This window comes from Gardnerella sp. c23Ub_4, from assembly GCF_055804115.1.
The window spans coordinates 1-216028 of sequence record NZ_JANUYO010000003.1 but is presented as its reverse complement, the minus strand read 5'-3'; the positions used below and the strand labels follow the sequence as shown (position 1 = coordinate 216028).

The following is a 216028-nucleotide window of genomic DNA, read 5'->3' as shown; positions in this document are numbered from 1 at the left end:
TGGAGTTCTCTCAATCCACGTGGAGACTGTCGTATTGATGTCACGTGTGGATTAGGTGGGTGCATTTTTAGGCTTTATGCTTTTGGTTTCTTCTTCGTAAAAACTCTTTAACAATGATTGGAATTATAGTTGGAATACATTCAGTGGTTAAGAAATACGTAATGTATAAGTAAATCCAGCTACTACCCAATTGTTGAGGAGACTCTTGTAATATCAATAAATCAATGGCTGGTGCGATAAGCGCTATGGCAATGGTTTTACAAACTCCTAAGTTTTCGAGTGTTTTTTGATTGACGATGATTGAGTAAAGGACAAGCGTTGTTAAACCAAATACGTGAGCTATACCGATAAATAAAACAGGTGAGTCATAAACAATTTCTGGATTAAACAATCTAAGTGAGTTAAGGATTAGTCCTAAAAGAGGCAATAATAATGAAAAAAGGAATAATCGTATAGCCTGATACACAGATTTCTTCATAACTAACCTCCTTAAATTTATATAGTCAAGTGGATGCCTACTGTTGTAGACGGACTATTTTTCACTTATTTTACGTTAATTTATCTTACTTGGAAAGTTGGGATAATCATATCCGATTAAAATCTGGCGGTCATTGGCAGACAGGACTTAAAGAACTGGATAAATACGGCATTGAGTATCATATCGTGAAAACATATCAATGGGGTGAGGGTTGGATATGGCCGAATTATAAGGCACTGAAAAAGAAGAATGGTGTTAATCAAGCGTGGTTTTCGGCTAGCTGGTAAGCAAGGGCATGGTCTTTTTGTTACAACATCTAGGTTTTCGCAGAAAGCTAAAGATTACGCTGACAATCATCATATTATTTTGGTTGATGGTGTGAAGCTTGCAAATCTTATGATTAAGCATAATTTTTGTGTTTCAACAAGAAAAACGTTTGAGATTAAAACGATTGATACTGATACTTTGCTTGAATATCAAGATGAATAGTGTTTTTGTGTAAGTTTTGTGACTTGATTTTGTTGATTTTGAGTTTGTTACTGAGTTTTTTGAGATTTTAGATATGAATTTGCTATTTTATCAGTTATAAATTATAAATTATAAATTATCGATTTTGCCATTAAATTTCACTTATAAGCGATGTGTGCGGTGAAAAATCTTGGTTTGTTTTTTGTTTTACTTTTGGCTTTGGTTGTGGATATTGGTTAATCGTACATTTTTTACGATTACAGGTTGAAGAGGTCTGCGTGGCTACCAGTATCGATAAGTGTGAGGGTGAGAATATCAGCATTCGTGAATTTAACGTTGTACATCAGTCTTGCAACAGCGCTTTCTTAAGGTCTTCCATAGAAGAATACGATGGTACGTTAGGGTCTCTGGAAATTCTTTTGGCTTCTTGCATGGCCGCCAGTGTTTCAGTATTGAACTTTGGGATTTCTACTTTAAAAGGAAGTCCTCCATGCAAAACGCATTGGCGTAAGAAGATGTTTACGGCACTTGACATATCGATGCCGAGTTCGCTAAACAGTTCATTTGCTTCTGTTTTGACATTACTATCGATACGAATTTGAGTAGGACTTGTTGCCATAATATTAGCTCCTTTTAAAATGATTATGATACAATCAGTATACGTTGTCAAGCATAAAGAGGGAATAGTAATATTTTGCACTCAATGATTAGTGTTAATGTTAAAAGAGTAAAAAATTGCAATGGGAAATTACAATTTGAAGTACATCATGCAATTTGTTGATTTTTATGATAAAAACGCTGATTGACTTTAATATTTCAGAGAAAAACGGATGTAGAGTTATGCTATATCAACAGATGAAGATGATTGTATTGGATTTTGTTAAGTCGTATTTTAGTTGTATACGAATAATGGGAAACTGCTCATTAGGAGAAAACGATGGATAGATTTTCAGAGAAAAGTCTTCTTTCACTTGGAGATTATTATGTGTATGGACTTATCGATCCACGTAGTAAGCGAATCTTCTATATTGGAAAAGGCGCAGGAAACAGAGTATTTGAACATGAGAAAAAAATCCTGGGTAGTTCTGAAAGTGAGAACCTGAAACTTAAGACAATATCAGAAATTAAGGCTGCTGGACTTGAAGTTGAAAAGATTATCATTAATTCAAACCTTACTGAAGAAGAGGCGTTTGCGTCAGAGGCGTCTTTAATCAATGCATTTAATTACGTCAGTGACACAGGCCTCACTAATATTGTTGCCGGGCATCATTCTGCAGAGGCATTATCGGTTGATGAATACGAAAGAATAAATGGCGCGGTCGAACTTGAAGAAAAAGACATAAAGCACAGAATTCTTGTTATAAAAATAAATAGGCTTTATCGGAGATGCATGGATGAGAATGTATTGTATGATGCTGTTCGTGGTATCTGGAGAGTATCAAAAGAAAAAGTAAAAACCGTTGAATATGTTTTTGGTGTATACAATTCTTTGATTGTGGCGGTATATAAGCCGTCAAAGTGGTTTGTTTGCAAAGAGGCAAAGGACAGACTTCCAAGGCAGGATATCATTCTTGAGCCAAAAAAGGCGAATAGATTATTTTTTGTGGATGATAGATATGAACAAGGATTTACACTTGATGAAAATGAAGCTTTTTATCTAGGGAAATCTATAATCAGATTGAAATTGAATCAGTCGGCGCAGAATCCGATTACATACCTAAATCCGCAGAAGTGAGATAAATTATAGTTTATTGTAGGAAATGATTTATTAGAAAGTGCGTTTGTTTTGAAGTTGAACTTGAAATTTTTACGCCCATTATTAGAACACCACGTCTTCCAGCCAACAATCTAATATTGCATGGACATGGTGTGAGGAGAATGGATATCTTGCCTAAAATCAAGCTATTAAGCCAATCTTAAACCTTTTAACGATAGCTTTTTCAATAATCGTTAGCATAATAATGATAGTTATTGAGAATAGTTATTCCAGTAGTGCGTCAATATTTCGTTTTGAATATAGAAGTCTGCGCACTTCCATAGTGTCGTCGATGACAACGTAAAAAACAGAAAAGTTGCGTACGCTAATCCTGTAGTAGAGGTGTTCTTGTGTTTTTTGATTAATTACTCCTTACGCTATCAAAGACGTCGTCTTTAGAAAGACGCGTAGAAGTGTTTGCGGCAAAAGTATCTGCTTCGTCGAGTTTTCTTTCAATGTCGTCAGTGAGGGCAGAGTATTGTTTGATGCTCATGAGAACCATAGTTCCATAACCATTTTTTGTAAGGAATACTGGTGTATTTGAATTTATAACTGTTTCTTCTACTTCTGGGAATTTATTTCTTAAGTCGGAAACTGGGCGAATATTAATCATAGTATCAACCTCCTTTTATCAAAAAAGTATCATAATATTATCAAGATTACAATTATATTAGTGGCTTGGCACTCAAAAAGTGTAGCTATACTACCCGTTCTCTCAATCCATTTAGAATCAATTTGTTTGTTGTCAAGAAAATAAAATAATAGACTATAAGACTTTTGAAAACAATGGCTTTATTTAGATGAATAATGTTTGGTCTATCTAATTTTATATATTTTCAATCTTCACAGTTTGCGTGGATATCTATCAGCATATTTGACAAAATCATATAGTTTAAGTAAATTTCACAAGTAATATTTCAAGGAAAGGTGGGAAAATTGTGAAGTTATTTCTTAAAATGTCTCCATTGGCAACTGCCGAGGCACAATGTGTGTGCAGTCAATTTTGATTGGCTATAAACATTAAACATTTTGAAAGGAGAAATAATGGAAACAATAGTATCCGCTTTATTAGTTTTTGTTTCTACATCCATTGACTACTTAATTGTTTTGACTATTTTATTCGCTAGTCAAGGAAAGAAAGGTTTGAAATCAATTTATGTAGGGCAGTATTTAGGTACAGGACTGCTTGTACTGGCTAGTCTTATTGCCGCTTACTTTTTAAATTTTATTCCACAAGATTGGATTATCGGACTCCTTGGTCTAATTCCGCTAGGTCTTGGTATAAGAGCAATTTTTGTGGATGAAGATATTGATGAAGAAGATATCGAGGGGAAAATTACCGGAGATGGATCAAAAATCTTAGCATTTACAAGTTTAACAGTGGCAATGGGTGGAGATAATTTAGGAATTTATATCCCCTATTTTACAGGAAAGAGTTTGATTGAGATTGGTATAAGTTTAGTAATATTTGCCTTAGGGATTTTGATTCTATGCAAATTATCTCAAAATCTCGCCTCAATTTCTGCTATCGGAGAGACTGTGGAAAAGTACGAAAAAGTAATTGTACCTGTCGTGTTTATTGGACTCGGTCTCTATATATTGATTGAAAATGGAACGATTAATTATTTCATAGGTCAAGTCCTAAAAGTGGTGTAAATTCATTTCCTTCCCTTTATCTGCTATTTTTACGTTCAAACTCAAACGAGAAAATAAGTGGTGCTTCCCACCGTCACGGCGCTTCACCGTGCTATAAGATGCAGGAGGCTGATTAGGTGGGTGCTTTTGCCCTTGTGTAGCAGGGGTTTGCGAAGGCTATCGTTAAAAGGTTTAGCGTGTGGCAGCTTTAGGCTGGCTTTGCGCGGTTTTTGAGCGCAGTTTGGCTGTATGAGGGAAGATATCAACGCTCTAGGGTCGAGTGTAATAAGTTCAATGACTGTTGCTTGTGCACAATGTGATATACAAATGTATCAATCACTTGGATTTTCAATTAAGATTGGGAACTTGTTTGCATTTGAACCATAAGTCACAGTCATTAGATAAAAAATAAAGGAGTAAACTGTGGAACATAATTGCGGATTTATTAACGATAAAAAAGCATTTAGATATAGAGCAGCAGCCATCATAGTCGAAGAAGGTTGTGTGCTATTTGCAAGAAATGATGAGGACGACTATTTCTACTCAGTTGGCGGAGCGGTTCACGTGGGCGAGACATCAGAAGAAGCCGTTAAGAGAGAAGTATTTGAAGAGACAGGTCTTAATTACGAAGTAGATCATCTTGCCGTCATACACGAGAACTTATTCATCGGCAGCTCCGGCTTAGATGGAGTAGACTTCCATGAGCTTACATTCTACTACATGATGAAACCCATGGGCAAAAGAGATTTTACGAGCCAAAGCACTACAGAGTCAGGTGCTAAAGAGACAATGCATTGGTTACCTATAGATGAGCTTGATAAGTTCAAGGCTTACCCGACATTTATGAAAGAATATCTTAAATCGGAGCATAGTGGAATAGAGCATATAATTTCAGATGAAAGATATTAATGAATCCCGCTATTATGGCAAGAGATCGTTGCATAAACATTATTTCTTAGAAGATTATGACAAGAAGAATGTGTTTGATATTGAAGAATATATAAAGAGAAAAGGCAAGGTTAAGCTTAATAGAAATACGGTAATTACAAGATTGTAAGATTTACTGTTATAACTATATGGTCGAGGGTATATCTGAAATAATAGAGCTAGATAAATTTGAAGTTGCGGAGGTAATGAAATGATTAGAAAAATAAAAAAAGAAGATGCTCAATCTATACGAGAAATATGTGATATTTCTTTAGGATATACTGTTTCTACAGAGTTAGTAGAGAATCAAATCACAAAACTATCAGCTGATAAAAAGCATCATGTGATTTATGTTTATGAGGATGAGGATTTACGTAAAGTTGTTGGATTTATACATGCTGAAATGTATGAGAGTCTTTATTCAGATTGTGGATTAAATATTCTAGGATTAGCTGTCTTACCAGAGTTTCAAGGAAGAGGCATTGGAAAAAAATTGATGAATCATTTAGAAATGGATTCTCGACAAAAATTAATTAAGTTTATCAGGTTAAACTCAGCAGAAGCAAGAACAGAAGCACATAAATTCTATGAAAATATAGGATATGTATGTGATAAGACGCAAAAGAGATTTATTAAAATTTTCGAATAAGTCAATTCTAGTTTGTTGAACTGAAAAATTAAATACTAAATGTGTAAGACGATAGAAAAAAGAAAAAATCTATCGTCTTTTTTCTTGCTTAATTTCCCTATGTTTTGCGATCAATAAATAGGGAAAACTCACTAAGAAGCTAAGAAAGTATTTCAAATGCTTCTCACTAATATATACACGACAAAATGCTAGTTTCATTAAATATGTTACAGAAAGTAAAGGAGATAAGATGATAAGAATCGGTCAAACCCTCACTTTGGTGTAAATTCATTTCCTTCCCTTTATCTGATATTTTTATGTTCAAACTCAAACGAGAAAATAAGTGGTGCTTCCCACCATCACGGCGCTTGATTGTGCTATCTGATGCAGTAATGCGAACATAAAAATCGTGTATGACAGTCGAGGAATCCTATTCGTGCAAATGTGTTGCAATATGCGATACAGTATTTTATGATGTGTGTATGGAGGTTGATTGATATGACAGTTACTAAAACAGCGAATGTGAATGTGAGAATACAAGAAAATATTAAGCAGCAGGCGGAGTAGATTTTGGAAACGATTGGAGTTCCTAGGGCTACGGCTATTGACATGTTTTATCGTCAAATCATTCTTAATAAGGGTATTCCGTTTTCGCTTACTATTCCAAAGTCTCTTCCAGCACAAGATGATATGGACGAGAAAACGTTTAACGCGTTGATGGCTAAAGGTTATAATCAGGCGGTTTGTGGCGATAGTTATCCGATAGATGGTGTTTTTGAAGAGCTTGAATGTTGATTAGCAGCCGTGGTGTAAACTTGTTTTTAGAAGAATACGCGTAAAAAATTATTACGTTTATTTTTGTGTTGATGAAAGTAGATTTCCCAATATGAACATATGCTATGGTATCTATAGCGTTCTCTTAATCCATGTTGAGAGTGACAGGAAAATAGCCGCAAAAGCTCGGTAACGCTGCGGTTTTCTGGCAATCGGGGGACTTCGGAATCGGGCAGACAAAACACTCTGCGGAAATTTATCCAAAGGAGAACCAACCAAAAGTGTGATGGTGAGTTGCCAAGATAGATGTCAATAAATGGAGTTGTCGGGTTAGATGTCGGGTAGTTGTGGTTGTGAGATAGATATCAAAATCAGTGAGACTTGATTTATTCGCAAAATTTACTATTCCTATTATAGAACGTTAAAAGGAGGAACTTTGAATATAGAGTATGTTGTAGTTGGCATATGTATTGTGGCAGTGGTAATGATTGCTGCTTTCCTAATTAATAGGCTGAAGAAAACAAATATTCCCAAAGACGAGAATAACTCTGATTTGAATAATAGTGCGATGATAGTAAAGAAAACAAGTAAATTATCTCAGCCAGATCAAAAGCTCGATGAACTTGTCATTCAGATGGAAATGCTTCCGGCAGAAGCAATATCTGATGATAGTGAGCTGGTGGAGATAACTGATAGTAAAATTCTGGGGCGTGTGAGCAATTTGTTTTCCGGATTGGTGCAGGCTGGTATAGCAGGTTCCAATGCAGTCCAAACTGCAAAAGCGGGAAGTGAGGTTTTGTATCGCGCTATAATCCCGGCTGGTGCTAAACTTACCAATTCTAAGGCTATGGAAGGAGCGGTTCGAGGACTCTATTTTGGTGCTAATGGAATCAAGGGTCATGCAAACCTTGTAGCGGTTAAAGCTAAAAATGTAGTAGCAAATAGTGTGGGTGTAGCCATGGGATTGGCATCAATTGTTGTTGGGCAGTATTACATGACGCAGATAAATGCAGAGCTTGGAGTAATCCGTGATGGAATTTCAAAAATATCTGATTTCCAAGATAATGAATTTCGAAGTCGGATTTTTTCACTTGTTGCTCATATTAAGAAAATTGCCGACTTTCAAGTAGAGATTCTTGAGAATGATGAATTGAGACTGTCAAAGATTGCGCAGCTCGATAATCTAGAAGAAGAATGTACTCAGTTACTTGGTCAGGTTAATTTAACTTTGGCGGGCTTTACAAAGAAAAATGACCTGGATTATGCATCTTATGAAAAGGAATTAAAAGAAGCGCAAAACTGGTATACATACCAAAAAGCATTGCTTGATGTGCTGTATAAGATTTCCGACTTGAGGTATACGCTTCATCTGGGGGCTGTCTCAAGAAAGCAGTGCCTAGCGCTTTTGCCGACATACACAAAGCAGGTGGAAGATACTCAAGCATTATTGACTGGCTGGCATCAGACATCCGTAAATCGTTTAAGCATTGATACAGATGAGATCAAGCGTAAAAGAGATGGAATCGATCGCGTCATCCATTTTATTCCTGGATTATTTGATGATGACCTTAATTTTAGGTCGATTAACAAAAAAACAGTAGATATGATAACGGCTCAAGCATCAGTCAAATCCATTAAACATCCGCAGGACACCTCTGACCTGTATGCCGAGGATGTGCAATTGATTTCTAAAGACGGTAAAATCTACTACTTACCAATGGGTAAGGCAGAATGAATGTGAAAAAAGAAGAATGATAAGGTGACAGGTACGTTGTAACAAAAAGTATGACAGTATTCGTCCTCTTGACATGAATGGTGCCACCGTCACTCAGAATGCCATTCACGCCAACTATGATAATTTGTTAATTAGTGAGAGATGTACTTTAGCACCGTTAGTTTCAAATAGTTGAATTTCATCAGTGGACGTTAGCATTATTATTATTATCTTATCGTTCACTTGAGACCCTGGTGATTTTAAATGCACTAGCTTACTAGGAAAGCATCTAAATGAGTAAATGTTCAAACAGTCGTAAGCAAATGCAGCTAGTTTCTATTCTAACAAGCGTAATGGTTCCAGTTATTGTAGCTTTCGCTATTATGGAGTTATATCATCTGCTTGGAGTAGCCATTGCAATGGAACTGATTCTTATCGCTTGGATAGTCGTGCTTATTAAGTCAAGCAAGTAAAACAATTCTCCGACTAGACAGCGAGACTAATTAAATGGATGACATCATACAAGTACATGTTTCGCAACTCCTAAGTGGAGTGGACGCGATGTATTTATTCTAAAGAGTGTCCACGGCTAGCTTAGGTGAGGTCAGAGACTTTTTGCGATAGATTTCTAAATAGCGTTGAGTTCCATGAGCCTATTCTTCATAATGTATTTAGATTAAATTCCGAAATGGAAATAATTCTAAATAGGAAGAGACGTGCGTTTACGAGATGTTGTTCACAGATATAATATACGTTATAAAGGCATCAAGAAACAGTTAGAAGTTGATTTCATAGCTAATCTTGGAAGTAAAAGATATTATAGTATTGATGTCACGTATGGATTAGGTGGGTGCATTTTTAGGCTTTATGCTTTTGGTTTCTTCTTCGTAAAAACTCTTTAACAATGATTGGAATTATAGTTGGGATACATTCAAGAGTAATAAAAAATGTAATGTACGTGCAAGTCCAGCTACTACCCAATTGCCGAGGAGACTCTTGTAATATCAATAAATCAATAGCAGGGGCGATAAGCGCGATAGCGATGGTTTTACAAACTCCTAAGTTTTCGAGTGTTTTTTGATTGACAACAATCGAGTAAAGAAGAATTTTTGTTAAACCAAGTGCATGAGCTATAACAATGAGTAAAAAGGGTGAGTCATAAACAATTTCCCAATCGAGTGATTTAAGAGAATTGATAATAAGTCCTAAAAGAGGGAGTAATAATGAAAAAAGGAATAATCGTATAGCTTGATATACAGATTTCTTCATAACTAACCTCCTTAAATTTATATAGTCAAGTGGATGCCTACTGTCATAGACAGACTATTTTTCACTTATTTTACGTTAATTTATCTTACTTGGAAAGTTGGGATAATCATATCCAAAAAATCTAGCGGTCATTGGCAGACAGGACTTAAAGAACTGGATAAATACGGCATTGAGTATCATATCGTGAAAACATATCCCAATGAGGTGAGGGTTGGATATGTGCCGAATTATAAGGCACCGAAAAAGAAGAATGGTGTTAATCAAGCGTGGTTTTCGGCTAGCTGGTAAGCAAGGGCATGGTCTTTTTGTTACAACGTCTAGGTTTTCGCAGAAAGCTAAAGATTATTCTTACAATCAGCATATTATTTTGGTTGATGGTGTGAAGCTTGCAAATCTTATGATTAAGCATAATTTTTGTGTTTCAACAAGAAAACGTTTGAGATTAAAACGATTGATACTGATGCTTTGCTTGAATATCAAGATGAGTAGTGTTTTTGTGTAAGTTTTGTGACTTGATTTTGTTATGTTTTAAGTTTATTAGCTGGTTTCTTACGGTTTTTGAATGCAATTTGCTTTTAATATTACGTATAAGTGTAAATGCTGATGTTAATGCTGATGTTAATGCAGTGACATTGCAATGCCAATGCAATGTCATGTAATCGTTGTAAGAAACAAGGGGTGATTATATGGCGAAAACAGCTAACTTGTATACTCGTATTGATCCAGAGTTAAAAGAGCAGGCAGAGCATATATTGAATTCTTTGGGTCTTCTTCCTTCGAGTGCTATTACCATGTTTTATAAGCAGGTTGTTTTACGGCAGGGGCTTCCTTTTGATGTGAAATTGGGTTATAGAGAGCCGCGTGATGTGAGTTCTATGACTCAAGGTGAGTTGAATGATGAGTTGGAAAAGGGTTATAAGTCGGTTTTATCTGGTGATGCGAAGCCTGCGAGTAAGGTTTTTGAATCTTTGCATAAGGCATAGGGTTCGTGTCGTGTGATAATTTTCTTATTTTTTATTTTGTTTTTGAAGAAAAGTATGAAGTTGTGGTTTCTCGTGTGCTTTATGGGAAAAGAGATATTGAGAAAGTTGTAAATGGCAATTAAACCTTTTGCGATATCTCGCTTCTATCGTTAAAGCGTGTACTCATTTTGCCACGCATCTGTTTATGTATGTAAATAAAATCCTGTAGATTATCGGATGATTTTTAGTTACAATTATTTTATAGGCCGCAGATTTGCATTCTTTGTCCATAATTTACATCCCGTCAGTTTTATTAGACTCAAAGATGATTTGTACTACGAGATGAATGAATATTGGGCAGGTGATAGTGAATAACAGAGTGAAGATTGAACATGAGAATCGTAGCTGCAATTAGGTAAAGATTAAGTTGTGGAGGAGGCATAAATGAAGCATATCAAGCATTATGCTTTTTTGACTATGGTAGTTTGTCTTATATCACTTATTTCAGGTTGTAAGAATCAGAATAGTTTTAGCAATAATAATAGAGAACTAAAAACAGAAAATCAAAAGTCTGCAAGGAATGAAAGACACTCAGAAAATAATGAAGATGTTGACTGGAAAGAGGTAAGTAAAAATGGTGTTGATGAAACTTTGCTCGTAAAAAACATAGATGAAAAGGTTCTCACGTATGTGGCTAAACAATTACAAAATCTATGCGATGAGATTGGTGAAAAGGGGCGCAAAGATAAATTCTATTGGCTGACAGGACAATGGTATAACGATGTAATGTATTCTAAACAATATATTAGTGTTTTGTTGTTGGGTAAAAAAGCAATGAAACCATTGTTCCTAATAATATATAAAAGCAAAGAGGCTGGAATGTATGAATGGGTTTGTAGTAAAGCTTTAGATGAAATATCTGGGTTTGATTTCTCGGGATTAAACAATGGTGCAGGCTGGAGCAATTCTAAAGAATTTTTAAAGGCATTTACCGATAAAATTATTGAACAAAAAAATTAACAACTCTCTGTTTGCAATTGTCTTGGATGTTTACACTCCTACAATATTTCCAATATTAACTTTCATTCTGCAATGAGCATTAAGGCTATTTTGCTGTCGAGTGATTATTAATTTAGTTGTTTATGTTTTGGGGAACAAAATGGTATAAAAATTGTAAAAAAGTTCCCTACACTATTTGATTTCTCATGGTAATGGCTTGTTGGTTATTCCAGAAAATAAGGTTACTGAGTTTAAGAAGTTGCTTGTTGCGTATTATGAAGGCGAAGATCTGCAGTCTGTAACGGATGCGCTTGCTTGCGCTTGCGAAGATGATTGGGAAGCGCGGTGCAAAAATGAAAGAAAACGAATTGGCGGTCGGTTGCGCTAATTTGTCGGCAGAAATTGCGCTTTTAACGGCAATTGCCAACTGAACTTGCTACTACGCAACTGCTGTTTTAGCTATAATTTCACCATGATCATGATGAATTCTAGTTTGAAATGGAGATGTTTTTATGATTTTAGCAGATAAAATATTGGAACTGCGTAAACAAAACGGTTGGTCGCAGGAAGAATTGGCGGACAAATTGGGTGTCAGTCGCCAAGCTGTTTCCAAATGGGAAGGTGCGCAAAGTATCCCGGATATGGAACGGATAATTGCATTGAGCCGTTTGTTTGGTGTTAGTACAGATCTTCTGGTAAAAGATGAAATTGATGTTATGGGGAAGAACGTCAACGCAGATGAAAATGCCTGCCAGGAAGAATTCGGCGTTCGTATGCGGGTAATTGAGATGGAAGAAGCCTCCGCTTATATTGCTCACAGAATATCATTTGCCGCCTATGTTGCTCTAGGCGTTCTTCTTTGTATTCTGGCGGCAATCCCGTTGGTTGGCAGTGATCTTTTGCTTTCTCACACAGTAAATGCACAAGTCGGTAAAACTTTGGGCTTAGCATTCAGTGTTGCGATTATTACCGTTGCTGTAGCTATTTTTATTATTCAGAGTTTCCACGGAAAGCGTTATCAATATTTGGAAAAAGAGGACTTTGAAACGGCTTACGGCGTTGACAGTGTGCTCAAAGAACGCTTGGAACGTTTCATGCCGTCGTATGTGCTGCGGACGGTCATCGGTGTCGTTTTATGTATGGTTGCCTTTATTTTTCTTATAATTTCGGATATAGCACCGAAATTTTATCAACTTTCATCCGGCTTTTTTGTAGTTATCGCTATTGCCCTGGTGGCAGCAGCTGTCTATTTATTCGTACAGGCGAATATCGTCCGCTCGTCCTATTGCCGTTTGCTGCAACCGAAGAAAAAAACTGTCTATCCTGCAAAGATTAGCTTATTCCTCCAAGCTTACTGGCTTATAATTATCTGCATTTATTTAGCCTACAGTTTCATCACGTCCGATTGGGGAAAAAGTTGGATTGTTTGGCCGTTGGCCGCATTGACTTACGGAGTAATAGAAGTAGTGCTCAAAGCGTGGAGGCTAGGAAAGAAATAAGTGACTTTCGGAGCCGATTTTGCGGCGAATAATGTTAAGGCTGTTGCTTCTTGCATGTTGGATACGTTAAATGGTACGAGTGTTTTAGAGGGAGAAATTACCAAGGGTGCATGTCTTGAAGTAGTTTGTGAGAATGGCGTGGCTGAAGTTTGTGATAAGCATAAAGCTAATCTTAGTTGTAATAATTTTGGGCGCAAAACAGGTGGATGTGCTCACTATGTTGTGCATTGCTTGAATGGAAAAGCTGTAGTGAAGTAATACTGTTGTGGTGTTTTATGTCCGTCACTGTGACTAGTCGCACGAAATAGAGTTTGGCATATTCTAAAAATGCTTCGGAATGTTGAGCATTAAGCTTGGTGATTTTTGATCCAAGTGTAAAGGTCATTTTCATTTGCTTCGCCTGATGCAACTTTGAGAATAAAAAAGTTCCGTATTGGAGATTAAGGAATTTATGAAGGTTGGTCAGCTTCGTAATAAGTAGTAAATGGGCAGGTTAGGTCTGATTTTAATATTTTTTCTCATAATATTTGTTGATAAAAAACATGATTAATGGAGAAAGGGCGACTGAAATAGCTAAAAGAGCAGCTGGCAAATATGCTTTTGTGATAAATGCAATTATGGCAATTATTCCCATTAGGTGCATTAGTATGAATGCCATTGTTGCATTTACTTTATCTTTGATTTTCTCGTTTCTTTCATCGTTCACATTTATTTTGTAGTTGTGGTCTTTTTCCATCATCTTATAGTGCATGATTTTTACGTGTGAAAGTGAGATAATTGCAACAAAAACAACTGACAGTACAATTTCTACGGATTCGTTCAGTTTAAGAGTCAGTGCAAGAATTAGTCCGCAAATTCCTATTACATATCCTATGTACCAAAAATTCTGGGTTTTCTGTTTTTTCATTTTTTATCTTCCTCGTATATAAATATTTCTTCGATTGTTAAATTAAAGTACTTAGCAATTTTGTATGCCAATATGATTGATGGGTTGTATCTTCCATTTTCCAAAGAACCGACTGTTTGTCTTGATACTTCGAGTGCATCGGCAAGTTCTTCTTGTGTTATGCCTTTTTCTTTTCTAATTTGTTCAAGTCTATTTTTCACATTACATTCTCCTTTCTAATGGAAAGCTAGCTTTACATATAATATAATTGTTTTGAAAGCAAATGTCAAGTTAGCTTTCCATTGTTGGTTTAGGTATTGTTGTGGGATGTGAATTAGACGTATTGGTAAACCTGAAGGAGTGTGAAAAGTATAGTTTGCTAGTAAATGAAGAGATTGGCATTGATAAAACTGTAGTGTGTTTGCGCTTTGACTGAGCTTGAAATTGCATAACGCATTTCAAGCTCCTTCAAAGCGTGATTTGGCATGTAAAGTCCAGTGGACTTTATGCGCCAAATCAGCCGAACGGCTACTAATAGCCGTGAGGAATAGCGCGCTTAGACCGCGCTAACGACATGACCTGCCTTTTCGCTTAGAGCGAGCTAATGACTTGACACAACAAAATTCAGTACAATCGCACTACGGTTTTTTATAGTGCGACACACTCGCGAATCGACGATTTTGAGCTGCATAATGCGCGAAAAATCACTTCGATTCGCTGAGCCGCTTAGCGTAGAAGCACGGTGTGCTTCTACGGCGGCGAAGACGTTCGCACGGCTAATCCGTGCGAACGATTTTCCTGATTCTTTTCCCATTATTTGTTTTGCGACACGCGAGAAGATCGTTTCCTTAAAAAAACCTGGGAAAATTCTTCAAAAAACTTGAAATGCGTATTTTTACGGTTTGATAGCGAATCATATGTAAAATTTACGGCAAATAGTATTAGTTTAGTAAAATCACAATAAAATATTTAGAACAAACCTTAATGTTAGCTGAATGTTTTAGTTGATTTTCGGTAGAGTATGTTGTATCTTTTAAGTCAGTTACCGATGAATCCCTAGTTCTCGGTTACTACGCGGGAAACCGCAAAGGCAAATTTTTCTATGCGCCCCTAACGCATAGGAGAAGAAGAAAGGAAATAAAATGATGAATAAGAAGGCTATCGCCGCTTTCGCTGCTGGCGCAACTTTGCTCGCTGGCTTTGCAATGGCAACCCCAGCAATGGCTGATAATAATGATGAAACGCCTTTCAAGAACCAAGGAGAAGTGAGCAGCTTCTTTAACGAATTGCTCATCCCTCAGAAGAAGGCTGCTAAGACTTATACTAAAGCTCAGGTCTTGAAGCTCGAGGCTGCTGTTGAAGAGGCTAAGGCTACTGTTGAAGAGAAGACAAAGGCAGCAAATGATGCTCAGACAGCTACCTATGATAATGATACTGATGGTGCAAAGAAGAAGGCTGCTGTAGAGGCGGCTCAGAAGGCATTGAGCGCAGCTCAGGAGTCTCTTGAGACGGCTCAGAAGGCTTTGAATGAAGCTAAGCCTGCTCCAGCTGAAGCTGATCCAAAGAATCCTCAGGACACAAAGCCAGCTGAGACTTCTAAGGATGCAAAGGCTAAGCAGGGTCAGTCTGGCCAGGCTGGTGCTAATGGTGCTGCTGCTGGTGCTAAGACCACTGTGGTTGAGAAGAAGAAGGATGCCGGTAAGAAGTTGCCTGCTACTGGTGTTGGCGTAACTTTGACCGCTTTGGCTGCCACCATGCTCGCTGGCATGGGTGCTGCTGTTCGCAAGGCTCGTCACTAAGCACTGATTTGGAGTTGTCTTTAAGCTTAATGGTTATGTTTTTGTAATTTGTTAGGCATTACGTAAAGACAGTTCTAGTGTTTACAAAATAGTAAAGGGGTGAGTGGTTAATCCATTCATCCCTTTGCTATATCAAAATGTTCTAATAATGTTGCGACTTTAGCAGTTAGGAATTTATAGCACATAGTTGTGTTTTAAATGGTACTAATAGAAAACAAAGCGATTCTAGAAATAATAATCATAGAATTACAATTGATGCAAAGATGCTATTTTATTTCTCTTAAATAATGAACACATTTATTTGTTAGAAAGAAAATAAGTATTCTGCATATAACTTATGTAAGGAGTTTGATATGTATATCTCAAAAATAATATTAAATAATTTTAAGAGTTTTGCTGGAAGTCATGTATTAGATTTATCGGACGGAATTAATTTTTTTGTTGGAAATAATAATTGCGGTAAAACAACAATTTTTAGAGCAATTGAATTTATACAATCGGGAAAGAGTAAAGAAGAATATATAACAAAGGGTAAAGAGTCAGAAGATGTAAGTGTTGAAATTGAATTTACAGGTACAGATATTGAAAAATTAGTTAATAGCGATAACTCTGGTCTAAAAAAATACCAAGACTATCTTATAAAAGAAAAGTGCAATAAGGAAAATTGCGATAATGAAACTTGTAGCATAAGAATACTAAGAAGTTCCGAGAGTACTTCTGTTGTGCAAGGTAAGAAAACTGTTAATTTGGATATTAAAAATATAAGGGTTTATAATCCAAACTCCAATGAAGAAGGAATTAAAAGATACGAAAACCCTACGGGAATTGATAAAACCATTGCAGCGTTGTTTGATGTGCAATTTGTGTATTCCGACTTAAAGAATGAAGAATATCAAGATTTTGGTAAGACAAAGATAATAGGAAAAATAATAAATGATTTAACAAAAGATTTTCAAAGAGAAGATGATGGAAACGGTAATAAAACTTTATGGGGAAAGTTTAAGGATGCGCACAAAGAAGCGTTTGGAGACAAAGGCTTACAGAAAATACTGGAGGATACAGAGCGCAAAGTAACAAAAATACTAGATGAGCAATACGGAGAGGGCGAAGTAAAATTCGATTTTGAACTACCAGAAATAGATAGTTTCTTCAAAAATGGTGTTGTACTTGTATCTGATAATGGGATTGCTACGCCAGTGTGCCAAAAGGGAACAGGTATGCAGAGAGCGCTGGCTTTGAGTCTGATTCAGTTATATGCAGAGATAAATAATAAATCTGAAGACAGTGTAGAAAAGCCAGTTATATTTTGCATTGATGAGCCAGAAACATTCCTGCATCCAAATGCACAAAATAATTTGATGAAATCATTTAATAAATTATCACAAAGATCTCAGATTCTTATAACAACTCATTCTCCGTATTTATTGAAGGCATTCTATGAAGTTAATCAAAACACGGATAATAAGCCAAGCTTAAAAGACAAATTAAATATATTTAGTAAGGAAGAGGCAAGCAAAGAAAATGCGAATAGCAAAGAACGATATAGTGGATTTAATAAAAAAGAGATGCTGAACGTATCTGGGGAATACTCTCCAACGTGGGGAGAAATAAACTATTGTGCATTTGATATGCCTAGTGTTGAATATCATATTGAGCTTTTTAATGCTCTACATAAGAAGGCAATAGGAAAGCATTATGATAAAGGAAAGGGAACTGTATCAGAAAAAAGTATAAGTAGTTTTGACAAATGGCTAATTGAACAGGAAACTGAAAATAGCACTGACGATAATCATTTTAACATTAACCATGTTGGCAAGCCATATTGTAAACGTGATAAATCTATGAGCACATATATTAGGAATTATATTGATCATCCTGGTGATCTTATAGATAATCATGTTGAAAAATGCGATTGCGAAGAATGCTCTAAAGCTGTAATACAAAACAATATAAAGCGCACAAAGCCTAGCGATGAAGAGATAAAGAAGTCAATAGAATTTATGACTAAAATATACAAAAATAACTTTTGTAACAGCGATAAGGATGCATAAAGCCTATTAGTCTGCATCATATGCGCGTTTGTTGTGTGTGTTTTGTGTTTTGAGTGTTGAGTGTGTTGCTTTCGGTTTTGTTTGCTACTAGGGGCATTCAAAACCGAAAGCTTTTTGTTTTTGTTCTATCTGTTTCCATACTGCGTTTTGAGCGTTTTGAACGTTTTACGCGTTTTGCGTATAGCTAAAACCTTATACGCGATTTTGCAAGTCACATCTGCATTTGTTATTTCGTTGCATTGTTATTTAGTATCTTTTGTTATCTCATTTCTTTTTTACCAAATTGTGTTATTGCAATCAAAAATACAAACACAGATATTGCAATTGCACATGGCAAAAATGGTATAAGATTAAATCCGTTTCCTAATCCTGTTGATGTAACTGCATGTAGAGAGCGGGAAACCATATATCCGCTGTAACAATAAGGATAAACTATCCAAAGTGGAGTATTTGCTATTAATACTCCAGGAATCACAAGAAGTATATTTAATCCAACGGATAACATTGACTTTTCAAAAAGCACAGTAATCGCCCACATGACTATTACGCTTGGAATCATAGTCAAAAACAGATCTAAACACCATTTTAATAGATACATAATTGGGAGCGTTTCTGTAACTCCTGTGCTACTGGTTGCAAACAATCCTGCTATAACGAATACGGCAAAAAATACGACCATTTCCATAAGCAAATAAAATAGCAGTACGCAAAATTTTGCAGCAGAAATCGCGTATCTGCTAACAGGCAGTGCCAGCATTTTTAGTATTCCGTTATTGCTTGTTTCTCGTCCTGCAATCATCACGCAAATAACAATCATACTAAGCGGAAGCAAATAGTATGAATAGACTAATGCGCTTTGAATAAACATAGCAGCCCATGCGTGTGTATATTCTGGAGTGAAGTATCTATGAAGGCTTGCTACACCAGATCCAACCACAATTAGCGGTGCAATAAAAATCAAAGGAATAATTTTACTACGCTTTACTTTCTTAAATTCGATTCTAAGAAGTTCAAAAAATCTCATTTTCATAGTCTCCTTATTCATAGTTATATAGTGCAAGTTTTTACTTATAGTGCGTGTTTTTATTCATAGTGCAGGTTCTTAGCCGCCCACAATCCAGAACATAAAAACAGAAGTGTTTCAACTATGGATACGATTACGACCGTAGTATTAGGTTGCGCGCTCATGGCAACTGCTGGTTTTAGCATAACTATAAAAGGTGATGCCATAAAAAGCACAATGTCTGACGAAGCCAATGCCATGCCGCTTAAAAATCCTGCTACACCAATTCCAAGCGTTACCCACATGTTTTCAAATCGTGATGATACAAAAATCATAAAGGACAATACAGGCATTGACGTAATAAATGAATATGCAGCAAAAGATATAAGAGTACTTACATTAAACGTACCTTGTGGCAAATCTGTTACACCGATTTTTGCAAGTGCTAAATTTTGTATGCAAATAGCGATTAGTAATAGAACAGTCAGCAGAATAAATTTGCATAGGTACATAGCAGGAACGCTCATAGGCAGCATATGCATCTTTTTTACTGCATTTCCCTTAAATTCCATGTTGTAGATAATGCATGCTGCGACTATTATGCCGAACATGTTTAACACCATAATCATGCCGTAAAGCTGTGTAAGAAGAATATCCATAGGAGCTAAAGGCAGGTTTAATAATGTATTTTTTCGTACAATAAAATTCGCAAAAGCGTACGCTGCTCCCATAACGCCAATAGCAATCATAAGAGCTATAAAGCCAGTTCTCTTGCATTTTTTTAGTTCGATTACAAGCGTTTTCATAGTCTTGCACTCTGCTTCCTGATCTTATTGTCTTCATCAATCATGGATAGGAACATATCTTCCAAATTGTCGGAAGCAAAACCAGATTGTAATGCATTCTGTCGTAGTTCATCTAAACTACCTTCAAATAACAAGTGTCCGTGATTAAGTATTCCAATATCATCTGCAATAAGCTCAATTTCGGATAGCATATGAGAAGAAATAAGAATCGTGCAATCGTAAAGATCTGGCAGTGACTTAATCAGATTTCGGATTTCGTGTATGCCAGATGGATCGAGTCCATTTGTTGGCTCATCTAAAATCAAAATAGGTGGTCTACCAAGCAATGCTCCAGCAAGACCAAGCCTTTGCTTCATGCCAAGCGAATATTTTTTTGCAAGACGGTCTCCAAACTCAGAAAGACCTACTAATTCTAATGCGTCATCAACTGCACTCTTAGGTAGTTCTAAAATGCGACGTATAATGTCAAGATTTTCTCTACCTGTTAGATTTGCATAGAAAGATGGTGATTCAATAAATGAGCCTATTTCTTTCAAAATAGGTATGCGATCGGCAGGAAACTTTTTTCCGTCGATTGTAAATGCACCTTTTGTTGGAGCTGTAAGCCCTAGGAGCATTTTCATTGTTGTAGATTTTCCAGCTCCATTTGGCCCAAGAAAGCCGTAAATGCTACCTTTGCGAATATGAAGTGAAACATCATTAACAGCAATAAATGACTTATATTTTTTTGTTAAATGTTCTGTTGTAACAATATTGTTCATGGCAATATCTCCTTTCGGGATTTATGATATTGCGTCAACCTTTCTACAACATTCTCTTCACCTTACATCTACCTTACATTTTTATGCGAGGTCAAAAAATGAATATTCACATGGCATAATATATGTTAGGGGGTTCTCCATGAATCGGAATGATTATTTATTGAACAAGCATCTGCTACTTGTTGATGATGAGCAGGAACTTCTAGATATGGTTGTATCCATATTAAACGAATACGGTTTTTATAATATAACGACTGCAAAAAGTATAAAAGATGCAGTAGAGGCAACACAAAAATTACGTCCAGAATTAGCAATCCTTGATGTTATGCTCCCCGACGGTAATGGGTTTGAGTTAATGAAGCAGATAAAACAATATAGTGATTGTCCTATCTTATTCCTTACTGCTTGCGGTGAAGATGAAGATAAGTTTAAGGGATTTGACTTAGGAGCAGACGATTATATTGTAAAGCCGTTTCTTCCAAAAGAGCTAACGTTTCGCATTATGGCAATTTTAAGACGAAGCTACAAGAGCGAAAATCCCATTGTTAAACTGAAAAATAGTCAGATTGATTTTTCTTCTGCCCAAGTAATAAAAAATAACGAACATATTCCACTCACAGCCAAAGAATATGATTTACTTTCTGCACTTTATAGAAATGCTGGATGCATTGTAACAATTGACGCGTTATGTGAAGCTGCATGGGGAGATAATCCTTTTGGATATGAAAATTCTTTAATGGCACATATACGTCGTATCAGAGAAAAAATAGAACTCAATCCATCGCAGCCTGTTTCTTTAATAACAGTTAAAGGCTTAGGATATAAGCTGATTGTGGAGTAAAGCAGAATGAAAAGCATACCAAAACTAATACAACGCTTTATAAGTATTTTTCTACTAAGCTCTGTGCTTATAGTATTAATGAATATTATTGCGTTTATTGTACTTATAGGAAATTACGCTCCCGATAAAGAGATATCTCCTTATAGCATAGCAAAAGAGACGGGAGAAGCATTACAATTATCCGCAAGTGGAGATTATGCATTATCCAAAAATATGTCTTCCAAATTGACAAATTCTGGCGCATGGGCAATTCTGATTGATAATAATACGTTGAAAGTCGTATGGAAAACAGAAAATGTCCCTGCGGGTATTCCAAACGACTATACTTTGTCTGATATAGCTAATTTGAGCGTTGGTTACATTAATGGTTATCCAACTTACACTGGCAAAAATAAGGATGGAGTTGTAGTAGTCGGATTTCCGCACAACAGCTTTTGGAAACATACGCGACCAAGTTGGAAGTACAGTTTAATCTTAAATTTTCCGCAGATTGTTTTAATCGTATTATTTATCAACATTTTGCTGATTCTTGGAATTTATTTAATAGCTAATATAAAACTACTAAAATCAATTAATCCGATTACAAAAGGGATACAACGTTTATCTAGTGGAGAAAGCGTGCATATTCCAGAAACAGGAGCGCTTTCAGAAATTTCATCTAACATAAATTCTGCTTCCGATATTTTGCAAATACAAAAAGAACAATTGAGAAAAAGAGAGACTGCAAGAGCAAATTGGATAGCTGGGGTTTCGCATGATATTCGTACGCCGTTATCTATGGTTATGGGATATGCGGGACAGTTAGAAAATTCTCTACATATTTCGCAAGAAGATCGTAAAAAAGCGACGATGATTATTAAGCAAAGTGCAAGAATGAAGAATTTGATTAATGACCTTAATCTGGCTTCAAAACTTGAATACAATATGCAACCAATTATGAAAAAAGAAGAAAATGTTGTTGCTGTTGTTAGGCAAGTTGTTGTGGATTTTATGAATATGGGTATGCAAGATGAGTTTTCGATTAAGTGGGAAACAGATGCTAAATTGACCGTTTGCAATATTAATGTAGACAAAGATTTATTAAAACGAGCAATATCTAATCTTATTCAGAACAGCATATCTCACAATGAAAATGGGTGTACGATTTATGTATCCGTTGCTGCAAATAATAACAATTGTATTATTTGTGTTGAAGATAACGGTATAGGTGTTTCTGATGAAAAAATCGAAAAGCTTAATCATGCACCGCACTATATGATTTGCGATACAAGTACTGCAGAGCAACGGCATGGTTTGGGTTTGCTGATTGTTCAGCAGATTATTGGCGCTCATAATGGAACAGTTGATATAAGTAGAAGCAAATACGGTGGGTTTAAGGTTGAGTTAACAGTGCCGAGTAAAAAATGTTTCTAACATATTTGCGATGATGCTTATAAATTATGCTTATAAATTATTCTTATAAGTTATGCTTATAAAATTATGCCTTAAAATTGTGCCTACTAAGCATATCTGTTAACTGTATAAGTATTATCTTTGTTTTGGTTTTTGATTAAATACTTCTAAGCGCGAATCGCCAAAATGGTGTATTTCTGCGCGTGTTGAGATTGTATATATAGTTGTATAATATGCTATGTATTGTTTATTTATTCAATATTATTTATTCAATATATGACCGTGGGAGGTTGCTATGACTAATAAGAAGCGTATTGTATTGGCGTATTCGGGTGGCCTCGATACATCTGTAGCAATTCCGTACCTTAAAGAGCAAACAGGCCAAGACGTTGTAGCCGTGTCATTAAATGTTGGTCAAGGCGGAGAAGCGCTTGAAGTCATAAAAAACCGCGCTTTAGCTTGCGGAGCTGTTGAGTCGTATGTAGTTGATGCTCGCGAAGAATTTGCGGATAACTATTGCATGCTTGCGTTAAAAGCAAACGCAATGTACGAAGACGTGTATCCTTTAGTTTCCGCGCTTTCTAGGCCACTTATTACTCGTCACTTGGTTCACGCAGCGCACGAATTTGACGCTGACACAATCGCACACGGTTGCACGGGTAAAGGAAACGATCAAGTTCGTTTTGAAGTTGCGATTCAGTCTTTGGACCCAGAATTAAAGGCAATTAGCCCAATTCGTGATTTGTCGCTTACTCGAGATGTGGAAATCGCTTTTGCAAACGACCATAATCTTCCGATTACTCAAAGCAAGAAAAGCCCGTATTCCATAGACCAAAATGTTTGGGGAAGGGCAATTGAAACAGGCTTTTTGGAAGATCCGTGGAATGCTCCAACCGAGGAATGCTACTCTTACACAAAGAATCCTTTGGAAGCTAAAACTCCAGACGAAGTTACAATCACGTTTGAAAAAGGCGTTCCAGTTGCGATTGACGGTCACAGCGTAACTCCGCTTCAAGCTATTGAAGAGATGAATAAAAGGGCAGGCGCTCAAGGAATCGGCAGAATCGATATTATTGAAGATCGTTTAGTTGGCATTAAGTCTCGCGAATTGTACGAAGTTCCAGGCGCGCAAGCTTTGATTACAGCGCATCAAGAGCTTGAAAATTGCTGCTTGGAGCGCGAACAGCACAGGCTTAAGCGTGCTCTAGACAAAAAGTGGGCAGAATTTGTGTACGATGGCCAGTGGTTCTCGCCAGTTGTGCGTTCTTTGAATGCGTTTATAAACGAAACTCAAGAGCATGTTTCTGGCGATATTCGCATGACTTTGTACGCAGGAAAGGCTGTTGTAACAGGCAGAAAGTCGGATGAGTCTTTGTATGACTTTAATTTGGCTACTTACGATTCTTCCGATACCTTCGACCAGCGCGCTTCCAACGGATTTATTGAAATCTACGGATTGTCTAGTAAAGTTGCTGCAGCTCGAGATATGCGCGTTGCTAAGAACGACTGAGAACAACTAAAAACAACTAAGAACGACTAAAAAGACGAAAGAATAACTATGCACGATGCAAATGCCAATGACAGCGCAAATGCCAATACTAATCATCCAATAGCCTTGTGGGGCGGCCGTTTTAGCTCGGGGCCTTCCGCGGAACTCGCAAAGCTTAGCAAGTCAACGCAATTTGACTGGCGATTAGCGGATGACGATATTGCAGGCTCTCGCGCGCACGCCCACGCTTTGCATCGTGCAGGTTTATTAACAAATCAAGAATACGCAGATCTTTGCAAAGCGCTAGACGAGTTGCAAAACCGCGTAGATAATGGCATTTTTGCTCCAATTGAAGAAGACGAGGACGAAGCAACAGCATTAGAGCGCGGCTTGCTTGAGATTGCAGGAAGCGAACTTGGCGGAAAACTTAGGGCTGGCCGCTCTAGAAACGACCAAATCGCAGCTTTAATACGCATGTTTTTGCGCAGACACGCACGCGCATTAGCGGCACTCGTGCTAGATGTTTGCAATGCTTTAGTCGCTCAATCTTTAGAAGCAAAAGACGCTGTAATGCCTGGCCGCACTCATATGCAACACGCTCAACCAATTTTGCTTGCACACCAGCTAATGGCTCATGTTTGGCCGCTTTTGCGAGACGTAAATCGCCTTGCGGACTGGGATTTGCGCGCAAACAAAAGTCCATACGGAGCAGGGGCATTGGCTGGCAACACTCTTGGCTTAGACCCCGAAGAAGTTGCTAAAGAGCTTGGTTTTTCTGCTGTTTGCGCAAATTCGATTGATGCTACAGCAAGCCGCGATGTTGTTGCGGAGTTTGCGTTTATTGCATCTATGATTGGCGTTGATATTTCTCGCTTAAGCGAAGAGATTATTATATGGAATACTCAAGAATTTGCGTTCGTAACTTTAGACGATGCCTATTCGACTGGCTCTTCGATTATGCCTCAAAAGAAGAATCCAGATATTGCGGAGCTTGCTAGAGGTAAAGCTGGGCGATTAATCGGAGATTTAACTGGATTAATGGCCGCTCTTAAAGGTCTCCCAACCGCATATGCTCGCGATTTGCAAGAAGATAAAGAAGCGGTTTTTGACCAAATCGACACTCTAGAAGTTTTGCTTCCAGCATTTGCAGGAATGGTTAGAACAATGCGATTTAACACGCCTCGCTTGCTTGAGCAGTCTGCAACTGGTTTCGCTCTTGCTACAGACATTGCAGAATGGCTTGTAAAACAAGGCGTTCCTTTCCGCAATGCGCATACGTTATCGGGACTATGTGTAAAACGTGCCGAAAGTCTTAAATGCGATTTAAGCGATTTGAGTAACGACGATTATGCAACGATTTTAGACGGCATTATTGATGCAAATAAAATACCAGATCTTAGACTTGTTCTTTCTAGCTATGGCTCTGTTTCTTCTAGATGCGGCAAAGGTGGAACAGCTTTTGTGCGCGTAAAAGAACAAATTAATCAAGCTCAGCTTGCGATTAGTGAGTATAAGAAATTCGCTGAATCTGTAAGCGACGGAACAGCTTATAAGAGTGTCTCCATGTGCTGCCAAAATTGAAAGGCTTGTAGCGCGCAAATGCGCCCGATACTTTCGGTAATTTTTGCAATAATAAGGAGATATAAATGGCTCAGGTGAGGAATTACAAAGAAGCTGGATTTGCTTCTTTGTTTGAAGAGCTAAAGTGGCGTGGATTGATTTCTCAATCTACTGACGAAAATCAACTTGCTCAAGCACTTGACGGAGAACCATTAACTTATTATTGCGGCTACGATCCTACTGCTGCATCGCTTCATATTGGCAATCTTGTTCAGCTTATTAACATGCGTCATTTGCAAGCTGCAGGCCATCATCCTATTGCTTTGGTTGGTGGTGCTACGGGCTTGATTGGAGATCCGCGCCAAAGCGGAGAGCGCACGCTTAATTCTAAAGATATTGTTGCTGGCTGGGCGGAGCGTTTGCGCAAGCAAATTGGCCGCATTTTGCCTCTTGATGGAGAGAATCCTGTTCGTTTTGTAAGCAACTACGACTGGGTTTCTAAAATGTCTGCTATCGACTTTTTGCGCGATGTTGGCAAGAACTTTAGAGTTGGCACAATGCTTTCTAAAGATATTGTTGCTCGCCGCTTAAACTCCGACGAAGGCATTTCTTTTGCTGAGTTTAGCTACCAAGTTTTGCAAGGAAACGACTTTTTGTACTTGTTTGATAATTACAACGTTACTTTGCAACTTGGCGGATCTGACCAGTGGGGTAATTTGACTTCTGGCATGGATTTGATTCGTAAGGTTCGCGGAGCTTCTGTAAACGTGTTTACAAGCCCAATTATTACGGATAATCAAGGTCGTAAGTTTGGAAAATCTGAGGGTAACGCAATGTGGCTTGATCCTACAATGCTTAGCCCTTATCGCTTCTATCAATTCTGGTTTAATCAGCCAGATGATGAAGTTGTTAAGCTTCTTAAGGCTTTTACGTTCTTACCTAAGAGCGAGATTGAGCGTTTGGAAAAGCAGATTCAAGAAGATCCAGGAAGTCGTGAAGCTCAGCGTGTGCTCGCTTGGGAAGTTACAAGTTTTGTGCATGGCGAGGATGTTACGAATCAGGCGATTGCTGCTTCTGGAGCGCTTTTTGGCAAGGGCGATTTAGCTGGAATTGACGAGCAAACTCTTGAAGCTGCTTTAGATGGTGTTAAAGTTAAAGCACAAGATGGCACTTTGGAATTTGCTAAAGCGCATGTTGAAGATCGCGTTGTTGAGGCCGCTGTTGCTGCAGGATTGTTCCGTACTATTTCCGAGGCTCGTAGAGCTATTGAAGCTGGCGGATTGTACGTTAACAATAATCGCGTAGAAAGCGTTGATGACGTTTTGAGCGATAGCTCATTCTTGCACGGTCGTTTTGCTTTGCTTCGTAGGGGCAAGAAGGCTATTGGCGCTGTTGAGCGTGCGTAGTTTTTAAGCGCGCTTTATTTGTTTTTAGCATTAGATTTTAGTATAATTTTATATTTTTAGACTTTGAAAGGTATGCCAATAATGGGCGAAGAACGCGGATCGCGTAGTGGTAAGTCGTTTGGTAATCGTGGCCATTTTAGCCGTCAAAATGGCGGTAAAAATGGTGGAAATGGTGAGCGTCGCGGAGGATTCCACAAGGGTGGTTTCCACAAAGACGGTGAGCATCGCGGTGGGTTCCATAAAGACGGTTTCCACAAAGATGGTTTCCATAAGAACGGTTTTAAGAAGAACTCAGATCGCAAGTTTGATGGCGATGGTGAGCGCAGGTTTGATCGCGATAATCGCAGATTTGACAGAAAAGATAATCGCGAAGATAGATATAATCGCGAAGATAAGCGCAATCGCGATAATCGATACAATCATAGCGATTACAATAAGCGCACAAATCGTGGTTTTGAATCTGATTCAAAGGAATCGGGCAATCCAAGATACAAGAAGTTTGATCGCGATAATCGTGGCGAGCGCAATGATCGACGCTTTGAAGATAATCGCGGCGGATTCCACAAGGATGGCTTCCACAAGAGTGGATTTAAGAAGAACGATTCTAGAAAGCACGATTCAAAGTCGTCTTTCCGTTTTGAGAATGGCCCTCGTAGAAACTCGGATGGAACTGTTTCTTACCCATCTCAAAACCCGTATACCGATAGGCGCCCGGGCGAGCCAAAAATGCCTAAGGGTCTAGAGTATTCCATGCTTTCTAAGGAATCTCGCGAGCGTTTGCGTGGTCTTTCTAAGGAGCATTCCGAAAACATTGGCTTGCATATTCTTGCTGCATACGCTTTGCAAGACGAAGACCCAGAGCTTGCTTTAGAACACGCAAAGTGGGCTGCAAAGCAGGCGTCTCGCATTGATTTTTCGCGCGAAACACTAGGATTTATTGCGTACCGTCAAGGCGATTATAAGCTTGCTGCGCGCGAGTTTAGAACAGCTATGCGAATGAATGGCTACACGGATTATCTTCCATTTATTGCAGATTGCGAGCGCGGTATGGGCAACCTCGATAAAGCGCTGGAAATTTGCATGTCGGATGAAGCTAAAAGTGTTAGCGGCGAAGTTAAAGCAGAAATGTTCCTTGTGTACGCAGGCGTTTTGGCAGATACAAATCATGCAGATAAGGCGATTGAGCTTGTTCACGCAATGGGCAGGTCTAAGGGCTTGCCTGGCGAGTATAGAATGCGCGCTGTGCAAGCGGAGCAGTACTTCCTTGAAGAGGCTGGGCGAAGCGATGAGGCGATTGAGCTTGACGCTTTGCTTGACCGCTTAGAAGAGCAGTTTGCAGATATTGAAGACGAAGAAAATCCAGAAGATGTTGTGATTGACTACGATTTGGAACATCTTAATGATGCGATTATGGACGAAGTTGGCATTAGTGAAGATGACGCGCAATTTGCTCCAGATGATGATTCGGATGATGATTCGGAAGATGATTTTGATGATGATTCAGATGATTCAGATGATTCAGATGATTCAGATGATTCAGATGAAGATTCAGACGATTCACAAATCGCAGATAATACTGAAACTGTAGAGATGAGTGCAGTTAAGCCTAAAGAGGAATAGTACAAATCATATTTTCTAAGCCCAGCTTCTGTATTGTAAAAGTATAGTAAGCTGGGCATTTTCTACTTTGGTATTCTTAAATCGTGAGGATATTTTATGCAACTTGATGAACGAGCGAATTTTTCAAATAGCAAATCTGTGTTAAGCAAGGATTTTCGCTTAGCTTTGCTTGACTTAGACGGAGTAGTGTATAGAGGCGGAAAATCCGTTGAATACGCAGCCGAATCAATTGAAAATGCTCAAAAAAATGGCATGTTTATTGAATACACAACTAATAATTCTTCTCGTTTTCAAGAAGTTGTAGCAAGTCAGCTAGAAAGTTTTGGCTTAAAAGTAGAGCCGTGGCAAATCATAACGTCTTCACTTGTAGCTGCTCGAATGGTTGCTCGATATGTTCCAAGCGGTTCAAACGTTTTAGTTCTAGGCGCAGATCATCTTGTACAAGAGGTTCGTAGCGCTGGTCTTAATCCAGTAAAGTCTTGTAAAGATAATCCAAAAGCCGTTATTCAAGGCTGGTATCCGCAAATGACTTGGCAAGAGATGGCACAAGTCGCTTTTGCTGTAGAGCGCGGAGCTAAGTATTTTGTTACTAATCGCGATTTAACAATTCCGCGCGAGTTTGGCATAGCTCCTGGATGCGGTTCGATGATTCAAGCTGTAGTAAATGCCACTGGAGTAGAGCCTATTGCGTCTGCTGGAAAGCCCGAGTGCGCAATGTACGACGAAGCGCGATTGTTGGTTGCTGCAAACGCAAAGCACAACGATGAAGAGATTAAAGAATATGCGCAAAAAGACGAATTTGGAAATCCTGTAATAAGTATTGAGCGCTCGCTTGCTGTGGGAGACAGATTAGACACAGACATTGAAGCAGGTACCAGAGGAGGGTATGAGTCTCTTCTAGTGCTTACGGGCGTTACCAATCCGCGCATGCTGCTTGAAGCTCCAAAACATTTGCGACCAAGTTTTGTTTCTAAGGATTTAAGGGGATTGAACGAGGTGCATGTTGCTCCTAAGCGCGTTGACGATTCTACGTTTACATGCGGAACTTCTAGAGCTCAAATCGTTTGTAAATCTATTGAAGTAAACAATCCTAATGATTGCAATGCTTTGCGTGCTGCTTGTGCGCTTGCTTGGAGTTTAATGGATAGTGGAAAATCGCTTGAAGATTACATTCTTCCAGAGTTTTCTTTGTGATGTAATGCGTTGTGCGATTTGTGATTTGTGATTTGTGGCTTACGACTTGCAATTTACTACTTACTACTTACGTCTTACAGCTTACGATTTGAAACTTTAAGCGAGGTTTTTATGCTAGACGAAGATGATTTAGCTCAGCGCTTAGACTGCGCGCTTGTAAATCGCAGTTTAGTGAAGAGTAGAACTACATCTCAACGCTTAATCAAGTCTGGAGTAGTAAAAGTAGATAATCGCATTGTTAAAAAATCGTCATTTTTAGTGAAAAAATCGCAAAAAATAAGCCTTGACGAATCAAAAGAAGAAAATTCTTGCGTTAAATACGTTTCTAGAGGAGCGCTAAAACTCGAAGGCGCATTCCGCTTATTTGAGAATTTAGGCTTAAAAGTTGATTCAAATACTAAAGCATTAGATATTGGCGCTTCCACTGGCGGTTTTTGCGATTATTTGTTGCAAAATGGCGTCAATAGCGTTATAGCTTTAGACGTTGGACACGGTCAATTGCACCCAAAAATCGCAAGCAATCCGCTCGTTATTGAAATGAGTGGCGTAAATATTAGAAATGTTTACGCGGAAGATTTGCCATACAAGCCGAATCTTATAGTCTCCGACGTCTCTTTTATATCTCTTAGTTTTGTGATTCCAGTAATTGCACGTATTGCGCAAAATAACGCGAATATTGTTCTTCTTGTAAAGCCGCAATTTGAAGTTGGTAAGGGAAATCTTGGCAAGCGCGGAATTGTAACAGATAAAAACCTAAGACTTAAAGCCTTAGAAAATGTTAAAGAATGCGCTAAAAACAACTGTTTAAGCGTTATTGCAACTCGCGAATCACCTATAGAGGGAACTCACGGGAACGTTGAATATCTTCTTTATGCGCGATTTAATAGTCAAATTCAATAGTCAAGAGATTATTTGATAAATATTTGCATAAGATTAATGCGCAATATTGCAATATGTAGATTAATGCACAATATGTAGTGCAACAATTACAATAACTATTAATGTTTGTAAAGCTGCGATTAGACTACGATTAATCTATAAATAAGCTACGATTAATCTACAAATAGCTACAAAGGGGGTGCTATGCAAGAACGTTTAGAAGGTAATTCTGCTTCTCGCAATGCTCTTGTGGTTACGCATGCGCGTCTTGATGGCAACAGTGCTGTTGTAAATCAAGTTACTACTCAGCTTAAAAATGCTGGTTTTAATGTTAGCGTGTTTCATAGTGCTGCAGTTTCGGATTTTGCGCAAAAAATCGCTCAAGTGGTAGATAAAAATACAGAAATTGTTGTTGTGCTAGGTGGGGATGGCACAATGCTTCAAGCTGCAGAATTAGTGCATTGCACTCCTGTTCCAATAATTGGAATAAACCTTGGGCATGTTGGTTTTTTGGCGGAATTTGAAAGCTTCCAAATAGATGAGGCTGTACGCAGAATTGCGCAAAAAGACTACTTCTTAGAGCATAGAATGGAAGCGCATGTAGATGTTTGGCTCCCTGGAGCGAGCGAGCCTTTAAGTGATTGGGCGCTTAACGATATTACTTTAGATAGGGCAGATCGTGGGCGAATGGTGGAGCTTTCGATTCGCGTTGACAATGTTGAAATGTCGTCTTTTGGATGCGATGGCGTGATTGTTTCTACGCCTACTGGTTCTACTGCGTACGCGTTTTCGGCAGGCGGCCCGATTATGTGGCCAAACGTTGAGGCTTTGCAACTGGTTCCTTTGGCTGCGCACGCACTATTTTCTAGGCCGCTAATAATCGGAGCAGGATCTACTTTTACGATTGATATTTTGCAAGAATCATCTTCTGGTGGGTGGATTTGCTGCGATGGAAGGCGTCAAAGAGCTTTGCCGCAAGGTTCTAGGATTCAAATTAGGCAATCTAAAGATGAGTTGCTTTTGGCACGACTTTCTGGCGTTCCATTTACGCAAAGATTAGTCACAAAGTTTGATTTGCCAGTTGTTGGATGGCGTGAAAATCGCCGAAAAGTGGACGCTAAGCCTAAGATTTATGAAGCAAATCTTCATAATGAAACCGATAGAAACTATGAAGATAGCGCATGCGTAGATGGTGCAAGTGTAGATAGCGCTGATGGTAGCGCTGATGGTAATGCTGATGGTAATGCTGATGGTAATGCTGAATATTCGATCGTCCCTAATAATCTAAACCTATAGGGGGTATTTGTGCTTGAAGAACTTGAGATTCGTAATTTAGGCCCAATTTCTAACGCTGTTATTACGCCTTCTAAAGGAATGACTGCAATAACTGGCGAAACTGGTGCTGGAAAGTCTATGCTTTTAAGTGCTATAAAGCTTATATCTGGAGGAAAAGCAGATTCTGCAAAAGTATCATCTTTTGCAAATGAGTCGTGGGCGCAAGGCGTGTTTTCTGTGTCAAAATCCAGCGATGTTGCGCAAATATTGCAAGAATCTGGGATTAATGCCGAAGAATGTGAAGATGACGATTCTAAAGAAGAAGTTTACGTATCTAGATCTGTTCCAAAAACTGGTAGATCAAGAGCTGTAATCTCTGGTTATTCTGTTCCAAAATCTTTGCTAGAAAGTGTTTGCTCGCACACAATAACAATTCATGGTCAAAGCGATCAGCTTCGCATAGCAACCGCCGCAAAACAGCGCGAATTCTTGGATTCAATCTCTTGCAATTCTAAAGAACTACAAGACTATGAATCCGCGTTTAATAAGTGGCAAAGTGCCGTTGAAGCATATAATCGCCTTATAAATCAGCAATCGTCTTCTAGGCAGCGCGCAGACTATTTGCGCGAATCGTTAGAAAAAATTCGCCAAATCGATCCAAAGCCAAATGAGGATGAAAATCTTAAAGCTAAAAGAGATCGCATAGAAAACGCTGCTCAAATCGTTGGAGCTATTAGCGAAGCAGTCTCTTCGTTAGACGCAAGTCAAATTGATTATGGCGCAATAGATTCAGTTGACGCATTACATTTGGTTGACAATGCGTCTAAGGCGATTCGCTCAATTCGAGTTGACGGAGATTATAACGCGATTGCAAATCAACTTGACGATATTTCTTCCCAAATTTCCGACATTGTTATGCAACTTGCGCAGCAGTTAGATGTTGATGAAAGTCAGGAAGATTTAGACGCTATTAACAATCGTATTCACGATTTAAGCGATTTAACACGCAGATGGGGCCCGCAAATTGACGATGTTTTAGAGTGGGCCAAAAAAGCGCAATTTGAGCTTGAAGATTTGGATGATTCGCCAGAAGCTGTTGCGCGCGCTAAAGATTTGTGCGAGAAGACTTATAAAGACGCTGAAAAACTTGCCGAAGCTCTTTATAGCACGCGCAAAGTTGTTGCAAAAAAGTTTAGCGACGAAGTTAGCAAAGAGCTTGAATCCTTATCTATGCCAGATGCGCAACTTTTGATTAATGTTTCTAAGAGTGCTAAAAACAAGGATGGAAAATTTGATTTGAACGTGCACGGCTTAGATAGTGTTGAGTTTCTTTTTAAGCCTTTCCCTGCGTCTAACTATTTGCCAATGGGCAGTAGTGCTTCGGGCGGCGAACTCAGTAGGCTTATGCTTGCAATGGAGCTTGTTGCTGCAAAGTTTAACCACAGCAATAATCAATCAATGACGTTTATTTTCGACGAAGTTGATGCAGGTGTTGGAGGCGTTGCAGCCGTAGAGTTAGGCAAGCGCTTGGCTTTGCTTGCTAAAAGTGCGCAAGTGATTGTTGTAACGCATTTGGCTCAAGTAGCAGCTTTTGCAAACGTTCAATTTGTTGTTAGAAAAAAGATTGAAAGCGTGGCGGATTCTGGAGCGGATTCTAGAGCTGATTCTAGTGCGGATTCTGGCGAGAATTCTAGTTTTGCAGATACAACTGTTACCAAATTAGATGAGATTAGTCGCCAAAGCGAAATCGCAAGAATGCTTTCGGGAAGTCAATCGCAAGCATCTTTGGATCATGCAAAAGAATTGCTTGAAAATAGTAAAGTCTAATGAAAAATCTTAAGCTAATTCAAAGTAATTTTTCTAAAACAGATTTTTCTAAAACAGAATAATAGGGTTAATATCAAAGATAATCGGGATTAATAATATGAGCGAAAATGCATTAGTTGATAATTCAAATTACGCATCAATTTTTGATTTTGACGGCACTTTGCTTGATTCTTTGGACGTTTGGGACAAGATAGACGAAGAGAGTTTTGCTAAGCGCGGTATTAAAGTGCCTGCTGATTTTGCTGATTCCACGGCAACAATGACACCTCGCCAAGTTGCGGATTATGTTATTAAGCGTTTTGGTTTTACGGATTCTCCCGAAGATTTAATGAAAGAGTGGCAAGACATGGCTTTTGACGCATACGCAAAGCATTTGCCGCTTAGAAAAGGTGCTAAAAATTACGTTGATTATTTGCATAAAACGGGTGCGAAAACTGTTCTTATAACTACTCTTTCTAAGTCTTTATGCGTTGCTGCGTTAAAGCGTACGGATTTGTATGATTACTTTGATTTGATGATTTTTGGAGAAGATTTAGAAAGTAATGCAAAAAATAGCTATAAAACTTATGTTGACTTAGCAAAGCGAATTGGCGTAAAACCAAGCGATTGCACTGTTTTTGAGGATTCTGATGCAGCACTAAAATCAGCTCGTTTAGCTGGAATGAAAACTTGTGGGGTAGTGGATTTAATAAATGGTGACTTTGACTTTGCGCCAAAGAGTCTTAAATAAGAGTCTTAAATAAGAGTCTTAAATAAGAGTCTTAAATAAAAGTCTTAAATAAAAGCCAAAGTAAAAGTCTTAAATAAAATCCAAAAGTTGAGGTGAGGTTTCACATACCCCGGGTTTTGTCGCGTGCAAAATGCACACGGATGACCATCCATCTCGATTTGACGTTACCGCCAAACTCTAGCAGTCTACCCGAAGACTTAGGCGAGCAGCCCTTAAACACCTTCTGCTTGACCTTGCTCCCAATGAGGCTTGCCATGCGGCTAACTGTTACCAGAAGCCCGGTGGTCTCTTACACCGCCGTTTCACCCTTACCTAAACAAAAGTTTAGGCGGTCTATTCTCTGTTGCGCTATCTCTCAGGTTGCCCTGGGCGGACGTTATCCGCCATTGTGCTCTACGGAGCCCGGAAGTTCCTCAGCTACTCCGAATGAACATTGCAGCCGCGGTCATCGTGAAACCTCAACTTTCCCAATTATAGCAGACGTCTTAATTTTGCGCATATTTTGCGACTCGCTAGAAAATGGCGGCTTTTAGCGGATATAATAGATGTATCAGCGGCGCTGGTGCCGTTGACGTGTACACAAGCCGATTTTATATCGGATTACTTAAGGAGGTTCGCATGGAGATCGTCATCACTGGACGTCATACGCAAATTAAGCAAAGATTCCGTGACGTTGTAGAAAGCAAGATGAATCGTGTGACCGCCATTGCTCCAGATGCGCAGCGCATTCAGATTGTGCTTAACACTGAGGGTAATCCAAGGCAGGCAGATACTGCAAAAAGAGTTGAAATTACTGTAGTTGCAGGAAGTACGGTTATTCGCGCAGAAGCGTCTAGCACAGATCAATACAGTGCATTAGATATGGCATTAGATAAGTTGACGCTTCGCTTGCGTAGAACTAGAGATCGCCGCAAGGATCATCGTCGTGGCTACGAGCAGATGGTTCCAGTTGACTTGGGTGTTGTAGAGCCAGAAGTTGAAACAACTGTTGAAGAAGTTGTTCAAGTTGATGGAACAAATAGTGCAGATGCTGCGGTTGCTTCCGACTTGGGTCCTGGCGAATCAGTGGAAGTGAGTGTTGGAGATACTCCTATTGTGATTCGTCGTAAGCTCCACATTGCCGAGCCAATGAGCATTGATGAAGCATTGTACGAGATGGAACTTATTGGTCACGATTTCTTCCTGTTTGTAAATAAAGAAACCATGCGTCCATCGGTTGTATACCGTAGGCATGGATGGAGTTATGGTGTGTTTGAGATTGATACTCCAGAAAATGTTGCTAAAAAGAAGTAACAAAACAGTAAAGAAACAATAGAAAAATAAGGGTAAATAAAGTAAATAAAATAACTCATATGAGTGCAATGCCCGTCTAGTAATAAGCTAGGCGGGCATTTTATGCGTTGTTTTGGACTCGCGAGCTGCAAAAATCGTAGCCGTCGCGTAATATAGGCACAGTTTACGTCTATATTGGCTAGCCGAATAATAGACACGACCTAAGGGAGCTAAACGTGGTAGATATCGTTGATAAAGCCTTGCGCATGGGTGAAGGCCGTCAATTGAAGCGCCTTGAGAACGTTGCGAAGGCTGTGAATGCGCTTGAAGATCAGATTTCTGCGCTTTCGGACGAGGAACTTAAAGGACAAACGGCAAAATTCAAGCAAAAGTTAGACAATGGTGCGAAGCTTGATGACTTAATGCCAGAGGCCTTTGCTACAGTGCGAGAAGTTTCAAAGCGTACTCTTGGTCAGCGTCACTTTGACGTTCAGCTTATGGGCGGTGCAGCATTGCATTGGGGCAATATTGCAGAAATGAAGACTGGTGAAGGTAAAACACTCGTTGCAACACTGCCTAGCTATTTGAACGCTTTGGAAGGCAAGGGCGTTCATGTTGTTACAGTTAACGACTATCTTGCTAGCTACCAGAGTGAGCTTATGGGTCGTATTTACAGGTTCCTTGGCATGAGCGTTGGATGCATTATTACAGATCAGCAGCCTCCAGAGCGCAGGAAGCAATACAACGCAGATATTACTTACGGCACAAACAACGAGTTTGGCTTTGACTATTTGCGAGACAACATGGCTTGGGAAAAGGGTGATCTTGTTCAGCGTGGTCATCATTATGCAATCGTCGATGAGGTTGATTCTATTCTTATTGATGAGGCTCGTACGCCACTTATTATCTCGGGACCTGCCGAAGGCGATGTTACGCGTTGGTATCGCGAGTTTGCAAAGCTTGTTCTAAAGCTTGATCGCGATGTTGATTACAAAATTGACGAAAAGCGCAAGACTGCTGGTATTTTGGATCCAGGCATTGCAAAGATTGAAGATTATTTAGGTATTGATAATCTTTACGAACCAAGCAACACTGCTTTGATTGGCTACTTGAACAATGCTTTGAAAGCTAAGGAATTGTTCCTTCTTGATCGCGATTACGTTGTTACTAATGGCGAAGTTTTGATTGTTGACGAGCACACTGGCCGTGTTCTTCCAGGTCGTCGTTATAGCGAGGGCTTGCATCAGGCGATTGAAGCTAAAGAGAATGTTGAAGTAAAAGCAGAAAATCAGACTTTTGCAACTATTACTTTGCAAAACTACTTCCGCATGTACGACAAGCTCGCTGGCATGACTGGTACTGCAGAAACGGAAGCTGCCGAGTTTATGGGAACATACAAGCTTGGCGTTCTTCCAATTCCTTCTAACCGTCCAGTTATTCGTATGGATAAGGATGATTTGATCTTCCGCACTAAGAAAGAAAAGCTTGCTGCGATTGTTCGAGACGTAGCTCAGCGTCATGCAAAGGGTCAGCCTGTTTTGCTTGGTACTGCATCGGTTGAATCTTCCGAAATCGTTTCCTCGCTTTTGGATGTTGCTCGTATTCCTCATCAAGTGTTGAATGCTAAGCAAAACGCTAAGGAAGCAGCTGTTGTTGCTGTTGCAGGTCGTAAGGGTGCTGTGACTGTTGCTACAAACATGGCAGGTCGTGGTACAGATATTATGCTTGGCGGAAACGTTGAGTTCTTGGCAGATGCAAAGCTTAAAGCAGAAGGTTATTCTCCAGACGATACTCCAGAAGAGTATGAGAAGCGTTGGCCAGGCGTTTTGGCAGAAGTCAAAGAACAAGTTAAAGACGAGCACGAAGAAGTTAAGAAGCTTGGCGGCTTGTATGTTCTAGGCACTGAGCGTCACGAATCTCGTCGTATTGATAATCAGCTTAGAGGCCGTTCTGGTCGTCAGGGTGATCCTGGCGAATCGCGATTCTACTTAAGCTTGGAAGACGACTTAATGCGTTTGTTCAACACTCAGCTTGTTGCTCGCGTTATGGCTAAGGGCTTGCCAGAAGGCGAGCCAATCGAATCTAAGTATGTTTCTAACGGCGTTCGTACAGCTCAAAAGACTGTTGAGGCGCGTAACTTTGAAATGCGTAAGAACGTTTTAAAGTATGATGACGTTATGAACAAGCAGCGTACTGTTATTTATTCAGAGCGTCAAGCTGTTCTTAAGGGTGAAGATATTCACGAAGATATCTTAAAGTTCATTAAAGATACTGCAGATAGCTACGTTCGCGGAGCAATGAACGGTTCCGACAAGCCTAAGGATTGGGATTGGGAAGGCCTTAAAGATGCTGTGAACGCAGTTATGCCAATTATTGTTGATTGGGATCAGCTTCGCTTGCAAATTGAGCCTCTTAAAGGTCAAAAAGCTGTTGATACTTTAAGAGACACGATTGTAGATAGTGTAACAACTATTTACGCTGTGTTTGAAGAGCGAATGGGCTCCGATAGCTTGCGTCAGTTTGAGCGCAGAGTTGTTTTGGCTGTTCTTGATAGAAAGTGGCGTGAACATCTTTATGAGATGGACTACTTAAAGGATGGCATTGGCTTGCGCGGTATGGGTCAGCGAGATCCTTTGGTTGAGTACCAACGCGAAGGCTTCCAAATGTACAACTCTATGATTGAGGCCATTAAGGAAGAGTCTATTCAGCTTCTGTTCCGCATGAATCTTGAGCAGATTGTTGCAGAAACAGAAAACCAAGATGATTCTTATATGGACGAAAGCATTGAGCAAGAGGAGCAAGAAGACGAGCATTCTGGAATCGTCGGCCCTGCTCCTATGAGCCATGCAGAAGGCGAAGTTCCATTAAGCAAGCGTCCAAAGGCGGAGGAGTGGAAGACTCCTTGGGCAGATGGTCGTACGTTCCCTGGAACAAATAAGAACGACGAATGCCCATGCGGATCTGGCAGAAAGTACAAGCTTTGCCACGGTCAAAATGAGGATTAAAGTCAAAGTCTTATAAAAGTAACGTTTTATAAAAATGAGGCTGGTGTTAATGCATCAGCCTCATTCTTTTCTTTTTTGCTCGAATACACTTAAACTCGCTAGTTCTAAACTCGCGCGCCTTTTCCAAACTCGTTATAGTCTTCGCTAGAAGTATTGTCCTTTTTTCTGCTCATAAGTAGGCCTGCGCCACCAATCAAAAATAGGAAAGCGCTAACAGAGCCAGTGTAAATCGCAAAATATGGCACTAGAACGCTCAAAATCATGCCTAGAACGCCCAAAACAAACACGCTCCATAAAACTATAAGGGTAATGGAAACGTTCTTAAAATGGGGGTTTGGAGCAACAAAGTCATCTCCGTATTCGTCCATTGTTTTATCAACATCGAGCCAGCTTGATGTTGTGTTATCTCTTGGACCAGGTTTAGTGTTAAATGCTATGTTTCTTAATGGTTCTGCAGCTTGATTAATGCGTTTTCTAAAGATTTTTGCGCTTTTGGACTTTTCTAAATCATTAAAATCTTTTTTGTGCTCGCTAACGAATTGAGACCAGTCGTCGTTAAAGTTTTGACTAAACGAATCGTCACCATTGCTGTTTTCGTTATTATACAAACGGTTATGGGAGTTGGTATTCTTAGAAGAAGTCATGAATTATACTGTAGCAAGTCTGCTTGATAGTTTGAATGCTATTTTGTGAATCTTGCTAGAATGGGGATTAGCATGTTGTATTGGTTCTTTGTAAAGGGGTTTGGATTCATTGCTCGCTTAAGGATTCACCCTACTGCTCAAGGAGTCAATAATATTCCTAAAACAGGTGGAGCGATTATTGCAGCAAATCATCTTGCTGTTATTGACGACGCGCTTTTACCTCTTACATGCCCTCGAATGATTCATTTTATGGGAAAAGCTGAGTATTTTGAAGGCAAAGGATTAAAGGGGCGATTCAAAAAGTGGTGGTTTACGTCTGTTGGCGTGTTTCCAGTGGATCGTTCTGGCGGATCAAAATCGCTTGGCGCGTTGAATCACGCTAAAGAAATCCTAGAAAAAGGTCAGCTTTTTGGTATTCACATTGAAGGAACAAGAAGCCCAGATGGAAAGCTATATAAGGGTCATTCAGGCGCTGCAAGATTAGCTCTAGAAACAGGATGTCCGATTGTTCCAGTTGCGATTGTTGGCACTCGCGAACTTCAAAAACATGGCCAGATTATGCCTGCAAAGGGCAATACTAAGGCGATTTACGGAAAGCCAATCGAAGTTAGCAAGATGAGTCCAGAAGAAATTACGCACGATATTCTTCGAGATCTTACTAATAAAGTAACAAAAGCAATCCAACAAATGAGCGGTCAAGAGTACGTTGACGAATATGCGCAAACTGTTAAAAAGCGCATGCTAGAAGAGTCGCAAGCAAAAACAGATAATCGTTAAGTTAAATAGTTAAATAATCGTTAACGTTACTGTTGTTGGATTTCCGCTTTCGTCTAGAACTCTAACTTGAGACCCTGGAGCCGCGGATTGGAATCTAACAGTGTGCATAAGATCGCCCAAAGGCGCAGAAATATTAACTTTTAATCCAAGCGATTCAAGTATTCTTCTAGCTTCATTAGCGTTCTTATTGCGCACATCTGGCATTGTTATAGTCTTCGGTCCCTTAGAAACAACAACATCGAGTTTATCTCCCCAATGCATTTGCGTTCCCTTTTGCACAGACGCGCTAATAATCTTGCCTTTTCCTACTTTGTCATTAAACTCTTCGCTGTAGTTTGGAACTAATTTTGCTTCGTTAAATGCCTTATCTGCTTCTTCTTTTGTAAGATTAACAACGTCTGGCATAGAAACAGGCATTGGCCCTTTAGAAAGAATCACAGTAATATTTTTATTGTGATTCATTTGCATTCCAGGAGTTGGCGAAATCTCAACAACGCATCCTTTAGGAATTTCCAAAGAATAAATATCTTCGCTTGATTTATGCGTAATAGAAGTAAATCCTGCCTTTTTTAATGCTTTTATAGGATCTTTTCCAGCATTGGAAGTTGGATCTATAATGTCTTCTGGAATAGTTGACTTGCGTACGCCTTTTGAAACAACAATTTTAACGCGGCCATTATTTCGCTTAGAGATTTTGCTGCCACTAAAATCTGGATTAGTGAAAATAATGTTTCCTTCGGGTATGTTGTCGCTAAAGTCTTTAGAAACCGAATAAGGAATATTAGATATTTTAAGAGTGCGCTCGTAGTCTGCCCACGGAACGTTTGTTATTTTACATGCACTTTGTGATGCGCATTCTTGCGTGTTTGGTTTTGGTAAAGACCAATAGCTTCCAGGGCCTAAATAGTACCAGTACGCGCCAAATGCTACTGCGGCTGCTGCGATTGCTGCGCAACTTGCAGATATAATAATAATGTTTTTGCGCGTTTTTTTGCCATTGTCGTTTGCATTATTAGACTTATTTCTTTTAGCTTTTAATCGTTCACTAATAAATTGCGGTGCGCGCATTGTAACAGTGAGCATATTATTATCGTTAAAGTCTTCTAGAGGATTGCTACTTGTTGAAGACGAATAGTTTGAAGAACCTTCATTAAAATCGGAGTTTTTTGTAGATAATGCTTGAGTTGCGTCAATATCAGCTGTTTTATCTATGTCTGTAGTTTTATCCATATCTACAGTTTTATTTAGCTCTTTTGTGTTAGATATAGTATCATTCGACGAATCAGAATTACCCAAAGTATTGCTATTAAAAGTATTGCTATTAATGCTAGGCGGAAGCGGTATTTGGGATTTTAGATTAGAGTTTTTATCTTCAAGTTTGTTTGTTATTATCGAGCCTTCAAAAGATTGATTTTCTGCGTCTAAATCTACTTCAAACTTATATTGCCACTCTTCTTCGCTTAAGCCAGAGCACACTCTTCTTAAAATATTAAGCGCTTTAGAAGCATCACTTGGTCTTTTTTCCATTTCTCGAGCAGTAATCGAACTAAGAAAATCAGCAACCGAAGAATTGATATCTTTGCAAACAGTTTTTATAGAAGGGGTGTCTTCGTGAACATGCTTAAAAACAAGAGTTACTGAATTATCCGCGTTAAAAGGAACTCTGCCAGCTAACATCTCCCAAGCCATCATTCCTGCGGAATATAAATCTCCTTGAGGAGTTGCAAGATTCTTCTCAATCATTTCTGGAGCAAGGTATGCAGCCGTTCCAAGAAGAAGACCCGTAGAAGAAAGAGTTGCTTGAGAAATTGCACGCGCAAGTCCAAAATCGGTGATTTGCACGTTTCCGCGGTCGTTAATCAAAATATTTTCTGGCTTAATATCTCTGTGTACAACGCCAGCAAGGTGTGCGGATGCAAGACCATCTAAAGTCTGAGCCAGCACGCGCAAAGTATCTTTTACACTAAAAGTGCCGTATTTGTTCATCTCGTATCTAAGATTTACGCCATGAACATATTCCATAACTAAGTAGTCAAGTCCTTCAAATTCGCCAGTATCGTAAACTTGAACAATATGCGGATTTGCGATTGATGCTGCAGAAGTTGCTTCTCGGCGGAACCTTGCAATAAATTGTTCTCGGTGAAGACCTTGAGCAAGCTGAGTATGCATGATTTTAAGCGCAACAGGGCGATTAAGACGCTCATCTTGCGCTTTATAAACAGTAGCCATGCCACCTTCCGCTATCTTTTTAACTATGCGATAGCGATTTTCAATACACATTCCCAGTTGCGCTTGAACTTCACTCATATAGTAAATCCCTTATACGCGTATTAAAACACACTATTTAAAAGTGTACAGGTAATACAGTAAAGAATAGTCGCAATTTGCGCTTATTGCCATTCTTTAGGAATAAACATGCTAGAAATATTGTGCAAAATGACTTTACTATGATTGCTTAGCGAACTAGCGTCTATTTTTTCTTGCGATTCAACCCAAAGATTGTGAATGCGCTTTTTAGACTTACTTATAGCGCCACTTTTACTATAAATATCAATGATTCTTTTAACGTCATCTTCGTTTCGGCTTTTAGAAGTGTATGCGTCTATAAGGAAGAGCTTATCTTCGGGAGTGCAAAGTTCTAATACGTCTGCTAGAAGAACAGCGCGTTTTCCTTCCCGAATATCTCCTCCGATTGGCTTACCTGTGTGAGCAGAATCCGAAACAATATCTAAAAGATCGTCTGCAAGTTGGAATGCGATTCCTAAAGGATCTCCAATTTGATTTGCTAAATTGATTGCGTAGTCTTTTTGCATTCCAGCAGCCAAAAATCCTAGAGCAAGAGGTGCAATAGTTGTGTAACTTGCAGTTTTCCACCTAAAAACGTTTATAGAAGATTCTGCAAGTTTTTGTGGATTATCTAGGCTCATCATTTCGATTGAAAGGTCTAGAATTTGGCCAATTCCAACGTTTTTTTGCATGTTTGTAAACTCGCATAAAACCTCATTAGGATTTTGCAAGTTTTCGCACGCTTTTCTGGTTATGTCGAAGCTTTGAGACGCTAGAATATCTCCGAGCATTAATCCAAGACCAGTTCCAATATGACTATTGTTTGTGGCTTTAGATAGCGCACAATATGCGCTTGGTTTTCCTCGTCTTAAAGCGGATTCGTCGATTATATCGTCGTGAACAAGAGCTGCTGTTTGAAATACTTCTAGAGCACAAGCAACGTCTAGCATTGCGTTTTTTGAGTTTTTGTAAGAGTCGTCACTTTGCGTAGCTGAGTAGCTCTCTTTTGCTGCATCAAAAGCATATAATGCGAATAAAGCTCTAAGTCGTTTTCCGCCTTCGCTAGACAAAATTGCTTGAGAAACAACGTTTTTAAGTGTTTTATTGCAATTAGAAATAAGATTTTTGCAAGCTAAAGAATCAAATTGACTATAAATTAATTCGCCTATACGCGTATCGATGCATGACTTTTGCGAATCTAAACTCATATCTACGAGTTATTCACATGGCTTAGACATTGCAGAAGTGAGTATTTCCTAAGACTTTTCTAGGATTTTTCTAGGATTTATAGCCTTTAACCACATTGCTTAGTTTTTATTGCGTTATCGCTTTTGTAATGCAAAACTCTTATTTACAAAGTTAAAAGAAACAGCGAAATCAATACAGCAAGTATCGAGTAATGAATAACGAATATCGAATAACAAATAACAAATAACAAATAAAAAATAAAAAATAACAAACATAATAAGGGAGGAATTATGAAAACATTAAAAAACGAATCTAAAGGTTGCGAAATCAACGAAACGCAATTTTTTGAAGACAAAGATCATGAATATTCAACTTTTAAGGAGATGACAAATCTTTATGCTGCAAGTATGATTTGTAACAACTCCGAAGAGTATTTTGCTATGAGCTGTGTTGCTGGAAAAACAATAGAAAAGGTGGATTTTAATAATATTCCAAAAGAGTGCATAGCAGTTTTAGACATTACTAAAGATTATGTTAACAATCATCATGATTACAGCGATAATTGGATTGAAAATCTTAGATCTTTAGCTCCAGAATTTTTTGAAAAGTATATTGATTACATAAACAGAGATTTAGATGTTAAATGTAAGCAGGAAGCATTCTCGGCTTTTGATATTTTTGCAAATCAATCAATACGCAACTGGCATAATATGATTTTCAAAAAAGAAGGAAATATTGTTGGCTACGACCTTATAATGCTTCCGATTGCAATGTTTGACAATATTAACGTTCGAGACACTTTGCTTGTAGATTTATTGGATTCTAAAGGGGAGTACTACAATATTGATTCGTTGCTGACTCTAGCTTTTGAGCCTAGAACAAAAGAAATATCTAAGGATTTAAGATGTTTTCTAGAAGAAAAATTTAACGAAGAGCACGAGCTTCCAGATATTTGCAAAGCGTTAGACGTTGTAAATCTACTAAAAGCTATGGCTTGTGTTGTAGATGGAATCCCAGAGTTAAAAGTGCAAGTTTACGCTTTAATGTGCTATATAAGTTGGTGGTTTAGGCTGGGTGATGTTGAAAAATATGTTGAAATGGCGTTAGATATAGATCCTGATTGCTCAATGGTTAGAATAGTAGATAACGCATATAGGAATCATGTAGAGCCAGCGTGGTGTAAAAAATTCGCCACGCCGCAAGAAGAAAGTAATAAGGAATCGTCCTTAGAAGATGATTAACTTCTTAATGAAAAGTTGCCCTTGCCATAACTGTACCTTTATGGTATAGTAGAGTGCCTTTAGGGTATAGCAAAATTAAATACCCTATTTTGGCTGATTACTTTGTGTTAGCGGGGAATCTACAGGAGGAAAAGTTTGGCGAGCGAAAATAAAGCAAGTGTCGATTCCAAGACGAGCAAAGAAGAACAACAAGACTTTAAGATTGATGAAAACGTTGACGCTCAAGATGTTGACGTTAATGTTGATGCGCCAATGGATCCAGACGAAGATCGCATGGATTTAGAAGATTTTGATGAAATTCACGATGATCTTGATGTAGACGACGTAGACGACTTGGATGATGATGACGACATTAATGATTTAGACGATATTTCTGAAGACGAAGATAGCGAAGACAGCGAAGAAAATAAGCCAGAAGCTCCGCAAGTTCCTCAAGCAAAAGGCGCTTTTATTGTTCGCGATGACGACGATGACGATAATCTTACGCCTTCTGGAAACCCAAAGCGTCGCGTAATTGCTACTGGTGCTACGGCAGACCCTGTTAAAGACTACTTAAAGCAGATTGGTCGCGTTAGCCTTCTTAACGCAGAGCAGGAAGTTGATTTGTCGGAGCGAATCGAAGCTGGCTTATATGCTCAGCATTTGCTCGATACGCAAATCGACCAAATGGAGTTTAAGCGCAAGCGCGAGCTTAAGTGGGCTGCAGCAGATGGTAAGAAAGCTAAAGATCATCTTCTAGAAGCAAACTTACGACTTGTTGTTTCTCTTGCTAAAAGGTATACGGGCAGGGGCATGCTTTTCCTTGATTTAATTCAGGAAGGTAACCTTGGTTTAATTCGTGCAGTAGAAAAGTTCGATTGGAAGAAGGGCTTTAAGTTCTCAACCTACGCAACTTGGTGGATTCGTCAGGCGATTACGCGTGCTATGGCAGATCAGGCTCGTACAATTCGAGTTCCAGTGCATATGGTGGAAGTTATTAATAAGCTTTCTAGAGTTCAGCGTCAAATGCTTCAAGACTTGGGTCGCGAGCCTACGCCAGATGAGCTTGCACGCGAGCTTGATATGCCTGTAGAAAAGGTGCAAGAAGTGCAAAAGTATGGTCGTGAGCCTATTTCTTTGCACACTCCTTTGGGTGAAGACGGCGATTCTGAGTTTGGTGATTTGATTGAAGATACCGATGCAATCGCACCTTCGGATGCAGTAGCATTCTCGCTTCTTCAAGAGCAGTTTAGGCAAGTTTTGGAAACTCTGGCTCCTAGAGAAGCTGGTGTTATTAAAATGCGCTACGGTTTGGAAGATGGACAGCCTAAGACTTTGGACGATATTGGTCGCGTGTATGGCGTTACTCGCGAACGCATTCGTCAAATCGAGTCTAAGACTATGTCTAAGTTGCGTCATCCTTCTAGGTCGCAAACCTTGCGTGACTTCTTAGATCAGTGATTTGTTATTAGATACGCTCTAGTAGCTTTAATTGTTGTTGTATAAGGAGTAAAAGTGGCTTCTCTTAAAGAGCAAGAGCAATATGATGCCGATAGTTTGACCGTGCTTGAAGGCTTGGATGCTGTTCGTAAGCGCCCAGGTATGTATATTGGCACTACAGACAGTCAAGGCTTAATGCATTGCCTTTGGGAGATTATTGATAATGCGGTTGATGAGGCTTTAGCTGGTGCTTGCAATCATATTATTGTTACTCTTCACAACGATGGTTCTATTGAAGTTGCGGATAATGGTCGCGGTATTCCAGTAGACGTGGAGCCAAAAACAAAGCTTACTGGCGTTGAAGTTGTTCTAACTAAGCTTCACGCTGGAGCAAAGTTTGGTAACGCTTCGTACAATGCTGCAGGCGGATTGCATGGTGTTGGCTCTTCTGTTGTAAATGCGTTGAGCTTGCGATTAGACGTAGAAGTAGATAGAGACGGAAAAACGCATCATATGGCTTTCCATCAGGGGCATCCTGGTGTTTATAGCGATGCAGATCCAGAAAATCCGTCTCCTGCTTCTCCGTTCAAGCGCACGCGTAAGAACAAGCCTACTGAGCTTGAGATTATTGGCACAGTTTCGCCAAAAACTACTGGTACTCGAGTTCGATATTGGGCGGATCCTGAGATTTTTAATTCAACAGCTCGCTTTAGTTACGAACAGTTGATTGACAGAGTTCGTCAAACCAGTTTTTTGATTCCAGGATTGCGCATTACTGTTATTGATGAGCATGTTCCAGAAGGCGAATTTAGCGATATTCAAGAGATTGATGTTAGCGCTAGTGATGATGCGAATGCTAATACTAGTGATTTAACAGATGATTTGGCTTTTAAGGATGAATCGCAAGCAACCGTAGATAATGAATCTAATGAGCTAAATCAATCTGAATATGAATCAGAAGAATCTGAATCTGATGGCGAATCGGAAGTTGAATCCGATGGCGAAATTGATAGCGAATCCGAAGAATCCGAAGAATCAGAAGAATCCACCGAACAATCTGTTGCAAATAGTGAGTCTGCTAGAGAATTGCAAAATAATCATCATCCTAGAGTTGTTGAATTTTTGCATAATGGCGGAGTAAAAGATTTCGTTGACTTTCTTTCAAAAGGTCAAGCAATCTCCGATATTTGGCGTATTTCTGGCGAAGATACGTATGTAGAAGAAACGCAAGCTGTTGATTCTGCTGGAGATTTGCATGCTCAACAAGTGACGCGTAAGTGCGGTGTTGACATTGCAATGCGATGGGTAAACGGCTACGATTCAACGATTGTTAGCTTTGTGAACGTTGTTGAAACTCCTGGCGGAGGCATGCACGTAGACGGATTCTTGCAAGGATTGACTAAGCAAATCCGCAAGGCTGTTGAAGACAATGCTAGAAAACTTAAAGTCAATCTTAAAGATTCAAACACTAAGATTGAGCGAGACGATATTCTAGCTGGAATGGTTGCTGTTGTAACAGTTCGCATAGCAGAGCCTCAATTCCAGGGTCAAACTAAAGATGTTCTTGGAACTGCTCAAGTTAAGCCAATCGTTACAAAAATGACGGATGCTCAATTCGGCGAGATGATTAGTGGGTCTAAGCGAGGATTCAAAGAGCAGTCTGCTAGAGTTTTAGAGAAAATTGTTTCCGAGATGCATGCGCGTATTCAAGCGCGTAAAACTAAGGAAGTTACTCGCAGAAAGAATGCGCTTGAGTCTGCTTCTATGCCGCCGAAGCTTTCTGATTGCCAGCCTGGAAACGACGATGTTGCAGAACTTTTCATCGTTGAGGGCGATTCTGCGCTTGGTACTGCAAAAGCTGCTAGAAACTCTGCTTTCCAAGCGCTTTTGCCAATACGCGGTAAGATTTTGAACGTTCAAAAAGCAAGTCTTGCTCAAATGCTCTCTAACAAAGAGTGTGCTGCAATTATTCAGGTTGTTGGAGCAGGGTCGGGCGCAAGTTTTGATATTTCGCAAGCGCGTTATAACAAGATTGTTATGATGACAGATGCTGATGTTGATGGTGCGCACATTCGTATTTTGTTGCTAACGCTGTTCTATCGTTATATGCGTCCGCTTATTGAGTACGGGCACGTTTATGCTGCAGTGCCTCCGCTTCACAGGATTGCGCTCGCTGGAAAGCGCAAAGGCGAGTATATTTACACGTATTCCGATGACGAATTGGCTGGAAAGCTTGATGACTTGCAAGCTAAGGGCATTGATTTTAACAGCGATATTCAGCGCTACAAGGGCTTGGGTGAGATGGATGCGGATCAGCTTGCAGACACCACTATGGACCCTAGAACTCGCATGTTAAGAAGGATTCGTATGGAAGATGCTCAGCAGGCGAGCGAAGTATTCGATTTGCTGATGGGCGATGATGTTCCTCCGCGCAAGCAGTTTATTGTTGATAACGCAGACGACTTTGATCGTTCCAAAATCGATACCTGATTTTGTTTTACTTGCGCGTTAAGTTACTTAATATTTGTAATTTTCTTCGCATTGCATGATGTGTATGACAAATTTTGAATTGTAATTACATTATGACATTTAGTTAAGTTATAATGATTTTATGATATAATTGCGAATGCAGGTTTGCTTCAATAGTGGAAGTGAGTCTGGGATTTTGCATTTACTGATTTTCTTAAAATTTGTTTTATAAGAGGGAAAAATGAACAAGAAAACTGTGATTTTATTATCGACTACGATGATGAGTATTGCTACTGCGGCTTGCGCTTTTTGCATGGCGCAGACCGCGAATGCTGCTGATACTTACGTGGATTCTGGCACTTCCACTGCAAAAGTTACTACCCCCCCCCCAATTGAAAATACTTCTTCTCAAGAAACCAATTCTTCTGAGACAAATGGCATAAAGTCTTCTGATCCTTCTGATTCTTCTGATAAAGATAATATAAAACCTGAAACGAATTCGAAACCAAATTCTAATACAAAAACTGAATCCAAGCTTGAAACTAAGAGTAGCGTAAAGTCTGATGCAAAGTCTGATGTCAAGCTTGATACAAAGACTAATGTAAACACTGTCGTTAAGACTACCGCTAAATCTAATGTAGATTCTGTTGAAAATACTGATACAGAGACTGAATCAAACATTGATTCAAAGTCTAAAGGTGAGGAAGCTCAAATTTCACCAACAATTTTTAATCAAGCGCTTTTTGCTAGTGGTAATCCAGATCCTAATCAAACTCCTAAACCTCAAACACAAACAACCGAGCTTAGAGTAAGTCTTTGCTGGGAAACCATGAACAAAGATAATAACAATGCATTGATTAATGGTAATAGCGATTTTGGTCAACTGAATTTTGAGAGTTGGGATTTTGGTTCTACGCTAGGCTCAAGTAGACAAGATGTAAAGAAGGCGTTTGCTAATATTCAGTTTCAAATAAAAGATTTAACTGATACCAGTAAGGCGGTAGTGACGACTGCTGGCACCTATGATCCTGATACTGCTACTAGTGCAACGAAAAGTTTGGGTAGCTATGATTCAAGCCATACTTACGAGGTGTCAGTGGTAAATAGCACAATTCCAAGCCCGTATTACGTTACGTACAATAACGTTGAGGCTAATGAGTCCGCTGTATTTGAAGATGATGTATCGTATTTTACGTGGGAACCATCCAAAGCAAAGGATAAGCAATCCCACAATAAATATTTCCGTCTAAATGCCTTGGAAATTGTGTATGCTAAGGATGAGTCGGTAGCAGATAAGTGTTTCTCGTATGAGCAGCCAAAAAAGGATGACGGAAACTATCGATCTGATGGTAACTGGAAGTTTACTTACACCACGGACAATATATTTGAACGTCTTCGTGTAAAAGATAATGTTATTCAGTTCCCGACAACTAATCCTACAAAAGCAGGTTACAAGTTTGTTGGTTGGCAGTTCTATGTTGCTAAAAAGAAAAACGGCAAACCGTATACGTCGTATGACCGTATGTTTGATGACGATAAAAAGATAATAGATAACACAACTGTTGACTATGTACCATTTAACGAACAAACTACTACCTACCCATATTTATTTGCTGTGATTAGAGATAGCAAGGGTGTAAATACGTTTGGAAGTAAACTAGGTACACAATATTGCACTACAAACCACACATTCGTTGTGTTCCCAAAGTGGATAAAAGAAGCTGATCATACAGTTACTTTTATGAATGAGGGCAGTGAGTATGCGAAAGTAAAAGTGCAAGAAGGTAAATCTATTAATAGCGATGAGTGGATTGATCAGTCTATGCCTGCTAATCCTTCTAAAACGGGTTATACATTTAGAGGTTGGAGCACGGACGAAACCGGTAAAGATAAAACCAAGGAATTTAGTGCTGCCACACCAGTAACAGGCGATATGACAGTTTATGCTATTTATGATTTGAATGCGACTGTTATGAATGTTGCTCCAACGCTTACTTTGCAAGATAAAACGATTACTGAAGGCGATTCGATTGATTTGAATAGTCTTATAGTGTCTGCTAAAGATCCGGAAGATGGTGATATAACCAGTAAGGTAAAGCTAACCGATAACGGTGGTTTTGATAATACTAAAGTTGGCTCCTATAAGATTACGTTTAGTGTAACAGATAATGGTGGCGCTACTGCAACAGCATCTGCCACAGTAACTGTTACTAAGAAGCCAACGCCACCGACCCCACCAGAGCCAGAGCCAACACCGGTTCCTGTTCCTGAGCCTGAGCAGGAACTTGAGCCAGCGCCAGCTCCTGATCAGCCTGAGCAGCCGGAACAGCAAAAGCAGCCTGAAGCTAAGCATGCTGCCAAGCATTTGCCTGATACTGGTGTTGGTGTTGCACCATTGTTTGAGTCTTTGTTTGAGTCTTTGTTTGCTGGTTTTGGTTTGTCTATGTTCAAGTCTCGCCGCAAGCATTAAATGCGAAACTCGAATATAATCGCGTATAAGAATTAAGAATATTGGAATAAGGCTTCTGATTAATGTTTTATAGCATCAAGTTAGAAGCCTTATTGCATGTGTAATTTTTGATGTAAACTGTATTAAAAGCTTGTTTTAAGAATTATTACTTTGTAGTCAGTGTTCTATTGTACTTTATCTTAAAAAGGAGGGTTTTATGGTTGGTAATAAGCAGGAAGTCTTTGACAAGGATAAGCTTGATTTTGCAATATTTTGTATTGAAAATGTTGCTAAGAAGCTTAATCAAAACCCTCGCGATACGTATGATGCTTTGACTAAGAAGAGTAATATTCTTATGTCTTATATTATTCCATCTTATGACGTTTTGCACACTCAAGGCAAAGAGTATATTACAAACGATATTATTTCCTTCATGCGCGAAAAATGTGTAAAAGTATGATTGTTTATCACGGTTCTTTTATGCCTGTTGAATTTCCAGATGTATTGCATTCGCGTAAAGATGTTGATTTTGGCGCAGGATTCTACGTTACATCAATACGTAGCCAGGCTGATAATTGGGCGAAGAAATTTATTCGCAAAGGCAATGATGCGTTTGTTTCTTCTTATAATTTTGACGATGATGTGCTTAGTGAATTATCTGTTCTTAAGTTTGATTCATATTCTGAAGAATGGCTTAATTTCATACTTAGTGCTCGTACTGGAAATGATACAAGTAGTTTTGAAGTGGTAATTGGCGGTGTGGCAAACGATAAGGTTTATAACACACTTGAATTGTTGTTTGATGATTTAATTACTAAGTCTGAAGCTTTAGGCAGACTAAAATATGAAAAGCCTAATAATCAAATATGTTTTAGAAGTCAGAAAGCTATTGATTTGTGTCTTACATACATAAAAAGCGAGTGTGTAAATAGTAAGTTTTTAGGGGAGTGATGGATTTTGATGGCGAATCCTATTTTGTTGCAAAAGAAGTATGCTAGGGTTGTAAGTCTTCTGGCTGAGCGTGCTGGGTTGAGTTATGAGCAGGCGCTTGACGTGTTTTACCATTCTGTTACTTACGATTTGATGCGTAATGGTATTTCGGATATGCATTGTATGAGCGACGGATATTTGGTTCAAGATTTGCTTGATGAGATGCACGAATCTAGTGAGAAAAACAATTTGTAAATGTTATAGTGCTGGCGTTTTTTAATCCTACCTAAATCCTAATACAAAAACTTATAACTCGTTTGATGAATTGATATGTGAATATGATTAACCTTCTTCTTGCAATTATCTATTTAGCATTTATTAGCTTGGGTTTGCCAGATGCTCTTTTAGGATCTGCTTGGCCGACTATGAGCCACGATATTGGCGCGCAAATTTCTTGGGCTGGCGGAATATCAATGGTTATTTCTGCAGGAACTATTGTGTCTGCTCTATTGAGTGACAGAATAACTAAGCGATTTGGCGTAGGAAAAGTTACTTCTGTATCTGTTGCTTTAACTGCGTTGTCATTATTGGGTTTTTCTTTTGCGCCGAATTACCTTGTGCTTATTTTTCTGGCAATTCCGTACGGACTTGGTGCTGGAGGAGTAGACGCTGCTCTTAACAACTATGTTGCTTTGCACTACGAAAGCCGTCATATGAGCTGGCTTCACTGCATGTGGGGTATTGGAGCTTCAGCTGGGCCTTACGTTATGGGTTTTGCGCTTTCTTGCGGATTTGGATGGTCTGCAGGGTATCAATATATTGCTATTGTTCAAGTTATATTAACTGTAATATTGTTTGTAAGTTTGCCATTGTGGAATAATCGTAAATCGCATAAATTACTAAAACCTATTCAGATATCTAAAGAATATTCTAAAACTCTATCTTTTGCAGAAGTTTTGCGCATTCCTGGAGCTAAAAATATTTTTATAATGTTTTTCTGTTACTGCGCTATTGAACAAACTGCAGGATTATGGGCTAGTAGTTACATGGTTTTGTATGGGGGAGTTAGCCGCGTTGTTGCAGCGGGTTGGGCAAGTTTATTTTATGTTGGTATTACAGCAGGACGATTTATAAGCGGATTTTTGACAATGCGTTTTAATGATGAAACCATGATTCGTCTTGGGCAACTAGTGATGATTTTAGGCATTATTGTATTGTTATTGCCATTGCCCAATCATATAGCATTGGTTGCAGGATTTGTGATTATTGGTTTAGGTTGTGCGCCTATTTATCCATGCATTATTCATTCCACACCGCATTATTTTGGAGCTGATAAATCGCAAGCGATTGTTGGCGTGCAAATGGCTAGCGCATATATTGGATCAATGCTAATGCCTGCAATCTTTGGGTTTATTGGTCAAAACGTGTCTATGTCTTTGCTGCCAGCATATTTGATTATTTTGCTATCTGCAATGGCGTTTATGCATATGAAATTGATTCGGACTTGCAAAAGTTTAGTATGAAAATATTTTTGTGTGATTGTTTGCTGGTTTTGGTTTAAGATTTATTAAGATTATTGTGAGTTTGGTTACATTTGATTGCTATTGAAAGTGTAAGTTGTAGAATATGTGAAGATTCAAACTAATACTGTTAAGCACATGTATTATATTTGTTTTAATCGCTAATAATTTTAGAAGAGTTGGTTTTGCAAGAGGAAAAAATGAGTAAGAGAACTAATATAATTTTGACTAGCGCTATGATGGGTATTGCTACTGCTGCGTGTGCTTTTTGCGTGGCGCAAAGTGCGAATGCTGCCGAAATGTCAGCTGCTTCTTCTGGTGCTAATACGTCTGTAAATTCTTCTGCCGCAACTTCTAATACACTCGGGGGGGGGCTTTAGATAGCACTTCCTCAGAACATGCTAAATCTGTTGATGAAGATAGAAGTGCTCCTGAGGAAACGCCTGTATTTGATACTGCTGCTAACTATAAGAAAGTTGACGAAGATGATGACAGTATCACATACGATTATGTAAAAAATCCTAATAAAATAACTAATCCTTTTCCTGAATTTATTTCTAATAAAGAAATTGAAGATGAGTTTAAGAAAGGTGAAGTTAGTATAAGCAAGGAATACTTTATTCCTGACTCTACAGAGAGTGATGAAAACGCTAAACCTGTTGATATAAGTAACACTAAAGTTTTACCTAAAGGTAAAGGAACGTTCAAAATATATGCAGTTTTTAAATTTGCAGATTTAGCTTATCCTATACAACTTTATACTTTTGATGCGCATCAGTCGCGAAATGGAATTATTGCGTCTGACGGTAGTGTTTATTCCGGATCAGATTCAACTGTGAAATATGTTTTTCATCAAGGAACTTTTAAGCTAAATGGGCATGAGCTTAAAAACGATTCTAAGAATAGAATTCTTATTAATGTTGCTAAGAAAAATTCGACAGATAATTATTTTTACTTTGAACTAACTTGTCCGAGTGATAATGAGCTTAACGAACGTGTGCTTATGAATGGTGGCGTATCTATGACCACTGGCGGATATAAGCGCACTAGTTTAATAGCTGAATATGTAGTGTCTACAGACGCTCAATTCCATTTTGTTGATGATTTGCAATATAGAGCTATGAATCCTAAAGGTGTAGATGGGAAAGGTAAGTTAAAACAGCGAGGAAATTCAGATTATCATACTTCGCTTCAAAAAAATGAAAGTAAAGTTAACCTTATGTCTGCAAAGCCATTCTATGAGATTGAAGGATTACAAGATATAGACAGTAAGGTTACTAAAACCAATACATCCTTATATTATCGCAGCACTGGCGGAGATTTAAAAACTCCTATTCTTTCGTACGAAGGAGATTCAAAAGCTACTGATATAAAGCGTCCTACATTAGCTCAGCTTACTGGCACAAAAATTCCTGGCTATGTTTATTGGGATAATGACATTGATAAGCCTAAGAACAAGAATCATGAGTTTGCAAACGATAATGCTACTAAGGAAGATCCTGGTAATCACTATCTTTCTTTTGCGTACGAAATGAAGGACGGCAAGCCTGTTAAGCGTCTTACTAGAAAGCACTACTATGTGACTTTTAGAGCAATTCCTACGCAGTTGGTCGTCAAATATAAGAAGTCTGATGGAACATTTGAATCAAATGCAAAGTACGAGCTTTTAGATTCTAAGAATACTCAAATTGGAAATCAATTTGCTGCTGCGAGTGGTGATATTGTTGCCAGTAGTATAAACGATTTAGTCACTATGATGAAGTCAACTGACACTACTTTTCTTAAAGGTTTTACTGGTTACTTATCTAACGGTGCTGTGTATTTGATTCCAGGAAACTATACTGTAAAACCTACAGCTCAAGCGCCTGAAGGGTACGAGTGGGTTGTAGATTCAAATAAGCAGGATACCAAAACTAGTGCAGATATTAATATTGGACTTCAAACTGGAAATACTGCTTCTCTACAATTTATTACTTTTGTATTGAAGAAGAAGCCAACTCCTCCTATTCCTACACCTGCACCATCTCCGACTCCAGCGCCTGAGCCTACTCCAGTTACTGATGTTTCTGATGCGCCTGATGATTCGTGGATTCCTCTTCCTGAGATTGTTCCAGAGAATCCAGAGTATTCTGTTGTTCAGCGTTTTAAGGCTGTTGATGCTGGTGAGGATTATAATGTTAAGGCTCCTGCTAAGCATTTGCCTGATACCGGTGTTTCAGCAACTTCAACATTTGTGACTTCAATCATATCCCTTTTCGCTGGTTTTTCTAGTTTGCTTGCTGGAATAACTAAACGCAAAAATTAGTATTGCATTTATGAATGTTTTGAGCGAATGCTGATAATTTCCCTCTGATGTTTTATATATCAGGGGGAAATTCGTTGCTATCGTATTATCTGCTTTCAAGCAAATATTGTGTGCGTCTACTTATATTTAATGTTTATTTATTGTATAATCAAAAGTGTTTATAAGTTTTGTGGATTTAAGCTTTGCTTAATGGTTGTTTGTACAATTTATGTAATTTTATGAGTTTTTAGTAAAGAGGCGAAAATGAATAAAAAAACTGCAATTGTGTTGTCAACGACGATGATGAGTATTGCTACAGCTGCTTGCGCTTTTTGCATTGCTCAGGCTGCGAATGCATCTGAAAATAATTCTGCATCAGATGTGAAGCAGAATGTCACTAGTGTTGATTTTTCTAATGGGGGGGGGGAAGGTACTTTCCCTGTTGATTTAGCAAAGTCACAAAAATCTGTAAAATCACAAGAAAATGTGCAGAATGATATATCTGCAAAGTCGCGCGATTTGGCGCAGTCACATGCTTCTAAACAGTCACAAGAAATTATTAGAAAACAGAAGTCTGATTCTGAAGATCATGAATCTAACTTTGATAATGCTGATTCTTCTAGTAGTGAAACTAGGTTGACATCTTCCTCCGACTATAGTGGTTCTGTTGCTGATAACAAAGCTGATAAAGGAAATGATCCTACTGATGCGGATAAACCAAAAAACGATGAAGTAAATACACAAAAATCAGTTAAAGCAGCAAAAGAAGATAAAGCGGCAGTGGAGTCGCCTGCTAATGTCGATAAGCAAAGCGAAGTTAAGCCTAATAAAGATGGCATATACGATTTTAGTAATGATAAGGATATAAAAAATCCGTTCCCTAATGTAATTACACCAGCCGAGGTCAAAGAGTTGCAGGACAAAACGAAATCTGTTAGCCCTTTACCTTTTATTCAAAAGAATTTTTATACGGCTTATGGAAAGAACTTTTCTGTAAAGAATGGTCAAGCATTTGGTGATACTAAAAGTATTGATGAAATCATCAACACGTATAGCGGCAGGCTTGGAAGAATTGATATTTTTATATTTGTCCCACGCGTTGATAAAGAAGGTGTATATACAGGTGATGGCCAATTTTATCCATACAGGTCATCTCGTGAATTAAAAAACTCAGATGGATCAGTAGATTTTGACCTTAATAAAGCTCCTGACGAAAAACTTTCATACAAGCTTGAGGTAAATGGGAGGCTTATTGGATCCAATATAGCTGATAAAACCAATATCAAATTTCAAATGAGAAAGAATCAAACGTTTATTCATGTTGTTATGGAGGGGAGTGCTGATAATGAAGCTATTTTTGGTTATGAAGGGCTTAACCATGAACAATCCTCTGGAGCTCCTGGATATTTCGCGTTTGTTCCAGAATGTGGTGCGCAATTCCATTTTGTAGACGATTTAAAGTACAGAAAAACAATGAATCTTTCAGCTTCTGATAATATTCCTCAGCGTAGTGCTAGTGAAACTGATAAGTTCTCTACTAAACCGTTTATCAAGTTGGATTTATCTGATTTGTCTGACGCGAAAAATATTTCCGAAGTTAGGTTTGGTAATAATCAGGTTGTAAGAAATATGTATACGCCTCTTCTAAGCTACGAAGGCGATCCCAAGAAAGATTCTATTAAGCGCCCAACTATGGAAGAGCTTAAAAACGCTAACATCTCTGGTTATCTTTATTACAGTAACGATATTGATACTCCTAATGGAGGCAAATTTACCAAGGATAATACTGAAAATTTTGGCAACTACGATTATGGTATCGCGCGCGATAAGGATGATAACCAGTTAACAGTCAAGCATTATTATGTGACTTTTAGACCGATTCCTACTCAGCTTGTTGTGCGATACAAAAATTTGCAAAACAAGATCGAGAGTGGTAAGCAATTTGCACTTTACGTTGGCAATAAGCAAATTGCGGGTGATTTCAAGTCAGCTGAGTCTAGCGCAGCTCCAGAGTTAAACGCATTACAATCAATGATAACAAATAAAAATACGGCTTTGCTTAGTGAAGCTGCTGGTTATCTTTCCAATGGTTTTGCTTATTTGTCTCCTGGAAACTACATCGTAAAGTCTGCTGCTGAAGCGCCTACAAACTATGAGTGGGTTGTTGAACCAGAAAATTCAGCAGATATTAATAGCGCTCCAATTGATGCGAAATTTAATATTGCGGTTCATAAGGATAACTCAAGTTCTACTCAAAAAGTTGTTACTTTTGTGTTGAGAAGAAAGATTGCTACTGTAACATTTTTCGATGGCGATGACAGTAAGCCGTATACGACTGTGGCAGTTCAAAAGGGTAGCTCAATTAATGGTGACGAACTGAAAAATCAGTCGATGCCTAAAGATCCTACAAAGCCTGGTTTTACTTTTAACGGTTGGTTTACTGAGAAAGATGGTAAAGGTACTAAGTTCACTGGAAATACTACTGTGCGTGGCAATATTTCTGTGCATAGTTCGTATATATCTAATCCGCCAGCTCCGGAGCCTGAACAAGAACCGGAGCCAAATCCAGTTCCAGTTCCTGAATTGCCAATCCCTGTTTCTCCAGATCCGATTCTGCCGCCTGCTGAAGCAGAGCCGGAACCTGCGCCAGCTCCTTCGCGGCCAACGCCGGAACCTAAGCACGTTGCTAAGCATTTGCCTGAAACTGGCTCAACCGCAACCACAATTCTCGCTTCCGCAATTGCCTCGCTGTTCTCTGGGCTTGTGGCATTGGCAGCAGACTTAAGGCATCTTCACGAAAATTAAAAACAGTTAATTATTTATGTTGATGCAAGTTAAGTTATTGAGTAGTATTACTAAGTAAAATTACTTAGTAATACTACTTAGTAATTATATCGTTTGTAAATCGATGGTTTTATTGTTTGAGTTATTAATTGTGGAGGAATATTAAATGCCTAATCAAGATACTGTTACATGCTCATTTGTTATGGATCGCAATATTTACAACCAGTATAAGCATGTAGTTAAATTACGCGGAGATAGTGTAAAAAACAATTTAGTTAAATATATGCAATCGGTTATTAAATATGATATTCCTAATGCAGATACTATTGAAGCTATTCAGGAAGTAAAACAGCTTAAGGCTAATACTAATAAAAAAACTTACGGTTCATTTGCTGAACTTTTGCAAGATATTGACAATGATTGACTGTAGCGATAATCACGAGAATGTCTATGAGCGTTTATAAGAAATATCGTATTGCGCAGTCGCGCATGTTTAAAAAAGATTTGAAGCTGGCTATTAAACGTGGATATAACATTAGTTTGCTTGAAGAAGTTGTTGATATTCTTGCGTCGGGTGTGAGTCTTCCTGGAAAATATCAGGATCATAAACTCGCTGGTAATTATGATGGTTGCCGAGAATGTCATATAACTCCTGATTGGCTGCTTGTTTACGAAATAGCAGATGATGAACTTATATTATATTTGACTCGCACTGGCACTCATTCTGATCTGTTTGGTAAGTAATAATTATTAAGATTATTGTGAGTTTAGTTACATTTTGTTGCTATTGAAAGTATAAGTTGTAGAATATGTGAAGATTCAAACTAATACTGTTAAGCACATGTATTATATTTGTTTTAATCGCTAATAATTTTAGAAGAGTTGGTTTTGCAAGAGGAAAAAATGAGTAAGAGAACTAATATAATTTTGACTAGCGCTATGATGGGTATTGCTACTGCTGCGTGTGCTTTTTGCGTAGCGCAAAGTGCGAATGCTGCCGAAATGTCAGCTGCTTCTTCTGGTGCTAATACGTCTGTAAATTCTTCTGCCGCAACTTCTAATACACTCGGGGGGGGGGCTTTAGATAGCACTTCCGTAAAACCTTCTGAAAGTATTAACTCTTCAAATTCTAACGAAACTGAAAAAACTAACGAAACTACAAAATCTGCTAAATCTGCTAAAACTTCTGAATCTGTAACTGATACTGAAAATTTTGAAACTAATAAGATTACGCAAACTCTTATAGATGTAAGCAATACTAATCTTCCAACAAGTAATCGTGGAAGTATAAATGTACCTGAATCTGCAGAATCTAGGGAAGCTTCGACTGATTCAAGTACTACAGATGATGCATCTTTAACTTGGACGCGTGATGACTTTAACATCACCCCTGACGGCAAACAGATTGGGTACAGGAAAGATATTACTGTTACTGATCATGATGGAAAACCATCTGGTACAGAAAATGTTATTGTTCCAGGACTTAATGCCAAAGGCCTTGCAAAGCTTAAGAAAAATCATCACATAGTTATTCCTGAAGGCATTGAAGTTATTCATGAATGTGCTTTTACTGGAAGTGCAACACAAGTTGGAAATAAACATGAACACATTGATGGCGAAACTTATATTGAAGGCGTAACTCTTCCACAGTCTCTTAAGATTATAGAATATGGCGCTTTCGGTTGGAATAAAATTAAGGGAACTGTTACTATTCCGAAAAGTGTAATTTCAATACATAATGGCGCTTTTGTAGCTAATGAAATTGAAAAAGTTGTGTTTGAAGGTGTAATTGATGGAACTGGCAAAGAGCACGATACGGATGCTGACCCGTATTATCTTGCTGGAGTTGGTAGTGTTGCTTTCCAGGGTAATAAAATTTCTGAAATTGTAGTAAAAGATAACTTAGGAAAGTATCAATTATATCCATCTAATAATCCACAAAAAAGCGATTCTGTATTCGATAACCAGAATCCAGGAACTTTCACTATTGAAGTTGGAGACGAGTACAAGAGACCTATTACAATTACGCAGGAAAACTCTAATCATACAATCAGTGTCATAGAAGGATTCAAAGAAAACGGTAGTCCAGTACAAATTGAAAGTTCATCTTACTTTAAGAAGAATAAAGAAGGCAAATATATAGCAGTAAAACCTGGGACACTTGAAGGTCAGTGCCTGTTTTACGATATTATCAACAGACAATTTAGGATAATTGGTATTTCGCACTTTACCTACAAAATCGTTCCTAAGGCTAAGATCTACACTGTTACCTTTGTAGATGGCAATAATTCTAATTATGCTTCTGTGCAAGTTAAGGAAGGCAAAAGCATAAGTGAAAACAGTGTTGCAGGTCAGATGATGCCATCGGCACCATCTAAAGAAGGTTATACTTTTGTAGAGTGGAATGCCGACTCTACAGGTAAGGATAAAAGCAAAATATTTACTGATCAAACTTCAGTAAAAAGTGATATGACGGTTTATGCTATTTATACACCTAAGCCAGCTCCTGCTCCGATTCCAACGCCTGTGCCAACGCCAACGCCAAATCCTGCGCCAGAGACGGATGAAGAGCAAACTCCAGCTCCAGATTCTACGCCTATTACAGATTTTGTTCCTTCGCATGGGCAAGAATATACAAAGAATCAAGATTATTCGTTTGATGTAAAGAAACAAGATGAAGCGCCATTGAAAATGCAGATTCAAGCTAATTCTGCTAAGCATTTGCCTGAAACTGGTTCTTCAGTGACTATGGCCATGAATTCTTTGTTTGCATCTGTGTTTGCAGGAATTTTCGTACTTGTAGGAGCTAGAAAATCACTTCGTAGCTATTCCAAGCATGCTCGCAAAAACTAGCTACGAAAATTGCAACTTTAGCATCCATCGAAACAATTGCATAAATGGAGTAATTACACAGCGTAACTACCCAGCGTAACTACCCAATATGCGCAATAGGGGAAACAAGCTCAGTTCCCGAAGCGTCTCTTCGCATATCTGGCTTAGGCAGTTCCACGTTCGCTCCGCGTTGTGTAGTCGCGTAAAGCGGATAGTTTCCAACATATGCATGCAAAAGTGTATTTTGCCCTTTAAGGAATCGCTGCGAGCGCACGCCTCCCGTGCCTCTGCCCTTTGTAGGGTACATTTCTAGCGGCGTAATCTTTGCAGCTCCGTTTTCTGTTCCAGCAAGCGCGTCGCTGTCTCCAGCAAGAGTGAAAACTACGCTTCCAGAAGCAGAAAATAGTCCGTTTTGCCCTTCTTCGTAGTTCCACTCAACGTCATTTTTAGAAACTACAGCAAAAGCAGAAACAACGCATCCTTCGTTAAGCCTAATTCCTGCCATTCCAGCAGAGCTTCGCCCTTGTGCGCGCACTTGCTTTGCGTCGAATGTAAGTAGGGAAGAGTCGCTGCTTATAAACACAATCCTGTCTTCGTCTTTTGCAAGAGCTGCTCCGATTACTGAATCATTATCTTTTAAGTCAATAATGCTCCAGGAATCCATTGTTGTTGGCGATTCAAAATTCCATCGTTTTACAACGCCATTCTTTGTTCCGATTGCAAGAGGAGTTTTAGAATCATCGCTTAGTGCAATAGCAGCTACGACTTTTTCTCCTCTAATCGGGTCTGTGCTTTGAGTAGAAGTTAGCAATTCGTTTGCGTTAACGCCATTAGAAAGCGATTCTAAAACGTCTTCGTTTCCTTGATTTAAGTGTGGTAAATCTGCAACATGCGCTATTACTAATCGCCCTGCGGATGTTGTTAAAGCGTAGTTTGCGCGAGTTGTTGTTTCAAACACGCTTAAGCATGGAGTGTCAAAAACATTTGAAGAATGTGATTGCCATCTATTAAACGTTTCAACGCTTGTTCTTGCTATAAGTCCAGACGTGCTCAAAGCTACAGCGCACGGATCGTCGCTTAATTGCAAAGCTATTGCAGAAGCATCACTGCTTCCAGACTTTTTGGCAGCTAGTGCAGCTGCTGCTACATCTGCTTGAGTGCTTGTAATCTTATTCGCTGCAATAACTGCGTCCATTGCTAAATCATTGTTTGCAACTTTAGTGTTTTTAGTGCAAACAGGCGTAAAACTGCCGTCTTCTTGCTCGTCTAAAAGAATCGTTCTGCGAGGAGTATCCCACTGTTTTACAGCGTAATCCATCTCTGCAATCACAACTTTGTCTAACTGATTTGCAGAGCTCAGAATCTCGTTAAGCTCATCTATTTTTTGCAATAAGTCGTTTTTTTCGCCTTCTAGCTCGATTCGACTCATTTTTGTAAGTCTTCTAAGCCTTAAGTCAAGAATGTATTGCGCTTGAATCTCGTCTAAATCAAATACGCTAATAAGCTTTGATTTAGCGGTTTCTGCATCTTCGGAAGACCTAATTACTTGAATTACTTCGTCAATGTCTAGCATTGCAAGAAGCAAGCCTTCTACAAGATGCAATCTTTCTTTGGCTTTGTTTAGTCTAAATTCGCTGCGCCTTCTAATAACGGTTCTTCTGTGCGAAATCCACACGTCTAGAAGCTCTCGAAGTCCCATTGTGTGAGGTCTTCCATCAACTAGTGCAACGTTGTTAATTGTAAAGCTTTCTTGCAGCGGAGTGTGCTTAAAAAGTTGCGCAAGAACAGCGTTTGGGTCGAATCCTGTTTTTATTTCGATTACGATTCGCGTTCCATTGTGCCTATCTGTTAAGTCGATTGCTCCAGATATTCCGTCTAGTTTGCGCGCTTTTATACCTTGAGATATGCGTTCGAGCACGCGCTCTGGGCCAACCATAAATGGCAATTCTGTAACAATAATCGCTTTTTTGCGTGCTGTAACGTTTTCAATATGCGTTTTTGATCTAGTTGTAAAAGCGCCTCTTCCAGTTTCGTATGCTTCGCGGATTCCGCTGCGCCCAATAATTATGCCGCCGCCCGGCCAGTCTGGTCCTGGAACTATTTGCATTAAATCGTCTAGAGTTGCATTTGGGTGCTTCATAACGTATTTCGCTGCAGCTACAACTTCTCCAAGATTGTGAGTAGCCATGTTTGTAGCCATTCCAACTGCGATTCCAGAAGCTCCGTTTACAAGCAAGTTTGGTATAGCAGCAGGCAAAACCGTTGGCTCTTTTAGCTTATTGTCGTAGTTTGGCGCAAAGTCAACAGTATCTTCGTTTATGTCTGCATTCATTCCAAGCGCTGCTGGAGCTAGTCGTGCTTCTGTGTACCTGGATGCTGCAGGGCCGTCGTCTAAGGAACCAAAGTTTCCATGACCGTCAACCAATGGGAGTCTAAGAGAAAACGGCTGAGCCAAGCGCACCATTGCTTCGTAAATCGCGGAATCTCCATGCGGATGCAGCTTTCCCATAACTTCGCCCACAACGCGAGCAGACTTCATATAAGCGTGCTCTGGCGTAAGATTCATGTTTCCCATTTGGTACACGATTCTGCGCTGTACGGGCTTCATTCCGTCTCTTGCGTCTGGCAATGCGCGTGCGTAAATCACAGAGTATGCGTATTCCAGAAAAGATTTGCTCATCTCTTCGTTAAGCGGCGTTTCAACAATATTCTCTTTAACCTTTCTAGGGTCGAAGGCTGCTTTTGTCGACTTGCTGCGTGAAGGCATAATTTTGAACTCCTTGAAGTGACTTACAAGCCTTTATAATACCAATTTATATGCACAAATGTTTATTAAATGCTTATTTTCTTGCCATTTTAGTGGTGATTTTTCTGGTGATTTTAGTTGCGTTTTTCCTTGCGATTTTTCTTGCGATTTGAATCTAACTTTAGCTGTAATTTGAATTTCACTTTATATGTAGTCTTTTTTAACTACAATGTAGCTTATGACTATTGAGATTCCACAATTGGATGACTTGTTGAAGTTTGTTGAAAATAGCAAAATTAGTGACGCATACAATAATCCTAAATTTGCTCTTCATCTATCTTCGATTCTTCCAGCTCTTAGTGCTTCTATTGGATCGCCAATTTGCACACAAATCCATAAAAATCCTGATTCTTTGCGAGATTTGTTTGGGTTTCCTAAAGTAAAAAGTGCTGTTGTTGTGCTTGTGGATGGTCTTGGATATTGGAATCTTGCTATTAGAAAAGGTCATGCTCCATATTTGCGTGCTCTTCTTAACAACAGTGCAAATCAGCGCTCTATAACAACTTGCGTTCCTAGCACTACGGTTGCAGCAATGGCCACTTTTGGCACTGGAACTTGCCCTGGCCTTACTGCAATGACAGGATACACTCAAAAAAATCCTAAAACTGGCGCATTATCTCAATTAATCCAATTTAGGGATGCTCCAAATCCATTAGATTTGCAGCGCCAGCCTACAATATTCGAGTCGCTTTCTAGCTTGGGTGTTAGAGCGAATCATGTAAGTCTTTCAAAATTTGAGGATTCTCCTTTAACTCAAGCAGCTTTTAGAGGAGCTAAATTTATAAGCGGAACAACTGCTAGAGCGAGAATTATGAACGCTGCAAATAGCACTAAAACGCCTGGTCTAACGTATTTGTATCTTAGGGATATTGACAAAATCGGGCATAATTATGGTTGGGAATCCGAGAATTGGGTTTCTATTTTTGAGCAGATAGACGCACAATTAAATCTTTTAAGAAAAAATTGTCAAAAAGGAACTCTAATCGTTATTACGGCAGACCATGGAATGATTGAGTCAAATCCAGATTTGAAAATAGATATTGCAAAAGATAGTCGTCTTACTAAAGGAGTTAAGCTTGTTGGGGGAGAGCCTAGGTCTGTTATGCTATACGCGGAAGATGGCGCAAATCCAGAAGATATTGCGTTAAGGTGGACTAATGCTTTGCAAGATAAAGCGCTTGTTAGAACTAAAGAGCAAGCTGTTAAAGATGGCGTTTTTGGAGAAGTCAGCTCGCTTGCACTAAGCGTTATTGGAGATGTTCTTGTTCAAGCAAAGTCATCTGTAACAATCGTTGATTCTAGAATCGAAACAGAAAAAGCCATGAACTTGCCGAGTGTTCATGGCTCTATGAGCGCAATGGAAATGGATATTCCGTGCTTAGTTGATATAGCTTAATTTACGCTAAATCATCCTTCGCCAAAAAGAATCTCATCCCAGCTAGGAACAGCTGCACGGCTGCTCTTTTTGGCTTTAGAATGTTCGTTTGCGCGCGCTTTAGCAGACTTTGGCGTTTGCGCAGACTTTGGCGTTTCTATCGAAACAGTTTTGTCTGCTTGAATGTGATTGTCTTTTTTATTTTCTTGATTTGCTTGTTTTTCTTCTTCGTTGCGCGATTCACTATTAGAGCTATAGCTAGAGTTATTGCTAAAAAGCGCATTTGCATTGTTGCTAGCTTTGTTCAAATCGGAATTGGACGAGTTTGCTATATTCGATGCGATTTGTACGGCATTTATACTGTTAGATACAGCATTTGCATCCACTTGGTTCTCGCTATTTGCAACTAAAGTACTTAGATTATTGTTTTGCTCGTAGCTTTGCAAAGAATCTAAAGGATTTGCGTTATTTTGGTCTAGTGATTTATTCGCATTGTATTGTTCTTGTGCGTTTTGTGCGTTTGCGTTTTGCGCATTTTGGTCTTGCTCATTTTTTGCATTTTGCGCTTGCATTGCAACGTTTGCAACATTTGCAAGGTTCTCACTATTCCTTGATTCCCATTGAGAAACAGCGCGCTCTATTCTTGCAGAACGAATTGAGTTTCCTGGAAGATCTTCGTTTGCAAATGGGAAGCTAATGCTTACAGTATCTCTATAAGTTCCGCCAAATTGTGACTTCTTGGAAGAATCATTATTCATAACTTCTTCGCCAAGTAACAATCTTGCAGAAGGATTAGCGCAAGCAACGGAGTTATCGTGCATGTTCCAAGTCCACTCGGCTTTTATTGTGCGAGTAGCAGTGTTGAATTCTGCTGTTATAAGCCATGGTTCAAGTCCGCGTCTTGTGGCACGCCACTTTACTGTTTCCATTCCAATATGCGCTTTTGCAAGAGTGCGCTCAATTAAATCCGAAAGAGTTCGCATATTGCTTTGTTTAGGCGCTGGAACAGTCAAGAATTGTTCAATAGCATATTGCTTTTCGGTTTCTACTCCGCTTGAGAATCGTCTAACTTGAGATTCGCTTACGTTGTAGCGCTTTGCAACATGTTCTGGTTCTAATCCAGCGCGTATTAAAGCTTGAATTTGAGATATAGGCAGAGTTGCTGTAGTTGCATTTGGCGAATCGTCCGATTTGCCAGTCGAGTTAACTGTATTTTGATTACGTCCATCAACATTTGTTAGTTTTTTCGACTCGGCGATTGCGCGCTCCAGCGTGTCGTCAACATGAATTTTTAACGGCGTGTTTTCAAAAATAAAAATTAAATCGCCATTATTATCCACATGATCGAAACTCGCCTCTTTTGGCGGATTTTCAAGCATTGCGCACCACTTTCCTCGCTTTTAACGATACTTATAACATACTTTAGTCCATAGTATGCCTTCTTTGCCATTTTCTATTAATAAAAAAGCGAGTATTCTATGCGGGGTAGCTTTCATGTATGCTATGCGCGTAGGTAGATTTAGACTAATTGCTATAAATAGTGCTAATCGCTATAAATAAAGTAGAAAAGTAGTTTTAAGCAATAAGTAATCTTAAAAACGAAAGGACCATAATGGCACAGGATTATGATTCTCCTCGTAGTAAAGACGAAGACGAGGAGTCGTTGGAAGCATTGAGCAAAGGCTCTCAAAATTCTGCAAACGATATAGACGATGACGAAAACGCTATTGCAGAAGATTACGAGTTGCCAGGCGCAGATCTTAGCAACGAAGATGCATCTGTCACAGTAATACCAATGCAAGGTGATGAGTTCATTTGCTCCGAATGCTTCCTTGTAAAGCACAGAAGCCAGCTCGCTCAAATGTCTCAAGACGGTCAACCAATTTGCAAGGAGTGCGCAGCTTAATGGCTTACGATGATACCTATACGGGCCCAGAGCAGGTGGAAGTTCTTATTAAATATTTGAACGATGGAACAGATAGCCAGGCTGCAATGGAGCATCTTTCTTACGCCCATGCTGGAGATGCTGGAGCGGATTTGCGAACTACGCAAGACGTTACCTTGCGTCCTTTTGAGCGCGCTCTAGTGCCGACTGGCGTTGCAATCGCCTTGCCTGCTGGATACGTGGCTTTGGTTCATCCGCGTTCTGGTTTAGCTGTAAAACAGGGTGTTACTGTTCTTAATGCTCCAGGAACGATTGATGCTGGGTATCGTGGAGAGATTAAGGTTCCATTAATCAATATGGATCCAAATAATACTGTGCAATTTAATCGTGGAGATCGCATAGCTCAGCTTGTTATTCAACGTTATGTTGAAGCTAGGTTTGTTGAAGCAAGTCAGCTTCCAGGCTCCGATAGATCCACTAAAGGATTTGGCTCTACTGGCGTGCAATGAGGTGACATTCAATGGGAGAATCTCAAGAAGATATTAAAGGCGCTAATATGCTCGGGTGTGAAATTAGCGAAGATATGCGAGACCCATTGCGTCCTATATTGCAAATGTGCAAGTGGCATCATCCCGATGAAAACATGGATATTTTGCATAAGGCGTATAAAAGAGCCGTAAAACAGCATACGGGTCAAAGGCGTAAATCGGGAGAGCCGTACATTATTCACCCGCTTGCTGTAGCTCAAATTTTAGCTGATCTTGGAATGGGTCCTATTGTTGTTGCTGCAGGATTATTGCACGACACTGTAGAAGACACAGACTACACGCTAGAAGAGTGCAGAGCAGACTTTGGAGACACGGTTGCTGGCCTTGTAGATGGCGTTACAAAAATATCCAATATGGAGTACGGCGAAAGCGCTCAAGCAGAAACAATTCGCAAAATGGTTGTTGCAATGAGCCGAGATGTGCGAGTGTTGGTAGTAAAACTTGCAGATCGATTGCATAATGCGCGTACGTGGAGGTACGTTAAGGCGTCTAGCTCGCATAAAAAAGCTCGAGAAACTCTAGACGTTTATGCTCCTCTTGCAAATCGACTCGGCATGAACGCGATTAAAACAGAGCTTGAAGAGCTAAGCTTTAAGGTTTTATACCCTAAGATTTATAACGAAATCGTAGTGTTAGTAGCTCGAAGAGCTGGCCAGCGAGAAGTATATTTACGTCAAATTCTAGAAGAAATCAACGAAGATTTAAATCAGCAGCGAGTAAAAGCTTCTGTTAAGGGGCGACCAAAAGATTACTTCTCAATTTACCAAAAGATGATTGTTCGCGGTCACGATTTTGAAAATATCTACGACCTTGTAGGCGTTAGAATAATCGTTGATTCTATTCGAGACTGTTATGCGGCTCTTGGCGCAGTTCACGCGCGTTGGAGCCCTGTTCCAGGCCGATTTAAGGACTACATTGCTACTCCTAAGCTAAATATGTATCAAAGCTTGCACACTACTGTTGTAGGCCCTGGCGGAAAGCCTGTTGAGATTCAAATTCGCACATGGGATATGCATAGGCGTGCTGAGTTTGGTATTGCTGCACACTGGAAGTACAAAGCAAACGGCCAAGCTGGACGCGCTTTAAGCAAGCCAGATAAGGGTGATGTTAAGCGCGAGCAAGAAGAAAACAAAGAGCTTAGCGAATTAGATAACTTAAAGTGGATTCAGCAGCTTGCAGATTGGACCAGCGAAACGCCAGATTCCGACGAATTCTTGGGATCCTTAAAGCAAGATCTTGGAGCTTCAGAAGTCTACGTGTTTACTCCAAAGGGAAGTATTGTTGCTCTTCCGCAAGATGCAACGCCAGTTGACTTTGCTTATTCTGTGCATACAGAAGTTGGACACAGAATGATGGGCGCTCGCGTAAATGGAAAGCTTGTTCCACTAGATACAAAGCTTAACAACGGAGACACTGTAGAAGTTCTTACGTCTAAGTCCGATACTGCTGGACCTTCGCGTGATTGGCTTAGTTTTGTAAAAAGCCCTAGAGCTAGAAATAAGATTCGTCAATGGTTTAGCAAGGAACGCCGTTCGGAGGCCATTGAAGAGGGTAAAGACGAGCTTACGCGCGCTATGCGTAAACGTAACTTGCCTTTGTCTACTTTGCTCACTCCGCAAGCGTTAATAGGCGTTGCAGAAGAGCTTAATATTACTGCTAACGTAGAAGCTGTTTATGCTGCGATTGGCGAAGGTCAAGTTTCTACGCAAAATGTTATTTCTCGTCTTGTTAAAGATGCAGGAAGCGAAGAAGTAGCAGAAGAAGCGCAAGAAGAGGCTCTTCCTCTTAGAAGAGCAGAGCGTAGTCGCAAGTCTAACGGCGTTCTTGGCGTTTCTGTAAAGGGTGTTGGAGACGTTTGGGTTAAGCTTGCGCGCTGTTGCATGCCTGTTCCAGGAGACAATATTGTTGGCTTTATAACAAGGAATCAGGGCGTTTCTGTTCATAGAACAGATTGCCAAAATATGATTGATTTGCAAAAGTCGCAATCGGAGCGTGTTATTCCTGTGCAATGGACAAGCGACAAAGGTTTGTTCCTTGTTAAAGTTCAAGTAGAAGCTTTGGATCGTCAGCATTTGCTTTCGGATGTTACACGAGTTCTTTCGGATCATGGTGTAAATATTCTTTCGGGAACGATTGCTACTGGAGACGATCGCGTTGCTACAAGCCAATTTACGTTTGAAATGGCGGATCCTCAGCATTTGAATACTCTTCTTGCTGCGATTCGTAAGATTGATGGCGTTTTTGACGTTTATAGAATTACGGGTGCAAAAGATAGTGCGGAACCGCGACTTAGAAAAATGGAACGCGATTAAGCTGCGACTAAGCTGCGATTAAACGGTAAGTATACAATAAAACTTCCAGTCAAATAATCCTTTGGCTGGAAGTTTTATTATTGCAATTTTTATACTATTTTTGCTTTATTTTAGCTAATGTTTTTACTTAATAACATCAATGGATACGATTCCAACTGGCTCTAGTGGAGCGTCAGACCTATCTGTTGGAACAGATTCTAGCTTGTCTACAACAGCTTTAGACTCATCATCTACGACTTCTCCAAAAATTGTATGATGGCCATCAAGCCAAGGAGTTGGAACAGTTGTTATAAAGAATTGAGATCCATTAGTGCCATGCAAGCGACCGTCGCGTCCGCGTTGCTTTCCAGCATTTGCCATTGCGAGCAAATATGGCTTATCGAACTTTAGCGATGGGTCAATCTCGTCGTCAAATTCGTAGCCAGGGCCGCCCATTCCGTTTCCAAGAGGGCATCCGCCTTGAATCATAAAGTCTTTAATAATTCTGTGGAAAGTTAAGCCATTGTAGAAAGGCTCATTAGACTTTTCGCCGCTAAAAGGATCTACCCATTCTTTTGCGCCAGTTGCCAAGTCAACGAAATTTTTTACTGTAATAGGCGCTTTATCGTCAAAAAGATTAATCTTTATATCGCCTTCAGACGTATGCATATTAATAAGTGTCATATTGCGATTCTCCCATACATTAAAGACTGTTTATTGTTTATTTTGATTAATATCAGCGCTCGTGATGGTTGATTTTGTTGGATATTAAATCTCCAATGCTTTGCACTAATTGCACAAGAATAATGCACAAAATTACTGCTGCGCTCATAACGTCGTATTGGTAGCGTTGGTAACCGTAGCGAATCGCAATATCTCCAAGTCCGCCTGCGCCAACTGTTCCAGCCATTGCAGAGAATCCAAAAAGCGTAATAAAAGTCAATGCTGCTCCGCGAATTAGCGAAGGTAAGCTTTCAAAAAGCAATACTTTGAATACGATTTGTGTGTTGCTTGCTCCAAAACTTTGAGCAGCTTCTATAAGACTTCCGTCAACTTCTGCCAAAGATTGCTCAACAATTCTCGCTACAAATGGTGCAGCTGTTATAACAAGCGGAACAATTGCTCCTGGAACACCTAAAGATGTTCCAACAATAAGTCTTGTAAGTGGAATTATAGCAACAAGCAAAATTATAAACGGAACAGATCGAACAACGTTTACAATGCTTCCTAAAACAGTGTTAAGCAGCGCGTTTTTGCAAATTCCTTGCTTTGCGCTTGTTATAAGAAGAACTCCTATTGGAAGTCCTATTACGTATGCAAATAGTGTAGATATTGAAGTCATAACAATTGTGTCTTTTGTGCCTTCAATAATTAGTTCTCCATATTCGTCTATAAATTGTGAAATATTTTCTGGCATTTTATTTCACCTCGCTGTTTTTGCTGTTTTCGATGTTATCGCTGTTGTTTGTGTTATTGCTGATGTTTTTGCTGTTATCTCTATGATTTTCAACATTTTCGTTTGCAATAAGTGTTTTTAGAATATTGCTTTGCGGATTCTTAAAAAGCGTTGAAGTATCGCCGATTTCTACGATTTTTCCGCCATCAATCATTGCAACTCTATCGCAAATATTGCGTGCAACTGCAAGAGAGTGAGTAATAATAACCAATGTAACGTTAAGATCTCGGTTAATTCTTCTAAGCAAGTCAAGTATTTGCGCTGTAGTTGTTGAATCCAACGCGCTTGTAGCTTCGTCACAAAGCATTATCGAAGGATTGTTAGCAAGCGCTCGCGCAATAGCAACACGTTGCTGCTGGCCGCCAGAAAGCTGAATAGGGTAGCGGTTTGCTAAATCTTTTAATCCAACTAAGTCAAGCAAATATTTTGCTCGCTCTTCTCGTTCGTTCTTATTCGTGTGGTTTAGTTCCAAAGGAAAAGTCACATTTTGCAATACAGTTCGCTGCTGAAAAAGACTAAAGTTTTGGAAAATCATGCCAATATTTGACCTGATATTAGATAAATCGCGATTTTTAGCGTCTGTAATATCTTTTCCGTCTATTACAACTTTTCCGCTCGTAGGTCTTTCTAGAAGGTTTATGCATCTAACTAGCGAAGACTTTCCAGCTCCCGAAGAACCTAAAATTCCAAAGACTTCTCCCGATTCAATAGTCAAATTAATGTCTTTAAGCGCTTCGTGTTTAGTTTTGCCGCTTGAATAAGTCTTATAAAGATGTTCAATCTGAATCATTTTTCCACCGATTGTAGAACGAATTGTAAAACGAATTATAAAACAAATATGAGGCACGTGCCTCTAGTTTTTTTAGAGGCACATGTCTCTTTTTTTTTATTTGCGATTAAACGCTGTAATCACGTTAAAACACTGGAAGAACAGCGCCGTTGTAGTTTTTATTTATAAAATCACGAACTGCGTCGGTTTTTAGTGCCTTAATAAGAGCCTTGATTTTAGCAAGTTTTTCGGAGCCCTTCTTAACAGCAATAATGTTTTCGTATGTCTTAGCGGCTACGCCTCCAACTTTTTCGCTTGTAAGAGGATCTTTAGTTGGGTTAAATCCAGCTTGAATAGCGTAGTTTCCGTTTAGAGCAGCTAAATCAACGTCTTTAACGACTGTTGGAACCAAAGAGGCGTCTATTTCCTTAAACTTTAGATTCTTTGGATTAGAAACAATATCCTTCTTGGTTGAGTTAACATCCTTTGGATTCTTTAGCTTAAGAAGACCTGCGTCTTGCAAAAGAAGAAGTGCGCGAGCTTCGTTGGTTGGATCGCTAGGAACAGCAACTGTTGCGCCATCTTTTAAGTCCTTAATTGTTTTAGTCTTTCCTGGGTAAAGTCCAAATGGCTCAAAGTGGATTCCAGCAATAGAAATAATATGCGTTCCTCTTTCTTTATTAAAGTTATCTAAGTATGGCAAATGCTGATGGTAGTTTGCGTCTGCTTCGCCTTCTTCTACAGCAGTATTTGGCTGAACGTAATCAGTAAATTCCTTAACAACCAACTTATAGCCTTGCTTTTGCAAAATCGGCTTAACTACTTTATTCAAAATATCGCTGTGAGGAGTTGGGGAAGCTGCAACCTTAATCACCTTATCGTCTTTAGTTGCTCCATTTGCAGAAGATCCGCATGCGCTTAGCGAAAGACCCAAAATCGCAGTTAGTGCTGTAAAAGCTGCAATAATCTTTGTGTTCTTTTTTGTGATTTTCATGTTTTTCCCCTTGTCCTTTAATGTTTTTTGCTAGTTGATTATTTTGTTTCTTAGCAACGGAATATCAATATATGCGATTTTGCAGCCTCTTCGCTACCTATTTTCTATTTGTATAATTTATGACGAGTTAGTAAAGCTAATAAAATCAATAAGATAATCAACAATTATTTTTTGCATTTAGGGCTTGATTTTTTGTTTTTTGCGATTTTTCTACGATTGGCGTTTTGCGATTGTTCTATTTGCAAAGCTAAAACGTTTTATTGCAACATGGCTTATTCAACATGGCTTATTCAACATGGCTTATTCAACATGGCTTATTCAACATGGCTTATAATAAAAACATGACTTCTTTGCGTTTAGCTTTAGCTCAAATTGACACTTGCGTTGGAAACATAAGCAAAAATACGGATGAAATATTGCGATTTTGCAAAGACGCAAGTAGGGGAAACGCCGATATTGTTGTGTTTCCAGAAATGACACTAACTGGGTATCCAATCGAAGACCTTGCTTTGCGTGCAACATTTAGAAAAGCAGCTAATAATGCCGCTTATAGTCTTGCAAAAAGCTTAAAAGATAGCGGATTAGGTGACTTATACGTTGTTGTTGGAACGGTTGGTGTAGACGATGAGTTAGGTAAGCCAAGAAATCGCTTGCTTGTTATTAACAACGGAAAAGTGGCACTTGTTTACGACAAACATTTTTTGCCAAATTATGGCGTTTTTGACGAATTTAGAATTTTCTCTTCTGGAAACGATTGCGGAATTCTAAACGTTAAAGGCGCAAAATTAGGATTTGCGATTTGCGAAGATATTTGGCAAGATGGCGGCCCAGTTGCGCGTCTTTCTAAAGAGGGGATTGATGTTTTAGTAACAATCAACGGTTCTCCGTACGAAGAAGGCAAAACGGATATTCGATTAAAGTTGGCTCAAAAGCGCGCAAAAGAGGTTAATGCTCCGCTTGTTTACGTAAATCAAGTTGGTGCTCAAGACGATCTTGTTTTTGATGGCGGCAGCTTTGTAGTAAACGCAGACGGGTCTTTGATTGAGCGTTCTAAAATGTTTGATCAAGACTTAAGTTTTGTTGATTTTAATACAGATTTAGATGTGCAAAAGTGCTCGACGATTGCGCAAAAATTAGACCCAGACGAAGAAGTTTATTGCGCATGCGTTTTAGGACTTAGAGACTACATGCGTAAAAATGGCTTTAAGGGTGTTTGCTTAGGACTTTCTGGCGGAATCGACTCTGCGCTAGTTGCAACTATGGCGGCGGATGCTTGCGGAGGGCAAAACGTTTGGGGAATTTCAATGCCAAGCATGTATTCTTCGCTTGGTTCTAAAGACGATGCTTGCGATTTAGCTAAGCGCCTTGGAGCACATTACGATATTCAGCCTATTGAGCCGCTTTTTAAGTCATTCCAAAATCAGCTTGATTTACAAGGCGTTGCTGCAGAAAATTTGCAGGCGCGAGTTAGAGGCGTGATTGTTATGGCGTATTCTAATTCAAAAGGTTTGCTGGCTTTAGCTACTGGCAATAAGTCGGAGCTTGCATGCGGTTATTCTACGATTTATGGAGATGCGGTAGGAGGGTATGCTCCTATTAAAGATTTGTTTAAGACTCGCGTTTGGGCGCTTTCTAGATGGCGTAATCGCGCTGCTAAAAATGGCGTAGGTCTTGGAATGTTGCCTATTGCTGGTAGTGAAGATTTTCCTAAAGACAATAATCCTAAAGAAAAGGCTCCAAAAGATGGCATTCTTATACCTGTAAACTCTATTATTAAGCCTCCAAGTGCAGAGCTTAGACCAGGGCAAAAGGATTCTGATTCTTTGCCAGAATACGATTTGCTAGACAAAGTGTTAGAGGCTCATATCGAGCTTGCTCACGGACGAGCGGATTTGCTTGCAGATGGTTTTGATGAGCGTACAGTTGATACAGTTATTAGGCTTGTAGACCGCGCAGAATGGAAGCGTAGGCAGTATCCGTTAGGGCCAAAAGTTAGTGCAATTGCGTTTGGCAGAGATAGGCGAATACCAGTAACAACGGCGTTTAGGGAGTAGGCGAAGGAATAGGCGAAGGCTGGGAACGGATTGGTGAAGCTTGGGAAAAGTCGCAAGCAGCCGCCCGCTCACTACGCGTTGTAATGTGCTAGTTTGAGGATTCAAACTAGCATTTTTTATTAAAAATAAGCTAAAAAACAGTAAAATGTGAGGTAACTCACGTTAAAAATGCCAAAAATCGACGTGTACTGTTTGAACGTTGCTCTAACATAGTAGAGAAGGCGACGTGAAGAAGCGTCGTGGATACGAAAGGAGTCAAATATGGCATCAGTGGATGCATCCGTTCTCAGCGAAGAGGATCTTCGTGCAAAAGCGTGGGATGGTTTTACAAGCGGCAATTGGGAAAAAGATATTGACGTTCGTGACTTTATCCTAAAGAATTACACCCCATACGAGGGTGATGAGACTTTCTTGGCAGATGCCACCGAAAAAACGAAGCATATGTGGAAGTACCTCGACGACAACTACTTGGCTGTCGAGCGTGAGCGCCGCGTATACGACGTTGAAACACATATTCCAGCAGGAATTGACGCAATGCCAGCAGGCTACATTGAAAGTCCAGAAGTAGATAACGTAATCGTAGGTCTTCAAACCGACGAACCTTGCAAGCGCGCTATGATGCCAAACGGTGGTTGGCGAATGGTTGAGCAGGCCATTAAGGAAGCTGGCAAGGAAGTAGATCCAGAAATCAAGAAGATTTTCACCGTTTATCGCAAGACTCATAACGATGGCGTGTTTGGTGTTTACACCAAGAATATTAAGATTGCTCGCCACAACAAGATTTTGACTGGTTTGCCAGACGCTTATGGCCGTGGTCGTATTATCGGTGATTATCGTCGTGTGGCTCTTTACGGCGTAAATATGCTTATTGAGTTCAAGAAGCGCGATAAGGACTCGATTCCATACCGCAACGACTTTACTGAGACCGAGATTGAGCATTGGATTCGCTTCCGCGAAGAGCACGATGAGCAAATCAAGGCTTTGAAGCAGCTTATTAACTTGGGTAATGAGTACGGCTTGGATTTGAGCCGCCCAGCTCAAACAGCTAAGGAAGCTGTTCAGTGGACTTACATGGGCTATCTTGCTTCTGTTAAGAGCCAGGATGGCGCTGCAATGAGCTTCGGCCGTGTTTCCGCATTCTTCGATTGCTACTTTGAGCGCGATTTGAAGGCTGGATTAATCAACGAAACCGATGCTCAGGAAATCATTGATGCATTGGTTATGAAGCTTCGTATTGTGCGCTTCTTGCGTACTAAGGATTACGACGCAATCTTCTCTGGAGATCCATACTGGGCAACTTGGTCCGATGCTGGCTTCAGCGATGATGGCCGTACCTTTGTTACTAAGACTTCGTTCCGTTTGCTCAACACTTTGACTCTTGAGCATCTTGGGCCAGGTCCAGAGCCAAACATCACTATTTTCTGGGATCCAAAGCTTCCAGAAGCCTACAAGCGTTTCTGCGCACGAATCTCTATCGACACTTCTGCAATTCAGTACGAGTCCGATAAAGATATTCGTGAGCACTGGGGCGATGACGCTGCTATTGCTTGCTGCGTTTCCCCAATGCGCGTTGGTAAGCAAATGCAGTTCTTCGCTGCACGCGTTAACTCCGCAAAGGCTTTGCTCTACGCGATTAACGGTGGCCGCGATGAAATGACTGGCATGCAGGTTATTGATAAGGGCGTTATTGATCCAATCAAGCCAGAAGCTGATGGAACTCTTGACTACGAGAAGGTTAAGGCCAACTACGAGAAGGCTTTGGAATGGCTTTCCGAAACCTACATTGAGGCTTTGAACATAATCCACTACATGCACGATAAGTACGCGTACGAGTCCATTGAGATGGCTTTGCACGATAGGGAAGTCTATCGTACACTCGGTTGCGGTATGTCTGGCTTGTCTATTGCTGCAGATTCCTTGGCTGCTCTAAAGTATGCAAAGGTTTACCCAATCTACAACAAGGATGCTAAGAATACAGAAGGCCACGAGTACGAGTACATCGAAGGCGCAGATGACGACTTAATCGTTGGCTACAAGACGGTTGGCGAGTTCCCAATCTACGGTAACGATGATGATCGTGCTGATGACTTGGCAAAGTGGGTTGTAAGCACTGTTATGGGTCAGGTAAAGCGTTTGCCTGTGTACCGTAATGCTGTTCCAACTCAGTCCATCTTGACTATTACTTCTAATGTTGAGTACGGCAAGAACACTGGTTCCTTCCCATCTGGCCACAAGAAGGGCACTCCTTACGCTCCAGGTGCAAACCCAGAAAATGGTATGGATTCGCACGGCATGCTTCCATCCATGTTCTCTGTTGGCAAGATTGACTATGACGATGCTCTCGATGGTATCTCTTTGACTAACACCATTACTCCAGATGGTTTGGGTAGAGATGAAGGCGAGCGCATTAGCAACCTTGTTGGTATTTTGGACGCTGGCAACGGCCACGGCTTGTACCACGCAAACATCAACGTTTTGCGCAAGGAACAGCTTGAAGACGCTGTTGAGCACCCAGAAAAGTACCCGCATCTTACGGTTCGTGTTTCTGGCTATGCAGTGAACTTTGTAAAGCTCACTAAGGAGCAGCAGCTCGACGTTATTTCTCGTACATTCCACCAGGGTTCAGTTACTGACTGATTCTGATTGATTTATGAGTGCCGCCGGGAGTGAGCAGGTTTTGCTCCTGGCGGCTTTTCAAATAAAATAGACTTAAAGATTACCAAAGACGGTTATAGGAGGGCATGTAAATGGTTGAAAACACAGCTTTTCGCACTACGACTCAGCACATGTTAAAGGAGTCAAAAGAGTATGCCCGACAAACTTTAATGGGTGGTCTTTCTGGTTTTGAATCACCAATTGGATTAGACAGAAAAGACCGCTTAGTTGCTCTTAAAACTGGCGATATTGGGTTTGTGCATTCGTGGGATATTAACACTTCTGTTGATGGCCCTGGCACTCGTATGACAGTGTTTATGAGCGGCTGTCCACTTCGTTGCCAATATTGCCAAAATCCTGATACTTGGAAAATGCGCGATGGCAAGCCAGTTTACTTAGATGCAATGATTAAAAAAGTTGACCGTTATCAAAGTCTTTTTAAGGCAACAGGCGGCGGAATCACATTTTCTGGCGGCGAGTCCATGATGCAACCAGCTTTTGTATCTAGAGTGTTCCGTGCTGCAAAAGAGATGGGCGTGCATACTTGCTTAGATACTTCGGGCTTTTTGAATCGCAATTATACAGATGAAATGATTGACGATATTGATCTTTGCTTGTTAGACGTTAAATCTGGTATTGAAGAAACGTATAAAAAAGTAACTGGTGGCTTGCTTCAGCCAACTATTGACTTTGGTCAGCGATTGGCGAAGGCTGGTAAGAAGATTTGGGTGCGTTTTGTGCTTGTTCCAGGTCTTACAGACAGCGAAGAAAACGTTGAAAAAGTTGCTGAGATTTGCGATTCGTTTGGGGATGCTGTTGAGCATATTGACGTGCTTGGATTCCATCAACTAGGCCGCCCAAAGTGGCATGAGCTTAGGATTCCGTACCCTCTTGAGAATCAAAAGGGGCCTTCTAGGGCGCTTAAAGAGCGAGTTGTAAACCAGTTCAAAGACCACGGTTTTGTTGTGTATTAGGCTGCATTTAGACTGCGTCAAAATGTAACTGTAATTTAGGCAATCTTTGCGTATTGTATTGTTTTTTTGAAGGATTTTTGTATAATTATACAAATACCCTTTTTAGAGAAAGGATACGCAATGAAGCGCAGAATAGGTTGTTGGATTGCATTAGCTTTTGCATTAGCGTTAGCTATTTTTGCACGGTGTAACGATCAGTTTGGCCTTGGCACAGCGATTATTATTTTAATTGTTTTACCGATAATTTTGTTGCCGATAAATATCGTTGCGGCTTTCGATAAGAAACCTCTTATTGAAGTGCCGATAATATCTATTGCCATAACTATTGCTACAGAACTTGCCACTTTCCCAATAAGTGATTTAGGTTTACATGCTCTCTACGTTATTCCAACAGTTTTAGTTTCGGTAGTCGCATTTACTCTTACTAGATTCCTTAAAACTAAACTTGTTAAGCACATAAATGGCGAAATAGCAAACAATAAAACAGATTGATTATTTAATTGATTACTTATTTGTGATTAGTCGTAGTTGTGTGCGAAAGTTGAAGCCGTGTTAAAAGATGCACAATCTATAACACGGCTTAAATATTTTTTACGGATATTTTGCAAAAAGTACAGAATATTTTGCAAAAACGTAAGAATTTGGCTAAAGCGTACAATCGGGAGGCGTTCTTGAATAAGGAACCAAAGCTCTTAAAAGAGCCTAGAGAAGGAGTTCCAGAAGTCATTGATACGCTTGAAGCATATAAAGAATATTGTAATTTGTTAGCAGCAGGGTCGGGTCCTTTGGCTGCAGACGCAGAGCGTGCATCTGGTTTTAGATATGGTCACGAAGATTGGCTGATTCAGTTCAAACGCAAAGGTGCAGGAATTGGATTGCTAGACCCAATAGCGCTAGGAAAACTTGGCGTTGATTGGAATGAATTTAACAAGGCAGTAGGGGATGCGCCTTGGATTATTCACGATTCGATGCAAGATTTGCCAGGGTTTTTCGATATTGGTTTGCGTCCGCGTGCTTTGTTTGACACAGAAATCGCAGCTAAATTACTTGGCAGAAAGCGCTTTGGCTTAAGCTCTGTAACTGAATATTATTTGGGGCTTACTCTTGCAAAAGAACATTCTGCAGCGGATTGGTCGTATAGACCTCTTCCTAGAGATTGGCGAAATTACGCGGCTTTAGACGTTGAATTGCTAATCGAATTAGAAGAAGTAATGAGCAGCGAGCTTAAAAAGCAGGGCAAGCTTTTATGGGCAAATCAAGAGTTTGCACACTTATTAAGTAAAGGCGCACAAAAGAAGGCTCCTCACCCAAATCCTTGGCTTAGAATATCTCATATAAGCGTTCTTATGCACGATAAAATCGGCTTAATGATTGCAAAAGAGCTGTGGCAAAAGCGAGATGAGCTTGCTCGTCAATACGATATTGCGCCAACTCTATTGCTTTCGGATGCTGCGATTATTGAAGCAGGCAAGCGAAAACCAAGTAATTCTAGGGAGTTTCGCTCGATTCGCATTCTTAACGAACGCGTTAGGATTCACACGGGCAGCGAACAAGACAAGATGTTTGAACGTTATGCTCCAATTCAGCGCAAAATCAAGCCAAATGTGTGGAAAGTCGTTATAGAAGACGCGATTAGTCGCGCTAAAAGTGGGGAAGTTGCTATTGTTTCTAAGCTTGATGATTCAAGTAGTAAATATGGCAATTACTGCGATTCTAGCGATACTGGAGATTCCGCGGATTCTGGCGATTCTGCGGATTCTAGCGACGCACAAGAATCGCAAGCAGCTCCACGATCTATGAAGTATTGGCGTGATCATCATCCCAAAAGATATGAGCGCTTACAAAATGTAAAGCAGTCTTTAATCAAGATTGCAGAAGATACGCATACGCCTACGGAAATCATTATTAAACCACAAATTATTCGCAATCTTTGCTGGCAAGATAATATTGAGCATATTAACGTTAAGGAGTTTCTTGTAGAGCAGGGCGCAAGAACGTGGCAAAGCGATTTAATTGCAGAGTCCGTAACTCGCGCTATTATGTAACGGTTGTGCCATATGGCAGAAGCTAGAAAACGTAATTTCAGGAGCATGAAGCGTGAAAATCAGCGTCAGGAATCTTGAGCCAACTAAGGTTAAGCTCACCATTACCGCAGATCTCGAGGATTTTGAGCCATTTATGGATCAGGCTCGTAAAGAGATCGCAAAGCAAATCAATGTGCCAGGTTTCCGTAAGGGACACGTACCAGGCAAGATTGTAGATCAGCGAGTTGGCTTCGGTGCTGTTGCCGGTGAAGCTGTAAATTCTGCTGTTCCAGAGCTTTATTCTAAGGCTTTGGAAGAAAAGAAGATTCGCCCAATGGATCAGCCAGAATTTGATGTTCAGGAAGTTCCAGAATCTGCTAAGGATGAACTTAAGCTTAAGTTTGTTGCAACTGTTGAGCGTCGCCCAGAGTTCAAGCTTAACAAGTTTAAGGGTGTAGAAATCGAAGTAGAGAAGCCAGAAGTTAAAGACAGCGATGTTGAGGCTCGTCTTGAGGCTTTGCGCGCACGTTTTGGCACTCTTGTTGGTGTTGATCGCCCAGCTAAGAAGGGTGATTTTGCTAACATTGATTTGGAAGCTAAGATTAACGACGAAGTTGCCGATTCTCAAAATGGCGTAAGCTACGAGCTTGGTTCCAACACTATGCTTGATGGTTTGGATGAGGCTTTGGAAGGTCTTTCCGCTGGAGAAGAAACCACTTTTGAAGGCACTCTTGAGGCTGGAAAGAACCAGGGCAAGAAGGCTCAGGTTAAGGTAAAGGTTAACTCCGTTAAGGCTCAAGAATTGCCAAAGCTTGACGATGAGTTTGCTAAGGAAGCATCTGAGTTCGACACTTTGAAGGAGCTTAAGGAAGACGTTCGTAAGTCTTTGGAGCAGGCAAATGAAGGCCGTCAGGCAACTCTTGCTCGCGATGCTTTTATTGCTAAGATTCAAGAAGAAGTTGAAATTCCTGTGCCAAAGGGTGTTAAAGATAAGGCTGTTGCCGAGCACCTTAAGGGCATGACTCCAGACCCAGAAAAGGCCACTAAGAAGCAAAAGGAAGAGGCTGAAAAGGCTGCAGAAAAGGAGCTTCGCGACCAGATGGTTCTCGACGCTTTGGCAGAAAGCCTCGATGTTTCTGTTTCTCAGGCAGACGTTACCAACTTCTTGGTTTCTGTTGCTCAGCAGTACGGAATGGATCCAAGCCAGTTTATTAACGCTATTGTTCGCAATGGTCAGCTTGGTTCTGCTGTTCAAGAAGTTGCTCGCTCTAAGGGCTTGCTTGCTGGCATGCGTGCTGTAAAGTTCGTTGCTGGCGGAGAAGCTCTTGATTTGAGTGCTTTCTTGTCGGAAGATGAAGAGCCAGAAGATGAAAGCGTTAAGGCTGCTTCTGCTGCTGCAGCTGTTGCCGATGAGCTTTCTGCTGAAAAGTAGTTAGAGTCTTCTAAATTAGAATCTTCTAATAATCTTGTTATTTAAGGCCTAGTGGAGTATAGCTCTGCTGGGTCTTACTTATATTTAATTAAATAATTACTATATAGAATTACGATTATTATAGAAAAATGTTAAGAATTGCGAGACATTATGGATAGTAGTGCTAAAACAAAGCATGAATCTTGTTGCAGATTTAGCAAATTCGGCAAATCTTGCAAATTATTTAGTTTTGCAATTCTAGTAGCGCGTTTTATTGCAGTCTCTGTTGCTCTTGGCGTTCTTGTTGGCTTAGGAGCAACAGTTCTTACGCTTATTTTTTACGCTGTACAACACCTTGCTTTTGGCTCAATTGAATCTGCTAAAAATACTGTATTTTTAGGGCTTCCTTGGTATCGATACGTGCTACCTGGCACAATTGCTATGACTATTGCTGCACTGGCTTGGTATTTTTTGCGAAAGAAGGAGAATCCTCCTCGAATCGTTACTATTCCACAAGCTGTTAGTGGCAGTAGAATGCCAATTTTTTCTACTATTGCACATGTTTTATTACAAATCGGCATTGTTGGCTCTGGAATTTCAATCGGAAGGGAAGTAGCTCCTAGAGAATTAGCTGCAATGATTGCTCAGCGTTGCAGCAGTATTTTTAATGTGTCTGTTAAAACTCAGCGTATACTAGTTGCGTCTGCTGCAGGTGCTGGCTTGGCTGCAGTGTACCACGCGCCTTTAGCTGGCACCGTGCTTTCTTTAGGTTTGCTTAGTAAAACTCAAGGTTTTGGTTTTTATGCGTGGCTAAATCGCGAAAATGGCTCTGTAATAGTTAATGCACTTAAAAATATTGCGCGCTCGGAGCGTTTGCATTGCTTGCCTTTTGCTCTTGTTATGAATTATGTTGCTGCGTTTGTTGTTGAGTTTTTATTGCATCATTCTAGATACTACAATATTTCGCAATTTTCTTGCGTGTTTTCTTGGCAAATTTGCGTTTTAACTGTTGTTGTTGGTGCAGTGTGCGGCTTAGTTGGTTACGTTTTTCGCTTGGGTATTATTTGGTGTAGAACTCATGCTTTGCGTGGCATACAAATGCTGTGTTTTATGCCTGTAGCTGGCTTAGTTATTGGTGTTGCGGCTTGTTGGTTTCCGCATATTATGGGGAATGGTAGGTCGCTTTCTCAGCTTGCTTTTTCTGTAGCTAGTTTTCCGTATTTGGCAGAAAACTCGCATATTGTTACTATTTTGTTGCTTCTTGCGCTAATGAAAATGGCTGCTACTTTGCTTGTTTTGCGCTATGGTGCTTCTGGAGGCGTATTGCAACCGAGTATTTCAACTGGCGCTTGCTTTGGTGTGATTTTATACGCTATTTTTTCAACGTCTGGTTTTTTGCAAGTTTTTGATATTTCGCAAGTTTCCGCAATTTCTGTATCTATTATTGGCGCTGCTTCTTTACTTGCGTCTTCTAGAAAAGCTCCGATTATGGCGTGGCTTTTAGTTGCGGAATTAGTAAATGCACCGTTTACATTACTTTGTCTTATGCTATTTGCGGTGATTGTGTCTAGTTGCGTGTCTAATTGCGTATCTAATCGCGTGTCTAATTGCGTTAAGCGTTTTACTTCACATTCTTGTTTTGCGGTCACGCGCACACGATAGTCTAGATGTATTCAAAATGTTTGTAAGGAGATAAGGTGACTGATCTGTTTACGGCTTCTCCCGTTATGCAAGAAGGGGAGCCACAAAATCCAACGGATTCGATTTTTAATCAACTCTTAAAAGATCGTATTATTTGGCTTGGCTCTGAAGTCAAGGATGAAAATGCCAATATTATTTGCGCTCAGATGCTTATGCTAGCTGCGCAAGATCCTAAGAAAGATATTTGGCTTTATATTAATTCGCCAGGTGGTTCTATTACCGCTGGAATGGCTATTTACGACACTATGCAGCTTATTGAGCCAGATGTTGCTACGATTGCTGTTGGCATGGCTGCTTCTATGGGTCAGTTCTTGCTGAGTTCTGGCACGCCTGGTAAGCGTTTTATAACGTCTCACGCTCGCGTGCTAATGCACCAGCCTTCTGGCGGTGTTGGTGGCACTGCTACAGACGTGCGTATTAATGCTGAACTTATTATGGATATGAAGAAAACTCTCGCTGAGCTAACGGCTCAGCAGACTGGTCATACTGTTGAAGAGATCTACCGAGACAACGAGTATGATCATTGGTTTACTGCTCAGCAGGCTTTGGAGTATGGCTTTGTAGATAAGATTGTTACCACTCCAGCTTCTATGCGTGGGGAGGAGTGATTTTAATGGCAAGTGAAGAAGCAAAGTTTGTTGCTCGCGCTAAGCGTTTGGGCGGATTTGGTCAGACCAGTGGTGTGTTTACGAATCGTTATGTTTTGCCTCAATTTGGCGAGCAGACTCCTTATGGTATGAAAACGCAAGATCCATACACTAAGCTTTTTGAAGACCGCATTATTTTTATGGGTGTTCAGGTTGACGACACTTCTGCAGACGACATTATGGCTCAGCTTTTGGTTCTAGAAAGCATGGATCCAAGTAGAGATGTAATGATGTACATTAACTCTCCAGGCGGTTCTATGACGGCTATGACGGCCATTTACGACACCATGCAATACATTAAGCCAGATGTGCAAACGGTGTGCTTGGGTCAAGCTGCTTCGGCTGCTGCGATTTTACTTGCTGCTGGTGCTGCTGGTAAGCGCATGATTTTGCCAAATGCTCGCGTGCTTATTCATCAACCTGCAATGGGTCAAGATTTTGGCAAGGCTACAGAGATAGAGCTTCAAGCTAAGGAAATGTTGCGTTTGCGCGAATGGTTAGAGGCCACTCTTGCAAAGCACACTGGCCAAAGTGTTGAGCGCATTCGTAAAGATATTGAGGTAGACACTATTCTTACCGCTCCTCAAGCTAAAGAATATGGTATGGTAGACGAGGTTCTGGAGCATAGAGCTTAAGGATTTTATGTTTTAGATTCTTATGTTTTAGATGCAGACCCTGGCTCTGGCGACACGCCAGGGTTTGTATTTTTGTAAAGATGGTTGTATACTAGTCAAGTTGCCAAAAACAACGGAAAGTTAAAGTTCCAAGTTTTTGGAGAACATGCGCCAGTAGCCCAACGGATTAGAGCATCTGACTACGGATCAGAAGGTTGCAGGTTCGAATCCTGTCTGGCGCACGATACACGCGGTTTTTGCCGCGTTTTTTTTTTATACGCGTTTTTTTTTATAATGGTTGTTATCAAAAGTGATTGATTAATTAATTGAAGAAAAGAGGCATGGCTTATGCAATCTGAGAAAGTTAATCGTTATAGTTTGCGTAAGTTCGGACAACATTTCGTTTCTGCTGTGGTGGCAGTTGTAGTGGTTGGAATTTTGTCCTCTGGAATGGCTCTATCTCAAGCGACACTTGCTCACGCTGACATGGTGGGTAAAGATAATGATTTAAGGAATGGATTAGAAAGTCACCATACCGCAGATTCTGAAAACAGAACTAATCCTTTAACTAAAGACGATGAAGGCTATTATGGCCTTATGAATGAAAAAACTTTAGAAAATCTTTATCCAGAAGTTTTTTCAGATGAAGAACTACAAAATGCTGAAAAAGAAAAAGACGATAAAGTAAAAATTTATTTCACTCCAAAAGGAAAAGACTTTAACCCAAAAGGAAAAGATACCAAACAATTAACATTAAGAGGATGGGGAGGAAGATTTGTAGATTGGTATCCACAAGATGGAACAGTTGATTACTTTATCTTTTTACCAAAAAGAAATGTAGGCCTTGCAAGAGCGCAAGTTGGAGCAGTTTATCACGCTTTTAACACCTTAGAAGAAGGTAATAAAATTTCTTTTAATGACGGTAAATATGCCGAAACACCTTTTGAGCTTTCAGTAAATAAAAAAATTATTGGTAAAGATTTAAAAGAGGAAACTAAATTTAAAGTAAATCCAAAGCAAACTCGTGCCTTTATCAGAGTTAGTTATCAAGTAACTAAAAAAGACGATGCACTATCAGAAGTTTTTTATGTAGATAGATATGGAGAAGGAAATACTATATTTAAATTTTTTGTAACTTCTGTAGATGCAGATTTTCGCTTTGTAGATGATAGTAGTTATAGAAAATTAACAAATCAAAAACTATCTTCACCTCTAAAAGAAAGAAGTGAAAAAGATAAAGATTCCTTTTCTAATGAAGCTTTTAAAAAACTTGATCTAAAAGATATGCTTGACATTGTTAAAACAGATAAAGCTTTCTTTGGAAATAATCCAGTTTATAAAGCTAGATTGTCCACTCCTTTATTGTCATATGAGGGTGATGAAAAAAGTTCAATAAAAAGACCTACTTTAGATCAGCTGAAAGCAAAAACAATTCCAGGATATATTTACTGTGATAATGATATAGATAAGCCAAAAACAAAAGAATTTAAAAAAGATGACGCTACAACGAAAGAAAAAGGCAATCATTATTTAACTTATGGCTATGATAACGATAGAAATATGTTGACTACAAAACATTATTATGTCACTTATCGCGCCATACCAACAGAAATTGTTGTTCGTCAATTTAAAGAAGATAAAAAAACATCTTTAGATAATAGTTTTGATCTTTATCGTGTAGAAGATAATAAAGAAGTATTAGTTAAATCTGCTATTAAACCTAATCATGCTCGTGTGAATGAAAAAGAAGATACTATTAATTCTATAGAAGAAATGATGACTGAAAACACAATAAATGATGCTGGATATTACGAAACAAATAATCTTCTTTATTTAGAACCAGGTAAATATGTTTTGAAAGCAAAAAAATTAACAGAGCCATACTATAACGAAAAAGAAAATCAGGAATTTACAGTTGGTCTTTTAGATAGTAGTGACAAAAAAACAAGAATAGTCGTAGACTTTAATGCTGGTTTAAAACATAAAGTAAACTATAATTTCAACTCAAAAGATGACAAAAAATTACCAGATGAAGTTACAAACTTACTGCCAAAAGATGAAAATAAATATAAAAAAGGCGAAAAAATAACTCCAGCTGATCCAACGCAAAAAGAAATATCGGTAGACGGAGGGAAATGGACATTCATAGGATATGATACTGAAGAGCAAACAGTAGAAGATAAAGATTTAACATTCACAGGAACATGGAAATTCACTAGCATAAAACCTCTATCTACCCTAAATGAAGCACCAAATCTACAAGTAAAAGACGCCGAAATAACTGTAGGAGAAACTTTAAACCTTAAAGACTTAATAATAAGTGCAACAGATAAAGAAGACGGCGACTTAAAAGAAAAAGTAGAAATAGTAGATAAAGGTGGTTTTGATAATAACAAAATCGGTACATATAAAATTACATATAAAGTAGCAGATAGCAAAGGAGCAACTGCAACAAAACAAGCGACAGTAACAGTAAAAGAAAAAACAAAATCAAATCCGCGGCCGCAGCTGAAACAAGAGTCACAGCCGAAGCAAGAGACAGTGCCGCAGTCGAATCCGCAGCCACAGTCGAAGCTCAAAACCACTTTACCACGGACAGGAACGACCGTTAGTAGCTTAGTGTTGATGGTAAGTGTATTAGTTGCGATGGGTGTTCTGCTTCAAGTAAGTAAACGAAAAGATTAATGTTTAATAGTTGAATGCCTCTATCTGTTGATAGAGGGTTTATAGGCCAAAAGGTGTGTAAAGCTAAGCTGATGAATATTCTGGAAATAGAATTAGTCAGCTTGGCTTTTTGATAATTACTTGTATTACAGCGTTACGTCCTAAATGAATACCATCAACATGAATGTAATCATAAACTTCATCCACGAATGGTACTTGTGGCCATAAGTCCCATAAAAGCTTATTTTTACGTCGTAGTATACGGGCTGAGAAGTCGTATGAATACTTATCTTGAGTTTTATTAGATAAAAGCCAATTTAAACTAACTGTTAAATCGTTTGATTGTTTATCATACGCCCTACTTTTAGAAGTTCCGCAGTTAGAACAACGGTATCTAGTAGTGCCAGCATTGGTGTGACCATTCTTGCTCATTTTATGATGACAGTTATTGCATAGTGGGTTATTCATACAAATGAAGAATAACCCACATTCGATATACATTGAGCCTTACTGCCATAAGGGTTATGAGCTTATTTTTTACGCACTTTTTGTCCAGGTGGAGAATGTGCAGAAAACAGATTCGATTACCGCAAAACGCTTGTATTGCAATGCGTGATACATGATTTCTTACACACTTTTTGGCCTATAACCCAGCATACGGTGCCCTGACCATTTTTATGAGGTGTGCGGAGTGAAAGAGTATAAAACATTTAATCAACAGCTAGCAATACTACGAAGTAGGGGTCTAGTTTCTTAACTCTTGTATGCAATGAAACTTTTCCTTTTGTACTCTGAAACTGTTTGCTTTCTGTTCACGTTGAGAGTGTCGTATTGATGTCAAAGGCTGATTAGGTGGGTGCATTTTTTGCTCTTATGTAGCAGGGGCTGGCGAGGGCTATCGTTAAAAGGTTTAATGCGAAGTAGCTTTAAGCTGGGTTCTCGCGGTCTTTGAGAGTGATTTTGCTGTTTGAGGGAAGATATCAACGCTCTAGGGTCGAGTGCACAGGATGTTAACGTACTTCGCTTGCGTTGAAAGCACACTGTGCTTTCAACTTTGAGCAAGCTCAGCGAATCGAAGTGCATTCGCGAATTATATTTAATCGCTCATGCAAGTCGATTCGCCACTTTGCACCCACCCTGTGAAGTGGTAAATTTATGCATAAGGGAATGTACTGTATCATATGGGGGGAGAGATAACTTTACTCAAAATAATACAAAAATCTACACTTCACTCTCTTCAAAGAACTTAAAATAAAGAATTTAAGAAAAATCAAATAAAAATAATTGTTGTTCTAGCTAATAGAAAGGCCAGTTTTTTATTTTAAAGGTGCCTTTTCAATGATAAGGGTGTTAAGAAACTCGTAAGGGGTGTTTGCACAGGAAGAATCTAATATTGATATTGTTCATACTTTGGAATTTCATTATTAATGAAAAGCAAAAAATACATGCAAGTAAAATACAATGGGATATGAGTTTTAAAAATGAGATATATGTCAATAAGGCAGGTGTCAGAAAAATGAGGGATATCAGTTAGACGAATTCAAGTGTTATGTAGCGAAGGTAGAATTGCTGGTGCAATAAAAAGGTTCATATTGGGCAATTCCGGAGAATACGAATAAGCCTAAAGATAAGGGAATCAAAATTAGGAAATATATAAAAAATAGAGTGGAGGATTGAAAATGGCAACTCAGCTGACAAATAATCAAATATTATTAAAGGAATGTATTAAACAAGAATTTGAAGAGAGTAGTGGGTATAATGATATAAGCACTTATTTTGAACATTTTGCAGCTTCACAAGTATTAAAAGATTTTAATCTTAGTGATGAAGAAATTGATAGTGGTAATTCTGGTGGTGGTAATGATGGAGGATGTGATAACTTATATATTTTTTTGAATGGTGAATTAATTACTGCCGACCAAGTAGACGGATTGAATGCTACAAAAGGGTCTTATTTGGATTTTTTCATTTTACAGTCTAAAAATACTACTTCATTTGGAGAAGATGCTTTAATGAAGTGGAAAACTGTCTCTGGCAATCTTTTAGATATGTCAAAAACATTAGATAGTTTCTCAAACAGATACAACGAAACTACGATTGAATCTTTTGGACTTTTTAGAGATGTTATAGCCAAGTTGGTTAGAAGTCAAGTCAAGGTGAGATTTTTCTATTATTATATTACTTTAGGTACTGAGATTCATTCTAATGTCACTATGCAAGCAGAAGAATTAAACACACTTGTTAAAGAGTATTATCCCTCATCAGAGGTTAATGTGCGTTTTATTACCGCTGATCAATTAATGGATATGTACAATGCGGATAGTGAGACAAGAGTTAATTTGGAATTGGCGGATCAGCCGATTTCATTAAGTGAAAATGAGTATATTAGTTTAGTTAAATTGGGTACATATTTTAGATTCATTACAGACGATAATCTATTTTTAAGAAAAACATTTTTTGAAGCAAATGTTAGAGACTATCAGGGTCATAATAGTGTTAATTCCTCTATTGCTAATACGCTAGAGGGTGAAGGGAACGAGGACTTTTGGTGGCTAAATAATGGGGTGACAATTCTTTCGACAGATATTAAATTAATAACAAATAAATCTTTGCAAGTTGTAAATCCTGAAATAGTTAATGGATTGCAGACTTCAAGAGAAATATATAATTATTTCTCAGAACGAAGTGGAAGAATTGATGAAGATAATAGGACAATTTTAGTTAGAGTTATAAGACCTGAAAGTGAGGAGTCTAGAGATAATATTATTTTTTCTACTAACAATCAAACAAGCATTCCGAAATCGTCTTTAAGGGTAACTGATACAATTCATTTGCAGATTGAAATGTATTTCAAAAACAGGGGATTGTATTATGACAGAAGAAAGAATTATTATAAAAATCAAAAGAAAAAAGCTGTCGATATAATTAGTGTTTCCTTTCTTGCTCAATGTTTAATTTCGATTGTACTAAGAAAACCTGATTTTGCGAGAGCAAGGCCATCAACATTGTTAACAGATGAGGGAACATACAAATACTTATATGAAGATAATCAAGATCTAGAAGCATATTATAAGGCTGCTAGCATAGGAAGAAGGGTTCAAAATACTTTAAAAACTTATAGGAGTATGACTAACACTGAAGTAAATGACATACTTTTTTATGTTATATATGCAGTTGTTGCTGACGCACTAAAGAAGAAAGAATTAAGCTTTATTGATTTAAAAAACTTTGATTTGAATAATATAACAGAAGCTTCTATAGCTAAGATTTCTAATAAAATATACCGAAAGTATAAAGAACTTGGTGGAAATAGTAGAATTGCAAAAAGCAAAACTTTTATAGATAATGTATATATATTGTTTGATTTAAATTAAAAATATTTACTGACTACTCTAATAGTTATAGAAGCCTACGGACTAGATATCTGCAGGCTTCTATAGATTTATGTGAACTTTTCTTCATATATTTTTATGGCTGTTTTTTTTTGAGTCTTTTCTATGAATGTATAGCTCTGAGTTTTTTCCTTATTCAAATCAATCTTTTTTATAATTTCTCCTTTAGTATAGCCAGCGTATAGTAGTCTAGTTGGTGCAATTGCTGGTAAGCAAGTGCATGGTCTTTTTGTTACAACGTCTAGGTTTTCGCAGAAAGCTAAGGATTATGCTGACAATCATCATATTATTTTTGTTGATGGTGTGAAGCTTGCAAATCTTATGACTAAGCATAATTTTTGTGTTTCAACAAGAAAAACGTTTGAGATTAAAACGATTGATACTGATGCTTTGCTTGAATATCAAGATGAGTAGTGTTTTTGTGTAAGTTTTGTGACTTGATTTTGTTATGTTTTAAGTTTATTAGCTGGTTTCTTACGGTTTTTGAATGCGATTTGGCTTTTAATATTACGTATAAGTGTAATTTTCTAATGCTAATGTTAATGCAATGCCAATGCAATGTTGTATAATCATCGTAAGAAATAAGGGGTGATTGTATGGCGAAAACAGCTAACTTGTATACTCGTATTGATCCAGAGTTAAAAGAGCAGGCAGAGTATATATTGAATTCTTTGGGTCTTCCTCCTTCGAGTGCTATTACTATGTTTTATAAGCAGGTTGTTTTACAGCAGGGGCTTCCTTTTGATGTGAAATTGGGTTATAGAGAGCCGCGTGATGTGAGTTCTATGACTCAAGGTGAGTTGAATGATGAGTTGGAAAAGGGTTATAAGTCGGTTTTATCTGGTGATGTGAAGCCTGCGAGTAAGGTTTTTGAATATTTGCATAAGGAATTTGACTTATGATTTACACGGTGCACATTTCGCGTGAGGCTGAGGAAGATTTGCGTGGTATTTATGCTTATATTGCGTTTAATTTACTGTCTTTGAAAAACGCGCAGGGGCAGGTAAATAGGTTGGAGAAAGCAATATTGACTCTTGATGAGTTTCCTCTTGTGCATCGTTTAGTTAGTTTTGAGCCATGGAGAAGTAGAGGTTTAAGATTTATGGCGTGTGATAATTTTCTTATTTTTTATTTTGTTTTTGAAGAAAAATATGAAGTTGTGGTTTCTCGTGTGCTTTATGGGAAAAGAGATATTGAGAAAGTTATAAATGGCAATTAAAGTTTTAACGATTGCTTTTCCTATCGTTAAAAGTGCACACACTTTGCACCCACCTGTTTATGTTCGGAAATGTTGATTTTAAGAATATTGCAGTGGGATTATCTTTTATTCACATGTTCGGCTTAAATTTGAAACCTTTATAGCTGCTTTTGGAAAGATTGAAAGTGTTTCCATGTTGCCTACGTGCAAGTAACTCAGTTATTTTATCTATGTCAGTTAATTTCATTCCAAGATGCAAACATTCCTGTTTGATTTGTTCAGTAGTAACCGCCTCCCATCGTGCAGGACATTCCATAAGGTCGGATTTCAGTTGTTCAACTTCGTTCCATTTCATACATTGAGAATATCCATCAGCCATACCAGCGAGATAAGATAAGATATCACTAATTCCATTAGGTAATTTACCGAGTTCAAAATCATCGGTAGCTGTTGGTTTAACTATTTTGTTGGGTAGAAGAATGATAGGTTTAGCTATCGTCATCCAATCTTTATCTTCACCCCATTCAATAACCGCTAAGGCATCTAACTGAGAGTGCCATAAATTACTTAGTCTTTCATGATTTGGCCAAGCATATAATACGCGACCAGTAAGATACTGACCGTCATTTTCTCGCCACGAGTAGTGCTTAACACCTTTAATCTGAATTAACTGTTTTATTGCACTATTTTCAAAATACTTTCTAGGTGTTATTACAGTAATACTGCCACCAGATTGTTTGCGTAGCCAAGTGATTGCTCTCTCAGCTTGTTTTTCTTTCGTATCGTCTTTATCGCATAAGCGAGAAAGAGCAACTGGATAAGTATTTTCTATCACTACTATTACCTCACTATAATTTTGATACTAAATCGTTTAGTGCTTTGTCGAATTCAGACATTCTGTTTTCTTGATTAAAGAATGGAAGACCTATAATCTTGTATCCTCTTCCTAGAATATCGTTAATTTTGTAGTTGTTCTCAATCTGCCCTAATAATTTTTCTTTCCACTCATCTTCAAATAAAAGTTGACTACCTTTAGGCTCAACATATGCTTGATATGTTTTAACATCCTTATACTCTTTCTCACGAATAAAGAGCAAGAAATCAGGCTCAAAACGTTCGCCTGAATCAAACGAATAAATGGCAAGCTCAGGGATTCTCTCATTCCTAATAAGATAGTATTCAAGTCCTTTTGCTTTAAGCTTCGGCTCAATAGTTGACTTAAAATATTTTACTAATAGTTTTTCTTCGCTCGTACCATAATTGTCCGTAAAAACGTACCAAGGTTCATCAACAAGATTCATGCGATAATCATCGTTAACGCAGTTGTTTTGCGAGTCACCATGACCGCCATCTGCAGTAATTGAATTAAGCGATATCTTTTTGTTATGTAAAACATTTTTAAGCATATGTGGCTTAAACACAGTACTTCCAACAAACTCTTGTTTAATAGTCGCAATATATGATGCGATTTGCGAAAAAGCTTTCTTACAAGCTTCAAATAAATCTTTACCGCTTATACTATCTTGAGTTTGCGTAATCTCTAAAATAGAATTTCCAAGATAATTATCCGAGGTTAAAAACTCTTTTAATGAAGTAACATTAGGATATTTATCTTTTATAACATTAAAGCAGAGTTCTGGGTAGCAGGATGCTGCGCCAGATAAAATATTATAATCAATATCCTTAAAAGATTTCGATACTGGTTTTGCAATTAAATTATTAACATTCTCAGTTTCACCAAAAAGGTTTACTACTTTCCCGTATACAGATTTTTGCGAGTAACGGTATATTTTTGTTTTCAAGCTATCTTCAATAGTTGAAATATTCGCACGTCCTCGAGGCAAGCGTTCATTAGAGTAGACGTATGATCTTTGGTAAAATTCAGAAGTCTTAAATTCTTCTTTAAGCGTATATTCACGAGTAATTGGGTTTTCTGCTTGCAAACCAGTAACAACAAGCGCCTGTTTCAACTCAGCAATGTAGCGTGAATCGTTCAGACTATGGAAAAGCATTGTTTCCAGAATACGATAATCGTTCGTAAGATCACCATCGAACTTGCGCTTAAACTTAAGGTCAACATCGCCTCCATATACGAATGGACAATAGCGCGCTCCACGACCAATCAGTTGAGCTTCTTTAATCGTATAGGAGCCAATCTGACCTGCTTTACCACTGCCTTGTCGGCTATCATACAAGCGCACTATGTCGAAAAGATTTAATACATCCCAGCCTTCGTTGAGCATGTCAACAGCAAAAATAAGTCGTATGTGATTATTTTTATCTTCGAGTGAGTTCACTTTAATTTGGTTAGCGTCGTTATCGTCTGAAGACCCATTCATGATGATTGTGTTATCTTCAGCAAAAGAGTTCTTAAGACTATGCTCCAGGTTTTCGAGGGTGTCATCTTTTTCTTCAAAATAAGCTATAGCCTTAGAAAGAAGCGGAATATTAGCGCTGCGTAAAGCCATGATTTCATAGCTTGTGAGCTGATTTAGCTTTTTGAAAAACTCATCATGGAAAGCTTCAGACTCTTTAATCTTTTGCGATTTAAGCATAATAACTGGTTTAATATTCAGTTTTAAGTCCGCAAATAGGTAGCGACGATATTCACTAAGAATAAGAGCTATAAGCGTGCGATCCCAGAGATTCGTATCGGTTGCAAAGTTTTGGAAGTCTTTAGTGTAGCCACTTTCACGGAAACGTTCTAGTGGATAGTTGTAAATGATTTTATCAGTATATTTTGCAAGTACGTTTTTATCTTTAAGATCAGCTGTAGCTGTAAATTCAAGTAGAACACTGTCTTTATTGGAGCTAAAAGCATTATTAACCGTGTATTCCCAGCTTTTATCAGCATCTTCTTCAGTGCTAGTCTTTTTCTTCGTATAAGAATTAATGTGATGGCTTTCGTCCGAAATAAAAACGATTTTATCATTCTCAAAATCAGCGTAAGTTGGCGCGTTTTCTTTAGCAAACCACATATCCGTATGTAACTTTTGCGTGGTAGTAAATAGCAGCTCAATATCATCATCTAGAACCGTGTCGCTAAATCGGTCTACTTTTTTCACTTTAATTTTTGTACCAAGATAGGAAAGATTATCAGCAAAAAGATACTTAGATGAAAGCGTGTTCAAAAAGTTTTCTTCCGTCTTTTTCAAAATATTCGTTTGGTTCACAAAGAAGAGGAACTTGCGATAGCCTTTTGTGTAAAGATAGAGTATAAGCCCTGCCATCATCACCGTTTTACCAGAGCCTGTTGCCATGTGAAAAAGAGTATGAATCTGCTTATTCTTATGCAAAGCGTCTTTTTTAAAGTAAGTAACGAAATATTGGAAAGCTTCTTTTTGGTACTCTCGCAAAACAATATTTCTAGATAAACTATGCTCAATAATATCTGGCATAGGTGCAAGCTCATTAATCTCTTTAAGTGTATCGAGTTTTTCGTATAAGAATGATTCAGCCATGGATCATGCCTCCTCATAGAAAGACTTCGTAAAAGCTTTATCGGCATCACTGATTTGATAACTTTCATCATCCATATCTGAAGCATTAACGTACAGCTTGTTCTTATCTACAAGCTTGATGAGCGCCTGCTTCTTTTCTTCTAACGTTAGATTCTCAAAGTCTTTATCCGCATCAGCGAGTTCCTGCTTAGTAAGATAAGGTACAATACGCTCATCTGCGTAAATGGCAGCTTTTACACTTTCAATAGTATCTTCAGTTGCATTTTGAATAGTGTTAATAAGCGTGTTAGCGTCTTCTTTAAGCTCGCAATAAACAAAAGAGCCGCCACCATGCCAGTTTTGAGACTTAGAAATACCACCTTGTTCGCCTTCAAGAACTTTCTTCAAGCGTTCAACAGTTATGTCTTGAATGTAATCCATTTGTTCAACACCAATGTATCGGCGTCCCATTTTATGAGCAACCGCAGCAGTAGTACCAGAGCCAAGATGGAAGTCAAGGACAAGGTCATTCACAGTTGTTGCAAGTGAAACTAATTCATCAATAAGACTTTCAGGTTTTGCGTAGTCGAACGGAGAAGAGCCAAATAATTCATCCAGATGATTTTTTGATTCACTAACCCATCGATTTTCAATCCATGAAGTATAAACAACAGATTTGTCCTCTCTGGTTTGATAAATTTTTTGGTACAGTTCAGTAATTCCGTCTTTGCGCTTACGTGCCTCAACGTTTCCATTGTTAATTTCAAATATTAGTTTATTTTCACTCCATCTCCAGCACCCATCTTCTCCATCAGGAAGAATAGGGAATACAGTTTCGTCATTGAATTTAACTCCATAAAATAAGTTTGGACGATCTGTTCTCTTACTATTAGAACCCCATTTTCTAATAAGTTGAGTCTTGTATTTGCCTCTCTCATCATTGTAGGGATATCTGTCTGTATCAACAATTGACTTCTTGTAGAATTTTGCTTGAGATTTATTTTTAGCATAACAAATAATGCTTTCATGAACTTGTGCAATAAAACTAGAATCCTGGCGTCCTCCTCGACCGTGCCATACTAAAGTTGCAATAAAGTTATCTCTATTAAAAATGTTATCCATCAATACTTTGAGATACCCGTATTCATTATCGTCACACTGAACAAAAATAGAGCCATCCTCACGGAGCAACTTTCTTGCCAACTCCAGCCTATTTTTCATAAACGTTAGCCATGTGGAATGGTTGAATGAGTCGTTATAGTTAAAGCTGTCATTGCCAGTGTTATAAGGTGGATCAATATATATGCACTTTACTTTGCCTTCGTAGCGTTTCAGTAGGCTTGCTAAGGCAATAAGGTTGTTGCCTTTTATAATTAAATTATCATCATCGTTAAGCGTTATGCCTGCTTCTTCTTCAACACTAATATATTTTTCTGCCCCCCCCCCCTATATTGTTTTTGCTAACCGCCGTATAACGTTTAGCATTCGTGAAGACTTTAGGTGCAAGCATGCGCGAGATTTCATCACTTGCTATCGTTTCGTTGTAGAAAATCTCGCTTCGTTTTTGATCGTCTTTATCTTGACCGCCTTCCAGCACACAATCCTTGTAAGGGAAGTCGAGCACAACATCGTTTGTTTGCGATATGAAACTGCCGTTATGCGTAAGCCCAATTTTGTTTGTGTAAGCCGTGTAAGAGTCAGGCAAGAATTCCTTTGATTCCATAAACCAAGCAAACTTTTGCTTATCAAAAACAAGCGTACCTTGAATGTCTTTGAAGAAGGTTTCTTTTACGTCTTCGTTAGAGAGGAGAAGCGTCAGCAAATTCTCATTCATTGCCATAACATCGTTATAAACAACAGCTTTAAGAAGCTTACCGTCTTCGGCTTTGTATTTATTGTTTGAAAGCAGGAGGCTTGCTACTGTGTCAAAAATGTTCTTCATTATTTCACCTCATTGTTCTTTACCTGTTTTACTTCGCAAATGTCTTTGATGTCGCATTCCAAGTATTGACATATGCGTAGTAGTGTCTCTGTATTCACGTTTTCACCTTTGCTAATTCTAGCTATGGAAGCTGATTATATTCCAGCATCTTCAGCATATAAGCAAAACACTATGCGAACAGTTAGTGAGTGGAAGATTGTAGGAATATCTTACAGCTTGCTCAGCTGGAGTAACCAAGGTACCTTGACGTTCTTCTGGCTTATCAAGATCAACATTCTTACTTTTTTGTTCAACAAGAAAACGAGAGTCGGTACACAACATGTCTATGTATCCGCCGCCAGCAGTGCGATACTCAAACTCGGTATTGTTTATTGCGTTTGGAACGTCTAGAACGTTTTGCATAAAATCAAGCCAAAACTTCTGTGTTTCCTGTTTTTCGTCGCCGCGACCTTGCCAGCGCTCAATAAACTCTGCTGCCTTTTTATGCTGATCTGCAATATTCATGCGTCTATTATCTACTGAACTACGGATTAGTCATGTGTTTATTGTTTATGTTGCATACAAAACCGTCTACATGACAACGTACACGTATCAAAACTGTTTCCTTAACGCAACAATTTTGATACACTTGTGTTATGTCTATTTTTGTGAATGATACTCTTCTTACGCGCGCGGAAGCAGCAGCTCGGCTATCAGTTAGCACACAGAGAATTAGCGCATTGTGCTCGAATCATTTACTAACAACATACACATTTGGAAGTAGGAAGATTTTAATTTCACTAGATTCTGTAAATCGTTATAAGCAACAAAACTCTAAAAGTGGTAGAGCATATGCTCCGTCATCGGCTTTTGCTGCATTGTTTATGCTTAGTGGTTGTGAAGTTTCGTGGATCAATAGGCAGCAGAAGTATCGTATAGAAGCATATTTGCGCTCGATTAGTCCGCAAAATTTGGTTAACAGATCTAAAAATCGCACAAAAACAATGGAGTATTGGTGTAGAAAATCGCGTTTAGCAGAACTTTCTGATAACTTGATACTTTCTGCTGCAACTGGGAGTCTGCACTCACAATTCCAACTTACGCAAACTGACAAAATAGAGGGATATATAAGCAGGAATAATTTAGAAGATTTAATAAATAAGTTTCATCTTAAGAATAGCGAAGATGGTGTAAGTAGTTCAATGGCAAACGTTAAACTTCGTGTTATTGAAGATTCTAAAATTTTCGATTTTATTCACCAAAATATGTCTTTGCATATTACAGAATGCACAGAAGAAACGCTGACAAAATCCTTTATGCCGATCGCAGTGTGTGCTGCAGATTTGGCTGAATCTGTTGATGTTCGCGAGCGCCAAGCAGGATTAAACAAGCTTGCGGAATTACTTGCTAAATATAATCACTAATCATAATCATGCAATAAAAGAATAAAAATTATGCCTTTTGCTAAAATTTAAAAATAATATTTGGGAGTTTTGATAGGGATTTTATGATTGGCATAAGTGTATCTACGCCTACAGTTGAAGTTTCTAAGAGTGATAAAGAAGTTAAAGCAAGCGATATTGTCGAGCCGTAAACATAGAAGATTCAATAATCGCAAAATTAAATCTGTCTGAGGCTATGCATTTATAAACAAAGAAAAAGCCTGATTAAAACGGTAATCAGGCTTTTATTTATGTTATAAAACGTTTTTTTATTACTTAGTCGTTGTATCGGATGCCATGCACATTACATTAGCAGCTGTTCCTGTTGCGCTCTTATGAGATATTTGCTTTCCATCAACACTAATGGAGCATTCTACTTGATAGCTATCTGACGTTGGATTGTTGATATCAAGTTTTGGTGTAGCCATAACAGTCCAGTCTTTTTTAGCGTCTTTGCCAGTTAAAACTTTTTCCCAAGTACCATTATCTGAGCTCTCATTGCTACTGGAGCCAGCAACTGACAAATTGATATCAGTTGGGCCTGTTCCTTTTACCTGAAGCTTCATTTCTTTAGCATTTTCATTAGCAATACCTTTTGCCATATTATCTATTTTCTTGCTTGCCTTATCTAAGCCTGATGTAGCTTTATTTAGAGAATTGCTGAAGCTAGCTTGCATGCATAAAGTAATCACTATTGAAAGAATGCCAAGAACGAGTCCAGCAATTACCATTCCGCGTCCACGTTTGTTACCGTTCTTTCCTGTTGAGTGGAACGAGCAGCCAGAAAATACAATGGCTAATATTCCCAGAACAAGACAGATGTTATTTATAATCGGAACGAATGAAAATACTATACCTATAATTCCTAATACGAGTGCAGACACGCCAAGTCCGCTTAAATGCTTGTATTCATGTTGAGAATTCTGATTTGTATGAATGGCTTCATTTCCTTCAGTCATCTTTCTTCCTTTTCTAGCTTTAATCTAAAAATATGCAAAAAAATAAAAGTAAATTTAAAATTGCATATGTGGTATAAATTTTATTCGTTTTTTTTTTTATGCAAGTTAACATAGACTCTTGTAAAAACTGCGTGTATCGCTTGCAAATATTTTATTCTGAGCATGCGGTTGCGCTCTATTACTGTGATTTTATAGAAAGTGTTTAGAAGCTAAATTGCGTTTGCATAATAGAAAACGGGAAAATTAACTATTGCAAAAGAGCTGGTCATTCCCCCAAACCAACTCGTTACGAGATTAAAGGGTAAGGGGAGCCCCAGCTCTCAATACAAGTTTATCATATGGGCACTTCCGCATACGAGGGGTGACTCCCTAATGTCGTTATTGCCTTACTAGATTCATGATACAATAATAAGCGCAAGTAAAAAACGGGGGTTCCAACCAATGGTAGTGGCTAGAACCCCTAGCCTCAATCTTTCCACACGATTATGAGTAAAACAAGAGTATTAGGCATTATTTCAGCTATCTGCGCTATTACCGCGGTAACAAACGTTATCCTACAAGTGCCATTTGCTGGTATTGGGTTCACTCTAGCCGCTGGTATTGCTGGCCTGTCTGCTGGCTTAACGGGTAGTAAGGAAAAATAAAAGGAGCCTATTATGCTAGATGAGAACGGTCAAACGGTACTCGTATCACTTTTTTGATAAATCTTCCGAGTGCTAATGGTAGATCCTCAAGGGTTCGAATCCCACAGGGGGCACCTGCAATCATTCTCACATTCGTGTTAATAACCCAAAATAAGGGCTAATTGCAAAATCTGTAGCTACACCAACAAACTTATATGCGTAGTTTTATCGCGCAGCTCTACGCACAGTTTTATCGCGTAGTGCTACGCGTAGCCGTCTACTTAGCTCTATTTATTACTTGATACCCGTGTTTAATTAGCACAGATTCGAGTTGAGAAAGATACGCGAGCGCTGCAGGAGAAAGATTCGTGCGCTCATTCTTAATCCACCCAACAAGCATTGTTTCTTCGCAATCCAGCGGAATGGTCACGATTTTCTCGTTATTCAAGTCGCCATTGTCGATTCCAGTGCAAATCGTAAAACCATTAAGACCAATAATAAAGTTCAAAATGGTTGCGCGGTCTGTAACATTAATCTTTTTAGGCGGGTGCTGAGGCCAAACTGCCTCCTCTGTAAAGAAGAAGCTACCATCCTCACCCTGCTCGTACTGAATAAATGGATATGGTCGTAAATCATCCAAAGTAAGCTTCTTGCGATTTGCGAGCGGATTGTTCCTAGAAATAAAAACGTGCAAATTAGCGCGGAAAAGAGGATGGAACTCAAGATGCTTTTCTCGAAGCATTTTTCCAATAACGTCTTTGTTGTAGTCGGAAAGATAAAGCAAACCAAGGTCTGCGCGCATTGAAGTCACTTGATTAATAATGTTCTTTGTGCGAGTCTCCCTTAGTGAAAACTCGTACTCGTTAGAATCTATGCTGCGAATCATGTCTACAAAAGCCTCAACAGCAAACATGTAATGCTGAGTTGCAACACTGCAAAGCTGCTTCCTTGGCTTAGTGCTGTTGTAGCGCTCTTCTAGCAAATCTGCCTGGTCTAAAACTTGGCGCGCGTATGTTAAAAACTCAGCTCCGTCAACCGTTAATGCAATTCCTTGAGAAGACCTTGTAAAAATCTCGATTCCAAGCTCTCGCTCCAGCTCTTTTACGGAAGAGCTTAACGCTGGTTGTGAAACATAAAGTTCGTGCGAAGCTTCGTTCATAGATCCACACTCTACGATTTTCACAATGTACTTTAATTGCAGCAGCGTCATTATTAAGAGCCTTCCGATTTTTGGGATTTATACTTGACTATTTCCAACTATTACAACTATAACAACTATAAACTAACGCCTATAATCTTGCGATTAACGCTTATAGTCTAATAATCTAACGCCTACAAACTTGCGACTTTGGCTTAAAGACTGCAATCTAATGCTTGCAATCTAAAGCCTATAATCTAACGCCCAGCGATGCCAAATCTTTGCGAGCTTGTTCGGTAGTAGTAAAAACAAACCCATGCATTCCAACGTTATGCGCGCCATCAATATTTGCTGGTTTATCGTCGAAGAAAACAGTTGTTTGCGGTTTTAACCCAAATCTGCTCATAGCAAGCTCAAAAATCTCGGGCTGTGGCTTATGTAAATGCTCAACGCCAGAAATAACTGTGCCTTGTAAAAGCGTGTTTAGTTTTGGGAATTTACGCAATGCGAGTGGGAAAGTCTCTCTAGACCAGTTAGTCAATCCCCAAACGCCGTACCCAGCTTTGCGTAAATCGTGCAACAAATCGACTATTCCAGGCATCATTCGCGTAAGAACTTGATCGTAGTGTGCGCAATACCATTGAAAAGCGTTGCTAAGATCCTTGCCAAATCGCCTATCGTATTCTGGCAAAAGGTCTTTTAGTAGTTCGCCGCCGTCCATGCGATCTTCAAACTCATAGAATCCAGCCAAATCGTCTTTTCCAAAAGTGCCATTAGGGCAAATCGTGTCTACCAAATCTGGGAACTGTTTTTGCAAGCAATTCCTGCAATTCCACTCGAGCAAAACTTTGCAATAATCGAACATTACGTCGTGAATTTCAACAGATTCTGCATTTGTGTTGATATTTGTGTTGATATTTTCGCTTGTCATTTTTCTTCTTTCACTAATCAAGATTCATTAAAAATCCAAGAGCATAAGGCAATGCATCAATAATATCGCTTGCGACTATTGGATGCTCAATATTTTCGTAATTTTTGTAATTTGCGCAATTATTGTAAACGCTTTTTTCATACGACTTTGCATACGATCTTGCAGCCAAATTTGCAGCCAATCCATGGATTACAGCCGCGCTAGCAGCGATTAATGCGTAGTTTGCATTTTGATTTAGTTCACAATTGTTCTGTGCAAGAAGCGCGCCTAAAAGTCCAGCAAGAACATCTCCAGACCCTGCGGTTGCAAGCCAAGATGGGCCATATTTGCAAGTAAATATTGGCAAGTTCAAGTTCTTTGCAGATGCAACAACAGTTGTAGAGCCTTTAAGAAGAACGGTTGCTCCAGTAAGATCTGCCGCTTTTTGAGCGAACTCTACAGGATTTTTTGCAATATTTTCCGCACTAAAATCAAGGTTATAACGTTTTAATAGCTTGCTTAATTCTAAAGCATGAGGAGTTAAAACAACTTTTTCACAAACTTTTTTAGGCAATAAATCAAGCGCTCCAGCGTCTACGCATACAGGCGGTAGGTTTGTGTTTTCTTGATTTTGTGCGCTACATGCGCTATGCGCGCTATATGGTTTAAGTAAGTCTAAAATGTAGTCTCGTTGCGATTTTGTGGAATCATCATTGCAATGCTCATAATCTGGGATTCCAGATCCAACAGTTATAGCGTTGACTTTTCCTTGCAAGCAATCCGAAACAACAGCTTCGGGAACAGCTTGTAAAACAAGATTTTGCGCTCTAAGTGGCCCCGCGTATCGAACCATGCCAATGTTGCTGCGTGATGCAGATTTTGCGCTTAAAACGGCCGCTCCTGGGTATGCGTTTGATCCTGTTGCTAATCCAAGAACGCCTCTAGAGTACTTATTGCTCGATTCGTTTGGCTTTTTTAAGCATTTGCTAGCATCTTTTGCATCTATACTGGCTGTGTTTAGAAGTGGAGTCATATTTACGATTCTAGTGAATATATGCGATTGTTGATTGTGTGCGATTGTTGATTATGTGTGATTATTGCTTGATAGTAGTGACAATTTTGCGTTCCTATACATCATTTATTGGCAAATCGCAAGAAAGGTCGCAAGAAAAATCGCAATTATATCAAACAAAAAAATTGCGACACGCTGTTTTGTAAAAAATTCCGATAATTTTTTGTGATTTTATTGACCAAGCTTTTTATTTTCTCTATGCTTAAAACGTTATTGCTAACGATAATCTTTCCTAATTACAAGATTAAACAAAGATAGCACAAGTTAAAGTGCTTAAGGAAAACACAAGAAAAATTGCAATAATGAATAATGTGAATTTCAATAATGTGAATTCATAAATTCCGGAAAGGAAAATAGTGAAAACTGCACGAATTTTTGCCACCGCAGCCACCGCCGCTTTGCTAACTGTTGGCTTGTGCGCATGTGGGTCTACAGCTAAAACAGCAGATCAAAAGACTAACGGCAATCAAGTAAACGTGGTTGCAACAACTACGCAAATCTGCGATTACGTAACTCAAATTGCATCCACTGCAGATGCAAAATCTGGATTAAGCCTTAATAAGACTGATTCTCAAGGCAAAAAGTCTGTGATTGGCGCGCCTTTAGACAAAGCAAAGTCAACAATCAACCTTACATGCTTGCTTGCTCCAAACGCATCTGCACACGAGCACGAGATGACGCCAGCGCAATCCAAAGCGCTTTCTAAAGCAGATTTAATGCTTGTTTCTGGAGTAGATCTTGAGCACTTCTTAGATCAGGCTGTAAAAGCTACTGGTTTTAAGGGCACAATGGGTGTAACTTCGGGCATTCTTACCGCAGACGAAATCAAGGATTCCAAAGCGCAAGCTGCTAAAGAAAAGAATCTTCCTTACAAGATTGACCGCGGTGTTGAAAAAGTTCATGCCGAAAAGTGGCCATTCCCACCAGAAGAAGGCGAGAAGGAACCAGAATTCCAGTATGATCCACATATTTGGACCAGCACTAAGAACACTATGATTCAAGTCAAGAATATTGGTAACTTCCTTGGCAAGGCTCTTCCAGAAAGCAAGTCAATCTTCGACGAGCATGTTGAAAAGTTTGTTAAGTCGCTTACTGATTTAGACTCTTGGGCTACGGAGGCTTTGAACAGTGTGCCGCAGGAACATCGCGTACTCTTTACTTCGCACGACGCATTCGGATACTTCTCGCGCGACTACAATGTTAAGTTTATTGGCGCAGCGCTTTCCGACTTTAACAGCCAGCAAGACGCAACCGCAGACCATATTAAGGAAGCTGCGGAAGCTGTTAAAAAGTCTGGTGCTGTAGCAATTTTTGCCGAAAACTCCAACAATTCCAAGTCAATTAAGGCCGTTGCTGCTGCTGCAGGAGTAAAGGCGATTATTGGCGACGATGCGCTTTACGGCGATTCTCTTGGCCCTGTTGGCTCTGCTGGCGAGACTTATATTGGTTCCATTGCTCACAATGTTCAGACTCTTGTTAAGGCTTGGGATGGCAAAGTTCCAGACCTTCCAGAATCTGTAAAAACTGCTTTGAAAAAGTAGTTAATAGGTAGCTACATAAGTAGCTGAAAATAATAAATCACTACAAAAGTAGTTACAAGAAGTAGTTACAAAAGTAGTTAAAAGAAGGCTAATTTATAGTGAATAAGAGCGTTCTCGCAATGAAAGATTGCGACTTAGCGTACGGTTATAAAACTGTTGTAACTGGTCTTAACGGAAGTGTAGAAGCTGGAGAGGCTTTAGCTTTGATTGGGCCTAATGGTTCTGGAAAAACAACATTTTTGCAGGCGATTATTGGTATTGTGCGAGTGAGTCATGGAAGCTTAACAATGCCAAAAACGGTTTCTATAGGCTACGTTCCTCAACAAGTTGATTTGGATTTGACTTTTCCAATCACCGCTCGTCAAGTTGTAGCAATGGGCTTAAGCAGGCAAACTGGATTCCTGGGTTTGCTTAAAAAAAGCCAGAAAAAAGCTGTTGAGAGCGCTCTTAATCATGTTGGTTTGCTAAATAGGGCAGATGTGCGATTTGGCGATCTTTCTGGAGGCCAGCGTCAGCGAATATTGCTTGCACGCGCTATTGTTGCGCGACCTACGTTGATTCTTTTAGACGAGCCTTTTAATGGATTAGACGAGCCGAATCGAAAAGAGTTGCTCAATATTATGAAGTCCGCTAAAGAAGATGGGATTTCGTTTATTGTCTCTACTCACGACCTTGTAATTGCGGACGCGATTTGCGAGAAAGCATTACTTTTGGCTGGTCGTCAAGTGGCTTTTGGGCCTCTTAGAAAAGTCATGACTAAAGAAAACATATCTTTGGCTTATGGCGGAAGTATGCCAGGTGCAAGCGCGGGTCTTACTTTGAATCAATTAGCAAACAAAGATGCTTCGTTAAATGATTCGTTAAATGTGCCAAGTGATTCAAGTATTTCAACTAATTCAAGCATTTCTGGCACTGCTTTAGGAGACGAATCCAATGCTAGCTGAATTGGTTGAGTCTTTGCGCAAAATCCTCGAGCCTATACCAGGATTTGACTTTATTGCGTCCGCTCCCTACATTTTTAGGCCTTTCTGCCTTCTTATTGTTCTTGCGGTTGCTAGTGGAATAGTTGGCGTGTTTGTTAACTTAAGATGCGCCGAGTTTAATGCGGAGGCTTTGGTTCACGGGATTTTTCCTGGAATCGTAGTCGGAGCATTGTATGGAGGAATTGGGCAAATCATTCCAGGAGCTTCGATTTGTGCAATTTTTCTGGTCGCAGCTCTTGTGTGGGCATCTAGGTCTCAAAAAATCAATGAGTCAATAATCGCAACAGTTTTAACAACATTTTTTGCGCTTGGAATCGTAATATCTCTTAAAAAGGGAGATATGTCTGGCCAGCTTGAAGCACTTATGTTTGGACGCTTGTTAGATGTTACAGACGATAGAATGACTCAAGCCATGCTTATTTGTTTATTTGCAATCGCATTGCTTGCGCTAACTTGGAAGAAGCAGATTGTTGTTGCGTTTGACCGCGCTAGTGCTCCTTTAATGGGTGTTAATACTTTAGTTGTAGATATTGTGCTAAACGTTGCAATTGCGTCTGTTGTAGTTTCTGCATCTTCGGCTGTTGGCGTGCTTCTTGTTATTGGATACCTTGTTATTCCTGGAGCTAGCGCAAGATTGGTTGCGCGCACTGTTGGGCGTATGGTGGCTGTTGGCGTTGCTGTTGGTATTGCTGGCGTTTTATTAGGCATGTACGCTATGAACTTGGAGCTTGATCACCCAGTTTCTCCACAAGCTGCAGTGGCGCTAAGTATTTGCGCAATGTTTGTAATCGTTTTGATTTTAAGATTCTTATACAGAGTTACATACGCACTAGTGTTTTCTAAAAAGAAAAAGTCTAGCGCAATAGAGGCTGGTGGAAAGTAATAATGGTAAGTATTTGGCAAATTATCGCTCTTCCTATTGTAGAGGCAATCGCTGTTGGAGCATTATGCGGTTTTGTTGGATCTTTGGCTTTGCTTAATCAGCGTATTTTCTTCACCGAGTCTATAACTCACGCTGCTTTTCCAGGAGCTGTAATCGGAGTTGTAGTCACATCTGTTTATACGATTGACCAGAACGTTTTGTCTATTGGTCTTTTTATCGGCGCTGCTTTGGCTTGTATTGTTTTGTCTTTTATGATGCATGTTCTTTCTAAACTAAAGGGTATATCTTCTCAAGCTTCTGCTGGAATAACTCTTACTGTTGGTTTTGCTAGCGGCTACTTTTTGAACAAGTGGTTTGCTCCGCTTCCATTGCGAATTGAGGGTTTTTTAACAGGATCTTTGCTTAATTGCACTCCTGCAGACGTGATTTTTGCGATTATTGCATTCGCTCTTGCACTAGGATTGTGGAGTTTTAATAGTGCTAATTTGATTCATTGCTCTTTTGACTCCACTAATTACAAAGCTTTAGGAGGCAGAAGCGGATTAATGCAAGGAATTGTTCTTGCGCTAATAATCATTACAGTTTCGGTAATTATTCCAGCTGTTGGAACTGTTGTTTCGGTATCTTTAATCGCAGCTCCTGCAGCAGCACTAAAGAGTAGAATGCGTTCGATTAACAAGTTTGTGTTTGCGTGCGTATTGTCTTCTATTTTTATAGCGCTTTTAGGACTTGCCTTAGCTGTGATTTTAAGACTTTCTGCTGGCGGAACTATCGCGATTTGCGCTGGATGCTTCTATTTAGTTGTAAAGCTTAGTGAAAGCATCTTTTTGAAAATACATGAGATTTATTCTAGTTTTTGCAAAAAATCATTGTTAAAAAGTCGCTCTGTTGTTCTAGAGTAACAGAGAATTGCGCGTGAAAAATGCGTGCGATTGACGTCGTTTTTTGCGCGTTTTATTTATGTTTTAATCGCGTAAGTTTATCGACGCCACACAAGTCCAGGTCTGCACATTAGTAACGCAAGACCCCGATAGAAAAGGACAATTATGGCTGAAAATACCATCTCCATCACTGTAGACGAGGAACGCAAGGAGGTGGATGCAAGCTTCACTGGCGTTGAACTTTTCGCGGAAGATAAGAATATTATTGCCGTGCGTTTAAATGGAGAGTTGCGTGATTTGTACACGCCTCTTCATAACGGCGATACCGTGGAATCAGTAGCACTTGATAGTGAAGATGGCATCGCAATCATGCGTCATTCCGCTACACACGTGATGGCTCAAGCTGTTCAAGAAATTCGACCAGACGCAAAGTTGGGCGTAGGTCCTGTAATTAAAGACGGCTTCTACTATGATTTCGATGTTGATACTCCATTTACGCCAGACGATTTGAAGCAAATCGAAAAGCATATGCAGCGCATTATTAAAGAGTCTCAAAGCTTCCGCCGCCGCGTTGTAACAGAAGATGAAGCGCGCGAAGAAGAAGCAAATCAACCTTATAAGTTGGAGTTGATTGGAGATAAGGAAGCGGCTCTTGATCCTGCGGCTGCTGGCGAAATCAGCAAGCACGAGCTTAGCATGTACGACAATTTGGATCGCGAAGGAAACAAGGTCTGGAGCGATTTGTGCCGTGGACCTCATTTGCCAAATACGCGTTATATTAAGGCTTTTAAGCTTGAGCGTGTTGCTGCAGCTTACTGGCGCGGTTCGGAGCATAATCCTATGCTTCAGCGCATTTACGGAACTACATGGCCTAGCAAGGAAGAGCTTAAGGCTTACACAACTCGCATGGAAGAGGCTGCTAAGCGCGATCATCGTAAGCTTGGTCAAGAGATGGATTTGTTCTCCTTCCCAGATGAGATTGGTCCAGGCTTGGCAGTGTTCCATCCAAAGGGTGCTGCAATCATTAACGCAATGGAAGATTATTCGCGTGAGCAGCACAGAAAGCATCACTACAGCTTTGTGCAAACTCCTCACATTACTAAGGGCGGCTTGTACGAGACTTCTGGTCACTTGCAGTGGTACAAGGATGGCATGTATCCTCCAATGAAGCTTGACGAAGAGCGCGACGAAAACGGTAACGTAACTCGTCAGGGTGCTGACTACTACTTGAAGCCAATGAATTGCCCAATGCATAATTTGATCTTTAAGTCTCGCCAGCGTTCGTACCGCGAACTTCCTTTGCGATTGTTTGAGTTTGGTACCGTGTATCGCTACGAAAAGTCTGGCGTTGTGCATGGCTTGACTCGTGTTCGCGGATTGACTCAAGATGATTCGCACATTTACTGCACTCGCGAGCAGATGCGCGATGAGTTGAAGAGCTTGCTTAACTTTGTGCTTGGTCTTCTTAAAGACTTCGGTTTGAACGACTTCTACTTGGAGCTTTCCACTAAGGATGAGCACAAGTTTGTTGGTTCCGACGAGATTTGGGAAGAAGCAACAAACACTTTGGCAGAAGTTGCTAAAGATTCTGGTTTGGAACTCGTGGACGATCCAGGTGGAGCTGCATTCTACGGACCTAAGATTTCTGTGCAAGCTCGCGATGCAATCGGCCGCACTTGGCAGGTTTCTACTATTCAGCTCGACTTCAACTTGCCTGAGCGCTTTAAGTTGGAGTACATTGCAGCTGACGGTAGTCACCAGCGCCCTGTAATGATTCACCGCGCACTCTTCGGCTCTATTGAGCGTTTCTTCGCTATTTTGCTTGAGCATTATGCAGGCGCGTTCCCAGCATGGTTGGCTCCAGTTCAAGTGACTGGCGTTCCTGTTGCAGACGAGTTTGCTCCACACTTGCAAAAGTTTATTAGCGATTTGGAAGAGAATATGGTTCGTTGCGAAATGGATAGCTCCGACGATCGCTTTGGCAAGAAGATTCGTAACGCTTCTAAGTCTAAGGTGCCTTTCACTTTGATTGCTGGCGAAGAGGATGTGAACAACAATGCTGTGAGCTTCCGCTTCCGCGATGGTAGCCAATTGAACGGTATTCCTGTTGCACAAGCTAAAGAGTGGATTTTGTCCATTATTAAGCAGCGCGTTCAAGTAAATACTGCAGAAGATTTTGAGCACTACACAAAGTAGCATTCGCGATGCAACTTACGTAGCGTAAATCAACGCAAAATAACGTAAGTCAACACAAAACAAACCCGCACTTCTTAACGTTGTGCGGGTTTATTCTTTTTATTCTTGATTTATTGCGAGTGACTTAGTTACTTAAGCAGCGCACGAATTGCTTCGACTTGCTCGCTATTAACTTGACTTGCAGGCTCGCGAACAAGCGTGCTAATCGGCAATCCCTTAAGATTTACAGCAGCTTTAATCGCAGAAATAAACAAGTCGGTAGTATTGTAAACTGCCATCAAGTGGCTGATTCTTTTAGCACATTCAATAAGATGCGCAAAGTCGCCAGCCTCATACGCTTTATGCAAAGCTGCAAAAGTTTCTGGCTCTACATTAGTAAGTCCACAAATCACGCCATTTCCTCCAGCAATCCTGTTAGGAGTGTAGTACTCGTCAAAACCAGAGAAAACAACAAAATCTGGGTTTACGCGTCTAGTCGCATCAATCATTGCGCGAGTATGGCTTATAGTATCTACCGTGTCTTTAATGCCAACAATATTCGGGTATTTTTCAGCAAGACTTGCAACTAAGCTTGGTGTTAAATCGCTGCCAGTTCGAGCAGGGAAGTTGTATAGAATAACAGGCAAGCTAGTTGCGTTCGCAATTGCGCCAAAGTAGTGTTCTGCGGTTTGTGCGGTTGGTCCAAAGTAGTATGGAGATACAGCTACAACAGCGTCTGCTCCGCAACTTTGCGCAAACTTAGTAAAGTCAAGTACTTCGTTAAGATTAGTGTTTCCAACGCCTATAAGAACTGGAACTCTGTGATTAACGTGCTCAATAGCAAACTTAGCAGCTTCCTTTTTTACGCTAAGCGGGTATGCGTAGAACTCGCCAATGCTGCCAAAAATCAATATGCCATTAATCCCAGAATCAATCAGATGGTCTAAGTGCTTTGCCCATAAGTCGTAGTCAATGCTTCCGTCATCTTTGCTTACAGTTATTGATGGACAAAAAACGCCCTTAAAAGCATGCAAGTCAAGCTTTGCGCTATTAGAAGTAGTCATAAAATTCGTCCTTTTATTTAATTATTTTGTGTATTGAATTATGGGGCATAAGACTTTAACTGGCAAAATCTTACACCCCATAAGCAATGATTACTAAAATCGACTATTAAAATCGACTATTCAAATAATTTAATTAATTACAGTTTAATACCATACGCCTTCTTTGCGTTATTCATAAAGAAATCTTCGTCGTCGCCGAAAAGCTCCACCATTAAGTCAAGATGCTGCTTAAGTGAAGAATTCAACTTAACAACTGGCCAATTAGAGCTAAAGAGTAGGCGATCAGGGCTAAATGTGTCTTTTACAAACTTAACAATATCTGGATTTACTGGATTATCTCCAGAAATCTTAATATAGCTGTGTGGAAGCTTTGCAAACGCACGCAAAGCAGCGCAGGAATCCTCGTCTAATCCTGGAACATTGCCCAAATGGTTTAGAACAACAGTCACTTCTGGAACTTGCTCAAAGGCTTTAGCCATACCGCCAAGTTCTTCGCCACGATTGCAAAGCTCAAAAGGCATGCCCTTCTTTGCCATTGCCTTAAGGCCACCAATAAACGAAGGCTCTAGGCAGCGTCCGCGTGGCTCGCTTGGAATGTGAAGAGGCTCGCGAATACCAGTTGCGTGAATTGGAACGCGCATAAATGGATCCAACGTAACTCTAAGCATTTTAGCAAGAATCTTAGGATTAGGATTTTCTCCAATAAGCCTATCTTCTAGCTCGTGGTCTGCAGCATCAACCTCAACATATACGCCGCCGAGGAAGTCAACACCCAAGTCTGCATACTCTTTTTCAAGCTGCTCTAACGTAAAGGTGTGGTTTAACTTGTCTAAGCCATCAAGCCAAGGCAAGACTTGCTTTGTTGGATCCCAAATATGAAAATGGGAATCTAAAATACGAAGTTGAGACATAATAAACTTTCCTTTCTAAAGTCTTTCTAAAGACTTTCAAATAAAGACTTTGTAGTTCTTTGCAAATCACTTAGCTTCTACAAGACCAATCTTGGAACCCCACAATGCGTACCAAGCTACATACAAGAATCCTGGAACGGTGAGCAACACTGCAACCTCAATGCCAGCAAAATCTTGTACAAATCCAAGGAATAGTGGGATTATAGCTGCGCCAACAACGCTCATAATCAAAGCGGAAGAGCCAGTCTTTGCAGCAGAGCCATGAATTCCCTTTAAGGTAAGTGAGAACACGGTTGGGAATCCAATAGACACAAACAGGTAGGAGATAATGTAGGCCACTACAGAAATCTTGCCGAGTCCAAGGAATGCTACAAACATAAGCACTGCGCTCAAAACCATGTAGATTCCAAGAATCTTATCGCTATCAAACTTTGTCATAAGAGGCGTTGTAATAAAGCGACCAAGAGTAAACATTAAGGAAACGATTGCAAGCATAGACGCCGCAATACCAGTTGTTACTCCAGCACCCCAATGCTTAAGAGCAAACGATGAGAACATTGCCATTCCAACAACCTGAAGGCCTACAAATACAAATTCTGCAATAACGCCAAGTGTAAAGTATGGCTTCTTAACAAGATGCAAGAATGAAGAATCGCCCTTATTTTCTTGATCTGCCTCAACATCTCCTGGAGGTGTAGGAAGCTTAAAGCAGAAGAAGATTGCAATAACCGCAATAAGAACAATGCCAATAACAATGTAAATCATGCGAGTATCGCTAAGGAACTTCGACTTAGCAAATTCAAATCCTGGTTCGCCTTGCTTAACGGTTTTACCAATAATGTTGCCAAGAATAAGCGGGCCAACAATGCTGCCAACGCCGTTAAAGCTTTGTGCCATGTTGATTCTAAAGGATTCGCCCTTTTCGTCGCCAAGCTTTGTAATGTATGGGTTGCAGTTTGTTTCCAAAGTTGCAGCACCAAGAGCAATAATAAACATTGCTATAAGGAACATAACATAGCTTGCTGTAGCGGTTGCAGGAATTACAGCAAATGCGCCGATTGCAAAGAGTGCAAGACCGCTAATTACGCCGCCCTTGTACCCAAAGCGCTTTGCGATTAAACCTGCAGGAATAGCCATTACAAAGTATGCGCCAAAGTATGCAACCTGAAGCAGCGCTGCTTCTGTGTTGTTTAGATTTAAGTAATGTCCAAATGGGGAATTAAGAGCATTGACCAAATTCATGGTCAAACCCCATACGAAGAACAAAGATGTTACCAATACAATGGCAATTATAGTTTTTGAGCTACTTTTGTTATTGTTAACAACCACGTTGTCGTTTTCTTTTGTAGTCATCGTCACTCCCGTGTGAGAATAATTCAAAGAGTTTAAGATTTTAAGTTCTTAAATGATTTTGTGCAATGGTGCGCAAGCACACATTTTGCATTGCGCACCATCGACTAGTTAAATTGCATTAATCTTAAATTTGCATTTGTGATTTAAGACAAAGCGCGATCAAGATGCACGTAGCCGCCATCAACGAATACCCACTGACCAGTGGTGTGCGAAGAGCGATCAGAAAGCAGGAATGCAGCTTCGTTTCCAATCTCTTCCGTGGTAGTCATGCGGTTCTCCAGAGGAATCTTGTCGGTAATAACCTTCAAACGAGCCTGCTGAGCTGCTTCGTCGCCAAAGGTCTTAATCCAATCGGCATACAGTGGGGTCCAGCATTCGGAGACAACAATCGCGTTTACGCGCACGCGGTCATGAATAAGTGCTGCAGCCCATTCGCGAGTCAAGCCTAAGATTCCACCCTTTGCAGCAGCGTAGGCACTGGTCTTGCCCTGGCCTGTTAGAGCAGTCTTAGAAGAAATATTCACAACAGCGCCGTGGCTTTCCTTCAAGTACTTTACAGCAGCGTGAACAGTCTCGTAGTAGTGGGTAAGGTTTCCGTGAATCGACTTCTCGAAGTCGCGCCAAGAAGTGGATTCCAAATCCTTGTTGTCGTTAACACCAGCGTTATTTACAATGCCGTCAATATGACCATACTTCTTGTAGGTTTCTTCAATAATTGGAGCGATTTCGTCCGTGTCGTTTAAGTCGAGAAGATAAACATCGTAGTTCTTTGTATATTGCTCAATATCCTTGCGGAATGTCTCTTCTGCAGGGTCTGCGCGGTTAATAACTACTGGAATTGCGCCCTCTTGTGCAAGCTGAAGCGTAATGCCCTTACCAATGCCCTTGAATCCACCTGTTACGATGAAAACTTTGCCTTCCAAATGCAAATCCATAATGAACTCCTTTGTTAAATGATGTGGTTTGCTTTTTGAATCTTAAATTATGAATCTTGATTGTTTAATTAATAATTGCTTAATCAAATAATTGCTTGATTAAAGTGGCTAGCAATTTAAAATAAACAGCTTAATGTAAACTGCTAGCCACAATTGCATAACTATCCGCGATAAAGATACTTTTCAGCCGTTTCCAGCGTCATTTCAGTGCCATTACCTGGGGCAGTTGGTGCAACATAATTACCATTCTTTATTTGTGTTGGATGCACAAAGTGCTCGTGTTGATTGTCTACGTATTCAATCATGCGGCTTTCCTTTGTGCCAGAAACTGCAACGTAATCAAACATTGCAAAGTGGCACACGGCTTCGCACAATCCAACGCCACCTGCGTGTGGGCAAACTGGCTTGTTAAACTTACGAGCAAGCAAGTATTCGAGAACAACTTCTTGTGGACCTGCAACTCGAGTTGCGTCGATTTGCATGATTCCAAATGCATTTGCTTGCAAGTATTGCTTAAACATGATTCTGCTTTGCATTTGTTCGCCAGTTGCAACTGGTATTGGGTTGATTGCGCGAGCGATTGTTGCGTGGCCAATAACGTCGTCTGGGCTTGTTGGCTCTTCTACCCAAGCTAAGTCGAAGTCGTGGAAGCGATTAATCCAAGTGATTGCTGTTGGAACATCCCACACTTGGTTTGCGTCTACTGCAAGACGAACGTCTGGGCCAATTGCTTCGCGAGCAAGTGCGAGTCTTCTCAAATCGTCATCTACATTTTGACCAACCTTAAGCTTAATTTGCTTAAAGCCTTTAACTTGCGATTCTTCCTTAGCAATTGCAACCATTTTCTCGTCGCTGTAACCGAGCCAGCCTGCAGCAGTGGAGTAGCCTGGGTATCCGTTTACAAGCAAATCAGCAATGCGCTCTTCCTTGCCTTTTTGACCATCTTGCAAGAATTCGATTGCTTCTTCTGGTCTTAAGGCGTCTGTCATATAGCGGAAGTCGAGCGTGGAGACCAATTCCTTTGGATCCATCTCGGCAAGCAAGCGCCACAATGGCTTTCCAGCTCTCTTTGCTTTAATATCCCACAATGCGCTCAAAATCGCGCCAATTGCCATATGCTCTACGCCTTTTTCTGGGCCTAGCCAGCGAAGTTGTGAGTCGTGAACAAAAAGATCCCATGCAAGACGCATGTTGTCTAGTAATTCTTCTACATTTCTGCCAATAAGCACTTGAGACATGGAGTCGATTGCTGCACAAACAACATCGTTGCCGCGGCCAATCGTAAATACAAATCCAACGCCTTTGATGCCATCTTCTAGGCTTGTTTTGATTTCTACGTATGCGGATGAATAATCTGGATCTTTGTTCATTGCGTCGGATCCAGAAAGCGTTTGCGACGTAGGGAATCTAAAATCATAGGTTTTTACTGATGTAATTGTACTCATAACGATTTGTGCTCCTTTGCTTTAAGATCGTTGTGACCTACATTTGTAATTTTATATCAAAATAATGGAAAAATGTTGTAGTATGAGTAGAAATTTTCGTAAAGCGATTTTTGCGAATATTTCGACGATGACACAATGTGATAAATGTCATATTTTTGATTCTTTGAATATTGAAAAATTGAGCTTTTTAGTAAGGAAAATCGCGCATTTAGTCCGCGCTTTGTTTGCGACTAATGGCAAATAATTTTATTATTCGGCGTGTCGTAAGAAATTTTCGCGATTTTTGCGCGTTAAATGCGAAATAGTGTATTATGGAACCTGTAATAACCTTGATAAATCAAGCAATAATTCTATTTTTCAGTTTTTCTGGCAGCTTGTATTATTGCAGATAATCTTAAGTATGTATGCGAATTTTTCTTTAAGATTAGTGATTTAGATAGAAAATGATTTAGATGGAAAATGCGTTAAGCAAAAACGCGTAGAAGCTAGAAAGGGAGAAAATGACCATAAATAGCAAACAAAGTGGTTTAGAAGAATCTGAATCGTCGAGGCCTAGAATTGTAGAGCTTGCTAAAGAAGCTGGTGTTTCTCCGTCTACAATATCGAAGGTTATAAATGGAAGGTCGGGAGTATCGGAAGAAACTAGAAGGCGCGTAGAAAAAGTTCTAGCTAAAAGTGGGCGCGATTATTCTCTTGTTAGCACTAAAATTTCTCCAACAGTTGAGCTACTTGTAGATTACGTTGCAAATAATGGCACGATTGAGATGATTACTTACGCGTCTCGCTGGGCGCAAAAAGAAGGATTAGCGCTTACGGTTGCTCAGACTAATAATGGCAAAAAGCGCGAGGAATGCTTGCGCGGAATCGTAGATAGAAACCCTTTGGGCGTTATATCGCAAATGTCTGATTTAGAAGAAAAAGATAAAGAATTTTTGCGTATGCGCAATATTCCGCTTGTGATTATTGACCCAGTTTCTGTTGGCAACGGCAATGATCACACGATTTCTATTGATAATTGGACAGGTTCCTACGAGCTTACTCGGCATTTGATTGGCTTGGGTCATAAGCGAATTGGCGTTATTACAGGTCCGTTAAACGTTCAATCTGGTGTTGCTCGTTTTGCTGGATACAGTGCTGCTATGGAACAAGCTGGTTTGAGTGTTGATAAAGACTTAGTAAAAGAGGGCGATTATCTTCCAGAGCTTGGATACAAAATGGCTTGTAGTCTTTTGGATTTGCCTAAAGGTAAGCGTCCAACTGCGATTTTTGCTTGCAACGATATTACTGCTGTAAATGTGTATCGTGCAGCTCGCGAGCGCGGAATTAAGTTAGGAACAGAGCTTTCGGTTGCAGGCTTTGATGACGTTTATCCTGCGCAATATTTGATGCCTTCTTTAACAACCGTTAATCAGCCTTTTGATATTATGGCAAAAAATGCTGTTAGTATGATTCTTGCAATTCGAGAAGGCAAGGAGATTGAAAGTCAACTAGTTCTTCCTGCTCATGTTGTTATTCGAGACAGCACTCAGCCTGTTATTGATTAATAGAAAACTTGTAGATATAGGCTTTATGACTTATTGCATACAAAATGTGGACGCAACTTAAATCAAGATAAATCAAGATAAATTGCGTCCACAAATTGTTTGTTCTAAATATTGCGTATTTATTTATTGTTTGCTTATTTTTAGAAGACTACGCAAAGAGACTACATCAAGCTTGTGTAAATCTTGCGAATATCTTCCAAAGTGGCCTTGCGTGGGTTTCCTGGAGTGCAAACATCTGCCAAAGCGTCGTGGCTTAAGCCTTCAATATCTGCCTCACTAGCTCCAACCTCGCTAATCTTAGTAGGATTTCCAAGCTTAACCGTTAAGTCGTGAACCGCTTTTACAGCAGCATTACGCACGGTTTCGAGGTCGTCGGTGTATGCGTTTGGAACGTCGAATGCTGCAGCAATATCGCGATACTTTTCGCCAGTGTAATCCTTGTTATATTCCATAACAGGAGCGAGCAAAATTCCGTTTGCAACGCCATGAGCAACGCCAAGGCGACCACCGAGTGGGTGAGCCATGCCGTGAACCAAGCCCAAACCAACGTTGGAGTATGCCATGCCAGTTATATAGCTTGCGTAAGCCATTTGTTCGCCTGCTGGAACATCTCCGTCTGCGCTCTTTGCAAGGTTCTGTGCAATCATGCGAATTGTTTGCAAAGACAGGCAATCCGAAAGGCTCCATGCACCTGGAGTAATGAAACCTTCGATTGCGTGGGTGAGTGCGTCCAAGCCAGTTGCAACTTTAAGCGAGCGTGGCATGGAATCTGTTAAGTCTGGGTCTACGAATGCAACGATTGGAATATCGTGAGGGTCTACTGCAACGAACTTGCGAAGCTTTGCGGTATCGGTAACAACATAGTTGATTGTTGTTTCGGACGCGGTTCCTGCTGTTGTTGGCACGCCAAAGATTGGTACAGAAGGATTCTTTGTATCTGCAACGCCTTCTAGAGAAAGAACATCGCTAAACTCTGGGTTAGCTACAATAATTCCAATGCCTTTGCAAGTATCTTGAGGAGAGCCGCCGCCGAGACCAATAAGGAAGTCTGCGCCAGATGCCTTGAACTTTTCTACACCGTCTTGTATGCATTCAACAGGTGGATTTGGCTTTACGTTGTCGAATACTTCGTATGGAAGACCAGCGGATTCTAATACATCAGTAACTTTCTTAACGGTTCCAGTTTTTACAAGAACGGGATCTGTTACAACAAATGCTTTTTTGAAGCCGTGCGCTTTAGCAACGTTTGGAATCTCTTTGATTGCTCCGCGACCGAAGTAAGCAGTCTGATTGAAAATCATTCTATAGACCATGCGAAAATCTCCTTTGAGTTTCTTGTTGGCTCATGCCAAATTTTGGTAGTCGATTAATATTTTACAATATTGCATGACATTTGGCGAGTGTGTTAAATAAGTATTTTGTTACTAAAATTAACAAATAAACAATTAAAATGAACATAAACTAACTAATTTTATGCATTTTTATTTATTTTAGATATAAATAAGCACATTTATAAAAATTCGAGCACATGATTTGTGGTGCTTATTTTGAAGGAAAAATATTAATCATGTTAAGAAAAATTCTTTAATTTATAGTGTTGTAGTTGGCAAATTGACTTATTTTGCATTAAAAATTGACTTATTTTGTATTTGACTAATCGCGTGAAATGCAAATTTGAGCTTGTAACATTAACAATCTTATGCAAGCTTCTCATACTAAAGTATGAAGATTTTATATAAGAGCATTTTTATATCAAAATTTAATAGCAAATCCCTACTATTTCAATGAAAATATCAGCCTTACGCACTATAGAGAATTCGTTTTTAATCCCGTAAATTGTAATTGTAAGGTAATTCCAATACTTGTAAGGAACTCAAAAAGTAAGCGAGGTGCAAAATGAGTGTTGAAAATAGTCAAGATACGCGTTTTACGCAAATGAATTATTCCGCTCAAGAAGGTTTGATTGGCGAGACTGCGGTTGCAGCTTTGCATGTTGTTAAAGATTTTGGCAAGGGTGCAGGCATTGTTCACGCTTTGCGAGATGTAAGCGTAAGTTTTGAACGCGGCAAGTTTACGGCGATTATGGGTCCTTCTGGCTCAGGTAAGTCAACTTTAATGCATTCCTTGGCTGGTCTTGACAGCGTTAATTCTGGAAAGGTTTTGGTTGATGGTCTAGATATTACAGGCATGAGCGATAAGCAGCTTACGCTTATGCGACGCGAAATGGTCGGATTTATTTTCCAAAGTTTTAATCTTCTTCCAATGTTTAGCGCTGAGCAAAATATTCTCATGCCTCTTACTTTGGCGGGCAAAAAGCCAGATAAGCAATGGTTTAATACTTTGGTTTTAACTCTTGGATTGCAAAATCGATTACATCACAGACCTGCTGAGCTTTCAGGCGGTCAGCGTCAACGTGTTGCAATTGCTCGAGCTTTAATCTCTAAGCCTTCCGTAGTTTTTGCAGACGAGCCTACTGGCAATCTCGATTCTGCTTCTAGCTTGGAAGTTTTGCATTTCTTGAAGAAGTCTGTAACGGAGCTTGGTCAAACTGTGATTATGGTTACTCATGATGCTGTTGCAGCCTCTTACGCGGATCGAGCAATCGTGTTTGCAGATGGTCAAATCGTTGAAGACGTTCAAAATCCTACTGCAGAAGGAATGAGCAAGATGCTTATGGAACGCAGCGAGGCTGGCGTTAATAATCAGCCTGCTCAATTGCAATAAAAGGTGGTGAAGTTAGAATGTGGAAAATCGCACTAAAACTTATGCGTAAAAGCGTGCGCATGCTAATCGCCTCTGGAATTGCAATTCTTATAGGCAGCATGTTTATGAGCGCTACTTTGCTTTTTGCAAACAGCGTTGATGACTTGATGGTTCGTAACGCAACAAATGAATTCGGTAGCGCAAATTATGCAATCTCATTTAGGAATCCTAACAGTTCTCCGAGTAGTGAAATTCATTATAAAGACCTTCATTTAGACGAAATATCGAAGATGCCTGGTGTTAACGGTATTCGTAGTGACGATGCGACTGCGCTTGTAAGAGTAGAAAAAGGTGATAAATCAGTTACGAGTATCGCTTGGTCTAATGGTTTGTATGGAAATCTTCCTGTGTATAAATCAACAGAAGGTAGAGATCCGCAAAAAATAGGCGAAATCACTCTTATTAAAAGTATTGCTAAATCAATACATGCAAACATTGGCGATACTATAACTTTGGTTAAAGTAGATGACACTGGCGGAGATAAAGAAAAATCGTACGATGTTCGTGTGGTTGGTCTTGTAGACGATGGAGAGCATTCTCAAATACCATTTTCAAATCGCGGCACGTATCTTGGTGGCGTAACGAATGATTTTTGTGCAAAACTCAACAATCTTAAGAATTTTGACAATGAAGTTGTGCAAAGCAAAGTGTACATGAGTATTGATGAATCTAAAATAAACGATTTATCTCCTAAGATTAACTCTTTGCTTCCTTCGAGATTCTCTCTTATGTCTAGGCACGAAGTTGGCGTAAGAGCTGTTCGAAATGTGTCTAACGGCACTAATTTTGTAACCATGTTCTTGCTATCCTTTGGTATTCTAGCGTTGCTTATTTCTTCGCTTGTTATAGCAAACACATTCCAAGTTTTGGTTGCTCAACGCAGACGCACTCTTGCACTTTTGCGCGTAATCGGTGCACAATCGCACCAGCTTTATGCAGCAGTTTTGCTTGAAGCTGCAATACTTGGAGTTATTTCTGCGGCTGTTGGCGTGCTTTGCGCAATAGGATTTATGGGCGCAATTAGTAACGTGAATATTAATTCTGGACCATTATCTAAGATCCCTTTGATTGTTTCGCTTCCAGCGGTTGTGTGGCCAATAGCAATTGGCACGATTGTAACAGTTCTTGCGTCTATGAGTGCTGCGCGATCTGCTACAAAAGTAACGCCTATGGAAGCGCTGCGACCAATGGATTTGATTAAAGATAAGCGTTCAAGCATTATTCGCGCTGTTTTTGGCGTTCTGTTTATTGTTGTAGGTATTTTAGCTACGGCTTTAAGTGCTACTTCTTTAGCAAGCATGATTGCGGGGAAGTCGCCTAATGCAGGTTCTGACTCTTGGATGACTTTGCTTGGAGCAATGTTTGGTTGTGCGCTTGTTTTTATTGGTATTGTTATGACAGCAACATTCTGGATGCCGTTTGCTATGAAGGCAACTGGAGCAATTATGGCACTTTGTGGGCCCGCGTCTAAAGTTGCTAATGCAAACGTGCAAAGAAATCCTAGAAGAGTTGCGGCAACTGGAACAGCTTTGCTTATTGGCGTAACGCTTGTTTCTACAGTAGTAACGGGCGCAATGTGCGGTAAAGCAACTCTTAAAGGTGTTGTTGATGATCATTACAGTGTTGACATTATTATTCAAGGCAAGAATGTTGATGAATCTTTAGCTGCCGATATTTCAAAGATTAGTGGAATAAAGCATACTGAGTTGCTTCCTGCAGTTCCTATGACTTTTAAGAATGCTAAGGGTAAAACTGAGTACGCTATGGCAGCTGGAGTTGATAATACAGATCAACTTAGAAATGTAATGCATACAAATCTTGATGGCGTTAATATAAACAGGGATTCTGTGCTTTTGCCTAAGTTTAATAATGAAGGTGGAGAGCCTTTTGAGCTTAAAAAAGGAAACCTTGATTTGCAAGCTTATGTAGAAAAGTACAGTTCTAGTGAAGATAGTGTAGATAGTATTACGCCATTTACTGGAATGAATACAGACTCGAGTAATAACGATAAGAGCATTACTGTAAAGCAAGTTCAGTTTAAGAAGTATAGAAATGTTAATATATATTCAAGGAATACTGCTTTTGTTAGCAAATCTTACTTCAATAACTACCTTAAGCCTACAACGCATATTTTGCTCATTTCGGTAGACTCTAGCAAAGCTAATCTTGTAGATATTGTTAAAAATATTAGGAATATTACATCTAGCTATGCGGAGGTTATGGCTGGTGGAAGCGTGTTCCAACGAGCGCAGTGGGAGAGTGCTATCGACATAATGATGATGTTGCTTGTTGGCTTAATAGCAGTAGCTGTTGTGATTGCTTTAATAGGCGTTGCAAACACATTAAGCTTGTCTGTTATTGAGAGAACCAAAGAATCTGCAACTTTGCGCGCAATAGGCATGACAAGAGGGCAGGTTAGAAGATCTCTTGCGTTGGAAGCAACGTTGATTTCCCTAACAAGCACTGTTTCTGGCTTGATTGTTGGAACAGCGTTTGGATGGATTGGATCCTACATGGTGTTTAGCGCAATTGGCAAAGTTCCGTTTGTAATTGATTGGACTATTTACGCGGTTCTTGCTCTAATCGCTTTACTTGCAGCGCTTCTTTCCAGCGTGCTTCCAGCTCGTAGAGCAGTAAAGTCTTCGCCAGTAGTTGCGCTCGCGGAGGACTAATCGCTAGAAACGCAAAACAAAATGCGGTTGCAATTTTAATCATTCAATTAAGAATTGATTAATTTGCAACCGCATTATTTTTATAGAAAAGATTTATTGTTTATAAGAACATTCGCATTGTTTTTTATTTTTATAAAAATGATTAAACAAGACTGTTCTCGTAAGCAAACACAACAGCCTGAACTCTGTCTCTTGCATTGATTTTTCCCAAAATATGCGCAACATGCGTTTTAACTGTTGGCAAGCTAATAAACAATTTATTAGCAATCTCTTGATTAGATAGTCCATGAGCAATCTCTACAAGAACTTCGCGCTCGCGATCTGTTAAATCATTTAAGCAAGAATCGTACGTGTTTGCGCTTTGCTCGTTTTTAGTCGCAATCTCTTCTTTTGATTTTTCTTCATCGTTAGGCTTAGAGATCATTGACTCAATTAAGCGCTTTGTAGCAGTTGGAGCAATAATTGCGTTTCCTTGATACACAGTCCGTATTGAATTAAGCAATGTTTCTGGCTCTGTATCTTTAAGCAAGAATCCCGATGCGCCCGTATGAATCGCAGACATAACATATTCGTCTAAATCAAAAGTAGTTAAAATAATAATGTGCGTATTGCTATTAGCATCTTCTTGCAAGATTTCGCGCGTAGCTTCCAAACCGTCCATGTTAGGCATGCGCACGTCCATCAAAATAACGTCTGGATTTTCCTTTGACGCAACTTCTACAATTTCATTTCCATTCGCTGCTTGCGCAACAACTTGCATATCTTTTTGCGAGTTGATTACCATAGCAAATCCTGCGCGCACAAGCTCCTGATCGTCTGCTATTGCTACGCGAATTACTCCATTGTTTTCCATATTTTCCATAGTATCAACTTACTGTTGCTTATTTAATGTGTTGTGTTGAATTTGCTCATCAAGCGAAGGAGCGGGGCGAACCGCAATCTCAGAAACATTTGCACCAATATTTGATGAATTAACACTTGAGCCTGTTTCTCGCAAAATTCCAAGTAGTTTTCGCATGTACCTAAGTGCTGAGCGACCTTCATCTCCAATGTTTTTAAAAGCTTTACTAATTGCTTCAATTTGTTCTTGTTCCTGTGATTGCTCTTGTTGTGATGACTTTAGCTTTTCTGCATTGCTATTTGATTTTTCGTATTCATTTAGCATATCGATTCCACTATTTGCGGCATCAATTACTTTATGCAATGTAACAGCAACTTTTTGCTGAATATTTGAGCTAAGTCGTTGCCGCTCGGCGTTCGCTGCAAGTACTTCTAGCTGTTTTTGTTCTTGTTCTAATTCTGTTCTGCGCGCTTTTAGAATCAGCAAATTATTATCATCGTTTCTGCGGTAATAAGCAAATGTAATAGCAGTAAAACAAATTAACGCAACTATAAAACCAAAAACTAATCCTACGGCCGCCATTTGCATAATGTCATAAAAATTGGTTGTGTACGCATTAGATGCAAAAAATCGTATTGGAGTTTCATTTTGTGGAATATTTTTTGATGCAACACCAATTTTTACAGCAAAAATAGCAGATTCGGCGAGCACTACTGCGCTAACCCATTGCCATGCGTGCTTTTTGCCATAGAGCACAGCCGAATAAACAATGGTTGGTATAAAGAAATTAGCAAACAAAATATTAGGTAAGAATATTAGCTGTATTGCAGAAAATGCTGCTGCAACAATTGCGCACGTAGTAGGAGCTTTTCTACGAAACATAAATGGAATCATAGTAGTAAGCGTAAGTATTCTATAAAGTATTTGTAATGAAAGCGAGCTTGAATATTGCGAAGTCATTCCAGTTCCAACAATAAAATCGTAAGTTGGTATAAAAAGCATCATAACAACCCAAGGTGATGCATAAATAATGTCTCCAATAAGCCAATGTTGTTCAAACCATTGTGATACTTTCTCAATCCTATTTTGTGAATTATTTGCTGCTGGCAAAACTTTTGATGAGGTTTTATCGCTTGTATTTTCTGGTTTTTCTTGCGTTGATAATGGATTACTAACTTTTATGTTCTTATAAGTAGCGTTAGTAATACTATTTAATGCAAAAGCAGTAGTGTTTGATTGGTCTGTGCTGTAAGAGTATGGAATAAAAGCAGCAATACTAAATGTTCCATCGTTTTGTATTCCATAATCAAGTGTTCCATGAAGATTTTCAAGTCGCTCTTTCATACCAATTAAGCCATAACCGTTTTTATGTGGCACACCGCTATTTTGCTCTTGATTAGCTTCAAGCTTGTGTACTTCGTTTGTGATTTTTAGTGTTAATCCTTGTTTGTTCCACTGTTCGTGAATGTTTATTTTGATGCCATTTCCTGCATGCTTTCGAATATTAGTAAGTGATTCCTGAACAACGCGGTATGCAACGGTTTGTGCATCTTTGTTGAGTTTATTAGAAGAATTTATGCCATCAACAGTGTGCCAAAAAATATTTTTAGGAGATGCAATTTTTGCTTGCTCAATAAGCGAAGGTATGTGATTGAAATCCAATTGAGCGGATGGAGCGTCTGTTAAAGCTTCTAGCAGTCGACGCATGTCGTGAACGGCGCGCTCTGATTCGTTTTTAATAATATGCATTGTTTTTTTAGCAAGAGAAATATCTTGTGTTGCTGCATAGCGACCACCGTCTGCTTGAACAATAATAATAGAAAGCGTGTGAGCAACAATATCGTGCATATCCCTAGCGATTCTAGCGCGCTCTGCAGTAATGGCAATATGCTGAGCTTTTTTTCGGTACGCTCGAATAGCGTTATTGTTCTCTTGTAAAAGTTGAATAGTGTGCACGTGAGTGCGCTGCCAGTAGCCAATAATAACCGTAATTGTAGTAATAATAATTGCAAAAATTATAGTAGGAATTGCAAAATCAAGTATAATTGAAACGCAATTTTTAATGTTACTACTATTTATATTTTTTACGCTACAAGAATAACTAGCTTTTAAATGATTGATGCCATATATTGGCCCCATTACAATATTCCACGATATTGCTGCGCAAGATAATACTGTTGTTACGTAAGCTGCAATAACAAAAGCTTTTGAATGTTCTGGATTTCCGCGAGCAATAGCATTAACAAGCAGCACAAAACCAAAGAAATCAGCAAAAAGTTGAGTAGGGCCAAATATTACTTGCAAAATGCATGCAACAATAAAAATAACAGCTGTGTGTTCGGGCCATATTCTTCGTACTGAAAGTAATGATGCAACAACAATATTTATAAGATAGGTTGTAATTAGTGAACTTTGCGTCAAGAATCCGTCAACATTGTTTATAGGATACCGATTGCTTGAAAGTGTAAAAAGAATAAGTGGAATAATGCCCCACAATATATCGTTTAGCGTAAGCTCAGTGCGTAAGCGTTGTATGGCTTTGTTAAACGTGTGAGATATTTTCATAACTACTAGGCTAGTACACGGCACTTTATAGAACAATCGAACTTTAGTATGATTTATATAAGAGTGTGTATTTTTGTATGTGATTTGTTATTGCAACGTTGCATGCGAGTGCAGAAAGGAATGTTTACAATGGCACTGCTAGCAAAGTATTACGTACCAGGATTGTATGTAGAAGAGCGCGCAATCGATGTTCCTTTAGATTGGGAGCAAAACACTCCAGGCGATTCTATTAAAGGGGAGACGATTCGCCTATTTTGCAGAGTTATTTGCGCTCCAGAACATGCGCATGATGATTTGCCTTTGCTAGTGTTTTTGCAAGGAGGCCCAGGCGGTCAGTGCCCTCGTCCGCTTTCGCCATCTAGCGATGGTTGGATTCAAGAAGCAATTAAACATTTTCGCGTAGTCTTGCCAGACCAGCGTGGTGTTGGGCGCTCTTCTAGGGTAGATGCTTCTACGATTAAGCGCATGGCAGACGACGGAGTGAGCGTAGAGCGGCAAGCATGGTACTTAAAGCGATTCTTGGCAGATTCTATTATTCGCGATTTTGAGCATTTGCGCTTAACTGAGTTTAATGCAAAGCCGTGGGTTTCTTTGGGCCAAAGCTATGGTGGATTCTTAACGCTTACGTATTTGTCACTTTTCCCGCAAGGATTGATTGCAAGCTTTACAACGGGCGGCATTCCTCATGTTCCTGCAAATGCGCGTGAAGTCTATGAGCATACTTTTCCTCGTATGGCTCGTAAAACTGAGCAATTCTATGAGCGCTATCCGCAGGATGTTGCGCGCGCTGCTGCTATTGCAGATAGGATTTCTCAAGGAGATGTTTTCTTACCTAATGGCGAAAAGTTAACCGTTGAGCGATTCCAGACTCTTGGATCATCTTTTGGCATGAAGCCAAGTTTTGAAAGAGTTCATTGGTTGATTGACTCCGCTTTTTCGGATGGAGATGGCTCTCTTAAAGCATTTAAGCATGGCGGTGGAACAGCAGACGGCTATTTAAGCGACGAGTTTCTTTATGGTGTTATGGACGCAACGTCTTCTAGTCCGCTATATTGGCCGCTTCAAGAATTTATTTATGCTGATGGTGAATTAGAGCACCCGATTTTGTGGGCAGCTCAGCAGGTTAGGGAAACAATGCCAGAGTTTTCTGGTAGCGCGCGCCCTCTTCTTTTTACGGGCGAAGCTATGTTTCCTTGGATGTTTGATCAAGAAAAAGCTTTGCAACCATTCTTGCCAGCAGTTGACTGCTTAATGAGCGACAAGCAGTTTGGCAAGATTTACGATTTAGATCAACTTGCTAATAACGAAGTTCCTTTGCAAGCAGCGGTTTACTTCGACGACATGTACGTTGATTCTGGTCTTCAGTTAGATACGCTTTCGCGTATTGCAAACTCCCATTATTGGACAACAAACGAGTTTGAGCACGATGGTGTTCATGGCGACTTTGTGTTCCGTCATTTGCTAGAAGAGGCAAAGAATCGTGGAGATTTGGAGTCTATTTATAAGTGATATAAGTGATAAGTAATATAAGCGGTAAGTAACTTTGATTAAAGTACCTAACAAATGATTAGATGTTTAATAAAAAGTTAGTGTTTATTCAGTATTTATTTAGTGTTCGTTTTAGTGTTTAGATATTAAGGGGATTTGTTAATGAGTTCTAACTCAATTGGAACCGTTGGATTTATTGGTTTTGGAAACATGGCTCAAGCAATTGCTAAAGGCTTGATTCGCGCTAATGTTTTACAAGGCAAAGATATGGTCGCAAGCGCGGCGCACTTTGAAAAACTTGTTAGTAATGCAAGCAAATTTGGCGTAAAAGCGTTAAAAAGCGCGTGTGAAGTTTGCGATTCTAGCAATGTTTTAATTTTAGCTGTAAAACCAAATCAAATAGAAGAAGTTTTGCAACCTATTGCAAAAACTATTGTAGAAAGAAAAATCGCAGTTATATCCGTTGCAGCAGGCTGGACTCTTAAGCGTTACCAGAATCTACTTGGCAAAGATGCTAACGTGCAATGCATTATTCCAAACACGCCAATCGCAGTTTGCCAAGGAGTCACTTTAGCAGAAAGCGAAAATACTCTAACAGATAGTCAACTAGAAGCGTTTAACGCTATTTTTAATCCGATTTCTTTAGTCGAGCGAGTAGATAGCGAGCACATGAATATTGCAATGTGTGTTTCTAGTTGCGCTCCAGCTTTTACTGCTATGTACATGGAAGCTTTAGCAGATGCTGGCGTAAAGTACGGTCTAAAGAGAGATTGCGCATATCGTTTGGCTGCAAAGATGATTGAGGGAGTAGGCGCGTTGTATATGGATACGCGTGTTCACCCAGGCGCTATGAAAGACGCAGTATGTTCTCCTGGTGGCACTACGATTCGAGGTGTTGCAAAGCTAGAATCGTGTGGTTTTAGGGGAGATGTTATTAGCGCGGTTGACGCAATTCAACAAAAATAAAACAGTACGAGTATAGTAGTGTAGTCACTTCCGCTAGCTGGTCTAAAGTAGGTAATATGTCTTTAACTATTGGAATCGTAGGTTTGCCTAACGTTGGTAAATCAACTATGTTTAATGCGCTAACACGAAACAACGTTTTAGCGGAAAATTATCCGTTTGCAACAATCGAGCCAAATACTGGTATTGTGCCTTTACCAGACAAACGTTTGCCTGTTTTAGCAAAGCTTGTTAAAACCGAGAAAATCGTTCCAGCAACCGTTACATTTGTTGATATTGCAGGAATCGTTAAGGGTGCAAGCGAAGGCGAAGGCTTGGGAAACAAGTTCCTTGCTAATATTCGCGAAGCGGATGCTATTTGTGAAGTTGTTCGCGCGTTTAACGATGATGACATTGTGCACGTTAATGGCAAGGTAGATCCTGCAGACGACATTGACACAATCAACACGGAACTTATTCTTGCGGATTTGCAAACAATCGAGAATGCTTTGCCAAAGTTAGAAAAAGATTTACGCGGCAAAAAAGTTACTCAAGAATACGTTGGCGCAGTGAACAAAGCTAAAGAGATTCTTGAATCTGGAAAGACGATTGATCAGGCTCATAATGAGAAGTTGATTAATAAAGACGACGTTTACGATTTGCACTTGCTTACCGCTAAGCCTTTTATTTACGTGTTTAACGTTGACGATTCAGAGCTTTCGGATGATTCTTTGAAGTCTAAGCTAGCGGAGTCTGTAGCTCCTGCAAAGGCGATTTTCCTTAACGCGCAATTTGAGTCGGAGCTTACTGAGCTTGATGAAGAAGATGCTAGAGAGATGCTTGCAGATGCTGGATTGCAAGAATCTGGATTGGATCAGCTTGCGCGCGTTGGCTTTGATATTCTAGGGCTTCAAACCTATTTGACTGCTGGCGTTAAAGAAGTTCACGCATGGCAAATTCATAAAGGTTGGACAGCTCCGCAAGCTGCAGGCGTTATTCACACAGATTTTGAGCGTGGATTTATTAAAGCAGAAGTTGTTTCTTACAATGATTTTGTTGAAGCTCAAGGTTCTATGGCAAAAATCAAGGAAGAAGGAAAGCTTCGTCTTGAAGGCCGCGATTATGTTATGCAAGACGGAGATATTGTTGAATTTAAGTTTAATGTGTGATTAGTTAAACAATAATCATATTAATGTGTAACGGCGCTGCTTAGGTACTATAGTATAGTATCAAAGCAGCGCCTTTATCTTGTTTATTATGGAGATTTTATGAAAATATTTTATGCTTTCAAAAGCGTTCTAAAGTCGCTTATTGCGCGATTAGTGAAATATGTTATTAGCTTAAAATCTCCAAAAAATCGCAAAATTTTCTACAAGCGTGCGCTCGCTTTTCTAATTGTTTTGGTCTTCTTTAGTTTTGTTGGATTCCAAGTATCGCATGTTGTTCAAGAAGCTAATAAGCGTATTTTTGTAAATCTTAAAGCACAATATTTTAAGTCGCATAATCTTGATTCCGCTTTGAGTAATGTAAAAAGTAAAAAAGGCGATAATTTTGGCGCAAAGTCGAAAGCAAAAAAGACGCCATTAGAGCATAATGATAAGTCTAAAGATGAGTCTAAAGATAGCTCTAATGTGCAAAATCAAAATGCGAATGCAATTGATTTTTCTAACTTATGGAAGATTTCTACAGGTGGTCAATATCCAAATCTTTCTGGGATAGATGCAAATCATTTGCAAGTAAATGTAGACCTTAAAAAACAACGTGTTTATATTTATGCGAATAATAATCTTGTTTATACAATGATTGTTAGTTCTGGAATGAATAACTCCACACCTAAAGGCGATTTTAGAATAGGCCGTAGGGGATACCACTTTTACAATAGAATCGAAGGAATGGGTGGAGACTATTGGGTTGGTTTTATAGGAACAACGTATTTGTTCCACTCTGTTCCAACTCGCGCTAATTTTGGCGATTATATTGTAGAAGAAGCGCAAAAACTTGGGGTCCCTGCATCGCACGGATGTGTGCGATTAAGTGTTCCAGATGCTAATTGGTTCTATACGAATATTCCAGACGGAACAGCAGTACATATTGAATAATCTGTTTTAGAGTTATGTGAAGCATTTACGCAAGTAAGAAATATAAAAAATCAGGAGATTTCAAAATTCAATCCCCTGATTTTTTTGTTTGCGCTTTAATTGCGTTTGCTTTAACTGCGTTTGTTTTATCTATGTTTGTTTATTAGAAGAACAAAACGCTAGCTGCGCAAGCCAATGCTGTTAGAACTATAGATGCCAGGAAGCTTGCTAAGAATGCTGCTTTTCCTTGCTTAAATATAACTCTAAAGTTTACGTTGATTCCAAGAGCAGCCATAGCCATTCCAAGGAAGACGTATCCTGCGTCAACAAGGAGGGATGCGTAAGATGAGACAAAAGGCACATACGTACCAATAACGGATGCTGCAATAAATCCAAGCATAAACCATGGGAAGTTGATTTTGCGCTTTCCGTTATCTTCTACTTGGCTGTGGCGAGCATTCCACCAAATTGCAATAAAGATTGATGTAGGAACAAGCATAAGAACTCGAGTAAGCTTCATGATTGTTGCAATATCAATGCTTCCAAAAGCTCCGCCCGCTGCAACAGCGTGTGCGATTTCGTGAAGGGACGCTCCAGCAGCAATTCCAAGTTGCTGCTTAGTCATTCCAAAGTGAGGAAGAATAAAGATTTCTGCCAAAGCGTAGATTGTGCCCATTATTGCAACTGTTGCAACAGCCATAACTTCGTTTTGTTCTTTTTCGTCCTCTTCTTGTGGAAGAACTGGCATAGATCCCGAAAGTCCCATAACAGCTGCAGCTCCGCAAATGCTTGTGCCTCCTGCAGTTAGCATTGCAAGTTGAGGGCTAACTTTAAGAAGTTTTGCAATATTGTATGTAACGCAAACCATAACAGCAACGAGTACGGCTGCGATTGGCAAGCACTTTAATCCTTGAGTAAATAGAACGTGCAAATTTAGCTTAAAGCCAAGCAAAATAATGCCTAGTCGAAGTAGCTTATTTGCGATTAGGCCAGCAGATGATTTAACGCCTGCTCGTCTAGAATCATTGTTCAACTTGTATACGTGCAAAGGCAGCTGCAGAGCCATACCAATAAGCAACGCAATAATAAGAGCTCCCAAAAGGCTTAGGCCTGGGAACTGCTTGAGCCAGCTGCCGATTAAGGAAGCTAGAAGTGTAAGCACAGCTATAAGAGCCATGTTTGTTGTGCAGATTTTCTTTTTCCATGTATCAAAGAAATTAACCATTTAGCCAATTATTCTCTCATAATCGGACAAAAACGAACAAAAAATCAAAAATATTTACACATTTTCTAGCATTTTGTTGTAATGGCAAGCGACACGCCTATATAAAAATCACATAATAAAACATATTCGATAAAAATCTATCGTAGTTTTGTATTAGTTCCATTTACATTGTGATTAATTAAATCTTGTTGAAAAAAATCATAATTGTGTAATCATTATATGTAGTTAAAGAGGTAATTATGTGCAATATTAATATTCAAATTAAACGCATTTATGAATCATCTGATGAACATGATGGCTTGCGAGTATTAGTAGATAGATTGTGGCCTAGAGGAATAAGTAAAGAAAAGGCAAATCTTGATTTGTGGTGTAAAGATATTGCTCCATCAAGTGATTTGCGAAAATGGTTTAGCCATAAGCCTGAGCGATTTAAAGAATTTTCTAATCGTTATATTGAGGAGCTAGACGAGAATCAAGATTGTGTAAACCAAATCGTAGATATATGTAGAAAAAGTAAAAAAGTAACGTTTTTATATGGAGCGAAAGATCCGCGTATAAATCATGCAATTGTGTTAAAAGATTACATTCAAAATGTTTTGCAAAATTAAGATTGTAATAAGCGAATCTAATACATAAGCAAAAGTTTATGTTTATAAACTTTTATGAGTAATAATTAGTGGTGTTTGATGCGTTTTCGACACACCGATTTTCCTTGATATTTCAACAAAACAAATTTATAAATTTATTATTTTTCAAATTGTCTCGACACTTTGTGATTAGTACATTAGAATGACCACTTGGCTAGGGGGCGGCGGTTGGTATAGCCTCTGCAAAATCTGCCAAACCTGCGCACAAGTAGTGCTTGTTTTTTTTTTTAAGCTGGCGCTTGTTTTGGTGGTTGTTTTTCAATCACAAACGTATATATAAACTTGTTTTATGCAAGGAGAAAACGATGAAATCGTTGTTTACATGGCAGCTTCATGGAGACGGAAAAACTTTGAAGCCAGGAGAAGTAGTAGAGCCAGATGAGCGTTTAACTTGGACTCGTACTGCTGGTATTGGCGCTCAGCATGTTATTGCTATGTTTGGCGCAACATTCTTAGTGCCAATTCTTACAGGCTTTGATCCGTCTACTACTTTAATGTTCACGGCTCTTTCCACGGCACTGTTCTTACTTATTAACGCAAATAAGCTTCCTAGTTATTTAGGAAGCTCTTTTGGTCTTATAGCACCTGTTATGGCTGTAACTGCAGCACATAAGGGCATTGCTGTAGCAAGCTTTGGCATTATGTGCACGGGTATTCTTCTTGCGCTAATCGGTGTGCTTGTGCATTTTGCAGGAGCAAAGTGGATTGACATTATTATGCCTCCTGTTGTTAACGGTGCAATTGTTGCAATCATTGGCTTTAACTTGGGACCGGCTGTTTGGGGTAACTTCCAAAAGGCTCCAGACACTGCTTTGGTAACTTTGGTTGCAGTTATGCTTATTGCAGTGATTTTCCGCGGTCTTCTTGGACGATTGAACATTTTGCTTGGTGTTCTTGTTGGCTACGCTTACGCATGCTTCCAGGGTCAAGTTGACTTTAGTAAGATTGAGCAAGCTTCTTGGATTGGCTTCCCTAAGTTCCACACTCCGCAAGTTGACTTCTCTGTTTTGCTTATGTTCTTGCCAGTTGTGCTGGTTCTTATTGCAGAAAACGTTGGTCACGTTAAGTCTGTAGCTCAGATGACTGGCCGTGACTACGATTCCAAGATTGGTACAGCTTTGTTTGCAGACGGCTTAGGCACTGCAATCGCTGGTTGCTTTGGTGGTTGCGGTACTACAACATATGGCGAAAACATTGGCGTTATGGCTGCAACAAAAGTGTATTCTACTGCCGCTTATTGGTGCGCTGCATTCTTTGCATTCGTATTAAGCCTTTGCCCAAAGTTTGGTGCAATTGTAAACTCCATTCCAGCAGGCGTTTTGGGCGGTGTAACCACTTTGCTTTACGGCATGATTGGCATGATTGGCGTGCGCATTTGGGTAGAGAACAAAGTGAACTTCGATAAGCCAGTTAACATTATGATTGCTGCAATCGTTATGATTATTGGCATTGCAAACTTCCAATTTGCTATTTCTGGAATTCAGTTCAACGGTATTGCAATCGGCACTGTTGTTGTGTTGGTTGTTTACCACGTAATGAAGGCAATCGGAAAGCTTACTGGAACAATCGCTAAAGACGATCCAGATGTTGCTTAGCTTAAATGCTTCAATATGATTTAATTTAATCAAATTAGGCGCGTTCGCTACTTTTGCGAGCGCGCTTTTTTGTAATTATTTTTGATTACACAACAAACACAACACGTAGATTGGGAATAGTTAGTATAGTATTATTAACCTTATGTTGAAAGTCATTATAGAAATACTCATTGGCGTTGCATGGGCTGCTTTTGGCGCTTATATGGCTAAAAAACCTAAAAACACTAAAGTGCATAAGCGTTCCGATTATTCAAGCGATGGAAAGAAAAAGAGCAATCAAAATAATGATTTTGCCGATACTTCTGCCGATACTTCTACGGATGATTCCAACGATCAAGATGTAGTTATAGAAAGCATTGATGAAGATAATAGCAATGCAAATGTTGTTACTAAAGATGAGTCTAAAGATGAGTCTAATAGTAAAAACAAAGATAAGACTTCTTCAAAGTTTGCGAAAAAAATAAAAGATTTGGCAGACTATTATAGTGACGATGATGACCTTGGTGACCTCTTTAGCGATATATTAGAAGCTAAGAAAAAACTAGAAAACGAAGGCGACTCGCCCAAAAATAGCGATACTAGCGAAGATAGTAAAGATAGTAAAAGCAATAAAAGCGATAATAAAAGCTCAAACAGTAAGGAGAATAATCGCTATATGAGAATAGATTTTGATGTAAATAAGTTTGTTGGAAAATCAAGAAAATGGCGTTGGGCTATTGTTGCAATCGTAGTAGCAATAGCTTTTATATGCTCAATTATTTTTGGTTTTTCTACTTTTATTACAGATTGCATGTGGTATGCGCAACTTGGATTTGAGAGCGTAATCTGGATTCAACTAGCCGCAAAAATCGGCGTTTGGGCTCTGTATGCTCTGCTTATGGCTGCGTTTGGGTATTTGTCTGCATATATTGCGATTAAAAAACGCCCTGGAAGCGAAGATGGCGTATATGTTAAAGAAAAAGGCAATATTTTAGACACTAAAAAGGGAATAAGCTCTAAGCTTGCAATGCATGTTGCAGGAGTTGTGTCTTTGATTGTAGGCGCTGTGTTTGGAATGCAATTCTACAATCATTGGGTGCAAATTTTGCTTATGTTTAATTACCAATCATTTGGTATTAAAGATCCGCAATTTGGATTTGATAACGGCTTCTACGTGTTTGCTTTGCCAGGCTTGCGTCTTTTTACAAGAGCGTTTATTGTTCTTCTTGCTGTTTCTTTGCTATTTAGCGTTATAACAAACGCTTTGATGGGAGCTGTAAGAATTACACTTCCTGTAGATGGAAAGGGCATTTTTAGCATAACTAAAAGCGCAAGGCGTCAAATTTCTGCATGGTTTATGCTAGTTGTTATTTTCTGGTCCGTTTTGCAAATATTAGATGTGTTTGCGATTGTAAATTTGGATGGTTCTAAGATTACTGGCGGATCTTACACAGATATGAATGCTGGTGTTCCTTCCAGCATTGCAATGGCTGTAATAACACTAATTGTTGGAATTGTTATAACAGCGTGGCTGCTAAAATCTCATGCTCTTAATGGGAATGTAAAAATTGGCACGCGTTTTGTTGTAGCTGTTAAAGCTTGGCGCACACCTGCTATAGCTGTTGCATCTTTAGTTGTATGCGCTATGGTGTTATCTTTTGCTTGGCCTGCTCTTTTGCAACGTTTTAAGGTAGCGCCGAATGCTCAAGAATTAGAAGCCACTTATATTCAGCGAAATATTGATGCAACTAAGTTTGCGTATGGCTTAAATAATGTTAAAAAAGAATCGTATAACGCTACTTCGGAAGGAAAGTCGGGAGCGCTTGCAAAAGAAGCAGAGTCTACTGCACAAATCAGGCTTTTAGACCCTCAAGTCACTTCTCCAACATTCCGCCAATTGCAGCAATCTAAGCAATACTATACTTTTGCAGATACTCTTTCTGTAGATAAGTACGACATTGATGGCGTGAGTCAAGACACGGTTATTGCTGCAAGAGAGCTTGATCTAGCTGGAAATGATAATCGAAATTGGGTTAATGACCACACTGTTTACACGCACGGATATGGCGTTGTGGCAGCTTACGGAAATAAGGTTACTGCAGACGGTCAGCCGCAATTTATGGAGTATGGAATTCCAACTCAAGGAAAGCTTACAAAGTTAAAGAAGTATGAGCCGCGTATCTACTTCTCGCCAAATGCTCCAAAGTATTCGATTGTTGGTTCTACAAAAGGCTCTGCTCCTTGGGAATTTGATTATCCAACTGGTTCAAATGGCGCTTTAACAACGTTTAAGGGGAATGGTGGACCAAGTGTAGGAAACTTCTTCTCTAAGTTGCTACACGCTATTCGTTTTGAGTCAGATCAAATCTTATTCTCGGATAGAGTTACTGCAAATTCTCAGATTTTGTATGATCGCGACCCTAAGACTCGCGTTTCTAAAGTCGCTCCGTACTTGACTTTAGATGGGCGCGTTTATCCAGCGGTTGTTGATGGACGAGTTAAGTGGATTGTTGACGGATACACAACGTCCGACTCCTATCCATATTCGCAAATGACTGATTTTGGGCAGGTGACTCAAGATTCTACAACAACAACATCTCGTTCAATTAAAGGCTTAACTAATCAGCGAGCAAACTATATTCGCAATTCAGTTAAAGCTACTGTTGATGCGTACGATGGTTCTGTTGACTTGTATGTGTGGGATAAAAAGGACCCTGTGATTAAAGCTTGGAGATCAATATTCCCAGGGCATTATCACGATATTTCTAAGATTTCTGGCGATTTGATGAGTCATATTAGATACCCAGAAAGCTTGTTCAAAGTACAAAGGCATTTGCTTGCAAAATATCATGTTGACAGCGCAAGCCAGTTCTTCTCGGGAGAAGACTTCTGGCAGACTCCAGTAGATCCTACAGAATCTCAAAGTCTTCAGCGAGAAGATATTTTGCAACCTTCATACTATTTGACTTTGCAAACTAGAGGAGCAAACAAGCCAGTATTTTCGCTTGTTTCTACATACATTCCTGCTGGAAGATCTACTCGAGAGATCCTAACTGGATTCTTGTCGGTAAATTCCGATGCTGGAAATGTTGCTGGAAAAGTAAGCGAAAATTATGGCCAACTAAGACTTCAAGAGTTACCTAAAGTTTCAAATGTTCCAGGACCTGGTCAAGCTCAAAACAACTTTAATGCTAATGCAAATGTTTCTAAAGAGTTGAATTTGCTTGAATCTGGATCAACTAAAGTTAAGCGTGGAAATTTGCTTACATTGCCACTTGGCGGTGGATTGGTTTACGTAGAGCCTGTTTACGTACAATCTAGCGGATCTACTAGCTACCCATTGCTTAAGAAAGTATTGGTTGCTTTTGGAGATCAAGTTGGATTTGCAGACACTTTGGATGAAGCATTAAACCAAGTATTTGGAGGAAACTCTGGCGCAAACGCTGGCGATGCTTCCAATAATTCTGGCGTAAACAATATTGCTTCTAATCCTAAGCAAAAAGATTCGACTAAGAATAGCGAAAATGGCAATAAAAATGCTAATGCTAAGGCAGGCGCTGATTTTAGTGCAAAAGCAAAAATGGCTCTTAAGCGAGCAGCTCAAGCGCTAAAGGATTCGGATGCTGCAATGAAATCTGGAGATTGGCAAGCGTATGGCAAAGCTCAAAAAGAGTTAAACGATGCGATTAACGATGCTATTAAAGAAGACTCTGGAAAGTAAAAGCAAAAGTCAAAGAAGCGCCTAAAGCAGCTTTAGATTAATAAAAATAATGCCGAGCATAGTTTAGATTATGTTCGGCATTATTTTATGTGTTGGCTTTATGCGTTTTTACATTTGATTATCTGGGTCTTCGTCGTCTTCTACAGGACCTAGCAATAATCGCTCGCTTATATTAACTACGCCCATCAATATTGCTGTAAACGCAATAATTACGAATGTTGCAGAAAAAATAAGCGGAGTGCGGAAAGAATTATATGCAGCTTGCAGCCAAATACCTAATCCTTGACGAGCGCCAAGATATTCTGCAGTAGTAGCTGCGCCAAAAACGTAGGCTGTGCTAATGCGAATTCCACCAAAAATTTGTCGAGCTGCAATCCTTAATTTTACGTGCCAAAGCGTCCAAACTCGTCCCGCTCCGCATGTTAGAGCTACATCGCTATAAAAACTTGGAACTGCATCAAGACCTCTAATTGTTTGAACAGCAATAGGGAACATGCTAAAAATAGCTACGATAACAATTTTTCCAGACATTTCGAAACCGAACCATATAAGAAATAGCGGGGCAATCGAAATAAGTGGTAACGTTTGTGCAGCACAAAGAAGGGGGAACAAAGCTGCGTGAACCAGCTTGCATACGTGAAAAAGTACGCCCAGTAAAATGCCGCACACAATGGCAAGACTAAAACCAACAATTGTCTCTTCAATAGTTGCAAGGGTTGCAGGCCATAATTGTGGCCACACTTCACAAGTTGCTTTAGCAATATCTGTAGGAGTTGGAATAGAATTTTCTGGAATTTTATAGAATTCGCAAGAAAGCTGCCAAAAAATTAGTAATGTAATAGTAGAAATTATTGTTGGCAGATAATTGTGCAGTAGTGTTTTCCAGCGCGCGCGCGTCATGGAATATCGTTCCTTTCAGTACACAAGCCATAATGCTTGTTGTAGCTGCTTGACTGCTGCCCCAATCAAACAACGTAAAATTTTACAAACTTTCTTGTATGAAAATATCACATAGCTAGTATGTAGTTCGCAAGCGTGTATTTTATGCGTATTTGTCTTTCGATTAGTGCATAATTTAGTCGTTTCGTGAGTCAATGCGTGGCAAACCAAAAGTTCTAATTTTGGGGGCATTGAACGGCGCGGGCTAGGCCCTTGATACCGTTTTCTGCCAAGTTCGTGTCACATTCCCAGAAAGCGGTTATTTATAAGAAAGCTAGGGAATTCATGATATGCGAATTATGGCGTAATGTGCGAGCTTTTTGTTTGAAATCTAATAAAAATATTATGCGTGCAATAGCAGTTTTTATAAGCTCATGCTGTATTCTGTCTTTGTGCGCGTGCGGATCAAACAATAGTAAGCAGAATAGTAAATCTGGTCTTCAAAACGTTTCGTTTATGCTTTCGTGGATACCTGATACTAATCATATTGGCATATACGTGGCAAAGCATATGGGATGGTTTAAGCAAGCTGGTTTACACGTGAATATTTTGGCTGTGTCTCAAACTGGTGCCGAGCATGCTGTTGACTCTGGTGCTGCGGATTTTGCTTTAAGCAATATTACTAGTCTTGCAGATTTCAGTACAAAAGGCACTAAATTGAAGGAAGTTTTGCAAGTTCAGCAAAAGCCTAGCGCAATTTGGTGCTCTCTTTATAAAAATACTAAAATTCATTCTCCTAAAGACTTTGATGGTAAAACTTTTGCAACCTTTGGATCTGCAGAAGGTGATGCTGTGATTCGTAGAATGATTCAGCACGATGGTGGCAAAGGTAAGTTCGATAAGGTTACTGTTGGTACTTCTACGTTCCGTACGCTTGAATCTGGAAAAGCTGATTTTGGTGGTTTTTATGGTACTTGGGAAGGTGTGCAGGCGGAAATGTATGGTCCAAAGTTGCGTTGCTTTAAGACAGCAGATTATGGAGTTCCTGGTCAGCCAGATACGATTGGTGTTATTACTAACGCAAACACAGTTAAGCGCAATCCGAAGCTTGTTCGCGCTTTTGTTAAAGCCGTTAAGCGCGGTTATGAATACGCTTACAATCATCCAGATGAAGCTGCGAACATTTTAGTAAAAGAAGCTCCTGAAGCTAATCTTGATGTGAAATTCGTTAAGCGAAGCATGAAGATGATTGTTGACGGGCAATATTGGGGTAATCGTGCAGACATAAAAAGCGGCAAGTTTGTGTTCGGCACAAATGATGTTAAGGGTGCTCAAGAATACTTCGACTTCCTAAGTAAGGAAGGTGCGTATACGGATTCTAAAGGCAAAGTAACATATAAAACTCCTCAAGCAAAAGAATTAACTACGGACGAATTTTTGAAGTAGTTTACGCAATGACTTGAGTCTTGCTAAAATAAAGTACAGTATATGAGGGCGTATCGGGTAGTTGTATAATCCAACTTCAATCGGTACGCCCGTTTTGTTGTTGAGTTTATAAGATTGGGCGTGAATTATGGCTTCAGATTTTTGGCTTATTGCTGGACTTGGCAATCCTGGATCTAAGTACGAAGGTACTCGTCATAATATGGGATTTATGGTTGCGGATTTGCTTGCTGAGCGATGGTCAATATCTTTTTCTGACCATAAAGGCTTGTCTAAACTTGGCAAGGGAGTTATGAATTTAGACGGTAAGCTTGCAAAGTTCTTCCTTGCTAAGCCGCTTACTTTTATGAACGATTCTGGAGCTGCAATATCTTCTATAAGTTCTTATTATCAAATTGAAACTGACCATATTGTGATTGTTCACGACGATATGGATTTGGATTTTGGGCGCATTAAAGTAAAAGCTGGAGGTTCTGCTGGAGGTCATAACGGTATTCGTTCTATTGATCGCAGTCTTGGAACTCCGCAATATGCGCGCGTAAGAATGGGTGTTGGGCATGCTCAGCGTGGTGCTCATGCTCACGATAATACTGTTAATTGGGTTTTGGGCGGATTTGCTGGTGCGCAAAAATCTGAACTTCCTAATTTTTTGGCAGATGGCGCAGATGCTGTAGAAAGTGTGATTTTCCGCGGGCTTGCAGCCACTCAGGAGCATTTTAATGGCAGATAAGTATGATTCTTTTGCTAACAAAATGCTAGATTCTAAAGATTTTAATATTTCTGATGCTTCTTTTGAAAGCATACTTAAAGATATTTGTAAGAAAAATGATTCGTTTAAGTCTTTAGCTTTGCTTGAAGAAGATTTTTCTAATCCTCTTAATGTGTATTGTCCAAGTGGAGCTAGATCTGCTGTAGCTGCTGCAATGGCTACTAAAAAGCCTGTTGTTTTAGTAGTTCCATCTGGTAGAGATGCTTTAGAATCACTTGAATCAATACGCGATTTTTATAATGGGAACCCTAAAGATATTGCTAATCTTGAAGCTTGGGAAACTCTTCCGCACGAGCGTCTTTCTCCTAGAGCAGATACTGTAGCAAGTAGAATGGCGGTTTTTAGGCGATTAAAGCATCCGCAAAGTGGGGAAGATAGCAAAAGTGGCAAAAGCAGCAAAAGCGGCAAAAGTGCCATGTTTAGCCCAATTCGCGTTCTTGTTATGCCAGTTCGGTCCCTTATTCAGCCAGTTGTTAAGGGTCTTTGCAACGTAGAGCCGCTTGTTTTTGAATGTGGCAATGAGATTTCTATTGAGGTTGCTACAAAGCGACTTGTTGAAAACTCGTATAATCGCGTGGAACTTGTTATGAATCGCGCTGAATTTGCTGTTCGAGGCGGAATTATAGACGTTTTTCCTCCAACAATGGATCATCCTGTGCGTATTGAGTTTTTTGGAGATGAGATTGATGCAATCAAACAATTCCACGCATCTGATCAGCGCACTTATGGGAAGAATATTAATAGTGTTTGGGCTACACCTTGCCGAGAATTGCAACTTACAAAAGATATTCAAAAACGAGCAAGGTCTTTGATTGGTAAGATTCCAAATGCTCAAGATATGCTTGAATCAATCGCAAATGCAATACCTGTAGAGGGTATGGAGTCTTTGATTCCAGCATTAGTTGACAACATGGAACCAGTGGAAAATTTGCTTGATAAAAACGCAATAATTTTGGTTTCCGACTTAGAAAAATGCAAGCGCGCAGCTAACGATTTAGTTAAAACAGCAAACGAGTTTTTGGCTGCAAGTTGGCATGTTGCTGCGTCTGGTAAGGGTGCTGGCGCTCCAATAACATTCGATAAAGCGAGTTTTCTTGATTTTAGCAGCGTTTTAGAAAATCTTGAAAATAACAATCATCAAGTAATTAACTTAAACAGTTTTGCAATGGATTCAACGAGTAAATCGCAAGCAACCGTTGATTCTAAAGAAGAAAACGAAAATAAAGTCGTAAAAAATAACTATTTAGACTTGTGCATTAAATCTCCTCAAGAATTTAGAGGAGATAGTGAGAAGATTTCTAGCGGAATATCTGGTCTTATTTCTAACGGATACAAGGTTTATATTAGCGCTGCTTCAAGTGGAATTTTATCAAGGCTTGCGCGAGCTGTACGCGCAAGTGGCGTATTTGATCTTTTGGCAGTTCAATCGAAAATAGTTGACGGTTTTATAGATACGCAAAGTAAAATCGCAATTCTTAGCGAAAGAGATTTAACAGGAAAGTCTTCTTCTGCAAGTGGTTTTAAGTCGCCAAAGCGTAGAAAAAAAGAAATCGACCTTCTGGACCTTAAGCCAGGAGATTTTGTTGTTCACGAACAGCACGGAATTGGCAAATTTATAGGCATGAGGCAGAGGAATGTAAAAACTTCAAACGGAGAAGCTACGCGCGAATATTTGGAAATTGAGTATGCGCCAAGTAAACGCAACGCTCCTGCGGATAAGCTTTTTATTCCAACAGATCAGCTTGATTTGGTTAGCAAATATATTGGTGCAGAGATTCCAAAGCTAAATAAGCTTGGAGGCGCGGACTGGGCTGCTACAAAAGAAAAAGCGAGAAAAGCTGTTCAAGAAGTTGCGCAAGACTTGATTAAACTTTATTCTGCACGAGCATCTAGCAGCGGATTTGCTTTTAGCGCAGACACTCCATGGCAAAAAGAGCTTGAGGATGATTTTCCATACCAAGAAACTCCAGATCAGCTTACGACTATTGACGAAGTCAAGCAAGATATGCAAAAGCCAATTCCAATGGATAGGCTGATTTGCGGAGACGTTGGTTTTGGCAAAACTGAGATTGCTGTGCGTGCTGCTTTTAAGGCAGTTCAAGACGGCAAGCAAGTGGTTGTTCTAGCGCCAACAACTCTTTTAGTTCAACAACATTACGAAACTTTTACTAATCGCTTTTCTGGATTCCCCGTAACTGTTGCTGCAATGAGTAGATTCCAAAGCGAAAAAGAGGTTAACAATACTATTCAAGGCCTTGAATCAGGAGAAGTTGATGTTGTTATTGGCACGCATAAGCTTTTGAATCCAAACATAAAATTCAAGGATTTAGGTTTGGTGATTATAGACGAAGAACAGCGTTTTGGCGTTGAGCACAAGGAGACTTTGAAAGCTTTGCGTACAAATGTAGACGTTCTTAGTCTTTCGGCAACGCCAATTCCTAGAACACTTGAAATGGCTGTTACTGGTATTCGCGAAATGTCTACTCTTGCTACGCCTCCAGAAGACCGTTTGCCAGTCTTGACTTATGTTGGAGCTTACGAAGACGCGCAAGTGGCAGCTTGCGTTAAGCGAGAGTTGCTTAGAGGTGGCCAAGTATTTTACGTGCACAATCGAGTAGAAGATATTAGTAAAGTTGCGACTAATATTCAAAAACTTGTGCCAGATGCTAGGGTTGCTATTGCGCACGGAAAAATGGGTGAGAAGCAGCTCGACACTATTATTCGTGATTTTTGGCATAGAGATATTGACGTTCTTGTTTGCACTACGATTATTGAAACGGGATTAGATATTTCTAACGCTAATACGCTTATTGTGGATCATGCAGACAGATTCGGCTTAAGCCAGCTTCACCAATTGCGCGGGCGCGTTGGCAGAGGTCGTGAGCGAGCGTATGCATACTTTTTGTACGATCCTACTAAGCCTATGACTCAACAAGCGCATGATCGCCTTGCAACAATCGCTCAATATACTGCTCTTGGATCTGGATTCGATGTTGCTATGAAGGATTTGGAGCTTAGAGGCACTGGAAACTTACTTGGCAATGCGCAAAGTGGCCACATTGAAGGCGTTGGATTTGATTTATACGTGCGAATGGTTTGTGAAGCTGTTGAAAAATACAAAGAGCCAGAGCATAAAGAAACTATTTCCACGTCTATTGATTTGCCTGTTGAAGCTTCTCTTCCAGTTGATTATATTGCTTCCGACAAGCTTCGTTTAGAAGCGTACCGTAAGCTTGCTTCCGCTAACAATAATAAGGATTTACAAGAGTTGCGAGATGAGTTGCTTGATCGTTTTGGCGAGCCACCTGAAGCGTTTAGCATATTGTGCGATGTTGCTCGCTTGCGTTTTAAGGCGCGCGAGCTTGGTATTACACAAATTAGCTCTCAAGGTAAATCGGTTCGTGTTATTGGTTTAGATCCAAAAGAATCATTGTGGATGCGTTTGCAAAGGATTTACCGCGGAATTAAGTATCGTCCGCTTACTCATACGCTTATTATTCCATCGCCTTTTGAATCTTCACTTGGAACTAGCGCAATGAGTGAGCGCGAAATACTCGATTGGGTGCGCCAACTTCTTGAAGATTTAGCTTGGTAAGGTGAATTATTGCGTTGTTTATAAATAAAGGCGGCCGCTATTTTTGCAGTCGCCTTTATTTACATTATTTTCGAGTTGCTTATTGCAAAGCTTCTCTAAGCTCATCTTCTATTTCACTATGATTTACAGGGCGATTTTGAGCGTCAAGATGCTCGCGATCAATGTTCCATTGCTTAGCAATCTTGCCATTTTTTATCATAAGAATGCGGTTAGAAAGTCTTACAGCTTCCGCAATATCATGCGTAACCATAAGTGTAGTCCAGCCATATTTAGCTTGAAGATTATTAAGCAAATCTTGCATATCGAAGCGCGTAAGAGCATCCAAAGCTCCAAAAGGCTCGTCAAGCAACAATAATTCAGGACTTCTAACTAAAGCTCTCGCTAAAGATACGCGCTGCTGCTGGCCTCCAGAAAGCTCAGAAGGCCACTTGTTATCGTAGCCTTCAAGTTGCATTTGGCAAAGCGCTAAATGCGCAATATCCTTAAGATCTTCCTTGCTTCCTTCCATACCGAAAACAACATTTTGCCATACCGGTAACCATGGTATAAGTCGCGCGTCTTGGAATCCTATTGCTTGATGTTGCGTGACTTTTATTGTTCCACAATCTGGTTTTATTAAGTTAGCAATCACTTTAAGAAGTGTTGTTTTTCCGCATCCCGATCTGCCTATAAGTGAGATAAACGTTCCACTTTTAATCGTGCACGTAATGTCTTTCAGTATTTCTTTATTTTCCTGAAAACTAACACGTATGTGCTGAAGATTAACGCACTCACAGTTACTTGAATCGTTAATTTCAATAGAAGATTTTTCTAAATCTTGTGATTTAGTTTGCTCAATCGCATACGAATTCTTTGTTATCACGTTTATCTCACTATGTTAGAAATGTAAAGTGTTTTTGTATTAATCACTTAGTGCAATCAATAGTTGATTTAGTGAAGTCAGGAACGGATTTAATAAATCCGTATCTGACTTCCTGCTCAGCTTGTTTTCTTAACATTTCGCGGCCTTTTTCATCAATTGGAAGAATGTCTGGAACGTAGAACTTTGCGACTTCTTTCAGTGTGCTTTCTGACGCCCCAAATTCCTTATAAGCGTTTGTAATTACGCTAGGATTCTTCTTTGCTTTTTGAGCTTCTTTGACTAATGCGCGATACATTTTCTTAACTAAATCTGGATGCTTTTTAGCAAATGATGCAGAAACCATGTGTATAGAAACGTTTAAGTTTCCATAATCTTTAGCATTAACAATTCGTTTTGATCCTGGAGTTGCTAGAGCTGCTGCTAAATTCTGGTCGAATGTTGCTAATGCATCAACTTGCCCAGTTGTGAATGCTGCGTGGAAGTTCTTTGGGCTCATCTCTACTTCTTGAACTTTAGATGGGTCTAGTCCGGCTTTTTCAAATGAACGGTGAATTACGTAATCTCCAGTTCCACCTTTAGCTATGATTCCAATTTTCTTTCCGTACAAGTCTTTTAGTGTTTTAATACCGCTATTTGGTGCTGCTACTATTCCTTGAGAATCTCCGTTGTAGTATTCAATAGCGAATGCAACCCATGGTTGATTTTTTGAAGCCCAATCAATAAAGCGAGTAGTTCCTGTTGAAGAAGCATCTGCAGCGCCGCTATTGACTGCAGCATATGCGTCTAGAGGAGTGTAAGGTCCTGTAAATTTTACTGTTGACTTGTCAAATTCTTTTTGTGCAAAATCATCATTTTTCAAGGTTGTTAGATAGTTAGCTGTTGAAAGATATGCTACGCGCATAATTCCATTGTTTGAAGTTGAAGATGATTGTTTAGATTGTTTAGTGCTGCCACATGATGCAAGAGCTATCGTTGCGCACAAAGCACATGCAGCTGCTAATGCTCGCTTACTTGTTGTAGATAATGCGAATTTAGCCATTTTATTCTCCTAATTATTTTGCTAATATTCTTAGTTCTGTTTGATTTTAACGATGGATGAACGTCGCTCAGGCATGCAAATTTTTTCTAAAAGTGTTGCAATTCCTTCAGAAAGTAGGCCTGCAATCGCGTATAAAACTATGCATAGTAGCATTTGATCTGGTCTGTAAAATTCTTGTGATCTTGCAAGAACATATCCAATTCCTTTTGAAGCGTTGACTGTTTCACACGTTACCAATGCCACCCAAGACACTGATATTGCAAAGCGTAAAGCAGTCATAAAGTTAGGTAGCGCTCCTCGAAGAAGAATTGTGAAAAATACTGTTTTGCTATTTACTTTGTATGCGCGAGCTAATTCCAAGAGTTTGGGATCAATATTACGAACTCCATCCCTCATATTTACGTAGAACGTTCCAAATACGCCTATAGCAATAAGAGCTATTTTCATAGTCTCACCAATGCCTAATAAAATAATAAGCAAAGGTGCTAGTGCAGTAAAAGGAACAGACCGTAGCATGTGGCCAGGCTTGTTAATAATAATGTCGCCCAGCTTTGTGCTACCAGAAATAACTCCTGCTGGAACTGCAATTATCATTCCTAAACATAATCCTGCAATAACTCTTGTAAAACTAATTCCCAACGAAGGCCAAATTAAACCTTCTGAGTTTAATTCTTGAAAAGCGTTAATTACTTCTGCAGGTGATGGAATGTGCCTAGTCTCTTTAGGCCCAAGTGTAGCTAAAAACCATCCAATAAGTATGACAAGTGTAGAAAGCCATGGCACAAATAAACGTAGTGAAGAAGATGCATTTTTTAGCATGCTCTTACAATGGCTAACCATTCGACATTCCCTTCGATAGTACTAGCTATATCAGGTTCGACGGGTATGATCTCAGCAATTACAATCAAGCAAATAATTGCACCCCGTGCCAGTTTGTTATTATTGTACAAAGGTGTGGACAAATTAACAAAAGCTTGGATTATATAGTCTTGTATGCTTAACGACTTACGTTATTAAATAACGTCCATAAAACGCATTAATCTTAAATATGTTACACAACCAACAGATAAATAAGGAGTAGTTGTGGCAGCTATTGAAAGCGTATATGCACGCGAAATTTTGGATTCTCGTGGAAATCCTACTGTTCAGGTTTATTTGGAGACCGAAGATGGCGCTCAAGGAATTGGTTTAGTTCCTTCTGGTGCTTCAACTGGTGAGGCAGAAGCTTGGGAGCGTCGCGATGGTGACAAGTCCCGCTACCAGGGCAAGGGTACTTTGGAAGCAGTTAAGGCTGTTAACGAAGTAATCGCGCCAAAGGTTATTGGCATGGATGCCTCTGATCAGCGCGCTCTTGATGAAACAATGATCGAGCTTGATGGCACTCCAAACAAGGGCAAGCTTGGCGCAAACGCTATTCTTGGCGTTTCTCTTGCTGCTCTTTATGCTGCTGCTGAGTCTGCTGAGCTTCCTTTGTATCGCTACATTGGCGGTACAAATGGCCACATTCTTCCAGTTCCAAACATGAACATTATGAACGGTGGTGCTCACGCTGATTTTGCAACCGATATTCAGGAATACATGATTTCTCCATACGGTTTTGCTACTTATAGCGACGCTTTGCGCGCTGGCGTTGAGGTTTATCACACCTTAAAGAACGTTTTGAAGAAGGAAGGCTTGGCTACTGGTCTTGGCGACGAAGGTGGCTTCGCTCCAAAGATGAAGTCCAACGAAGATTCTTTGAAGTACATTATGGATGCAATCGAAGCTGCTGGTTACGAGCCAGGCAAGCAGATTGGTATTTCCCTCGACGTTGCTTCTTCTGAGTTCTACAACAAGGAAACTGGCAAGTATCGTTTCGACGGCGAAGAGCGCGAATCCGCTTACATGCTTGATTACTACGAGAAGCTCATCAACGAGTATCCAATCGTTTCCATCGAAGATCCATTCCAGGAAGAAGGCTGGGATGATTGGGCAGAGATTACCAAGCGTCTTGGCGATCGTTTGCAATTCGTTGGTGATGACTTGCTCGTTACTAATCCAAAGCGTTTGGCTAAGGGTATTGAGCTTGGAGCAGCTAACTCCTTGCTTGTAAAGTTGAACCAGATCGGTTCCGTTACCGAGACCCTCGACGCTATTGAGCTTGCAACCAAGAATGGCTTCACTTCTATGGTTTCTCACCGTTCTGGTGAAACCCCAGATACCACCATTTCTGATCTTGCTGTTGCTAAGAACACTGGCCAAATCAAGACTGGTGCTCCTGCTCGCGGCGAGCGTATTGCTAAGTACAACCGCTTGCTTGAGATCGAAGAAGAGCTTGGTTCTACCGCTCAATATGCTGGTTACAGCGCATTCAAGGCTTGCAAGAAGTATATGAAGTAATATGCTAGAGCTTTTATAAGTTCTACGTAAGTCTTGTTTAAGATTTAGACTGTAGCATAATTCGGCCAGTCGCATTCGTGCGATTGGCCGTTTTTCGTATATTTTAGCGATTTTTTGAAAAAATATATAAATTTTTCTAAAATTACTTTTATTCTCTTCAAAATAGTGCTATTTTTTATGGAAAACTAAAAACGGAAGGAGATGTTTCATATGAGAAAAGTTGCTGTTATAGGCATGGGAAACGTTGGTGCAGCAGTAGCGCATCAACTTGTTGTTGGCGGTCACGCTGATGATTTGTATCTTTATGATACTAATGAGGCAAAGGTGAATGCCGACGCATTGGATTTTGAAGATTCAATGGATAATGTGCCTTTTAACGTTAATATTACAGTTAATGATTATGAAGCATTAAAAGACGTAGAGGTAATCGTAAGTGCCTTGGGCCACATAAAGCTTTTGGATGTTCCTCATCCAGATCGTTTTGCAGAGCTTAAGTATAATCGTAAGGAAGTTGCAGAAGTTGGTGCAAAAATTAAGGCTTCTGGATTCCACGGTGTTTTGATTGACATAACTAATCCTTGCGATGCTATTTGTCAGCTTTACAAGGAAGCTACCGGTCTTCCTTACGAAAAGATTATTGGAACTGGCACTTTGCTTGATTCTGCGCGCTTGCATCGTGCAGTAGGCAAGTTCTTTGGCGTGCATCCAAAGGCTGTTAAGGGATATAGCTTAGGAGAGCATGGCGATTCGCAATTCGTTGCGTGGTCTACTGTTAAAGTCTTTGAGCAGCCTATAACAGAGCTTATTAAAGAAAAGAACATTGATTTGGATGCAATTGACGAGGAAACTCGCGAAGGCGGATTTACAGTGTTCTACGGAAAGAAGTACACAAACTACGGTATTGCTGCTGCTGCAGTTCGTTTAGTGGATGCAGTTCTTTCGGATTCTAAAGAGCAAATGCCTGTTTCTAACTATCGCGAAGAATACCATTCTTATCTTTCTTATCCAGCAATTGTTGGTAGAGAAGGAATTGTTAAGCAATGCCAGCTTGATTTGACTCAAGAAGAGTTGCAAAAATTGCAACATTCTGCAGATACGATTTTGAGCAAAGCTCAAATGGAGTAATTTAAAGTCAAAAGTCTAAAGACTAAAGCTAAATAATAAGCTAAATAATAAGCTTAATAATAAAGCTAAGAGTTGATTGCGGTCAGTGGCCTTGTGCTGCTGGCCGCAATCTTATAAGCGCGTGTGCGTCACGTCGAATATTCAAAGTAATTTAGAAGTATGATTTTAAGAAATCGCCGCATGACTGCAAATACAGTTGACGAATCAAATAAGCCTCAAAAAAAGAAGCTGTTTTCTGGTTCAATCGTATTTGTTTCCATGATAGTTGTTGTATTTCTTTGCTGTATTGGTCTTATATCAACAATTCGTAACTATGCTTTAAGTTTGGCAGAATTGCACGCTTTGCAAAGGGATGAGTCTGCTTTGAAAGATAAAAAGCAAGCTCTTAATAACGATGTAGAGCGTTGGAAAGACAAGGCGTATGTTGCAGCTCAAGCAAGGGAAAGATTGGGGTTTATATTTCCAGGGGAGCAGGCTGTTAGAGTAGAGCATCCAGAGGCGATTACGGGTTCTGTTCCAGAATCGTTTAATAAGGATGATTCTTTGTACGAAGATAGAAAAGCGTTGCCGTGGTATAGTGACTTGTTTTACGCGCTTCACAAGGCAGACAAGCCAGACGATATGAGCTTTAAGGCTAAAGAAAATGATGCAAATAGCAAGTCTTCTAAGATTAATACCACTAAGCAAAGTGGCAAACAAAATAATCACTCCAATAGCACAAGCAAGTCTAATAAATCCAAAAGTAATAATGAAAAGTCAACAAACAAAAAACATAGTAATAATGGCAATAAAACTAGATAGAATTAAAACTAGATAGAATTTAACAATAAGAGTTATATACGATTTTAAGATGCGCAATGCATATGGAGTTGAACATGAGCCTAAACGCAAAGTTATTAGTGAGTTCGCTACTAGAGAATCCTGCAAATAAAGCAGACAAAAACATTGTAAAGCGTCAATTAGGAAGATTTCCAAGGGGCATGGTTGCAGTCGGCGCTAGATGTGTTTGCGGTAGGCCACTTGCTGTTATTACGCGTCCATGCTTAGAAGACGGAACGCCTTTTCCTACAACATGCTATTTAACGAGCCCAGAGGCAGTTAAAGCTGCTTCACACCTAGAAGCACAAGGCTTTATGAAGGAATGCAACGATTTGTTAAATTCTAACGAAGAAGTTGCTAAAAAATACGAATATGCTCATAAAGCGTATTTAGAGTTTCGCAAAGAGTTAGCTAATCGATTAAACGATAGCGAAGAGCATATTAAAAACATGAGCGCAGGCGGAATGCCAGTTCGCGTTAAATGCTTGCATGCTTTGCTAGCTCAAAGTCTTGTTATGGGCAAGGGCGTAAATCCTATTGGAGATATTGTTCTAGAGAAAATCGCAAGTGAGTTTAGTCCAAAAGTTTGCAAATGCACTACTCCTTGGGGAGATAATGACTATGCTCAAAATGAAGATGAAGAATCGCTCAATCTTGGTTGCAAAAAAGTTAATCGAGAAGGCGTATCTAACAAGTCTGTTTGCGTAGCTGCAATCGATTGTGGAACTAATTCGATTCGCCTAAAAATTGCTAGAGTTGATGAAAATGGCATGAAAGATGTTGTTCCTAGAATGCTTAGGGTTGTGCGATTGGGGCAAGGAATTGACGAAACGCATATGTTTGCGCCCGATGCATTAGAGCGTGTAAAAGAAGCTGCTAAAGAGTTTGCAAAGGTTCTTGGCGAGCATAAGGTGGATGCTATTCGTTTTGTTGCAACTTCTGCAACAAGGGATGCTCTAAACAGAGATGTGTTTGAACAAATGATGTTTGAAGAGCTGGGTGTGCATCCAGAGGTGATTAGTGGAACTGAAGAAGCTGCTTTGAGTTTTTTGGGAGCAACAAGCGTTGTTTCTAGAAAAGACTTGCAAGCGCCTTATCTTGTTATTGATTTAGGTGGCGGTTCCACAGAGCTTGTTTTAGGTGGAGATGGCGTAAATATTGCTGAAGATAAGGTTGATTCGGCATATTCTATGAACATTGGTTCTGTGCGCATGACTGAGCGTCATTTGCATACGGACCCGCCTACCGAAGAAGAGATATCTTGTGCAATTAAAGATATTGACAAGAATATAGACGAAGCGTTAAAGCATGTTAAGGCTGGTAAAGCTCGCACGATTATTGGTGTTTCTGGTACTGTTACAACTATGGCGGCTCTTGCGATTGGCTTAAAGCATTATGATCATAAGGCTGTTGATGGAGTAAAAATCGCGTTAGATCAGGCATATACGGTTAACGATAGGTTCTTGCATATGTCTAGGGAGAGGCGCCGCACGTATGCAACGATTCATCCTGGAAGAGTTGATGTTGTTGGCGGAGGTGCAGTTGTGTTAAGTCGCGTTCTTGAGCGTCTTGCTAAAGAGGCTTATCAAGATCATGGCGGCGTTTTGGAAACTTTTGTTGCAAGTGAGCACGGTTTGTTAGACGGAATCACTCTAGATTTGGGCCGTAGAGCACTCGCCACACGCTGAGTTGTTTTTAATTGTTTTATATGGCATAATTAATGACTGTTGCCTCCGTGGCGGAATTGGCATACGCATCAGACTTAAAATCTGACGCCCTTACGGGCTTGTGGGTTCGAGTCCCACCAGAGGCACAAATCTTACGCTGCGAATTTAATTTTTTCGCGTATTATGTTAATTCTTTGTTGCAAATCGTAAATCTTTAGGCTAAATGCTTGCTTTTCTATAAAAAATATTTGTATTCGGGCTTGCGTTAATTGAGAATCGTACTAATCTATACCATTAATTGCATTAAAAGCAATTGCAATGCATTAATTATAAAGCAATCACAAATACAGTAATTGCAAATAGGAAAAGAGACATAATGGCCGATTTAGAAGTCGCTCCAGAGTTTAAGGATGCCTACGATTCTTATGATCATAGCGATCCTGCTCTGTTAAACAAATTAGCTGGCAACTTTACCGTTTTGCCTAACGACAATCCAGTTTCTAGTGCTAAGCGCAACGAGCTTATTGATAAGCCAGCATTTGGTCAGATTTTCTCCGACAATATGGTTCATATGTCTTGGACCAAGGGAGAAGGCTGGTCCGATAGGCGTGTTGAGCCTTACGGTCCGTTGAAAATGGATCCAGGCGCATCCGTGCTTCACTATGCTCAAGAATGCTTTGAAGGCTTAAAGGCTTATAAGCGTTCCGATGGCTCTATTTGGCTTTTTCGCCCAGATATTAATGCTGCGCGATTCCAAAATTCTGCTAAGCGTTTGTATTTGCCAGATCTTTCTATTGACGATTTTATTGGGTCGGTTGCAGCTTTAGTTAAGCGAGATAAAGATTGGGTTCCAAGCAGGCGCGAATATACGCTTTATATGCGACCATTTATGTTTGCTTCCGAGCCTTTCCTTGGTGTTCGCGAAGCTCACGAGGTTGAGTATTGCGTAATTGCTTCTCCATCTGGCCCATACTTTAAGGGCGGCTTAAAGCCTGTTAGCATTTGGGTAGAAGATCAATGGTTCCGTACTGGTCCTGGTGGAACTGGTTTTGCTAAGTGCGGCGGAAATTATGCTGCTTCTTTGCTTGGCGAATATAAGGGTATTGAGCACGGATGCGAGCAGGTTTGCTTTGTGGATGCTGCAACTAAGACTTATTTGGAAGAGCTTGGCGGCATGAACATGTTTGCGCTCCACAAGGATGGTCATTTGGAAACTCCATCTTTGACTGGTAGCATTCTTCCAGGCGTTACTCGCCGTTCTATTATTCAACTTGCAAAAGAGAAGGGTCATGATGTTGTTGAAACCATGATTCCTCTTAAAGGCTTGCTTGACGACATTCGTTCTGGCGAAGTTACGGAAGTTCTTGCTTGCGGAACTGCTGCAATCATTACACCAATCGGCAGATTTAAGTCGGATGAATTCGATCTTAAGGTTGCAGACGGCGGTGTTGGTGCTCTTACGCAAGAGCTTCGCGATGAGCTTCTTGGCATTCAGCTTGGAGATGTTGAAGACACTCACAACTGGATGTGGAATGTGTGCGACTAGTTAAGAATTAAAATCGTTCAAAATTAGTCGTAAAAAACGTTAGTATATTTTATTTAGCGCGTCATTGTATGTTTATAACATTTTATGTTTATAACAAGTGGCGCGCTAATTGTATGCTTGGTTAGATATAGGTTAATTGTTAGTTAGATTTTGTTTTGAGTGTTTAGCGCATGGAAAGGAAGTATTGTGGAAGGGGCATTAGGGGACAACGTTTTCTTCCTTGTTGTTGAATACATAGCTGCGGGTTGTTGTGGAATGGTTGGCGGAATGTGGGCTATTCGCAAGAACTACGATATTTTTGCAATAATCACAACGTCTTGGCTTACAGCATTGGGTGGTGGAATTGTTAGAGACGTTTTACTTGGCGCTTTGCCTCCTGTAGGAATTTCGGATAGGGGATTTGTTTTTACTGGACTGGCTTCTGGTGTTATTGTTGCTTTTGCTCATCTAGAAATTGATGAGTGGAAGTGGCTTATGTTAACTCTGGACGCTTTAGCATTGGGCCTTTTTGCTGTAAATGGCACTGCTAAGGGTCTTGATTTTCACATGTCTGGAATGGCGTCTGTGTTTTTGGGCATGGCCACGGCGCTTGGTGGTGGATTAATTCGAGATATGGTTTTGAATCAAGTTCCTGTAATTGTTCGAGATAAGCATTGGTATGCGCTTCCTGCTGCAGTTGGGTGTGTTTTAACGGTATTTGTTGTAAAAGCACAACGTGCAGGATGTTTTGACGTTATTACAGAGATGATTTTAGATACTCTTATTGTTGTGCTAGTAGTCGCTATGCGATTAATGTCTGTAAAGTTTGATTTAACGCTTTTTGGTGCAATGAATCGCAAATCGCCAATAAAAATAAATAAATATCGCAGACATAATGCATATAGTCGTAAAATTTCCGATAAAGCCATAAAAAATACAGAAAAAAATAATCAAAATAACTAGAAAATTTAGTCTAATCTGAATAAATATCGGTTAGTGTCTAGAGTTTGTCTTTGCCTATCTTAATAATAAAACACATCGACCAGAGGTCGCGCTCAACAAGAGTAGCAATCATTAGCCAGAAAGAGGCGTTAAGTGATTTGCAAAAGGGGAGAGCGCCGAAGTTTGTAGGTTATTCTTTTCTAGCTTACAAGCTGGGACTTGGCTCAATAGGCCAAGGACTGTCGCAGCAATTTTGGCAATTTGCTGCGGAGTGCTATCGACATGCATACTGTTGCCTGTTTGCCTCTGTTTGAATATTGTCAAAAGGAGGAAACAATGAGTAACAACAGTTCATCAACTACAGAATCTCAAACCGTTCATCGCGGTTTAAAAACACGCCACATTTCCATGATTGCTTTGGGTGGAAGCATTGGAACAGGCTTATTTGTAGCTAGTGGCGCAACAATCCACATGGCAGGCCCTGGGGGTGCGCTTTTAGCGTATGCTGCAATCGGCATTATGGTTTATTTTCTTATGACATCTCTAGGTGAGATGGCAACGTATATGCCAATTAGTGGATCTTTTGCATCTTATTCTGGAAAGTTTATTGATCCAGCTTTAGGATTTGCAATGGGTTGGAATTATTGGTTTAACTGGGCAATCACGGTTGCTGTAGATATAAGCACTGCAGCAATCGTTTTGCAATATTGGCTTCCAAAGGTGCCAATTTGGGTATTTTCTCTAACAGTTCTTGTTGTTATTCTTTTGATTAATATTCTTACTGTTAAGTGCTTTGGAGAAACCGAGTATTGGCTTTCGATTATTAAAGTTGTAACCGTTATTATATTCCTTGCTATTGGTTTGCTTACGATTGTTGGCATTTTAGGCGGAAAAGCGCCATTGCTAAGCAACTTTACGCATAAGAATGCTCCATTTGCTGGAGGAATCCCAGCTGTTTTAGGCGCGTTTGCTATCGCAGGCTTCTCGTTCCAGGGAACAGAGCTTATTGGTATTACAGCAGGCGAATCTGCAACACCAGATAAGAGCATTCCAAAGGCTGTAAAGCAAGTGTTCTGGCGTATTGTTTTGTTCTACATTCTTGCAATCTTTGTAATCGCATGCATTATTCCATACACAAGTCCAAGTTTGCTTGGCTCGGAAGCTAGCGATATTTCTATAAGCCCATTCACGCTTGTGTTCCAGCGAGCAGGATTGGCAATTGCAGCAACAATCATGAACGCTGTTGTGCTTACATCTGTTATTTCGGCAGCAAACTCTGGAATGTACGCTTCTACTAGAATGCTTTACGCTCTTGCAAAAGATAATCACGCTCCAAAGATGTTCGGAACCGTAGATAGAAGAGGCGTTCCAATGCAATCTTTGGTTGCAACGTTTGTTGTAGCTCTTTTAACATTCTTGATGAGTATTTTTGGAACGCAAATTTACATGTTCTTAGTTGCTGCAAGTGGTTTGACTGGATTTATTGCGTGGGCAGGAATCGCAGCTGCGCACTACAGGTTCCGCAAGGCGTATATTGCGCAAGGAAAGTCTTTGGACGATCTTGTTTATAAAGCTAAGTGGTATCCATTTGGCCCTATTGTGGCTCTTGTATTGTGCATTTTGGTTATTGTTGGTCAAGATCTTGAATCGTTCCACACGCTTAATTGGCAAGCGATTGGCATAACTTATATGTCTGTTCCGCTGTTCATTGTGCTTTATGTGGGATACAAGATTAAGTACCACACCAAGGTTATTCCTTTAGATCAAGTTGATTTAACAAAGTGATTTAGAATATAAAAAATGCGCTCAGTGATTTGCTGAGCGCATTTTTTATTGATTAACAGAGGTTAGTTGGCGTTCGTTCCGCCGGTAGTAGCTGGTGGAGGTGTAGTCACGTTGCCACCTGTGCTGTCTCCAGGGGTAACTGGAGGGTTTTGTGTACCGCCAGTAGAACCGCCAGATCCAGGAGCAGGAGGTGTAGGTGTAGGAGGAGTAGTTTGCTTCTTCTTCTCCTCCTCTTCCTTTTTCTTTCTATCTTCTTCTGCCTTCTTTTCTGCAGCTTTCTTTTCTTCTTGTTCCTTCTTTAGCTGTTCTCTAAGCTCTTTTTCAATTTGCTTTCTTAATTCTTCTTCTTTCTTCTTTTCTGCCTCTTTCTTTTCTGCCTCTTTAATGGCTTCTTCTTGAGCTTTTCTCTTTGCTGTTTCTACAGGATCTGGAGGAATGTTAGGAATGTTAAGTCTTGGCCTACGGTTTACTCTAGGCGCTTTTCTAATAACAGGATCAGTAAGCTTTTGCAATTGCTTTTGGCTTTCTTCTTCCTTCTTTTTGTCTTCTTGAGTAGACTCGTCGCCTGCAGCTTTATCAATCATAATAGAAGTGATGCTGCGAATTCGTTGAGCGTTATCGGAATACCATTGCGCTGCTGCAACAGCTTGAGCATTTTGCGCGCCTAAAGCTTCTGGTGAATTTGCGTTGCACACAACTGTTTCTGGAATGCGCAACTTCATAAGCTTATTTAGTAGTTTGCCGTTTTCGGAATCTTCTTTAGCAAAAGACACAAGTAGAGAATTTTTAATAAGTTTGTTCCAAGATTTGTTTGCTTTAGTTACTTGCGCAACTTGAACTTCGCAAGCTTTACGAGCCTCTTTTACGCGAGCAGAATGCTGAGCGTTCCAGCATATTGCGCCTATGCAAATAACTAGCGCAAGTACTACAACGCCAGTTATAAGAACTATCATCTTCTTTTTATTGCCATTATTCATGACTTTGGAGATGTTTTCTAACATATTTATCCTCTGTTTATCAATATTTGCCAAGATTTGCTTTATGCAAACGACCTTTACAGTTTACGCCAAAGCAAGTACGTAATGCCTTGCAACTTATAGGTTTTTGAGAGTTTGACTTAGCTTTGATGTAGCTAAAATTTTTATAAAACAAAAAACCACCAGACGACTGGTGGTTTATTTTGCTCCTGCGGCTGGGCTTGAACCAGCGACCATTCGATTAACAGTCGAACGCTCTGCCAACTGAGCTACGCAGGAATATCTTCCATGCTTGGCTTTGTGCCGTGCACAAGACATTTATATTACACGGAATTTGGCAATATGCAAATATATGCTCGTTTGGGCGTGTCGAAAATTGTTAAACGTTGAAATATCAAGGTTTTATAGCCTTTAACCACATTGCTTAAAAAATCTTTACTAAAAAAGAATCGTATGAAAAACTTTTAAGAACGCAAAATAAATTAGCAAAAACCCTTAAAATACGCCATTTTTAGTGTGAAATTCAAAGGAGAGAAAATATGTGGAAAATATTTAAGATGGAAGTCATTGATAAAAAAATGATGCAAAGAATCACCAAAAAAATTAATAGAATAAAAAAATATGTTTTGAAACATAAGATAATTTTTGTATACATAATAGCGTTTTTTGCTTTGATTGCATTTATTACACTAATTCGTGTTCTAGAAAATACGAGTATTAGCAAAAGCGTTGAATATGAGTACATTCAAGCGAATCAGCAAGATGCGTATACGCAATATGCGAATACTTGTAAAAATAATTCTAAAAAGCATGTTTTAGCTACAAGTATGAGTGAGGATTCTAAGGAGGAATATTGCAAGTCTAGGATGATATATCCAGTAAAAGAAGCAAATATTATTAAGGATTTTGATGCTCCAAGCAAGCCTTGGCTTGCAGGCCACAGAGGTGTTGATTTACAAGCTAAAGAAGGCGATGAGTTGCGCGCTCCACAAGACGGAATAATCGCCTTTGCGAGTCTAGTCGCTGGAAAGTCTGTTGTAACAATAAGTCATGGTGTTTTAACATCTACATTTGAGCCTGCATATACCGATTTGCCTGTTGGATCAATTGTTAAAAAAGGTCAAAATTTTGCATATGTAACAGTTGGATCGGATCATTGCGATAATCTTTGCGTTCAATGGGGATTAAAACGAAAAAACAGAACGTACGCAAACCCAAAAAAGATGGTTCAAAAACAAAAAATAGTGTTAAAGCCAAAAGAAGACTTAAAAGAAAAATAGTAAAATACGTATCGTATAGTGTGTATAGATTCTTGAGTAAAATGTTGAGAATCATTGCTTAAACAATATGCGCAATTTAAGGAGCGGTTATGCAAAAGTATTCTCGCAATCTTGATGAGAAGATTGATTATGACGCAAATGTTTTTTCGCTTCTTGAAGATCGCGTTAATCGCAAGCCAAACGACCCTTTGATTGAATACATTGCAAAAAGCGGAGAGTGGAATTCTTTTAGCGCTAAAGAGTTTAGAGATTTAGTTATAGCGGTTGCAAAAGGGTTTATAGCGCATGGCGTTATGCCAGGGGATTCAATATCTATAATTGCTCATACTTCTTGGCAGTGGACTTTGCTAGATATGGCAATAATGTCTATTGGAGCTTTAACTGTTCCAATCTACGAAACAAGCTCTGTGAGTCAAATAGAAAACATTGTTAACGATTCCAATGTGAGCATGATTTTTGTTGAAGACGAAGCAATTAGAGATAATGTATTGATTGCAAAAAAGTCGTGCAAATGTCTTGAAGAAATATTCGTATTGAGTTCAGATGCAATAGATGCGTTTATTGAATACGGAAAAACCGTTACGGATGCAGAATTTTACGAGAGAGAAAAAGCTGTTAGAGGTAAAGATTTAGCAACAATTGTTTATACTTCTGGATCTACTGGAGAGCCAAAAGGTATTGAGCTTTCACATGGCAATTTTGTTTTTATAGCAAAGTCTGGAATAGTTTCTATGCCAGATATAGCGTTAAAAAGTAAGAATGGTAGTCCACGACTTTTGCTGTTCCTTCCTCTAGCACACGTTTTTGCACGATATATGCAATTCTTTTGCTTTACTGGAAACGTTACACTTGGATTATCTAGTAATCTAAAAACAATACTTAGTGACTTCAAAAGCTTTAGGCCAACATTCGTGCTTGGTGTTCCTAGAATATTTGAAAAAATCTACAATGCGGCTTCTCAAAAAGCAGGCAGAGGATTAAAAGGCGTTATATTTGCGTTAAGCGTAAAAGTTGCTAAACAATGGTCAAAGGCGCAGCAAAATGGTGCAATGGTTTCGCCATTGATTGCAATAAGTCACGAATTCTTTAAAAACACTGTATATAAGTCGATTTTGCAAGTTTTTGGAGGATGTGTTGAATACGGTGTTTCTGGCGGTGCTCCTTTAGACACGTCTATATCTCACTTCTTTAATGGAATTGGGCTTCCAATCCTTGAAGGCTACGGAATGACAGAAACATGCGCTCCATCAATGGTAAACCCTACAAAGGGATACAGAATTGGAACAGTAGGTATTCCAGTTAAAGGCGTGTCTGTTGCAATAGATAATGAAGGTGAGCTTTGCATTAAAAGCCCTGCAGTATGCGTTGGATACCATAATCATCCAGAAATAACAGAAAAGCAAATAGTAAATGGTTGGCTGCATACGGGAGATTTTGGCACGCTAGAACCAGATGGATTTGTTAGGATTACAGGCAGAAAGAAAGATTTAATAATAACTGCTGGCGGTAAAAACGTTTCTCCAAGCATTCTAGAAGCTTCTGTTATGACTTGCCCAATCGTTTCTCAATGCGTTGTTGTAGGAGACAGAAGGCCGTTTATATCGGCAATTATTGCGCTTGATTTGGCAGAAGTAAACTCTTGGCTTATATCTAGAGGGGCAGGACCTGTGCGCTCGCTGGATGAAGCTCGAAAAAATTCGATTGTAAGGTCCGAAATTGAGCAAAGTGTTGTAAAAGCAAATTCTAAGGTTTCTAGAGCACAATCGATTAGAAAGTTTGAGATTGTTCCAGACGCGTTTACGCAAGAAAATGGATTGGTTACTCCAAGCCTTAAAGCAAAAAGAAGCGTTGTTTTAGAGCGTTATAAAGATCTTATTGAAAATAAGATTTATGCTCCAAGAGTTAAGAGATAATCGAATTAATCTCTGTTAATAGAGCACAAGCTCGGGCGTAAGCTTAAGTTGATTAGCGTAATGCGTTAGCGCAATCGTTAGAGCAATGTATTAGCGCAAATCAATTAAAGACCTGCGTCTGCAAGAGTCACATAGCCTGGGTCTATTAAAAGCGCTTTAAGATTAGTTGCGCTGATCGCAAGAATAGCTTCACTTGCAACTGGTACACCTTTTTGCGAATCACTATTGTTTACAAAAATGGTTACATCTTCTAGTTGCGTAATCTTTCCAGTAGTGTTTAACGAATTACACTGTTTTGCAACATCGCTAGAAATCTTTTGGATGTTTTCTATAGAAGTCATCCATTGCTTTCCGTTTACAAGATTAGGCAAAGCGTCTTTGTATGCTCCGTAGCCTGTAATAACAGGCCATTTTGAATCGTTTGCAATAGTGTTTGCATATTCACTTTGACTATCTTGGATGCTACTTTGATTGCTATCTTGTGAGTTTTTATTTTTGTTACTTTTTTCGTTTACTTTTTGTTTTTTGAGCTTATTATTTTTTACATTAGATGGCAAAGGTACGCGCTTTTTGCTTAAATTACGTTTTCCAATAAAGTTTCCAATAATGTCTGGAAGAGTAAACGAAGGATTAATGTCTGCAGAGCTGCCCTTATATCCAAGCTCTTCTAAAGCGCTTTCTGTTTGCATAGCAACTTGATCTTCTAACGCAATAATTCCATCTACGTGTTTTGTTGGAGTTGCTTTAGAATTATTTTTTTCAATAAGTCTAAATTCAAGTTCTGCTTTAACAGAATCAGAATTATCCGCATCTATAGCAACGTTTTCCCAATCGTTTTCAGTGGAATTTTTGTTAAGCTTTCCAGAAGGAGAAAACATTAGTCCAGATTCAAAATATGGCTTTAGAACTTTCCAGATTCCTTCAAACGCAAGTTTGGAAAATTCGTCATCAAAATCTGGAGTTTTATACAAAGAATCCTCGGAGTTTATTGTGCGTTTGTTTATTCCAACATGAAAATGAACATTTTGCTTTTGATTATGGCAAGGCAAAAGCACTTCCACGCTTTTTGGATTATCTTTAGATGCTTGATTTAGAGCCAATTTTTGTACAAGAGTGTAGGCTTGAATCTCTCCAATTCTTTGTGCGGAAGAAAGATTAAATAGAATATCTGGATTAAATCCCTTACTCAGTCTAGAAAGCATAACAACGTGCATTCCAGCTTTTTTAGCAAGCTCTAAAGCGTTAGAAAGTCTATTTTCTGCTTCTTCTTGATTCTTTAAATCATCGTCATTTAATTGATCACTATTTGAATCTGGTTGAGTTACATAATCTCCATAATTGTTGTGACCGTTTTTATTAGTCCAAGGAGCAACAACAATAGTCGTTTTTGAAAGCTGCTTTTTTGCGCTATCTTGAAGATTCTTAACATTTGTTTTTGCGCTTTTACTTTTAGTATTTTTAGCGCTGTTTTTAGGATTTAGTGACGTAATAGTGTTTACAACATAATCTTGAATATCTTGACTTTGATTATACAAGCTGTTAGAAGACTTAGTTGTGATTGCGTTGCTAGAAAATCCTTGCTTTTTTAACGATTTTACTATTTCTGGAACAAGATTATCCCATGTGCTTAATGGAGTTTTTCTACTTAAATTTAGGCCATCAGAGGGTGTAAAAACTATAACGTTGCCGTGGTCCACTTGAGCTTTTGCGCTAGGAGACGCGTTTTGTGCACTAGATCCGCATGCGCAAATCGCAAGAAGCATTGTGCTAGCTGCTATAACAGCAATAGTTTTGCGCAAAATATGCTTATGCGTGCGAATCATAGTTAAAACCTTTCGTAAATTTTAGTTTTGTACTTACTTGTCTATTAGTTTCTATTAAATTATCTAATGCAAATTTACCTATTAAGCAAATCCAAGCACATATCTCGATATTCGCTAACGTAGCCTCCACCGAAGAAAACACAATGACCAGCAATAGGGTAGAGTTGCCAAATTGTCATTCGATTTTCAAAACCAGATTTTAGTGGATGAACAGACTGGTAGCCGTCTAGAATCTGCTTAAAATAGCTGATTCCAAATAAGTGAAGCATTGATAAATCTTCTTCGCGGTGGCCGCCGTGAGCTGCAGGGTCAATTAAAACAGCTTCTGTGTGTTCTCCGTCTTCGCTTTTAGTCCAAAGAACATTACCGCTCCACAAGTCTCCATGAACGCGCGCTGGCTTATCTTCAGCGGCTTTTCCAAGCAAATCTGGCAAAGCGCCAATAACTTTATTTGTAAGATCTAAATCGCTTTTTGTAAGACTTCCTCTAGAAATACCAAGATTTACCATTGGCAAAAGTCTGCCTTCTGCCAAATAGTCAATAACGTTACTCCAAGTGCCGCAATCCATTTTTACAGGGTCGCTTAATGGTCCAAAATAGCATGTGCCATTATAGTCTGCAGGAGCTTCGCCAAAATATTTTGCACCAAAATCGTGCATGTGTGCCAAAGACGCTCCAAATTCAAACGATGCTAAAGGAGTAGGGCTTGTAGTTTCAATGCGTTCAATGTTTAAGTAGTCTTTTCCCCAATCAAAAACTTTAGCTACTTTAGGCCCGCCATAGTCGTAAGCTTCTCGAAGCCAGTTAAGGCCACGACCTTCGCATTCAAAGAATCGTTCTGGTGCGTATGATCTACTCTTTTTATACACGTTATTACTCATAGCAACCTTCTTAATGTAGTAGCATATGCGGCTTATAGTTACACACTTAACAAATATTTTATGAATAAACTAAATTATTCCTATCATTACTATTCTAATGAAGTATTAGCACAATGAGTGATGCTGCGTTTAATTTGCAATAATATGAGTACAATACTTACACCAAGTAGGATGTGTCCGATTCCTGCTAAACCAGTTATGGCAAAATCTATAGATGTGCTGAGATGTAGACGTAGTACTTGTGCAATTCCACGAGTAACCATCATTAGTGCTGTTAGGTTGAGTCCAATATGATAAGTTATTAAGATTCTCGTAGTTTTTTCGTTACTAAAACTGAAGTTTTTCTCAAATAGTATGAGTAACAGAAAAACAACCATGCCAAGTATAAAGTAGTGTGTGTGAACTACAGCAAGCATACTTTTTGCATGGAAAGCATTAAATTTTGTAAATTCGCGATAAAAGACGCCGCCAATCATGGCGAGGACAGCATACAACAAAGATGTATTAATATAACGTTTCATAACATGGTTCATAGTAACTTCCTTACGTAGAGTGATAGTCAAATATTCCTTAGTAATGTTGATGTTGTTACAAGTGTTTGTAAGCACTATTGCATAGTATGAGTGTTTTTGTAATGCGGACATACAGTTTTAACAAAATGATATCCAAAAAGCAATCCTGCTAAGGCTAATGCGGAGCCTAATCCCGTATAAAACACTGCAATAAAGCGCTCTGGGGCGATATTTGTTGCACGAAGAACAATTCCAAAAGTCATCATAAAAGCCATTATTATAAAAGATTTAACGTCAAAGAATTTAAGGAAAAATTGCTTGTTTTCTTTGTAAGCATTGATTCTAGTTGTGTGCTTTTTAACGAGTTTTCCAAAAATAAACACTTGGAATATTGCAAAAACAGCTAAAGATAAAGTGAAGTTAATAGGAGATAAAAAGTTTGAGTATGCACTAATGCCAATTTTAAGAATGTTGAATCCTGCAAATCCCCATACAAGGCATGCGATTAATAAAAGTGTGTTCTTTGATACCTTCATAACTAACCTCGTTAAATCATATTATTCTTATTATTCTTAGTAAATTCTTATGTTAAACTCTTAAAACAATTGTAGTAATGATTTTTATAAAAAACGCTAAATAATAGTATTTTGTGAATTGTGCATTAAAACTTTCAAAAAACACAATAAAATATGCTTAAAAGTTGTAAAAAGTGTTGCAAATTGACGATATGAGTCGCTATAGTGCTTGTTTATGGAAGACAACGATCAACAATATGCAACAGCTGACAATAAAGCTACAATCGCTGAGCCAGCTTTTCGTTATAATGCGCAACTCGCACAAGATATTGAGCAGCGCTGGCAAAAAATCTGGGATGAGCAAGGCACATTCTGGGCTGCTAATGTTAAGGGCAATTTGAAGGATGGCGAAGGCAGGAATGCCGACGGCCGCCCTTCTTTCTTTGCAATGGACATGTTCCCGTATCCTTCTGGTAAAGGCTTGCATGTTGGACATCCTCTTGGATATTTAGCAACAGATGTTGTAAGCCGATATCACCGCATGAAGGGCGAGAACGTTTTGCATGCTATGGGCTACGACGCTTTTGGGCTTCCTGCAGAACAGTATGCTGTACAAACTGGCCAGCATCCACGCATCACTACTGAGGCAAATATTGCAAATATGCGCAGGCAGTTGCATCGCATGGGATTAAGCTTTGATGATCGTAGGTCTTTTGCAACGATTGATACAAACTACGTTCGTTGGACACAATGGATTTTCTCGAAGCTTTACGATGCTTGGTATAACCCTGATTTTGTGCGCAAAGATGGCGGAAAGGGTTCTGCTAGTCCAATTTGTGAGCTTGTTGATGAGTTTAAGAGCGCAAAGCGCGAAATTCCTGGTTTTGCAGGCAAAAAGTGGGAAGAACTTAGCAAAGTAGAGCAAGCAGACGTATTAAACGATTTCCGTATTGCTTATATTTCTAAGTCTCCTGTAAATTGGTGCCCAGGATTGGGAACTGTGCTTGCAAACGAGGAAGTTACTGCAGAAGGAAAATCTGAGCGCGGAAACTTCCCAGTATTCCAGCGCAATCTTCGTCAGTGGTCAATGCGAATTACAGCTTATGCGCATCGCTTGGTTGAAGATTTGAATACGATTGATTGGCCAGAAAAAGTTAAGCTTATGCAGCGAAACTGGATTGGCGAATCTCACGGTGCTTCCGTTCACTTTGATGTGCCTTGTGCAGATGGCGAAACGCGCGATTTGGAAGTGTACACAACTCGTCCAGACACGCTTTTTGGTACAACTTTTGCTGTTGTTTCTGTAGATCATCCAATTCTTGAGCATATTCCAGAAGCCTGGAGTGCAAACGTTCCAGAAAGTTGGAAGGGTGGCTACGCAAATCTTAAGGAAGGATTGGCAGAGTACCAAGCTCAAGCTCGTGCAAAGACTGCTAAAGATCGTACAGAAGATGCAGGGGCTAAAACAGGCTTGTTTACTGGTCTTTATGCAATTAATCCTGTAACTGGTGCAAAACTTCCATTGTTTGTTGCAGATTATGTGCTTATGGGCTACGGAACGGGCGCAATTATGGCTGTTCCAGGCGGCGATCAGCGCGATTATGATTTTGCTAAAGCTTTTGGCTTGCCTGTGATTTACACTGTTAAGCCTTTGCCTGATTCTGGTGAAAAGTTAGAAGATTATGATGGCAAAGCTCCGTTTGTTTCTCATGACGGAATTGTTATTAACTCTTCTGTTGAGCATACTCATAAGCTTGGCGACGCCTTGTCTATTAACGGTTTGCGCGTAGATGAAGCTATTAAAAAAGTGACGACTTGGCTTGAATCGGCAGGCGTAGGCGTTGGCAGAGTTTCTTACAGACTTCGCGACTGGCTGTTCTCTAGGCAGCGCTACTGGGGTGAGCCTTTCCCAATTGTTTACGACGAGGATGGTGTTGCTTACTTAGTTCCAGATAGTGAGCTTCCGATTGCTTTGCCAGATGTTCCAGACTATCAACCAAAGACTTATGCTCCAGACGATGCAAACTCGGAGCCAGAAGCGCCGTTGAGTCGAAATGATGATTGGGTTAAAGTTCAGCTCGATCTTGGTGACGGCGTAAAAACCTACTATCGAGACACCAACACTATGCCAAATTGGGCTGGTTCATGCTGGTACTACATGCGCTACTTGGATCCGAATGACGCAGAGCACATGGTTGACAGCGACGAATACGACTATTGGATGGGCACGAACCGTCCAGGCAAAGAGCATGTTTCTGGCGGCGTTGACCTTTATGTTGGCGGTGTAGAGCACGCAGTTTTGCACTTGCTTTACTCGCGATTCTGGCATAAAGCGCTTTACGATTTGGGTTATGTGAATTCTGCTGAGCCATTCCATCGCTTGTTTAACCAGGGCATGATTCAAGCTTACGCTTACACGGATGAGCGCGGACAGTACGTTCCGGCTGATGAGGTTGAGGAAGGTGCTCCAAACGGCTCCGGCGAGTCAACCTTTACATGGCACGGCGAGAGCGTAAATCGCGAGTTTGGAAAGATGGGCAAGAGCCTAAAGAATATTGTGACTCCAGACTACATGTACGAAAACTACGGTGCAGATACGTTCCGCTTGTACGAGATGAGCATGGGTCCACTTTCTGAATCTCGTCCATGGAATACGCGCAACGTTGTTGGAGGCATGCGATTCTTGCAACGCTTGTGGCGTAACGTTGTTAACGAAGAAACTGGTGCTTGCGTAGTAACAGAAGATGCGCTCGACGAAAAGACGCTTAAGCTTCTTAATAACACGATTGCCGAAGTGGCTGTAGAGATGGAAGCAATGCGTCCAAACACTGCAATCGCTAAGCTGATTGTGTTGAATAACCACTTAACGTCTCTACCTCACGTGCCTCGCGCAGCAGTTGAGCCGCTTGTTCTTATGCTTTCTCCAATTGCGCCGCATATTTGCGAAGAAATGTGGAGCAAGCTTGGGCATACTAAGTCGATTGCTCACGCAAATTGGCCTGTTGCAGATTCTCGCTATGTTGGTGAGGATACTGTTACAGCTGTTGTGCAAATCAAGGGCAAAGTTCGCGCAAAGCTCGAAGTTGACCCGAATATTGATGCTAGCGAGCTTGAAAAGCTTGCGTTGAAAGCTGTTGCTGATCGCTTAGGTGGTAAAGCTCCGCGCAAAGTGATTGTGAAGGCTCCAAAGATTGTGTCTATTGTGCCAGACGAAAGCTGAAAACTCAATGTTTTCTAGGCAAAATAGCCTTTAACCACATTGGTTAATTTTACTTGAAAGATGCTTATCTTCATTTAATAGTGGAGGTAAGCATCTTTTTTTATGAATGATTATGAATAACAAAAGGAGGTGATTAAAGGTGCATAAAACGAGTCGTAATGTTTTGGAAAGATTTGAGGCTATTAGTGGCTTGAACAATTATGTTAGTGAAGAAATCAGTGATATTAGTGATTCTTATAGAGAAGCTAAAGATTTACAGCACACAAAAGATGATTTGAATATTTTAGACTATAAAACTTGTGTTTTAGATAGCGAAACTAAAGAACGTGCGCTCGCTTTGAAAGACCTTGCTGCTAATGCTAATAGTTCTTCATTAAAAGTTGATGATTTTAATAAGCGCAACGAAGCAAGAATGAAGAATCATGTTAGATTAGCTATAAAGCCTGCTCATATTTTAGCAATAATGCTGATTCTAGTTGTTTGTTTATCTTGTAGTTTAACAATGTTAATAAGTCAATATGCAACTTATAGCAAGGTTTATGCATATAACGCTAGTGCAAAGTCAAAAAATCATTCTAATAAGCAAGTTGATTTTTACAATAAGTCAGATGCTAAAGGCGACGGTAAAAATGATGGTAAAGACGAATCAAATAATAAATCAAAAGTGAGCACTAATCATAAAAGTGAGTTAAAAAAAGATGAAGAAAGCGTTGAAAGTGTTGGTAAAAATCAAGATTTGATTGAAAAAAATAAGAGTGAATATAGCCAAAATCGCAGCAAAAATATTCAAAATAAAAGTGAATGCATAAATATAAATAGTGCTGGGTCAGAAGAATTACAAGCAATAAAAGGCATAGGGCCAAAAATGGCTCAAAGAATATTAGACATGCGTAAAAAAGTTCGCGTTTTTAATCGTGTTGAAGATTTGATGCAAGTAAATGGGATTGGTCCCAAAACTTTTGCAAAGATTAAATCGATGATTTGTGTTGGTTAAGAATCGCTTATCTATAGGTTTATTTTATAACTTTGTTGTTTAAGGCGTAAAATGGAAGAATTTTATTGGAATTTTGAAAATGGAAACAAGGATTTTAGACTTGTTCCAATTGCTTTTGCAATGTGGTTTGGATGCTTGTATGCAAGATTTATATGCAAAAGTAATCAAGTTTTAGCGTATACAATATTTGCCACTTTTGCGTTTGTTGTTGCATGTTTTTATTGCGTATTTGCTAATGGCATGTTTAAAATTACATTTTTGAGACGCTTAGAAATAATCAAATACAAGCAAACTTTTTATGCGATTATGTGCGCATTTTTAGCTTCATTTATGATTTGTTTGATTACGCAATGTTTAGAAGAACTAGATCCTGTTTTTTCTGTTATTAAAAGCGAAAGTGCTAGAAGCGCTCAAAGCTATGATGGTAATAAAAGGCTCGATTCTAAAAGCGCTAAAGTGGTTATGAAAATAACGTCTCCCTTAAGAACATCCCCTTCTTTTAGAGGAGATTGTGTAGCTAATGTAAGTGTTAAAAGTGTTGAAACAGAAGATAAAAATCATGTTGTGCAAAAACGTGTGAGTTTTGCAAGTGCGAAGCTTTACGCTTTTAATCCAGATTGTAAAGCAATTAATTATGGCTATACGATTAGCAGTTTTGCAAAGATTGGTATATCAAAATTTGGCGCAAATAACGTAGAAATTCAAATTCCTAAAGCTAGTAAAAAAGATAAATCTAAGTTTAGTAAGGAAAATAAAACGAGCAAAAATCAAGTTAATTCCTTAAAAGTGATTGAAAAATCTGGGTTTTTAACAAGTGCTCTAAACAGTCTTTACAAAGAATTTTACAAAGTTACAAGCAATTTGAGTGAGCAGGGTCAAATGCTTGTTCCTGGACTTACTGTAGGGCTTTTGGGTCAAGAGCATTTAAGCAATGACGATGAAGATAAAAGTAGTCAAATTGACAGAGTATATGCAAATACAATGAAGCAAAGATTTAAGATTTCGGGAATAATGCACTTAATGGCAGTTTCTGGAGGTCACTTTTTGCTTATTGCTGCAATGATTCGTAAAATTTGCTTATATTTTCTTGCTCCAAAATGGCTGTGTGCGCTCCTTGAAATACTTGGAAATATTTCTCTAGCATTTATTGTTTACCCATCTGCTTCGGTTTTACGCGCACTTATAATGGGCATTATTTGTTCAATCGCATTTTTACTTTCTAGAGTGTATCAATGTGCTAGCGCGTTAAGTTTAACTGTTATAGGTGTTTTATTTGTTTGCCCAAAATTTGCGTGGGATTACGCGTTTGCGCTTTCTGTTTGCGCTACTTTTGGAATAATTGTTTGTGGAATGCCTTTAAGAAGAATCTTTTTAAGATATATGCCGTCTAGTATTGCAAGCGCGTTAAGTATTACATTGTGTGCTCAATGTTTTACACTTCCTGTGCAAATATTAATGCAACCTCAAGTTTCTTTTATATCTATTATAGCGAACTTACTTGTTGCTCCTTTTGTTGATTTTGCAACGATTTTTGGGCTTTTGTCTCTTGTTTGCTCGTGCTGGAATTACTCTATTGCGCTATTTTTCGCTAATATTTCCTCTATTGGAACAAACATTATGGCGAATTGTGCTTGGAATCTTGGAGATTTACAAATCGGAGTTATTCCATGGGTTTCAGGGCCATTAGGCGCGTGGCTTGCGTGGTTGGTTGAATTTAGCGTATTTTTGTGTGTATTTTTTATTAATAAGTATCTTAAAAATAAAGAGTTTTATAATTCGTTTAAGATTTACGCTCAAGCAAAATCAAATCGCTTTAAGCATCTTGTAGATGATTCGGTTGAACTTTTTGAATGATTTTTGTGCAAATGATGATTTTGAGCAATTTTTATAGTCAATCATCTTAAGTTTTGTATAGTTTGTACAATTATTAGATGTGTTAAATAGCTAAAAATAATCGAATTAATGGTAGATTTGATTAGCTAACTTGTAAAACATTAGCATTAAGGGGTACGTATGCAAGCGTTAAAAAACTTTGCGCCACTTACGATTGTAGTTGGTGGGGATGCGTATTTGAATGATTTGAACGCTCGCGACTTAAAAACGCGCATATTAGTCTCATGCCCAGATGCAGATGTTGTAAATTTAGACGCTTTTAATGCCGATAAATATGCTTTTATAACTGCTACAGGTCCATCACTTTTCTCTAGTGGAACAATTGTTGTTATTAATAATCTTGAACAAGCTAATGAAGATTTAGTCGAAGCAATAATAGAGTTTTGCGCTAGTAAATCTAAATCTAATGTAAAATCTAATGAAAACGATTGCTGGGTTATTGCACGACACGAAGGTGGTGTTAAAGGAAAGTCAATCGTTACAAAGCTAGAAAAAGCTGGAGCAAATAAAATAACTGTTCCAGATCTTAAAAAAGATGATGCAAGATTGAATTTTGTTCTAAGTCTTTTTGAAAGACAAAATCGCACAGTAGAGCCTGCAGCAGCTGCGCGAATTGTAGAGGTTTTAGGTGGAAAAACCGACCAGTTGGCATCTCTTTGTTCTCAGCTTTGTTTTGATTTTGAAGATAACCCAATAACGCTAAAAATAGTTGACCAATACTTAATATCGGATCCGCAAGTAACTGGATTTTTTGTAGCAGATAAAGCTGCACAAGGAAACGCGGGTCAAGCTATTCTTGCTGCAAGAAGAGCGGTTTTGCAAGGCGTTGACCCTATAGCGTTGATTGGAGCTTTGGCTGTAAAAATGCGCATAATCGCAAAAGCTATAGCAGTTAAAAACGGAGAAATTTCTAACGCGCAAGCAAAAGTGAATCCGTGGGCGTTAAAAATGGCTATGAGAGATTTAGGTGGATGGAGTGAGAATGGGATTCGTAAGTGTTTTATGTGTTTAGCATGGGCAGATGAGCAATGCAAAGGTGGAGCGAGTGATGCTGATTACGCTTTAGAAAAATGCATTAGCATGATTGCTTTGCGCGGTCGTTAAATTAAATCAAATTGAAAGTGTGTGATTTTGGAAAATCATAATATTAAAAAGCTTGTAATTCCAAGTGATTCGTGTATGCAAGATCTTGGCGAGTCAATCGCAAAAATAGTGCATGAAACAGACGTTATTTTGCTTTCTGGTCCTCTTGGTGCTGGAAAAACAACGTTTGCTAAAGGATTTGGTAAAGGCTTAGCAATAAAAGAGCCAATAGTTTCCCCAACTTTTACTATTGCTAGAGAGCTTAAAGGCACGTTTTCTAACGGAAAAGTGGCAAATCTTATTCACGTAGACGCATACAGGCTTGGTGGAAAAGATTACGCTCCAGGGCAAGACACTGTTTCTAGGCTTTTAGATGAGCTTGAATCACTTGGATTAGACGAAGCTTTGGAAGAGCCAGGAGATGGAACTGTTGTGCTTATGGAATGGGGAGAGCAAATGGCAGGCGTTCTTGCAAATGTTCGTCTTGAAGTTCATATTGATAGGCCGATTGATAAAAGCGAATCAAATGAGTTTACGAGCGAAGGAAATCGCGTTGTAACGCTTGTTCCAGTTGGGGGAGACTGGTGTGATCGCTTAAAAATTCTTGATTAAGAGTAAGCTAAATTGGTTAGTCAATTTAAGGAATGAAAATGAGCAATACGCTGATTATAGACACGTCGTACGGTTCAACAGTTGGAGTTGTGGGGCATAATCCGATAATAGAAACGGATTCTCGCACTCATGTTGAAAGATTGCAAGTAAACATTGATTCTGCTGTAAAAAATGCTGGACTAGAGCTTAATCAAATAGATGAGATTGTAGTTGGAGTAGGCCCTGCTCCTTTTACTGGTTTACGAGCTGGACTAGTTGCTGCTAAGGCGATTGCTTTTGCGAATAACGCAAAGATTCTAGGATGCAGCAGCTTGCTTCCACAAAGTTTAATGATTCGTTCTGGAGCTTTTGAAGAATCGCTTAAAAATGGCGTTATCTCTAATAGCGAAATAGTCGAAAATAATGAATCTTGCGTAGCTAAACACACGTATGTTCTTTCGCTAAATGACGCTAGAAGACGCCAAGTTTATATGAGTTTATATGACGATAGTGGTTGCGAAGTAATAGAAATGGATATTGATTATCCTGCAAATATTGTTGATAGAGTAAATCAATATTTTGAATCAAATAATATTTGCGATTATTGCGTTTGCGTTGCGGGTCATGGTGCTAAAAAATACGCTGAAGATTGGAAGAAAATCGAGAATATATGCTTAATCACCGAAGTGAGTGCTCTTGATTTAGGCGTAAAAGGCTTAGAGATATTTAAGTTGTGCGCAAGTCAAAAAGACGTTATTGAACCACTTTATTTAAGAAGACCAGACGTATCTGTTCCAAACCCGTTGAAGCATGTTTTAGGGTCTGGCGCTGCTACAAAAGTGGCAGAAGTAGCGGAAAAATAGGATTCAAGCGAAGTACGCATATGATTGTAGACATAACTCGCTCAAAATATCCAGCTTGTGTATCAAATAGTAAAAGCAGAGCTATAGAGAAAATTGATTGTGCAAAATATGAAGCAATAGTTTCTCAAATTGCAAAAATCGAAGCAGACTTGTTTGGGCCAGGATGCTGGAACAAGAACATGATTTTGCAAGAGTTACAAGCACCGATGCGCGCGTATTATGCAGATGTTGATCTAAACACAAATACGGTAGCTGGGTATGCAGGATTTTGGTTTGATGGTGACGACGCTCAAATAATGACAATAGGCGTTGCAAAAGAATATCAAAAGCAAGGAATTGCAAGCAATCTTCTAAAAACTATGATTGAAAATGCAAAATCAATAGGCGCAAAACGAATGCTTTTAGAAGTTAAAGTAAACAATAATCCAGCGCTAAAACTGTATGAAAAATTCGGTTTTACAAAAATGGGATTACGAAAAAGATACTACATGCCAGAAGGAATAGACGCATATACAATGTGTGCGCAAATAGACGACTTTGAAGACTTAGACAACTTAGACGACTTAGAAAATTTAGAAAACTCAAAAAACTTAGAAGAATCTAGCGAAGCTTATAACAGTGCTAAAAGTGAGGATAACAATGAGTGAAACAATGAATAAAACAAGCGAGCCAATAGTTTTAGGCATTGAATCAACTTGCGACGAAACAGCAGCCGCAATCGTTAAAGGAAGAACATTAGTTTCTAACGTTGTAGCATCCTCAATGCAAGAACATGCGCGCTACGGTGGTGTTATACCAGAAATCGCATCACGCGCGCATGCAGAAGCATTCGTGCCAGTGGTATCAAAAGCATTAGCAGATGCAAATATGGATTTAAGCGATATTGACGCTATAGCAGTAAGTGCAGGTCCGGGATTAGCAGGATGCTTAGCTGTTGGAGTTTCGGGAGCTAAAGCACTAGCAAGTGCAGCAAAAAAGCCGATTTATGGAATAAACCACGTTATTGGACACATTGCAGTAACACAATTGCAATTTGGCGATGTACCTAAAGACGTTCTAGCGCTTATAGTTTCGGGAGGTCACACTTCTCTTTTGCATGTTAATAACATTGCGCGCAGTATAGATGTTGTTGGAACAACATTAGACGACGCAGCTGGCGAATGCTTTGATAAAGTAGCTAGATTGCTTGGATTCCCTTACCCAGGGGGTCCGCATATTGATAGGCACGGGCGCCTTGGAAATCCAAATACTTTGAAAGTTCCACAAGGTCTTACGCAAGGTCGTTCTGGCAAAGAGCATCCTTACGACTTTAGTTTTTCGGGTGTCAAAACTGCTGTTGCGCGTTGGGTGGAAGCTCGCCAAGCACAAGGCTTAGAAATACCAGTTGACGACGTTTGTGCGTCTTTAGCAAACTCTGTTGCGGATGTTCTTTCTCGCAAAGCTATGATGGGCTGCGAGCAATACGGTTCAAAAACTTTGTTGATTGGTGGCGGATTCTCTGCAAACTCGCAACTTAGAGAACATCTTTTAGAGCAAGGCAAAGAGCATGGAATCGAAGTTCGTTTGCCAGAGCTTAAGCTTTGCACAGATAACGGAGCAATGGTGGCAATGCTTGGTGTGAATTTGGTGGAAGCAGGCGTTCGTCCGTCCGCTCCAGATTTTGCAATCGATTCAGCAATGCCACTTACAACCGTTAGCTTATAATAGTAAAAGTCGTTCTGAAGATAAGCGAGGTGTTTTGTGTACGAAAGCTATGCACGTAGAGGAGTTTTGCAAGTTGGTGAAAAAATCCAATTCACCGATAGAAAAGGCAAGCGAATCACAGCACAGCTTACTAAAGGCGGAGTTACACAAACCGAACACGGCATTATTTTGCACGACGATGTTATTGGCAAAACTCAAGGTGTTGTAGTAACAACAGTTAGCACAAAACGTGATTTTGAGCGTAGCAATAAGCAGCTTGACGCATCTAAAGAATCAAACAAGCCATGGATGGCAGCCCGCGCAATAGGCGGATGGGATTATGTAGTTATGCGTCCGCGATTGGCGGATTACGTTTTATCTATGCCAAGAGGCGCTCAAATCATGTATCCAAAAGATATTGCACAAGTGATTTCTTTAGGAGATATTCGCTCTGGAATGCGTGTTTTAGAGTCGGGAGCAGGCTCTGGTGCAATGAGCTTAAGTCTTTTAGACGCTGTTGGCGAAAGTGGTGAGCTTACAACAATAGAGCTTAGACCTGATTTTGCTAGAATCGCGCAACTAAACGCAACAATTTACTATGGCGAAAAACCAGAATGGTGGAATCTTTTAACTGGAGATTTTGACTCAGTAGCAAAGTCTCTTCCAGAAGGCTATTTTGATCGCATTATGCTAGATATGCTTGATCCTTGGAACAGGCTTGAACAGGCTTATAGAGTTATTGCTCCAGGTGGAGTATTGGTTGCGTACGTAACAACCACAACGCAAATGTCTAGAATGGCACAAAGTTTGCGTGCTTCGGGAGTTTGGACAGAACCAGAGATTCAAGAAACGTTAGAAAGAACTTGGAAAGCACAAGATTTAGCAGTTAGACCAGATCACGCAATGATAGGTCATACTGGTTTTCTGGTTATTTCGCGCGCAATGGCGCAAGGATTTAATGCGTTAAAAAAGCGCGATCGTGCTACAAAAGATACTGTTAGCGATATTGATGACTTAACTCCCGAAGAGCGCGCAGAACAGTTAGAAGACTTGTCTCTTAGAGATATATCCGATAGAAAGCTTAGAAAAGTCCTTAGAGATTTAGATTTGCAAATCGCACAATTACCTAACTCAAATCCAAAGCCTGATAAGGCTAACTGAAGACTGAGGAGATTAAAATGGCGGCGTCAATCAAAAAAATCGTTAAAAAAGTAAAGCACGCAAAATATGTGCTGCTACTAATGCGCCACGCAAAAGCACAGCCGCCAACAATGGGAGACGATTGGGGAAGGGACCTTAGCGATAAAGGTTTAAAACAAGCAAAAATCATGGCAAAAGGTTTGCAATCTCTAAAGCTTGTTCCAGACTACATTATTTGTTCAAGTGCAAATCGCACCGAACAAACGATGCACAAAATGCTTAAAAAGTTCGGAGATTCTCCAATAGTAGCGTCAAGAAAAAGCTTATATGATGGCGGAATGCAGTCTGTAATGGATGAGCTTTGTGCGATTAGGAGCGATTCTAGAATAACAATGATTATTGGTCATGAGCCAACAATGTCGATGGCTGCGCAATGGCTTTCTTCTCCAGATTCAGATCCTGATATATTAGGAACAATGCGACTCGGGTTAGCTAATGCTTCGATTATTGTTTTAGTATCCGACGTACCTTTTGCATCTTGCGGTTTGCGAGGAGCTAAAGCGTTGGGAATTATAACCCCAAAGGATTTTGAATAGTAAAATACGCATAAATTTGCATAAAATCCTTATAAAATTTGCATAAAATCCACACGAATCATCTGCATAAATCTGCATATAAGTTTAGGTTATAACGACACCCCCAAATAGCTAATGACCTCATTAAGCCAAATGTTTGCTAGGCTGAATCAGGTTGTTAATTATTTGGAGGATATATGCATACTGTTCTTACGTCCGTACAGGGATTCCCACGAATCGGCGCAAATCGCGAGCTTAAAAAAGTTATTGAACGCTATTGGAAAAAAGACGCAACTCTAGAAGAAGTAAGACAAGTTGCAAAAGATTTGCGCAAAAAGCATTGGAAAATCCAAACAGAATCTGGAATAGAACTTATACCAAGTAATGATTTTAGCTATTATGATCAAATGCTAGACACAGCAATCCTGCTTGGTGCAGTGCCAGAACGGTACAAGAATCTAGAGTTTGAAAATGCAGAAGATACGCTTTTTGCAATCGCACGCGGATATCAAGGTGAACGCGGAGACGTAACAGCGCTTCCAATGAAAAAGTGGTTCACAACCAACTACCACTACATTGTTCCCGAAGTAGAAAATCCGCAAGATTTGCATTTAGCTGGCACAAAACCATTCGACGAGTTCAATGAAGCAAAAGCACTCGGAATTGAAACAAAACCAGTGTTGATTGGACCATACACCTTCTTAAAACTAGCGCGCACCCCGCAAGCACAAGAATTAGAAGCAAACAAAGAGACGATTGAAGCATTAGCAAACGCGTATTGCGATATTGTAAAACGATTTGCAAGTCTTGGAGCAAAATGGTTGCAATTCGACGAACCATACTTGTGCTTAGATAAAGAAGATGGAGATTTAAGGATTTTTAGCGACTTATATAATCCGATTCTTCAAAGCAGATTTGAAAGCGCGGATAATGCTGAAAACGTTAAAATTTTGCTTAACACTTATTTTGGCAATATTTTAGACTCGTACAAAACACTAAACGATTTGGCATTTGATGCAATTGGCTTAGATTTTGTAGAAGGCAAAGAAGAAAACCTTGAAGCTTTGCAAAAATATGGAGTAAACGAGAAAACAACTATTTTTGCAGGAGTTGTAAACGGCAGAAACATTTGGAAAAATGATTACGCGCAAAGCCTTGGCTTGCTAGATGCTTTGCAAAAAAACGTTACTAATCGCATAGCTGTTTCCACTGCATGCTCGCTTTTGCATGTTCCATTTAGTACGGATGGAGAAGAGCTTGGCGAAGACGTATTAAAGCATTTTGCGTTTGCTGTAGAAAAGTTGAAGGAAGTAAGCGAAATCGCTAAGCTTTGCGTTTTGAATGATGATGAGCTTAAAAATAGCGAGGAATTAGCGCAAAATCAGGCATTATTCGATGGGTCTAGAGTAAAAGTAGACGAAAATGTTAAAGCGCGAATCGCAAGTCTTAAGCCAGAAGATTTTGAGCGAAAGCCATCTCGCGCGGAGCGTCAAAAATTACAAAAAGAAGCATTAGGATTGCCTGATTTGCCTACAACAACTATCGGATCCTTCCCTCAAACAAAAGAAATAAGATCGATTCGAGCGCTTTATAGAAAAGGCGAAATTAGCAAAGAAGAATACAACGCGTTTATTGCCAAGCAAATAGACGAGTGCATAGAACACCAGGAGCGCATTGGCTTAGACGTTCTTGTACATGGCGAATTTGAGCGAAACGACATGGTTGAATACTTCGGCCAGCATTTGCACGGATTTAAGTTTACAAAAAACGCTTGGGTGCAGTCTTATGGAACTCGATGCGTAAAGCCTCCAATCGTTTGGAGCGACGTTTCTAGAGCGCAGCCAATCACAGTAGAGTGGAGTGCGTATGCTCAAAGCCGCACAAACCATGTCATGAAAGGCATGCTAACGGGGCCTGTTACGATTCTTAACTGGTCTTGGCCTCGCGAAGATATTACGCACGAAGAGCAAACTCAGCAGCTTGCTCTTGCTATTCGAGATGAAGTCTTGGACTTGGAGCGTGCTGGAATTCGCGTAATTCAAATCGATGAGGCAGCGCTACGAGAAAAGCTTCCGCTTAGACGTTCGGATTGGCATAAGAAGTATTTGGACTGGGCGATTGCAGCTTTCCGTCTTGTGCACTCTGCTGTAGCTGCTACTACGCAAATCCACACTCATATGTGCTATTCGGAATTCAACGACATTATTCGAGACATTGATGCAATGGATGCGGACGTGATATCGTTTGAAGCTTCGCGCGGAGATCTAGTTGTTTTGGACGCTATTCATAACGCGAACTTTGAAACAGAAGCTGGCCCTGGTGTTTATGATATTCACTCTCCTCGCGTTCCTAGCGAAGATGAGATTGTTAACAGGATTCACGAGATTTTGCACAAAATGCCAGCAGACAAGCTGTGGATTAATCCAGATTGTGGCTTGAAAACTCGCGGAAATGCAGAAACTTGGGTTAGCTTGCAAAATCTTGTTTCGGCAGCTAAAACAGTTAGAAGCGAATTGGGCGGTAGTCTAAAATGACGTACAAACCAAAGTTTTCGCTAGAGGTGTTTCCGCCTAAAAGAACATCTCCAATAGGTACGATTTACGACACTTTAGATGGCTTAAGGGGATTGGATCCAGATTTTATATCTGTAACTTATGGAACTGGAAAATCTTCGGATCGAACTGCTACTGCTAGAATCGCCAACACTATTCGATCGGAGTATGGCATTAAAACTGTTGCTCACTTAACAGCAAGATACTTGGATTATGACGATGTTGACGAAGCTTTAGATATGTTTGATAAGGCAGGCGTTAGTGGCGTTTTAGCTTTGCGCGGAGACGTTATTGAAAATCAGAATGCTGCTGGAGTATTTAATCACGCAAGCGATTTAGTATCATATATTCACTCAAAGCGACCAGATTTGCCTATTTTGGGTGCATGCTACCCAGAAAAACATCCAGAAGCTGTTACTTTGCAAGAAGACATCGATAATCTAAAGCGAAAAGTTGATGCTGGAGTAACTCACTTGATTTCGCAACTTTTTTACAATAATGATGACTTTTTGCACTTTAGGGATTTAGCTAGAAAAGCTGGCATTAACGTTCCAATTGAAGCTGGAGTTATGCCTGTTGTAAATGCTAATCAAGTTAAGCGAATGACAAAAATGTGCTCTTCTAAAATAAGTGAGCCAGTTTTAGCAATGATTGAGCGATGGGGAAGTAACCCAGAAGTCTTGCAAGACGCTGGAAGCATATTTGCGTCTCAACAGATTAACGATTTAGTTGCGGAAGGCGTAGATGGGATACACTTGTACACAATGAATCGTCCTGGAGTTACTAGAAGCATTTGGTCAAACGTTAAGCCACTTTTTACTAAGATAGTGTAAATTTGTAGATTTGTGGTGCAGTGCAAGGATTATGTTGTACTGCACCACAATGTACAGTGGCGGTATGAGCAAAGAATCAAGTAATGCTGGAGATTTAAGCAATGGCTTCAGCGCGATTTTGAACGTGGGCTTAAAAGATGATTTGCAAAATCGTTCAAAAAATAGTTTAAATTTTGCTCAAGAAAATGACTTATCGTATAGAAGCCTAGTTAAAGCAGGGTTTGCGCGACCGGAATCTGCTCGTAAAGTTATAGAAGATGTTTGCAAAAATTGTGCAAATAATTCAATAAACACGGTTAAAATTTTAGAAAGCATAAGCAGAGTCGAAGATCCAGATTATGCAATTTTAGCGTTTAACGACATATATCAATCGCATAAAAAAGTTGTTGAAAATATTGCTCAAAACTCTAATAATTCACTAATAACAAGTCCGCTTTCGTCTTTAATGCAAGTTCTTGGAGCATCTAAAGCGTTTGCAATGCTAATGCGAACACGCGAAGACTTAATAAGCGCTGCCGCAAATGACCCAAATCATTTGCTACATATGACTTTAGAAGAGCGTGTTTCGGATTTACTAGAAGCTGTTCAATCGTACAGTGCAACAGTAGTAAATGAAGAAAAAGATGATGACAAGAATTGCGATTCGTGCACTGTTCCAATAAGCTCCATGGGTTTTGCACAAGCTGTTTGTGCGCTTAGAGCGAGATATCGCCAGCATATTGCTGCGATTATGGCATACGATTTGGCAAGCGCAGATCCTGTAGAATTGCAGCCAGATATAAGCTGTAAACTTTCGGATGCTGCGGATGCTGCTTTAGAGGCGGCTCTTGCGATTGCGCGCGGGCAAGTTTCTGGATCTTGCTGTTGCAAGTTTGCAATAATAGCAATGGGAAAATTGGGAGCGCGAGAAATAAACTACGTTTCCGACATTGACTTAATATATGTAGTAGAGCCAACTAATGGCGTTAAACAAGATGAAGCTTTGCGAGTTGGCTCTTCTATTGCGCTTGTTTTGCAAAAAGTGTGTCAATCGGTTGTTATGGGTTGTGCGGAGCCTCCATTGTGGCAAATTGATACTGCGCTAAGGCCAGAAGGCAAAGATGGTCCGCTTGTTAGGCGATTGGAATCTAACAGAGAATACTACGAAAAGTGGGCAAGTAGCTGGGAGTTTCAAGCATTACTAAAGTCGAGGCCAGCTGCAGGAGATATGCAACTTGGTAAAGATTATAGACAAATGGCAGATTCGCTTGTTTGGAAAGCGTCTGGTCGTGAACACTTTGTTGCAGATTGCCAACATATGAGACAGCGAGTGGAGTCTTTGATTCCTGCGTCTCATAGAGATTTAGACATGAAGCTTGGTCGCGGAGGATTGCGCGATGTTGAGTTTACTGTGCAAATGTTGCAACTTGTGCACGGAAGCGAAGACACGTCTTTGCGAGTTAGAGATACACTAGGCGCGCTTAACGCATTATCTGCTGGAGGTTATGTTTCTAGATCGCAAGCTGCGATTTTGGCAGAACACTACCGTTTTGAGCGCGTGCTCGAGCATCGCCAGCAAATGTGGAATATGCAACGTACGCATTTATTCCCAGATTTAGGTGCGCAAGGAAATGGTGGGTTAGATCGCGCAAGAAGCATTAGTGTAGAAGATCTTAACAGTAACGAGCAAATTAGGCGTCTTGCTAGAGCTGTTAGACTTAAGCCAGAAGAGCTTGTTGCGCGATTCGACAAAGCGCGACGAGAAATTAGACACTTGCATAAAGATATTTATTACCGCCCAATGCTTCCGATTAATGCGCAAACGGATGCGGATCCTATTGTGTTGTCTGCAGAGGCTGCTCGCGCTCGCTTTGCGTCAATCGGATTTGCAGATGCAAAAGCTGCACAAATGCATGTTGAAGCTCTTACTGAGGGACTTTCGCGTGCTGCTAAAATTCACAGAATTTTGCTTCCTGCAGTGTTGAAATGGCTTGGAGAAGGTCAAAATCCCGACATGGGTTTGCTTGCTTTTAGGCGACTTTCCGAGCTCTTCGGTGGGAAAAACACGTATCTTGGATTTTTGCGTGACTCTCCTAGCGCAGCTCAACGGCTTTGCCACGTTTTGTCTGATTCGCGCTATTTAGGCGATGCAATGATGAAGTCCATACAGTCGATAACTTGGCTTGGAGACGACTCGACGCTTGCGCCAAGAGGCAGAGAAAGCTTAGATATGCAAACGCGAGCAATGGTTGCAAGATATTCAAGCAGTATTGCGGATTTTGCTCAATCTTTGCGCGCTTTAAGACGGCAAGAAATTGAGCGAGTAGCTCTTGCTTGGATGTGTGGGATTATTGACGATGATACTTCGATGCAAGCAATGAGTGACGTATTTGACGCTGTTCTTGATGCTGCTTTGCAATGGGCTATGAAAGATGCGTCTCGCAAAATGTGCCTAGATGAGAGCAAAGCTTCGATTTCAATTATTGCCCTCGGACGTTATGGCGGTAGGGAAGTTAACTTCTGCTCTGATGCAGATATGATGGTTGTTTATAAGCCTACACAAGATATTTGCGGTTGCGATTCTGGCGATGATTCTGGAGCTAATCTTGCTCACCGTTTTGCGCAAACTACTGTAGACATATTGCGAAATATTTTGCAAGGTACTCTTACTTTAGAGCCAAAAATCATGGTTGATTTAGATTTGCGACCAGAAGGTAAAGATGGGCCGCTTGTGCGCTCACTAGAATCGTGCGAGCACTACTACCAAAAGTGGGCAAGTACGTGGGAAAATCAGGCACTTTTGCGCGCGCGCTTTGCTGCAGGTTCTAAAGAGTTGGCGGATGCCTTGCTAAGTGGAGTAGTAAACGACTTGCGCTATTCATTGGAGCCTCTTAGCGAATCCCAATTAGCGGAAATTCGTAAGCTTAAAGCGCGTATGGAAGCAGAACGCTTGCCAAGAGGAGTTAGCAGAGACAGACATTTGAAGCTTGGGCGCGGCGGTTTAAGCGATGTTGAGTGGACTGTTCAGCTTTTGCAATTGCAATACGCTGGAAAATACGAGTCTTTGCGCACGGTTGGCACAATGCAAGCGTTGAAAGCGCTTAAAGAATTGCATTTGATTGAAGATGAAGATGCAAACGTGCTGGAGCGCTGCTGGCATATGTGTTCTGCAGTGCGAAATGCGAACTTCTTGTGGTCTGGCTCACTTGAGCGTGCGGATGTTATTCCAACAGACTCTTATTCTTTAGGCGGAATCGCCACTTATCTTGGCTACGATCCAAACCAGGGTCGCGTTTTTGAAAACGATTTAATGGCTGTTATGCGTCAATGCCGCGAAGTTATGTCTCGTCTGTTCTACTGTCGCTAAGTTTACAGTCGCAATCTAGTCATATTTTGTAGCTTCGAATTTATTGTTGCATTCTGTTCTTTAAGTTATAATTGCAGGATGGGAGGTGATTTTTAATGAAAAATTCAATGATAAGCATTGATGTAAAAGAAAGAGCTAAGTCTTCAGTTTTTTATTCTGATGTTTCTTCACGTATAAAGCAAACAGTCAGTAGTGAAAATTTAGAAGAAAATGACGAATTATTCTCTACTGATTTTGCTGCAAAACTTATGAATAGTTACAAGCAGTCAGCTTCTGGTTTATCTAGACCATATAAAGATGTTTTTGCTGAGTTAGAAAAGGGCTTGTAATGAGTTCTTTTGATATTCTTGTTACTCAAGATGCAGAAAATGATTTAAAAAATATAAGAGATTATATTGCATCTAATATTTCTAAGAAAACTTCTGCCAGAATTATTAATATCATTAAATTTAATATTGAAAGACTATCTCTTTTTCCTCAGTTTGCGCCTGTAGTTAAGTATGAGCCGTGGAATTCACTTGGTGTGCGTCGTATTGTTGTAAAGAATTTTCTTATTTATTACAGAGTTGATTTAGAAAAAAATACAGTTTATATTTTGAAGGTTACTTATGGTAAATGTAATCAACAAACTGTATTGGAACAAATAGATTTATTGGATTAAATACTTATTAAATGTTGCATAATAAGTTATAGTTGTTCGCCACTCCGAGTATAGGTTTCGTCAAAGCTAATCAGTAATATTACGTAGGTCGCGCACAATCGCGGCCGTTTGCCAACTAGCGAAAGGTAAGCGGTTTTATTATGACGAACGCATTTTCTGATTCTTCCAATCAAGTTTTTTCTCGTTGCGCAATTGCTCAATCGTTAGCAGGCAAAAGCGTTGTTACTTTAGACGATATTTCAACAGAACAAATACGAATGCTTTTAGATAAAGCGCGATACATTGATTCGCACAGAAAAGAAGTGGCCCACACTTGCGATGGCAGAGTGTTGGCCACTCTTTTTTATGAGCCGAGTACGCGCACGCGATTAAGCTTTGAAACAGCAATGCTTCGCTTAGGTGGCAAGGTGATTGGCTTTGCAGGCGCTCAACTTTCTAGCGCTAGTAAAGGCGAAACAGTTAGCGACACGTTAAAAGTGGTATCAAACTATGTAGATGTTGTAGCAATGCGTCACCCTAAGGAAGGCGCCGCTTTTGTAGCAACGCAAGCTGTTAGCACGCCAGTAATTAATGCAGGAGACGGTGGCCACATGCATCCTACTCAAACTCTTGCAGATTTAGCAACGATTCTTGCACGATTTGGCAGACTGAATAATTTAACAGTTGGGCTTTGCGGAGACTTAACATACGGCCGCACAGTTCACTCGCTTATTGAAACTTTATGCCGCTTTGGAAACGTTCATTTTGTGCTGATTAGTCCAGATGAGCTTAAAACTCCGCAATATGTTATTGATCGCATAAACGCAACTGAATCGTGCTCTTACGAGGAAACTCGCGATTTGATGGAAGTTATTGGAAGTTTAGACGTTCTTTATATGACTCGTGTGCAAGAAGAGCGTTTTACAGACAGGGATCAATACTTGCGACTTAGAGATACTTACATTTTGACGGAAGAAAAATTGCAAAAAGCAAAGCCGAATACTGCTGTTCTTCACCCACTTCCTAGAATTAACGAGATTGCGGTTGATGTTGACGCGGATCCTCGTGCAGCATACTTTGAGCAAGTTAAAAATGGCATGCTTATGCGAATGGCTCTTGAAAGCTCAGTTCTTGGAGACGAGCTTTTGGGCTACGAACCAACAGATTTTGTGAATGTTCCTAAAGACGAATCGCAAGCTTACGATGCTAATGGAATTTCGCTCGCTAATCCTCGTGTTCATAAAGAAGACAAAAATGCTCCTAAAGATCTTAAATGTCCTAATATTCGCTGCATAACAAATAGTGAATTATCATTAGTCAAAAAGTTCTATAAGGACGATTCTGACGCAAACGTGTATCGATGCTTGTATTGCGACGAAGAAGCATAACAGATTGATTGCAGATTGGGTGCAAATTGAATGCAAATTGAATGCAGATTGAATGCAGTCAAAACGCAAAAATAAGCGCGATTAACGCAATTGAAATATAAAGTAATCTAAAATAATCTAATAACTTAAAAACCTTGAGCGAACTAGGAGCAATATGAACAACTCACGAACCTTAACTTTGCAAAATATTGCAGTTTGGGATACTAGCGAGCGCATTGATTTAATCGTAGAAGGTGTGCGACAAGATGCTTTAATTGAGCCAAATGCCAGAATATGCGGAGAAATTGATGCGAGTGATTGGATTGTTGCTCCTGGTTTTGCAGACCCACACGTGCATTTTAGAGATCCTGGTCAAACAGATAAAGAAACGATGATGACTGGCGGCAATGCTGCGGCCGCAGGCGGATATACGCAAGTTTTGATTATGCCGAATACTATTCCAGCAGTTGATGGCGAGCCTTGGAATGATGCTCCTTTCGACGTGGAAAATGTGATTGACTACTTGCAAAGATACGGTTGCATATATGGCGTAAAATTGCCAGTTCGCTACGATTTAAGCGTTTGCGCATCGGGCGGAAGAAGTGGCGTTGATCCTAGCAACGTTAATTTGTGGAAAAAGTATGTTCCTGGAATCGAAGATAGTCAAAAAACGTCTCCGATGAAGAAGCATCCTGTAGTTGCTATTAGTGACGATGGTGCTGCAGTTACAGATTCGATTTTGCAAGACGTTCTAAAAATCGCTAAAGAAACAGGATTGCCTCTTCTTGAACATTGTGAGCATCACAATTCTGGCTCAGTAAATGAAGGCCCAGTTGCTAAGATTTTAGGCGTTGGCGGAATTCCTGCTTCTACGGAGCTTGCGATTGTTAAGCGCGACATTGATGCTGCGCGAGTTAGTGGCGTTCATGTGCACTTCCAGCATGTGAGTACTGCAGCTGCTTTTGAAGCGATTCGCAAAGCTAAGAAGGAAGGTTTGCCTATTACTTGTGAAACAGCTCCGCATTATCTTGATCTTTGCGATGAAGATGTGCTTAAGTATGGCGTTAACGCAAAAATGAATCCGCCACTTAGGTCTAAAGCAGATAGACAGGCCACTCTTGGTGCAATCGCAGATGGAACTATAGACATGATTGCGACTGATCACGCTCCGCACACAGTTGCAGATAAAGCTGGCGACTTTGCGAGTGCGCCTAATGGCATTATTGGCTTAGAATGCGCGTACGCGGTTTGTAGAAAAGTTCTTGTGGATGCAGGCTACACAGACGATAAGCACTTAATTGAGCTAATGTCTGTTAATCCAATGCAACTAATGAGCCGCAGACCTACGGATGTTTCGGCTTTGCTAAACGTGTCTTCTAAATGCGCGATTAGGCGTACATTGCGATTAAGCAACACGGAGCACCCAGAAAACGTTGATTTAGTGTTGATTAATATGAACGAAAAGTGGAGTGTGGATTCAAACTCATTCCATTCAAAAGCTAGAAATACGCCATTTGACGGTTGGCAATTAAAGGGCAGGCCAGTGGCAACTATTATTGGATCGCAAATTGCGTTTTCTAGAATGTAGTCGCGTATTTAATAAGTTTAGTAAGTTTAGTAAGTCGCGTGAGTAAGTCGTAAAAAATAGTAAAAATGGGAGCAAAATGGACGAGTTAGTAGAAGCGATTGCATCAAAGCAAAATCCTACTGTTGTTGGATTAGACCCAAAGCCTGGTATTTTGCCTGCGCAAATTTTAAGCGGCTTAGCAAATGAAGTTTTGCAAGAAGTAGAGAGTGAAGAAGCTTTGCAAACGTTGCTTGGTGCTGCTTATTTTGAGTTTAATCGTGCAATTATTGATGCGATTTGCGATATTGTTCCAGCTGTTAAGCCGCAAATTGCAATGTATGAGGCGCTTGGCCCTGCTGGAATCGATACTTACACAATGACTTGCGATTATGCTAAATCCAAAGGTTTAGTTGTTATTGGAGACGCAAAACGAGGAGATATTGGTTCTACGGCAGGCCAGTATGCTGCGCATTTGCGAGGATTTGCTAATCTTGATTCGTATTTTAGCGATGAATCTTACGACTTTGACGAGTCTTTGATTAATCTTCTTAAAAGTTCTAGTACAAAGGATGTTTGGCACGAGGATTCTCTTACTGTAAACCCGTATATGGGCTCGGATGGCGTTATGCCTTTTGTAAACGAAGCAATTTCGCGCAATAAGAGCATTTTTGTGCTTTTGCGCACGTCTAATCCTTCTAGCAAAGAGTTGCAAGAGCTTGTTGTTGAAGATGGCAAGCCAGTTTATGAGCATATGGCAAGTTTGATTGAAAATTGGGGTGCTTCAAACATTGGGAATCACGGATATTCTAGAGTCGGAGCAGTTGTTGGAGCAACGCATCCGCAAGAAGGCAAGCGATTGCGCGAACTTATGCCACATACTTTCTTTCTTGTTCCAGGCTACGGAGCACAAGGCGGAACGGCACAAGATGTTGCTGGAATGTTTGATGAAAATGGCAGTGGCGCTATAGTAAACTCTTCGCGCGGAATTATTGGTGCTTGGAAAAACAGTGAATCTTATAAAAAGCACGAATCTTCAATTTCTTTAGATGACATTCTAGATATTGTTGCACATTCTTCTGCTTGTGCTGCTATTAATATGCGAGATGATTTAAGGCAGGCGATTTATAAGTGAATCTATTTATAAGTGAATATAGATAAACATAAGCGAATATAATTTATAGCTAATAGCAAGCTACAAATCGTAAGTTATAAGTTTCAAATTATAAATCGCAAGTTGTAAATCGCAAATTATATATAACTAAAAACTAAACAGTTACACATTAAACAAGATAGGGCAAATACATGAGTGATGGCATGTTTATTCAAACTCGAAAATCTTCTAGAGGCTTTATATTTACTATTCGCGAAAGCTCTTTAGACTATTCGGGTTCAGATTCTAGTAAGCCAAAATATAGCCGTCTTTTAGGAAGGCGCCCAATAGAAGTTCTTGATAATCAAAAGCTTGACGAAGGTGTGTATCGCTTAGTTTTGCGCGATGATGCTATTGCTAAAACGGCCACTCCTGCGCAATTTGTTAACTTATATTCTCCAGATTCTACAACTATGCTTCCTAGGCCATTTGGTGTTGCAAGCGTTGATGGAGACACTTTTAGTCTTATTTTTGCTGTTATTGGTAAGGGCACTGCCGAATTTGCACAGCTTAAAGCAGGTGACACTGTAGATGCTTTAGGGCCATTAGGATTGGGCTTTGATATTTCTAAGCCAGCGCACTATGTTCTTGTAAGCGGAGGATTGGGCGTTCCTCCTTTGATTTGTGCTGCTCAAGCGATTTCAAAAAACAAGGATTGCAAAGTGAGTGCAGTGCTCGGGTATCGCGATAATCATTTTGCTGACTCGTTTATGAAGGAATACGTTGATGATGTTTATAGCATTAGCAACGCGCAAGGAACTGTTATTACTTTGCTTAATGAGCTAGAGCAAGAAAATTATTTTGATTTTAATGGCGATTTGCCTATTGTTATTCTTTCTTGCGGACCTATGCCAATGATGAAAGCTGTAGCTCATTGGGCACATGAGCGTAATGTTAAATGTCAGCTAAGCCTAGAAGCAAGAATGGGATGCGGCTATGGAACTTGTGTTGCTTGCGTTGTAGATACTTTAGAAGGCAGACTTAAAGTTTGTAACGAAGGACCAGTGTTTGACGCTGAAAGATTAGGCTGGGAGTAAAGGAAAGAACATGAGCAATGAAACAAATAATGCTTTAGAAAACGCGCAAAATAATGCGCAAAATCTTGGTTTTGACACTAGCCACGTTTGGAAGCACTCAACTAAAGTTGCGGGAGTTGAGTGGAAAAACATGGTTGGAACAGCGTCTGGAACGTTCCAACTTGCAGCTTGCGCGCACTTTTATGACGTTAGCCAACTTGGAGCAATTTGTACAAAAGGTGTTTCCCCAGTTCCTTGGGAGGGTAATCCTTCTCCGCGCACTGCAGAATCGCCTTCTGGAATGGTGAATGCTGTTGGTTTGCAAAATCCTGGAGTTGATCACTATTTAGTAGACGAGCTTCCAAAGTTAAAAAAGCTTGGAGCGCTTGTAATCACAAATGTTGCAGGCCACAGTGACGAAGATTATGCGCAAGTTGTTGAAAAGCTTGCGGATTCCGCGGCAGATATGCTAGAGATTAACGTTAGCTGCCCAAATGTAACTCATGGCGGAATGAGTGTTGGCACAGACCCAGTTGCATTGCATCGTTTAATTAAGCGACTTCGCGCAATGACAGATAAGCCGATGATTGTAAAAATGACGCCAAATGTTACAGATATTGTTTCGATTTGCAAAGCTGCTGTTGACGCTGGCGCAGATGCTTTAAGCATGATTAATACTTTAGTTGGATTGAGAATTGACATTCGCACAGGCGAGCCGATTATTGCAAACCGTACGGGCGGTGTTTCTGGTCCTGCAATCTTCCCGATTGGTCTTGGATTTGTGTGGCGAGTGCGTCAAGCTATGCCAGATATTCCAATCATTGGTATTGGTGGCATTGATTCTGGAGAGAAAGCTTTGGAATACTTGTATGCTGGCGCTAATGCTGTAGAAGTTGGGGCGGCCGCTCTTGTGGACCCAACTGCTCCGATTCGCATTGCGCGTGAGCTTGACGATTTGCTTGATTCTCGACCAAAGCTTGCATCTTTGCTTAAAGAAGGCAAAACTTGGCGATGAAATTTAATACAGTAAAACAATTTATTTAAGACAGATTATTTAAGACAGATTATTTAAGACAGATTTAACAAGGAGAGTTAATTATGGCACAATTACACGAGGATTTTACAAAGTTTTTGCTTGATTCAGGCGCACTTAAATTTGGTGATTTTACGCTTAAGTCTGGTCGCCAATCGCCTTACTTTATTAACGCTGGTGCTTTTGACGACGGCATGAAAATCGCTTCTCTTGGCGATTATTACGCTCAAAGAATTGTTGCAGCAATCAAAGATGGTATTCTTTCTAACAATATTGACACAGTTTTTGGTCCTGCTTATAAAGGCATTCCGCTGGCAGTTTCTACGTCTATGGCTTTAACAAATAATTACAATATGCCAGTTGGTTTTACTTTTGATAGAAAAGAGCGAAAAGACCACGGCGACGGCGGAATGATGGTTGGAAAGCCGCTAAAAGACGGCATGAATGTGTTGCTAGTTGACGACGTTATGACTGCTGGAACTGCAGTTCGCGAAACTTTGCCAAAGCTTAAAGCAGAAGCAAATGTGCAAGTTGTTGGCTTGATTTTGGCAGTAGATAGAATGGAGCGCACAAAAGACAGTGATCTTTCTGCAGTAAAAGCAGTAGAGCAAGAGTTTGGATTCCCAGTGCTTCCAATTGCAAACGTGCGCGAAATCTTCGATGCAGCCAAGAATATTAGTAATTCAAACGGCGAGCCTGTAATGAATCAGCAGTTAGCAGATCGCGCTGCTAAATATCTTATTCAATATGGCGCTTGATATATGGCGTTTTAATAAAATATCTTAAAGTTTTCCGCAAAATGTTGTAAACATGTTGTGTAGAACAACATTTTGCGGAAAATTATTGCAAATGTTTTAGTTTTTCTTTAGAGTAAAGGTTGCAATTCCAGCAATTGCAACAACAAATACAACTAATATAGCAATAGCTAATACATGCGTATTATTGGTTGAAGAGGCTGCTTTCGCAATATAGCTGTTATTTGTTAGTGCGTCCTTCTTTTTGTTTACGCTTTTACTTGAATCATTATCTTTAGAGTTGTTTTCTTTAGAATAATCGTTTTGCAAATCTTTGTAATCAGCGTTATTGCTGATTGAGTTGCTGCTTTGTTCGGTTTGATTCTTATTTGTTACAGTTTTGTTGGCGATTTCTGCTTTGTAAGAAGTATCTTGATTCTCTTGTTGCGATTTAGCAGATTCTGCAGTTTTAGGTTCTGCAACCTTTTGTTGTTCTGCAGTATATGTTTTCGCATCAACACTGGTTTGATTATAACTACTATAATTGTAATCATCTTTATTAAAAGGAATGAATAATAATTTGTTCAAACTGTAATCAGAATCAGAATCATGGTCCGAAGATTCAGATCTACTAGGCTCAACAACGTTTGAAGTTTCCTTTTGAATGCTTTTAGTTTTAACAGTCAAATTAAAATCTTTACTTAAATCAAGATTGCTTAAATCTGTATTAAAAGCAGAGTTCCCATTATTCCAATCTGTAATCACTTCGTCTTTTAAGCCTAGAATTGTAGATAAAGTTGCGTTTGCTTTTTCTATACCTAGATTTCGGAAGTCAGTTATTTTATTATTTGAATCTTTACAGTTAACAATTGCATCAACAAAATTATGTTTTCCATTCGTATTAACTAAGCAATTAATATTAGCATCGCCGTGTTTTATTGTAGCCATAAAGTATCCGCGTAAGAATCTTCTAGAGCCGCTTTCTTTGCTTTGTTTTGCGTTATTTTCTATTAAATCTTTTGCACTATTTGAGAATCCACCTTCTTTAATAAGAAGATTTCCATTTTGTGTGCTTGCTTCTTTCCAAATGTCATTAAGTGCCGAAAGATTTGTTTGTTCGAGATTAACGCCAGATGGAATGGTAATATCAACGATTTTGCTGCCGCCAAACATGTTTTTAACACCTTGGTTTAATGAACCGGTTTGAATATTAAGAGCTTGTGTTAAATCCCACTTAGAAATATCTAGAGACGTTACAGAAGAGTTTGCAAACATATCGTTCATGTCTGTTGCGCTAGAAGTGTTCCAATTTTCGATTCCTGGTATTTGTGTTAAATTAGTAGTGTTTGAAAATGCTTTTCCCATATTCCAAACATTTTTTGTATTCCAATTTTCTAAGCCAGTTATCTTTTTAACGCCACTGTTGTCAAAAAGACCAACAATGTTTGAAACATAAGAAGTTTTCCATTTTCCAAGGTTGGCTTCTTTAAGTGAGGTTGTTCCAGTAAACATTTTTCCAATGTCGTTAGTATTGCTAATATCCCAGTTTTCAAGCGCTTTAATGTCTTCTAGCTTGTTGGCGTTCATAAACATTCTTCCCATTGAAGCTAGATTGTTGTTTGTAAACACTTCTAAGCCTTCGCTAGTTGTTAATCCGCTTTCTTCAAACATTCCAGTTGCTTCATCGCAGTAGGTGTTGTCCCAAGTAATTCCCTTAACGTTTGAAAGATTCTTTGCTTGGTAGAACATGTTGTTCATATGATGAACATTGCGCGTTTTAAAGTTTCTAATGCCGTCTGCAGATTCGATTGCGCTGCCTTCAAACATGCTAGTCATGTCTGTAACGTTGTTAGTGTTCCACTTTTCGTCTAATCCGTGAACTGTGCGCAAATTTTTTGTGTTTCTAAACATTAGCTGCATGTTTTCAACGTTGCTAACGTCCCAGTTAGATATTGGATTTATGCTGATTATTCCGCTATCTTCAAACAGGCTGCTCATATCTGTTACGCGGCTTGTATCCCAGTCTTTAGTTCCATTAATGTTTTTTAGCTTAGGAGTTGAAGAAAACATTCCAGACATATCTTCTACATTAGAAGTGTCAAATAAATCCAAATTGTTTATTGTTTCTAGATTTGCAAAGTTTGAAAACAGATTGCTAGCACCGTTACCGAGTTGAATTTTTCCAGCATTTTCAGTTTGATCGCCTGATTGAACAATATTTATGACTTTGACTTTAGCTGTATCAAAATTTACGCCATCTTGGTTGTTTTTATTAGAGGAAATTATTTTTTCAATTGAGTTAGATGCAAAATCTGTCCCGCTAATTTTTGATATTTCAAGAGTGTTAGTTGATTCGTCCAACTTCCACTTTAGTCCAGTAGGAGTTGGGTCAAATAAACCCTGATATTTTGCTTCGTGCCAAATGTTTGGTGTATTTTCTGTGTTTTTTGGATTAGATGCAACAGATTCGTTATACTGCGTTAGCCCAGTGTTTAATTTTTCGCGAGCAATGGCTTGAGTTGGTATTAGTGAGAAAATTATTACTAAAGATAAGCAAGATGCGAATATATTTTTTCTCATGGTTTCTCTTCTCGGTTAAATCATGCGTATGTTCGTTCTTGTTAGAACATGTTAAATATATCAGTCTTTATGAATAAAGTAAAGATAATATGTTAGTTTATGTTCTTTTTTTGTAAAAATAATTATAAATTAGTGTTTTATAATGATGCTTTTATATGTGAGTAAAAATATCAAAAGATTGTATTAATCTCATAATATGGAAAACAGCAATAATAAGTACCAAGAATCAGAAGATTTGGATGATATCGCTTCCTTTAATAATCAAGATGAGTATGAGCAAGAAAATATTTTTGGATCTTCTAATGATGATTCAAACAACTCCTTGTTAAGCGATAAAAAGGCTATTGCTGTTATTGTTTGTGTATCTCTTATATCAATCGGAGTCGTTGCTGGATTAGGGTTTGTATTATTTGCTAATAACTCTAAGACTAATCTAAAAGCAAGTGAGCCTTCTAAAAATTGCGTTCAATTGCGCAAAAAAGTAATCAATGCTAAAGAAGAGCTTAAAAAAATTGTATCAAGTCAAGATGTTAAAGATGCTTCTAATATAAAAGCTGCTGATTTTGATGAAGATTTTGATGCAGCTAAAGACGCTGCAGATGATTTTGAATCTTCTCTAAGCTACGCTAATGATGACTTAAACGATGATATTCCAGCATGCCCACTTGGCGCGGATTCTTACGATTCTACAAGAGTTGAAAATAAGCTTTCAGACAAATTGGATTCTTTGCGTAAAGATGCTGATTCTGTTAAAACGCATGCAAAGAATTTACTAAAAACTAGCAGAACTGCTTTTGGAGATCAATTGTTAAATCTTGTTAAAAAAGCTAGAGAGCTTGTAGAAAAAGCGAAAAATTTGCCTATTTTAGCTGATGCTTCTAAAAGCCTAGAAGATGCTATTAATGATGCTGGGAATGCTCTTGCTAAAAGCACCAATAATTATCAAGAATTAAAGCAGGCTTATCAAAAAATAAAAGCTGTTATAAGCCAGTACGAAGATAGAATTAAAAAAGTGAGCGATAGATTTTTAAGTAGAGATGGCAATGGGTATCCTTTTGATGCTCCACATCCTAAGGATGATCAAGGTGGCTATATTCCAATGGGTCGTAGTCAAAACTCAGAGTCTTTGGAACAAAACGATCAGAGTAACGAATAATTGCGTTAAATGCGGTTGTTATTTTAGTTGTTATTTTAATTAGTTGACGCTTTGTGGCATAATAAGCAAGGTTTATTTCTTAGCTGCACGCATTGCAGCTTTATTAGCGAAAGAAACGGATAACTCGTGGCACAGACTACCAATGATATTAAAAATGGATCGGTTTTGAACCTTGAAGGTCAGCTTTGGACTGTTGTTAAGTTCCAGCACGTAAAGCCAGGCAAAGGTCCTGCTTTCGTTCGTACCACCATTAAGAACGTGCTCTCGGGCAAGATTGTCGATAAGACTTTTAACGCCGGCATGAAGATGGAGTTCGAGACCGTTGATAACCGTACTTTGCAATACTCTTACGAAGACGGCGATAACTTTGTGTTTATGGATATGACAACCTACGACCAGGTGTACATTCCTAAGGATTTGGTTGGAGAGCAAAGCAAGTATCTTCTTGAAGGAACTGATTGCATTGTTAGCTTCCATGATGGCACTCCTTTGAGCGTAGAGCTTCCAGCGTCTGTAATTTTGACGATTACTCACACTGAGCCAGGCTTGCAAGGCAACCGTTCTAACGCTGGCACTAAGCCTGCAACAGTTGAGACTGGTGCTGAAATTCAGGTTCCACTCTTTGTTGGCGAAGGCGAAAAGGTTAAGGTCGATACTCGTGACGGCTCTTACCTTGGTCGCGAAAACTAGTAAAAACTTATAAAAAGGACGCTAATATGGCACGCTCCACTGCTCGAAAGAGGGCATTGAACACTCTTTATGAGGCAGACGAGAAAAGTCAGAATATTCTTTCTTTACTCGACGAACGTTTGAAAGAGCCAGGCGCGCAAACTCCTCTTCCAGATTATGCTGTTGATATTATTCGCGGAGTAGGAGAGCGCAGAAATAGGATTGATAAAACCTTAAATCGCTATTCAACAGGATGGAAAGTTGGAAGAATGGCGGTTATTGACCGCAATATTTTGCGCATTGCTGTTTGGGAGATTCTTCTAAACGACGAAGTGCCAGATAAAGTTGCGATTGACGAGGCAATTGCTCTTTCTAAAACATATAGTGATGATGAAGCAATCACCTTTATTCATGGTCTTTTAAGCGCAATTGTTTCCGATAAAGACGCTTGCTTGGCTAAGTTTAATGGTGAATCTGGGGAATCTGACGAGTCTGGTGAAGCTAGTGAGTCTAGTGAAGCAGAAGAGTCGCAAGAATCGCAAGAAAACGATTAATCTTTTGTAAAGTCAGATTTAGATTCAGATTCTAGTTTTGCAAAATAGTCTTTTGCAAAATAGTCGTAAAACATGTAAATCCGCTTGCTTGTAAAAGTAGGCGGATTTTTGTTTTGTAATACATCGGCGCGTCGCCGTCCGCCAATATGAGTAGACTTGCCACGAATAACCTAAAGCCATAAGGGGGTTAAGGTGGACTATAACGACACCTTCGCCGGATTCGGCACTGATGATGCAGTATTAGTATTGGAAGACGGGCAAGTTTACGTTGGTAAACCATTTGGCGCAAAAGGTTCTACACGCGCTGAAATCGTGTTCTCTACAGGAATGACTGGTTACCAAGAAACACTTACTGATCCAAGTTATGATCAACAAATAGTTGTTCAAACGTTCCCACACATAGGAAACACGGGAATAAACGGCGAAGACCCAGAGTCGTCAAAAATATGGGTTGCAGGATACGTTGTAAAAGCTCCAAGTCCAAATGTTAGCAATTGGAGAGCCACTGGTTCCTTGGAAGATGATTTAGAAAAACAAGGTATTGTAGGAATCAGTGGTATTGATACAAGAATGCTGGTACGACATTTACGCTCAGTTGGCGTTATGCGTGCCGGCATTTTTTCTAATGATGCTCTTATAGATAAAACTACTGGAGCAATTCGCACAGTTGCATCTTTTGTAAATGAAATTAAAGAAACTCCTCAAATGCAAGGCTTGCGACTAACAGACGAAGTTAGTACGCAAGAAGCTTATATGATTGAGCCTTGCGGGGATTATGAAGGCAAAGAGCCTCTTTACACTGTTGTAGCTGTTGACTTTGGAATAAAAGCCATGACTCCTCACCGTTTGGCGCAGCGTGGATGCCGTGTGCACGTTGTAAGCTCCTCAATAAGCTTTGAGTCGCTTCAAGCGCTTAACGCAGATGGCGTGTTCTTCTCGAATGGCCCTGGAGACCCTGCTCAAGCAAATCGCGAAGTGGAATTATTGCGTAACGTGTTAGATGCGGGCTACCCATTCTTTGGAATATGCTTTGGAAACCAATTGCTTGGTCGCGCGCTCGGCTTTGGAACATACAAGCTTAAGTTTGGTCATCGTGGCATAAATCAGCCTGTAAAAGACGTGACTACTGGAAAAGTGGAAGTTACGGCGCATAATCACGGATTTGCTGTAGATGCTCCTATTGGTAAGACTGTTCAATCGCCTTACGAAAATGGCCATTTTGGTCGCGTAATAGTGTCTCATGTAGATCTTAACGACAATGTTGTAGAAGGCTTGCAATGCCTTGATATTCCAGCTTTTTCTGTGCAATATCACCCAGAAGCAGCCGCAGGACCTCACGACGCATCATACTTGTTTGATCGCTTTGTAGAACTTATGCAAAATCACAAGAATAAGAGCGAAAAATAGTAGGTATAAAGAGATAAAAGGAATTTATAATGCCAAAACGCGATGATATTAAGTCTGTAATGGTGATTGGTTCTGGCCCAATCGTAATTGGTCAGGCTGCAGAATTTGACTATTCGGGAACGCAAGCTTGCCGAGTGCTTCACGAAGAAGGAATCCGCGTAATCCTTGTAAACTCTAATCCTGCTACGATTATGACGGATCCAGAGCTTGCAGACGCAACATACATTGAGCCAATAGACACGGCGATTTTGGAGCGCATTATTGCTAAAGAGAAGCCAGATGCGCTTCTTCCAACGCTAGGCGGCCAAACTGCGCTTAATGCTGCAATGGACTTGGGGCGTGCAGGAATCCTAAAAAAGTACAATGTGGAGCTTATTGGCGCATCTTTGGAAGCAATCGATCGCGGTGAAGATCGTGAGCTTTTTAAGAAAGTCGTAGAAAAAGCTGGAGCGGAAAGCGCAAAATCCTTTATTGCTCACTCAATTGAAGAAGTAGACAAAATTGTTGAAACGCTTGGATACCCAGTAGTAGTACGCCCAAGCTTTACAATGGGCGGCTTAGGCTCTGGAATTGCTCATAATCAAGAAGAATTACACCGCATTGCGGGAGCTGGCATCCACTATTCTCCAACAGACGAAGTGCTTATTGAAGAAGGCATTGAAGGCTGGAAGGAATTTGAGCTGGAGCTTATGCGAGATTCTAAAGACAACGTTGTTGTTGTGTGCCCAATCGAAAACGTTGACCCTGTAGGCGTGCATACTGGTGACTCGATTACTGTTGCTCCATGCTTTACGCTAACAGATCGCGAGTATCAAAAGATGCGTGATATTGGTATTGCGATTATTCGAGGCGTTGGAGTTGATACAGGTGGATGCAATATTCAATTCGCAATCAACCCTAAGACTGGCCGCATAGTCGTAATCGAAATGAATCCTAGAGTTTCGCGCTCTTCGGCGCTCGCATCTAAAGCAACAGGATTCCCAATCGCAAAAATCGCTACAAAACTTGCGCTCGGCTACACTTTGGACGAAATCCAAAACGATATTACGCGTTCGACTCCTGCAAGCTTTGAGCCAACGATTGACTATGTTGTAACTAAGATTCCACGTTTTGCTTTCGAAAAATTCCCTGGAGCAGACACTACGCTTACAACTTCTATGAAGTCGGTTGGCGAAGCAATGGCTTTGGCTGGAAACTTCCAGGAGTCTCTTGGAAAAGCAATGCGCTCAATCGACAAGCGCCACGCATGCTTTAACTGGGACGGCGAGCGCCCGAGCAAAGAAGAAGTTAATAGACTTCTTGAAGAAATACACACGCCAACAGAGCATCGCTACTTGCAAATTCAGCGCGCGCTTTGGGGCGGAGCAACTCCAGAGCAGATTTTTGACGCAACAAAAATCGACCCATGGTTTGTTGAGCAGCTTTCGTTAATCAATAAAACAGCTTTAGAGGTTCGTGAAGCAGAAAACCTGACGCCTAAAGTGTTAAAGAGCGCTAAGCTTGCAGGCCTTTCGGATGTTCAAATTGCGCATTTGCGTAATCTTGGAGACGAAGGCGAAAACATGGTTCGAGAGCTTCGCTGGGCGTATGGATTGCATCCTGTTTACAAAACGGTTGACACTTGCGCTGCCGAGTTTGACGCTGTAACGCCTTACTACTATTCTTGCTACGCTCAAGAAAGCGAGCTTAAGCCGCGCAATCGCGAAGCCGTGATCATTCTTGGATCTGGTCCTAATAGAATCGGCCAGGGTATTGAGTTTGACTACACTTGCGTTCATGCTGTGCAAGAGCTGGGTAAGGATTACGACACAATCATGGTCAATTGCAATCCTGAAACAGTTTCTACAGACTACGATATGTCGGATCGCCTATACTTTGAGCCGCTTACTTTTGAAGACGTGCTTGAGATTTATCAAGCAGAAAAGAAGCTTGGTCCAGTTAAAGGCGTGATTGTGCAACTTGGCGGCCAAACTCCGCTTTCACTCGCGGCTCGTCTTAAAGCTGCAGGCGTTCCAATTTTGGGTACTACACCTGAGGCCATTGATTTGGCGGAAAATCGCGAGCTTTTCGGCGAGGTTCTTCGCCAAGAAGGCATGAATGCTCCGCGCTACGGCACGGCTTTAAGTCTTGAAGAAGCTAAAGATGCTGCTCACGCAATCGGCTACCCAGTTCTTGTGCGACCAAGCTACGTGCTTGGTGGTCGTGGCATGGAAATAGTGTACGACGATGCTCAGCTTGCAAAATACGTGGATCGCGCTTTGCAAGAAGCTAGAGCAGACACTGTTGTTTCTGGCCGCTTACCTTCGCCTCTTTTGATTGATAAGTTCCTCCAAGATGCTATTGAGATTGACGTTGATGCACTTTACGACGGAAACGAGCTTTATATTGGCGGAATTATGGAGCATGTTGAAGAGGCTGGTGTGCACTCTGGCGATGCTGCTTGCACTCTTCCTCCAAGCACACTTTCCGACGATCAAATTCGTAGACTTCGCGAGGGCACGCTTTCGATTGCTCGCGGATGCTCGGTTCGTGGTCTTATTAACGTTCAATACGCTTTTATGGCAAACACTTTGTACGTGATTGAGGCAAATCCGAGAGCGTCTAGAACTGTTCCGTTTGCTTCTAAAGCTACGGGTGTTGCTCTTGCTAAAGCTGCTGCTCGAATTATGTCTGGAGAGACAATCGCACAGCAGCGAAAGCGTGGTCTTCTTCTTCCAAAGGGAGATGGCGGAGATATTCACCCAGGCCAGCAGGTTGCTATTAAGGCTTCCGTCTTGCCTTTTAAGCGTTTCCGCACGCCTGTTGGTAGAACAGTTGATATTTTGCTTGGTCCAGAAATGCGTTCTACTGGAGAAGTTATGGGCTTCGACCGAGACTTCCCACATGCTTTTGCTAAGAGTCAGCTTGCAGCATACAAGGGCGGTTTGCCTACAAGTGGCAACGTGTTTGTGTCTGTAAGCGATGCAGATAAACGCCAATTGCCTCTTCTTGCAGTGCGCTTAGTAGAACTTGGATTTACGATTTGGGCTACAGAAGGTACGGCATCTGTTCTTAGACGCTACGGCATTGATTCCGTTATTGTTGACAAGCTCTCAAGCCAAGGCGACACGGCGAAGGATGTGCGAAATGACGTGCCTTCGCGCGAAAGAATCGGCAAAAACGTGGTTGAGCTGATTGAGAATGGTAAGATTGATATGGTGTTGAACACGCCGAATTCAAGAGGGTCGCGTACGGATGGTTATGCTATTCGTGCAGCTGCTGTTGCAGCAGACCTTCCGCAATTCACAACAATTACGGAGTTTGCACCAGTTCTTATGGCTATAGAAGCCGTTAAGAACAACGATTACCAAGTGATGAGCATTCAGGAGCATGCAAAGCAACTGTTTGCAATCGAGAAGGCAGAAAACGAAGAAAGTCGGGCTTAATACATGACCGAAAGCATACGAGAGCAGGAATTGCAGGCGCAAAGATCCGATTTTGGATTGCGTCTAAAAAACGCTATGGCAAAATATGGGCCATTATGCGTTGGCATAGATCCGCACCGCAAGATGCTGCTTAATTGGGGATACAATATGGATGCTCAAGGAGCAGAATTGTTCTCCATGCGTATGCTTCAAGCCATGAACGGCAGAGCTGCTGCCGTAAAATTCCAATCAAGCATGTTCGAGCGCTACGGGTCTAAGGGTTTCGCTGCGCTCGAACGAGTTCTGTACGCTGCAAGGCAAATGGATGTAATCACTATTGTTGATTGCGGTCATGGTGGTTTGTCTACAACAATCTCCGCTCTTGCAGACGCTTATTTTAAGCCAGATGCTCCTCTTCTTACAGATGCAATTACGCTTCTTCCGTATTACGGAGCCAGATCAATGGGTGGGTTGATTAATGAGGCTCTTAATAATGGCAGGGGCGTGTTTATTGCTTCTCTAACGTCTAATCGCGAAGGCGCTAGCTTGCAAACTGCTATTCGCCAGACTGGTTCTTACCGCGGTACAACTGTTGCTCATGGCATTGCTCAAACTGCTCAAACTTTTAACAACAATACAAAGGGCATGGGCTCTGTTGGTTTGATTGTTGGAGCCACTATTGGAGATTGGATGAATGGCGGTGGAATCGATTTAACGAGTTTTACTGGCCCTATTCTTTCTCCAGGCTACGGCTGGCAGGGTGCGGAAGCTAACGATTTGAAAACGGTTTTTGCTGGAACTCACGGAAACGTTTTAGTAACTGTTTCTAGGTCTATTGCTTCGCATGGTCCAGATATTGGTGCATTATCTAATGCAACTGAACGAATAGCTTGGGATATTCGTCAAGCTTTAATGGATTCATAAAAATGATTTAAGAGAGTCAAATATGGTTAGTTTAGACAATACACAAAGTACGCAATCCATTAAAAGGCGATTGATTGTTCTTACTGGTCCTACTGCTGCTGGTAAGGGCACTGTTGAGGGGGTATTGCGCGAAAAACACCCTAATATTTGGCTTTCTGTTTCTGCGACTACCAGAAAGCCTCGCTACGACGAGTTTAATGGTATTCATTATTGGTTTATTGACGAAGAAGAGTTTGCTAGAAGGCAAAAGAACGGCGAATTTTTAGAGACTGCTCTTGTTCACGGTATGGCTCACTATGGTACTCTTCTTAAACCTGTTTTAGATCATCTTGCTCAAAACGTTCCAACGCTTCTAGAGATTGATCTTCAAGGAGCTAGAAGAGTAAAGCAAGAGGCTTCTAGACTTGGTTTGGAAGTTGTGTACGTGTTTATTGCTCCTCCTAGCTTTGAAGAGCTTAAGCGTAGGCTTATTGGTAGAGGCACAGAAACTCCTGAGCAGCAAGCTAAGCGTTTGCAAACAGCAAAAGTGGAAATGGCTGCGTCTAGTGAGTTTGATTTTGTGATTGTTAATGACGATGCTAATCGCGCTGCGGACGAGCTTTGGAATATAATCGCTAAAGAATACGATTTAGATTAGTTTAGATTAATCATGATTAGTTTAGATTAGTTCCAATCACTTTAGTTTAATTTTGATTAGTGTTTTGAATATCCTTGCAATAGCTTACAATTGTTTATTTGGAAACTATTGTGGCACCATAGAATATGGAGAACATTATGGCATTGGGCACTAAGCCAACACCTACGGGACTTGCAAATCCGCCTATTGATGATTTAATGCAACATGCGGATTCCAAGTATGCGCTTGCCTTGTTTGCCGCAAAACGAGCACGGCAGATTAATTCTTATTTCACACAGCTTAACGAGGGATTGTTGCAAAACGTCGGTCCTCTTGTTGAGTATAAGAACCAAGAAAAGCCTCTTTCTATTGCATTCCGCGAGATTAATAAGGGTTTGCTGGTGGAGAATCTTGGTGAAGATGATGTGAACGAAGGAAACTAAGTTTTCTTTTTCGTTTAATTGCAGCCGTATTATCCTTGCGCTTACAATTGCGTGTGGGTATGCGGCTGCGATTGTTTTAATGCGCTTGATTTATAGAGTCATCTTGATTTACAAAGTTATAAAGGGGAATTATGAAAGAGTCTAAACTTATTTCTGCAGAATCTGTTACAGAAGGTCATCCAGATAAGCTTTGTGATCAGATTGCGGATGCAATTTTAGACGACATGCTTCGTCAAGATCCCCATGCGCATGTTGCTGTTGAAGTTTGCGCTTGCGTAGGACAATTTGTTGTTTTTGGTGAGGTTAGGGGAGAAGTTTACACAGATATTCCTGGAATCGTAAGAAAAGTAGTGCGCGAAGTTGGATACAACAGTTCTTCTGTTGGCTTAGACGCTGATTCTTGTGGCGTAATGGTTTCTCTAACTGAGCAAAGCGCGGAGATAAATCAAGGTGTTTCTAGATTAGATTTAGAATCCGAAAATCTTGCGTCTAAAGAAGAGCGTTATAAGAGTCAAGGAGCAGGCGACCAGGGCGTTATGTTTGGTTATGCTAGCGACGAAACAGACACTTATATGCCTCTTCCAATCTATCTTGCTCATCGTCTTGCTCAACGCTTATCTTACGTTAGAAAATCTGGTATTGTGCCAAATCTTAGACCAGATGGAAAAACGCAAGTAACAATCGAGTATAACGAAAAGTTAGAGCCTATTCGCTTAGATACTGTTTTGATTTCCACTCAACATAGCCCTAATGTAAGCGTTGATTGGCTTAGAGAACAGCTTGTTAAAAACGTTGTAGAGCCTGTTCTTAGTAAAGTCTTAGAAAATCGCGTTGATTATAGCGATTATAGAATGCTTGTAAATCCTACAGGGTCGTTTGTTTTAGGCGGGCCTGCTGCAGACTCTGGATTGACTGGCAGAAAGATTATTGTAGACACTTATGGTGGAGCCGCTCATCATGGTGGCGGAGCTTTTTCTGGTAAAGACCCTAGTAAGGTAGATCGTTCTGCAGCATACGCTGCACGTTGGGTTGCTAAGAATCTTGTTGCTGCAGGTTTGGCTCATAAAGTAGAAGTGCAAGTCGCGTACGCGATTGGTATTGCGGAGCCTGTTAGCGTGAATGTAGAAACTTTTGGAACAGAAGCTAACGGAATTACGCGTTCGGATATTTCTGCAATAGTTCGCAAAGTCTTTGATTTGCGACCAGCTGCGATTATTGACGAACTTGATTTGCTTAGACCAATTTACTCAAAGACTTCTGCATATGGTCATTTTGGCAGAAGTGATGTTGAGTTTCCTTGGGAAAAGTTGAATCGTGTTGAACAGATTAAAAATGAGGTAAAATCATTAAAAAAATGATTTGAAGTTTTATAAGGATTAATTTTATAAGGATTATTAATGCTTGAACAGTCTTCGTTGCAGCCTTCTTTAGAAGGTTTAGCGAAAAAATCGCACAGGCGCAAAAAGGGTGGTTCAACACCAATCCAAGCGAGTAACTGTGCGATTGCGCATGTTGTTTTAGACGTTCAAGCACCTCATCTTGGAAAAACTTTCGACTACATTGTTAGCCAATCGCAAGATGAAGACGCAAAGCCAGGGGTTATGGTTCGCGTAAAATTCGGCGCAAGACGAGTTAACGGAATCATATGGAGCAGAAGCGATTCAAGTGAAACGCCAAAATCCTCCCTAAAGTTTATTGAAAAAATTATTTCTAGCGAAAAAGTTGCATCTAAATCTTTTATGCAAGATATTTCGTCAATTGCAGAAGCTTATGGTGGAACTAGAGCGAATATTATTCGGCTCGCTTTGCCCAAAAGAATCGCTGGCGTAGATAAAGAGAATTTTTTAGACGATATTCACATGTCTAAAAGGCAAAAATGGACTAGCGATTTTCGCAAAAGCTTAAAATCAAAAGATGACTGGCAACAGAATCAATATAGCGAATCGGAAAATCTTATAAAAACAACCGATGCTCGCATGTTTTCGTCTTACAAAAACGCGGATTTGTTAAAACAAGCGCTAGAAAACGTTCAAAAACCTTATTATTTGCATTCCAAAGATGATTTTACGTTAAATACTACGAATAATTACAAAGCTTTTCTTGTAGATGCTTTGCCAGGAGCGTTTAGATGGGCGCAAGATTTAGCGTGGATTATTGCAAATGCTATAAGCGCTGGTCGTCAAGTTGCTGTTGTTTTGCCTACGATTCGAGAAGTGAGCGATGTTATGCGCTCGCTTATGGTTTACGGCCTTAAGCCTTATAAAAAGTCACAAAATTCTAATGGCGCTTTAAGTGGAGATGTTGCCCGTCTTTGCGCTTATGATTCTCCAGCAGATAGGTATAGAGCGTGGAGAGCTATAGAAAAGGGCATTGTTCCGTGTGTTTTAGGAACAAGGTCTGCAATGTATGCGCCAGTTGAGTCGCAAGCGCTTTTTGTGATTGTAGAAGATAGCGCATATCAGTATGCAGACGGCATGATGCCTTACGCACAAGCTAGAGGCGTTATGCGATTGCGCGCAAAAAATCATAATGGCGTATTTGTTTCAATGTCTTTTGCAAGAAGCGTTATTAGTCAAAGCGAAGTTGAAAACAAAAAATTAGCTCCTTCGGTTAGTGACCATTTAGTAGAAGTTACGCCTTTTAAGTCTGTTGTTCAAAATGCAAGTCCTTGGGTTCGTCTTTTAAATTCAAATAATTTGACTAAAATAAACGACCCGAGTGTAGGTTCTAGAATACCTTACACTGCGCTAACTTCGATTAGACAAACTTTAGACGCTAAAATGCCTGTTTTGCTTGCCACATGCCAAGACAGTGCTATTCAAAAAGCTGCGTGTAAAAAGTGCCATTGTATTGCGCGTTGCAAACGTTGCACTGGTCCGCTTGACTTGCCCTTAGACGGTTCTGCTCCTAAATGCGCGTGGTGTGGAAGTATTGCAATAGGTTGGAAATGCTCGAATTGTTCTAGTAATTCTGGAGCGATTGAAGCTGTTCATATAGGCGTTAATTTTACAGCTAAAGAAGTGTTTAAGTTTTTTAAGGATGTTCCAATTATTGTTTCTTCTGCAAAACAAAAAAGCGGTGTTGTTGAGTGGGTTGAGCAAAAGCCGATGATTGTTATTAGCGCGCTTGGATCGCAGCCGCGTGTTTTAAGCAATTCTAAAGATTCTTGCGGGGAATATGGTCTTGTTGCGATTTTAGACGCGTGGACGAGTCTTTACAGCACGGGATTAGATGCTCGAATAGACACTTTGAACGCGTGGATGAAAGCGGCTTCTATGTGTGCTCCAAAAAGCAGAGACGGAAGCGTGCTTATTTTGGGAGAAACTTATGATGTTCTAGCTAAATCGTTAGAAGAGTGGGATTCTTCGATTCTTTCTAAACAAGAGCTTAAAGAAAGAGAAGATGCGCTTTTGCCTCCTTCTGTTTGCGTTGCAAGAATATGGGGTTTTAGGCAAGCTGTTGTAGATACGCTTAATGCGATTGGTGCAATGGGCGATTATGAGTGTGAAGACATTAGTGAAGACATTGCAAAAGTCGCAAGCAAAAATGGCAATTTAGATAGTTCTAGCAATCTTCCAATGTTAAAAGTCGAAACTAAAAATAATAACTCTGTGGTTTCTGGCGATTCGAGCGAAGATTCTGGCGATTCGAGTGAGTCCGAATATCTTCCGCCTTTACTTGGAATTGTTCCAATGAAGCCTCCTTCAACATTGCGCGAGCAAAATTCTCAACGATTTGAAGAATTAAACGATAGAGTTAAAGCAGTTGTAAGAGTGCCATTAGAATATAGAGATGAATTAGTAAATCGTTTGAAAAAAGAATGCGCAAAGCATTTTGCAATGCGAAAAAGTGGAGAATTAAAATTTAGTGTAGATCCTAAGGATTTGTAAAATCACCAAAGGCTTATAAATAAAGACTTATGAATAAAGAGACTTATAAATAAAGAGGTGAAAATGGTTGAAAAATGCTACAATTGCGCGGTTTTGGGCAATCCCATATCGCACTCTCTATCTCCAGTTTTACACAACGCTGCATATAAGGCATTGGGCTTGAGAAATTGGCATTATGGTAAAGAAAAAGTTAGCGAAGAAGACTTAAAAGATTTTATTGCAAATCTTGATGATTCTTGGAAAGGCTTAAGCCTTACAATGCCACTTAAAAAAACGATTATGAGCTTAGGTGTAGCTTGCGACTATTGGGCAAAAACACTTGGAGTTGCAAATACTGCTGTGTTTAGTAAAAAGCCATGCATAGAAAATCCTGAGACGATTGAGCTTTGTAACACAGACGTAAATGGGATTGTAATGGCGTTAATGCGCGCTCTAAAATCTAAAATATTAGACGCAAAAAGTGCGGTTATTATTGGCAGCGGAAACACAGCGTCTTCTGCAATGGCAGCTTTAATAGAAATTGCGCAAGGCTCAAAATTGAGCAAAGTTAGTGTTGTTGCAAGATTGCAAAGCGATGGTAAAACTGTTAAAGGCGTTAGTAGATTTAACGATTTAGTAGATAAACATAACTCGGATTTTCCAAATAGCAGAAGAATAGAGCCGTCTAACTTGTATCTTAAAAACAAACGCGATTACAAGCCTGTTTGCGGTATAGAATTCCCTACTATTGATCCTGAATTTATAAAAATATCGCAAGATATAGAAAAATGTGATAAATCTCACATTCTAGAATCTATTTCTTCATTGGATGCAATTGAAGCAATTGCAAACGCAGATATTGTTATAAGCACTGTTCCAGCTCATGTAGCAGACGGATTAGCGCTAGCTTTGTGTGAATATTGCCAAGAAAAGTCAATAAAACATTTAGGAGCTTTGCTAGACGTTGTATATGATCCTCGACCAAGCCAGATACTTAAAGTTTGGAGAAAATACGGCATTGGTATTGGCGGAGAAGAAATGCTTTTACACCAGGCATTAGATCAAGTAAAACTCATGACTTTTGAATATAGATATGCGAGTGATGATGCGAGTGATGATTCTTGCACAAACAAACACCAATCTGACAAGGCTCCAGATTACGATTACATAAGAAGTTGCATGGAAAAAGCATTGCAGGAGGCGTTATGAGAACTGAAAATAGTGAATTCTCGCAGGTGGCAAGCGATTTTGAAGTAATGCTCATTACTGGCATGAGCGGCGCTGGCAGATCTCATGCAGCAAATGCTTTGGAAGACATGGGCTGGTATGTTATTGATAATCTTCCTCCAAAGCTGCTTATTCCGCTTGTAGACATGATGACGTCTTCTGGCTCTAAAGTGCATAAGCTTGCAGCAGTGATTGATGTAAGATCGCGCGGATATTTTGACGATCTTTTTGCTGTTTTGGGTCACATAGATGATTTGGGAGTAAAAACTCGAATACTATTTTTAGACGCTTCCGATTCTGTGCTTATTAAGCGATATGAGTCTGTGCGCAGGCCACATCCTTTGCAACGTGGTGGAAGACTTATTGATGGCATTTTAGAAGAGCGCGAGCTTTTAAGTCATCTTAAGGATTGCGCGGATATTATTATCGATACTTCTACTCTTAGTATTCATCAACTTTCAACTAAGCTTTACGAAGGCTTGCTTGGAAAAGGATCTTCTACTGTATCTGTTCACATTTTTAGCTTTGGATTTAAGTACGGAATGCCTATGGACGCAGACTTTGTAGCAGATATGCGATTTTTGCCAAATCCATTTTGGGTTCCAGAACTTAGAGATTTAACAGGCAAAGATAAAGCTGTTAGCGATTATGTTCTTAAAAACCCAGCCGCAATGGAATTCTTAGATTCCTACGAGAAAGCTCTTCTTACAGCAATCGATGGTTTTGCAAAAGAAGATAAGCACTATGTAACTATTGCAATTGGATGCACAGGAGGCCAGCATAGGTCTGTAGCTATTAGCATAGAGCTTGCAAAACGATTAAAATCTAGAGGATTACAGGTTACAGTGTCTGCTAGAGAGATGAGATCTAGAGCATGATTTAACAAATAATGCATTTTCTCCTACGGTGTTATGTAATATAAAAAGCAATATTAAAAGGTAAAATGTCCAAGTCATTGGGTACTACAGAAAGCCGAGCATGTAGATGTTTTTAGCATCGTGCAATGGCATCTTGCAAGAATCCCAACGCATACTTTAAGAAGAACAAAATAGGAGGTTTCCCTTGGCTCTTCTTGACGACGTAAAGAACGAACTCGTCGCAAATAATAGTGACCAACCAGCGGTTATTATGGCTCAAGCTGCAGCGATGATGCGTTTTGCTGGAGGTTTAAGGCCAGTTAATAATCAAGCTGTAATTAGAGCACAGTTTGATTCGCAAAATGCAGCACAATGGCTCGTAGATGTGCTTGAGACTTATTTCCAGCGGGAAGCGAAGATTTCTCAAGCTTCTCGTCAAACCCCTACGGGTGTTGTTACTCGTTACGAGGTTCTTGTTGATCGAGGAGCCGCAGCTTTAGCATTGCAATCTGGTCTTTTGGATCGCCGTATGCACATTGTTGCAGGCTTAGCTCCAGAGATTGTTAGTGGAAGCATTGCGCAAATTAAAGCCGCGTGGAGGGGAGCGTTTATAGCTCATGGTGCTATATCGGATCCTGGAAAAGCTAGTTATCTAGAGATTGTTTGCCCAACTCACGAGGCTGCAACAGCTTTGCAAGCTATGGCTGCACGTTTGGGTGTAAGCGCAAAGGCTCGTAAAGTTAAAAGCTCCGAGCGCGTTACTTTGCGTGATTCAGACGCAATTGAGCGTATGCTTAATTTGATTGGCGCTCCAAGGTCTTCTAGAGAATGGACTGGTAAGCGTTCTGATGGCGAAGCAAGAGGAAAAGCTAATCGTTTAGCAAACTTCGACGATGCAAATATGCGCAGAAGTGCTAAGGCTGCTGCAGAAGCTTGCGAAAAGGTTCGTCACGCTTTCGACGTTCTTGGAGACGATATTCCAGAAAATCTTTTGATGGCAGGCAAGTTGCGACTTAAGCACAGTGATGCAAGCTTGGAAGAGCTTGGCCATTTGGCAGATCCTCCAATCACAAAAGATGCTGTTGCTGGTCGTATTCGTAGACTTTTGCAACTTTGCGCTAAAGTCGAAAAATCTAGAATGTGAGTTGATTCTAGGATTAACTTTTGTAGCTACTAACTTTGATTAAATGCCGTATACACAAAGTATGCGGCATTTTTGTATCGCGCGATTTTGTTGTTGATTTTTATGTACATCTTTCTGTTGATTTTGTGCGTGCTTGTTGCGCATATGCGGTATAATCGTTTGTGGAATTTATAGACGTTTTAGCTTTGCTTTCGTCTTTTTCTTGTTAAATTCGCCATCATGATTGGTTGAATCATGGTTTGGAAAGGATACCAATGAAGACACTTAAAGATTTGGGAGATTTGAGCGGCAAGCGCGTACTCGTTCGTGCAGATTTTAATGTTCCTCTTAAGGGCACGACTATCACAGACGACGGTCGTATTAAGGCTGCTTTGCCAACGATTAAAGCTTTGCGCGAGCAGGGCGCCAAGGTTATTTTAATGGCTCATCTTGGCCGTCCAAAGGGTCAAGTTGTTCCAGAGCTTTCTTTGGCTCCAGTGGCAGCTCGCTTAGGTGAACTTCTTGGTGTAAATGTTGCTTTGGCTGCAGATACTTACGGCGAAGATGCTCAAGCTAAGGTTGCTGCAATGAACAATGGCGACGTTGTTTTGCTTGAAAACGTGCGCTTTAACGCCGAAGAAACCAGCAAGGATGCTGCTGAACGCGCTGAATATGCTAAGAAGATTGCTGCTCTTGGAGAAGTTTTTGTTTCCGACGGCTTCGGTGTTGTTCACCGCGCCCAGGGTTCAAATTACGATGTTGCTGCTGATCTTCCAGCTGCTGCAGGCTTGCTTGTTGAAAAGGAAGTTAAGGCACTTTCTCGTGCAACCGAAAATCCAGAGCGTCCTTTGACTGTTGTTCTTGGTGGCTCTAAGGTTTCCGATAAACTCGGCGTTATTGAAAACTTGCTTTCTAAGGCAAATCGCCTTGTTATTGGCGGCGGTATGGTGTTCACTTTCCTTAAGGCTTTGGGTCACGAAGTCGGTACTTCTTTGCTTGAGGAAGATCAGCTCGAGAAAGTTAAGGGATACATTGAAACCGCTAAGAAGAATGGCGTAGAGCTTGTTCTTCCAACCGATATTGTTGTGAACGCTGGCTTCCCAGCAGGAGACACTCCAGTTGCTCCAGAAGTTGTTCCAGCGGATGCTATTCCAGCAGACAAGATGGGCTTAGATATTGGCCCTGATTCTCAAAAGTTGTTCCACGATAAGATTGTTGATTCCAAGACTGTTGTTTGGAATGGACCAATGGGCGTGTTTGAGGTTCCAGAGTTTGCTGCTGGTACTCGTGCGGTGGCTCAGGGCTTGGTTGACGCCACTAAGAACGGTACTTTCACTATTGTTGGCGGTGGTGATTCAGCTTCTGCAGTTCGTAACCTTGGATTTGCGGAAGATGGTTTCTCTCACATCTCCACTGGTGGCGGCGCTTCTCTCGAGTTCTTGGAAGGTAAGACTCTTCCAGGCTTGAGCGTGCTTGAGTAAATAACTTTAAGATATTGTGCCGGCTTCGATTTTATGAATTCATTTTGTAAATCGAGGTCGGCATAATGTTAATTTTATCTTTATAACAATTCTTAAGGGTGATTATGGTTTGTAAAAGAAAACCGCTAGTTGCAGGTAATTGGAAGATGAATTTCAATCACCTCGAAGCCACTCATTTTATTCAAAAATTCTGGTGGATGCTTTGCGATTCTCACTTCGATTGCAAAAAATGCGATATTGCGCTTATGCCGTCGTTTACATCCTTAAGAAGCGTACAAGTTTTAGTTGAATCCAGCAATATTCCTATTCTTTACGGAGCGCAAGCTGTTTCCGTTACAACTCAAGGCGCGTTTACTGGAGACGTTTCTGCAGATATGCTTGCAAGTCTTGGCTGCTCAATGGTGATTGTAGGCCATTCCGAGCGTCGAAAGTATCATCCAGAAGACGATGCGAATATTGTTGACCAAGTGCGTGCTGTTCTTGCAGCTGGAATGCAACCAATTTTATGCGTTGGAGAAAGCTTTGAGGAGCGCAAGCAAGGTATAGAGCTTGATTTTGCGGTTGGTCAAGTTCACGACGTTACTCGTGACTTAGATTCTAAGCAAGCAGAGCGTTTGATTATTGCGTACGAACCAGTTTGGGCTATTGGAACTGGCATGGTTGCTACTGCTCAATCTGCTCAAGAGGCAGCTTTTGCGATTAGAGACGATTTGCGACGCACTTTCGACAACAATGTTGCAAATTCTGTGCGTATTCTTTATGGCGGATCTGTAACGTCTTCTAATGCGTCAAGCTTAATTAGTGAGCCAGATGTGGATGGATTCCTTATTGGAGGAGCGTCTTTAGAAGTTGAAGAGCTTGCTTCTATTGTTAAACTCGCGTCTTATAAAAATCGCGAATGATTTTAGTGCTTATTTAGTGAATGATTCAACATATATTTAACGCATAGGTCAATGGCTTTTACTATGCTTTACAGAGTACCAAAAACAGGAGGTTACTTGTGTCCGCTGTGAAAATTGTTTTGCAAGTGTTGCTTGTGCTCACCAGCATTTTGTTGACATTGTTGATTTTGATGCACAAGGGCAAGGGCGGCGGTCTTTCCGACATGTTCGGCGGCGGTTTAACGAAGAACGCTGGTAGCTCTGGTGTTGCAGAAAAGAACTTGAATCGTTGGACTGTTATTATAGCGTTGATTTGGGTGGCTGTTATTGTTGCCTTGAATCTTATGACTAAGTTCTCACTTATCTAAGTATTCTTTTAAGCGCGTAATCGATTAGGTTATGCGCTTTTTATTTTATAAGCAGAGCAGGTGTACATTTTGCTATGCTTTTTAAGATGTTAGAAGATGTTAGACTAATTAAAATACATTAGGTTATTGTTATGCTTCATTTTTCTCCTTCTCTTGTGGTAGCAGATCTTGATGGCACTATGCTTCATGATGCTAATGCTTTTGAAAGCAGATATTTAAGCCAAGAAACTGTTAGCGTTTCTAAGCGTTTGAGTGAATGTGGAATTCCGCTTGCGATTATTACTGCTCGACCTGTTGGAAGTGCTTTTGATTTTATTCACGATTTGAATGCTCAAGTTTGCGCGTACCTTAATGGTGCTCTTATTGATTTTGACTGTGCTCACAGCACGATAGGTGAGCTTACTTCGCAAAGAAGCCTTGATACTCTTACGCGTTTTGGATTTGATTCTCAACATGCTTGTAGTGTGTGTTTGCGCTTGCTTAATGAGATTCCTACGCTTCGCATTGGCATTGTTATGAACGATGTTCGTTACACTAATTTTGATGTTCGTATGCTTTGGAGCGAGCAGGATTTTGTTATTACCGATTTTTCTAATGTTCCAAGTGGCATTGCAGACAAGATTATTATTGTTCCTCGAGAGAGTGAGAAGGAAAAACTTCAGAGCATTCTTCCAACCGATTTTTCGCTACACATTAGCGAAGATGTTTTGTGGATGCTTACGAATCCCCTTGCAAACAAAGGTCATGCTTTGAACGTTATTTGCGATCGTTTGGGTGTAAAGCCTAGTCGCACAGTCGTTTTCGGAGACGATATTATAGATATAGACATGTTCCGCGCAGGGGGATACGGTGTAGCGGTATCGAATAGTAATCCTCGGTTGCTTGCGATTGCGGACGAGGTTTGTGATTCCAACAACAATAATGGCGTTGCTACCTGGCTTAATTCAAATCTTTTACTAGATTGTGAATAACCCACCTTTCGTTACTGGCGAAGTTGTGTGACGAATTCTTTCGTAGAGAGTCAAACGGAAAGCTTGGTGACATTATCAGTGAAGAGAAGAAATCTACCATTCAAGTCGGAACAGCTAAAGATCTCAATGTATAATACCCATTTTTCATTAGTGGTGATGCTGTACTTTCTTGTGATAAACCACTAGTTAATAATCGACCCATTTATATTCCAAATGAGATTGAACTTAAGGTGTTTAATAGAATTGCTATGCCTGCTTATACGACTATATCGTCTAATCAACGCGAAAATAGAGCTTTGATAGCTCTCCGTGATTGGCTTTTACCTATGCTCATGAACGGGCAAGCGACAATCGAAGATTAGGCAGCTAAATTATCATTTCTCTATCCATTAATTTCTTCTCCTTAATCTATAAATTTCAATTAAAAAAGCGACTGAACTTATATTTCAATCGCTAAATGTCTTATATATTAAATTGTTTTAAGTGTGGCTTCTTATCCTTACCATTTTTACCTCCTAATTTTGAGTATAAAAAAAGACGATAGAGTTTTAACTGTCTATCGTCTAATACCTTTAATATGATATTTTTAAATCTTTTTTGACCAATATACTTTTAATAATTTAGAAAATATTATTTGTACAAATGCAACTATTATTAACGCTAAAAAGGCTTCATAACTTACATATGCTACAGCTAAAGAAACTATTACAATAACCATTGAGAATATAGGTATTATATTTGATCCTGACTTCATCTTTATTAATATCATTCTCTCATCTGTTTCTTTAGTATACATCTTCTCCAATATATCTCTATTTCTATATGCTCTACCAAGCATTGACATGTAGAATACAGATACAAGTTCAAGTCCAATAAAAAATCCTACTACATAATCTGTCACATCTTCTTTTAATGGAAATTTATATTTTAAGTAAAAATTTCCAATAATAACTGCGAGTAAGGCAACCATACATAATAAGACTAAAATAGTAATTCTAAATCCTATTTCTTTTTTATATTTTTCTAATTTGTTCATATTAATCGTCCTCCTCTATGCTAAATATTTCTTCAATACTTGTATCAAAAAACTTAGCAATTCTAAAAGCCAACGGCAGTGATGCTATATATTTTCCAGTTTCAATGGAAGTTATGGTCTGCCTTGTAACTCCAACTTCATTTGCTAATTCTTCTTGAGTTATTTTATGCTGTTTTCTTAATCGAAAAATTGTATTTTTCATTTTCCTCCTTCAACAGCAAGTTAACTTTACATATAATGTATAGCTCGCTTTGCTTTTTTTGTCAAGCGTACTTTGCTTTTTTATAATTTCTTAAACTAAAAAGACGACAGATTTTATCAACCATGTTCGTATAAAAAATGATGGAACAGAACCACAGTATTATGTAAAAGATAGCCACGCTTCGATTATTCCAAGAGATATTTTCTTTAAAGTTCAAGAAGAAATGTTAAGACGAGCCAACATGTTTAGTGGTGAGGAGAATAAAAAAAGGAGAGTTTATTCCAGTAAGTACGCTTTATCCAGCCTGTGTGTTTGTTCTAAATGCGGG

Annotated in this window: 173 protein-coding genes, 3 tRNA genes, 1 other RNA gene, 4 pseudogenes and 2 riboswitches; of the genes and pseudogenes, 129 read left to right on the top strand and 52 right to left on the bottom strand. The window is 39.7% G+C overall.

All coding sequences use genetic code 11. The features are described 5' to 3' along the window. Window positions 1-67: 67 nt before the first annotated feature. Window positions 68-478, bottom strand: coding sequence for a hypothetical protein (locus NYP67_RS06515; RefSeq protein WP_102704684.1), 411 nt, complete (start codon window positions 476-478; stop codon window positions 68-70). Window positions 479-727: 249 nt separating this feature from the next. On the opposite strand from NYP67_RS06515, the gene NYP67_RS06510 reads away from it, so the two are divergent. Continuing rightward, entirely contained in the window at window positions 728-967 is a 240-nt protein-coding gene (locus NYP67_RS06510) for a restriction endonuclease (protein ID WP_115757664.1), read from the top strand. A gap of 322 nt (window positions 968-1289) precedes the next feature. Here NYP67_RS06510 and NYP67_RS06505 read toward each other — a convergent pair whose 3' ends face one another. Next, the gene (locus tag NYP67_RS06505) at window positions 1290-1565 is read right to left on the bottom strand and encodes a type II toxin-antitoxin system RelB/DinJ family antitoxin (protein WP_004110960.1); all 276 of its coding nucleotides are present in this window, start codon (window positions 1563-1565) and stop codon (window positions 1290-1292) included. Window positions 1566-1883: 318 nt separating this feature from the next. On the opposite strand from NYP67_RS06505, the gene NYP67_RS06500 reads away from it, so the two are divergent. Then, window positions 1884-2681, top strand: a complete 798-nt coding sequence (locus tag NYP67_RS06500) for an LEM-3-like GIY-YIG domain-containing protein (protein ID WP_004110959.1) — start codon at window positions 1884-1886, stop codon at window positions 2679-2681. Between the two features lie 382 nt (window positions 2682-3063). On the opposite strand, the gene NYP67_RS06495 is transcribed toward NYP67_RS06500, so the two are convergent. Next, on the bottom strand, window positions 3064-3315 hold the full coding sequence (locus NYP67_RS06495) for a type II toxin-antitoxin system Phd/YefM family antitoxin (protein WP_346284419.1): 252 nt from the start codon (window positions 3313-3315) through the stop codon (window positions 3064-3066). A gap of 431 nt (window positions 3316-3746) precedes the next feature. On the opposite strand from NYP67_RS06495, the gene NYP67_RS06490 reads away from it, so the two are divergent. The 6 genes from NYP67_RS06490 (at window position 3747) to NYP67_RS06465 (ending at window position 8853) form a co-directional block, all read left to right on the top strand. Further along, window positions 3747-4358 carry a CadD family cadmium resistance transporter gene (locus tag NYP67_RS06490; protein ID WP_473411304.1) on the top strand — a complete coding sequence of 204 codons (612 nt, stop codon included), beginning with the start codon at window positions 3747-3749 and terminating at the stop codon, window positions 4356-4358. 402 nt (window positions 4359-4760) lie between these two features. Beyond that, window positions 4761-5246: an NUDIX hydrolase gene (locus NYP67_RS06485; protein ID WP_473411303.1), complete on the top strand. Its 486-nt coding sequence runs from the start codon at window positions 4761-4763 to the stop codon at window positions 5244-5246. Window positions 5247-5475: 229 nt separating this feature from the next. Beyond that, window positions 5476-5913, top strand: a complete 438-nt coding sequence (locus NYP67_RS06480; protein ID WP_004132038.1) for a GNAT family N-acetyltransferase — start codon at window positions 5476-5478, stop codon at window positions 5911-5913. 546 nt (window positions 5914-6459) lie between these two features. Then, window positions 6460-6687 (top strand): type II toxin-antitoxin system RelB/DinJ family antitoxin, encoded by a 228-nt coding sequence (locus NYP67_RS06475; protein WP_473411307.1) that lies wholly within the window; start codon window positions 6460-6462, stop codon window positions 6685-6687. 415 nt (window positions 6688-7102) lie between these two features. Further along, window positions 7103-8401: a hypothetical protein gene (locus tag NYP67_RS06470; protein ID WP_050566870.1), complete on the top strand. Its 1299-nt coding sequence runs from the start codon at window positions 7103-7105 to the stop codon at window positions 8399-8401. Window positions 8402-8673: 272 nt separating this feature from the next. Next, window positions 8674-8853: a hypothetical protein gene (locus NYP67_RS06465; RefSeq protein ID WP_101889390.1), complete on the top strand. Its 180-nt coding sequence runs from the start codon at window positions 8674-8676 to the stop codon at window positions 8851-8853. A 385-nt stretch (window positions 8854-9238) separates the two neighbouring features. On the opposite strand, the gene NYP67_RS06460 is transcribed toward NYP67_RS06465, so the two are convergent. Beyond that, complete coding sequence (locus NYP67_RS06460; protein ID WP_004128465.1) at window positions 9239-9649, bottom strand: hypothetical protein; 411 nt, start codon at window positions 9647-9649, stop codon at window positions 9239-9241. Between the two features lie 217 nt (window positions 9650-9866). Between NYP67_RS06460 and NYP67_RS06455 the strand changes: the two genes are divergently transcribed. From NYP67_RS06455 to NYP67_RS06430, 6 genes and pseudogenes are all read left to right on the top strand, one after another. Next, window positions 9867-10151: a restriction endonuclease gene (locus tag NYP67_RS06455; RefSeq protein WP_322533621.1), complete on the top strand. Its 285-nt coding sequence runs from the start codon at window positions 9867-9869 to the stop codon at window positions 10149-10151. 184 nt (window positions 10152-10335) lie between these two features. Next, window positions 10336-10632: a type II toxin-antitoxin system RelB/DinJ family antitoxin gene (locus NYP67_RS06450; RefSeq protein WP_473411302.1), complete on the top strand. Its 297-nt coding sequence runs from the start codon at window positions 10336-10338 to the stop codon at window positions 10630-10632. 423 nt (window positions 10633-11055) lie between these two features. Beyond that, window positions 11056-11631 carry a hypothetical protein gene (locus NYP67_RS06445; protein WP_020757867.1) on the top strand — a complete coding sequence of 192 codons (576 nt, stop codon included), beginning with the start codon at window positions 11056-11058 and terminating at the stop codon, window positions 11629-11631. A gap of 175 nt (window positions 11632-11806) precedes the next feature. Further along, window positions 11807-11998 carry a hypothetical protein gene (locus NYP67_RS06440; RefSeq protein WP_253254065.1) on the top strand — a complete coding sequence of 64 codons (192 nt, stop codon included), beginning with the start codon at window positions 11807-11809 and terminating at the stop codon, window positions 11996-11998. A 124-nt stretch (window positions 11999-12122) separates the two neighbouring features. Beyond that, window positions 12123-13109 carry a helix-turn-helix domain-containing protein gene (locus tag NYP67_RS06435; protein WP_115757654.1) on the top strand — a complete coding sequence of 329 codons (987 nt, stop codon included), beginning with the start codon at window positions 12123-12125 and terminating at the stop codon, window positions 13107-13109. Between the two features lie 24 nt (window positions 13110-13133). Beyond that, a pseudogene (locus NYP67_RS06430) lies at window positions 13134-13367 on the top strand (hypothetical protein); the annotation flags it as partial. A 247-nt stretch (window positions 13368-13614) separates the two neighbouring features. Here NYP67_RS06430 and NYP67_RS06425 read toward each other — a convergent pair. Next, window positions 13615-14016 (bottom strand): DUF2178 domain-containing protein, encoded by a 402-nt coding sequence (locus NYP67_RS06425; RefSeq protein WP_115757652.1) that lies wholly within the window; start codon window positions 14014-14016, stop codon window positions 13615-13617. Further along, window positions 14013-14216 carry a helix-turn-helix transcriptional regulator gene (locus NYP67_RS06420; protein ID WP_004113289.1) on the bottom strand — a complete coding sequence of 68 codons (204 nt, stop codon included), beginning with the start codon at window positions 14214-14216 and terminating at the stop codon, window positions 14013-14015. The genes NYP67_RS06425 and NYP67_RS06420 overlap by 4 nt, the downstream gene beginning before the upstream one ends. Before the next feature lie 921 nt (window positions 14217-15137). Here NYP67_RS06420 and NYP67_RS06415 point away from each other — a divergent pair. Together NYP67_RS06415 and NYP67_RS06410 are read left to right on the top strand one after the other, a co-directional pair. Continuing rightward, window positions 15138-15794 carry a peptidase gene (locus NYP67_RS06415; protein WP_473411301.1) on the top strand — a complete coding sequence of 219 codons (657 nt, stop codon included), beginning with the start codon at window positions 15138-15140 and terminating at the stop codon, window positions 15792-15794. 353 nt (window positions 15795-16147) lie between these two features. Then, complete coding sequence (locus NYP67_RS06410; protein ID WP_473411300.1) at window positions 16148-17845, top strand: ATP-dependent nuclease; 1698 nt, start codon at window positions 16148-16150, stop codon at window positions 17843-17845. Between the two features lie 259 nt (window positions 17846-18104). Here the strand turns inward: NYP67_RS06410 and NYP67_RS06405 are convergent, their stop codons facing one another. From NYP67_RS06405 to NYP67_RS06395, 3 genes are read right to left on the bottom strand one after another with little or no spacing between them, the layout of a single operon-like run. Then, the gene (locus tag NYP67_RS06405) at window positions 18105-18869 is read right to left on the bottom strand and encodes an ABC transporter permease (RefSeq protein WP_004132068.1); all 765 of its coding nucleotides are present in this window, start codon (window positions 18867-18869) and stop codon (window positions 18105-18107) included. Between the two features lie 59 nt (window positions 18870-18928). Beyond that, a complete protein-coding gene (locus tag NYP67_RS06400) occupies window positions 18929-19654 on the bottom strand; it encodes an ABC transporter permease (RefSeq protein WP_415704537.1) in 726 nt (241 codons plus the stop codon). After that, on the bottom strand, window positions 19651-20415 hold the full coding sequence (locus NYP67_RS06395) for an ABC transporter ATP-binding protein (protein WP_004132070.1): 765 nt from the start codon (window positions 20413-20415) through the stop codon (window positions 19651-19653). The genes NYP67_RS06400 and NYP67_RS06395 overlap by 4 nt, the downstream gene beginning before the upstream one ends. Before the next feature lie 139 nt (window positions 20416-20554). Between NYP67_RS06395 and NYP67_RS06390 the strand changes: the two genes are divergently transcribed. The 11 genes from NYP67_RS06390 to NYP67_RS06340 all read left to right on the top strand — a co-directional run bounded on the left by NYP67_RS06390 (window position 20555) and on the right by NYP67_RS06340 (window position 34628). Beyond that, complete coding sequence (locus NYP67_RS06390; protein WP_172539762.1) at window positions 20555-21256, top strand: response regulator transcription factor; 702 nt, start codon at window positions 20555-20557, stop codon at window positions 21254-21256. A 6-nt stretch (window positions 21257-21262) separates the two neighbouring features. Continuing rightward, entirely contained in the window at window positions 21263-22669 is a 1407-nt protein-coding gene (locus NYP67_RS06385; RefSeq protein WP_473411299.1) for a sensor histidine kinase, read from the top strand. 274 nt (window positions 22670-22943) lie between these two features. Next, entirely contained in the window at window positions 22944-24158 is a 1215-nt protein-coding gene (locus NYP67_RS06380) for an argininosuccinate synthase (RefSeq protein WP_004574607.1), read from the top strand. Between the two features lie 48 nt (window positions 24159-24206). Beyond that, on the top strand, window positions 24207-25718 hold the full coding sequence (argH, locus tag NYP67_RS06375) for an argininosuccinate lyase (protein ID WP_004574606.1): 1512 nt from the start codon (window positions 24207-24209) through the stop codon (window positions 25716-25718). Window positions 25719-25783: 65 nt separating this feature from the next. Next, window positions 25784-27103, top strand: coding sequence for a tyrosine--tRNA ligase (gene tyrS, locus NYP67_RS06370; protein WP_004574605.1), 1320 nt, complete (start codon window positions 25784-25786; stop codon window positions 27101-27103). A gap of 81 nt (window positions 27104-27184) precedes the next feature. Continuing rightward, on the top strand, window positions 27185-28723 hold the full coding sequence (locus tag NYP67_RS06365; protein WP_473411298.1) for a tetratricopeptide repeat protein: 1539 nt from the start codon (window positions 27185-27187) through the stop codon (window positions 28721-28723). Between the two features lie 96 nt (window positions 28724-28819). Then, a complete protein-coding gene (locus NYP67_RS06360; RefSeq protein WP_415684720.1) occupies window positions 28820-29917 on the top strand; it encodes an HAD-IIA family hydrolase in 1098 nt (365 codons plus the stop codon). Between the two features lie 111 nt (window positions 29918-30028). After that, complete coding sequence (locus NYP67_RS06355; RefSeq protein WP_421781462.1) at window positions 30029-30817, top strand: TlyA family RNA methyltransferase; 789 nt, start codon at window positions 30029-30031, stop codon at window positions 30815-30817. A 183-nt stretch (window positions 30818-31000) separates the two neighbouring features. Beyond that, complete coding sequence (locus NYP67_RS06350; protein ID WP_473411297.1) at window positions 31001-32092, top strand: NAD kinase; 1092 nt, start codon at window positions 31001-31003, stop codon at window positions 32090-32092. Window positions 32093-32101: 9 nt separating this feature from the next. Beyond that, entirely contained in the window at window positions 32102-33898 is a 1797-nt protein-coding gene (gene recN / locus NYP67_RS06345) for a DNA repair protein RecN (protein WP_473411296.1), read from the top strand. 97 nt (window positions 33899-33995) lie between these two features. Further along, the gene (locus NYP67_RS06340; RefSeq protein ID WP_415680621.1) at window positions 33996-34628 is read left to right on the top strand and encodes an HAD family hydrolase; all 633 of its coding nucleotides are present in this window, start codon (window positions 33996-33998) and stop codon (window positions 34626-34628) included. 89 nt (window positions 34629-34717) lie between these two features. Here the strand turns inward: NYP67_RS06340 and rnpB are convergent. Further along, an RNA gene (gene rnpB / locus NYP67_RS06335) (RNase P RNA component class A) lies at window positions 34718-35089 on the bottom strand. Window positions 35090-35246: 157 nt separating this feature from the next. Here rnpB and hpf point away from each other — a divergent pair. Together hpf and secA are read left to right on the top strand one after the other, a co-directional pair. Beyond that, complete coding sequence (hpf, locus tag NYP67_RS06330; RefSeq protein WP_004132090.1) at window positions 35247-35921, top strand: ribosome hibernation-promoting factor, HPF/YfiA family; 675 nt, start codon at window positions 35247-35249, stop codon at window positions 35919-35921. A gap of 215 nt (window positions 35922-36136) precedes the next feature. Continuing rightward, a complete protein-coding gene (gene secA, locus NYP67_RS06325; protein WP_020757898.1) occupies window positions 36137-38905 on the top strand; it encodes a preprotein translocase subunit SecA in 2769 nt (922 codons plus the stop codon). A gap of 104 nt (window positions 38906-39009) precedes the next feature. On the opposite strand, the gene NYP67_RS06320 is transcribed toward secA, so the two are convergent. Continuing rightward, a complete protein-coding gene (locus NYP67_RS06320) occupies window positions 39010-39549 on the bottom strand; it encodes a hypothetical protein (RefSeq protein ID WP_115761616.1) in 540 nt (179 codons plus the stop codon). Window positions 39550-39621: 72 nt separating this feature from the next. Between NYP67_RS06320 and NYP67_RS06315 the strand changes: the two genes are divergently transcribed. Next, on the top strand, window positions 39622-40326 hold the full coding sequence (locus NYP67_RS06315) for a lysophospholipid acyltransferase family protein (RefSeq protein ID WP_004574600.1): 705 nt from the start codon (window positions 39622-39624) through the stop codon (window positions 40324-40326). A gap of 9 nt (window positions 40327-40335) precedes the next feature. Here the strand turns inward: NYP67_RS06315 and NYP67_RS06310 are convergent, their stop codons facing one another. Both NYP67_RS06310 and NYP67_RS06305 read right to left on the bottom strand, forming a co-directional pair. Further along, on the bottom strand, window positions 40336-42633 hold the full coding sequence (locus NYP67_RS06310; RefSeq protein WP_004574599.1) for a protein kinase domain-containing protein: 2298 nt from the start codon (window positions 42631-42633) through the stop codon (window positions 40336-40338). Between the two features lie 83 nt (window positions 42634-42716). Further along, complete coding sequence (locus NYP67_RS06305; RefSeq protein ID WP_115794200.1) at window positions 42717-43820, bottom strand: polyprenyl synthetase family protein; 1104 nt, start codon at window positions 43818-43820, stop codon at window positions 42717-42719. Between the two features lie 270 nt (window positions 43821-44090). On the opposite strand from NYP67_RS06305, the gene NYP67_RS06300 reads away from it, so the two are divergent. From NYP67_RS06300 to NYP67_RS06240, 13 genes and pseudogenes are all read left to right on the top strand, one after another. Next, a complete protein-coding gene (locus NYP67_RS06300; protein WP_115794201.1) occupies window positions 44091-45041 on the top strand; it encodes a hypothetical protein in 951 nt (316 codons plus the stop codon). Between the two features lie 135 nt (window positions 45042-45176). Then, window positions 45177-46481, top strand: coding sequence for an RNA polymerase sigma factor (locus NYP67_RS06295; protein ID WP_115757643.1), 1305 nt, complete (start codon window positions 45177-45179; stop codon window positions 46479-46481). A 54-nt stretch (window positions 46482-46535) separates the two neighbouring features. Then, on the top strand, window positions 46536-48950 hold the full coding sequence (locus NYP67_RS06290; protein ID WP_415694819.1) for a DNA gyrase/topoisomerase IV subunit B: 2415 nt from the start codon (window positions 46536-46538) through the stop codon (window positions 48948-48950). A gap of 220 nt (window positions 48951-49170) precedes the next feature. Further along, entirely contained in the window at window positions 49171-51399 is a 2229-nt protein-coding gene (locus NYP67_RS06285) for an InlB B-repeat-containing protein (RefSeq protein WP_473411295.1), read from the top strand. A gap of 196 nt (window positions 51400-51595) precedes the next feature. Beyond that, on the top strand, window positions 51596-51838 hold the full coding sequence (locus NYP67_RS06280; RefSeq protein ID WP_020758557.1) for a DUF3791 domain-containing protein: 243 nt from the start codon (window positions 51596-51598) through the stop codon (window positions 51836-51838). A 20-nt stretch (window positions 51839-51858) separates the two neighbouring features. After that, the gene (locus tag NYP67_RS06275) at window positions 51859-52329 is read left to right on the top strand and encodes a DUF3990 domain-containing protein (RefSeq protein ID WP_230472040.1); all 471 of its coding nucleotides are present in this window, start codon (window positions 51859-51861) and stop codon (window positions 52327-52329) included. 9 nt (window positions 52330-52338) lie between these two features. Further along, a complete protein-coding gene (locus NYP67_RS06270; protein ID WP_004132107.1) occupies window positions 52339-52563 on the top strand; it encodes a DUF3791 domain-containing protein in 225 nt (74 codons plus the stop codon). An 83-nt stretch (window positions 52564-52646) separates the two neighbouring features. Beyond that, complete coding sequence (locus tag NYP67_RS06265; protein WP_473411306.1) at window positions 52647-53831, top strand: MFS transporter; 1185 nt, start codon at window positions 52647-52649, stop codon at window positions 53829-53831. A gap of 197 nt (window positions 53832-54028) precedes the next feature. Beyond that, a pseudogene (locus NYP67_RS06260) lies at window positions 54029-56133 on the top strand (cell surface protein). Window positions 56134-56376: 243 nt separating this feature from the next. Then, complete coding sequence (locus NYP67_RS06255; protein ID WP_473411294.1) at window positions 56377-58917, top strand: InlB B-repeat-containing protein; 2541 nt, start codon at window positions 56377-56379, stop codon at window positions 58915-58917. A gap of 145 nt (window positions 58918-59062) precedes the next feature. Then, window positions 59063-59320 carry a hypothetical protein gene (locus tag NYP67_RS06250; protein WP_018622968.1) on the top strand — a complete coding sequence of 86 codons (258 nt, stop codon included), beginning with the start codon at window positions 59063-59065 and terminating at the stop codon, window positions 59318-59320. 26 nt (window positions 59321-59346) lie between these two features. Continuing rightward, window positions 59347-59640: a type II toxin-antitoxin system YafQ family toxin gene (locus NYP67_RS06245; protein ID WP_004132121.1), complete on the top strand. Its 294-nt coding sequence runs from the start codon at window positions 59347-59349 to the stop codon at window positions 59638-59640. A 159-nt stretch (window positions 59641-59799) separates the two neighbouring features. Next, a complete protein-coding gene (locus NYP67_RS06240) occupies window positions 59800-61749 on the top strand; it encodes an InlB B-repeat-containing protein (protein WP_415697628.1) in 1950 nt (649 codons plus the stop codon). Between the two features lie 79 nt (window positions 61750-61828). Here the strand turns inward: NYP67_RS06240 and NYP67_RS06235 are convergent, their stop codons facing one another. Beyond that, a complete protein-coding gene (locus NYP67_RS06235) occupies window positions 61829-64495 on the bottom strand; it encodes a DNA gyrase/topoisomerase IV subunit A (protein ID WP_473411293.1) in 2667 nt (888 codons plus the stop codon). A gap of 217 nt (window positions 64496-64712) precedes the next feature. Here NYP67_RS06235 and NYP67_RS06230 point away from each other — a divergent pair, with 217 nt between their 5' ends. Continuing rightward, window positions 64713-65930 carry an alkaline phosphatase family protein gene (locus NYP67_RS06230; protein ID WP_473411292.1) on the top strand — a complete coding sequence of 406 codons (1218 nt, stop codon included), beginning with the start codon at window positions 64713-64715 and terminating at the stop codon, window positions 65928-65930. 11 nt (window positions 65931-65941) lie between these two features. Here NYP67_RS06230 and sepH read toward each other — a convergent pair whose 3' ends face one another. Further along, window positions 65942-67288 carry a septation protein SepH gene (gene sepH / locus NYP67_RS06225; protein ID WP_473411291.1) on the bottom strand — a complete coding sequence of 449 codons (1347 nt, stop codon included), beginning with the start codon at window positions 67286-67288 and terminating at the stop codon, window positions 65942-65944. Window positions 67289-67521: 233 nt separating this feature from the next. On the opposite strand from sepH, the gene NYP67_RS06220 reads away from it, so the two are divergent. The 3 genes from NYP67_RS06220 to NYP67_RS06210 are packed head-to-tail and all read left to right on the top strand — an operon-like array spanning window position 67522 to window position 70654. After that, window positions 67522-67815: a DUF4193 domain-containing protein gene (locus tag NYP67_RS06220; RefSeq protein WP_004132126.1), complete on the top strand. Its 294-nt coding sequence runs from the start codon at window positions 67522-67524 to the stop codon at window positions 67813-67815. Continuing rightward, window positions 67815-68303, top strand: coding sequence for a dUTP diphosphatase (gene dut / locus NYP67_RS06215; RefSeq protein WP_004132127.1), 489 nt, complete (start codon window positions 67815-67817; stop codon window positions 68301-68303). The genes NYP67_RS06220 and dut overlap by 1 nt, the downstream gene beginning before the upstream one ends. Window positions 68304-68314: 11 nt before the next feature. Further along, entirely contained in the window at window positions 68315-70654 is a 2340-nt protein-coding gene (locus tag NYP67_RS06210; RefSeq protein WP_101889369.1) for a RelA/SpoT family protein, read from the top strand. Between the two features lie 123 nt (window positions 70655-70777). On the opposite strand, the gene NYP67_RS06205 is transcribed toward NYP67_RS06210, so the two are convergent. From NYP67_RS06205 to NYP67_RS06190, 4 genes are all read right to left on the bottom strand, one after another. Further along, window positions 70778-71317 (bottom strand): peptidylprolyl isomerase, encoded by a 540-nt coding sequence (locus NYP67_RS06205; protein WP_004132129.1) that lies wholly within the window; start codon window positions 71315-71317, stop codon window positions 70778-70780. A 52-nt stretch (window positions 71318-71369) separates the two neighbouring features. Then, the gene (locus NYP67_RS06200) at window positions 71370-72050 is read right to left on the bottom strand and encodes a methionine ABC transporter permease (RefSeq protein ID WP_016805765.1); all 681 of its coding nucleotides are present in this window, start codon (window positions 72048-72050) and stop codon (window positions 71370-71372) included. A gap of 1 nt (window position 72051) precedes the next feature. Further along, complete coding sequence (locus NYP67_RS06195; RefSeq protein ID WP_004574580.1) at window positions 72052-72879, bottom strand: methionine ABC transporter ATP-binding protein; 828 nt, start codon at window positions 72877-72879, stop codon at window positions 72052-72054. Between the two features lie 124 nt (window positions 72880-73003). Continuing rightward, a complete protein-coding gene (locus NYP67_RS06190) occupies window positions 73004-73852 on the bottom strand; it encodes a MetQ/NlpA family ABC transporter substrate-binding protein (protein ID WP_004132134.1) in 849 nt (282 codons plus the stop codon). 341 nt (window positions 73853-74193) lie between these two features. Here NYP67_RS06190 and NYP67_RS06185 point away from each other — a divergent pair, with 341 nt between their 5' ends. The 11 genes from NYP67_RS06185 (at window position 74194) to NYP67_RS06135 (ending at window position 88617) form a co-directional block, all read left to right on the top strand. Next, the gene (locus NYP67_RS06185; protein ID WP_473411290.1) at window positions 74194-75906 is read left to right on the top strand and encodes an NAD+ synthase; all 1713 of its coding nucleotides are present in this window, start codon (window positions 74194-74196) and stop codon (window positions 75904-75906) included. A 261-nt stretch (window positions 75907-76167) separates the two neighbouring features. Then, window positions 76168-78543: a formate acetyltransferase gene (locus NYP67_RS06180; protein ID WP_004132136.1), complete on the top strand. Its 2376-nt coding sequence runs from the start codon at window positions 76168-76170 to the stop codon at window positions 78541-78543. A gap of 110 nt (window positions 78544-78653) precedes the next feature. After that, a complete protein-coding gene (gene pflA, locus NYP67_RS06175) occupies window positions 78654-79535 on the top strand; it encodes a pyruvate formate-lyase-activating protein (protein WP_004112608.1) in 882 nt (293 codons plus the stop codon). Window positions 79536-79655: 120 nt separating this feature from the next. Further along, a complete protein-coding gene (locus NYP67_RS06170) occupies window positions 79656-80027 on the top strand; it encodes a hypothetical protein (RefSeq protein ID WP_346284395.1) in 372 nt (123 codons plus the stop codon). Window positions 80028-80206: 179 nt separating this feature from the next. Then, window positions 80207-81580 carry an HRDC domain-containing protein gene (locus tag NYP67_RS06165; RefSeq protein ID WP_473411289.1) on the top strand — a complete coding sequence of 458 codons (1374 nt, stop codon included), beginning with the start codon at window positions 80207-80209 and terminating at the stop codon, window positions 81578-81580. Window positions 81581-81632: 52 nt separating this feature from the next. Beyond that, window positions 81633-82991 carry a trigger factor gene (tig, locus tag NYP67_RS06160; RefSeq protein ID WP_421781432.1) on the top strand — a complete coding sequence of 453 codons (1359 nt, stop codon included), beginning with the start codon at window positions 81633-81635 and terminating at the stop codon, window positions 82989-82991. A gap of 150 nt (window positions 82992-83141) precedes the next feature. After that, on the top strand, window positions 83142-84632 hold the full coding sequence (locus NYP67_RS06155) for a chloride channel protein (protein WP_415680629.1): 1491 nt from the start codon (window positions 83142-83144) through the stop codon (window positions 84630-84632). A 35-nt stretch (window positions 84633-84667) separates the two neighbouring features. After that, complete coding sequence (locus NYP67_RS06150) at window positions 84668-85279, top strand: ATP-dependent Clp protease proteolytic subunit (RefSeq protein WP_032813113.1); 612 nt, start codon at window positions 84668-84670, stop codon at window positions 85277-85279. A gap of 5 nt (window positions 85280-85284) precedes the next feature. Continuing rightward, window positions 85285-85953: an ATP-dependent Clp protease proteolytic subunit gene (locus NYP67_RS06145; RefSeq protein ID WP_016831437.1), complete on the top strand. Its 669-nt coding sequence runs from the start codon at window positions 85285-85287 to the stop codon at window positions 85951-85953. A 147-nt stretch (window positions 85954-86100) separates the two neighbouring features. Continuing rightward, window positions 86101-86174, top strand: a tRNA-Arg gene (locus NYP67_RS06140). 106 nt (window positions 86175-86280) lie between these two features. Beyond that, entirely contained in the window at window positions 86281-88617 is a 2337-nt protein-coding gene (locus tag NYP67_RS06135; protein WP_473411288.1) for an SHIRT domain-containing protein, read from the top strand. A gap of 117 nt (window positions 88618-88734) precedes the next feature. Here NYP67_RS06135 and NYP67_RS06130 read toward each other — a convergent pair. Further along, window positions 88735-89064 (bottom strand): annotated as a pseudogene (locus NYP67_RS06130) (transposase-like zinc-binding domain-containing protein); the annotation flags it as partial. 1211 nt (window positions 89065-90275) lie between these two features. Between NYP67_RS06130 and NYP67_RS06125 the strand changes: the two are divergent. The 4 genes and pseudogenes from NYP67_RS06125 to NYP67_RS06110 all read left to right on the top strand — a co-directional run bounded on the left by NYP67_RS06125 (window position 90276) and on the right by NYP67_RS06110 (window position 93207). After that, the gene (locus NYP67_RS06125) at window positions 90276-91970 is read left to right on the top strand and encodes an AIPR family protein (RefSeq protein WP_102704658.1); all 1695 of its coding nucleotides are present in this window, start codon (window positions 90276-90278) and stop codon (window positions 91968-91970) included. A gap of 216 nt (window positions 91971-92186) precedes the next feature. Further along, window positions 92187-92402: pseudogene (locus tag NYP67_RS06120) on the top strand (restriction endonuclease); the annotation flags it as partial. A 182-nt stretch (window positions 92403-92584) separates the two neighbouring features. Further along, entirely contained in the window at window positions 92585-92890 is a 306-nt protein-coding gene (locus NYP67_RS06115; protein WP_102704656.1) for a type II toxin-antitoxin system RelB/DinJ family antitoxin, read from the top strand. Further along, the gene (locus tag NYP67_RS06110; RefSeq protein ID WP_102704655.1) at window positions 92887-93207 is read left to right on the top strand and encodes a type II toxin-antitoxin system RelE/ParE family toxin; all 321 of its coding nucleotides are present in this window, start codon (window positions 92887-92889) and stop codon (window positions 93205-93207) included. The genes NYP67_RS06115 and NYP67_RS06110 overlap by 4 nt, the downstream gene beginning before the upstream one ends. Window positions 93208-93316: 109 nt before the next feature. On the opposite strand, the gene NYP67_RS06105 is transcribed toward NYP67_RS06110, so the two are convergent. The 6 genes from NYP67_RS06105 to NYP67_RS06080 form a co-directional block, all read right to left on the bottom strand. Then, window positions 93317-94021: a hypothetical protein gene (locus NYP67_RS06105; protein WP_473411287.1), complete on the bottom strand. Its 705-nt coding sequence runs from the start codon at window positions 94019-94021 to the stop codon at window positions 93317-93319. 13 nt (window positions 94022-94034) lie between these two features. Then, window positions 94035-96647, bottom strand: a complete 2613-nt coding sequence (locus NYP67_RS06100; protein WP_415694834.1) for a DEAD/DEAH box helicase family protein — start codon at window positions 96645-96647, stop codon at window positions 94035-94037. A 3-nt stretch (window positions 96648-96650) separates the two neighbouring features. After that, entirely contained in the window at window positions 96651-97931 is a 1281-nt protein-coding gene (locus NYP67_RS06095; protein ID WP_473411305.1) for a site-specific DNA-methyltransferase, read from the bottom strand. Between the two features lie 115 nt (window positions 97932-98046). Next, window positions 98047-98568: a site-specific DNA-methyltransferase gene (locus NYP67_RS06090; protein WP_473411286.1), complete on the bottom strand. Its 522-nt coding sequence runs from the start codon at window positions 98566-98568 to the stop codon at window positions 98047-98049. Continuing rightward, window positions 98568-98693 carry a helix-turn-helix domain-containing protein gene (locus NYP67_RS06085; RefSeq protein WP_415694865.1) on the bottom strand — a complete coding sequence of 42 codons (126 nt, stop codon included), beginning with the start codon at window positions 98691-98693 and terminating at the stop codon, window positions 98568-98570. Before NYP67_RS06085 ends, NYP67_RS06090 begins: the two co-directional genes overlap by 1 nt. A 25-nt stretch (window positions 98694-98718) precedes the next feature. After that, window positions 98719-99072 (bottom strand): type IIL restriction-modification enzyme MmeI, encoded by a 354-nt coding sequence (locus NYP67_RS06080; protein WP_415694836.1) that lies wholly within the window; start codon window positions 99070-99072, stop codon window positions 98719-98721. Between the two features lie 131 nt (window positions 99073-99203). On the opposite strand from NYP67_RS06080, the gene NYP67_RS06075 reads away from it, so the two are divergent. Further along, window positions 99204-99971 (top strand): helix-turn-helix domain-containing protein, encoded by a 768-nt coding sequence (locus NYP67_RS06075; RefSeq protein WP_415694837.1) that lies wholly within the window; start codon window positions 99204-99206, stop codon window positions 99969-99971. Window positions 99972-100261: 290 nt separating this feature from the next. Here the strand turns inward: NYP67_RS06075 and NYP67_RS06070 are convergent, their stop codons facing one another. The 4 genes from NYP67_RS06070 to NYP67_RS06055 form a co-directional block, all read right to left on the bottom strand. Then, window positions 100262-100948, bottom strand: coding sequence for a DUF4190 domain-containing protein (locus NYP67_RS06070; protein ID WP_415694838.1), 687 nt, complete (start codon window positions 100946-100948; stop codon window positions 100262-100264). A gap of 900 nt (window positions 100949-101848) precedes the next feature. Next, window positions 101849-102781 carry a LysR family transcriptional regulator gene (locus NYP67_RS06065; RefSeq protein ID WP_248901264.1) on the bottom strand — a complete coding sequence of 311 codons (933 nt, stop codon included), beginning with the start codon at window positions 102779-102781 and terminating at the stop codon, window positions 101849-101851. Window positions 102782-102959: 178 nt separating this feature from the next. After that, window positions 102960-103640, bottom strand: coding sequence for an HAD family hydrolase (locus NYP67_RS06060; protein WP_248901263.1), 681 nt, complete (start codon window positions 103638-103640; stop codon window positions 102960-102962). Window positions 103641-103653: 13 nt separating this feature from the next. Further along, entirely contained in the window at window positions 103654-104652 is a 999-nt protein-coding gene (locus NYP67_RS06055) for an ADP-dependent NAD(P)H-hydrate dehydratase (RefSeq protein WP_248901261.1), read from the bottom strand. Window positions 104653-105047: 395 nt separating this feature from the next. Here NYP67_RS06055 and NYP67_RS06050 point away from each other — a divergent pair, with 395 nt between their 5' ends. From NYP67_RS06050 to thrS, 5 genes are all read left to right on the top strand, one after another. Beyond that, window positions 105048-106232, top strand: coding sequence for a metal ABC transporter solute-binding protein, Zn/Mn family (locus tag NYP67_RS06050; protein ID WP_004131455.1), 1185 nt, complete (start codon window positions 105048-105050; stop codon window positions 106230-106232). A 119-nt stretch (window positions 106233-106351) separates the two neighbouring features. After that, on the top strand, window positions 106352-107176 hold the full coding sequence (locus tag NYP67_RS06045; RefSeq protein WP_415694866.1) for a metal ABC transporter ATP-binding protein: 825 nt from the start codon (window positions 106352-106354) through the stop codon (window positions 107174-107176). Then, window positions 107166-108098, top strand: a complete 933-nt coding sequence (locus NYP67_RS06040) for a metal ABC transporter permease (RefSeq protein WP_016635372.1) — start codon at window positions 107166-107168, stop codon at window positions 108096-108098. Before NYP67_RS06045 ends, NYP67_RS06040 begins: the two co-directional genes overlap by 11 nt. Window positions 108099-108100: 2 nt before the next feature. After that, window positions 108101-109000 carry a metal ABC transporter permease gene (locus NYP67_RS06035; protein WP_016635373.1) on the top strand — a complete coding sequence of 300 codons (900 nt, stop codon included), beginning with the start codon at window positions 108101-108103 and terminating at the stop codon, window positions 108998-109000. A 144-nt stretch (window positions 109001-109144) separates the two neighbouring features. Continuing rightward, window positions 109145-111175, top strand: a complete 2031-nt coding sequence (thrS, locus tag NYP67_RS06030; protein ID WP_473411285.1) for a threonine--tRNA ligase — start codon at window positions 109145-109147, stop codon at window positions 111173-111175. 128 nt (window positions 111176-111303) lie between these two features. Here the strand turns inward: thrS and NYP67_RS06025 are convergent, their stop codons facing one another. The 5 genes from NYP67_RS06025 to NYP67_RS06005 form a co-directional block, all read right to left on the bottom strand. Beyond that, window positions 111304-112218, bottom strand: a complete 915-nt coding sequence (locus tag NYP67_RS06025; RefSeq protein WP_016635375.1) for a dihydrodipicolinate synthase family protein — start codon at window positions 112216-112218, stop codon at window positions 111304-111306. A 137-nt stretch (window positions 112219-112355) separates the two neighbouring features. Next, window positions 112356-113129, bottom strand: coding sequence for an amidohydrolase family protein (locus NYP67_RS06020; RefSeq protein WP_473411284.1), 774 nt, complete (start codon window positions 113127-113129; stop codon window positions 112356-112358). Between the two features lie 66 nt (window positions 113130-113195). Continuing rightward, on the bottom strand, window positions 113196-114482 hold the full coding sequence (locus NYP67_RS06015; RefSeq protein WP_473411283.1) for an MFS transporter: 1287 nt from the start codon (window positions 114480-114482) through the stop codon (window positions 113196-113198). 143 nt (window positions 114483-114625) lie between these two features. Continuing rightward, window positions 114626-115417 carry an SDR family oxidoreductase gene (locus NYP67_RS06010; RefSeq protein ID WP_016635378.1) on the bottom strand — a complete coding sequence of 264 codons (792 nt, stop codon included), beginning with the start codon at window positions 115415-115417 and terminating at the stop codon, window positions 114626-114628. Between the two features lie 161 nt (window positions 115418-115578). Next, on the bottom strand, window positions 115579-116862 hold the full coding sequence (locus NYP67_RS06005; protein WP_248901250.1) for an enolase C-terminal domain-like protein: 1284 nt from the start codon (window positions 116860-116862) through the stop codon (window positions 115579-115581). A gap of 500 nt (window positions 116863-117362) precedes the next feature. On the opposite strand from NYP67_RS06005, the gene NYP67_RS06000 reads away from it, so the two are divergent. Next, window positions 117363-118406: a LacI family DNA-binding transcriptional regulator gene (locus tag NYP67_RS06000; RefSeq protein ID WP_004132836.1), complete on the top strand. Its 1044-nt coding sequence runs from the start codon at window positions 117363-117365 to the stop codon at window positions 118404-118406. A gap of 161 nt (window positions 118407-118567) precedes the next feature. Here the strand turns inward: NYP67_RS06000 and fucO are convergent, their stop codons facing one another. Beyond that, window positions 118568-119719: a lactaldehyde reductase gene (gene fucO / locus NYP67_RS05995; RefSeq protein ID WP_020758396.1), complete on the bottom strand. Its 1152-nt coding sequence runs from the start codon at window positions 119717-119719 to the stop codon at window positions 118568-118570. A gap of 583 nt (window positions 119720-120302) precedes the next feature. On the opposite strand from fucO, the gene NYP67_RS05990 reads away from it, so the two are divergent. Next, entirely contained in the window at window positions 120303-121130 is an 828-nt protein-coding gene (locus NYP67_RS05990; protein WP_004130443.1) for an ABC transporter ATP-binding protein, read from the top strand. Window positions 121131-121147: 17 nt separating this feature from the next. Then, window positions 121148-123841, top strand: coding sequence for an ABC transporter permease (locus tag NYP67_RS05985; RefSeq protein WP_415694843.1), 2694 nt, complete (start codon window positions 121148-121150; stop codon window positions 123839-123841). A gap of 142 nt (window positions 123842-123983) precedes the next feature. Here the strand turns inward: NYP67_RS05985 and NYP67_RS05980 are convergent, their stop codons facing one another. Continuing rightward, on the bottom strand, window positions 123984-124703 hold the full coding sequence (locus NYP67_RS05980) for a response regulator (protein ID WP_415694844.1): 720 nt from the start codon (window positions 124701-124703) through the stop codon (window positions 123984-123986). 9 nt (window positions 124704-124712) lie between these two features. Continuing rightward, window positions 124713-127247: a sensor histidine kinase gene (locus tag NYP67_RS05975; protein ID WP_415694845.1), complete on the bottom strand. Its 2535-nt coding sequence runs from the start codon at window positions 127245-127247 to the stop codon at window positions 124713-124715. A gap of 129 nt (window positions 127248-127376) precedes the next feature. Here NYP67_RS05975 and NYP67_RS05970 point away from each other — a divergent pair, with 129 nt between their 5' ends. From NYP67_RS05970 to NYP67_RS05955, 4 genes are all read left to right on the top strand, one after another. Further along, window positions 127377-128756 carry an alpha/beta fold hydrolase gene (locus NYP67_RS05970; RefSeq protein ID WP_172540187.1) on the top strand — a complete coding sequence of 460 codons (1380 nt, stop codon included), beginning with the start codon at window positions 127377-127379 and terminating at the stop codon, window positions 128754-128756. Window positions 128757-128897: 141 nt separating this feature from the next. After that, window positions 128898-129701 carry a pyrroline-5-carboxylate reductase gene (proC, locus tag NYP67_RS05965; RefSeq protein ID WP_415694846.1) on the top strand — a complete coding sequence of 268 codons (804 nt, stop codon included), beginning with the start codon at window positions 128898-128900 and terminating at the stop codon, window positions 129699-129701. A gap of 56 nt (window positions 129702-129757) precedes the next feature. Continuing rightward, a complete protein-coding gene (gene ychF / locus NYP67_RS05960) occupies window positions 129758-130846 on the top strand; it encodes a redox-regulated ATPase YchF (protein WP_016635390.1) in 1089 nt (362 codons plus the stop codon). A 99-nt stretch (window positions 130847-130945) separates the two neighbouring features. Next, the gene (locus NYP67_RS05955) at window positions 130946-131776 is read left to right on the top strand and encodes a L,D-transpeptidase (protein ID WP_180963153.1); all 831 of its coding nucleotides are present in this window, start codon (window positions 130946-130948) and stop codon (window positions 131774-131776) included. 142 nt (window positions 131777-131918) lie between these two features. On the opposite strand, the gene NYP67_RS05950 is transcribed toward NYP67_RS05955, so the two are convergent. Beyond that, the gene (locus NYP67_RS05950; RefSeq protein WP_101889351.1) at window positions 131919-132980 is read right to left on the bottom strand and encodes a YeiH family protein; all 1062 of its coding nucleotides are present in this window, start codon (window positions 132978-132980) and stop codon (window positions 131919-131921) included. 239 nt (window positions 132981-133219) lie between these two features. On the opposite strand from NYP67_RS05950, the gene NYP67_RS05945 reads away from it, so the two are divergent. The 3 genes from NYP67_RS05945 to NYP67_RS05935 all read left to right on the top strand — a co-directional run bounded on the left by NYP67_RS05945 (window position 133220) and on the right by NYP67_RS05935 (window position 138922). Then, the gene (locus tag NYP67_RS05945) at window positions 133220-133588 is read left to right on the top strand and encodes a DUF488 domain-containing protein (protein WP_004130463.1); all 369 of its coding nucleotides are present in this window, start codon (window positions 133220-133222) and stop codon (window positions 133586-133588) included. Window positions 133589-133932: 344 nt separating this feature from the next. Continuing rightward, window positions 133933-135222, top strand: a complete 1290-nt coding sequence (locus NYP67_RS05940; RefSeq protein WP_115757606.1) for a uracil-xanthine permease family protein — start codon at window positions 133933-133935, stop codon at window positions 135220-135222. Window positions 135223-135364: 142 nt separating this feature from the next. Then, window positions 135365-138922 (top strand): UPF0182 family membrane protein, encoded by a 3558-nt coding sequence (locus NYP67_RS05935; protein WP_473411282.1) that lies wholly within the window; start codon window positions 135365-135367, stop codon window positions 138920-138922. A gap of 108 nt (window positions 138923-139030) precedes the next feature. Here NYP67_RS05935 and NYP67_RS05930 read toward each other — a convergent pair whose 3' ends face one another. Then, a complete protein-coding gene (locus NYP67_RS05930) occupies window positions 139031-139822 on the bottom strand; it encodes an ABC transporter permease (protein WP_016635396.1) in 792 nt (263 codons plus the stop codon). Window positions 139823-140206: 384 nt separating this feature from the next. On the opposite strand from NYP67_RS05930, the gene NYP67_RS05925 reads away from it, so the two are divergent. From NYP67_RS05925 to mfd, 3 genes are all read left to right on the top strand, one after another. Further along, window positions 140207-141247, top strand: a complete 1041-nt coding sequence (locus NYP67_RS05925; RefSeq protein ID WP_317623562.1) for an ABC transporter substrate-binding protein — start codon at window positions 140207-140209, stop codon at window positions 141245-141247. Between the two features lie 127 nt (window positions 141248-141374). Beyond that, the gene (gene pth / locus NYP67_RS05920) at window positions 141375-141974 is read left to right on the top strand and encodes an aminoacyl-tRNA hydrolase (RefSeq protein WP_004130472.1); all 600 of its coding nucleotides are present in this window, start codon (window positions 141375-141377) and stop codon (window positions 141972-141974) included. Then, window positions 141964-145608, top strand: coding sequence for a transcription-repair coupling factor (gene mfd / locus NYP67_RS05915; RefSeq protein WP_473411281.1), 3645 nt, complete (start codon window positions 141964-141966; stop codon window positions 145606-145608). The genes pth and mfd overlap by 11 nt, the downstream gene beginning before the upstream one ends. Before the next feature lie 79 nt (window positions 145609-145687). On the opposite strand, the gene NYP67_RS05910 is transcribed toward mfd, so the two are convergent. From NYP67_RS05910 to NYP67_RS05900, 3 genes are all read right to left on the bottom strand, one after another. Then, on the bottom strand, window positions 145688-146446 hold the full coding sequence (locus NYP67_RS05910; protein WP_415694867.1) for an ABC transporter ATP-binding protein: 759 nt from the start codon (window positions 146444-146446) through the stop codon (window positions 145688-145690). Window positions 146447-146513: 67 nt separating this feature from the next. Next, window positions 146514-147509 (bottom strand): ABC transporter substrate-binding protein, encoded by a 996-nt coding sequence (locus tag NYP67_RS05905; protein ID WP_016784910.1) that lies wholly within the window; start codon window positions 147507-147509, stop codon window positions 146514-146516. A gap of 30 nt (window positions 147510-147539) precedes the next feature. Next, window positions 147540-148328, bottom strand: coding sequence for an ABC transporter permease (locus NYP67_RS05900; protein WP_016784911.1), 789 nt, complete (start codon window positions 148326-148328; stop codon window positions 147540-147542). Window positions 148329-148338: 10 nt separating this feature from the next. After that, window positions 148339-148445: riboswitch (TPP riboswitch) on the bottom strand. 147 nt (window positions 148446-148592) lie between these two features. Here NYP67_RS05900 and eno point away from each other — a divergent pair. The 8 genes from eno (at window position 148593) to NYP67_RS05860 (ending at window position 157751) form a co-directional block, all read left to right on the top strand. Beyond that, a complete protein-coding gene (gene eno, locus NYP67_RS05895) occupies window positions 148593-149888 on the top strand; it encodes a phosphopyruvate hydratase (protein ID WP_473411280.1) in 1296 nt (431 codons plus the stop codon). A gap of 210 nt (window positions 149889-150098) precedes the next feature. Beyond that, window positions 150099-151013, top strand: a complete 915-nt coding sequence (locus NYP67_RS05890; protein WP_353938578.1) for an L-lactate dehydrogenase — start codon at window positions 150099-150101, stop codon at window positions 151011-151013. A gap of 159 nt (window positions 151014-151172) precedes the next feature. Next, a complete protein-coding gene (locus NYP67_RS05885) occupies window positions 151173-151814 on the top strand; it encodes an FtsB family cell division protein (RefSeq protein ID WP_415696622.1) in 642 nt (213 codons plus the stop codon). A gap of 74 nt (window positions 151815-151888) precedes the next feature. Continuing rightward, entirely contained in the window at window positions 151889-153520 is a 1632-nt protein-coding gene (locus tag NYP67_RS05880; protein WP_415697322.1) for a DUF501 domain-containing protein, read from the top strand. 41 nt (window positions 153521-153561) lie between these two features. Further along, window positions 153562-153645, top strand: a tRNA-Leu gene (locus NYP67_RS05875). Between the two features lie 230 nt (window positions 153646-153875). After that, on the top strand, window positions 153876-155045 hold the full coding sequence (locus NYP67_RS05870) for a branched-chain amino acid aminotransferase (RefSeq protein ID WP_473411279.1): 1170 nt from the start codon (window positions 153876-153878) through the stop codon (window positions 155043-155045). A 186-nt stretch (window positions 155046-155231) separates the two neighbouring features. After that, window positions 155232-155987 (top strand): trimeric intracellular cation channel family protein, encoded by a 756-nt coding sequence (locus tag NYP67_RS05865; RefSeq protein WP_004130489.1) that lies wholly within the window; start codon window positions 155232-155234, stop codon window positions 155985-155987. 71 nt (window positions 155988-156058) lie between these two features. Then, a riboswitch (Lysine riboswitch) is annotated at window positions 156059-156251 on the top strand. Window positions 156252-156302: 51 nt separating this feature from the next. Beyond that, window positions 156303-157751, top strand: coding sequence for an amino acid permease (locus NYP67_RS05860; RefSeq protein ID WP_004130491.1), 1449 nt, complete (start codon window positions 156303-156305; stop codon window positions 157749-157751). Window positions 157752-157813: 62 nt separating this feature from the next. Here the strand turns inward: NYP67_RS05860 and NYP67_RS05855 are convergent, their stop codons facing one another. Beyond that, a complete protein-coding gene (locus NYP67_RS05855; protein ID WP_346284434.1) occupies window positions 157814-158752 on the bottom strand; it encodes a hypothetical protein in 939 nt (312 codons plus the stop codon). Between the two features lie 182 nt (window positions 158753-158934). Further along, window positions 158935-159007: transfer RNA gene (locus NYP67_RS05850), tRNA-Asn, on the bottom strand. 260 nt (window positions 159008-159267) lie between these two features. Here NYP67_RS05850 and NYP67_RS05845 point away from each other — a divergent pair. Beyond that, on the top strand, window positions 159268-160008 hold the full coding sequence (locus NYP67_RS05845; protein WP_473411278.1) for a peptidoglycan DD-metalloendopeptidase family protein: 741 nt from the start codon (window positions 159268-159270) through the stop codon (window positions 160006-160008). 89 nt (window positions 160009-160097) lie between these two features. Next, window positions 160098-161921 carry an AMP-dependent synthetase/ligase gene (locus NYP67_RS05840; RefSeq protein ID WP_020757573.1) on the top strand — a complete coding sequence of 608 codons (1824 nt, stop codon included), beginning with the start codon at window positions 160098-160100 and terminating at the stop codon, window positions 161919-161921. A 104-nt stretch (window positions 161922-162025) separates the two neighbouring features. On the opposite strand, the gene NYP67_RS05835 is transcribed toward NYP67_RS05840, so the two are convergent. From NYP67_RS05835 to NYP67_RS05820, 4 genes are all read right to left on the bottom strand, one after another. Then, on the bottom strand, window positions 162026-163744 hold the full coding sequence (locus tag NYP67_RS05835; RefSeq protein WP_004131048.1) for a type 1 periplasmic-binding domain-containing protein: 1719 nt from the start codon (window positions 163742-163744) through the stop codon (window positions 162026-162028). A 74-nt stretch (window positions 163745-163818) separates the two neighbouring features. Beyond that, complete coding sequence (locus NYP67_RS05830) at window positions 163819-164625, bottom strand: fructosamine kinase family protein (protein WP_004133024.1); 807 nt, start codon at window positions 164623-164625, stop codon at window positions 163819-163821. Between the two features lie 89 nt (window positions 164626-164714). After that, on the bottom strand, window positions 164715-165158 hold the full coding sequence (locus NYP67_RS05825; RefSeq protein WP_004131046.1) for a DUF2871 domain-containing protein: 444 nt from the start codon (window positions 165156-165158) through the stop codon (window positions 164715-164717). Window positions 165159-165232: 74 nt separating this feature from the next. Next, window positions 165233-165673 carry a hypothetical protein gene (locus tag NYP67_RS05820; RefSeq protein ID WP_020757571.1) on the bottom strand — a complete coding sequence of 147 codons (441 nt, stop codon included), beginning with the start codon at window positions 165671-165673 and terminating at the stop codon, window positions 165233-165235. 214 nt (window positions 165674-165887) lie between these two features. Between NYP67_RS05820 and leuS the strand changes: the two genes are divergently transcribed. The 21 genes from leuS to pyrE all read left to right on the top strand — a co-directional run bounded on the left by leuS (window position 165888) and on the right by pyrE (window position 191956). Further along, window positions 165888-168872 (top strand): leucine--tRNA ligase, encoded by a 2985-nt coding sequence (leuS, locus tag NYP67_RS05815; protein WP_473411277.1) that lies wholly within the window; start codon window positions 165888-165890, stop codon window positions 168870-168872. A 139-nt stretch (window positions 168873-169011) separates the two neighbouring features. Then, a complete protein-coding gene (locus tag NYP67_RS05810) occupies window positions 169012-169866 on the top strand; it encodes a ComEA family DNA-binding protein (RefSeq protein WP_115761927.1) in 855 nt (284 codons plus the stop codon). A 51-nt stretch (window positions 169867-169917) separates the two neighbouring features. Continuing rightward, on the top strand, window positions 169918-171720 hold the full coding sequence (locus tag NYP67_RS05805; protein ID WP_415694852.1) for a ComEC/Rec2 family competence protein: 1803 nt from the start codon (window positions 169918-169920) through the stop codon (window positions 171718-171720). A gap of 159 nt (window positions 171721-171879) precedes the next feature. After that, window positions 171880-172863, top strand: coding sequence for a DNA polymerase III subunit delta (gene holA / locus NYP67_RS05800; protein ID WP_415694853.1), 984 nt, complete (start codon window positions 171880-171882; stop codon window positions 172861-172863). Window positions 172864-172890: 27 nt separating this feature from the next. After that, window positions 172891-173454, top strand: a complete 564-nt coding sequence (gene tsaE / locus NYP67_RS05795; RefSeq protein WP_032839262.1) for a tRNA (adenosine(37)-N6)-threonylcarbamoyltransferase complex ATPase subunit type 1 TsaE — start codon at window positions 172891-172893, stop codon at window positions 173452-173454. A gap of 38 nt (window positions 173455-173492) precedes the next feature. Continuing rightward, window positions 173493-174296, top strand: coding sequence for a tRNA (adenosine(37)-N6)-threonylcarbamoyltransferase complex dimerization subunit type 1 TsaB (gene tsaB, locus NYP67_RS05790; RefSeq protein WP_102704563.1), 804 nt, complete (start codon window positions 173493-173495; stop codon window positions 174294-174296). Window positions 174297-174316: 20 nt separating this feature from the next. Beyond that, window positions 174317-174943 (top strand): ribosomal protein S18-alanine N-acetyltransferase, encoded by a 627-nt coding sequence (rimI, locus tag NYP67_RS05785; protein ID WP_415694854.1) that lies wholly within the window; start codon window positions 174317-174319, stop codon window positions 174941-174943. Beyond that, on the top strand, window positions 174936-176000 hold the full coding sequence (gene tsaD / locus NYP67_RS05780) for a tRNA (adenosine(37)-N6)-threonylcarbamoyltransferase complex transferase subunit TsaD (protein WP_013399577.1): 1065 nt from the start codon (window positions 174936-174938) through the stop codon (window positions 175998-176000). Before rimI ends, tsaD begins: the two co-directional genes overlap by 8 nt. A 36-nt stretch (window positions 176001-176036) precedes the next feature. Then, complete coding sequence (locus NYP67_RS05775) at window positions 176037-177140, top strand: tRNA (adenine-N1)-methyltransferase (protein WP_115757590.1); 1104 nt, start codon at window positions 176037-176039, stop codon at window positions 177138-177140. Window positions 177141-177157: 17 nt separating this feature from the next. Continuing rightward, window positions 177158-177715 carry a SixA phosphatase family protein gene (locus NYP67_RS05770; RefSeq protein WP_004117220.1) on the top strand — a complete coding sequence of 186 codons (558 nt, stop codon included), beginning with the start codon at window positions 177158-177160 and terminating at the stop codon, window positions 177713-177715. Window positions 177716-177891: 176 nt separating this feature from the next. Then, a complete protein-coding gene (metE, locus tag NYP67_RS05765; protein ID WP_004138028.1) occupies window positions 177892-180228 on the top strand; it encodes a 5-methyltetrahydropteroyltriglutamate--homocysteine S-methyltransferase in 2337 nt (778 codons plus the stop codon). Further along, on the top strand, window positions 180225-181079 hold the full coding sequence (metF, locus tag NYP67_RS05760; protein WP_004137981.1) for a methylenetetrahydrofolate reductase [NAD(P)H]: 855 nt from the start codon (window positions 180225-180227) through the stop codon (window positions 181077-181079). The genes metE and metF overlap by 4 nt, the downstream gene beginning before the upstream one ends. Before the next feature lie 49 nt (window positions 181080-181128). After that, complete coding sequence (locus NYP67_RS05755; RefSeq protein WP_115757588.1) at window positions 181129-184425, top strand: bifunctional [glutamine synthetase] adenylyltransferase/[glutamine synthetase]-adenylyl-L-tyrosine phosphorylase; 3297 nt, start codon at window positions 181129-181131, stop codon at window positions 184423-184425. A 95-nt stretch (window positions 184426-184520) separates the two neighbouring features. After that, window positions 184521-184754 carry a hypothetical protein gene (locus tag NYP67_RS05750; protein WP_004131017.1) on the top strand — a complete coding sequence of 78 codons (234 nt, stop codon included), beginning with the start codon at window positions 184521-184523 and terminating at the stop codon, window positions 184752-184754. Beyond that, window positions 184754-185086: a type II toxin-antitoxin system RelE/ParE family toxin gene (locus tag NYP67_RS05745; protein ID WP_004131015.1), complete on the top strand. Its 333-nt coding sequence runs from the start codon at window positions 184754-184756 to the stop codon at window positions 185084-185086. Before NYP67_RS05750 ends, NYP67_RS05745 begins: the two co-directional genes overlap by 1 nt. 140 nt (window positions 185087-185226) lie before the next feature. Next, window positions 185227-186453 (top strand): aspartate carbamoyltransferase, encoded by a 1227-nt coding sequence (gene pyrB / locus NYP67_RS05740; protein ID WP_004131012.1) that lies wholly within the window; start codon window positions 185227-185229, stop codon window positions 186451-186453. A gap of 154 nt (window positions 186454-186607) precedes the next feature. After that, the gene (locus NYP67_RS05735) at window positions 186608-188020 is read left to right on the top strand and encodes a dihydroorotase (protein WP_473411276.1); all 1413 of its coding nucleotides are present in this window, start codon (window positions 186608-186610) and stop codon (window positions 188018-188020) included. Window positions 188021-188096: 76 nt separating this feature from the next. Next, window positions 188097-189131, top strand: coding sequence for an orotidine-5'-phosphate decarboxylase (gene pyrF, locus NYP67_RS05730; protein WP_016635430.1), 1035 nt, complete (start codon window positions 188097-188099; stop codon window positions 189129-189131). 170 nt (window positions 189132-189301) lie between these two features. Beyond that, on the top strand, window positions 189302-190186 hold the full coding sequence (locus NYP67_RS05725) for a dihydroorotate dehydrogenase electron transfer subunit (RefSeq protein ID WP_101896561.1): 885 nt from the start codon (window positions 189302-189304) through the stop codon (window positions 190184-190186). A 10-nt stretch (window positions 190187-190196) separates the two neighbouring features. Next, entirely contained in the window at window positions 190197-191180 is a 984-nt protein-coding gene (locus tag NYP67_RS05720; protein ID WP_016635432.1) for a dihydroorotate dehydrogenase, read from the top strand. Between the two features lie 83 nt (window positions 191181-191263). Further along, window positions 191264-191956: an orotate phosphoribosyltransferase gene (gene pyrE, locus NYP67_RS05715; protein WP_060785950.1), complete on the top strand. Its 693-nt coding sequence runs from the start codon at window positions 191264-191266 to the stop codon at window positions 191954-191956. A gap of 96 nt (window positions 191957-192052) precedes the next feature. Here the strand turns inward: pyrE and NYP67_RS05710 are convergent, their stop codons facing one another. Continuing rightward, a complete protein-coding gene (locus NYP67_RS05710; RefSeq protein WP_060785951.1) occupies window positions 192053-194512 on the bottom strand; it encodes a BspA family leucine-rich repeat surface protein in 2460 nt (819 codons plus the stop codon). 196 nt (window positions 194513-194708) lie between these two features. Between NYP67_RS05710 and NYP67_RS05705 the strand changes: the two genes are divergently transcribed. The 17 genes from NYP67_RS05705 (at window position 194709) to NYP67_RS05625 (ending at window position 214462) form a co-directional block, all read left to right on the top strand. Continuing rightward, complete coding sequence (locus tag NYP67_RS05705; RefSeq protein WP_102704558.1) at window positions 194709-195668, top strand: hypothetical protein; 960 nt, start codon at window positions 194709-194711, stop codon at window positions 195666-195668. Between the two features lie 126 nt (window positions 195669-195794). Beyond that, a complete protein-coding gene (efp, locus tag NYP67_RS05700) occupies window positions 195795-196358 on the top strand; it encodes an elongation factor P (RefSeq protein ID WP_004133058.1) in 564 nt (187 codons plus the stop codon). 26 nt (window positions 196359-196384) lie between these two features. Beyond that, on the top strand, window positions 196385-196891 hold the full coding sequence (nusB, locus tag NYP67_RS05695) for a transcription antitermination factor NusB (protein ID WP_102704557.1): 507 nt from the start codon (window positions 196385-196387) through the stop codon (window positions 196889-196891). 192 nt (window positions 196892-197083) lie between these two features. Beyond that, entirely contained in the window at window positions 197084-198298 is a 1215-nt protein-coding gene (gene carA, locus NYP67_RS05690; protein WP_102704556.1) for a glutamine-hydrolyzing carbamoyl-phosphate synthase small subunit, read from the top strand. Between the two features lie 29 nt (window positions 198299-198327). Further along, on the top strand, window positions 198328-201723 hold the full coding sequence (gene carB / locus NYP67_RS05685) for a carbamoyl-phosphate synthase large subunit (RefSeq protein WP_004133068.1): 3396 nt from the start codon (window positions 198328-198330) through the stop codon (window positions 201721-201723). 3 nt (window positions 201724-201726) lie between these two features. Further along, on the top strand, window positions 201727-202626 hold the full coding sequence (gene pyrF, locus NYP67_RS05680) for an orotidine-5'-phosphate decarboxylase (RefSeq protein WP_004133070.1): 900 nt from the start codon (window positions 201727-201729) through the stop codon (window positions 202624-202626). A 22-nt stretch (window positions 202627-202648) separates the two neighbouring features. After that, window positions 202649-203263, top strand: a complete 615-nt coding sequence (gene gmk / locus NYP67_RS05675) for a guanylate kinase (protein WP_004130987.1) — start codon at window positions 202649-202651, stop codon at window positions 203261-203263. 137 nt (window positions 203264-203400) lie between these two features. Further along, window positions 203401-203685: a DNA-directed RNA polymerase subunit omega gene (gene rpoZ / locus NYP67_RS05670; RefSeq protein ID WP_004130985.1), complete on the top strand. Its 285-nt coding sequence runs from the start codon at window positions 203401-203403 to the stop codon at window positions 203683-203685. Between the two features lie 131 nt (window positions 203686-203816). After that, a complete protein-coding gene (gene metK / locus NYP67_RS05665; protein ID WP_004133072.1) occupies window positions 203817-205043 on the top strand; it encodes a methionine adenosyltransferase in 1227 nt (408 codons plus the stop codon). 39 nt (window positions 205044-205082) lie between these two features. After that, a complete protein-coding gene (locus NYP67_RS05660) occupies window positions 205083-207575 on the top strand; it encodes a primosomal protein N' family DNA-binding protein (protein WP_004133074.1) in 2493 nt (830 codons plus the stop codon). A gap of 63 nt (window positions 207576-207638) precedes the next feature. Continuing rightward, on the top strand, window positions 207639-208763 hold the full coding sequence (locus tag NYP67_RS05655; protein WP_102704554.1) for a shikimate dehydrogenase: 1125 nt from the start codon (window positions 207639-207641) through the stop codon (window positions 208761-208763). Next, the gene (gene rapZ, locus NYP67_RS05650; RefSeq protein ID WP_016785003.1) at window positions 208760-209659 is read left to right on the top strand and encodes an RNase adapter RapZ; all 900 of its coding nucleotides are present in this window, start codon (window positions 208760-208762) and stop codon (window positions 209657-209659) included. The genes NYP67_RS05655 and rapZ overlap by 4 nt, the downstream gene beginning before the upstream one ends. Window positions 209660-209843: 184 nt before the next feature. Continuing rightward, window positions 209844-210782, top strand: a complete 939-nt coding sequence (whiA, locus tag NYP67_RS05645) for a DNA-binding protein WhiA (protein WP_004130980.1) — start codon at window positions 209844-209846, stop codon at window positions 210780-210782. 254 nt (window positions 210783-211036) lie between these two features. Next, window positions 211037-212242, top strand: a complete 1206-nt coding sequence (locus tag NYP67_RS05640; protein WP_016829596.1) for a phosphoglycerate kinase — start codon at window positions 211037-211039, stop codon at window positions 212240-212242. Window positions 212243-212346: 104 nt separating this feature from the next. After that, window positions 212347-213144, top strand: coding sequence for a triose-phosphate isomerase (tpiA, locus tag NYP67_RS05635; protein WP_016635445.1), 798 nt, complete (start codon window positions 212347-212349; stop codon window positions 213142-213144). A 98-nt stretch (window positions 213145-213242) separates the two neighbouring features. Continuing rightward, a complete protein-coding gene (gene secG / locus NYP67_RS05630; protein ID WP_004115170.1) occupies window positions 213243-213491 on the top strand; it encodes a preprotein translocase subunit SecG in 249 nt (82 codons plus the stop codon). Window positions 213492-213622: 131 nt separating this feature from the next. Further along, entirely contained in the window at window positions 213623-214462 is an 840-nt protein-coding gene (locus NYP67_RS05625; protein WP_115757577.1) for an HAD hydrolase family protein, read from the top strand. 586 nt (window positions 214463-215048) lie between these two features. On the opposite strand, the gene NYP67_RS05620 is transcribed toward NYP67_RS05625, so the two are convergent. Beyond that, window positions 215049-215498 carry a hypothetical protein gene (locus NYP67_RS05620; RefSeq protein WP_115757575.1) on the bottom strand — a complete coding sequence of 150 codons (450 nt, stop codon included), beginning with the start codon at window positions 215496-215498 and terminating at the stop codon, window positions 215049-215051. 1 nt (window position 215499) lies between these two features. Beyond that, complete coding sequence (locus NYP67_RS05615) at window positions 215500-215700, bottom strand: helix-turn-helix transcriptional regulator (protein ID WP_018615718.1); 201 nt, start codon at window positions 215698-215700, stop codon at window positions 215500-215502. Window positions 215701-216028 lie beyond the last annotated feature (328 nt).

What these genes read in the sequence shown, in the direction of transcription:
- NYP67_RS06515 (WP_102704684.1), bottom strand. Translation starts at nt 478, where the DNA reads ATGAAGAAATCTGTGTATCAGGCTATACGATTATTCCTTTTTTCATTA.
- NYP67_RS06510 (WP_115757664.1), top strand. Translation starts at nt 728, where the DNA reads ATGGTGTTAATCAAGCGTGGTTTTCGGCTAGCTGGTAAGCAAGGGCAT.
- NYP67_RS06505 (WP_004110960.1), bottom strand. Translation starts at nt 1,565, where the DNA reads ATGGCAACAAGTCCTACTCAAATTCGTATCGATAGTAATGTCAAAACA.
- NYP67_RS06500 (WP_004110959.1), top strand. Translation starts at nt 1,884, where the DNA reads ATGGATAGATTTTCAGAGAAAAGTCTTCTTTCACTTGGAGATTATTAT.
- NYP67_RS06495 (WP_346284419.1), bottom strand. Translation starts at nt 3,315, where the DNA reads ATGATTAATATTCGCCCAGTTTCCGACTTAAGAAATAAATTCCCAGAA.
- NYP67_RS06490 (WP_473411304.1), top strand. Translation starts at nt 3,747, where the DNA reads ATGGAAACAATAGTATCCGCTTTATTAGTTTTTGTTTCTACATCCATT.
- NYP67_RS06480 (WP_004132038.1), top strand. Translation starts at nt 5,476, where the DNA reads ATGATTAGAAAAATAAAAAAAGAAGATGCTCAATCTATACGAGAAATA.
- NYP67_RS06465 (WP_101889390.1), top strand. Translation starts at nt 8,674, where the DNA reads ATGAGTAAATGTTCAAACAGTCGTAAGCAAATGCAGCTAGTTTCTATT.
- NYP67_RS06460 (WP_004128465.1), bottom strand. Translation starts at nt 9,649, where the DNA reads ATGAAGAAATCTGTATATCAAGCTATACGATTATTCCTTTTTTCATTA.
- NYP67_RS06455 (WP_322533621.1), top strand. Translation starts at nt 9,867, where the DNA reads ATGTGCCGAATTATAAGGCACCGAAAAAGAAGAATGGTGTTAATCAAG.
- NYP67_RS06450 (WP_473411302.1), top strand. Translation starts at nt 10,336, where the DNA reads ATGGCGAAAACAGCTAACTTGTATACTCGTATTGATCCAGAGTTAAAA.
- NYP67_RS06445 (WP_020757867.1), top strand. Translation starts at nt 11,056, where the DNA reads ATGAAGCATATCAAGCATTATGCTTTTTTGACTATGGTAGTTTGTCTT.
- NYP67_RS06435 (WP_115757654.1), top strand. Translation starts at nt 12,123, where the DNA reads ATGATTTTAGCAGATAAAATATTGGAACTGCGTAAACAAAACGGTTGG.
- NYP67_RS06425 (WP_115757652.1), bottom strand. Translation starts at nt 14,016, where the DNA reads ATGAAAAAACAGAAAACCCAGAATTTTTGGTACATAGGATATGTAATA.
- NYP67_RS06415 (WP_473411301.1), top strand. Translation starts at nt 15,138, where the DNA reads ATGATGAATAAGAAGGCTATCGCCGCTTTCGCTGCTGGCGCAACTTTG.
- NYP67_RS06410 (WP_473411300.1), top strand. Translation starts at nt 16,148, where the DNA reads ATGTATATCTCAAAAATAATATTAAATAATTTTAAGAGTTTTGCTGGA.
- NYP67_RS06405 (WP_004132068.1), bottom strand. Translation starts at nt 18,869, where the DNA reads ATGAGATTTTTTGAACTTCTTAGAATCGAATTTAAGAAAGTAAAGCGT.
- NYP67_RS06400 (WP_415704537.1), bottom strand. Translation starts at nt 19,654, where the DNA reads ATGAAAACGCTTGTAATCGAACTAAAAAAATGCAAGAGAACTGGCTTT.
- NYP67_RS06395 (WP_004132070.1), bottom strand. Translation starts at nt 20,415, where the DNA reads ATGAACAATATTGTTACAACAGAACATTTAACAAAAAAATATAAGTCA.
- NYP67_RS06390 (WP_172539762.1), top strand. Translation starts at nt 20,555, where the DNA reads ATGAATCGGAATGATTATTTATTGAACAAGCATCTGCTACTTGTTGAT.
- NYP67_RS06385 (WP_473411299.1), top strand. Translation starts at nt 21,263, where the DNA reads ATGAAAAGCATACCAAAACTAATACAACGCTTTATAAGTATTTTTCTA.
- NYP67_RS06380 (WP_004574607.1), top strand. Translation starts at nt 22,944, where the DNA reads ATGACTAATAAGAAGCGTATTGTATTGGCGTATTCGGGTGGCCTCGAT.
- argH (WP_004574606.1), top strand. Translation starts at nt 24,207, where the DNA reads ATGCACGATGCAAATGCCAATGACAGCGCAAATGCCAATACTAATCAT.
- tyrS (WP_004574605.1), top strand. Translation starts at nt 25,784, where the DNA reads ATGGCTCAGGTGAGGAATTACAAAGAAGCTGGATTTGCTTCTTTGTTT.
- NYP67_RS06365 (WP_473411298.1), top strand. Translation starts at nt 27,185, where the DNA reads ATGGGCGAAGAACGCGGATCGCGTAGTGGTAAGTCGTTTGGTAATCGT.
- NYP67_RS06360 (WP_415684720.1), top strand. Translation starts at nt 28,820, where the DNA reads ATGCAACTTGATGAACGAGCGAATTTTTCAAATAGCAAATCTGTGTTA.
- NYP67_RS06355 (WP_421781462.1), top strand. Translation starts at nt 30,029, where the DNA reads ATGCTAGACGAAGATGATTTAGCTCAGCGCTTAGACTGCGCGCTTGTA.
- NYP67_RS06350 (WP_473411297.1), top strand. Translation starts at nt 31,001, where the DNA reads ATGCAAGAACGTTTAGAAGGTAATTCTGCTTCTCGCAATGCTCTTGTG.
- NYP67_RS06340 (WP_415680621.1), top strand. Translation starts at nt 33,996, where the DNA reads ATGAGCGAAAATGCATTAGTTGATAATTCAAATTACGCATCAATTTTT.
- hpf (WP_004132090.1), top strand. Translation starts at nt 35,247, where the DNA reads ATGGAGATCGTCATCACTGGACGTCATACGCAAATTAAGCAAAGATTC.
- NYP67_RS06320 (WP_115761616.1), bottom strand. Translation starts at nt 39,549, where the DNA reads ATGACTTCTTCTAAGAATACCAACTCCCATAACCGTTTGTATAATAAC.
- NYP67_RS06315 (WP_004574600.1), top strand. Translation starts at nt 39,622, where the DNA reads ATGTTGTATTGGTTCTTTGTAAAGGGGTTTGGATTCATTGCTCGCTTA.
- NYP67_RS06310 (WP_004574599.1), bottom strand. Translation starts at nt 42,633, where the DNA reads ATGAGTGAAGTTCAAGCGCAACTGGGAATGTGTATTGAAAATCGCTAT.
- NYP67_RS06305 (WP_115794200.1), bottom strand. Translation starts at nt 43,820, where the DNA reads ATGAGTTTAGATTCGCAAAAGTCATGCATCGATACGCGTATAGGCGAA.
- NYP67_RS06300 (WP_115794201.1), top strand. Translation starts at nt 44,091, where the DNA reads ATGAAAACATTAAAAAACGAATCTAAAGGTTGCGAAATCAACGAAACG.
- NYP67_RS06285 (WP_473411295.1), top strand. Translation starts at nt 49,171, where the DNA reads ATGAACAAGAAAACTGTGATTTTATTATCGACTACGATGATGAGTATT.
- NYP67_RS06280 (WP_020758557.1), top strand. Translation starts at nt 51,596, where the DNA reads ATGGTTGGTAATAAGCAGGAAGTCTTTGACAAGGATAAGCTTGATTTT.
- NYP67_RS06275 (WP_230472040.1), top strand. Translation starts at nt 51,859, where the DNA reads ATGCCTGTTGAATTTCCAGATGTATTGCATTCGCGTAAAGATGTTGAT.
- NYP67_RS06270 (WP_004132107.1), top strand. Translation starts at nt 52,339, where the DNA reads ATGGCGAATCCTATTTTGTTGCAAAAGAAGTATGCTAGGGTTGTAAGT.
- NYP67_RS06265 (WP_473411306.1), top strand. Translation starts at nt 52,647, where the DNA reads ATGATTAACCTTCTTCTTGCAATTATCTATTTAGCATTTATTAGCTTG.
- NYP67_RS06255 (WP_473411294.1), top strand. Translation starts at nt 56,377, where the DNA reads ATGAATAAAAAAACTGCAATTGTGTTGTCAACGACGATGATGAGTATT.
- NYP67_RS06250 (WP_018622968.1), top strand. Translation starts at nt 59,063, where the DNA reads ATGCCTAATCAAGATACTGTTACATGCTCATTTGTTATGGATCGCAAT.
- NYP67_RS06245 (WP_004132121.1), top strand. Translation starts at nt 59,347, where the DNA reads ATGAGCGTTTATAAGAAATATCGTATTGCGCAGTCGCGCATGTTTAAA.
- NYP67_RS06240 (WP_415697628.1), top strand. Translation starts at nt 59,800, where the DNA reads ATGAGTAAGAGAACTAATATAATTTTGACTAGCGCTATGATGGGTATT.
- NYP67_RS06235 (WP_473411293.1), bottom strand. Translation starts at nt 64,495, where the DNA reads ATGCCTTCACGCAGCAAGTCGACAAAAGCAGCCTTCGACCCTAGAAAG.
- NYP67_RS06230 (WP_473411292.1), top strand. Translation starts at nt 64,713, where the DNA reads ATGACTATTGAGATTCCACAATTGGATGACTTGTTGAAGTTTGTTGAA.
- sepH (WP_473411291.1), bottom strand. Translation starts at nt 67,288, where the DNA reads ATGCTTGAAAATCCGCCAAAAGAGGCGAGTTTCGATCATGTGGATAAT.
- NYP67_RS06220 (WP_004132126.1), top strand. Translation starts at nt 67,522, where the DNA reads ATGGCACAGGATTATGATTCTCCTCGTAGTAAAGACGAAGACGAGGAG.
- dut (WP_004132127.1), top strand. Translation starts at nt 67,815, where the DNA reads ATGGCTTACGATGATACCTATACGGGCCCAGAGCAGGTGGAAGTTCTT.
- NYP67_RS06210 (WP_101889369.1), top strand. Translation starts at nt 68,315, where the DNA reads ATGGGAGAATCTCAAGAAGATATTAAAGGCGCTAATATGCTCGGGTGT.
- NYP67_RS06205 (WP_004132129.1), bottom strand. Translation starts at nt 71,317, where the DNA reads ATGACACTTATTAATATGCATACGTCTGAAGGCGATATAAAGATTAAT.
- NYP67_RS06200 (WP_016805765.1), bottom strand. Translation starts at nt 72,050, where the DNA reads ATGCCAGAAAATATTTCACAATTTATAGACGAATATGGAGAACTAATT.
- NYP67_RS06195 (WP_004574580.1), bottom strand. Translation starts at nt 72,879, where the DNA reads ATGATTCAGATTGAACATCTTTATAAGACTTATTCAAGCGGCAAAACT.
- NYP67_RS06190 (WP_004132134.1), bottom strand. Translation starts at nt 73,852, where the DNA reads ATGAAAATCACAAAAAAGAACACAAAGATTATTGCAGCTTTTACAGCA.
- NYP67_RS06185 (WP_473411290.1), top strand. Translation starts at nt 74,194, where the DNA reads ATGACTTCTTTGCGTTTAGCTTTAGCTCAAATTGACACTTGCGTTGGA.
- NYP67_RS06180 (WP_004132136.1), top strand. Translation starts at nt 76,168, where the DNA reads ATGGCATCAGTGGATGCATCCGTTCTCAGCGAAGAGGATCTTCGTGCA.
- pflA (WP_004112608.1), top strand. Translation starts at nt 78,654, where the DNA reads ATGGTTGAAAACACAGCTTTTCGCACTACGACTCAGCACATGTTAAAG.
- NYP67_RS06170 (WP_346284395.1), top strand. Translation starts at nt 79,656, where the DNA reads ATGAAGCGCAGAATAGGTTGTTGGATTGCATTAGCTTTTGCATTAGCG.
- NYP67_RS06155 (WP_415680629.1), top strand. Translation starts at nt 83,142, where the DNA reads ATGGATAGTAGTGCTAAAACAAAGCATGAATCTTGTTGCAGATTTAGC.
- NYP67_RS06145 (WP_016831437.1), top strand. Translation starts at nt 85,285, where the DNA reads ATGGCAAGTGAAGAAGCAAAGTTTGTTGCTCGCGCTAAGCGTTTGGGC.
- NYP67_RS06135 (WP_473411288.1), top strand. Translation starts at nt 86,281, where the DNA reads ATGCAATCTGAGAAAGTTAATCGTTATAGTTTGCGTAAGTTCGGACAA.
- NYP67_RS06125 (WP_102704658.1), top strand. Translation starts at nt 90,276, where the DNA reads ATGGCAACTCAGCTGACAAATAATCAAATATTATTAAAGGAATGTATT.
- NYP67_RS06115 (WP_102704656.1), top strand. Translation starts at nt 92,585, where the DNA reads ATGGCGAAAACAGCTAACTTGTATACTCGTATTGATCCAGAGTTAAAA.
- NYP67_RS06110 (WP_102704655.1), top strand. Translation starts at nt 92,887, where the DNA reads ATGATTTACACGGTGCACATTTCGCGTGAGGCTGAGGAAGATTTGCGT.
- NYP67_RS06100 (WP_415694834.1), bottom strand. Translation starts at nt 96,647, where the DNA reads ATGGCTGAATCATTCTTATACGAAAAACTCGATACACTTAAAGAGATT.
- NYP67_RS06090 (WP_473411286.1), bottom strand. Translation starts at nt 98,568, where the DNA reads ATGAAGAACATTTTTGACACAGTAGCAAGCCTCCTGCTTTCAAACAAT.
- NYP67_RS06080 (WP_415694836.1), bottom strand. Translation starts at nt 99,072, where the DNA reads ATGAATATTGCAGATCAGCATAAAAAGGCAGCAGAGTTTATTGAGCGC.
- NYP67_RS06075 (WP_415694837.1), top strand. Translation starts at nt 99,204, where the DNA reads ATGTCTATTTTTGTGAATGATACTCTTCTTACGCGCGCGGAAGCAGCA.
- NYP67_RS06070 (WP_415694838.1), bottom strand. Translation starts at nt 100,948, where the DNA reads ATGACTGAAGGAAATGAAGCCATTCATACAAATCAGAATTCTCAACAT.
- NYP67_RS06065 (WP_248901264.1), bottom strand. Translation starts at nt 102,781, where the DNA reads ATGACGCTGCTGCAATTAAAGTACATTGTGAAAATCGTAGAGTGTGGA.
- NYP67_RS06060 (WP_248901263.1), bottom strand. Translation starts at nt 103,640, where the DNA reads ATGACAAGCGAAAATATCAACACAAATATCAACACAAATGCAGAATCT.
- NYP67_RS06055 (WP_248901261.1), bottom strand. Translation starts at nt 104,652, where the DNA reads ATGACTCCACTTCTAAACACAGCCAGTATAGATGCAAAAGATGCTAGC.
- NYP67_RS06045 (WP_415694866.1), top strand. Translation starts at nt 106,352, where the DNA reads ATGAAAGATTGCGACTTAGCGTACGGTTATAAAACTGTTGTAACTGGT.
- NYP67_RS06040 (WP_016635372.1), top strand. Translation starts at nt 107,166, where the DNA reads ATGCTAGCTGAATTGGTTGAGTCTTTGCGCAAAATCCTCGAGCCTATA.
- NYP67_RS06035 (WP_016635373.1), top strand. Translation starts at nt 108,101, where the DNA reads ATGGTAAGTATTTGGCAAATTATCGCTCTTCCTATTGTAGAGGCAATC.
- thrS (WP_473411285.1), top strand. Translation starts at nt 109,145, where the DNA reads ATGGCTGAAAATACCATCTCCATCACTGTAGACGAGGAACGCAAGGAG.
- NYP67_RS06025 (WP_016635375.1), bottom strand. Translation starts at nt 112,218, where the DNA reads ATGACTACTTCTAATAGCGCAAAGCTTGACTTGCATGCTTTTAAGGGC.
- NYP67_RS06020 (WP_473411284.1), bottom strand. Translation starts at nt 113,129, where the DNA reads ATGTCTCAACTTCGTATTTTAGATTCCCATTTTCATATTTGGGATCCA.
- NYP67_RS06015 (WP_473411283.1), bottom strand. Translation starts at nt 114,482, where the DNA reads ATGACTACAAAAGAAAACGACAACGTGGTTGTTAACAATAACAAAAGT.
- NYP67_RS06010 (WP_016635378.1), bottom strand. Translation starts at nt 115,417, where the DNA reads ATGGATTTGCATTTGGAAGGCAAAGTTTTCATCGTAACAGGTGGATTC.
- NYP67_RS06005 (WP_248901250.1), bottom strand. Translation starts at nt 116,862, where the DNA reads ATGAGTACAATTACATCAGTAAAAACCTATGATTTTAGATTCCCTACG.
- NYP67_RS06000 (WP_004132836.1), top strand. Translation starts at nt 117,363, where the DNA reads ATGACCATAAATAGCAAACAAAGTGGTTTAGAAGAATCTGAATCGTCG.
- fucO (WP_020758396.1), bottom strand. Translation starts at nt 119,719, where the DNA reads ATGGTCTATAGAATGATTTTCAATCAGACTGCTTACTTCGGTCGCGGA.
- NYP67_RS05990 (WP_004130443.1), top strand. Translation starts at nt 120,303, where the DNA reads ATGAGTGTTGAAAATAGTCAAGATACGCGTTTTACGCAAATGAATTAT.
- NYP67_RS05985 (WP_415694843.1), top strand. Translation starts at nt 121,148, where the DNA reads ATGTGGAAAATCGCACTAAAACTTATGCGTAAAAGCGTGCGCATGCTA.
- NYP67_RS05980 (WP_415694844.1), bottom strand. Translation starts at nt 124,703, where the DNA reads ATGGAAAATATGGAAAACAATGGAGTAATTCGCGTAGCAATAGCAGAC.
- NYP67_RS05975 (WP_415694845.1), bottom strand. Translation starts at nt 127,247, where the DNA reads ATGAAAATATCTCACACGTTTAACAAAGCCATACAACGCTTACGCACT.
- NYP67_RS05970 (WP_172540187.1), top strand. Translation starts at nt 127,377, where the DNA reads ATGGCACTGCTAGCAAAGTATTACGTACCAGGATTGTATGTAGAAGAG.
- proC (WP_415694846.1), top strand. Translation starts at nt 128,898, where the DNA reads ATGAGTTCTAACTCAATTGGAACCGTTGGATTTATTGGTTTTGGAAAC.
- ychF (WP_016635390.1), top strand. Translation starts at nt 129,758, where the DNA reads ATGTCTTTAACTATTGGAATCGTAGGTTTGCCTAACGTTGGTAAATCA.
- NYP67_RS05955 (WP_180963153.1), top strand. Translation starts at nt 130,946, where the DNA reads ATGAAAATATTTTATGCTTTCAAAAGCGTTCTAAAGTCGCTTATTGCG.
- NYP67_RS05950 (WP_101889351.1), bottom strand. Translation starts at nt 132,980, where the DNA reads ATGGTTAATTTCTTTGATACATGGAAAAAGAAAATCTGCACAACAAAC.
- NYP67_RS05945 (WP_004130463.1), top strand. Translation starts at nt 133,220, where the DNA reads ATGTGCAATATTAATATTCAAATTAAACGCATTTATGAATCATCTGAT.
- NYP67_RS05940 (WP_115757606.1), top strand. Translation starts at nt 133,933, where the DNA reads ATGAAATCGTTGTTTACATGGCAGCTTCATGGAGACGGAAAAACTTTG.
- NYP67_RS05935 (WP_473411282.1), top strand. Translation starts at nt 135,365, where the DNA reads ATGTTGAAAGTCATTATAGAAATACTCATTGGCGTTGCATGGGCTGCT.
- NYP67_RS05930 (WP_016635396.1), bottom strand. Translation starts at nt 139,822, where the DNA reads ATGACGCGCGCGCGCTGGAAAACACTACTGCACAATTATCTGCCAACA.
- NYP67_RS05925 (WP_317623562.1), top strand. Translation starts at nt 140,207, where the DNA reads ATGCGTGCAATAGCAGTTTTTATAAGCTCATGCTGTATTCTGTCTTTG.
- pth (WP_004130472.1), top strand. Translation starts at nt 141,375, where the DNA reads ATGGCTTCAGATTTTTGGCTTATTGCTGGACTTGGCAATCCTGGATCT.
- mfd (WP_473411281.1), top strand. Translation starts at nt 141,964, where the DNA reads ATGGCAGATAAGTATGATTCTTTTGCTAACAAAATGCTAGATTCTAAA.
- NYP67_RS05905 (WP_016784910.1), bottom strand. Translation starts at nt 147,509, where the DNA reads ATGGCTAAATTCGCATTATCTACAACAAGTAAGCGAGCATTAGCAGCT.
- NYP67_RS05900 (WP_016784911.1), bottom strand. Translation starts at nt 148,328, where the DNA reads ATGCTAAAAAATGCATCTTCTTCACTACGTTTATTTGTGCCATGGCTT.
- NYP67_RS05890 (WP_353938578.1), top strand. Translation starts at nt 150,099, where the DNA reads ATGAGAAAAGTTGCTGTTATAGGCATGGGAAACGTTGGTGCAGCAGTA.
- NYP67_RS05885 (WP_415696622.1), top strand. Translation starts at nt 151,173, where the DNA reads ATGATTTTAAGAAATCGCCGCATGACTGCAAATACAGTTGACGAATCA.
- NYP67_RS05880 (WP_415697322.1), top strand. Translation starts at nt 151,889, where the DNA reads ATGAGCCTAAACGCAAAGTTATTAGTGAGTTCGCTACTAGAGAATCCT.
- NYP67_RS05870 (WP_473411279.1), top strand. Translation starts at nt 153,876, where the DNA reads ATGGCCGATTTAGAAGTCGCTCCAGAGTTTAAGGATGCCTACGATTCT.
- NYP67_RS05860 (WP_004130491.1), top strand. Translation starts at nt 156,303, where the DNA reads ATGAGTAACAACAGTTCATCAACTACAGAATCTCAAACCGTTCATCGC.
- NYP67_RS05855 (WP_346284434.1), bottom strand. Translation starts at nt 158,752, where the DNA reads ATGTTAGAAAACATCTCCAAAGTCATGAATAATGGCAATAAAAAGAAG.
- NYP67_RS05845 (WP_473411278.1), top strand. Translation starts at nt 159,268, where the DNA reads ATGTGGAAAATATTTAAGATGGAAGTCATTGATAAAAAAATGATGCAA.
- NYP67_RS05840 (WP_020757573.1), top strand. Translation starts at nt 160,098, where the DNA reads ATGCAAAAGTATTCTCGCAATCTTGATGAGAAGATTGATTATGACGCA.
- NYP67_RS05835 (WP_004131048.1), bottom strand. Translation starts at nt 163,744, where the DNA reads ATGATTCGCACGCATAAGCATATTTTGCGCAAAACTATTGCTGTTATA.
- NYP67_RS05830 (WP_004133024.1), bottom strand. Translation starts at nt 164,625, where the DNA reads ATGAGTAATAACGTGTATAAAAAGAGTAGATCATACGCACCAGAACGA.
- NYP67_RS05825 (WP_004131046.1), bottom strand. Translation starts at nt 165,158, where the DNA reads ATGAACCATGTTATGAAACGTTATATTAATACATCTTTGTTGTATGCT.
- NYP67_RS05820 (WP_020757571.1), bottom strand. Translation starts at nt 165,673, where the DNA reads ATGAAGGTATCAAAGAACACACTTTTATTAATCGCATGCCTTGTATGG.
- leuS (WP_473411277.1), top strand. Translation starts at nt 165,888, where the DNA reads ATGGAAGACAACGATCAACAATATGCAACAGCTGACAATAAAGCTACA.
- NYP67_RS05805 (WP_415694852.1), top strand. Translation starts at nt 169,918, where the DNA reads ATGGAAGAATTTTATTGGAATTTTGAAAATGGAAACAAGGATTTTAGA.
- holA (WP_415694853.1), top strand. Translation starts at nt 171,880, where the DNA reads ATGCAAGCGTTAAAAAACTTTGCGCCACTTACGATTGTAGTTGGTGGG.
- tsaB (WP_102704563.1), top strand. Translation starts at nt 173,493, where the DNA reads ATGAGCAATACGCTGATTATAGACACGTCGTACGGTTCAACAGTTGGA.
- rimI (WP_415694854.1), top strand. Translation starts at nt 174,317, where the DNA reads ATGATTGTAGACATAACTCGCTCAAAATATCCAGCTTGTGTATCAAAT.
- tsaD (WP_013399577.1), top strand. Translation starts at nt 174,936, where the DNA reads ATGAGTGAAACAATGAATAAAACAAGCGAGCCAATAGTTTTAGGCATT.
- NYP67_RS05770 (WP_004117220.1), top strand. Translation starts at nt 177,158, where the DNA reads ATGGCGGCGTCAATCAAAAAAATCGTTAAAAAAGTAAAGCACGCAAAA.
- metE (WP_004138028.1), top strand. Translation starts at nt 177,892, where the DNA reads ATGCATACTGTTCTTACGTCCGTACAGGGATTCCCACGAATCGGCGCA.
- metF (WP_004137981.1), top strand. Translation starts at nt 180,225, where the DNA reads ATGACGTACAAACCAAAGTTTTCGCTAGAGGTGTTTCCGCCTAAAAGA.
- NYP67_RS05755 (WP_115757588.1), top strand. Translation starts at nt 181,129, where the DNA reads ATGTACAGTGGCGGTATGAGCAAAGAATCAAGTAATGCTGGAGATTTA.
- NYP67_RS05750 (WP_004131017.1), top strand. Translation starts at nt 184,521, where the DNA reads ATGAAAAATTCAATGATAAGCATTGATGTAAAAGAAAGAGCTAAGTCT.
- NYP67_RS05745 (WP_004131015.1), top strand. Translation starts at nt 184,754, where the DNA reads ATGAGTTCTTTTGATATTCTTGTTACTCAAGATGCAGAAAATGATTTA.
- pyrB (WP_004131012.1), top strand. Translation starts at nt 185,227, where the DNA reads ATGACGAACGCATTTTCTGATTCTTCCAATCAAGTTTTTTCTCGTTGC.
- NYP67_RS05735 (WP_473411276.1), top strand. Translation starts at nt 186,608, where the DNA reads ATGAACAACTCACGAACCTTAACTTTGCAAAATATTGCAGTTTGGGAT.
- pyrF (WP_016635430.1), top strand. Translation starts at nt 188,097, where the DNA reads ATGGACGAGTTAGTAGAAGCGATTGCATCAAAGCAAAATCCTACTGTT.
- NYP67_RS05725 (WP_101896561.1), top strand. Translation starts at nt 189,302, where the DNA reads ATGAGTGATGGCATGTTTATTCAAACTCGAAAATCTTCTAGAGGCTTT.
- NYP67_RS05720 (WP_016635432.1), top strand. Translation starts at nt 190,197, where the DNA reads ATGAGCAATGAAACAAATAATGCTTTAGAAAACGCGCAAAATAATGCG.
- pyrE (WP_060785950.1), top strand. Translation starts at nt 191,264, where the DNA reads ATGGCACAATTACACGAGGATTTTACAAAGTTTTTGCTTGATTCAGGC.
- NYP67_RS05710 (WP_060785951.1), bottom strand. Translation starts at nt 194,512, where the DNA reads ATGAGAAAAAATATATTCGCATCTTGCTTATCTTTAGTAATAATTTTC.
- NYP67_RS05705 (WP_102704558.1), top strand. Translation starts at nt 194,709, where the DNA reads ATGGAAAACAGCAATAATAAGTACCAAGAATCAGAAGATTTGGATGAT.
- nusB (WP_102704557.1), top strand. Translation starts at nt 196,385, where the DNA reads ATGGCACGCTCCACTGCTCGAAAGAGGGCATTGAACACTCTTTATGAG.
- carB (WP_004133068.1), top strand. Translation starts at nt 198,328, where the DNA reads ATGCCAAAACGCGATGATATTAAGTCTGTAATGGTGATTGGTTCTGGC.
- pyrF (WP_004133070.1), top strand. Translation starts at nt 201,727, where the DNA reads ATGACCGAAAGCATACGAGAGCAGGAATTGCAGGCGCAAAGATCCGAT.
- gmk (WP_004130987.1), top strand. Translation starts at nt 202,649, where the DNA reads ATGGTTAGTTTAGACAATACACAAAGTACGCAATCCATTAAAAGGCGA.
- rpoZ (WP_004130985.1), top strand. Translation starts at nt 203,401, where the DNA reads ATGGCATTGGGCACTAAGCCAACACCTACGGGACTTGCAAATCCGCCT.
- metK (WP_004133072.1), top strand. Translation starts at nt 203,817, where the DNA reads ATGAAAGAGTCTAAACTTATTTCTGCAGAATCTGTTACAGAAGGTCAT.
- NYP67_RS05660 (WP_004133074.1), top strand. Translation starts at nt 205,083, where the DNA reads ATGCTTGAACAGTCTTCGTTGCAGCCTTCTTTAGAAGGTTTAGCGAAA.
- NYP67_RS05655 (WP_102704554.1), top strand. Translation starts at nt 207,639, where the DNA reads ATGGTTGAAAAATGCTACAATTGCGCGGTTTTGGGCAATCCCATATCG.
- rapZ (WP_016785003.1), top strand. Translation starts at nt 208,760, where the DNA reads ATGAGAACTGAAAATAGTGAATTCTCGCAGGTGGCAAGCGATTTTGAA.
- NYP67_RS05640 (WP_016829596.1), top strand. Translation starts at nt 211,037, where the DNA reads ATGAAGACACTTAAAGATTTGGGAGATTTGAGCGGCAAGCGCGTACTC.
- tpiA (WP_016635445.1), top strand. Translation starts at nt 212,347, where the DNA reads ATGGTTTGTAAAAGAAAACCGCTAGTTGCAGGTAATTGGAAGATGAAT.
- NYP67_RS05625 (WP_115757577.1), top strand. Translation starts at nt 213,623, where the DNA reads ATGCTTCATTTTTCTCCTTCTCTTGTGGTAGCAGATCTTGATGGCACT.
- NYP67_RS05620 (WP_115757575.1), bottom strand. Translation starts at nt 215,498, where the DNA reads ATGAACAAATTAGAAAAATATAAAAAAGAAATAGGATTTAGAATTACT.
- NYP67_RS05615 (WP_018615718.1), bottom strand. Translation starts at nt 215,700, where the DNA reads ATGAAAAATACAATTTTTCGATTAAGAAAACAGCATAAAATAACTCAA.